The 229428-nt window shown below is 55.3% G+C and carries 202 protein-coding genes, 7 tRNA genes and 8 pseudogenes; 119 read left to right on the top strand and 98 right to left on the bottom strand.

The features are described 5' to 3' along the window. Nucleotides 1-77: 77 nt before the first annotated feature. From ACK13D_RS07215 to ACK13D_RS07200, 4 genes are all read left to right on the top strand, one after another. Nucleotides 78-344, top strand: coding sequence for a hypothetical protein (locus ACK13D_RS07215; RefSeq protein WP_010252074.1), 267 nt, complete (start codon nt 78-80; stop codon nt 342-344). Between the two features lie 241 nt (nt 345-585). Continuing rightward, a complete protein-coding gene (locus tag ACK13D_RS07210) occupies nt 586-954 on the top strand; it encodes a helix-turn-helix domain-containing protein (RefSeq protein ID WP_009092546.1) in 369 nt (122 codons plus the stop codon). 170 nt (nt 955-1124) lie between these two features. Then, the gene (locus ACK13D_RS07205; protein ID WP_045140856.1) at nt 1125-2021 is read left to right on the top strand and encodes a LysR family transcriptional regulator; all 897 of its coding nucleotides are present in this window, start codon (nt 1125-1127) and stop codon (nt 2019-2021) included. 110 nt (nt 2022-2131) lie between these two features. Beyond that, nucleotides 2132-3337 (top strand): MFS transporter, encoded by a 1206-nt coding sequence (locus ACK13D_RS07200; RefSeq protein ID WP_418796026.1) that lies wholly within the window; start codon nt 2132-2134, stop codon nt 3335-3337. Nucleotides 3338-3392: 55 nt separating this feature from the next. Here ACK13D_RS07200 and ACK13D_RS07195 read toward each other — a convergent pair whose 3' ends face one another. Beyond that, nucleotides 3393-5783 (bottom strand): glucose/quinate/shikimate family membrane-bound PQQ-dependent dehydrogenase, encoded by a 2391-nt coding sequence (locus ACK13D_RS07195; RefSeq protein WP_010252065.1) that lies wholly within the window; start codon nt 5781-5783, stop codon nt 3393-3395. Between the two features lie 275 nt (nt 5784-6058). Next, nucleotides 6059-6658 carry a hypothetical protein gene (locus ACK13D_RS07190; protein ID WP_064690593.1) on the bottom strand — a complete coding sequence of 200 codons (600 nt, stop codon included), beginning with the start codon at nt 6656-6658 and terminating at the stop codon, nt 6059-6061. A gap of 400 nt (nt 6659-7058) precedes the next feature. Between ACK13D_RS07190 and ACK13D_RS07185 the strand changes: the two genes are divergently transcribed. Continuing rightward, complete coding sequence (locus tag ACK13D_RS07185; protein WP_010252060.1) at nt 7059-8300, top strand: MFS transporter; 1242 nt, start codon at nt 7059-7061, stop codon at nt 8298-8300. A 323-nt stretch (nt 8301-8623) separates the two neighbouring features. Here the strand turns inward: ACK13D_RS07185 and ACK13D_RS07180 are convergent, their stop codons facing one another. Next, nucleotides 8624-8833, bottom strand: a complete 210-nt coding sequence (locus ACK13D_RS07180) for a hypothetical protein (protein ID WP_010252057.1) — start codon at nt 8831-8833, stop codon at nt 8624-8626. Nucleotides 8834-9048: 215 nt separating this feature from the next. Continuing rightward, complete coding sequence (locus tag ACK13D_RS07175; RefSeq protein WP_010252054.1) at nt 9049-10206, bottom strand: Gfo/Idh/MocA family protein; 1158 nt, start codon at nt 10204-10206, stop codon at nt 9049-9051. A gap of 270 nt (nt 10207-10476) precedes the next feature. Between ACK13D_RS07175 and ACK13D_RS07170 the strand changes: the two genes are divergently transcribed. Then, on the top strand, nt 10477-11361 hold the full coding sequence (locus ACK13D_RS07170) for a BadF/BadG/BcrA/BcrD ATPase family protein (protein WP_061901843.1): 885 nt from the start codon (nt 10477-10479) through the stop codon (nt 11359-11361). 40 nt (nt 11362-11401) lie between these two features. After that, nucleotides 11402-12520, top strand: coding sequence for an ROK family transcriptional regulator (locus ACK13D_RS07165; RefSeq protein ID WP_022625245.1), 1119 nt, complete (start codon nt 11402-11404; stop codon nt 12518-12520). 57 nt (nt 12521-12577) lie between these two features. Here ACK13D_RS07165 and ACK13D_RS07160 read toward each other — a convergent pair whose 3' ends face one another. Then, nucleotides 12578-13669 carry an ABC transporter ATP-binding protein gene (locus ACK13D_RS07160; protein WP_157353499.1) on the bottom strand — a complete coding sequence of 364 codons (1092 nt, stop codon included), beginning with the start codon at nt 13667-13669 and terminating at the stop codon, nt 12578-12580. A 12-nt stretch (nt 13670-13681) separates the two neighbouring features. Continuing rightward, nucleotides 13682-14281, bottom strand: a complete 600-nt coding sequence (locus ACK13D_RS07155; protein ID WP_418796022.1) for a GNAT family N-acetyltransferase — start codon at nt 14279-14281, stop codon at nt 13682-13684. Between the two features lie 550 nt (nt 14282-14831). On the opposite strand from ACK13D_RS07155, the gene ACK13D_RS07150 reads away from it, so the two are divergent. The 4 genes from ACK13D_RS07150 (at nt 14832) to ACK13D_RS07135 (ending at nt 19343) form a co-directional block, all read left to right on the top strand. Beyond that, nucleotides 14832-16163 carry an extracellular solute-binding protein gene (locus ACK13D_RS07150; RefSeq protein WP_010252044.1) on the top strand — a complete coding sequence of 444 codons (1332 nt, stop codon included), beginning with the start codon at nt 14832-14834 and terminating at the stop codon, nt 16161-16163. A 57-nt stretch (nt 16164-16220) separates the two neighbouring features. Continuing rightward, entirely contained in the window at nt 16221-17093 is an 873-nt protein-coding gene (locus tag ACK13D_RS07145) for a carbohydrate ABC transporter permease (RefSeq protein WP_010252041.1), read from the top strand. Beyond that, nucleotides 17093-17908 (top strand): carbohydrate ABC transporter permease, encoded by an 816-nt coding sequence (locus ACK13D_RS07140; protein ID WP_010252038.1) that lies wholly within the window; start codon nt 17093-17095, stop codon nt 17906-17908. The genes ACK13D_RS07145 and ACK13D_RS07140 overlap by 1 nt, the downstream gene beginning before the upstream one ends. Nucleotides 17909-18011: 103 nt before the next feature. Beyond that, on the top strand, nt 18012-19343 hold the full coding sequence (locus tag ACK13D_RS07135) for a glycoside hydrolase family 28 protein (RefSeq protein WP_010672028.1): 1332 nt from the start codon (nt 18012-18014) through the stop codon (nt 19341-19343). 1 nt (nt 19344) lies between these two features. On the opposite strand, the gene ACK13D_RS07130 is transcribed toward ACK13D_RS07135, so the two are convergent. Then, the gene (locus ACK13D_RS07130; RefSeq protein ID WP_418796019.1) at nt 19345-20415 is read right to left on the bottom strand and encodes a tartrate dehydrogenase; all 1071 of its coding nucleotides are present in this window, start codon (nt 20413-20415) and stop codon (nt 19345-19347) included. A 64-nt stretch (nt 20416-20479) separates the two neighbouring features. On the opposite strand from ACK13D_RS07130, the gene ACK13D_RS07125 reads away from it, so the two are divergent. Continuing rightward, a complete protein-coding gene (locus tag ACK13D_RS07125; protein WP_418796018.1) occupies nt 20480-21418 on the top strand; it encodes a LysR family transcriptional regulator in 939 nt (312 codons plus the stop codon). A gap of 201 nt (nt 21419-21619) precedes the next feature. Beyond that, on the top strand, nt 21620-22714 hold the full coding sequence (locus ACK13D_RS07120) for a YncE family protein (RefSeq protein WP_022625249.1): 1095 nt from the start codon (nt 21620-21622) through the stop codon (nt 22712-22714). A gap of 30 nt (nt 22715-22744) precedes the next feature. Here the strand turns inward: ACK13D_RS07120 and ACK13D_RS07115 are convergent, their stop codons facing one another. The 4 genes from ACK13D_RS07115 to ACK13D_RS07100 all read right to left on the bottom strand — a co-directional run bounded on the left by ACK13D_RS07115 (nt 22745) and on the right by ACK13D_RS07100 (nt 26071). Next, nucleotides 22745-23038, bottom strand: coding sequence for a DUF1330 domain-containing protein (locus tag ACK13D_RS07115; RefSeq protein WP_010252030.1), 294 nt, complete (start codon nt 23036-23038; stop codon nt 22745-22747). Between the two features lie 10 nt (nt 23039-23048). Continuing rightward, a complete protein-coding gene (gene yghU / locus ACK13D_RS07110) occupies nt 23049-23912 on the bottom strand; it encodes a glutathione-dependent disulfide-bond oxidoreductase (RefSeq protein ID WP_010252027.1) in 864 nt (287 codons plus the stop codon). Between the two features lie 218 nt (nt 23913-24130). Next, nucleotides 24131-25009, bottom strand: coding sequence for a sugar phosphate isomerase/epimerase family protein (locus ACK13D_RS07105; RefSeq protein ID WP_010252025.1), 879 nt, complete (start codon nt 25007-25009; stop codon nt 24131-24133). A gap of 18 nt (nt 25010-25027) precedes the next feature. Next, nucleotides 25028-26071: a Gfo/Idh/MocA family protein gene (locus ACK13D_RS07100; protein ID WP_346453502.1), complete on the bottom strand. Its 1044-nt coding sequence runs from the start codon at nt 26069-26071 to the stop codon at nt 25028-25030. 330 nt (nt 26072-26401) lie between these two features. Between ACK13D_RS07100 and ACK13D_RS07095 the strand changes: the two genes are divergently transcribed. From ACK13D_RS07095 to ACK13D_RS07085, 3 genes are all read left to right on the top strand, one after another. Beyond that, the gene (locus ACK13D_RS07095; RefSeq protein ID WP_064690636.1) at nt 26402-27427 is read left to right on the top strand and encodes a LacI family DNA-binding transcriptional regulator; all 1026 of its coding nucleotides are present in this window, start codon (nt 26402-26404) and stop codon (nt 27425-27427) included. A gap of 150 nt (nt 27428-27577) precedes the next feature. Next, nucleotides 27578-28495 carry a TIM barrel protein gene (locus ACK13D_RS07090; protein WP_284672473.1) on the top strand — a complete coding sequence of 306 codons (918 nt, stop codon included), beginning with the start codon at nt 27578-27580 and terminating at the stop codon, nt 28493-28495. Between the two features lie 10 nt (nt 28496-28505). After that, complete coding sequence (locus ACK13D_RS07085) at nt 28506-29675, top strand: Gfo/Idh/MocA family protein (RefSeq protein WP_010252017.1); 1170 nt, start codon at nt 28506-28508, stop codon at nt 29673-29675. A 260-nt stretch (nt 29676-29935) separates the two neighbouring features. Here ACK13D_RS07085 and ACK13D_RS07080 read toward each other — a convergent pair. The 6 genes from ACK13D_RS07080 to aspA form a co-directional block, all read right to left on the bottom strand. Continuing rightward, a tRNA-Phe gene (locus tag ACK13D_RS07080) sits at nt 29936-30011 on the bottom strand. Between the two features lie 107 nt (nt 30012-30118). After that, complete coding sequence (gene dicD / locus ACK13D_RS07075; RefSeq protein ID WP_010252014.1) at nt 30119-30694, bottom strand: division control transcriptional repressor DicD; 576 nt, start codon at nt 30692-30694, stop codon at nt 30119-30121. Nucleotides 30695-30757: 63 nt separating this feature from the next. Next, nucleotides 30758-32458, bottom strand: a complete 1701-nt coding sequence (locus tag ACK13D_RS07070) for a protein-disulfide reductase DsbD (protein WP_418796014.1) — start codon at nt 32456-32458, stop codon at nt 30758-30760. After that, complete coding sequence (gene cutA / locus ACK13D_RS07065) at nt 32434-32748, bottom strand: divalent cation tolerance protein CutA (protein ID WP_052271182.1); 315 nt, start codon at nt 32746-32748, stop codon at nt 32434-32436. The genes ACK13D_RS07070 and cutA overlap by 25 nt, the downstream gene beginning before the upstream one ends. Nucleotides 32749-32813: 65 nt before the next feature. Beyond that, entirely contained in the window at nt 32814-34115 is a 1302-nt protein-coding gene (locus tag ACK13D_RS07060) for an anaerobic C4-dicarboxylate transporter (RefSeq protein WP_033759606.1), read from the bottom strand. 111 nt (nt 34116-34226) lie between these two features. Next, nucleotides 34227-35663, bottom strand: a complete 1437-nt coding sequence (gene aspA / locus ACK13D_RS07055; protein ID WP_010251996.1) for an aspartate ammonia-lyase — start codon at nt 35661-35663, stop codon at nt 34227-34229. A gap of 328 nt (nt 35664-35991) precedes the next feature. On the opposite strand from aspA, the gene ACK13D_RS07050 reads away from it, so the two are divergent. From ACK13D_RS07050 to ACK13D_RS07030, 5 genes are all read left to right on the top strand, one after another. After that, a complete protein-coding gene (locus ACK13D_RS07050) occupies nt 35992-36453 on the top strand; it encodes an FxsA family protein (RefSeq protein ID WP_181955364.1) in 462 nt (153 codons plus the stop codon). Nucleotides 36454-36913: 460 nt separating this feature from the next. Further along, a complete protein-coding gene (locus ACK13D_RS07045; protein ID WP_022625257.1) occupies nt 36914-37207 on the top strand; it encodes a co-chaperone GroES in 294 nt (97 codons plus the stop codon). Nucleotides 37208-37256: 49 nt separating this feature from the next. Further along, nucleotides 37257-38906 carry a chaperonin GroEL gene (gene groL / locus ACK13D_RS07040; protein ID WP_010251987.1) on the top strand — a complete coding sequence of 550 codons (1650 nt, stop codon included), beginning with the start codon at nt 37257-37259 and terminating at the stop codon, nt 38904-38906. A gap of 217 nt (nt 38907-39123) precedes the next feature. Then, entirely contained in the window at nt 39124-39279 is a 156-nt protein-coding gene (locus ACK13D_RS07035; RefSeq protein ID WP_010251985.1) for a YegP family protein, read from the top strand. A 303-nt stretch (nt 39280-39582) separates the two neighbouring features. Next, the gene (locus ACK13D_RS07030; RefSeq protein WP_010251983.1) at nt 39583-39930 is read left to right on the top strand and encodes a DUF4156 domain-containing protein; all 348 of its coding nucleotides are present in this window, start codon (nt 39583-39585) and stop codon (nt 39928-39930) included. A 53-nt stretch (nt 39931-39983) separates the two neighbouring features. Here the strand turns inward: ACK13D_RS07030 and epmB are convergent, their stop codons facing one another. Continuing rightward, complete coding sequence (gene epmB, locus ACK13D_RS07025; RefSeq protein ID WP_033759609.1) at nt 39984-41012, bottom strand: EF-P beta-lysylation protein EpmB; 1029 nt, start codon at nt 41010-41012, stop codon at nt 39984-39986. Between the two features lie 43 nt (nt 41013-41055). Here epmB and efp point away from each other — a divergent pair, with 43 nt between their 5' ends. From efp to ACK13D_RS07010, 3 genes are all read left to right on the top strand, one after another. After that, nucleotides 41056-41622: an elongation factor P gene (efp, locus tag ACK13D_RS07020; RefSeq protein WP_010251979.1), complete on the top strand. Its 567-nt coding sequence runs from the start codon at nt 41056-41058 to the stop codon at nt 41620-41622. Between the two features lie 51 nt (nt 41623-41673). Further along, on the top strand, nt 41674-41805 hold the full coding sequence (locus ACK13D_RS07015) for an entericidin A/B family lipoprotein (RefSeq protein WP_003848306.1): 132 nt from the start codon (nt 41674-41676) through the stop codon (nt 41803-41805). Nucleotides 41806-41907: 102 nt separating this feature from the next. Then, entirely contained in the window at nt 41908-42042 is a 135-nt protein-coding gene (locus ACK13D_RS07010; protein ID WP_003848302.1) for an entericidin A/B family lipoprotein, read from the top strand. A gap of 55 nt (nt 42043-42097) precedes the next feature. Here the strand turns inward: ACK13D_RS07010 and ACK13D_RS07005 are convergent, their stop codons facing one another. Next, complete coding sequence (locus tag ACK13D_RS07005) at nt 42098-42622, bottom strand: lipocalin family protein (protein ID WP_061901835.1); 525 nt, start codon at nt 42620-42622, stop codon at nt 42098-42100. Between the two features lie 135 nt (nt 42623-42757). Between ACK13D_RS07005 and epmA the strand changes: the two genes are divergently transcribed. Next, a complete protein-coding gene (epmA, locus tag ACK13D_RS07000) occupies nt 42758-43735 on the top strand; it encodes an elongation factor P--(R)-beta-lysine ligase (protein WP_003848297.1) in 978 nt (325 codons plus the stop codon). A 151-nt stretch (nt 43736-43886) separates the two neighbouring features. Here the strand turns inward: epmA and degS are convergent, their stop codons facing one another. The 3 genes from degS to zapG all read right to left on the bottom strand — a co-directional run bounded on the left by degS (nt 43887) and on the right by zapG (nt 46923). Next, entirely contained in the window at nt 43887-44948 is a 1062-nt protein-coding gene (gene degS, locus ACK13D_RS06995) for an outer membrane-stress sensor serine endopeptidase DegS (protein ID WP_010251964.1), read from the bottom strand. An 89-nt stretch (nt 44949-45037) separates the two neighbouring features. Beyond that, a complete protein-coding gene (gene degQ / locus ACK13D_RS06990; RefSeq protein ID WP_010251960.1) occupies nt 45038-46411 on the bottom strand; it encodes a serine endoprotease DegQ in 1374 nt (457 codons plus the stop codon). Between the two features lie 110 nt (nt 46412-46521). Next, complete coding sequence (gene zapG / locus ACK13D_RS06985; RefSeq protein ID WP_003848291.1) at nt 46522-46923, bottom strand: Z-ring associated protein ZapG; 402 nt, start codon at nt 46921-46923, stop codon at nt 46522-46524. Nucleotides 46924-47101: 178 nt separating this feature from the next. Between zapG and zapE the strand changes: the two genes are divergently transcribed. From zapE to sspB, 5 genes are all read left to right on the top strand, one after another. After that, the gene (gene zapE, locus ACK13D_RS06980; protein ID WP_010251948.1) at nt 47102-48229 is read left to right on the top strand and encodes a cell division protein ZapE; all 1128 of its coding nucleotides are present in this window, start codon (nt 47102-47104) and stop codon (nt 48227-48229) included. A gap of 227 nt (nt 48230-48456) precedes the next feature. After that, nucleotides 48457-48885 carry a 50S ribosomal protein L13 gene (rplM, locus tag ACK13D_RS06975; protein ID WP_008925400.1) on the top strand — a complete coding sequence of 143 codons (429 nt, stop codon included), beginning with the start codon at nt 48457-48459 and terminating at the stop codon, nt 48883-48885. 15 nt (nt 48886-48900) lie between these two features. Continuing rightward, complete coding sequence (gene rpsI, locus ACK13D_RS06970) at nt 48901-49293, top strand: 30S ribosomal protein S9 (RefSeq protein ID WP_008925401.1); 393 nt, start codon at nt 48901-48903, stop codon at nt 49291-49293. 331 nt (nt 49294-49624) lie between these two features. Next, complete coding sequence (gene sspA / locus ACK13D_RS06965; protein ID WP_009092481.1) at nt 49625-50266, top strand: stringent starvation protein SspA; 642 nt, start codon at nt 49625-49627, stop codon at nt 50264-50266. 3 nt (nt 50267-50269) lie between these two features. Beyond that, nucleotides 50270-50755, top strand: a complete 486-nt coding sequence (gene sspB, locus ACK13D_RS06960) for a ClpXP protease specificity-enhancing factor (protein WP_010251939.1) — start codon at nt 50270-50272, stop codon at nt 50753-50755. Between the two features lie 111 nt (nt 50756-50866). On the opposite strand, the gene ACK13D_RS06955 is transcribed toward sspB, so the two are convergent. After that, nucleotides 50867-52624, bottom strand: coding sequence for a sulfite reductase subunit alpha (locus ACK13D_RS06955; RefSeq protein ID WP_010251935.1), 1758 nt, complete (start codon nt 52622-52624; stop codon nt 50867-50869). Nucleotides 52625-52809: 185 nt separating this feature from the next. Further along, a complete protein-coding gene (locus ACK13D_RS06950; protein ID WP_418796006.1) occupies nt 52810-58341 on the bottom strand; it encodes a glutamate synthase-related protein in 5532 nt (1843 codons plus the stop codon). Nucleotides 58342-59230: 889 nt separating this feature from the next. On the opposite strand from ACK13D_RS06950, the gene arcB reads away from it, so the two are divergent. Beyond that, the gene (gene arcB, locus ACK13D_RS06945; protein WP_418796004.1) at nt 59231-61564 is read left to right on the top strand and encodes an aerobic respiration two-component sensor histidine kinase ArcB; all 2334 of its coding nucleotides are present in this window, start codon (nt 59231-59233) and stop codon (nt 61562-61564) included. 888 nt (nt 61565-62452) lie between these two features. Further along, on the top strand, nt 62453-63172 hold the full coding sequence (gene mtgA / locus ACK13D_RS06940) for a monofunctional biosynthetic peptidoglycan transglycosylase (protein WP_010251926.1): 720 nt from the start codon (nt 62453-62455) through the stop codon (nt 63170-63172). 3 nt (nt 63173-63175) lie between these two features. On the opposite strand, the gene npr is transcribed toward mtgA, so the two are convergent. The 11 genes from npr to ACK13D_RS06885 form a co-directional block, all read right to left on the bottom strand. Then, nucleotides 63176-63448 (bottom strand): PTS phosphocarrier protein NPr, encoded by a 273-nt coding sequence (npr, locus tag ACK13D_RS06935; RefSeq protein WP_010251923.1) that lies wholly within the window; start codon nt 63446-63448, stop codon nt 63176-63178. Further along, entirely contained in the window at nt 63445-64299 is an 855-nt protein-coding gene (gene rapZ, locus ACK13D_RS06930; RefSeq protein WP_010251920.1) for an RNase adapter RapZ, read from the bottom strand. Before rapZ ends, npr begins: the two co-directional genes overlap by 4 nt. A 47-nt stretch (nt 64300-64346) precedes the next feature. Further along, entirely contained in the window at nt 64347-64826 is a 480-nt protein-coding gene (gene ptsN / locus ACK13D_RS06925; RefSeq protein WP_010251916.1) for a PTS IIA-like nitrogen regulatory protein PtsN, read from the bottom strand. Between the two features lie 152 nt (nt 64827-64978). Next, nucleotides 64979-65266 carry a ribosome hibernation promoting factor gene (hpf, locus tag ACK13D_RS06920; RefSeq protein ID WP_010251913.1) on the bottom strand — a complete coding sequence of 96 codons (288 nt, stop codon included), beginning with the start codon at nt 65264-65266 and terminating at the stop codon, nt 64979-64981. Nucleotides 65267-65287: 21 nt separating this feature from the next. Further along, nucleotides 65288-66721, bottom strand: a complete 1434-nt coding sequence (rpoN, locus tag ACK13D_RS06915) for an RNA polymerase factor sigma-54 (protein WP_010251911.1) — start codon at nt 66719-66721, stop codon at nt 65288-65290. 48 nt (nt 66722-66769) lie between these two features. Then, nucleotides 66770-67495 carry an LPS export ABC transporter ATP-binding protein gene (gene lptB / locus ACK13D_RS06910; protein ID WP_003851107.1) on the bottom strand — a complete coding sequence of 242 codons (726 nt, stop codon included), beginning with the start codon at nt 67493-67495 and terminating at the stop codon, nt 66770-66772. A gap of 5 nt (nt 67496-67500) precedes the next feature. Beyond that, nucleotides 67501-68052, bottom strand: coding sequence for a lipopolysaccharide ABC transporter substrate-binding protein LptA (lptA, locus tag ACK13D_RS06905; protein ID WP_010672013.1), 552 nt, complete (start codon nt 68050-68052; stop codon nt 67501-67503). Next, nucleotides 68027-68599, bottom strand: a complete 573-nt coding sequence (gene lptC, locus ACK13D_RS06900; RefSeq protein ID WP_010251907.1) for an LPS export ABC transporter periplasmic protein LptC — start codon at nt 68597-68599, stop codon at nt 68027-68029. The genes lptA and lptC overlap by 26 nt, the downstream gene beginning before the upstream one ends. Continuing rightward, nucleotides 68596-69162: a 3-deoxy-manno-octulosonate-8-phosphatase KdsC gene (gene kdsC, locus ACK13D_RS06895; RefSeq protein ID WP_010251905.1), complete on the bottom strand. Its 567-nt coding sequence runs from the start codon at nt 69160-69162 to the stop codon at nt 68596-68598. The genes lptC and kdsC overlap by 4 nt, the downstream gene beginning before the upstream one ends. Before the next feature lie 13 nt (nt 69163-69175). Next, the gene (kdsD, locus tag ACK13D_RS06890; protein WP_010251903.1) at nt 69176-70159 is read right to left on the bottom strand and encodes an arabinose-5-phosphate isomerase KdsD; all 984 of its coding nucleotides are present in this window, start codon (nt 70157-70159) and stop codon (nt 69176-69178) included. Between the two features lie 16 nt (nt 70160-70175). Beyond that, nucleotides 70176-71156 carry a calcium/sodium antiporter gene (locus ACK13D_RS06885; RefSeq protein WP_418796002.1) on the bottom strand — a complete coding sequence of 327 codons (981 nt, stop codon included), beginning with the start codon at nt 71154-71156 and terminating at the stop codon, nt 70176-70178. On the opposite strand from ACK13D_RS06885, the gene ACK13D_RS06880 reads away from it, so the two are divergent. The 8 genes from ACK13D_RS06880 (at nt 71155) to murA (ending at nt 76189) form a co-directional block, all read left to right on the top strand. After that, nucleotides 71155-71412, top strand: a complete 258-nt coding sequence (locus ACK13D_RS06880) for a hypothetical protein (RefSeq protein ID WP_124889623.1) — start codon at nt 71155-71157, stop codon at nt 71410-71412. The two genes, ACK13D_RS06885 and ACK13D_RS06880, sit on opposite strands and share 2 nt — an antisense overlap. Beyond that, nucleotides 71384-72199 (top strand): phospholipid ABC transporter ATP-binding protein MlaF, encoded by an 816-nt coding sequence (gene mlaF / locus ACK13D_RS06875; protein WP_010672012.1) that lies wholly within the window; start codon nt 71384-71386, stop codon nt 72197-72199. The genes ACK13D_RS06880 and mlaF overlap by 29 nt, the downstream gene beginning before the upstream one ends. A 4-nt stretch (nt 72200-72203) precedes the next feature. Continuing rightward, entirely contained in the window at nt 72204-72986 is a 783-nt protein-coding gene (gene mlaE, locus ACK13D_RS06870) for a lipid asymmetry maintenance ABC transporter permease subunit MlaE (protein WP_010251894.1), read from the top strand. Nucleotides 72987-72990: 4 nt separating this feature from the next. Next, nucleotides 72991-73536 carry an outer membrane lipid asymmetry maintenance protein MlaD gene (mlaD, locus tag ACK13D_RS06865; RefSeq protein ID WP_010251890.1) on the top strand — a complete coding sequence of 182 codons (546 nt, stop codon included), beginning with the start codon at nt 72991-72993 and terminating at the stop codon, nt 73534-73536. A gap of 15 nt (nt 73537-73551) precedes the next feature. Then, the gene (gene mlaC / locus ACK13D_RS06860) at nt 73552-74187 is read left to right on the top strand and encodes a phospholipid-binding protein MlaC (RefSeq protein WP_010251887.1); all 636 of its coding nucleotides are present in this window, start codon (nt 73552-73554) and stop codon (nt 74185-74187) included. Further along, the gene (gene mlaB, locus ACK13D_RS06855; protein WP_010251883.1) at nt 74187-74492 is read left to right on the top strand and encodes a lipid asymmetry maintenance protein MlaB; all 306 of its coding nucleotides are present in this window, start codon (nt 74187-74189) and stop codon (nt 74490-74492) included. The genes mlaC and mlaB overlap by 1 nt, the downstream gene beginning before the upstream one ends. 113 nt (nt 74493-74605) lie before the next feature. Then, nucleotides 74606-74863 carry a BolA family iron metabolism protein IbaG gene (gene ibaG, locus ACK13D_RS06850; RefSeq protein ID WP_010251880.1) on the top strand — a complete coding sequence of 86 codons (258 nt, stop codon included), beginning with the start codon at nt 74606-74608 and terminating at the stop codon, nt 74861-74863. Between the two features lie 66 nt (nt 74864-74929). Next, nucleotides 74930-76189, top strand: coding sequence for a UDP-N-acetylglucosamine 1-carboxyvinyltransferase (gene murA / locus ACK13D_RS06845; RefSeq protein ID WP_010251868.1), 1260 nt, complete (start codon nt 74930-74932; stop codon nt 76187-76189). 73 nt (nt 76190-76262) lie between these two features. Here the strand turns inward: murA and ACK13D_RS06840 are convergent, their stop codons facing one another. Both ACK13D_RS06840 and ispB read right to left on the bottom strand, forming a co-directional pair. Further along, entirely contained in the window at nt 76263-76547 is a 285-nt protein-coding gene (locus ACK13D_RS06840; RefSeq protein ID WP_022625265.1) for a helix-turn-helix domain-containing protein, read from the bottom strand. Nucleotides 76548-76785: 238 nt separating this feature from the next. Beyond that, entirely contained in the window at nt 76786-77757 is a 972-nt protein-coding gene (gene ispB / locus ACK13D_RS06835; RefSeq protein ID WP_031592018.1) for an octaprenyl diphosphate synthase, read from the bottom strand. A 257-nt stretch (nt 77758-78014) separates the two neighbouring features. On the opposite strand from ispB, the gene rplU reads away from it, so the two are divergent. The 3 genes from rplU to cgtA all read left to right on the top strand — a co-directional run bounded on the left by rplU (nt 78015) and on the right by cgtA (nt 80014). Next, nucleotides 78015-78326 (top strand): 50S ribosomal protein L21, encoded by a 312-nt coding sequence (rplU, locus tag ACK13D_RS06830; protein WP_008925416.1) that lies wholly within the window; start codon nt 78015-78017, stop codon nt 78324-78326. 15 nt (nt 78327-78341) lie between these two features. Then, nucleotides 78342-78599, top strand: a complete 258-nt coding sequence (rpmA, locus tag ACK13D_RS06825) for a 50S ribosomal protein L27 (RefSeq protein ID WP_003851093.1) — start codon at nt 78342-78344, stop codon at nt 78597-78599. A gap of 242 nt (nt 78600-78841) precedes the next feature. Beyond that, complete coding sequence (gene cgtA, locus ACK13D_RS06820; RefSeq protein WP_191920111.1) at nt 78842-80014, top strand: Obg family GTPase CgtA; 1173 nt, start codon at nt 78842-78844, stop codon at nt 80012-80014. Between the two features lie 72 nt (nt 80015-80086). On the opposite strand, the gene ACK13D_RS06815 is transcribed toward cgtA, so the two are convergent. From ACK13D_RS06815 to ACK13D_RS06795, 5 genes are read right to left on the bottom strand one after another with little or no spacing between them, the layout of a single operon-like run. Further along, nucleotides 80087-80506: a hotdog fold thioesterase gene (locus ACK13D_RS06815; protein WP_418796063.1), complete on the bottom strand. Its 420-nt coding sequence runs from the start codon at nt 80504-80506 to the stop codon at nt 80087-80089. A 2-nt stretch (nt 80507-80508) separates the two neighbouring features. Next, nucleotides 80509-81267, bottom strand: a complete 759-nt coding sequence (dhbA, locus tag ACK13D_RS06810; RefSeq protein WP_022625267.1) for a 2,3-dihydro-2,3-dihydroxybenzoate dehydrogenase — start codon at nt 81265-81267, stop codon at nt 80509-80511. Then, on the bottom strand, nt 81264-82118 hold the full coding sequence (locus ACK13D_RS06805; RefSeq protein WP_061703563.1) for an isochorismatase family protein: 855 nt from the start codon (nt 82116-82118) through the stop codon (nt 81264-81266). Before ACK13D_RS06805 ends, dhbA begins: the two co-directional genes overlap by 4 nt. Nucleotides 82119-82136: 18 nt before the next feature. Next, nucleotides 82137-83753, bottom strand: coding sequence for a (2,3-dihydroxybenzoyl)adenylate synthase (locus ACK13D_RS06800; RefSeq protein WP_418795997.1), 1617 nt, complete (start codon nt 83751-83753; stop codon nt 82137-82139). Between the two features lie 10 nt (nt 83754-83763). After that, nucleotides 83764-84942, bottom strand: a complete 1179-nt coding sequence (locus tag ACK13D_RS06795; RefSeq protein ID WP_418795995.1) for an isochorismate synthase — start codon at nt 84940-84942, stop codon at nt 83764-83766. 177 nt (nt 84943-85119) lie between these two features. Between ACK13D_RS06795 and fepB the strand changes: the two genes are divergently transcribed. Then, nucleotides 85120-86088 carry a Fe2+-enterobactin ABC transporter substrate-binding protein gene (gene fepB, locus ACK13D_RS06790; protein ID WP_418795994.1) on the top strand — a complete coding sequence of 323 codons (969 nt, stop codon included), beginning with the start codon at nt 85120-85122 and terminating at the stop codon, nt 86086-86088. Here fepB and entS read toward each other — a convergent pair. Continuing rightward, nucleotides 86083-87327 (bottom strand): enterobactin transporter EntS, encoded by a 1245-nt coding sequence (gene entS, locus ACK13D_RS06785; RefSeq protein WP_061703666.1) that lies wholly within the window; start codon nt 87325-87327, stop codon nt 86083-86085. The two genes, fepB and entS, sit on opposite strands and share 6 nt — an antisense overlap. A gap of 145 nt (nt 87328-87472) precedes the next feature. Here entS and fepD point away from each other — a divergent pair, with 145 nt between their 5' ends. The 3 genes from fepD to ACK13D_RS06770 are packed head-to-tail and all read left to right on the top strand — an operon-like array spanning nt 87473 to nt 90227. After that, nucleotides 87473-88462, top strand: coding sequence for a Fe(3+)-siderophore ABC transporter permease (gene fepD, locus ACK13D_RS06780; RefSeq protein ID WP_072171285.1), 990 nt, complete (start codon nt 87473-87475; stop codon nt 88460-88462). Then, nucleotides 88459-89439 (top strand): iron-enterobactin ABC transporter permease, encoded by a 981-nt coding sequence (gene fepG / locus ACK13D_RS06775; RefSeq protein WP_010251829.1) that lies wholly within the window; start codon nt 88459-88461, stop codon nt 89437-89439. The genes fepD and fepG overlap by 4 nt, the downstream gene beginning before the upstream one ends. After that, complete coding sequence (locus ACK13D_RS06770; protein ID WP_022625275.1) at nt 89436-90227, top strand: ATP-binding cassette domain-containing protein; 792 nt, start codon at nt 89436-89438, stop codon at nt 90225-90227. The genes fepG and ACK13D_RS06770 overlap by 4 nt, the downstream gene beginning before the upstream one ends. Before the next feature lie 43 nt (nt 90228-90270). Here the strand turns inward: ACK13D_RS06770 and ACK13D_RS06765 are convergent, their stop codons facing one another. The 3 genes from ACK13D_RS06765 to fes all read right to left on the bottom strand — a co-directional run bounded on the left by ACK13D_RS06765 (nt 90271) and on the right by fes (nt 95716). Next, nucleotides 90271-94200 (bottom strand): enterobactin synthase subunit F, encoded by a 3930-nt coding sequence (locus tag ACK13D_RS06765; RefSeq protein WP_418795990.1) that lies wholly within the window; start codon nt 94198-94200, stop codon nt 90271-90273. Further along, nucleotides 94193-94411 (bottom strand): MbtH family protein, encoded by a 219-nt coding sequence (locus ACK13D_RS06760; RefSeq protein WP_029519500.1) that lies wholly within the window; start codon nt 94409-94411, stop codon nt 94193-94195. The genes ACK13D_RS06765 and ACK13D_RS06760 overlap by 8 nt, the downstream gene beginning before the upstream one ends. Before the next feature lie 99 nt (nt 94412-94510). Further along, entirely contained in the window at nt 94511-95716 is a 1206-nt protein-coding gene (gene fes / locus ACK13D_RS06755) for an enterochelin esterase (RefSeq protein WP_182500690.1), read from the bottom strand. Nucleotides 95717-95966: 250 nt separating this feature from the next. Between fes and ACK13D_RS06750 the strand changes: the two genes are divergently transcribed. After that, nucleotides 95967-98234, top strand: coding sequence for a TonB-dependent siderophore receptor (locus ACK13D_RS06750; RefSeq protein WP_223565803.1), 2268 nt, complete (start codon nt 95967-95969; stop codon nt 98232-98234). Between the two features lie 63 nt (nt 98235-98297). Here the strand turns inward: ACK13D_RS06750 and dacB are convergent, their stop codons facing one another. Next, nucleotides 98298-99731 (bottom strand): serine-type D-Ala-D-Ala carboxypeptidase, encoded by a 1434-nt coding sequence (dacB, locus tag ACK13D_RS06745; protein WP_010251813.1) that lies wholly within the window; start codon nt 99729-99731, stop codon nt 98298-98300. A gap of 249 nt (nt 99732-99980) precedes the next feature. Between dacB and greA the strand changes: the two genes are divergently transcribed. After that, nucleotides 99981-100457, top strand: coding sequence for a transcription elongation factor GreA (gene greA, locus ACK13D_RS06740; protein ID WP_010251811.1), 477 nt, complete (start codon nt 99981-99983; stop codon nt 100455-100457). A gap of 106 nt (nt 100458-100563) precedes the next feature. On the opposite strand, the gene yhbY is transcribed toward greA, so the two are convergent. After that, on the bottom strand, nt 100564-100857 hold the full coding sequence (gene yhbY, locus ACK13D_RS06735; protein WP_010251809.1) for a ribosome assembly RNA-binding protein YhbY: 294 nt from the start codon (nt 100855-100857) through the stop codon (nt 100564-100566). Nucleotides 100858-100984: 127 nt separating this feature from the next. Between yhbY and rlmE the strand changes: the two genes are divergently transcribed. From rlmE to ACK13D_RS06650, 17 genes are all read left to right on the top strand, one after another. Further along, nucleotides 100985-101614 (top strand): 23S rRNA (uridine(2552)-2'-O)-methyltransferase RlmE, encoded by a 630-nt coding sequence (gene rlmE, locus ACK13D_RS06730; protein WP_010251807.1) that lies wholly within the window; start codon nt 100985-100987, stop codon nt 101612-101614. Nucleotides 101615-101727: 113 nt separating this feature from the next. Then, nucleotides 101728-103653 (top strand): ATP-dependent zinc metalloprotease FtsH, encoded by a 1926-nt coding sequence (ftsH, locus tag ACK13D_RS06725; RefSeq protein ID WP_010251805.1) that lies wholly within the window; start codon nt 101728-101730, stop codon nt 103651-103653. A gap of 79 nt (nt 103654-103732) precedes the next feature. Next, nucleotides 103733-104572 carry a dihydropteroate synthase gene (gene folP, locus ACK13D_RS06720; RefSeq protein ID WP_010671999.1) on the top strand — a complete coding sequence of 280 codons (840 nt, stop codon included), beginning with the start codon at nt 103733-103735 and terminating at the stop codon, nt 104570-104572. Further along, nucleotides 104569-105903 carry a phosphoglucosamine mutase gene (gene glmM, locus ACK13D_RS06715; protein WP_010251799.1) on the top strand — a complete coding sequence of 445 codons (1335 nt, stop codon included), beginning with the start codon at nt 104569-104571 and terminating at the stop codon, nt 105901-105903. Before folP ends, glmM begins: the two co-directional genes overlap by 4 nt. Nucleotides 105904-106119: 216 nt before the next feature. After that, nucleotides 106120-106458 (top strand): preprotein translocase subunit SecG, encoded by a 339-nt coding sequence (secG, locus tag ACK13D_RS06710; protein ID WP_010251798.1) that lies wholly within the window; start codon nt 106120-106122, stop codon nt 106456-106458. A gap of 37 nt (nt 106459-106495) precedes the next feature. Further along, nucleotides 106496-106582: transfer RNA gene (locus ACK13D_RS06705), tRNA-Leu, on the top strand. 59 nt (nt 106583-106641) lie between these two features. Beyond that, nucleotides 106642-106718 (top strand) — tRNA-Met (locus tag ACK13D_RS06700). Nucleotides 106719-106930: 212 nt separating this feature from the next. Further along, a complete protein-coding gene (gene rimP, locus ACK13D_RS06695; RefSeq protein ID WP_010251795.1) occupies nt 106931-107383 on the top strand; it encodes a ribosome maturation factor RimP in 453 nt (150 codons plus the stop codon). 24 nt (nt 107384-107407) lie between these two features. Further along, nucleotides 107408-108895 (top strand): transcription termination factor NusA, encoded by a 1488-nt coding sequence (gene nusA / locus ACK13D_RS06690; protein WP_010251792.1) that lies wholly within the window; start codon nt 107408-107410, stop codon nt 108893-108895. 17 nt (nt 108896-108912) lie between these two features. Then, nucleotides 108913-111606, top strand: a complete 2694-nt coding sequence (gene infB, locus ACK13D_RS06685) for a translation initiation factor IF-2 (RefSeq protein WP_010251789.1) — start codon at nt 108913-108915, stop codon at nt 111604-111606. Between the two features lie 65 nt (nt 111607-111671). Then, on the top strand, nt 111672-112079 hold the full coding sequence (gene rbfA / locus ACK13D_RS06680) for a 30S ribosome-binding factor RbfA (protein WP_010251785.1): 408 nt from the start codon (nt 111672-111674) through the stop codon (nt 112077-112079). Then, entirely contained in the window at nt 112079-113023 is a 945-nt protein-coding gene (truB, locus tag ACK13D_RS06675) for a tRNA pseudouridine(55) synthase TruB (protein ID WP_010671805.1), read from the top strand. The genes rbfA and truB overlap by 1 nt, the downstream gene beginning before the upstream one ends. Nucleotides 113024-113154: 131 nt before the next feature. Then, nucleotides 113155-113424, top strand: coding sequence for a 30S ribosomal protein S15 (gene rpsO, locus ACK13D_RS06670; protein WP_003851063.1), 270 nt, complete (start codon nt 113155-113157; stop codon nt 113422-113424). A 310-nt stretch (nt 113425-113734) separates the two neighbouring features. Next, nucleotides 113735-115873 (top strand): polyribonucleotide nucleotidyltransferase, encoded by a 2139-nt coding sequence (gene pnp / locus ACK13D_RS06665; RefSeq protein ID WP_010251767.1) that lies wholly within the window; start codon nt 113735-113737, stop codon nt 115871-115873. Between the two features lie 129 nt (nt 115874-116002). After that, nucleotides 116003-116887 (top strand): lipoprotein NlpI, encoded by an 885-nt coding sequence (gene nlpI, locus ACK13D_RS06660; RefSeq protein WP_010251765.1) that lies wholly within the window; start codon nt 116003-116005, stop codon nt 116885-116887. 105 nt (nt 116888-116992) lie between these two features. After that, nucleotides 116993-117049, top strand: a complete 57-nt coding sequence (gene yrbN / locus ACK13D_RS06655) for a protein YrbN (RefSeq protein WP_098053093.1) — start codon at nt 116993-116995, stop codon at nt 117047-117049. Between the two features lie 16 nt (nt 117050-117065). Next, complete coding sequence (locus tag ACK13D_RS06650) at nt 117066-119006, top strand: DEAD/DEAH family ATP-dependent RNA helicase (protein WP_010251762.1); 1941 nt, start codon at nt 117066-117068, stop codon at nt 119004-119006. 55 nt (nt 119007-119061) lie between these two features. Here the strand turns inward: ACK13D_RS06650 and ACK13D_RS06645 are convergent, their stop codons facing one another. Beyond that, entirely contained in the window at nt 119062-119808 is a 747-nt protein-coding gene (locus ACK13D_RS06645; protein ID WP_010251759.1) for an SDR family NAD(P)-dependent oxidoreductase, read from the bottom strand. A 174-nt stretch (nt 119809-119982) separates the two neighbouring features. On the opposite strand from ACK13D_RS06645, the gene ACK13D_RS06640 reads away from it, so the two are divergent. After that, entirely contained in the window at nt 119983-120903 is a 921-nt protein-coding gene (locus tag ACK13D_RS06640) for an AraC family transcriptional regulator (RefSeq protein WP_010251758.1), read from the top strand. On the opposite strand, the gene ACK13D_RS06635 is transcribed toward ACK13D_RS06640, so the two are convergent. The 3 genes from ACK13D_RS06635 to ubiU all read right to left on the bottom strand — a co-directional run bounded on the left by ACK13D_RS06635 (nt 120904) and on the right by ubiU (nt 123918). Beyond that, nucleotides 120904-121914 (bottom strand): luciferase-like monooxygenase, encoded by a 1011-nt coding sequence (locus tag ACK13D_RS06635; protein ID WP_010251755.1) that lies wholly within the window; start codon nt 121912-121914, stop codon nt 120904-120906. Nucleotides 121915-122034: 120 nt separating this feature from the next. Beyond that, a complete protein-coding gene (locus tag ACK13D_RS06630) occupies nt 122035-122913 on the bottom strand; it encodes a U32 family peptidase (RefSeq protein ID WP_418795983.1) in 879 nt (292 codons plus the stop codon). Nucleotides 122914-122922: 9 nt separating this feature from the next. Next, the gene (ubiU, locus tag ACK13D_RS06625; RefSeq protein WP_022625286.1) at nt 122923-123918 is read right to left on the bottom strand and encodes a ubiquinone anaerobic biosynthesis protein UbiU; all 996 of its coding nucleotides are present in this window, start codon (nt 123916-123918) and stop codon (nt 122923-122925) included. 204 nt (nt 123919-124122) lie between these two features. Between ubiU and ubiT the strand changes: the two genes are divergently transcribed. Then, on the top strand, nt 124123-124647 hold the full coding sequence (gene ubiT, locus ACK13D_RS06620) for a ubiquinone anaerobic biosynthesis accessory factor UbiT (RefSeq protein ID WP_010251750.1): 525 nt from the start codon (nt 124123-124125) through the stop codon (nt 124645-124647). Beyond that, nucleotides 124641-125147 (top strand): GNAT family N-acetyltransferase, encoded by a 507-nt coding sequence (locus ACK13D_RS06615; RefSeq protein WP_010251747.1) that lies wholly within the window; start codon nt 124641-124643, stop codon nt 125145-125147. Before ubiT ends, ACK13D_RS06615 begins: the two co-directional genes overlap by 7 nt. Here ACK13D_RS06615 and ACK13D_RS06610 read toward each other — a convergent pair. Beyond that, nucleotides 125131-125424: a GIY-YIG nuclease family protein gene (locus tag ACK13D_RS06610; RefSeq protein ID WP_031292823.1), complete on the bottom strand. Its 294-nt coding sequence runs from the start codon at nt 125422-125424 to the stop codon at nt 125131-125133. The genes ACK13D_RS06615 and ACK13D_RS06610 overlap by 17 nt on opposite strands. A gap of 75 nt (nt 125425-125499) precedes the next feature. Here ACK13D_RS06610 and ACK13D_RS06605 point away from each other — a divergent pair, with 75 nt between their 5' ends. Beyond that, nucleotides 125500-125928, top strand: a complete 429-nt coding sequence (locus ACK13D_RS06605) for a YhbP family protein (RefSeq protein ID WP_033780617.1) — start codon at nt 125500-125502, stop codon at nt 125926-125928. 34 nt (nt 125929-125962) lie between these two features. Here the strand turns inward: ACK13D_RS06605 and ACK13D_RS06600 are convergent, their stop codons facing one another. Then, on the bottom strand, nt 125963-126484 hold the full coding sequence (locus tag ACK13D_RS06600; protein WP_010251739.1) for a type 1 glutamine amidotransferase domain-containing protein: 522 nt from the start codon (nt 126482-126484) through the stop codon (nt 125963-125965). Between the two features lie 145 nt (nt 126485-126629). Between ACK13D_RS06600 and ACK13D_RS06595 the strand changes: the two genes are divergently transcribed. Continuing rightward, entirely contained in the window at nt 126630-127265 is a 636-nt protein-coding gene (locus ACK13D_RS06595; protein WP_033759652.1) for an NAD(P)H-binding protein, read from the top strand. Here ACK13D_RS06595 and nrdG read toward each other — a convergent pair. Together nrdG and nrdD are read right to left on the bottom strand one after the other, a co-directional pair. After that, a complete protein-coding gene (nrdG, locus tag ACK13D_RS06590) occupies nt 127257-127724 on the bottom strand; it encodes an anaerobic ribonucleoside-triphosphate reductase-activating protein (RefSeq protein ID WP_305820102.1) in 468 nt (155 codons plus the stop codon). The genes ACK13D_RS06595 and nrdG overlap by 9 nt on opposite strands. After that, the gene (gene nrdD, locus ACK13D_RS06585) at nt 127721-129859 is read right to left on the bottom strand and encodes an anaerobic ribonucleoside-triphosphate reductase (protein ID WP_060681588.1); all 2139 of its coding nucleotides are present in this window, start codon (nt 129857-129859) and stop codon (nt 127721-127723) included. Before nrdD ends, nrdG begins: the two co-directional genes overlap by 4 nt. A gap of 249 nt (nt 129860-130108) precedes the next feature. Between nrdD and ACK13D_RS06580 the strand changes: the two genes are divergently transcribed. Next, nucleotides 130109-132481 (top strand): beta-N-acetylhexosaminidase, encoded by a 2373-nt coding sequence (locus ACK13D_RS06580; RefSeq protein ID WP_418795978.1) that lies wholly within the window; start codon nt 130109-130111, stop codon nt 132479-132481. 33 nt (nt 132482-132514) lie between these two features. Here ACK13D_RS06580 and galR read toward each other — a convergent pair whose 3' ends face one another. Then, on the bottom strand, nt 132515-133516 hold the full coding sequence (galR, locus tag ACK13D_RS06575; protein ID WP_010251726.1) for an HTH-type transcriptional regulator GalR: 1002 nt from the start codon (nt 133514-133516) through the stop codon (nt 132515-132517). Nucleotides 133517-133706: 190 nt separating this feature from the next. Here galR and ACK13D_RS06570 point away from each other — a divergent pair, with 190 nt between their 5' ends. The 8 genes from ACK13D_RS06570 to lplT all read left to right on the top strand — a co-directional run bounded on the left by ACK13D_RS06570 (nt 133707) and on the right by lplT (nt 150770). Beyond that, nucleotides 133707-135980: a molybdopterin guanine dinucleotide-containing S/N-oxide reductase gene (locus ACK13D_RS06570; protein ID WP_033769514.1), complete on the top strand. Its 2274-nt coding sequence runs from the start codon at nt 133707-133709 to the stop codon at nt 135978-135980. A 279-nt stretch (nt 135981-136259) separates the two neighbouring features. Next, nucleotides 136260-137999, top strand: coding sequence for a penicillin-binding transpeptidase domain-containing protein (locus ACK13D_RS06565; protein WP_010251720.1), 1740 nt, complete (start codon nt 136260-136262; stop codon nt 137997-137999). 420 nt (nt 138000-138419) lie between these two features. Further along, on the top strand, nt 138420-139631 hold the full coding sequence (locus tag ACK13D_RS06560) for an efflux RND transporter periplasmic adaptor subunit (RefSeq protein WP_418795975.1): 1212 nt from the start codon (nt 138420-138422) through the stop codon (nt 139629-139631). Beyond that, entirely contained in the window at nt 139628-142855 is a 3228-nt protein-coding gene (locus ACK13D_RS06555; protein ID WP_418795973.1) for an efflux RND transporter permease subunit, read from the top strand. Before ACK13D_RS06560 ends, ACK13D_RS06555 begins: the two co-directional genes overlap by 4 nt. Next, entirely contained in the window at nt 142852-145953 is a 3102-nt protein-coding gene (locus tag ACK13D_RS06550) for a multidrug efflux RND transporter permease subunit (protein WP_287061170.1), read from the top strand. Before ACK13D_RS06555 ends, ACK13D_RS06550 begins: the two co-directional genes overlap by 4 nt. Before the next feature lie 3 nt (nt 145954-145956). Continuing rightward, complete coding sequence (locus ACK13D_RS06545; protein WP_111534530.1) at nt 145957-147342, top strand: efflux transporter outer membrane subunit; 1386 nt, start codon at nt 145957-145959, stop codon at nt 147340-147342. 90 nt (nt 147343-147432) lie between these two features. Next, nucleotides 147433-149583: a bifunctional acyl-ACP--phospholipid O-acyltransferase/long-chain-fatty-acid--ACP ligase gene (aas, locus tag ACK13D_RS06540; protein WP_010671792.1), complete on the top strand. Its 2151-nt coding sequence runs from the start codon at nt 147433-147435 to the stop codon at nt 149581-149583. Continuing rightward, on the top strand, nt 149580-150770 hold the full coding sequence (gene lplT, locus ACK13D_RS06535) for a lysophospholipid transporter LplT (RefSeq protein WP_010251689.1): 1191 nt from the start codon (nt 149580-149582) through the stop codon (nt 150768-150770). Before aas ends, lplT begins: the two co-directional genes overlap by 4 nt. A gap of 76 nt (nt 150771-150846) precedes the next feature. On the opposite strand, the gene ridA is transcribed toward lplT, so the two are convergent. The 4 genes from ridA to argF all read right to left on the bottom strand — a co-directional run bounded on the left by ridA (nt 150847) and on the right by argF (nt 154039). Further along, entirely contained in the window at nt 150847-151233 is a 387-nt protein-coding gene (gene ridA, locus ACK13D_RS06530) for a 2-iminobutanoate/2-iminopropanoate deaminase (RefSeq protein WP_010251687.1), read from the bottom strand. Between the two features lie 72 nt (nt 151234-151305). Continuing rightward, on the bottom strand, nt 151306-151770 hold the full coding sequence (pyrI, locus tag ACK13D_RS06525; RefSeq protein WP_010251684.1) for an aspartate carbamoyltransferase regulatory subunit: 465 nt from the start codon (nt 151768-151770) through the stop codon (nt 151306-151308). Between the two features lie 12 nt (nt 151771-151782). After that, a complete protein-coding gene (pyrB, locus tag ACK13D_RS06520; RefSeq protein WP_010251681.1) occupies nt 151783-152718 on the bottom strand; it encodes an aspartate carbamoyltransferase in 936 nt (311 codons plus the stop codon). A 313-nt stretch (nt 152719-153031) separates the two neighbouring features. Then, the gene (gene argF / locus ACK13D_RS06515; protein WP_010671790.1) at nt 153032-154039 is read right to left on the bottom strand and encodes an ornithine carbamoyltransferase; all 1008 of its coding nucleotides are present in this window, start codon (nt 154037-154039) and stop codon (nt 153032-153034) included. Between the two features lie 160 nt (nt 154040-154199). On the opposite strand from argF, the gene rraB reads away from it, so the two are divergent. From rraB to ACK13D_RS06495, 4 genes are all read left to right on the top strand, one after another. Next, nucleotides 154200-154616 carry a ribonuclease E inhibitor RraB gene (gene rraB, locus ACK13D_RS06510; protein WP_010251675.1) on the top strand — a complete coding sequence of 139 codons (417 nt, stop codon included), beginning with the start codon at nt 154200-154202 and terminating at the stop codon, nt 154614-154616. Nucleotides 154617-154670: 54 nt separating this feature from the next. Then, on the top strand, nt 154671-155432 hold the full coding sequence (miaE, locus tag ACK13D_RS06505) for a tRNA isopentenyl-2-thiomethyl-A-37 hydroxylase MiaE (protein ID WP_010671789.1): 762 nt from the start codon (nt 154671-154673) through the stop codon (nt 155430-155432). 370 nt (nt 155433-155802) lie between these two features. Next, nucleotides 155803-157131 (top strand): hypothetical protein, encoded by a 1329-nt coding sequence (locus ACK13D_RS06500; RefSeq protein ID WP_191921589.1) that lies wholly within the window; start codon nt 155803-155805, stop codon nt 157129-157131. 10 nt (nt 157132-157141) lie between these two features. Beyond that, nucleotides 157142-157927: a histidine phosphatase family protein gene (locus ACK13D_RS06495; RefSeq protein WP_191921590.1), complete on the top strand. Its 786-nt coding sequence runs from the start codon at nt 157142-157144 to the stop codon at nt 157925-157927. Here ACK13D_RS06495 and ACK13D_RS06490 read toward each other — a convergent pair. After that, nucleotides 157922-158422, bottom strand: a complete 501-nt coding sequence (locus ACK13D_RS06490; RefSeq protein ID WP_010671786.1) for a GNAT family N-acetyltransferase — start codon at nt 158420-158422, stop codon at nt 157922-157924. The genes ACK13D_RS06495 and ACK13D_RS06490 overlap by 6 nt on opposite strands. Before the next feature lie 305 nt (nt 158423-158727). On the opposite strand from ACK13D_RS06490, the gene ACK13D_RS06485 reads away from it, so the two are divergent. Genes ACK13D_RS06485 through ACK13D_RS06475 form a run of 3 tightly spaced genes read left to right on the top strand, consistent with a single transcriptional unit; the run spans nt 158728 to nt 160138 of the window. Further along, the gene (locus ACK13D_RS06485) at nt 158728-159207 is read left to right on the top strand and encodes an Hcp family type VI secretion system effector (RefSeq protein ID WP_346555117.1); all 480 of its coding nucleotides are present in this window, start codon (nt 158728-158730) and stop codon (nt 159205-159207) included. 50 nt (nt 159208-159257) lie between these two features. Next, a complete protein-coding gene (locus tag ACK13D_RS06480) occupies nt 159258-159620 on the top strand; it encodes a tlde1 domain-containing protein (RefSeq protein ID WP_010671784.1) in 363 nt (120 codons plus the stop codon). Beyond that, on the top strand, nt 159617-160138 hold the full coding sequence (locus ACK13D_RS06475; RefSeq protein WP_124889642.1) for a hypothetical protein: 522 nt from the start codon (nt 159617-159619) through the stop codon (nt 160136-160138). The genes ACK13D_RS06480 and ACK13D_RS06475 overlap by 4 nt, the downstream gene beginning before the upstream one ends. A gap of 51 nt (nt 160139-160189) precedes the next feature. Here ACK13D_RS06475 and ACK13D_RS06470 read toward each other — a convergent pair whose 3' ends face one another. The 3 genes from ACK13D_RS06470 to pepA all read right to left on the bottom strand — a co-directional run bounded on the left by ACK13D_RS06470 (nt 160190) and on the right by pepA (nt 165086). Further along, nucleotides 160190-163045: a valine--tRNA ligase gene (locus tag ACK13D_RS06470; RefSeq protein ID WP_418795967.1), complete on the bottom strand. Its 2856-nt coding sequence runs from the start codon at nt 163043-163045 to the stop codon at nt 160190-160192. Nucleotides 163046-163050: 5 nt separating this feature from the next. Beyond that, entirely contained in the window at nt 163051-163509 is a 459-nt protein-coding gene (locus ACK13D_RS06465; RefSeq protein WP_010251657.1) for a DNA polymerase III subunit chi, read from the bottom strand. A gap of 65 nt (nt 163510-163574) precedes the next feature. Further along, nucleotides 163575-165086 (bottom strand): leucyl aminopeptidase, encoded by a 1512-nt coding sequence (pepA, locus tag ACK13D_RS06460; protein ID WP_010251654.1) that lies wholly within the window; start codon nt 165084-165086, stop codon nt 163575-163577. Nucleotides 165087-165354: 268 nt separating this feature from the next. Here pepA and lptF point away from each other — a divergent pair, with 268 nt between their 5' ends. Then, entirely contained in the window at nt 165355-166455 is a 1101-nt protein-coding gene (lptF, locus tag ACK13D_RS06455; protein ID WP_010671780.1) for an LPS export ABC transporter permease LptF, read from the top strand. Next, nucleotides 166455-167531 carry an LPS export ABC transporter permease LptG gene (lptG, locus tag ACK13D_RS06450; RefSeq protein ID WP_010251648.1) on the top strand — a complete coding sequence of 359 codons (1077 nt, stop codon included), beginning with the start codon at nt 166455-166457 and terminating at the stop codon, nt 167529-167531. The genes lptF and lptG overlap by 1 nt, the downstream gene beginning before the upstream one ends. A gap of 148 nt (nt 167532-167679) precedes the next feature. Here the strand turns inward: lptG and ACK13D_RS06445 are convergent, their stop codons facing one another. Further along, a complete protein-coding gene (locus tag ACK13D_RS06445) occupies nt 167680-168315 on the bottom strand; it encodes an NADPH-dependent F420 reductase (RefSeq protein WP_418795964.1) in 636 nt (211 codons plus the stop codon). A 101-nt stretch (nt 168316-168416) separates the two neighbouring features. On the opposite strand from ACK13D_RS06445, the gene ACK13D_RS06440 reads away from it, so the two are divergent. Continuing rightward, a complete protein-coding gene (locus ACK13D_RS06440) occupies nt 168417-169325 on the top strand; it encodes a LysR family transcriptional regulator (RefSeq protein WP_163799109.1) in 909 nt (302 codons plus the stop codon). 9 nt (nt 169326-169334) lie between these two features. Here the strand turns inward: ACK13D_RS06440 and ACK13D_RS06435 are convergent, their stop codons facing one another. From ACK13D_RS06435 to ACK13D_RS06425, 3 genes are all read right to left on the bottom strand, one after another. Further along, the gene (locus ACK13D_RS06435) at nt 169335-170615 is read right to left on the bottom strand and encodes a DUF445 domain-containing protein (protein ID WP_187494584.1); all 1281 of its coding nucleotides are present in this window, start codon (nt 170613-170615) and stop codon (nt 169335-169337) included. Between the two features lie 26 nt (nt 170616-170641). Beyond that, complete coding sequence (locus ACK13D_RS06430; RefSeq protein ID WP_418795962.1) at nt 170642-172144, bottom strand: helicase HerA-like C-terminal domain-containing protein; 1503 nt, start codon at nt 172142-172144, stop codon at nt 170642-170644. Between the two features lie 120 nt (nt 172145-172264). Next, nucleotides 172265-173836: an ABC transporter substrate-binding protein gene (locus ACK13D_RS06425; protein WP_346555856.1), complete on the bottom strand. Its 1572-nt coding sequence runs from the start codon at nt 173834-173836 to the stop codon at nt 172265-172267. A gap of 689 nt (nt 173837-174525) precedes the next feature. Here ACK13D_RS06425 and ACK13D_RS06420 point away from each other — a divergent pair. The 3 genes from ACK13D_RS06420 to ACK13D_RS06410 are packed head-to-tail and all read left to right on the top strand — an operon-like array spanning nt 174526 to nt 178327. Then, a complete protein-coding gene (locus tag ACK13D_RS06420; RefSeq protein WP_010251628.1) occupies nt 174526-175254 on the top strand; it encodes a gluconate 2-dehydrogenase subunit 3 family protein in 729 nt (242 codons plus the stop codon). A 36-nt stretch (nt 175255-175290) separates the two neighbouring features. Next, on the top strand, nt 175291-177060 hold the full coding sequence (locus tag ACK13D_RS06415) for a GMC family oxidoreductase (protein ID WP_010251625.1): 1770 nt from the start codon (nt 175291-175293) through the stop codon (nt 177058-177060). 4 nt (nt 177061-177064) lie between these two features. Next, entirely contained in the window at nt 177065-178327 is a 1263-nt protein-coding gene (locus tag ACK13D_RS06410; protein WP_250327711.1) for a c-type cytochrome, read from the top strand. A gap of 43 nt (nt 178328-178370) precedes the next feature. On the opposite strand, the gene ACK13D_RS06405 is transcribed toward ACK13D_RS06410, so the two are convergent. The 3 genes from ACK13D_RS06405 to ACK13D_RS06395 form a co-directional block, all read right to left on the bottom strand. Continuing rightward, nucleotides 178371-179039, bottom strand: a complete 669-nt coding sequence (locus ACK13D_RS06405) for a MarC family NAAT transporter (protein ID WP_022625312.1) — start codon at nt 179037-179039, stop codon at nt 178371-178373. A gap of 24 nt (nt 179040-179063) precedes the next feature. Next, nucleotides 179064-179699, bottom strand: a complete 636-nt coding sequence (locus tag ACK13D_RS06400) for a hypothetical protein (RefSeq protein WP_010251615.1) — start codon at nt 179697-179699, stop codon at nt 179064-179066. Between the two features lie 132 nt (nt 179700-179831). After that, entirely contained in the window at nt 179832-180341 is a 510-nt protein-coding gene (locus tag ACK13D_RS06395; RefSeq protein WP_010671770.1) for a DUF2501 domain-containing protein, read from the bottom strand. Nucleotides 180342-180885: 544 nt separating this feature from the next. Between ACK13D_RS06395 and ACK13D_RS06390 the strand changes: the two genes are divergently transcribed. The 4 genes from ACK13D_RS06390 (at nt 180886) to ACK13D_RS06375 (ending at nt 183847) form a co-directional block, all read left to right on the top strand. Next, the gene (locus tag ACK13D_RS06390; protein WP_010251609.1) at nt 180886-181287 is read left to right on the top strand and encodes a DUF2382 domain-containing protein; all 402 of its coding nucleotides are present in this window, start codon (nt 180886-180888) and stop codon (nt 181285-181287) included. 136 nt (nt 181288-181423) lie between these two features. Further along, nucleotides 181424-182299, top strand: a complete 876-nt coding sequence (locus tag ACK13D_RS06385; RefSeq protein WP_418795959.1) for a YsnF/AvaK domain-containing protein — start codon at nt 181424-181426, stop codon at nt 182297-182299. Nucleotides 182300-182520: 221 nt separating this feature from the next. Then, nucleotides 182521-183552, top strand: coding sequence for a DUF1176 domain-containing protein (locus tag ACK13D_RS06380; protein ID WP_418796061.1), 1032 nt, complete (start codon nt 182521-182523; stop codon nt 183550-183552). A 210-nt stretch (nt 183553-183762) separates the two neighbouring features. Then, nucleotides 183763-183847: transfer RNA gene (locus ACK13D_RS06375), tRNA-Leu, on the top strand. Between the two features lie 309 nt (nt 183848-184156). On the opposite strand, the gene ACK13D_RS06370 is transcribed toward ACK13D_RS06375, so the two are convergent. The 3 genes and pseudogenes from ACK13D_RS06370 to ACK13D_RS06360 form a co-directional block, all read right to left on the bottom strand. After that, nucleotides 184157-184489 (bottom strand): hypothetical protein, encoded by a 333-nt coding sequence (locus tag ACK13D_RS06370; RefSeq protein ID WP_418795957.1) that lies wholly within the window; start codon nt 184487-184489, stop codon nt 184157-184159. A gap of 417 nt (nt 184490-184906) precedes the next feature. After that, nucleotides 184907-185518: pseudogene (locus tag ACK13D_RS06365) on the bottom strand (conjugal transfer nickase/helicase domain-containing protein); the annotation flags it as partial. 50 nt (nt 185519-185568) lie between these two features. Then, a pseudogene (locus tag ACK13D_RS06360) lies at nt 185569-185883 on the bottom strand (phosphorothioated DNA-binding restriction endonuclease); the annotation flags it as partial. A gap of 666 nt (nt 185884-186549) precedes the next feature. Here ACK13D_RS06360 and ACK13D_RS06355 point away from each other — a divergent pair. The 7 genes and pseudogenes from ACK13D_RS06355 to symE all read left to right on the top strand — a co-directional run bounded on the left by ACK13D_RS06355 (nt 186550) and on the right by symE (nt 193920). Further along, nucleotides 186550-187911: a DNA cytosine methyltransferase gene (locus tag ACK13D_RS06355; protein ID WP_418795955.1), complete on the top strand. Its 1362-nt coding sequence runs from the start codon at nt 186550-186552 to the stop codon at nt 187909-187911. A 20-nt stretch (nt 187912-187931) separates the two neighbouring features. Further along, nucleotides 187932-189446, top strand: coding sequence for an ATP-binding protein (locus ACK13D_RS06350; protein WP_418795954.1), 1515 nt, complete (start codon nt 187932-187934; stop codon nt 189444-189446). Nucleotides 189447-189452: 6 nt separating this feature from the next. Further along, nucleotides 189453-191630: a Z1 domain-containing protein gene (locus tag ACK13D_RS06345; RefSeq protein ID WP_418795952.1), complete on the top strand. Its 2178-nt coding sequence runs from the start codon at nt 189453-189455 to the stop codon at nt 191628-191630. A 444-nt stretch (nt 191631-192074) separates the two neighbouring features. Then, a pseudogene (locus tag ACK13D_RS06340) lies at nt 192075-192424 on the top strand (transposase); the annotation flags it as partial. Then, nucleotides 192394-192742, top strand: a pseudogene (locus ACK13D_RS06335) (type II toxin-antitoxin system RelE/ParE family toxin). The pseudogenes ACK13D_RS06340 and ACK13D_RS06335, both read left to right, overlap by 31 nt. A 1-nt stretch (nt 192743) precedes the next feature. Continuing rightward, a complete protein-coding gene (locus ACK13D_RS06330; RefSeq protein ID WP_418795950.1) occupies nt 192744-193067 on the top strand; it encodes a helix-turn-helix domain-containing protein in 324 nt (107 codons plus the stop codon). Between the two features lie 523 nt (nt 193068-193590). Continuing rightward, nucleotides 193591-193920 (top strand): endoribonuclease SymE, encoded by a 330-nt coding sequence (gene symE / locus ACK13D_RS06325; protein ID WP_033770916.1) that lies wholly within the window; start codon nt 193591-193593, stop codon nt 193918-193920. Nucleotides 193921-193998: 78 nt separating this feature from the next. Here symE and ACK13D_RS06320 read toward each other — a convergent pair. Beyond that, a pseudogene (locus ACK13D_RS06320) lies at nt 193999-194240 on the bottom strand (hypothetical protein); the annotation flags it as partial. Nucleotides 194241-194651: 411 nt separating this feature from the next. Here ACK13D_RS06320 and ACK13D_RS06315 point away from each other — a divergent pair. Continuing rightward, on the top strand, nt 194652-195179 hold the full coding sequence (locus ACK13D_RS06315; RefSeq protein WP_073970690.1) for a DUF2778 domain-containing protein: 528 nt from the start codon (nt 194652-194654) through the stop codon (nt 195177-195179). A gap of 1393 nt (nt 195180-196572) precedes the next feature. Further along, nucleotides 196573-197211, top strand: a complete 639-nt coding sequence (locus ACK13D_RS06310; protein ID WP_418795948.1) for an acyl-homoserine-lactone synthase — start codon at nt 196573-196575, stop codon at nt 197209-197211. Between the two features lie 14 nt (nt 197212-197225). On the opposite strand, the gene ACK13D_RS06305 is transcribed toward ACK13D_RS06310, so the two are convergent. Continuing rightward, on the bottom strand, nt 197226-197918 hold the full coding sequence (locus ACK13D_RS06305) for a helix-turn-helix transcriptional regulator (protein ID WP_089414603.1): 693 nt from the start codon (nt 197916-197918) through the stop codon (nt 197226-197228). 380 nt (nt 197919-198298) lie between these two features. Here ACK13D_RS06305 and ACK13D_RS06300 point away from each other — a divergent pair. From ACK13D_RS06300 to ACK13D_RS06285, 4 genes and pseudogenes are all read left to right on the top strand, one after another. Then, a pseudogene (locus ACK13D_RS06300) lies at nt 198299-198469 on the top strand (contact-dependent growth inhibition system immunity protein); the annotation flags it as partial. 115 nt (nt 198470-198584) lie between these two features. Beyond that, on the top strand, nt 198585-199361 hold the full coding sequence (locus ACK13D_RS06295) for a CDP-diacylglycerol diphosphatase (RefSeq protein ID WP_418796059.1): 777 nt from the start codon (nt 198585-198587) through the stop codon (nt 199359-199361). A gap of 305 nt (nt 199362-199666) precedes the next feature. Further along, nucleotides 199667-199915 carry a CopG family ribbon-helix-helix protein gene (locus tag ACK13D_RS06290; RefSeq protein ID WP_022625341.1) on the top strand — a complete coding sequence of 83 codons (249 nt, stop codon included), beginning with the start codon at nt 199667-199669 and terminating at the stop codon, nt 199913-199915. 3 nt (nt 199916-199918) lie between these two features. Next, nucleotides 199919-200195, top strand: a pseudogene (locus ACK13D_RS06285) (type II toxin-antitoxin system RelE/ParE family toxin). Between the two features lie 138 nt (nt 200196-200333). Here ACK13D_RS06285 and ACK13D_RS06280 read toward each other — a convergent pair. The 10 genes and pseudogenes from ACK13D_RS06280 to ACK13D_RS06235 all read right to left on the bottom strand — a co-directional run bounded on the left by ACK13D_RS06280 (nt 200334) and on the right by ACK13D_RS06235 (nt 210836). Further along, a complete protein-coding gene (locus ACK13D_RS06280; RefSeq protein ID WP_191921603.1) occupies nt 200334-201194 on the bottom strand; it encodes a ketose-bisphosphate aldolase in 861 nt (286 codons plus the stop codon). A gap of 5 nt (nt 201195-201199) precedes the next feature. Continuing rightward, nucleotides 201200-202624, bottom strand: coding sequence for a PTS fructose transporter subunit IIC (locus ACK13D_RS06275; RefSeq protein WP_010671739.1), 1425 nt, complete (start codon nt 202622-202624; stop codon nt 201200-201202). Nucleotides 202625-202731: 107 nt separating this feature from the next. Continuing rightward, nucleotides 202732-203205 (bottom strand): PTS sugar transporter subunit IIA, encoded by a 474-nt coding sequence (locus tag ACK13D_RS06270; protein ID WP_010251532.1) that lies wholly within the window; start codon nt 203203-203205, stop codon nt 202732-202734. Nucleotides 203206-203220: 15 nt separating this feature from the next. After that, nucleotides 203221-204252 carry a BglG family transcription antiterminator gene (locus ACK13D_RS06265; protein ID WP_230873606.1) on the bottom strand — a complete coding sequence of 344 codons (1032 nt, stop codon included), beginning with the start codon at nt 204250-204252 and terminating at the stop codon, nt 203221-203223. 3 nt (nt 204253-204255) lie between these two features. Beyond that, a pseudogene (locus ACK13D_RS06260) lies at nt 204256-204732 on the bottom strand (HTH domain-containing protein); the annotation flags it as partial. Between the two features lie 282 nt (nt 204733-205014). Then, the gene (gene uhpT / locus ACK13D_RS06255) at nt 205015-206406 is read right to left on the bottom strand and encodes a hexose-6-phosphate:phosphate antiporter (protein ID WP_010251526.1); all 1392 of its coding nucleotides are present in this window, start codon (nt 206404-206406) and stop codon (nt 205015-205017) included. Nucleotides 206407-206558: 152 nt separating this feature from the next. Beyond that, nucleotides 206559-207887, bottom strand: a complete 1329-nt coding sequence (locus tag ACK13D_RS06250; RefSeq protein WP_418795946.1) for an MFS transporter — start codon at nt 207885-207887, stop codon at nt 206559-206561. A gap of 9 nt (nt 207888-207896) precedes the next feature. Further along, on the bottom strand, nt 207897-209396 hold the full coding sequence (gene uhpB / locus ACK13D_RS06245) for a signal transduction histidine-protein kinase/phosphatase UhpB (protein WP_418795944.1): 1500 nt from the start codon (nt 209394-209396) through the stop codon (nt 207897-207899). Next, nucleotides 209393-209986 (bottom strand): transcriptional regulator UhpA, encoded by a 594-nt coding sequence (gene uhpA / locus ACK13D_RS06240; RefSeq protein WP_010251517.1) that lies wholly within the window; start codon nt 209984-209986, stop codon nt 209393-209395. The genes uhpB and uhpA overlap by 4 nt, the downstream gene beginning before the upstream one ends. A 181-nt stretch (nt 209987-210167) precedes the next feature. After that, a complete protein-coding gene (locus tag ACK13D_RS06235; protein ID WP_010671734.1) occupies nt 210168-210836 on the bottom strand; it encodes a YecA/YgfB family protein in 669 nt (222 codons plus the stop codon). Between the two features lie 240 nt (nt 210837-211076). On the opposite strand from ACK13D_RS06235, the gene ACK13D_RS06230 reads away from it, so the two are divergent. The 3 genes from ACK13D_RS06230 (at nt 211077) to ACK13D_RS06220 (ending at nt 213902) form a co-directional block, all read left to right on the top strand. After that, nucleotides 211077-212330 carry a serine hydrolase domain-containing protein gene (locus tag ACK13D_RS06230; RefSeq protein ID WP_187501345.1) on the top strand — a complete coding sequence of 418 codons (1254 nt, stop codon included), beginning with the start codon at nt 211077-211079 and terminating at the stop codon, nt 212328-212330. A 132-nt stretch (nt 212331-212462) separates the two neighbouring features. Beyond that, nucleotides 212463-212969: an RcnB family protein gene (locus ACK13D_RS06225; RefSeq protein ID WP_033759783.1), complete on the top strand. Its 507-nt coding sequence runs from the start codon at nt 212463-212465 to the stop codon at nt 212967-212969. Nucleotides 212970-213188: 219 nt separating this feature from the next. Next, nucleotides 213189-213902, top strand: a complete 714-nt coding sequence (locus tag ACK13D_RS06220; protein ID WP_341576077.1) for a GNAT family N-acetyltransferase — start codon at nt 213189-213191, stop codon at nt 213900-213902. 16 nt (nt 213903-213918) lie between these two features. Here the strand turns inward: ACK13D_RS06220 and ACK13D_RS06215 are convergent, their stop codons facing one another. The 3 genes from ACK13D_RS06215 to ACK13D_RS06205 all read right to left on the bottom strand — a co-directional run bounded on the left by ACK13D_RS06215 (nt 213919) and on the right by ACK13D_RS06205 (nt 217544). Next, nucleotides 213919-214422: a hypothetical protein gene (locus tag ACK13D_RS06215; RefSeq protein WP_089414595.1), complete on the bottom strand. Its 504-nt coding sequence runs from the start codon at nt 214420-214422 to the stop codon at nt 213919-213921. A gap of 219 nt (nt 214423-214641) precedes the next feature. Continuing rightward, nucleotides 214642-216933 (bottom strand): phosphatidylglycerol--membrane-oligosaccharide glycerophosphotransferase, encoded by a 2292-nt coding sequence (gene opgB / locus ACK13D_RS06210; RefSeq protein WP_341576076.1) that lies wholly within the window; start codon nt 216931-216933, stop codon nt 214642-214644. A gap of 221 nt (nt 216934-217154) precedes the next feature. Further along, nucleotides 217155-217544, bottom strand: coding sequence for a tautomerase family protein (locus ACK13D_RS06205; protein WP_010671724.1), 390 nt, complete (start codon nt 217542-217544; stop codon nt 217155-217157). Nucleotides 217545-217646: 102 nt separating this feature from the next. On the opposite strand from ACK13D_RS06205, the gene ACK13D_RS06200 reads away from it, so the two are divergent. Then, nucleotides 217647-218564: a LysR family transcriptional regulator gene (locus tag ACK13D_RS06200; protein ID WP_033787426.1), complete on the top strand. Its 918-nt coding sequence runs from the start codon at nt 217647-217649 to the stop codon at nt 218562-218564. Here the strand turns inward: ACK13D_RS06200 and ACK13D_RS06195 are convergent. After that, on the bottom strand, nt 218541-219554 hold the full coding sequence (locus ACK13D_RS06195) for a glycosyltransferase family 32 protein (protein WP_192034208.1): 1014 nt from the start codon (nt 219552-219554) through the stop codon (nt 218541-218543). The genes ACK13D_RS06200 and ACK13D_RS06195 overlap by 24 nt on opposite strands. Nucleotides 219555-220058: 504 nt before the next feature. On the opposite strand from ACK13D_RS06195, the gene ACK13D_RS06190 reads away from it, so the two are divergent. After that, nucleotides 220059-221024 carry a hypothetical protein gene (locus ACK13D_RS06190; protein WP_033769593.1) on the top strand — a complete coding sequence of 322 codons (966 nt, stop codon included), beginning with the start codon at nt 220059-220061 and terminating at the stop codon, nt 221022-221024. Here ACK13D_RS06190 and ACK13D_RS06185 read toward each other — a convergent pair. After that, nucleotides 221006-221560: a histidine phosphatase family protein gene (locus ACK13D_RS06185; RefSeq protein ID WP_052271132.1), complete on the bottom strand. Its 555-nt coding sequence runs from the start codon at nt 221558-221560 to the stop codon at nt 221006-221008. The genes ACK13D_RS06190 and ACK13D_RS06185 overlap by 19 nt on opposite strands. Nucleotides 221561-222140: 580 nt before the next feature. Here ACK13D_RS06185 and ACK13D_RS06180 point away from each other — a divergent pair. The 3 genes from ACK13D_RS06180 to ACK13D_RS06170 all read left to right on the top strand — a co-directional run bounded on the left by ACK13D_RS06180 (nt 222141) and on the right by ACK13D_RS06170 (nt 225636). Beyond that, on the top strand, nt 222141-223529 hold the full coding sequence (locus ACK13D_RS06180; RefSeq protein ID WP_132499297.1) for an MFS transporter: 1389 nt from the start codon (nt 222141-222143) through the stop codon (nt 223527-223529). An 86-nt stretch (nt 223530-223615) separates the two neighbouring features. Next, the gene (locus ACK13D_RS06175; RefSeq protein ID WP_029519642.1) at nt 223616-224638 is read left to right on the top strand and encodes a LacI family DNA-binding transcriptional regulator; all 1023 of its coding nucleotides are present in this window, start codon (nt 223616-223618) and stop codon (nt 224636-224638) included. An 11-nt stretch (nt 224639-224649) separates the two neighbouring features. After that, nucleotides 224650-225636 carry a nucleoside hydrolase gene (locus tag ACK13D_RS06170; RefSeq protein WP_010251479.1) on the top strand — a complete coding sequence of 329 codons (987 nt, stop codon included), beginning with the start codon at nt 224650-224652 and terminating at the stop codon, nt 225634-225636. Between the two features lie 144 nt (nt 225637-225780). On the opposite strand, the gene ACK13D_RS06165 is transcribed toward ACK13D_RS06170, so the two are convergent. The 3 genes from ACK13D_RS06165 to ACK13D_RS06155 form a co-directional block, all read right to left on the bottom strand. Beyond that, nucleotides 225781-226245 (bottom strand): YbaK/EbsC family protein, encoded by a 465-nt coding sequence (locus tag ACK13D_RS06165; protein ID WP_010251476.1) that lies wholly within the window; start codon nt 226243-226245, stop codon nt 225781-225783. A 94-nt stretch (nt 226246-226339) separates the two neighbouring features. After that, complete coding sequence (fhuF, locus tag ACK13D_RS06160; RefSeq protein ID WP_010251473.1) at nt 226340-227134, bottom strand: siderophore-iron reductase FhuF; 795 nt, start codon at nt 227132-227134, stop codon at nt 226340-226342. Between the two features lie 193 nt (nt 227135-227327). Then, complete coding sequence (locus ACK13D_RS06155; RefSeq protein ID WP_064690539.1) at nt 227328-228425, bottom strand: GGDEF domain-containing protein; 1098 nt, start codon at nt 228423-228425, stop codon at nt 227328-227330. 231 nt (nt 228426-228656) lie between these two features. On the opposite strand from ACK13D_RS06155, the gene ACK13D_RS06150 reads away from it, so the two are divergent. After that, complete coding sequence (locus ACK13D_RS06150; RefSeq protein ID WP_010251467.1) at nt 228657-228941, top strand: DUF1435 domain-containing protein; 285 nt, start codon at nt 228657-228659, stop codon at nt 228939-228941. Nucleotides 228942-229102: 161 nt separating this feature from the next. Here ACK13D_RS06150 and ACK13D_RS06145 read toward each other — a convergent pair. The 3 genes from ACK13D_RS06145 to ACK13D_RS06135 form a co-directional block, all read right to left on the bottom strand. After that, nucleotides 229103-229189: transfer RNA gene (locus ACK13D_RS06145), tRNA-Leu, on the bottom strand. 28 nt (nt 229190-229217) lie between these two features. Beyond that, a tRNA-Leu gene (locus tag ACK13D_RS06140) sits at nt 229218-229304 on the bottom strand. 30 nt (nt 229305-229334) lie between these two features. Then, nucleotides 229335-229421: transfer RNA gene (locus ACK13D_RS06135), tRNA-Leu, on the bottom strand. Nucleotides 229422-229428: the final 7 nt, after the last annotated feature.

Below are 229428 nucleotides of genomic sequence, written 5' to 3'. Positions count from 1 at the left end.
CGCATTTTTCTGATGTCACGCCGTGCTGAAATCAGCCAGGTAGTAAAATAAGCTCATCATACAGGTGGGCTTTTTTTATGACATTGCACGCTATTCCTCCAGAAGAACAGATCCTTAAACTTAACCGTTATCTTATTGATAACGCCGGACAACTTCCGTCACCGGTTATTACTGTAGGCGGTCAGGCTGTTATGTACTGGTATCTGACCTACCTGCATCTTTATCCTGATCAGCCTGATGTAACATCCATAACCTCAATTGATGTTGATTATGTCACCCGAAAGGAAGGCGTTGATTTTCTGGCTCAGGAATATCAGCGATATCTCAAACATGTTGACGCCTGACAGGGCTGAATGCCCCCGTCACTTATGATGCAGAAATAAATTTGTCTGACTCAGCGTTTTTATCTTCTGCCTTTTTTCAGCAGCAATCTCTTCACGAACTTTCACACTAAAGCCCCGCTGGCCGCGCGATTCCGCCTCCGTTTCCGCCGTTGCTAATTCTGCGCTAATTTTCTGCTAATTAAGGGATAAATTTTAGCAGGTAGAGTGGCTCCACTGCACATCAGCATCAACAGGAGGAACCATGAATCAGCGCGAGTTTATTCGGAGTTTGCTGGACTGGATTGAGAACAACTTAGGACACGATCTGCATCTGGATGAGGTGGCGCGCCGCTCGGGCTATTCGCGCTGGCATCTGCAACGGCTGTTTCGCCAGCATACCGGCTTTTCACTGGCAGAATATATCCGTCAGCGCCGTTTAACCGAGTCTGCGCTCACGTTGCTGAGCAGCAACGAAGCGATACTGCAGGTGGCGATGAACTATGGCTTTGATACCCAGCAGGCCTATACCCGCACGTTTAAAAACTACTTTATGGTGACGCCTGGCCAGTTGCGCCGTCAGCGTCGTGTCGAGCCGGATCGGCTGCTATTCCCTCTGGCGATGGCCAGCTGATGCCTGATAAGACCTTCCCGTCACAGCCTGCGGACGGGAAGGTCGGCCCGCGCTTTGCGCTTCTCTCCACTTGTTCTTCGCCTCGCCTTTTTTTACCCATCAGCCACAGTGACCCCGCCCGAACGTGTTAGTTTGTTGCCAGCATCCCTTTACTGTCGGAGTCGGGAAACATGGAAAACGGCGCGAATTTAACCGCCATGTTGGTATTTGCACGGGTTGTGGAATTACAGAGTTTCAGTGAGGCGGCACGCGCACTCGGCTTGTCCAAATCCCATGTCAGCCGGGAGATCGCCCGTCTTGAGCTGCGGCTCGGTATCCGGCTGCTGCAACGCACCACCCGGCGGCTGGCGCTGACCGAGCTGGGCCAGGCGTACTATCCCTACTGTGTGCGGATGCTGGCCGAAGTGCAGCGCGCCGAAGCCTTTGTGCAGCAGGTGCATCAGCAGCCCGCCGGCCATGTCAGGCTGCAGGCACCCGTCACGTTCGGCTGCCAGTGCGTAGTCCCTGTTCTTAATCGCTTTCTGCGTCGGCATCTGCATATCAATGTCGATCTTGATCTGACCGATCGCAGTCACGATCGGCTCGATGATCAGGCGGATCTGGCGATTGTGATCCGATCCCGATCGCCACAGCAGGGCAATTTTCGGGTACTGAGCGAAATCGAGTGGGGGCTCTATGCCGCGCCCGCCTACCTGGCGCAGCGACCCGCCATCACGCATCCTGAGATGCTGCCACGCCACGACCTGCTGATGTTTCATGGTCCGGCGCACACCGCCGCACTGCCGTTCCGCCGTGATAAACAGCGGCTGGCACTGGATGTACATAGCCGTTTTCGCGCCAATAACAGCATGGCGCTGCTCAATGCGGCACTGGCAGGGAGCGGCATCGCCTATCTGCCCTCCTACATGGCCCAGGAGGCGATGGCGCGCGGGGATATTCAGCAACTGCTGCCGGAGTGGCAGATGGATCGTCTGCAAAGTTATCTACTGCTGCACGACACGCCTGAACCGGCCTCGCCCGTGACGCTGCTGTGTGATGCCCTGGTTGCGGCGCTGAACACAGGCTGATTGTTGCCTGCTGACAACAATCAGCGCCACAGAGTAACTATCCCGCCGCGACTGTTGTTACTCCGCTACGCCGGTTAGCCTGTATCCCTGATTACTCACCGGATATCATCATGCAACAGTCACCCGAAACTGCAGAGTTTCAGCACTGGCGACGTAACTTAGGGGTCTGCGTCGTCGGCTCTTTTACCACTATCGTGGCGATGACGCTGCTGCTGCCGTTCCTGCCGCTCTATGTTCAGCAACTCGGCGTTGAGCAGCCTGCCGCTATCGCCCGCTGGTCCGGCCTTGCCTACGGCGCGACCTTTTTCAGCGCCGCACTGACGGCGCCGTTGTGGGGCAGGCTGGCTGACCGCTATGGTCGTAAGCTGATGCTGATTCGGGCCAGTCTCGGGATGGCGATTGCGATGTCACTGATTGGCATGGCGACCGCGCCGTGGCAACTGGTGGCGTTGCGCCTGCTGGCGGGGCTGCTGGGCGGCTACGCATCGGGATCGACCATTCTGGTGGCGGCGCAAACGCCGAAAGCGCAGACCGGCTGGGCGCTGGGGGTATTATCTTCCGGTATTATGGCCGGTAACGTGGTCGGGCCGCTGCTGGGCGGTGTGCTACCGCCACTGATCGGGATTCGTCAGACTTTCTGGCTGACCGGCGCCGTGATTTTTCTCGCCTTCCTCGCCACTACCTTTTTACTCAAAGAGCAGCCACGTGCTCCCGCTACATCGCGCGCCAGCCAGCAACCGCATCCTGAAGCCGGGCCGGTTAATCACAGCCTGATACGGCTGATGTGGCTCTCTGGCATGTTGCTGATCTTCGCCAGCATGTCGATTGAGCCGATTATTACGCTTTACGTGGGCGAGTTTGTGCAGGGCGACCACCAGATCACCCTGATAGCCGGACTGGTGATGTCCGCGGCGGCGCTGGGCACGGTCCTGGCGGCACCACGACTGGGTCGGCTGGCCGATCGGGTAGGGCACTGGCGGGTGCTGACCGGCGGTTTAGTCGTTAGCGGGCTGCTGCTGATACCCCAGGCATTTATCACGGCGGCCTGGCAACTGGTGCTGCTGCGTTTTCTGATGGGGATGGCGCTGGGCGGGTTGATGCCATGCATCACGTCGATCATTCGTCATAACGTGCCGGGTTCTCAGGTTGGGCGGATGCTGGGATATTCGACCTCGGCACAATATATCGGCCAGGTCAGCGGCCCGCTGTTCGGTGGGCTGGTGGGCGGTGCATTCGGGATGCGGCCGGTGTTTCTGGCAACCTGCGTGGTGATGCTGTTTTGCGCCTGGCTCAACTGGCGTGGCATGAAAAAGTAGTGCGATCAAAAAAGGCGGACCGGAGTCCGCCTTAGTTTATTCACAGCTGCGTGAATTACTTCTGGTCTGGCAGCGCGTAGGCAATCACATAATCGCCCAGCCTGGTACCAAACGAGCCGTGACCCCCTGCCGCGATGACAACGTACTGCTTGCCATCCACTTCATAGGTCATTGGTGTCGCCTGGCCGCCTGCTGGCAGACGTGCCTGCCATAACAGTTCGCCGGTATCAGTGCTGAAAGCACGCAGGTAGTTATCTGCGGTCGCACCAATGAAGAACACCTTACCTGCGGTGGTGATAGGACCACCCAGCATCGGCATACCCATTTTGAACGGCAGCGGAACCGGTGCGCTATCGCGAACGGTACCGATACGCTGTTTCCACACCACGTTGTTGGTCTTCAGATCCACCGCGGAGATGTAACCCCAGGCAGGCTGTTTGCATGGCAGACCAAACGGTGACAGGAACGGGTTCAGCTCGACGCCATACGGCACGCCATACTGAGGCTGAATACCGGTTTCAGTACCTGAACCACCTTCAGCGCCTTTCGGCGGCTCAATCGGGTTGCCTGGGCCACGTGGAATCAGCTTAGAGACAAACGGCAGCGCCATTGGGTTAGCAATCGCGATCTGACGATGAGGATCGACTGCGATGCCGCCCCATTCGAACATACCGAGGTTACCCGGGAACACCAGCGTACCCTGCTCAGATGGCGGAGTGAACGGACCTTCATAGCGCAGGCGCTTGAAGATCACGCGGCACACCAGCTGGTCAAACATCGTCGCGCCCCACATATCCTTGTCCGTGAGATTCTGTTTCGGACGGAAGGTCAGCTCAGAGTAGGGCTGAGTGGCGGCAACGTGATCGCCTTTAGCAGCACCCTGTGGCACTGGCGTTTCCGGCGCAGGCACGACTGGCTTGCCGGTACGGCGATCCAGTACAAAGATGTTGCCGGTTTTCGCTGGCGCGTAGACAACCGGTACGGTGTTGCCATCTTTGTCGGTGATGTCAGCCAGCGTCGGCTGCGACGGCAGGTCCATATCCCACAGATCGTGATGCACAGTCTGATAAGACCAGACCAGCTTACCGGTGGTGGCGTTCAGGGCCAGCACGCTGCTCGCATAACGCTCCTGCTCTGGTGTGCGGTTACCGCCCCAGATATCCGGTGTGCTCACGCCCATCGGCAGGTAAACGGTATCCAGTTTCGGATCGTAAACTGCCGGTGCCCATGAGTTCGGAGAGTTCATGGTGAAGGTGTGTTCATCAGCCGGTATGGCATTAGGATCTTTTGCGCCTGGATCAAACACCCACAGCAGTTTGCCGGTATTCACATCAAAGCCACGAATCACGCCTGACGGCTCGCGGGTTGAGTAGTTATCGGTAACCGCACCCGCCATCACGATGGTGGTGTTAGTAATCACCGGCGGTGAGGTCGGCTCATACTGACCCGCAGTGGTGACAGGCTGTTTGTGTTGCAGATCCAGCTCGCCGTTGACGCCAAATGCCGGGCAGCGTTCGCCGGTCTCTGCGTCCAGTGCAAACAGACGACCATCGTTGACCGGCAGATAGATACGACGTGAACACAGCGCAGGCTGAGTGTTCGCTGCATCGGCGGCTGCCGGCACTTCGTGGTAAGAAACACCGCGACAGGTCACGTGCTGGAAGGTCGGGTTGACCTTCATGCCCGGATCAAACTTCCACTTCTGCTTACCGGTGGCCGCATCCAGTGCAAACAGGATCTGGTGTGGCGAACAGAGATAAAGCGTGTCGCGGATTTTAATCGGCGTGACTTCGTCGGTAATTTCACCCGGATCGTTAGGGGTTTTCATGTCGCCAGTCTGGAACTGCCAGGCAACCTGCAACTCTTTCACGTTCTGATGATTAATCTGCTTCAGCGGAGAGAAACGGGTTCCCTGCTGATCGCGCGCATAAGCGGGCCAGTCAGCATCCGGGATGTTGCTCAGCGGCGCAGCCTGCGGGGCGTTGTCAGCGGTTTCTGGTACTGACCCGTTGATGACCTGCGGATCGTTGAATACCGCATAGGCCAGCACAATGGCACTGGCAATCAGCGCCACAGCCATGGTACCCAGCGCGGCTTTGCTGCCCGCATTGAAGCTGCGATAGACAAACGGCAGGATCAGCCAGACACCGAAGATCACCAGCACATCGGTGCGTGGTGCCAGTGCCCAGAAGTCGGTGCCCACTTCCCATACACCCCAGATCAGGGTGCCGATCAGCAGCAACGCATAGAGAACCAGCGCAGTGCTTTTACGACGGGAAAGCAGATAAGCGGTGATAAGCATCACCACACCGCCAAAAACGTAATACCAGGAACCACCAATGGCGGCTAACCAGCCACCGCCAATCAGCATAAACGCGCCCGTCAGCACTGCGAACAGCACCGTCAGGAAACGAATTACGCCAAAAGATGAGGAGTTTTTCCCCATAATATCGACCTCGTTTCGTTGCCATAAAACACACGAAAACAACCAGATAGGCTGTTTCCAGTTATCAAGTACAAATGATTAGGGTGTTCTGAAGTATCTCTTCCGTTAAGACAGACGATCCCTTTGTGTTAAATGTTATAGCAAAATCAGATCGAGGTTTGATTTTTTTGGCTTAAACCGCTTAACAACTGGAATAAAACGACATTTTATGGGGGATTAAAGGACGTTAAGCGCACCGCCGTGTGCCCTTAACGCCGGAAGGCAGGATTTGTGAATCAGCAGCTAATAAGATCGCCGTCCGAGCGTTGCTGTTGCCAGCCGCTGATATTTATCTCAGCAAACTGCTCAGCGGTTAAGGGCGGCGTATGACTTCGTACGATTACCTCTGCCCCTTTTTCACGAAACGTCGCCATAAAAAAGGGAAAGGTAAACTTCTCATAATTATCATTAAAGAAAGATTCGGTTAAAACAATTCCTGAAAAAGGAAATGATTCCAGCAGTCGCCAGTCTGCACCCAGTGGCGCAAAATCATAAAGCCAGAAATCAAATTTCTTTGTTAATTCAAGCAGTGACGTACTGTGTGCTGCCAGACTGGAATAATTAATTCCAATCCGGACACGCGCATTTTGTAAATGCGTATAGGCATCCGGAACCGCGATCATTCCCCGTAATCGAATATCTTCCACCGGCACAACCATTAATGCTGCTTCAGTAGCAATTTGATTGTGTAATGAAATAATGTTGTTTGTATTAAGTATATTGCCGCTATCCTGGTTTTGCTGAAGATAAGGCACGCTATAGCAAATGCCAGTGACATTACGCTTAACGTGATGGATTGGTTCAGTAACATAAGGGTTATATAAACTGTTTTTCATTATCTCTATGAAATTCAATAGAAAGGATTTGTTGTTAATTAAGCATATAAAAAGTCGCATTTTTCTAAACGCGTGAATAAATATAGATCACATGCTTAATCCAAATCATCCTTTTGTTGCCGGAGAAAGTAAATAAACCTGTTAGCAAAGAAACGATAATTCCTTTGGTGTCTGATGATGTGCTGGAATATATTCAATAGTCGGGACCAATAGGCTGGTAATAATCATGAGGGGTCTGACGCGCCTCGGCCGGACAGGGACGCTGCTTATCGCGCAGGGAGGCTGCGCTGGAGCCGCAGGCCTTCTGCTCGCATCCGGTCTGCTATCGTGAAGCCGACAATCACCACACCAATAACACCGCGCAACGACGCAGGTTTCCTCACCTGATTTGGGATAAGACATGGGATTTATGGCATCGGCAGCGGAAGAGTCGCTGTGGCGACATCGGACATTTGTCGCCTTCTGGGTGGCGCGTACCTGCTCATCATTTGGTTTTCAGATGTTCTCGGTCGCAATCAGCTGGCAGATCTATGCGCTGACCAACAGCGCGATGGCGTTAGGGATGATTGGCTTAATGCAGTTTCTGCCGTCGGTGTTGCTGGCGCTGCCAGCGGGCCATCTGGCGGATCAATATGACCGGCGGCGGATCGTGCTGTTGGGTCAGCTGGTGGAATTTGCCGCACTGCTGGCATTAGTGGTGCTTACCTTATTCCATACCCCCGATAAGACCGCGTTGTGGGGGCTGGTGTTTATGATTGCAGTGGCGAAAGCGCTGGAGTGGCCTGCGATGTCTTCGATGCTGCCGTCGCTGGTGCCACCTTCGATTCTGGCGCGTGCGATGGCGATGAACTCCGTGGGCGGTCAGGCAGCGGTTATCGTCGGGCCGACGATTGGCGGGCTGCTTTATGTCGCCGGGCCGCATGTGGTGTATGGCGTTTCCGGGCTATTTTATCTGGTTTCGCTGACGCTGGTGAGTCTGCTGCGTTATGAGCGTCCGGTGCAGGCTCGTCTGCCGATGAATATGAAGAATCTGTTTGCCGGGATTCACTTTATCCGTGAGCGCAAAGATGTACTTGGGGTAATTTCGCTCGATCTGTTTGCGGTGCTTTTGGGCGGTGCAACGGCGCTGCTGCCGATTTTTGCCAAAGATATTCTGCATACCGGGCCCTGGGGGTTGGGGATGTTGCGCGGCGCACCGTCGGTGGGAGCATTGCTGGTGGGCATCTGGCTGAGCCGTCACAAGCTGGAGAAGCATGTCGGGATGATTATGTTTGGCTCGGTGGCGGGCTTTGGCGTTGCGACGCTGGTGTTCGCGCTTTCCACGCAGTTATGGCTGTCGCTGGTGGCGCTCTGTGCATTGGGTGGCTTTGATATGGTGAGTATGGTGATCCGGGGTGCGCTGGTGCAGCTGGATACGCCGGATACCATGCGCGGTCGGGTGAATGCGGTTAACGCGATTTTCATTAATACGTCGAATCAGCTGGGCGAGTTTGAGTCGGGGTTGCTGGCGGCCTGGATGGGTGCGGCACCGGCGGCGGCGATTGGCGGCATCGGTACGCTGGTGGTGGTGGCGCTGTGGATGAAGTTGTTTCCGCATCTGCGACGTCGTCAGAAGCTGGAGAATGAGGTGGATCCGGTTTGAACAACCGAGGTTGGTGAGGCAGATGCGGTTGTAAAATTGAGTGCAGTCTCAGGGAGCCTATGCCTTGCGCAAAGACGCAAAAGCGCCATCCATTCGCTGTGAGTATGTAAGTTGCCTCTGACTGAAACGCAAACCGGACGAACGCAAAGCTCCGTGACGCCTTTCAAAACGTTCCTGATTTACACGAAAACGCGTTCCTTGCTATAACTTATCTCTCATCGGCAGGCCTGTGGCCTCCTCAGTCAGCTTAAGCGCTTATAGAGGGTACCGTTATGAATCAGACTCACTCCATTCCGGAAATTTATAATCCTGATGTGCCGTATTCAGTAAAGTGCGAGATCGTGGCGCAGCTGTGCCGGGCGCTGGCTTCCCATAAAAACATCCCGGTTAGCGCCCTGAGAAAATATCTTCTGGAAAAAACTCACGTTGATTTCGAAAATCTGGAGGATAACCCGGTAGGAATGCTGCTGCTGTATGAGTACCTTCACTGCCAGCGCCCCTCGGTCTGCGCCCGGAATGAAAAAAACCTTCATTAAGCGCTGCCTTCAGCAGGGGGCCATTTAATCAAATACGCCTTCGGAGAAGAGGGCTGGAGAGGGGGCGGCTGAGTTGTCGCTGGCGACGGTTTCCCGAGCCAGCTCAACCTCAATATTGTCACTGGCCCGAAGGCCAGTACAGGAAGTTACCAGTCATACTGCCATTAAAATCCTGGGGTCAGAGGGGGAGGCCGACCCGCAGGCTGGGGCCATCAGGCCCCGGTTTTTCCCAGGTTGGCGTCAAATGTTAGCCAGCTTTCACGCATGTCCACTACGCTGCGGGTTTTACGGGCCTCATCGATTTTAATTGCCGTGAGGCCCGCTTCCAGCGCGTCCACTACTGAAACTTTCAGCGGTGTTCCCTGTTTAATATGTTTAACGATCTCTTCAGCCATCAACGCATCTGCGCCGTAATGGCCATCATACGCATTGCCGCTGTAGGCGGTATCGACCTCTTTCTCGCCGCTGCGCGCGTTGTGTACGCGGAAGTAGTTGCGCACGAAGTCGCCTTCCGCCATGCCGTCGGTGCCCATGACACAGAAACGGCGGAACTCATCCGGCACATTCAGATTGGCGTGGAAGGCCAGCGTCGCGCCGCCTTCGTACTCAATCAGGGCAGTCTGGTAGTCGACAATATCGGCATCGCTGTCGAACACCGCATCGGTGCTCGACCAGCCGCTGGGCTTCACGTGATAAAGTTCTGAGTCAGCGGTGATAGCTCCCTGCGGCGCATGAGCGGGAGTAAAGGATTTCCGGCCACCAAAGCTGGCGACGCGGATCGGGCGCTCCTGCAACAGCCCCTGATAGAGATCGATGTCGTGACAGCATTTTTCCAGAATGTACGGACCGGCATATTTCTCCAGACGGCGCCAGTCGCGCTGAAAGAATGCGCCGTGATAAGGCTTGATATGTTCTGTCGCCTCAATCGAGGTGATCTCACCCAACTGACCCGCATCGCGTGCCGCCAGCAGATCGTGATAGAGCGGGGAATAGCGCAGTACCAGGCCGACCAGAATGCGCGCTTCGCCATACTGACGCACCAGCTTCGCCATCTCCATGGTCTGCTCTTCATTGATCACCACCGGCTTTTCGGTAAACACCGTGTAACCCGCTGCCAGCGCCTGACCCACATGCTCCAGATGCAGAAAGTTGGGAGAGCCAACCAGCACGACATCCATTCCGCCATGTTCCAGCAGAGCATCGATTGACGCAAAGGCCTGGCCGGGCGCGATACCAAAGCTGTGCAGATTAGGCAGTCCGGCGGGTGCCGGATCGTAATAACCCACTACCGAGAAGGCGTCGTCGGCTTTGCTGAACTCTTTGATCACGTGGGACAGTCGAAAGCCGAGACCGATAATGCCTACTTTCATGTTAAACCCCTGCTCCTGAAATCGCATGATGCATAGCCCGCCTGTGATCGGGCGCGCCTGTTGATAATCTGACCACCAACTTATTACGACGGAAAAACTAATGTCAATAACGCACTGCGCGTTTTGCGAGGGGGTTTTTGTTATGACGATGTAAAATAACAAGAAAATTCAGATATGATTTTGCTATATTTATTTGTTATTGCGATTTAAGTTTTTTTATCCTATCGTTCGCTCATTATGGCTATAACCCTTAATCAGGGAAGGAAGCGCGTGCAACCACACTATCTTCTGGGCATTGATGGCGGCGGTACACAGTGTCGCGCGCGGTTAACCGACCTGCAGGGTCGCATCCTGGCTGAAGCCACCGGCGGGCCTGCCAACGTCTGGTCAGACTATGACGCGGCACTGACCTGCGTCGGGCAGCTGATCGAACGGGTATTGTCACAGGCGGGATTAGCCCCGGAGGCGCTGACGCAAACCGCGCTGGTGGCCGGATTAGCCGGTGCGAACGTCACCTCGGTACAGGCGCGGCTCGCCAGCTGGCAACCTGCCTGCGCGGCGTTACAGGTGGTCAGCGATGTGGAGATCGCCTGTGCGGGCGCCCATGGCGGCGCACCTGGCGCCGTCTTTATTATCGGCACCGGCAGTCAGGGAGCCGCGTGGGATGGCGAACAGTTTACGCTGCTTGGCGGCTGGGGCTTTGCCTTGTCTGACCAGGGATCGGGCGCTGAGCTGGGCCGTCGTGCGCTGCGGCTGGCGCTGCTGGCCCATGAAGCGATTATTACCCCGAGCGCTCTTACCCGGCAGCTGATGGCGCAGTTCGACCACGGCCCGGAAACCATGCTGCTCTGGACGCGCTCAGCGACGCCTGCAGACTGGGCTCGCGTGGTGCCACAGATTTTTGCGGCCGCCGACGCGGGCGATGGTCATGCACAGGATCTGCTGCATCAGACCGCAGCCGATATCGGCCTGATGGTCCGCCGTCTGACTGCCCTGAGCAGCGGACCCGTGGCGCTGATGGGGGGACTGGCCACGCCGATTCAGCGCTGGCTGGATGACGATATTCAGGCCCGGCTGGTGACGCCGCAGGGCGATGCCCTGAGCGGGGCGCTGATACTGGCGCAGCAGCTGACGCCTGCCCGATTACCGATCTGAAGCTGGCTGAGCATCCTCAGCCGGATAACCCGAGGAATTTATGACCGCTCCCAACGTAACCGCGCGCATTCTGCGGTTGATTGTTGAAAATGCGCCGATCAGCCAGTCAGACCTGAAAGTTCGTAGCGGACTGAGCATGTCGACCGTGTCGCAGGCGACTAATCGCCTGCTGGCGCAGGAAATCGTGCAGGAGCTGGGGCTGCGTCGCGTGTCGATGGGGCGGCCAAAAACGCTGCTTGGGCTCAATCCCGATCGCGCCAGCGTGATTGGCATTCAGCTCAATGCAGAACGCAACCTGATCGTCATGACCGATCTCAGCGGCAATCTGCTGGGCGAACAGCAGATGCCGAAAGGCACGCTGACACCGCGCCAGCTCGGCGATGCACTGGCGAAATTCCTGCGCGGCGTTGAGGAGAAGCGGGTGGGCGCCATTGGCCTGGCCTTGTCGGGACTGGTCGATGCCGAAAACGGCTACTGTATCCGCTCCAAAGTGCTCGACTGGGACAACGTCCCGATTGCGCGCCTGCTGGAAGAGCGTTTCTCGCTGCCGGTGTTTATCGAGAATGACGCCAACGCCATGGCAATGGCGGCGCTGGTATTTGGTCAGCTCGGCAACGCGCAGTCGGCGGTGATCGCCACCTATGGCAAAGGGATCGGGGCGGGCATCATTCTGAATCGTCAGCTCTACCGCGGTCGTCACGGCAAGGCGGGAGAGATTGGCAACGGGCTGGTGGGCGACGGATCACTGCGTCTGCTGGAAGATGTCGCCTCATCGCGCGCCATTCTGCAACGGCTTGCTGACCAGGAGCCGGTGGAAGGCCTCACGTTGCAGGCGCTGGATCAGCGGCCAACACCCGAGGTGCTGGCGGTGCTGGAAGAGGCAGGACGCGAGCTGGGAATTTCACTGGCGAACCTGTCGGTGGCTTACGATCCGGATGTGGTTTATCTGGCGATGGAGCCGCACATGGCGTCACGCATTCTGCTCGATCACATCACCCAGAGCTTCCAGGCCTACCGGCTTAAACTGACGCCGCACATGACGCCGCTGCAGTTCCTGACTGAATCGAACCGCATGTGGGCGCTGGGCGCGGCGGGTTTTGCCGTCAACCGGCTGCTTGATCTGCTGGCGGCGCAGGCCGATGAAGAGCCGGTCACCTGAGTTATCCCTCGAATAAAAACGGGCGCCACGGCGCCCGTTTTTGTTTCCGCGCTTCCCTTAGCGCAGGCGCATCCCCTGATCATCAAACAGCAGGCAGTGTGCGGCAGAAAAGCCCAGTTCAACCTGGGTTCCCAGATCGCGCGTGGTTGCTTCACGCTCTTCCACCACCAGCATCTCTTCACGCCCGATATCCAGGTAGAGATAGTTGGTGTGGCCCAGCATTTCGCCATAGGCCAGCTCGCCGTGAAAGCGCAATGCCTCCGGCGTCTGCGCGGCAGGCTGGAAATGCTCGGGACGAATTCCCAGCGTCACGGTTTGCCCCTCGCGGCAGTCGGCGGCGATTTTCAGCACCAGCCCCTCAATCTTCAGTTCCGGCACCCGCAGCTGCACTTCACCCTTGCCCGTGGCGCTGATTTCCGCCCGCAGGAAGTTCATTTTTGGCGAGCCGATAAAGCCGGCGACAAACAGGTTATCCGGGTCGTGATAGAGCGTCAGCGGTGCGCCGACCTGCTCAATGCGGCCCTGACGCAGCACGACGATACGGTCAGCCAGCGTCATCGCCTCCAGCTGATCGTGGGTGACATAAATCATGGTGTTGCCGAGCGAGGCGTGCAGCCGCGCAATCTCAATCCGCATCTGCAAACGCAGCTCGGCATCGAGGTTAGAGAGCGGCTCATCGAACAGGAAAATACGCGGATGACGGATAATTGCCCGGCCAATCGCCACGCGCTGCCGTTGTCCGCCAGAGAGCGCGCGCGGCAGGCGGTCGAGCAGTTCGGTGAGATGCAGGCGGGCGGCCGTCCGGGCAATCGCCTCGTTGATCTCCGCTTTGGACTTTTTCATTACCTCAAGCGGATAGGCCAGGTTGCCGCGCACCGTCATGTTGGGGTAGAGCGCATAAGACTGAAACACCATAGCAATGCCGCGCTCGGTGGCGGGCTGCTGCGTCATGTCCTGCTCCTCAATCAGCAACTGACCGCTGCTGATCTCCTCCAGCCCGGCGATCATCCGCAGCAGTGTCGATTTGCCGCAGCCGGATGGCCCGACAAACACCACAAATTCGCCGCTGTTGATCGTCAGATCGATGCCATGAATGACATTAACGTGTTCATAAGACTTCTTCACATTCTGCAAGCGCAGGCTGGTCATCGGCTACCTCACTCAGAGTAACTGGCCCATGTAGATGGCATTGCTGCGCAGGATTGGGGTGAACCCCATGCGCTGATAAAAGGCACAGACCTGCTCATTCTGCAGGCTGACGCCAAGATGGACACCAGTGACACCGGCAGCGCGCAGCGCCGCCAGCTCATGCTCAATCATCCGGCGACCCCAGCCGCCTTTCTGTGCCGGGGGTAGCAGGTTGATATGCAGATGAGCGGGCCACTGCGTCAGCAGCGTGTCAGCGGCCTGGTCAGGATGGCGTATTGCGTCGAGCACTTTGCTGTCGAGCGGCGCGCTGGCGCTGCGATCACGATATTTCTCCTGCAGCTGCGGCCACCATGCGGCCTGTAGCTGCGCTTCAAACGCGCGGGTATCGGGCGCGGCGACCACATAACCCTGCACCTCACCGTCCCGCTCCAGCACAAAAGCAAAGTCAGGCGCGAAACGCGCATAAGGCACAGCAAAACGCTGGCCGGGATAGTCAGGATCGGAATAGAGCGCGCGGGCATCGCCACCTGCATCGGCTGTTTCCAGGCAGATGCGGTAGAGCGCCGGGTAGTCCGCCGGGGTGGCCGGACGAATGACACCTTGATTCGCCATGGTGAATTCTCGTGAGTGAGTGAATCGGTCAGGGATTGAACAGATCCGCAGATAAAAGTTACGTTAATGAAAGTGGACTTAGTTTTCAAGATAGAATAATTACCTTATCTCACTAACACGGGCGCTTCGGCAATGTTTACCGGCATCGGGATGCACAACTGTGATCGCCAACACGCCCGGATCGTGGCGGCTGGCAGCAGATTCACGGCCAGTGAAAGGGGAAAAGTGTGAGCGTGATAGGATTTTCGTATGTTTTATCAGGACGTTATTTTGCAATGATTGCACTGGCATCTCCTGCTGCAGAAAAAGTAGCTGGCGACGCACCGCCACGGTTAATCGCGTAAATGCCAGCGCAGTGTGCTGAATTTCACGCCATGTCGCTGTTTATTTGCGCGTGCTCACAGCGTTGCAATTCCCCGCGCAGGCTGTTTGACTTTATTTTTTTATTAAAGTAAGTATGAGTGAGTGCGTTTGTGTGTGGCTGCAGCCTGCAGGATGTCAGGCGGTGAGATGAAAGGATGCCGATCCTGGTCTGAAGAAGGTGAGCATAATGTCTGTTTCCTCCGTTCGTTCGTTCCGAATTCGCAATGTGGGTCGGCTGCTGGCAGCGGGCCTGCTGGCGGGCAGCGTCTCGCATGCCGCCCACGCCGCCGTTACCCTGAATGAGTGGGATATCTACAACTACCCGGAGCAGACTGCCGCGGTAGATGAAGGGATTAAAGAGTTTTCCCAGCAGAATCCCGGCATTGTGATTAACCGCTCGGTTCACTCCTTTGAAGATACCCGTATTCCCCTGAAGCTGGCGCTGACTGCCGGTGATGGCCCGCAGATCGCTCAGGTCAACCAGGGCGGCGGCGATATGGGCTCGCTGGTTAAAGATAAGCTGCTGCTGCCACTCGACAGCTACGCCGCCAGCAACGGCTGGACCACACGCTTCCCGGACTCGATTCTGAAACGTAACCGCTGGTCAGACAGCGGCGAGTTTGGCAGCGGCAAACTCTATGGCGTCGCCAGCCTGGGCGAGATGGTCGGGCTCTATTACAACAAAGCGCTGCTGGATAAAGCAGGTATTGCCGTGCCGAAAACGCTGGCTGAGCTGGAAAGCGCGATGGCGAAACTGAAGCAGCAGGGCACCGCACCGATGATGCTCGGTCTGCTGGATGGCAACATGGGCCAGCAGCTGCTCAGCACCCTGTGGCAGGCGCAGATTGAGAGCCACGACCGCAAGACGCTGGATAATCTGATTTACGATGTGGGCGGCACCTTCAAAGACAGCAAGCTGGTCAATGCCGCCTCTATGATGAAGAGCTGGACCGACAAAGGGTACTTCTTCCCTGGCTTCCAGGGCATCGGTCACGACGATGCGGCGACGCTGTTCCAGAACGGCCAGGCTGCGTTCCTGGTCAGCGGCACCTGGTATCTCGGCCAGTTTAAAGACAACAAAGATATTCACTTTGCCGCGATGCCTGCCGGTGAAGGCGTGAAGCAACCGCTGATGGTGGGCGGTACCGATCTGGCGTTCTCCATCACCAGCACTGCCAAAGGCAAAGACCAGCAGGAAGGTGCGGCGAAGTTCATCAACTATATGGTCTCTGATGCCATGGCGAACCGCTGGCTGAAGGTGGGCTTCCTGCCTGCCAGCACCAACAAAGCGGCGAAAATGCCAGCGGACAATCCGCTGCTGGCCGAGGCGTATCAGGTCTGGCTGACGCTCAATGATTACGACGGTTTAGGTCACTACGTGGACTGGGCGACACCCACCATGAACGCCGAGCTGAATCAGAACGTTCAACTGCTGCTGGCAGGCCGTCAGACACCCGATCAGATGGTAGTTAATTTTGATAACAACTATCAGCGTTACCTGAAAACACTGAAGCATTAAGCCGGAGGCCCGGCGAACAGCCGGGCCTGAGCCTCGTTCTGAACCACGAGTAGAGTTATGTTGAATTTAAGTGGCTGGCGTAATTTTCTCTATGTTCTGCCTGCGGTGCTGGTCTATGCGGTGTTTCTGCTGTTCCCGCTACTGGCCTCGCTGGGCATCAGTTTTACCGAATGGGACGGCACCTCGCTGCCGGTGTTTAGCGGCGTCAGCAACTATCTGCGGATGTTCAGCGATCCGGTGTTCTGGATTGCACTGGGCAATAACGCCATCCTGATGCTGTTCTATACCCTGTTGCCGATTGGCGTCGGCCTGCTGCTCTGCAGCTTTCTGTATGACACGCGCAACAACAGCGAACGCAGCGTGCTGCGCATTCTCTTTTTCCTGCCCTACATCATGCCGATGGCGGTGCTGGGCGTGGTGTGGCGCTGGCTCTATAACCCGGCGTTTGGTCCGATCGACCAGATATTACGCGCAATCGGGTTGCCCCAGCTGGCGCTCTCCTGGCTGGGTGATTTTACCTGGGCGCTGCCCGCCGTGGGTCTGGTCGCCACCTGGTACTTCTTCGGTTTCTGTCTGGTGCTGTTTATGGCGGGCCTGCAGCGCATGGATCCCTCACTGCTGGAAGCGGCCGATCTCGATGGCTCGTCGCGTCGCCAGAAGTTTATGCGCATTACGCTGCCAGGCCTGCGACCCGAGCTGCGGATTGCCCTGCTGCTGACGGTGATCGCCAGCCTGAAAGCCTTTGACCTGGTCTATGTGATGACGCAGGGCGGCCCGGGCACCTCCACCATGGTGACCAACATCTTTATGTATAAGCAGGGCTTTGATCTGCACTACTTTGGCTACGCCTCGTCGGTGGCGGTGTTCAGCATGGTCATTGTTTTAGGGATTAACTATCTGATCCATCTGGCCTTAAAGGAGCGTTACTGATGCGAAGCACGCCGGTGATTTCACGCGCGCTGATCTGGATCGTGGCGCTGATGACGATTCTGCCGTTCCTGATGGCGCTGATGACGTCGTTCAAAACCCAGATGGAGCTGTTTCAGGGGGTCTTCACGCTGCCCGCCTCGCTGAATTTCAAAAACTACCTGACCGCGTGGCAACAGGGCCACTTCAACGTCTACTTCCTCAACTCGGTGCTGGTGGTGATTCCGGTGGTGCTGTTCAGCGTGCTGCTGGGCATTCTGGCCGGGTTCGGTTTCGCGTGGCTGAAAATCCCTGGTAAAAAAGTCATCGGAGCGATGCTGGCGCTGGGGATGGTATTGCCGAGTGAAGCCTTTATCATTCCGCTCTATCACGAGCTGCGCTGGATGGGGCTGACCAACACCTATCTGGCGCTGATCCTGCCGCAAATTGCCCTGTCGCTGCCCTTTACCACGCTGATGATCGCCAGTGCTTTCCAGCAGGTGCCGAAAGAACTGGTGGAAGCGGCGGTAATGGATGGGGCATCGCGGGTCAAAATTCTGTGGGGCATTCTGGTGCCCGCTATCTGGCCGACCCTCTCAACGCTGGGGCTGCTGCTGTTTATCTGGACCTGGAATGAGTTCCTGATCCCGCTGATTCTGGTCAACAAGGATGAGTTACGCACACTGCCAATTGGCATGATGTTTTTCCAGAACAAAAACACCATCGACATTCCGGTGCTGATGGCGGGCGCGATGATTGTGATTATGCCGCTGATCGTGGTGTTCCTGATTTTCCAGCGCAAGTTCATCAGCGGCGTCACCGAAGGGGCCGTGAAGTAATCTGTGATAGCCCGCACGAAACGGCGCACTGGCGGCCAGACAAAGGTTTGCCGCGCCGTATCGTGCTGCAATTCCTCCTCCTCAATCCTGCGGGAGACGCATGATGCACCTTTCCCTTGCTGATTTTCACCCTGTCGCCGATGGCGAAACCCCGGACACGGCCGTGCTGCAACGCGCTATGGATCAGATTGCGGCGGCGGGCGGTGGCCGTCTGACCCTGCCTGCCGGGCGTTATCGCAGCGGCTGCCTGAATCTGCCCTCTGATTTTGAACTCCATCTTGAAGCGGGCGCGGTGCTGATCGCCAGTCAGCGGCTGGCTGATTACCAGGCGGTACAGGCGCTGAGCTGTGCTGAGAAGTCCCACAATGTGCTGCTCTATGCGCTGGGCCAGCGCAATATCACCATCAGCGGCACCGGCCGTATAGACGGTGACGGTGAAGCCTGGTTTGCCGCTGAGCGTGACGAGCAGGGCTATCGCCTGCCGCGTGCGGACCGCCCGCGGATCATTGTGTTTGAAGATTGCGAGCAGGTAACGCTGACCGCCTTTACCATCGTGCAGGCGCCGATGTGGACGGTGCATCTGGTGAGCTGTCGCCATGTGCATATCGACCACCTCACCATCGACAATGCCATGACCATGCCGAATACCGATGCGCTCGATATCGACAGTTGCGAAGCGGTGTTTGTCAGCAATAGCTATCTCAGTGCCGCCGATGATGCCATCTGCATCAAAACCACCCATAAACCGGCCGCGCTGCGGCGTCCGGCGCGGCAGATTATGATCACCAACTGCCTGCTGCGTAGCTACAGCTGCGCCTTTAAAATCGGCACTGAAACCTGGGATGATGTGGAAGATGTCACGGTGACCGGCTGCACCATTTTTGATTCCAACCGTGGCATCGGCATTCTGTCGCGTGACGGTGGCGCGATGCGGCGTCTGCTGTTCAGTAATCTGACTTTTGCCTGTCACCATGCGCCGCCCTGTCACTGGGGAAAAGCCGATCCGCTGCATATTTCGGTGCGCAGGCGCGATCCCGCCATTACGCCCGGCATCGTAGAGCAGGTGCAGTTCAGTAACGTTACGGGCGTGGCGGAAGGGGCGATTAACCTGCATGCGGCAGAACCGGGCTGGATACGCGATGTGGTCATCAGCCAGCTGCAGATGCGGCAGACCGTGGCACCGGTTGCACAGGGACACTATGACGTACGGCCGCCCTGTAACCCGGACTCCCCGACCGGCATGGGGCTGGATAACGCCTACAAACTTGACCCGAAAACCGGCGAAGCTTTTGGCGTAGAGCGCTATCCCGGCGGGCTGCCGGGCCTGTTTGCACGCGGGGTGGAGAACCTGCTACTGCACAGCCTGGCGATAGTACGGCCGGAACCGTTACCGCCAGGCTGGCACCCCGAGTGTGTGGTGCAGTTGCCGGACTAAATCACAGCGCGGCGGCGATGGCCATACCGAGCTGTTCGGTGCTGGCGCTGCCGCCGAGATCGCGCGTCAGGTGCTCACCCGCTGCCAGCGTGCGTTCAATCGCGTCTAACACCGCATCACCTGCCGCTTTGTAGCCGAGGTGCTCCAGCATCATCGCGCCACACCAGATCTGTCCGATGGGATTGGCGACGCCTTTACCGGCGATATCGGGCGCAGAACCGTGAACCGGCTCAAACAGGCTGGGGAACAGGCCTTCCGGGTTGATATTGGCCGAAGGGGCGATGCCGATGGTGCCGGTACAGGCCGGGCCGAGATCGGAGAGGATATCGCCAAACAGATTGCTGGCGACCACCACATCAAACCAGTCCGGATGCAGCACGAAGTTAGCGGTGAGAATATCGATGTGATACTTATCGACGCGAACCTCGGGGAACTGACCGACCATGGCTTCAACACGGCTATCCCAGTAGGGCATGGTGATGGCAATACCGTTCGATTTGGTGGCGGAGGTCAGGTGTTTCTTCGGCCGACTCTGCGCCAGCTGATAGGCAAACTTCAGGATGCGATCGACGCCGGTGCGCGTCATCACCGTCTCCTGAATCACCACTTCACGTTCGGTGCCGGGGAACATGGTGCCGCCGACGCTGGAGTATTCACCCTCAGTGTTTTCGCGTACCACATAGAAGTCGATATCGCCGGGCTGACGATTCGCCAGCGGCGCTTTGACGCCTGGCATCAGTCGCACCGGACGCAGATTCACATATTGATCGAACTCCCGGCGGAACTGCAGCAGCGAGCCCCACAGTGAAACGTGGTCGGGCACCACATCGGGCCAGCCGACCGCGCCAAAATAGATTGCATCAAAGGTTTTCAGCTGTGGAAACCAGTCGTCAGGCAACATTTTGCCATGCTGCTGCCAGTAGTCGGCACTGGCGTAATCGAACCACTCCCAGCGCAGCGGAATGTTAAATTTCTCTGCGGCCGCATTCATTACACGGACGCCTTCCGGCATCACTTCTTTGCCGATGCCGTCGCCAGGGATCACGGCAACAGAGTGAATTTTGTCAGTCACAGGGTACCTTTCCGGTTGATGTTCGAATTGTGTACGCAGTATAACTGTCGCTTACGGGGAAATAATGAGCCTGAAAGGCAATCCAGTGTTGAATAAAAGTAGAGAATCCCGCACCTCCACCGATGATTTAGCCTTCTTTGTTCGCCTGGCTGCGCTGGATAGCCTGACTGCGGCGGCGCGCGAACTGGGACTGTCGCTGGCGGCGGTCAGCAAACGTCTGAGCCAGCTGGAACAGCGGCTTGGTGTGCAACTCCTGCGCCGCACCACGCGACGACTGGAGCTGACGCCGGAAGGGCGCCGATATCTGGCGGGTGCGCGTCCGTTGCTGGATCAGCTGGCGGCGCTGGAAGAGGCGGTCAGCGGCGAAACCGCCCAGTTGCGCGGCACACTTAACATCAACGCCTCATTTGGCTTTGGCCGTCGGCATGTTGCGCCCTGCGTCTCGGCTTTTGCCGCGCTGCACCCGGAACTCTCGCTGTCGCTGCAGCTCAGCAGCCAGCCACTTAATTTTCTTGATGCCCACATGGATATTGATATCCGCGTCGGGGAACCGCCCGACTCACGGCTGGTGGCGCGCAAACTGCGTACCAATCCGCGCATTCTCTGCTGCTCACCCGCCTATGCCGCCCGGCACGGTCTGCCGGAGACAGTGCGCGATCTGGCACAACACAACTGCATTTTACTGCGCCAGCACGACAGCGATTTTACCCTGTGGCGACTGACCAGCGGCGAACAGAGCATCAATCAGAAAGTGCGCGGCAGTCTGATCACCAACGATGGCGAAGTGGCGATGCGGCTGGCGATGGATGGGCATGGCATCTTGCTGCGTTCCTGGTGGGATGCGCAGCACAGTCTGGCGACGGGCGAACTGCTGCCGGTGTTACCCGACTGGCAGGCACCGGATGGCGATATTTTTGCGGTCTGGCAGGCGCAGCGTCAGCTTCCGGCGCGTATTACCGCATTTGTGGCGTTTCTGCAGAGCAATCTGCAATCGGTTGATTAGCCAGTCTTTTAAAGGCAGTTTCTGGCGCGGCAAGACGCCTGCGGACAATAAACATACCGCATTAAGCTGATTCGGTTGCGTCATCATGCCGCTGCGTTTACAGCGTTTTAGCGGCTGCGTATGATTCTTATTCTTTTTATTTCCTGCCTGTCCTCTGCGTTGTGGCCAGCCGGGAGCAGCAGGCAGATAGGGGAGTTAAGTATGAAAGCGTTGTTCAGTCCGCGTACAGCGGCACTTACACTGGCGATGGTGACCACCTTCAGCCTGACGGCGTGCCAGATGCCGGCGAAAAAAGTGGATGCCAGTGCGCCGGTGGTGATGCAGCCCTCCAGCCCGGATAACCTGATTCAGCGCGAGCTGGGTGAAGGTTTGTACGAGATGGCCTATCTGCCAGCAAAAAATGCCCTCTATGTCGCCAGCGCGCAGGGATTTAAAGATATCAGCGGCGGCATGATCTACCGTCTTGATGCTTCCACGCTGCAGAGCACCGGCGCGGGACACTTCGACCTGAAAAACTTTGGTCTGATCAGTGCGCCTGACGGCAGCGCACTCTACGCCACCAACACGCTGGATGGCGGTATCTCTAAAATCGATCCTGATAACGGTAAGGTGCTGAAGCGCCTGATGTTTGACGAGAAAAACGAGAAAGGCATGCCCTATGGCACGCGTGAAATCTTTCTGCATGACGGGCTGCTCTATGTCGGCGGCGTGGGCGATCCGGGCGTGATCTGGGTGGTTGATGCCAAAACCCTGACGCTGAAAACCCGGATAAAAAATGCCGGGAAGTGGGTCACAGGCATCATCTTCTCGCCGGTCAGCGACCGGATTTATGCGGCGAACGGCAGCGGGGAAATCCTGGTGATCAATCCGCGCAATAACAAAATCGAGCAGCGCCTGACGGCGGGTGACGGGCAGGAGTATCTGTTCCTGAATATGGCCGAGGATCCGGCAACCGGTCGTCTGTTTGTTACGGATAATTCAAAAGCGAAAAATACGCTGGTGTTTGATGAGCGCAGCGGCAAGGTCATTAAGCGTCTGAATCCGGGCGACTCACTGGGGATTAAGTTTAATGGCAAGCGCAATGAGATTTATATCAGCCAGCGCGAATCGAAGAAGGTGCTGCAGCTGGATGGCACCACCTATGAGGTGAAAAACAGCTGGTCATTTGATAGCCACCCCAACAGTCTGCTGGTCTCACCGGACGGGCAGACCCTGTTCGTCACCCTGAAACAGGGCTTCAATGACGATCACAGCAGTCAGGGGCTGGATGGCGTGGCGCGTATCACACTGCAATAAGAAAAGGCGGCATCGCTGCCGCCTGTATCTTTACTTAGCCACACCTTCTACCAGCACCACGCGATAGTTCGCGCCTTTCAGACGGTGCGCTTTGGCAGCCTGATATTCCGGGCTGTCATACCAGGCATGTGCGGCTTCGCGGCTCGCGAATTCCAGAATCACCACGCCTTCCGCTTCCTGTCCTTCCAGCGTTTCCAGTTCGCCATAAAAGGCGAGAGGATTGATCTGATGATCGCCGCGAGCCTCGCCCGCTTTCTCGGCATAGATCGCCATTTCGTCCTGGTTCAGGGTGTTATCACGAATAAATACAACATATGCACTCACAGGTCTCTCCTTAAGCTTTTTTATCCTGGGTTTTGGTATCGAAGTCAGCGGCATCATGACGCTCGTGCAGCTGATCGGCCGGGTCGCCCATGACACGGTTGACCTTGCGGCCACGAATCACAGCAGGACGCAGCGCGATCTCTTTCGCCCAGCGCACTACATTTTTATAGGACTGCACATCCAGGAATTCGGCACCGCCATACTGATCATTCAGCACCATGTTGCCGTACCACGGCCAGGTGGCGATATCAGCGATGGTGTAGTCATCACCGGCCAGATAGCGGTTATCTGCCAGCTGACGATCCAGCACGTCGAGCTGACGCTTCGCTTCCAGCGTGAAGCGGTTAATGGCGTACTCAATTTTTTCTGGCGCGTAGTGATAGAAATGACCGAAACCACCGCCCAGGTAAGGCGCTGAGCCCTGCAACCAGAAGAGCCAGTTCAGGGTTTCGGTGCGGCCAGCGATATCTTTCGGCAGGAAGTAGCCATACTTTTCTGCCAGGTAGAGCAGGATATTGCCCGATTCAAATACCCGAATCGGCGGCGTTGCCGAGTGGTCGCTCAGCGCCGGGATTTTCGAGTTCGGGTTTACGTCGACAAAACCGCTGGAGAACTGATCGCCTTCGCCGATACGGATCAGCCAGGCATCATATTCCGCATCGTTGACGTTAAGCGCCAGCAGCTCTTCCAGCAGGATGGTCACTTTCTGGCCGTTAGGCGTGCCAAGCGAATAGAGCTGTAAAGGATGCTTGCCGACCGGCAACGCTTTTTCATGGGTGGGACCAGCGAACGGACGATTAGTTTTAGCGCCGTTACCTTTGGCTTCAGGGTCCCAGGTCCAGACTTTTGCGGGCTGATATGCATTTTCCGACATAATGAAAGTTCGCCTTATGGTGTGGTATTGGTCTGGAGTGTAGCAGGTGCTGCGAAGGGGGTTTAACTCTGCTGGCTGCACAAGGCCGTGCTGCAGGGGGCTGATGTCAGGCGGGCAGCGGCACTGGAGAAAAGTGAATAAAAGTGTGTCAGGCAGGTGGTTCGTTATCCTGAGCGGAGGTGGCCGTGCAGTCAGCAGCGACTGCACGGCAGGCAGGGTTACAGCAGTTCACGCTCAATCAGTTCGCGGGTTTCTACCGCCTGAACCTTCATCTTTTCCGGGTAGCCAAACAGAGACGCCGCGATGATCGGTTCACCGCCGACTTTATAACTGCGGGTGGCAAAGCCGGTGTCGCGCAGCGTTTTAAACAGGGTGTCGAAGTCCACTTCGCCTTCGCCCACGCCGACATGCTGGTGAATGGTGGCATCCACCCCTGGCGGGTTAACGATGTAGCGACAGTGTTTTGTATGGTTCATGGTGTCGGCGATCAGCATGTGTGACAGATCGTCACCGGCATACTCCAGCATCGGTTTCACATCACCTTTGCCTTTGTCATAAAAGAAAGTGTGTGGCGCGCTGTAGATATACTTCACATTATCGCTGCGGAACGACTTCACGATATCCACAGTTTCGTTGTTCTCTTCGCAGAAATCCCACGGATGGGCCTGGATTTCGACGCGGATGCCTTCACGTTCGATGATCGGCAGCAGCTCTTCCATGGAGCGATAGAACATCTCTTCACAGATTTCCGGCTCGTTAGGCGTGCCGGAGAGTTCGGTGTTGATCACCTGCACACCCATCTCAACCGCGATCTCGATCATCCGCTTCCAGTTCTTCACCGCCGCCTGACGACGCAGCTCATCCGGGCCGGACCAGCGATAGACCACGATAAACGAGGAGATCTCCAGCCCGGTGGCGTTTAACGCATTCTTATACTCGGTGATGATTTCACGGCTGGCTTTAGGATGCTTATAAAACGGGTTGATCTGCGGATGCGGCGACTGTTCGATATATTTGTATCCCCAGTCGGCCACCTGATGAACCATACGGGTGATGCCTAAATCTTTAATCACATCCACATCAAAAGCGATTTTCATCTTTCTGCTCCGGGCACATTAAGGTTGCTGTTCTTCATTGAAGGTCACGCCAATCTGCTGCCTGACGTTGTCCATCGCGGCCAGGGTGGTAATCGCCTGGTCAAGCGAATGGATGGGTGAATCGATCCGGTTCTGACCGATACACCAGGCGAAATGGTTAATTTCATGACAGAGCTGTTCATAGCGGCTGGCAGGCTCCTGCCACTGCAGGCGATGACGCCGATCGCTGGAGGTCAGGGTGAAGTTACCGGGCGCATAGAACTGTCCCGCCAGTTCCAGCGTGGCCTCGCGTCCGGCGATCACCGCGCCGCCTGGCGTGTTGCTGAACAGGGTGGTATTCAGCACCGAATGCATGCCGTGCTGATGGGTAAACAGCATCGACGTCTGACCGTTTACACGCCCATCCGGGACGGACTGGCTCCGGGCGACGATCGTGTCAGGCGCACCGCCGCCAACAAACACGCTAAGCGCCACCAGATAGCTGCCCAGATCCAGCATCGGGCCGCCCGCCAGATCGGCGTTGAAGATGCGATGGTCTGGTGTGAAAAACTCGCCATGATCGGCAATCAGGGTATGAACGTCGCCGAGCACGCCATCCTCAAGCAGCTGACGGATAACGTCATATTTCGGTGTGAAGTTGCACCACATCGCCTCCATACAGAGCAGGTTCGCGGCAGCGGCGGCCAGTTTAAGCTGTGTCGCCTGCTGAGCATTCAGCGCCAGCGGCTTTTCAATCAGCAGATGCTTTCCGGCGGCAATCGCGCGCAGACCATCGGGAAAATGGTGGTTGTGGGGCGTGGCGATATAGACTGCATCAACATCCTCCCGCGCCAGCAGCACGTCGATACTGCCCGTGGCATGGCTGATTGACCATTTGTCAGCAAAGGCCTGCGCTTTTGCCGGGTCACGCGCCGCCACCGCCGTGATCTGCTGGTGGGTATGCTTGCGCAGTGCATGGGCAAAATGGTCGGCGATCCAGCCCGGCCCGATAATGCCCCAGCGCAACTGTGGTACCTGGCTGGCAGCGGTCAGGCGTGGAACCGGAAGCGTTGAAGGGAACATAACTTTTCCTTTTATACGTGCAGGCAGGTGCTGCTCAGGGCTCCACTATAGAAAGCCCGCCGTCGTCGCTCTAACCTTTTAATGATGTGATCCCATCAACCCGATCGGCGCAGGATTTTTATCCGTTTTAGCAAATGGGCGTTTTAAAGAGAACGCAGAAAGAAATGAATGTTTCATTTTGCGAGGACGATCAAGATTAACGCTGACTTTCTATCAAATAAATGAGAGGAAATGGCTGTGCCGCGATAGAGTGTTGATGTTTCAGACAACAGAATATATAGGCGTAGCCGTCAGCCAGCGCTACAGAAAGCAGAAGCAGGGAGAAGGATGATGTCAAAAGTGACGATGACCGCTATTGCGCAGGCGGCGGGCGTGGGCGTGGCCACCGTGGATCGGGTGCTGAATGGACGCGCGCCGGTGCGCAGCGTGACCGAGCAGAAAGTGCTGGCTGCGGCCCGCGAGCTGGGCTATCACCTGACGCAGGCACACATCCGGACAACATCGCCGCTCGCTGCGGCAACAGTTCGCGTGAGCTTTATCCTGCTGCCTGCCCGTTATTCGTTTTATCAGCAGCTAGGCGAGGTGCTGAAACAGCAGCTGAAGGCGCAGCAGCCACAGGGCAGCGAACCTGAATTCTGCTGGCATGATATTCATGAAGTGGAGGCGGTGGCGCACTCGCTGCGTCTGCTGGCACAGCGCAGTGATGTGATTGCGCTGGTGGCGCTGGATCATCCGCTGATTCGTCACGCGATTCAGGATGTGTCACGACTGGGCGTGCGGGTTTACGCGCTGTTTTCTGATTTCTCGCCCTGTGAGCATGCGGGGTTTGTCGGCATTGATAATCAGAAAGCGGGACGTACGGCGGCCTGGATGGCACAGCATCTGCTGCGTCAGCCGGGATGCGTTGGGGTGCTGCTGGGCGATCACCGCTTTACCTGCCAGGAGAGCAGCGAGATCAGTTTCCGCTCTTACCTGCGCGAGTCAGGCATCAGCCAGCGGGTACTGGAACCGTTAAAAACGCATGAGTCGGGTGAAGGGGGCTATCAGGCGACCCGGCAGTTGCTGGACACCTATGATGATCTGGTGATGATTTATGCGCCCTGCGGCGGCATAGAGGGCGTGGTGCAGGCGCTGCGTGACAGCGGGCGCAGACAGATCGATCTGCTGTGCCACGGTCCGCTGCCCGGCGATGAGCTGGCGCTGATTGATGGCACCATTACGCTGATGTTGCGCCATCGTATTGATGCCATGGCTGCGGCGGTGATCGCCACCTGCCTCAACAGCCGGATGGAACAGCGCGACCATTTTGCGCAGGTGACCGTACCCTTTGAAATCGTGACGCGTGAAAACCTGTAGAAAGAGCAGGTTAGTGGATATTTGATAGAAACCTATCATATAAAGAAATATTTAAACGCGATCTCTATCAAAAAATGAAACTTTCATTGTTGTCTGAGATGAAATTTTCATTTGATACTGCCAGTAGTTCTCACTGCACAGGCAGATATCATGACCTTTCACATTGCTAATGCGCCCTGTAGCTGGGGCGTGGACGATCCCGCTAATCCCTGGCTGCCGCCATGGCAGAAAGTCCTGACTGAAGCCGCTCTGGCTGGTTATCCCAGTATTGAACTTGGCCCCTGGGGCTATCTGCCAGCGGATGCAGCCGAACTGACCCGGCAGCTTAATGCGCATCAGCTTTCGCTGGTGGCGGGTACGATTTTTGATGATTTGGTCAGTGAAGCGCATTTCCCTCTGCTGGTGACGCTGACCCACAATCTGTGTCGTACGCTGGCCAGCGTACCAGCCGCCGTCAAAACGCCCGGCGCCAGCGCGCCTTATCTGGTGATCATCGACTTCGGGAATCCGGAGCGGGCGAAATATGCCGGTCAGTCAGAAAAAGCGCCACGGCTCTCCGCTGACGACTGGCAGCGCATGATGCGACACATCACCATTCTCAGTGAGATTGCCTGGCAGGAGTATGGCGTGCGACCGGTGATCCATCCGCATGCGGGCGGCTGCATTGAGTTTGCCGATGAGCTTGCGCGGCTGGTCAGTGATATTCCGCATCAGGTGGCTGGTTTATGTCTGGATACCGGCCATCTCTATTACGCCGGGATGGATCCGGTCGCTTCACTGCAACAGTACTGGACCCGCATCGATTACCTCCACTTCAAAGACGTTAACCAGCGGGTCTGGCGAGACGCCCTCTCTCGCGGACTCGACTTTTTCACTGCCTGCGCGCAGGGGGTGATGTGTCCGCTGGGGCAGGGCGCAATTGACTATCCGGCGGTGCGCGCACTGCTGACTGAGCGTAACTATCAGGGCTGGATCACCATCGAACAGGAGCGTGATCCGCGCCATGCCGACACCAGTCTGCGGGATGTTAAAGCCAGCCTGGACTATCTCCGATCAACAGGATTTTGAGGACAACAGCATGATTAACGGTAAAAAAGCGGCTAATCGCTCGCTGCGCTGGGGCATGATCGGCGGCGGCGGCACCAGCCAGATTGGCTATATCCATCGCTCTGCGGCACAGCGTGACGGAAACTTTGTGCTGCTGGCGGGGGCATTTGATATTGATGCCGCACGCGGGCGTGAGTTTGGTCAGGCGCTGGGTGTGGCACCGGACCGCTGTTATCCCGATTATGCCAGCCTGTTCGCCGGGGAAGCCGCGCGTGAAGATGGCATTGAGGCGGTGTCTGTCGCCACGCCTAATAATACTCATTTCGCCATTTGCCGCGCGGCGCTTAACGCCGGGCTGCATGTGGTGTGCGAGAAGCCCCTCTGTTTTACGGTCGAAGAGGCGGATGAGCTGGAGCAGCTGAGCCGGGAGAAGCAGAAGGTTGTTGGCGTCACCTACGGTTACGCCGGGCATCAGCTGGTTCATCAGGCCAGGGAAATGATCGCCGAAGGGGCTCTGGGTGAGATCCGCATCGTTAACATGCAGTTTGCTCACGGCTTCCATAATGAGGCGGTGGAGTTGCAGAGTGAAAGCACCCGCTGGCGGGTCGATCCGCGCTTTGTCGGCCCGAGTTACGTGTTAGGCGACCTGGCGACGCATCCGTTATTTATCGCAGAAACGATGTTGCCACAGCTGAAAGTGACACGTCTGCTCTGTTCGCGTCAGAGCTTTGTCGCGTCGCGTGCGCCGCTGGAGGATAACGCCTTTGTGATGATGGAGTATGACAACGGCGCGGTCGGCACGTTATGGGCGTCGGCGGTGAATGCCGGATCGATGCACGGGCAGAAGATTCGGGTCGTCGGATCGAAAGCCAGTCTGGAGTGGTGGGATGAGCAGCCGAACCAGTTGCGCTATGAAGTGCAGGGCGAGCCAGTGCGCATTCTGGAGCGCGGCATGGGCTATCTTAATCCGCGCGCGCTGGAAGAGGACCGCATTGGCGGAGGGCATACCGAGGGGTTATTTGAAGCCTGGTCCAATCTTTATCGTCGCTTCGCACTGGCGATGGATGCCACCGATCGCCGTGACACCGATTTCCTGCAGGATTTCTGGTATCCCGACGTGCATGCCGGATTAATGGGCGTGCGCTGGGTCGCGCAGTGCGTGAAATCGGCGGATGCCGGTGCGGTGTGGGTGGCGTGCTGAAGCAGAGGGCGAGCCACAGGATGTGGCGAGTGTATCGAACCTTCGATAACGGGTTCGCTCCACAAAAGCAAAAACCCGCCAGAGGCGGGTTCTTTAAATATGGTGCCCGAACCCGGACAAAAATGCCGGGAGCATTTTTGCATCGCGCGGCTTCGCGCGACCCGGAGGGTGAGCCACAGGATGTGGCGAGTGTATCGAACCTTCGATAACGGGTTCGCTCCACAAAAGCAAAAACCCGCCAGAGGCGGGTTCTTTAAATATGGTGCCCGAACCCGGAATCGAACCAGGGACACGGGGATTTTCAATCCCCTGCTCTACCGACTGAGCTATTCGGGCAACGGGGCGCATTAAACCGTAAAGGCCGCGGGTCGTCAACGGCTTTCACCAAAAAACCCCTGGAAACGTGACTGATTGCCTGATTTTCAGTCAAAGCGGGTAAAACTTCAGGCCAGCGCGCCATTTTTACGGCACAGCGCGATGCTGTAAACATCCTCCGCCAGCCGCTGTGCGGTGGCGACATCCTGCACATTGCGCTTCACCAGCAGCTTGCTGAGGCAGCCTTCAAGAATCAGCTCCATTTGATCGGCCACCATGCTGGGGTTGTCCAGCGCCTGCTCCACCAGAATGTCGTGGGTGAACTGCCATGAGCCGCGTTTCTGCTGTTCGGCCAGTTGATGGATGGGCTGATCGGGCTGCGGGTAGAAGCTGCAGGCGGCAATAAACAGGCAGCCTGGAAAGCGTCCTTTGCTGACCTGCTCACTCAGGACCTCATAGCGTGCCATGAGCTTCTGGTCGGGCGACAGCGATTCATCCAGCAGGATCTGGCGTCGCCAGGTATCAATCTGCTGCCCGTGATAGCGCAGTGCATCGTAGAGCAGGGCGTCACGATCGGGCCAGAACTGCTGAAGCTGGTCACGGGTTAATTCGGATCCCGCCAGGGTTTCCAATGAGAGGGTGGCGGCGAGGCCGTTCTGTTCAAGCACATTCAATGCATGCTCGAGTATCTGTTCACGCTGCAAGTGACTCTCCTCTGGTATGCAGGCCCGGTAATGCACCGGGCAATGACCTGACTCCAGTGTTGTTTACGGGGTAAGTTTCTGCAAATGCGCCCGGAACTCGGCGGCATTGAGAAACCCGGTGATGCGCGATCCGGCGATTTCGCGGCCCTGCGCATCAAAGAACAAAATCGTCGGTAAGCCCAGCACCTGAAGGTGCTGCAACAGCGCGTTATCACTGGCGTTGTTGGCGGTGACGTTGGCCTGTAGCAGCTGTACCTGACTCAGGCTATCGCGCACGGCGCTGTCACTAAAGGTATATTTTTCAAACTCTTTGCAGGCGACGCACCAGTCAGCGTAGAGATCGACCATGGTGATGCGGCCACGGGCCTGCTGCAGCGCGCTATCGAGCTGCTGCGGCGTCTGGATAGTATGGAACGGCAGCGGTGCCACAGCCTGCTGCTGCGCCGGTCCGCCAAAGGCCCAGTCCTGCAACGGGCGTGCGCTGATCAGCGCAGCGGCCAGCATGATAATCTGCACTACGCGCCACTTACCGCTGTTGGCGCGCAGGCTGACGCTGAACGCCCAGCCAAAGAACGCCAGGCCGAGCAGGCTCCAGAGCCGCAATCCCCACGCATCGCCCAGCACCCGCTCCAGCAGGAAGACCGGCAGCGCCAGGATGACAAAACCAAAGCCCTCTTTAACGGTTTGCATCCACGGGCCGCTTTTCGGCAGCAACCGGTTACCAAACAGGGTCACGGCGATCAGCGGTAATCCCATTCCGACCGCATAGAGCCACAGCGTCCCGGCACCGGCCCACAGATTTCCGCTCTGCGCGATGTAAAGCAGAATAGCGCTGAGCGGGGCGGTGGTGCAGGGCGAGCAGATCAAACCCGCCAGCGCGCCCATCAGGAAGACGCCGGGCAGCGAGCCACCCTGCTGACGATTACTCCACAGAGTCAGGCGGGTTTGCAGGCTGGCGGGCAGTTGCAGCGTAAACAGGCCGAACATCGACAGCGCCAGCACGATAAACAGCAGTGAGAGCGTGAACAGCACATAAGGATGCTGCAACGCGGCCTGGAAGCGCAGGCCCGCTGCCGCGACGACGACTCCCAGCAGCGTGTAGGTCAGCGCCATCCCCTGCACATAGACCATCGCCAGCGCGAACAGCCGGCCCAGCGAATAGTGGCGCTGACCGCCAAGGATAATGCCGGAGATCAGCGGATACATCGGCAGTACGCAGGGCGTAAACGCGACACCGATACCAATCAGTAGCGCCCAGAGCGGCGAGAAAGGCAGCGGGCTGGCGGGCGCGGGCTGAGCGCTGACCGGCGGCGGTGCGCTGCTGGCGGTTACCGCACTTACCGGAACGCTGCGCGTCTCTGGCGGATAACAGAATCCGGCGGCGGCACAGCCCTGATAAGTCACACTGAGCGTGGCGCCGCTGGCCGCCTGTTGCAGCGTCACCGGCAGCGTCAGATCCTGCGGATAGATTTCACTTTTGCCGAAGAATTCATCTTCATGCGGCTGACCAGCCGGCAGCGTTAACGGCGCGATGGTCGCGTTCTGCGGTGTGATGTGGATCTGCTGGCGATAGAGGTAATAACCCGATTTCACTTTCCAGTGCAGGTTGAGCTGCGCGCCCTGCTGGTCGAAGTCAAAAGTAAAGGCCTGATCAACCGGCACAAAGCGACTGGTCGTCGGATTTGAAAAGAGTGAAGCGTGCGCCTGCAGGCCGATAAACAGCGTCAGCAGAAGCGTAATTAAGCGAGAGATGCGTGCAGCCATGACAAGTATTCACTGTCTCCATATTGAACCGGCAGCGCCAGCAGTTCGGGCACATCGTAAGGGTGAGCGTCTTTGAGCAGATCACACAGCGCCTGCTGATGATCGCTGTCGCATTTCAGCAGCATCTGGACTTCGCTGCTCTGCTCCATTTTTCCCTGCCAGAGATACCAGGAGGTGGCGCCCGGCAGCAGTGTGACACAGGCCGCCAGCCTGGCTTCCAGCGCTAAGCCAGCAAGGTGCTCCGCCGTGACCTGATCGGGTGTGGTGCAGAGGATAACGACAGCATTCATCCTGTGACTCCTGTTTTAAAGAGCGCCGATGATAGCACGCTCCATCCGTAACACGAGGAGTGCGCTTATAGCAGCAATCCGCCAAAAACGAAGCCAGAGAGCACCGACAGCGCAATGGCGATCACGCCGGGAATGATAAAGGCATGGTTAAACACATATTTGCCAATACGGGTCGAACCCGTGTCATCCATCTCGACGGCGGCCAGCAGGGTCGGGTAGGTCGGCAGCACAAACAGCGCTGAAACCGCCGCGAAGGAAGCGATGGCAGTAAGCGGCGTAACGCCCAGCAGCAGCGCGGCGGGCATCAGCGCTTTGGTGGTCGCAGCCTGCGAGTAGAGCAGCATCGAGGCGAAGAACAGCACCAGCGCCAGCATCCACGGATAGGTTTTCAGCGTGTCGCCCGCCAGCATCTGAATCTCCGCCAGATGTGCCTTCACAAAGGTATCGCCCAGCCAGGCGACGCCCATTACGCAGATACAGGCGCTCATGCCGGACTTAAAGGTGCTGGCGCTGAGGATTTCGCTGGTGTCGAGTTTGCAGGTCAGGCTGATCAACGTGGCGATGGTCAGCATAAACACCACAATCGCTTCATTGCGTGGCAGCGGTGGATTGACGATCAGCCCGACGCTGGCGCTGGTCGCGGTGGCATAAAGCACCACGGCCACAATGCCCGTCAGAAACAGCAGCACCGATTTTTTCGCGCCCGGTTTTGCCTGGTAGAGGCTGGCGCCGCGCAGCGTGACTTCGCCTTTGGCGAGACGCGCCTGATAAACCTCATCATCCTTTAGCTCACGGCCTAAGAAGTTAGTCACCAGAGCCGCCAGGAAGAGGCCCACCATGGTTGAGGGGATGGCAATCGCCAGCAGCGTGATATAGCTGACGCCGCGCGGCTCAAGCAAAGTGGCGAAGAAAACCACTGCGGCTGAAATGGGTGATGCGGTAATCGCGATCTGCGAAGCCACTACCGCAATCGACAGCGGCCGGGAAGGGCGAACGCCTTGCTCTTTCGCCACTTCGGCAATCACCGGTAATGTTGAGAACGCGGTATGTCCGGTACCGGCCAGCAGCGTCATCAGGTAGGTCACCAGTGGGGCCAGCAGCGTAACGTGGCGAGGATGGCGGCGCAGCAGGCGTTCCGCCAGACTCACCAGATAATCCATGCCGCCTGCCACCTGCATGGCGGCTATCGCGGCGATCACCGCCATGATGATTTCAATCACATCGAACGGAATAGCGCCGGGTGCCATGCCAAATCCCAGCGTCAGGATCAGCACGCCCATTCCGCCTGCGAACCCGATACCAATGCCGCCAAGACGTGCGCCCAACCAGATCGCCATCAAGACGATAAGCAGCTCAACCACAAACATGAATGACTCCTGAAAGATAAACCGGTAATAGCCGGGTGTGCTGTTTAACAAAAAAAAAGGCACACCGTGTTGATCGCGGTGTGCCTTTGGTTAACCAGCGTCGGTTAAACCTTACTGTTCGTTTTCATCAGTATAACGTTTGGCTTTATAAACCGGGTACATCAGGTTCTGCACCGAGAAGATATCGTCCAGTTCACTTTCCGTCAGCAGGCCGCGCTCCAGCACGACTTCACGTACGCTTTTACCGGTTTCCGCACAGATTTTACCGACGATGTCGCCGTTGTGGTGGCCGATGTAAGGGTTGAGGTAAGTCACGATACCAATCGAGTTGAAGACATAGGCTTCGCACACTGCGCGGTTGGCGGTAATGCCGTTGATGCACTTCTCCAGCAGGTTATAGCAGGCGTTAGTCAGAATGCTGATCGACTCAAACAGCGCCTGGCCAATCACCGGCTCCATCACGTTGAGCTGCAGCTGGCCCGCTTCAGAGGCCATCGTCACGGTGATGTCGTTGCCAATCACTTTGAAGCAGACCTGGTTTACCACCTCCGGTACAACCGGATTGACCTTGGCGGGCATGATAGAGGAACCCGCCTGCAGCTCTGGCAGGTTGATTTCATTCAGACCAGCACGCGGGCCTGAGGAGAGCAGGCGCAGATCGTTACAGATTTTAGAGAGCTTCACCGCCAGACGTTTCAGCGATGAATGGACCATCACATAGGCGCCGCAGTCGGAGGTTGCTTCAATCAGATCTTCCGCTGGCACCACCGGCAGGTTGCTGACTTCCGCCAGACGCTGTACCGCCAAATGCTGATACCCTTCCGGCGTATTGAGGCGGGTGCCGATGGCGGTCGCGCCCAGGTTCACTTCCAGCAGCAGTTCAGCGGTGCGCAGAATGCTTTTGGTCTCTTCGTTCAGCAGTACGCTGAAGGCGTGAAATTCCTGCCCGAGGGTCATCGGCACGGCATCCTGCAACTGGGTACGGCCCATTTTCAGGATGGTCTGGAATTCATCGGCTTTGTGCTGGAAGCCTTCGGCCAGCTGACTGATGCCATCAAGCAGTTTCAGTAGCGAGCTGTAGACCGCGATGCGGAAACCGGTTGGGTAGGCGTCGTTGGTGGACTGGCATTTGTTCACATGATCGTTGGGGTTGAGGTACTGATATTCCCCTTTCTGGTGGCCCATCAGCTCAAGGCCGATGTTCGCCAGTACTTCATTGGTGTTCATGTTGACCGAGGTCCCGGCACCGCCCTGATAAACATCCACGGGGAACTGGTCCATACAGCGGCCGTTGTTAAGCACTTCGTCGCAGGCCTTAATGATGGTATCGGCAATGTTGCGCGGGATGGTCTGCAGCTCTTTGTTGGCCATCGCCGCCGCTTTTTTTACCATCACCATGCCGCGGACAAATTCAGGTATGTCGCTGATTTTGCTGTTGCTGATATAAAAATTCTCAATCGCACGCAGAGTATGAACGCCATAATAGGCATCCGCCGGAACTTCGCGCATACCTAACAGGTCTTCTTCGATACGAATGTTGTTCGCCATGATAACCTTCTTGTTGTTGCCGCTAACCATCACAAAGGATGTGTTTATTTTGTCGTGGTGTACCCGTGCCGACATATTATCCGTCTTCATAGGGGCGTGTGCGATCATATTCTGATGCATATGAAAAGCACGCATGCAGATCACTTAATGCTGCAGCCTGGTTAACGATATGTGAAGTTGGTTACAAAATTAACCCCGCAGGATAAATTTGACAGGATCGGTTGAAAATGGCGACGCGGGTGCCCATCTCTTTTCTTATCATCCTCAGGATGAACGCTTTCTGCTGACCGGCACGCTGCCGTTCAGCCCCTACTTACAGGAGAGTACGGTGCGCTGGATACCGTTATTAGTCTTTTTCGTTCTGGCCTGGATTGAGATTTCCCTCTTCATTCAGGTTGCACACGTCATGGGCGTGCTGCTTACCATGCTGCTGGTGGTCTTCACCTCGTGCATCGGCGTCTCGCTGGTCAAAAATCAGGGCATGAAAAACTTTATGCTGATGCAGGAGAAGCTGGCACGTAATGAAAGCCCGGCCAATGAGATGATCAAAAGCGTGTCGCTGATCATCGCCGGTTTCCTGCTGCTGCTGCCTGGTTTCTTTACCGACCTGCTGGGCCTGCTGCTGCTGCTGCCACCGGTGCAGAAACATCTGACGCTGAAGCTGATGCCTCATCTGCGCGTCTGGCGGGGACCGGGAGCGGGGCCAGACAGCGGCTACACCATGGATGGCGAGTTCGAGCGTAAAGAGAGCGATCGCCTTGAGCATCATGACGATCACAAGGATCGTTAACCGCAGCTGTCACCTCTGAAAGCGCAACCCTCGGGTTGCGTGAGATTGTTGAAAAGCCTGACCCGGCCAGCTGTGAGACCGGAGCCGCACAGGGAACAGGGTCAGATCGGAAAGTCGCAAAATCGTCATCCATGACTGCTCGGCCCGCGCCATCCGTGGCGCGTGACGCTTTCCTCTTCTGACCCTCTTTCCTGCGCCCTGAGCTTAGCCGTTGCTGCCAGGGTCACCCTGTTATGAGTTTGTCAGCACACTGGCGCAACCTTCGGGTTGCGTTTTTTATTTGCCCCATCATCTGTTCAAAAAGCCATCACTTATCACTCACAGGTAAAAAATTTGTTGTCCGCCCCCTTGAAAGTGGGTGGCAGCGGCCCTATCTCTCTGGTCACGAGGCCGGAAGCCATGCAGCCCGGTGTTCAACCCCAAAACTGAATGATTGGACTTCTCAAAGGAGAGCTATCAAATGAAAATTCGTCCATTGCACGATCGCGTTATCGTCAAGCGTAAAGAAGTTGAAGCTAAATCAGCTGGCGGCATCGTGCTGACCGGTTCCGCAGCCGGTAAATCCACCCGTGGTGAAGTACTGGCTGTCGGCAATGGCCGCATCCTTGAGAGTGGCGACGTTAAGCCGCTGGACGTGAAGGTTGGCGACATCGTGATCTTCAGCGAAGGTTACGGCGCGAAAACCGAGAAAATCGACAACGAAGAGGTGCTTATCATCTCTGAGAGCGACATTCTGGCCGTTGTTGAAGCGTAATTTTTACGCGTAATTCACTGAACGAAACGAATTTAAGGGATATTTAAAGATGGCAGCTAAAGACGTAAAATTCGGTAATGACGCACGCGTAAAAATGCTGCGTGGCGTGAACGTACTGGCAGATGCAGTAAAAGTTACCCTGGGTCCTAAAGGCCGTAACGTAGTCCTGGATAAATCTTTTGGTGCACCGACCATCACTAAAGATGGTGTTTCTGTGGCACGTGAAATCGAGCTGGAAGACAAGTTCGAGAACATGGGCGCGCAGATGGTGAAAGAAGTTGCCTCTAAAGCGAACGACGCTGCGGGCGACGGTACCACCACTGCAACCGTACTGGCACAGTCTATCATCACCGAAGGCCTGAAAGCGGTCGCAGCGGGTATGAACCCGATGGACCTGAAGCGCGGTATTGACCAGGCTGTTATCGCTGCGGTTGAGAAACTGAAAGCGCTGTCTGTTCCTTGCTCTGACTCTAAAGCGATTGCGCAGGTAGGTACTATCTCTGCTAACTCCGATGAAACCGTGGGCCAGTTGATTGCTCAGGCGATGGAGAAAGTGGGTAAAGAAGGCGTGATCACCGTTGAAGAAGGCACCGGCCTGCAGGATGAGCTGGATGTGGTTGAAGGTATGCAGTTTGATCGCGGCTACCTGTCACCTTACTTCATCAACAAGCCAGAAACCGGTGCGATTGAACTGGAATCTCCGTTCATCCTGCTGGCTGACAAGAAAATCTCTAACATCCGTGAAATGCTGCCAGTGCTGGAAGCCGTTGCGAAAGCCGGCAAACCACTGCTGATCATCGCGGAAGATGTTGAAGGCGAAGCGCTGGCAACACTGGTGGTTAACACCATGCGCGGCATCGTGAAAGTGGCTGCGGTTAAAGCACCAGGCTTCGGCGACCGTCGTAAAGCTATGCTGCAGGATATCGCTATCCTGACCGGTGGTACCGTAATCTCTGAAGAGATCGGTATGGAACTGGAGAAAGCGGCTCTGGAAGATCTGGGCCAGGCAAAACGCGTTGTGATCAACAAAGACACCACCACCATCATCGACGGTGTGGGTGAAGAAGCGACAATTCAGGGCCGTGTAACCCAGATTCGTCAGCAGATCGAAGAAGCAACGTCTGACTACGACAAAGAAAAACTGCAGGAACGCGTAGCGAAACTGGCAGGCGGCGTAGCCGTTCTGAAAGTAGGCGCAGCAACTGAAGTTGAAATGAAAGAGAAGAAAGCCCGCGTTGAAGATGCGCTGCACGCAACCCGTGCTGCCGTTGAAGAAGGTGTGGTTGCTGGTGGTGGTGTGGCGCTGGTTCGCGTGGCAGCACAGCTGGTTGATCTGCGTGGTCAGAACGAAGATCAGAACGTCGGTATCAAAGTTGCGCTGCGCGCGATGGAATCTCCACTGCGTCAGATCGTTTCTAACGCCGGTGAAGAGCCATCTGTTGTCGCTAACAACGTGAAAGCGGGCGACGGTAACTACGGTTACAACGCGCAGACTGAAGAGTACGGCAACATGATCGACTTCGGTATCCTGGACCCAACCAAAGTGACCCGTTCTGCTCTGCAGTACGCGGCCTCTGTTGCGGGTCTGATGATCACAACCGAATGTATGGTCACTGACCTGCCAAAAGGTGACGCACCTGATTTAGGCGGCGGCGCTGGCGGTATGGGTGGCATGGGCGGTATGGGCGGCATGATGTAATTGCCGTTGACTGCTTAAGTCATCAAAGAACCCCCGATCGGAAACGGTCGGGGGTTTTTCTTTTTCAGCGTCTGAATGCTGGCAGCAGCAGGAAAAACCCATTAATTTTTTTTATGTTCTGCATCATGGTTTAGTCAGGGCGGGATGCTCTAACGTGGATCCCGGCGCAAAATAGCGCGCTCTGAAAGGGATAAACAACAGATTAAGGAAAATTAAAATGCACGATAAATGGGAATTTTATAAGGACGAAGCACACAAGTGGCGCTGGAGAAGAACGGCGCCCAACGGCAATATTACCGGCGCCGCCAGTCAGGGCTACGTTAACAAAGCCGATTGCATCGAAAATGCACGACGTAATGGCTACACCGGTTAAGGGCATCACGCTCTGACATCACCCCCGATCGGAAACGGTCGGGGGTTTTTCTTTTGGGTGGGAAAATAGTATAAGTAAGGCGCAATCGTTCGTCTTTCCTCTTGATATGTCACGCTGTCTGCGGCTGCGCCGACTGATCGACTGGCTTCATTTTATTCACCAGCATCGGCACGCTTGCCAGCCTGCAAGCGGCGTGAAATATTGAGACGATATAACGGGATAAGGGCAATGAATGTGCAGAAAGAAAAATCCTTTTTCTGCTACGCTGCCACCCGACTCTGATGATAATAAATGGGGATTACAATGCGGATTAACCTCTTGCTCGGACTGACGGCTGGCGCGTTATTGCTGGCGGGCTGCAGCAGCTCTACGCAACTCTCTTCAGCAGGACAGCGCGTAACGTTTACCGATCAGCAGCCTGGCAATACCTGTCAGCTTCTGGGCAATATTACCGGCTCACAGAGCAACTGGCTGAGCGGTGCAGGCGGCGAAACCAGCGCACTGCGTGGCGCAGCTAACGACCTGCGCAATCGCGCAGCGGAGATGGGCGGTAACGTGATTTATGGAGCAACCAGTCCGACGCAGAACCTGTTGTCCGCGTTTGCGCCACTCGACAGCAAAATGACCGGCCAGGTCTACAAGTGCCCATAATGTGAATCAGGCAGTCTGCCAAATTGAACCGGCCAGCCTTTTGCTGGCCGTTTTTATTCCTGACGTAACTGTAAATCTAACGGTGTTTTACTTGGCTCTCCGCCAATTTCACGCGCCAGCTTTGGCACCAGATAGCCGGAGACCTGTGACAGTAATGCACGCACCAGCTGGCGGGCCTCGTCATCTGACACGAAGAAATGCGCCGCACCCTGTACCTTATCCAGCACGTGCAGATAGTAGGGCAGAATGCCGGCATCAAATAGTGCATTGCTCAGGGTGGCCAGCGTCTGCGCATTATCGTTGATGCCACGCAACAGGACGCTCTGATTCAGCAGGGTCACTCCAGCACGCTTCAGGCTGCTCATCGCCTCACGCAGCTCATCATCAATCTCCTGCGCATGGTTGATGTGCGTCACCATCACCACCTGCAGATGCGTCTCGCTGAGCATCTGACAGAGCTGATCGGTAATGCGCGCCGGTATCACCACCGGTAAACGGCTGTGGATGCGCAGACGTTTCAGATGCGGGATCTGTTCCAGCGCGGCGATAAGCCAGGCGAGCTCATGATCTTTCGCCATCAGCGGATCGCCGCCGGAGAAAATGATCTCATCCAGCTCGGGATGATCGGCGATATAGTCCAGTGCAGCCTGCCAGCTACGCTTATTGCCGGGATTATCCTGATAGGGGAAATGACGACGGAAGCAGTAGCGACAGTTGACGGCGCAGCCGCCTTTTACCAACAATAAAGCCCGGTTTCGGTATTTATGCAGCAATCCAGGTACAACGTTGCTTTGTTCATCGAGCGGATCGGTGCTATAACCTGGCGCATCAGTGAATTCCTGGCGGCGGGTCAGTACCTGAAGCAGCAGCGGGTCGTGCGCATCGCCTTTTTTCATCCGGCGGATGAACGCATGCGGTACACGTAAGGCGAAAAGACGCCGCGCATCCGCACCTTCAGCCAGCTCAGTGTGCTGATCAAGGGCTAAAATCCGCAGTAATTCATCAGGTTCGGTGACAACATCCGCAAGTTGCTGCAACCAATCTTCTCTGGAAGGTGTTTTTAGGGTTACAATGTGTGCCATTTTTTTGGCTTAGTACCAGTGTCAATTTTCGTAGAGGGCCTTCATGGCGACTTATTCTAGCAACGATTTCCGTCCCGGTCTTAAAATCATGTTCGAAGGCGAGCCGTATGCCATCGAATCCAGTGAGTTCGTTAAACCGGGTAAAGGTCAGGCATTCGCGCGCGTTAAAATGCGTCGCCTGCTGACGGGTTCTCGCGTTGAGAAAACTTTTAAATCTACCGACTCCGCCGAAGGCGCTGACGTAGTAGATACCAACCTGAACTACCTGTACAACGACGGTGAGTTCTACCACTTCATGCATCCGGAAAGCTTTGAGCAGTTCCAGGTTGAAGAGAAGACGGTAAGCGATGCAGCGAAATGGCTGCAGGATAACGCTGAATGTATCGTTACGCTGTGGAACGGTCGTCCGATCGCCGTTCAGCCGCCGAACTTTATCGAAGCTGAAGTTATCGAAACCGATCCAGGCCTGAAAGGTGATACCGCAGGGACTGGCGGCAAGCCAGCTAAACTCTCTACCGGTGCCGTGGTGAAAGTGCCACTGTTCGTGCAAGAGGGCGAAGTGGTGAAAGTTGACACCCGCTCTGGCGAATACGTGTCACGCGTGAAATAAGATTCGCAGGCGCATCTTCTGGTGCGCCTTTTTCTTGTCTGAGAGAAAAAAATGATCAAGCTGGCAAAATTAATCGCGTTCGCGTTGCTGGTCTCCTCTGCGTTAAGCGCCTGCAACACATTCCACGGTTTTGGCGAAGATGTCTCTCACTTAGGTGGTGCCATTTCGCGGGCAGCAAAATGACCTTAACTGATTGTCCTTTTTAAAGTCTCGCCAGCAGCAACTGCCGGAAATCCGGCTATGCTTAAAGCGCTGTACTTTACATCCATCAAAAAGGACATTGTTATGTTAAAGAAAAGTATTGCTGCAATCTTCTCTGTACTGGTGCTCTCTTCCCTGCTCACAGCTTGTAATACAACGCGTGGCGTAGGTGAAGATGTCGAAGCGGGCGGCCAGGCGATTCAGAACAGCACGAAGTAACCTGTTATTCCAACCGGTACGAAATGCTTTTCGTACCGGCTTGTCAGATTCTGCACTATTTCTGTTTTACCCAGATTAACTCTTCAACCGGGAAACCATCCCGACGCGCCTGCTCAACCAGTTTCTCTTTTACGCCCGGCTCCAGTTGTGGTGTGCGTGACAGTATCCAGAGATAGTGGCGATTCGGTCCACATACCAGCGCATAGCGGTAGTCAGGATCGAGAGCAATCACGTTATAGCCGCCATAGAAGGGGCCGAAGAAAGAGACTTTCAGAGAAGCCCGCGTGGGTTCACCGGTGAAGTAGGCTTTGCCGACGCTCTCCTGCCAGCGCTGCTTTTTGACGTTATAGCCACGGTTGATTACCTTCAGGCCGCCATCTTCACGCGGGCTGTAGTTTGCCGTTACCTGTTCAAGGCCGCGCTCAAAAGGGTGGTTAAGGCGGGCAATCTCATACCACTGACCGAGATAGCGCTGGCTGTCAAAGTTATCTACGACCGTGACGTTCTTTGGCGGCGTAGTGCTGCAGGCGACAGAGAGAAAAGCACTCAGGCTGGCAACAACTGTTTTCCATGGAGACATAGTGGGATTCCTTTGTGATTTAACCGCTTAAGTATAGAAGCCGAAACGCTGTTTTTGGCAGTACGGGCACGAGATTGTTTGCCGCAGGCATTGCAGGTAGACTTCCCCCCCTAATTTGTATCAGGAGTCATCACCATGAGCGAAACGGCAAGCTGGCAACCAAGCGCATCCATCGCCAATTTGTTAAAACGCGCCGCTATTTTAGCAGAAGTGCGTCGTTTCTTTGCCGATCGCGGCGTGCTGGAAGTGGATACGCCGGCGATGAGCCAGGCCACCATTACCGATATCCATCTGGTGCCATTCCAGACGCGTTTTGTCGGGCCTGGCGCTGCGCAGGGGCGCGATCTCTGGCTGATGACCAGCCCGGAATATCATATGAAACGCCTGCTGGCGGCGGGCAGTGGCCCGATCTATCAGATGGCGCGCAGCTTCCGCAATGAAGAGGCGGGACGTCACCACAACCCGGAATTCACCATGCTGGAGTGGTACCGGCCGCATTACGATATGTACCGTCTGATGAACGAAGTCGACGATCTGATGCAGCAGGTGCTGGAGTGTGACAGCGCTGAGTCGCTCTCCTATCAGCAGGCGTTTATCCGTCATCTTGAGCTGGATCCGCTGTCAGCGGATAAAGCGCAGTTGCGTGAAGCGGCAGAGAAGCTGGGTGAAGGCGAGCTGGCGCGTGCAGAAGAGGATCGCGATACCTTACTGATGCTGCTGTTTATGCTGGGTGTGGAACCGAAGATTGGTCAGGATAAACCCTGCTTCGTTTATCATTTCCCGGCCAGCCAGGCAGCCCTGGCGGAGATCAGCACCGAAGATCACCGCGTGGCCGAACGCTTTGAGGTCTATTACAAAGGCATTGAGCTGGCGAACGGTTTCCGCGAGCTGACCGACAGCCGTGAGCAGCGTCAGCGTTTTGAGCAGGATAACCGTCGCCGTGCGGCACGCGGCCTGCCTGTGCATCCTATTGATACATATCTGCTGGATGCGCTGGCGCATGGCATGCCAGCCTGTTCCGGGGTCGCACTGGGTATCGATCGCCTGATCATGCTGGCGTTGAAAGCGGAGTCATTGAGCGATGTCATCGCGTTTCCGGTGGATCGCTGCTAATCGGTTAATCACAAACGATGGCGGATTAGAGGGGAAGGGTTGGCCCGGATGAAGAGCAAAGCGTCCGAGCCAGGATGGCGAGGCCGACCGCCATGGATGGCGGCCTTCTTTGCGATCAGCCGGGCCATCCCTGACCTGGCACAGGTTTCAGCTAACTGCTGCTGTCAGGAAACTCCTGAATGGTGACCGGCAGCGTCAGTTTCTGATCGTTTCGCAGTACCTGCACATCAATCACTGAACCCGGGCGAATTTCTGCCACCTGATCCATGGTCTCCTGCGCGGAGATGGCCGGCTTGCCGTTAACGCTGAGCAGCACATCGTTGGCCTGAATCCCGGCTTTATCCGCTGGCCCATCTGGCGTGACCACGCTGACAATAATGCCCTGAACCCGATCCAGATTGCTCCCCTGTCCATGCAGCGGCGGCAGCTCACGCCCGGTAATGCCGATATAGCCGCGGATCACCCGACCATCACGAATCAGCTTATCCATGATCTTCGAGGCTAAAACGGTTGGAATGGCGAAACCAATCCCTTCCGGGGTTTCACCATCACTACTTTTATCGAAGGTCAGGGTGTTAATGCCCATCAGCTCGCCTAGCGAGTTAATCAGCGCGCCGCCGGAGTTACCCTGATTGATTGACGCATCGGTCTGCAGGAAGTTCTGTCGGCCTGATGAGCTTAAGCCAACCCGGCCCGTGGCGCTGATAATGCCCTGCGTGACCGTCTGACCGAGGTTATAGGGGTTGCCGATCGCCATCACCACATCCCCGATATGCGCCTGGCGATTTGGATTGATGGGGATAACGGGCAGGCCGGAGGCCGTAATTTTCAGTACCGCCAGATCGGTCATGCCATCGGAACCCACCAGCGTCGCTTCAAAGAAGCGGCCATCCTGCAGCGCCACGATAATTTGATCGGCATTATTGATCACATGCTTATTGGTAAGGATGTAGCCTTTTGCATTCATGATCACCCCTGAACCCAGGGTCGTGATGCCACGGTTGTTGTTGCCGTGGGCGCTACGATTGTAAACGTTCACAACGGCAGGCACGGCGCGGCGCACCCCTTGATTGAAGCTAAAGGGTGTTTCGTCTGTAATATTTTCGTGGTTATAGAGGGCGTCGCTGCCCATACGCAGTGCAGGCAGTGCTGCGAGCAAAATACCCGCCACAATCAGGCCCAGCACCACGGCACGCAAAAGTTTAAGAAACATGGTGTTAAATTACGCCAGGGGAGATCGCAGGGGAGAATAGCATGAGAGCGGCGGACACACACGTGCTTGTGTCCGCCGTAATGCGAGGTTTATCTCAACAACAGATAGATACTTTCATCGCCGCGCACCACATTCAGTGCCAGTACCGGCGGTTTCCCTTCCAGTATTTTACGCATTTCAGCAATGGTCTGAACCCGGTTACGGTTAACGCCGATAATCACATCATCTTTCTGCAGACCAACCTGTTCAGCCGGTGTGCCTTTTTCGATGGTATCGACCTTCACGCCTTTATCACCGGTCTTAGTCTGTCCATCACTCAGGGTTGCGCCCTGAAGCGCGGGTGACATCAGCTGTGCGCTGGCGGTGCTCTGTGCGCTCTGCTCCAGCGTAACGGTAACCGTTAATGGCTTACCTTCACGCAGCAGGCCAAGCTTAACCTGTTCACCTGGCGGCGTGGTTCCCACTTTGACGCGCAACTCAGCGAAGCTGGTAATCGGCTTGTCGTTGATCGACGTAATGATATCGCCTGACTTCACGCCCGCTTTCTGCGCGGCAGATTGCGGTAAGACTTCAGAGACAAAGGCGCCGCGCTGTGCATCGACATTGAATGCTTTAGCCATATCGGCTGTCATTTCAGTGCCTTTGATGCCGAGCTGACCGCGCTTCACTTCACCAAATTTAATCAGCTGCTGCGCGAGGTTCATCGCCATATCACTCGGGATAGCAAAGCCGATACCGATGTTACCGCCGCTGGAGGCGAGAATCGCAGTGTTGATACCGATCAGTTCACCATTAAGGTTGACCAGCGCACCGCCTGAGTTGCCACGGTTGATCGCGGCATCGGTCTGAATAAAGTTTTCCAGCCCTTCCAGGTTCAGGCCGCTACGGCCCAGTGCGGAGATAATACCGGAGGTGGCCGTCTGTCCCAGCCCGAACGGGTTACCGATCGCCACCGCGAAATCACCCACTTTCAGCTGGTCAGAGTCCGCGACTTTCACCTGCGTGAGGTTTTTTGCGCCCTGAATCTGAATCAGCGCGATATCGGTCTGCTCATCATGACCAATGAGTTTGGCTTCATATTCACTGCCGTCGCCAAGCTGTACGTTGATTTTATCCGCACCGTTGACTACGTGATTGTTGGTGAGCACGTAGCCTTTCGCGGCATCGATGATCACGCCAGAACCTAAACCTTCAAACGGCTGTGGCTGACTATTTCCGCCAGGCATCTGACCAAAAAAACGCTTCAGCGGTTCAGGAATATCCTGAGCCTGTGCACCCGAATCAGTGCCTTCCACATGCACACTGACCACGGCAGGTAGCACTTTCTCCAGCATCGGTGCCAGACTCGGCAGCGGCTGGCCCGCAATTTGTGCTGGCAGCGTTGCCATCGCGTCTGGCGCGGCGGCAAGGCTCATCCCAATACTCAGGGCTAATGCGCTAAACAGGCGTGCTTGTTTTTTCATTGCTACAACGCTCTCGCTGCAAAAGGTGGGAGGAATTAATAAGTGTGACAGTCGTTTGCGGTCAGGGTTCGCAAAAACAGCGGGCGCAGACAGGCTGCGCCCCAAAAAGATTAGTCGCGGGCAGGGCGCTCGCCACGCAGTAAACCGGATGCGCCTTCAGAATAGTCGCGCGGCATCTGCACCGGCACCTGATCGTTGTCCGCTTCGGCTTCAGTCAGCTGATAGGCAAACGGATTTTTCTGGCCAGGCAGATTCGGCAGCAGGTCATTTGAGCCTTTTGCCATGTGCTGATAGAGCTGACGATAATCACGCGCCATGTTGTCCAGCAGCTCCGCGCTCTGCGCGAAGTGATTGGTCAGCTCTTCGCGATAATCCGCCAGCTCCGCTTTCGATTTTTCCAGCTCGTACTGCATGCTGCGCTGCTCACGCAGCTTTTTGTTGCCAAAACGCATGGCGACTGCGCCGACAATAATACCAACCACTAAACCAATTAGCCCGTATTCCCAGGTCATAATGACTCCCGTGTTATTTCCATTGTTCCGTAGGGCATTGCACCATTTCAATAATAGTCACTATACCCGTTAATCTTATGGATGTGGAACTCTGGAGCAGCATGGCTTAGTGTAGAACGGCCTTTTTTTCAGCAACCGTGGTATGAACCAGACACCATTCAGGGACTTTGAAACAACAATGCAAACCTCAACTCCGCTTTCACGCTATGAACAGGCGCTGTCGCAGGGCGAATTCAGGCCCGATGACGTACAACGTGAAGCGATTACCCGTTTAGACGCGCTGCAGCAGGCGCTGGTTGCCCGGCAACAATCCGCCGCGCCTGCCACATCCGGCCTGCTGGGTCGCCTGTCAAAATTGATCGGTAAAGAGAAAAACGAGACGCCACAACCGGTACGTGGACTCTATATGTGGGGCGGTGTCGGTCGCGGTAAGACCTGGGTCATGGATCTCTTTTTTCAGTCTATTCCTGGCGATCGCAAACTGCGTCTGCACTTCCACCGCTTTATGCTGCGGGTGCATGAAGAGCTGACGCAGCTTCAGGGGCAGAGCGATCCGTTACTGATTATTGCGGACAGATTCAAAGCAGAAACGGACATCCTCTGTTTTGATGAATTTTTTGTCTCCGATATCACCGATGCGATGCTGCTGGGCACGCTGATGGAAGCGCTGTTTGAACGCGGCATTGCGCTGGTGGCCACCTCGAACATTCCGCCTGATGATCTCTATCGTAATGGTCTGCAGCGCGCGCGCTTCCTGCCTGCCATCGAGCAGATCAAACGTCATTGTGATGTGATGAATGTGGATGCCGGTATCGACTACCGGTTACGCACGCTGACCTCCGCGCACCTGTGGAACTCTCCGCTGAACAAAGAGACGCACGCTGAAATGGCGCGGATGTTTAAAGCACTGTCGGGCAGCCAGCCTGAAGATGCGCCGGTTCTGGAAATTAATCACCGCCAGATGCCGACGCTGGGCGTCAGCGAGGGCGTGCTGGCGATTAATTTCACCACCCTGTGTGGCGAAGGGCGCAGCCAGCATGACTATATTGCGCTGTCGCGCCGTTTTCACAGTGTGCTGCTGTATGACGTGCCGGTGATGATCTACAAAACCGAAGATCAGGCACGGCGTTTCCTCGCACTGGTCGATGAGTTCTATGAACGGCATGTGAAGCTGGTGGTCGCGGCAGAAACGTCACTGACCGAGATTTATCAGGGCACGCGGCTGAAGTTTGAATACCAGCGCTGTTTATCCCGACTTCAGGAGATGCAGAGCGAAGAGTATCTGCGTTTACCGCACCTGCCGTGAGAATAATCGGGATAAATACCGAAATAGGGTTCGATTTTTGTAACCGACTTCTCTATAATCTTGCGACCCCACGTTACAGCAAAGGATTTTTTTCCCAAATCCTCTGTGTTCCAGTAACTCTATCCGAAGGGGTGGCTTGCTGGTCAAAATGGTCGTGTGAGCCTCATTCGTTTACTTAAGCGTTTGGGATTTCACCAACGTGTAACTTAATTTGGGTAAGCTTTTCGATGAAAACTTTTACAGCTAAACCAGAAACCGTCCAACGTGACTGGTTTGTAGTTGACGCAACGGGCAAAACTTTGGGTCGCCTGGCGACTGAACTGGCGCGCCGTCTGCGTGGTAAGCATAAAGCGGAATACACTCCGCACGTTGATACGGGTGATTACATCATCGTTCTGAACGCAGAAAAAGTTGCTGTAACCGGCAACAAGCGTACTGACAAGATCTACTATCACCACACTGGCCACATCGGTGGTATCAAACAGGCGACCTTTGAAGAGATGATTGCTCGCCGTCCTGAGCGTGTGATTGAGATCGCGGTTAAAGGCATGCTGCCGAAGGGCCCGCTGGGTCGTGCTATGTACCGTAAACTGAAAGTTTACGCAGGCAACGAGCACACCCATGCGGCACAGCAACCGCAAGTTCTTGACATTTAATCGGGATTAAAGGCAATGGCTGAAACTCAAAACTACGGCACTGGTCGCCGCAAAAGCTCTACCGCTCGCGTATTCATTAAGCCGGGTAGCGGTAACATCGTAATTAACCAACGTTCTCTGGAACAGTACTTCGGTCGCGAAACTGCCCGCATGGTAGTTCGTCAGCCGCTTGAGCTGCTGGACCTGGTTGGTAAATTCGATCTCTATGTCACTGTTAAAGGTGGCGGTATTTCTGGTCAGGCTGGTGCGATCCGTCACGGTATCACCCGCGCTCTGATGGAATACGACGAATCACTGCGTGGCGAGCTGCGTAAAGCTGGCTTCGTAACGCGTGATGCGCGTCAGGTTGAACGTAAGAAAGTCGGCCTGCGTAAAGCACGTCGTCGTCCTCAGTTCTCCAAGCGTTAATTGTTTGCAGCTCCGGCTGCGGCAATTGGCTCAAAAAACCCGCTTCGGCGGGTTTTTTATTTTCTGCCTTCCCATAAACTGTCCGCGAAAACCGTAACGCCGCGCTCAATTTACCTGCAAAGATTCATTCCACGCCCACAAGCAGCCTAAAATCTGGTAAACTCTGTGTCACTTTGCGCCCGCAGGCCGGTGCGTTATGCGCCTCCCCACTGTCGGGGCGTCAGTATCTGTGACGCAGCTAACCAGGTTGCGTGCGAGTTCGATAAGCAAGTGAGTCGCCGTGTGGTTGGCTATTCGCAGTATCTTTTTGTGAACAAACTTGGAGGTTTTCATGGCTGTCGCTGCCAACAAACGTTCGGTAATGACGCTGTTTTCTGGTCCTACTGACATTTTCAGCCATCAGGTACGTATCGTCCTGGCGGAGAAGGGTGTCAGCGTAGAGATCGAGCAGGTCGAAATGGATAACCTGCCGCAGGATCTGATTGACCTCAATCCGTATCGCACGGTACCGACGCTGGTAGATCGTGAGCTGACGCTGTATGAATCACGCATCATCATGGAATATTTAGATGAGCGCTTCCCGCATCCGCCACTGATGCCGGTTTATCCGGTTGCCCGTGGTGATAGCCGCCTGATGATGCACCGCATCGAGCAGGACTGGTATAGCCTGATGAGGAAAGTAGAGAACAGCAGCGGTCAGGAAGCGGAAGCGGCACGCAAGCAACTGCGTGAAGAGCTGCTGGCTATCGCGCCACTGTTTGGCCGTACGCCTTATTTCATGAGCGAAGAGTTCAGCCTGGTTGATTGCTATCTGGCTCCGCTGTTATGGCGTCTGCCGTCAATGGGTATCGATTTGATCGGCTCAGGTTCAAAAGAGCTGAAAGGTTACATGAATCGCGTATTTGAGCGTGACTCCTTCCTCGCTTCATTAACTGAAGCTGAACGTGAAATGCGGCTGCAAGCCCGGGCTTAACGTATGGAAATGTCGCAACTTACTGCACGTCGTCCCTATCTGCTGCGCGCCTTTTATGACTGGTTGCTCGATAACCAGCTGACGCCGCATCTGGTGGTCGACATAAATCTGCCGGGTGTGCAGGTGCCGCTGGAGTATGCGCGCGATGGTCAGATTGTCCTGAACATTGCGCCACGTGCTGTCGGTAACCTCGATCTGGCGAATGATCAGGTGTCGTTCAACGCCCGCTTTGGTGGCGTTCCTCGCCAGGTTAACGTGCCGATGGCGGCGATTCTGGCAATCTATGCGCGTGAAAATGGCGCCGGGACGATGTTTGAACCGGAACCGGCTTACGAGCTGGGCACGCATGAGGCGTCAGAGGGTCAGGAAGAGACTATGATGTCGGTGATTGATGGTGATCGTCCTGACGATGCCAGCGATGACGAGACACCGCCTGATGACGATCCACCGCCACGTGGTGGACGACCTTCACTGCGCGTAGTGAAATAGCAGTGACATAACAGCGAATACCCGTCCATCCGACGGGTATTTTTTTGCCTGTCGGCCATAAAAAAATCCGGCTGCCTGCGCAAGCCGGATTTTTTCAGCAGACCATCGCGATCAATAGACGTCGCGCAGGTAGCGCTTCTCTTTCTTCAGCTGATCGACATAGTCAGCAGCGCGCTCGGTGGAGAGGCCACCAAACTGGCGAACCACTTCATACAGCGCGTTATCCACATCCTTCGCCATACGCGATGCATCGCCACAGACATAGAAGTAAGCCCCTTCCTGCAGCCAGGCATACAACTCAGCGCCCTGTTCAAGCATCCGGCTCTGCACGTAGATCTTCTTCTCCTGATCGCGTGAGAACGCCAGATCCAGACGCGTCAGTAAGCCATTATCGCGCCAGGCAAGTAATTCATCCTGATAGATAAAGTCATGTTCCTGATGCTGATCGCCGAAGAACAGCCAGTTTTTCCCCTGCGCGCCGGTTGCCTGGCGCTCCTGCAGGAAGGCACGGAATGGCGCGATGCCGGTACCCGGTCCCACCATGATCAGCGGTGCGCTGTTGTTGGCAGGCACGCGGAACGATTTATTGGGTGAGATAAAGATGGCGGGCTTTTCACCACGACGCACACGCTCGGCCAGATAGGTTGAGCAGACACCACCGCGATTACGGCCACCACTGTGATAACGCACCGAGGCAACGGTCAGATGCACCTGATCAGGATGGGCTTTAGAACTGGATGAAATAGAGTAAGCGCGATGCTGCAGCGGACGCAGCAGCGCGACAAACTCGGGTACCGCCAGCGTGCGCGTCAGCTCAAGCTGCAGCAGGTCAAGGGTATCTTTGCCCCACAGCCATACGCCCAGCGCATCTTTATCATCATGCTGTAACACATGACGCAGCTCCTGGTTGGTGGTGTTCTGCCCGACCCATTCGATTAACTTGCGTGACGGCTCTGAGATCTCAAACTGATAGGTCAGCAGGTCGCCAAGGCTGCGATCAAAGCCGGGCACCGGCGTCTCGTAGTCCGCGTTAAGCTGGGTCAGCAGCAGGCTGACCAGCGACGGCTCGTTGACCGGAATTACGCCCAGCGCATCGCCCGCTTCATACTTCAGGCCGCTGTCAGACAGGTCGAACTCGAAATGACGAATATCTTTGGCTGACTGCTCGCCTGACAAACGCTTGTTGGTGATCAGCGCGGCGGCGTAAGGATTGGATTTGTTGCTGCCTGGAATGACTGGCGCTTCAGGCGCACTCTCCAGCACGGTGCCGCTGCTGCCCGCGCTGGCGGCAAACTGTGGCATTGAGCTGTTCAGCCACTCGCTGGAAGGCTCCTCAAAATCGATATCACAATCGATACGATCAACCACGCGTTTCGCGCCCAGCTGCTCAAGGCGCATATCAATAAACTTGCCCGCCTGACAGAAGCCATCGTAGCCAGTATCACCAATCGCCAGCACGGCGAAATGCATCTGCTCCAGACGCGGTGCGGTACTGGCAGAGATCGCGTCCCAGAACAGCTGCGCGTTGTCCGGCATTTCACCTTCGCCATAGGTCGAGGTGACGATCAGTACATGGCGCATGGTGGCAAATACGTCGAGATCGACATCGCCCAGCGCCTGAACCACCGGCACCAGTCCTTTAGCGCGGGCAGATTTCGCTGCGGTCTGCGCCAGTGCTTCGGCATTGCCGGTCTGTGAGCCATAAAGAATGTGCAGTTGCGTCGTCGCGGCTGCGCTTGTGCCCGCGGCGGGTTGCTGCTTGTCTTCTAATACCAGCAAACGGGAGTGCAGACCCGCAAGAAAGCCAGCCAGCCAGTACTTCTGATCGCCATTAAAAGGTGCATCTTCTGGAATATAAGGAATTTTCATGGGTACTTTTACTCAATCCCGTTCTCGCCCGTCATCAGTGGCATTGTCCGGTGTGAAAGCGGTTCCGCTTTCCCGCGCCGCAGCGTGTGCGACAGGGGAGAGCGGTGCTGCATCTGTCCGGTACAACGATTAATCCGGGCAATGATCAATTAATAATATTCAGTTCAGCCTGATCAGTATCACTGTCAGGAGAGTTTACCCACCGCAGCGGCGATTTCCGGCAATGCCGCACGTGCAAACAGCTCTTCAAAGTCAGGCAGGTGGCCCAGCACTTCCCGGTTACAGGCATCCTGATACATGATCCAGCCATAGGTTGCCAGACTGTCCATGGAGCGGATGTTACGTTGCGTCAGCGCCGCTTTGTAATCTGACATGCGTTTGGTACCAATCAGACTCGCCAGTTCATCATCGCTGTAGCTCTCGATAGCGGAACGGGCATGACGCTGCAGCTTGCTTATCAGCGAAAAGTCTTCCGTCATCAACAGATTACGGACCGCTTTTTCAACTGCCGCATCTTCAACCGGGGTGCCTTTCGGTAATTTCCCCAGCGCCAGCTGCTGGGCAAAACTCAGCACGGTGTAGTTGTTCAGCAGGACAAACATCTCCAGCGTATCGGTAGCGCCATAAGCCGGTACGGCACCGTTGGCGATGGTTTTACCCTGACGCCATGCGGCTTTAAACTTCGCCACCTGATGGCCTGCCAGCGCCGTCGACAGCTCTTCGAGCAGATCTTTGCGGCTCTTGGCTTTCAGAATCTCGCCGCCATCCTGATAGAGCAGCAGCGAGCGCGGCATCACGTAAACAAAGTGGTGACACTCCGTTTCCCAGTTCTCCAGCAGCCAGGCGGCACGCGGTGATTTGGTCGCTTCCAGATGCCAGTTCAGCATGGTCAGTACCGCCTGCTTGTGCACCTGGGCCATTTCATCCTGATCGGCAATCGAGCCGAACTGCACTGAATCACCGGCAGCATGGCTGGCCAGCGATCCATAGGGGTCGTACTGGTAGGCGAAGCCGCCGCTCATGCCGTTGCCAAATCCTTTACCGAAGGTGCCCAGGTTGAGGATGGCGCCGTTGGTCATATATTCGCAGCAGAAGTCACCGACGCCTTCCACCACGGCGGTGGCACCGGAGTTACGCACCGCGAAACGGTCACCGGCCTGGCCCTGCACGAACAGACGTCCGCCGGTCGCGCCAAACAGCGCAAAGTTACCAATCAGCACGTTGCCATCGGCATCCTGCGCGCCGCCACCAGGCGACATCACGATCAGTTCGCCGCCACACTGTCCTTTGCCGACACCGTCGTTACAGGTGCCGTAATGGGTCAGCTGCATGCCATCGTTGCAGAAGGCGCCAAACGACTGACCGGCAGAACCGGTGGTGGAAATTTTTACGCTCTCAGGGGCCAGATAGCGACGACCGCGATCGTCAGTCATTACGGCAGGCATCGCCTGCAGCTGCTCAGAACTCAGCTGATGGTTCAGCATCCGCTCAATATCGATGGCCAGCTGGCCGCCGACACTTTTGTTTCGGTTATTCAGCACGATGTTGTTGCCCAGAGTGACGTCAGGATTTCCCTGATCCACCAGCGACAGCTTCAGTTGCTCAATCCAGACATCATCCAGCTCAAAATCTTTTTCCAGATAAACCGGCTTGTCGATTTTCAGCTCAGGCACCACGGTAAGCATGGCGCGTAAGTCGAGCTTGCCCACTTCCAGCGGGTGATCCATCAGGTGCAACAGGTCAGAGCGACCGCGTGCCTCACGCAGGGAACGCAGGCCCATACGCGCAAGGATTTCACGCACTTCATGCGCCACGTTGAGGAAATACTGCGCCAGCTGACGCGGATCGCCATCAAACGCTTCGGCATTCGTGGTTAAGCCAGCCGGGCACTTAACGTTACAGTTCTTCGCCATCACGCATTTCAGCATCATCAGCGCCGTCGTACCGAACTCAAAGCTGTCGCCGCCCAGCAGCGCAGATTTCACCACGTCGCTGCCGGTCTGCTGTGCGCCAGAGCAGCGCAGCAGCACTTTCTCACGCAGGCCGTTGGCGCACAGCGCCTGGTGGACTTCAGCGATGCCGATTTCAGCCACGCGTCCGGTATATTTCAGGCTGGTCACCGACGCAGCGCCGGTACCGCCGGTGTTACCCGCAACGTTAATCACGTCTGCACCGGCTTTGGCCACGCCGACCGCGATGGTGCCGATCCCTTCAGACGAGACCAGCTTGACGATAACCCGCACCCGCGCGGCTTTGCAGTCGTGGATCAACTGCGCCAGATCTTCGATGGAATAGGTGTCGTGATGCGGCGGCGGTGAGACCAGCTCGACGCCAGGCGTACCGCCACGCGCGGCAGCAATCTCGACGGTAACTTTGGCCGCCGGTAACTGACCGCCTTCGCCAGGTTTCGCACCCTGACCAATTTTGATCTCCAGCTCTTCCAGCATCGGATCCGCCAGATAGGCAGCCCAGACGCCAAAACGGCCCGAAGCCAGCTGTTTGATGCGTGAGGCACGAATGGTGCCGTGACGGGAGTAATGCTCGCCGCCTTCACCGCAGTTACTCATGCCACCGACCATATTGGTGCCGTGCGCGACCGCTTCATGAGCCGGAGCCACCAGCGCACCGTGGCTCATCGCCCCGGAGGCAAAGGTACGGGTAATTTCACAGGCTGGCTGCACTTCGCTCAGTGGCAGTGAGGGCAGGGTGGTGAAGATACGTGACAGATAATCGGCCGCTTTACCGTAAGCGGTCACTTTCAGACCGCCAGTCACCACTTCGCTGCTTTCGATATCGTCGCCGAAGCGGGATTTCAGGGCGCGAGACAGGTTCTGCAGGCGTTCGCTCTCAGGCTTCAGTCCTTCAATCGCATCGGTCAGACGCAGCATAAAGTGATTCAGGCTGCCATCTATCGCTTCACACTCCATGCCACGAATGGCAAAGCCGTTGTTGGTCAGCGAGTAGCGTCCCAGCTTGCGGCGGAACTCCGCTTCGCTGTCGATGTGGGTCAGGTCAGCCGGGAATGTCAGGATGTCGCGCAGGGCCGCCGGGCGACGTTTACGCTCTTCATACATCAGGCTTGAGAACTGACGGTAATCAGCAGTAATCGCGAAATTATTGATCACCTCATCCGGGATGCGCTCAAAGCTGCTGTCTTTAAAGGTCTCAGGCTTGATGCCAAACGCATTATCCAGTTTAGCCAGCGTCATCAGGCGGATGAAGTTGTCCTCTTCGCGCGCTTTGTCGGCAAAGCGAATCGGTTCTTCGGTCATATCGATAAAGGTCCGCACGGCGATGGTGCCGTAGGAGTGACCTGCGCCTTCTGCACGCTCTTTGAACAGGCCCAGCAACGGAACTTCAGATTCGCCCTGAATCTTCAGTGCGCTCTGGTGCCAGTCAACGGCCATCTGCGCGATCGTCGCGAAGCCTGCGCCGCCCACCGGCGTTTTGATATTCGGGAAATACTTTTTCAGCACCGGATCATCGGTGTTGAGGAAGTTAGGCTCAAAGAACTCACCGCTGCTGTAGCTCTCAACGGTACAGAGGCCCACTTTGCCCATGGTTTTCATCAGTGCTTTTTCAGCCGCTTTGGCATAGCGCTTAAAGGCTTTGTTACCTTCTTCACCTTCACCAAATTTCTCCTCTGCGCGCATCTGTACGCCCAGCGGATAGATAGCTGACGCTCCAAAGCCAAGTGTGGCGGCAATGTGGTGCGACGAGATGCTCTGGCCGCTTTCAACCACCAGAGAAACATCCAGACGCAACCCTTCCTTTATCAGGCGCTGGTTGATGGCGGAAACCACCAGCAGCATCGGGATCGCGGCGTGCTTTGAAGAGATATGGCGATCGGTAAGTACGGCGATGCCACCCTGGGTACGGGCAAAATCAACCACCTGTTGCGCCAGGTCATCAATCGCTTTTTCCAAAGCATTCGCGTTCGCGGTGGTGCTCAGCAGATCTTTGCCGATCACCGGCTCATAGAGCATCTCAAAGCGGGCATAAGGTGCGATGGTCTGCTCGCGTAAACGCAGCATATCAAGGTGGCTGAGAATCGGGGTCGGCACCACAATCTGACGGCCTTTGCTGCGGCCCAGATGGGGTTTTGCCCCCAGCGCGACACGCAACGTCATGCCATCCACTTCGCGGATAGAGTCCAGCGGCGGGTTGGTAACCTGCGCAAAGCGCTGAGAGAAGTAGTGCGCCATGCCGCCTTCATGATCGGATAAGCCGTTGATGGCGTTGCCGTAACCCATCGCAGAGATCTTCTCTGCGCCGGTATTCAGCATCGGGTCCATCATGAACTTGAAGCTTTCCTGATTGTAGTAGTAGGCAACAAAGCGCTGATACGTTTTCAGATCGCCACGATAACGCAGCGGTGAACCCTGCTGTTCTGCCGGGATCTCGGGCAGATCGTCAAGACCGACGCGCGCTTCACGCAGCAACGCCGAATAATCTTTCTCTGCGGCCAGTTTTTCCAGCGCCTGCAGCGTGGTATAGCTGCGTTTTTCACGGTGATCGAAATAGAGCATACCGCCCGCTTCGATACGCCCACGACGCAACACGCTTTCAGGTGGGAAGGCGATCTGGCCGGCTTCCGACATCGCACCGATATAGTCAGCGGTTTCTACTGAACGCAGGGGACGCAGACCCAGACGATCAAGACGGGCGCCAATCACTTCGCCATTACCAAAGATTAAGGCAGCAGGGCCGTCGTTCTTCTCTTCATACAGCGAGAAGTACTCCAGCATGTCACGCACTTCTGGCGACAGCGCGCTGTCGTTTTCCCAGGCGGGCGGCATCATCGACACCACGGCGGTGATCAGATCGAGGTCATCTTCCATCAGACGGCTGTGGATGCTCTGATCCAGGCGCGAACTGTCGGACTGGCCTTTAGGCCGCACGATGGTCTTGCCACGGGCCAGTGCCAGCGCGGACTCAGCGATGCGGTTTTTACGGTCAGTGTTCAGCTCGCCGTTGTGCGCCATCAGGCGGAACGGCTGCGCCATCGTGGTATGGGGATCGGTGTTAGTGGAGAAGCGGGTATGGAAAAACAGCCCGCGCACCTGATGATCGGGATCGGTCAGATCTTTGAAGTAAGGGATCACTTCATTGGAATTCAGGCGGGCTTTGAACACCTGCGTGCGTGACGACAGCGACAGCGGATAGAGACCGCCAAATTCGCTTTCGGTGAAAGCTCGGGCTTCAATGGTTAACAGGGCGCGGTAGATGCGTTTTTCGAAGTCGTTCTGATCAACTACATCCTGTGGCGCAGTGAAAATCCACTGCAGAATCGGTAACTGGAACTGCGCGGCTGCCGGGCGCGTCACGCTGCTGTCGAGCGGCATGTCACGCTTCATAAGTACCGGCAGACCAAAGCTGCTGAGGGTTTCATCCACCAGACGTTCGGCATTCGCGCGCAGCTCAGCATCTTTCGGCACAAAGAAGTTACCGACACCAAAGCGTCCCGCTTCCAGCGGCTGGCCGGTAATCTTGCGGAAGAACTGCAGCGAAAGATCAACGTTGACCCCCGCGCCGTCGCCAACGCCTTCCGCTGACATGCCGCCGCGGTGAGGCACCGTACACAGGGCGCTGTGCGCCATCTGCAGAATCTCGTGGGTCTGCTCGCCGTCCTTACGCGTAATGAAACCTACACCACAGCTGTCACTGCCTGCTGTCGGATCATACAAGCCATAGGATTGAGGTTTTTTAGTGGACATTGAGGGTCTCCTTAAACTGCTTTGACATTACCTGCACTGTTTCAGGGTCTGAGCGCAACGGGGGCGCTATCATTTTCATCGCCATGCTCTGTCGAGCGCGCGTCATAGCCCTGAGCATTTCTCTCCAGACATCGGTAAAACGTCCTTAATTGAGCTGCTCTCTGATTTCCGGTCTCTTAAAGGAGATGACTTAAACCACGCGGGAGTCTTCTTGTTGCATAGATATGCCGAGACAATGGCCCGTCTGGAAAGCTTTCAGCGGATTTCCAACTTATCGGGAAAGCGTAATCAGGTCAAATAGGGTGGTCAGACAGGATTATCATGCGTTTTATCTGCTTAAGTGTATGAATTTAGTGATTTTTCAGGTTTAAAATGTATCACTCTGGTGCCTGGCGACAGGCCGATAAATGTGAACTGACTCACTGTAGTGCAGGCGTCAGATCTCTGCACCATGCTGGTGACAGGGTGTTAGGCAGCATTAAATGCTGTTCAGCACCCATGATGCATAGCATGTATCTGTTTTTCTTATGTCCGGTTATTTGAATGAAACCGCGGTTGGTTATAAGAAAAATTAATCAGCATGGGCATGCTTAAAACAGCATTAAAGATGAATGGCTATGCATATAAAAGGGTGTGCCTGTGCAACAGGACGCTGCCAGGATATTGAAAAAAGGCCGTACAGAGAAATCGGTGATTCGCTGGCGGCCTTACAGATTATTCATTTGGCACAGTCAGTCAAGGGTTTTAACCGCTTTGTCCTTAACGTCGCCGATCGGCGAGGCTGCTGCACCATAAAAGCGCATTTGATCCCTTATCTCCACGCGACGTGCTGCGACGGCAGCGGGTTAACTGCGCTATTATGAGGCTGTTTCTCTTCCAGGGAGTTGTTATGAAACAAATTCGTCTGTTGGCGCAGTACTACGTTGATTTAATGGTGAAGCTTGGACTGGTGAGGTTCTCGCTGCTGCTGGCGTCTGCGCTGGTGGTGCTGGCGATGATTGTCCAGATGGCGGTCACGATGGTACTGCGGGGCCATGTCGAGAGCATTGACGTGGTGCGTTCGGTCTTCTTCGGGCTGCTGATCACGCCCTGGGCGGTCTATTTTCTCTCGGTGGTGGTCGATCAGCTGGAGGAGTCACGGCAACGCCTGGCACGGCTGGTGGATAAGCTGGAAGAGATGCGTACCCGCGATCTGGAACTCAATCAGCAGATGAAAGAGACCATTACGCAGCTGAATCAGGAGATCAGCGATCGTAAAAAGGCGGAACTGGCACGCGAACAGGTGATGGATAAGCTGCGTGAAGAGGTAACGCGTCGTGAGCAGGCACAGATTGAGCTGGAACAGCAATCCTCCTTCCTGCGCTCCTTCCTGGATGCCTCGCCTGACCTGGTGTTCTATCGCAACATCGATAAACAGTTCTCCGGCTGCAACCGCGCGATGGAGCTACTGACCGGCAAAAGCGAAAAGCAGCTGATTGGCCTGACGCCGCGCGATATCTATGATGATGAAGCGGCCACTAAGGTGCTGGAAACGGACGAAAAGGTATTCCGCCACAACGTCTCGCTGACCTATGAACAGTGGCTGCAATATCCCGACGGACGCAAAGCCTGTTTCGAGATCCGTAAGGTGCCTTACTACGACCGCGTGGGTAAGCGCAGCGGATTGATGGGCTTTGGCCGCGATATAACCGAACGTAAGCGCTATCAGGACGCGTTAGAGAACGCCAGCCGGGAGAAGACCACCTTTATCTCTACGATCAGCCACGAGCTTCGTACGCCGCTTAATGGCATTGTCGGCCTGAGCCGCATCCTGCTGGACACCGACCTCAATCAGGAACAGCTGAAATATCTCAAAACCATCCACGTCTCCGCCATCACGCTGGGCAATATCTTCAATGATGTGATTGAGGTGGACAAAATCGAGCGCCGTAAAGTACAGCTGGATAATCAGCCGCTCGACTTCACCGGTTTCCTGGCCGATTTAGAAAACCTCTCTGGTCTGCTGGCACAGCCGAAAGGGCTGAAGTTTGTGCTCGCGCCGCAACTGCCGCTGCCGCATATGATCTCGACCGATGGAACGCGTCTGCGCCAGATTCTGTGGAACCTGATTGGTAACGCCGTGAAGTTCACCCAGCAGGGCGAGATCGTGGTGCGGGTAACCTATGAGCAGGACGAGACGCTGCGCTTTGAGGTGCAGGACTCCGGCATGGGTATCCGTCAGGAGGAGCAGGACAAGATCTTCGCTATGTATTATCAGGTCAAAGATCAGCATGGTGGTAAACCGGCTACCGGTACCGGCATCGGACTGGCAGTATCACGCCGCCTGGCGCAGGCGATGGGCGGTGATATCCGCGTGCACAGTGCGCCGGGACAGGGTTCCTGCTTCACCGTAGAGATTAAAGCGCCACGCATTGCTGAAGAGGTGGAGGATGAAGGCGTGGACGACAGCCTGCCACTGCCTGCGCTGCACGTGCTGCTGGTTGAAGATATTGAGCTCAATGTGATTGTGGCGCGCTCGGTACTGGAGAAGCTGGGCTGCAGTGTAGAGGTCGCCATGACCGGCAGCGAGGCGCTGGCGATGTTTGACCCGCTGGAGTTTGACCTGGTGCTGCTGGACATTCAGCTGCCCGATATGACCGGGCTGGATGTCTCACGTGCGATTCGCCAGCAGTACCAGGGAACGCATCTGCCCCCGCTGGTTGCTCTTACCGCCAATGTCCTCAAAGACAAAAAAGAGTACTTCGATGCGGGAATGGATGACGTGCTCAGCAAACCGCTGGCAGTGCCGGCACTCACTGCGATGATTAAAAAGTACTGGGATTATCAGGCAGAACCGGAAGAGGAGATCGCTGATGTCAGCGATGACAAAACCTGGATGCTGCTGGATGTCGCGATGCTCGAACAGTATATCGAGCTGGTTGGTCCCAGCCTGATTACCCAAAGTCTGACGATGTTTGAAAAGATGATGCCGGACTACCTTGCGGTGCTGGAGTCGAATCTGATGGCGCGCGATCAGAAAGGCATTGCTGAAGAGGGACACAAAATCAAAGGGGCGGCGGGTTCGGTCGGGCTGCAGCGTTTGCAGATGCTGGCGAAACAGATTCAGAGTCCGGAGTTACCGGCGTGGTGGGACAATGTAGGTGAATGGATTGATGAGCTGAAGCATGAATGGCGACACGATGTGCAGGTATTACGCGACTGGGTGGCAGAGCAGGATAAGTGATACCCCGGAAAAAAATGACCCCAGCCGAGGCCGGGGTGCGCGAAATACTGCGCCAACACCAGGGAAATCATTGCGGCCGCTATGATTTGAATAATTAATGCAGCCGCAGGGTATTGGTTAACACTGTCATCACCTTAGCAAATTCATCTTCTCATGCGACAAGATTCATTAAAATTTGTGATATTGAGCAGCGTTTAAATACAGAAAACATTAATTTGGCAACACAGTCAAGTAAGGAATTAATTTCTGTGCTGTGTTGCTGCTATTTTAATCAGTTTTACGCTTTTTCGTGTAGTTTTAACGCTGCCGGGCAGGGAAGCTGAGGCTGAGCAGCACCAAAGTGAGCCGCCGTTAACATTTGCCTTTTGAGTGAGGCTAACGCGCTGATATTGCAAGCGCGCTGCCTGAAATGACACGAATTATCCAAAACGATTTGGAATGATAAAAAAGAATCTAAAAGTTTGTCCTTCTGTCGTTCTGCTATCAGGGTTATTCCTGGAAGGAAATAGTGCCATTCTGGCAACCCGTGACGCCATTAAGCGCTGCTTATTTATCCGTTATAACGATAATTCTGATTAACCTTTGGGCGCGGCAGGATTAAGAAAATAATAACAGTTAAGCATGGTAAATGATTAATGCGGGCGCTTATTACTCATTATTAAGTGTTTATCTGGAAAGATGCTAAGCAATGGCAATGAATGGAACCGATTCCTTTTTTGCGGAAGTACTTGAACTATTTCGAACTGTTGCAGCATGTTGATGCAAAATGATTGAATAAAGTCTGGAAACAGCCTGTCAGTTTTCAGCGATAATCGTAAAAAGGCTGCTTTTTTAGCAGTGATTACATGAGTGATTGATTAACGTCTGAAACAAGTGTGGGAAGATTGCATGAACAAGCATAAAGGAAGCGTCGGACAGCGTATCAGACGTATTGTTGGTCGTATCGTACTGGTGTGGCTGGGAATATGGCTGGCGGGCATTTTACTCTTTTCGTTCTTACCCGTGCCGTTCTCAGCGGTGATGGCTGAACGACAGATTGGAGCCTGGTTACGCGGTGATTTTAGTTATGTCGCCCATTCAGACTGGGTCGGCCATGACGAGATTTCGCCCTGGATGGGGCTGGCCGTTATCGCCTCAGAAGATCAAAAGTTTCCCACCCATTGGGGCTTTGATGTGGCGGCGATTGAGTCTGTACTGGATAACAGCGATAGCCGGATGCGTGGGGCGTCCACGCTGTCTCAACAGACGGCGAAGAATCTGTTCCTCTGGGATGGTCGCAGCTGGGTGCGTAAAGGTCTGGAAGCGGGTCTGACGGTAGGAATTGAAACGGTCTGGACGAAGCGGCGTATTTTAACCGTCTATCTCAATATTGCGGAGTTCGGGCCCGGCATCTTTGGCGTTGAGGCGGCTTCTCAGCGCTACTTCCATAAGCCTGCCAGCCGGCTGACCGCAGCAGATGCCGCCTTACTGGCAGCGGTGCTGCCTAATCCGATACGTTATCGTGCTGCTGCACCCTCAGGCTATGTCAGAGAGCGGCAGCAGTGGATACTGCGTCAGATGCGCCAGCTTGGTGGGGAAGGCTTCCTGCAGCGTAATCAGCTCGACTAAGCATTAATCTTCATCGAAACCCGCTTCAAATAACTCAATGACCGCTGCCAGCGCCGGGATCTCCTCCGGGCCGCTGGCTTCAATCTCAATGTGGCCGCCTTTTGCCGAGTCGAGCATCAGCAGCGCAATCACGCTGCTGGCTTCGGCTTCAGTGCCCGCTTCATTACGCAGTAATACTTCGGCATCAAAGCTCTGCACCAGCTCAAATAACTTCATCGCCGGACGTGCATGCATGCCCAGCTTATTTTTGATTTCTACAGTTTGTCTGACGGTCATGATTTGCGCTTTTCCAGCGTACGATGGCGTGACTGCACATTCTTACCCCGTGAACGGAAGTAATCTGCCAGCTGTTCTGCAATATAGACTGAGCGGTGTTTACCGCCGGTGCAGCCAATCGCCACGGTAAGATAGCTACGGTTATTGGTCTCCAGCATCGGCAGCCAGAGTTCAAGGTAGCTGCGCGTCTGGTAGATAAAATTATGCACTTCAGTGTGGCGATCAAGGAAGGCCGCCACAGGACGATCGAGGCCGGTCATCGGGCGCAGTTTGGGATCCCAGTGGGGGTTGGGCAGAAAGCGCACGTCAAATACATAGTCAGCGTCAATCGGAATGCCATGCTTGAAGCCAAACGACTCAAACACCATGGTCAGCTCACGTTCACGCTTGCCCAGCAGGCGGGTACGCAGCATCTCTGCCAGCTCATGCACCGACATCTCTGAGGTGTCGATGATCAGATCGGCACGTGAACGAAGTGGCTCCAGCAGATCGCTCTCTTCATCAATCGCGCTCTCCAGCGAGAGGTTTTTGCTGGAGAGGGGATGCAGACGGCGCGTATCGCTGTAACGACGAATCAGGGTGTTGCGATCGGCGTCGAGAAACAGCAGCTGAGGGGAAAATGTATCAGGCAGATTATTCAGTGCGGTTTCAAAAATTTCAGGGGATTCGGGCATATTACGCACGTCGATGCTGACCGCCGCCGAAATATTGCGCTCAGCCAGCGAGTTAGCTAACTCAGGCAGCAGCACGACCGGCAGGTTATCAACGCAGTAGAACCCCATATCTTCCAGCGCACGGAGCGCCACTGACTTCCCCGAGCCTGAACGACCGCTAACGATCATCAGCACCATGACCTTCTCTCCCGTTTTAAAACCGGCACCGGGCCGGTAAAGACGCGTTACTGCTCCGACTGGACTTCCGTAATAATGGCATAGAGCTCTTCATCACTCTGCGCTGCGCGCAGACGACGGCAAACCGTTTTATCTGCCAGACGCTTTGCCACCAGTGACAGGGTGTGCAGATGTGTTTTGCACTGGTCAGCCGGGACCAGTAAGGCAAACAACAGATCGACCGGCTGGTTGTCGACGGCATCAAACGCAATCGGCTGTTCGAGGCTGATAAACACCCCAACCGCGCGCAGCGTATCCTCTTCCAGCTTGCCGTGCGGGATGGCTATCCCGTTACCAATACCGGTACTACCCATGCGTTCGCGGGTCAGGATCGCTTCGAAAAGCGTCTGGTGCGGCAGGTTGAGCTGCTTAGCGGCCAGTTCGCTGATGATTTCCAGCGCACGTTTTTTGCTCTGGCAGTGGACGCCGCTGCGGGTGCAGTCTGGCGAAAGCACTGTGCTCAATTCCAGTGTGAGATCGTTGTTCATTATCGTTTCACTTGCGTGTTCACCAGGCCATTCACCGCCAGCGCGTATTGACGCGTGTGACAAACGGCGCCTGCTCAGATGACAAAACGGGGCGGATTATCCGCCCCATCCTGTCGGCTCTGCGCGCCAGGCGCGCGTCGCTAGCGTGAAGGTTAGTGTTTTTTCAGTTTATCTTTGTGTTTGGTCAGCTGACGGGTGAGCTTATCGATCAGTCCGTCAATGGCCGCATACATATCTTCCGCTTCGGATGTGGCGTGCAGCTCGCCACCATTCACGTGTAGTGTTGCGTCAGCCACCTGCGTGACTTTCTCAACCTTCAGGACAATATAGACCTGATTGATATGTTCAAAATAGTGTTCCAGTTTGGCAAATTTACCGTTGACGAATTCACGCAGAGGTGGAGTGATTTCAACGTGTTGCCCGGTCAGGTTCAGCTGCATAGGTCTTCCTTCTCATTTCTTTCAAACCAGTTGTTTACGCTGGTTCGATGGCGGGATGGATAAAGACTCACGATATTTGGCGACGGTACGCCGTGCCACCATGATCCCCTGATCAGATAACATGGAGGTCAGTTTACTGTCGCTCAAGGGTTTGGCTGGATTTTCCGCCGAAATTAATTTTTTCACCAGGGCACGAATCGCGGTAGAGGAGGCTTCACCGCCACCTTCCGTATTAACGTGACTGGAGAAAAAGTACTTCAGTTCAAAAATACCACGCGGGCTGTGCAGATACTTCTGCGTGGTAACGCGGGAGATGGTCGATTCGTGCATCTCAACGGCCTGGGCGATATCCGCCAGCACCATCGGGCGCATAAATTCTTCACCCTGCTCGAAAAAGGCCTGCTGCTGCTCAACAATACAGCGCGTCACTTTCAGCAGGGTATCATTGCGGCTTTCCAGGCTCTTAATCAGCCAGCGGGCTTCCTGCAGATTACTGCGAATGAACTGGCTGTCGCTGTCGTTCCGCGTCGCGCCGCTCATTGCCGCATAGTGCTGATTGATCTTCAGACGTGGCACGCTATCGGCATTGAGTTCAACCGTCCAGCGGCTGCCGATCTTACGCACCAGCACATCGGGAATGACATATTCTGGTTCGCCGGTGTTGATCGACTGACCCGGACGCGGGTCCAGCGACTGAATCAGCAGCATCGCCTCTTTCAGCACCTCTTCTTTGAGGCGTGTGACCCGCATCAGGCTGCGGAAGTCATGGTTTGCCAGCAGATCGAGATGTTCGCTGACGATCAGACGCGCCTCTGCCAGCATCGGCGTTTCGGGCGCATATTGTGAAAGCTGCACAAGCAGGCAGTCACGCAGGTCGCGCGCGCCAACACCAATCGGGTCAAAGCGCTGGATGCGTTTCAGCACCGCTTCAACTTCATCCGCTTCGAGCTCATCATCGCCGATGCTGTCAAGGATCTCCTCAAGCGAAACGGTGAGATACCCGGTGTCATCAATAGCATCGACAATAGAGGTGGCAATGGCGCGATCGGTATCGCTGAACGGCGTCAGGCCGACCTGCCACATCAGATAATCCTGCAGCGACTGGGTTGTTTCGCCCTGATAAACCGGTAACTCATCATCCTGGTAATCGGTGCCGGTGCCGGAAGGCGTACCCGCGGTGTAGATCTCATCCCAGGTCGCATCCAGCGGCAGTTCATCAGGCATCTCTTTCTGCTCAAGCGCTTCGCGTGTATCCAGCGCCTCGGCCTCTGAAGACTCCCGTGAATCGATCTCTTCATGCAGGTCAGTCTGCTCAAGCAGCGGATTACTTTCCAGCGCAAGCTGAAGCTCCTGCTGGAGTTCAAGCGTAGAGAGTTGCAGCAGGCGAATCGCCTGTTGCAATTGCGGAGTCATTGCCAGCTGTTGGCTGAACCTGAGTTGTAAACCTTGCTTCATAGACAGGATGATCGTTCCCAGGTAAACATCGGTATTAACGACACCTTATCAGAGTCTGAACTCTTCACCCAAATAAACCCGCTTAACCTGCTCATCCGCAAGAATTTCATTCGGTGTGCCGTGTGCGATCAGGTGCCCCTGGCTGACGATATAAGCCCGCTCACAGACTGCTAACGTTTCGCGTACGTTATGGTCGGTAATCAGCACACCGAGGCCGCTGTCACGCAGATGCTCAATGATCTTCTTAATGTCGATAACGGAGATGGGGTCAACACCGGCAAAAGGTTCATCCAGCAGGATAAATTTAGGATTAGCCGCCAGCGCCCGCGCAATCTCAACACGACGTCGCTCACCACCCGAAAGTGCCTGGCCCATGCTGTCGCGCAGGTGCTCAATGTGAAACTCTTCCATCAGCTCACGGGCACGATCCTGGCGTTGCTCTTCGGTCAGATCGTCACGGATCTGCAAGACCGCCATCAGGTTATCGTAGACGCTGAGGCGACGGAAGATCGATGCCTCCTGCGGCAGATAGCCGATGCCACGACGCGCACGGGCATGCAGCGGCAGGATGCTGATATCTTCATCATCAATAATAATGCGGCCAGCGTCACGCGGCACAATGCCCACTACCATGTAAAAGGTGGTGGTTTTACCGGCACCGTTCGGGCCCAGCAGGCCGACAATCTCGCCGGATTTTACCTGCAGGCTGACATCTTCTACCACGCGACGGCCTTTATATGCCTTCGCCAGGTTTTCTGCGATTAATGTGGCCATAGCTATCAGTTACTCTTCTTTCCGCTGTTGGACGAACCTTTGTCCTGAAGTTGCGACGGCACCAGTACAGTCGTGACGCGCTTGTTCTGGCCCTGACTGAAAGCCTGCATTTTCTGCTCTTTCACCAGGTAGGTAATACGATCGCCTTTGATGTTGCTGTCCTGCTGCTCAATGAACGCATTGCCGGTCAGTTCAACGAAATCATTAGCCAGTTCATAGTGCAGTTTTGCGGCATGGCCCTGCACCGGCTTACCGCTGTCCTGCATCTGATAGAAGGTGGCGGGATTACCGTAGGCGTCAACGATGGTTTTCTTGCTGTCGCCGCCCGGACGGGTCACCACGACTTTATCTGCCGTGATTTTAATTGAGCCCTGCGTCACGATGACATTGCCGGTAAAGGTCGCGACATTGCCTTGCAAATCCAGCGCCTGATTCTGCGAGTCAATATTGACGGGCTTGTCCGAGTCACCGGTCAGAGCCAGCGCCGGAACGCTGGTTGCCAGCAGCATGCTGGCCAGTAAAAGCTTCAGGCTATTTTTGTTCATTTTGAATTTCATAAGAGGTTTTGACCTTCTCGATTAACTCGGCGTTTTTTGTCCGTAAATTGCCGCGCATTTTCATGCCGGTGGAGTTAAAACTGCGGCCATACAATGTCACCTGGTCATCAGAGGTAACGTCCTGAGTGACAAGATTAATCTGGGCGTTATCGGTTTTGATCCGCTCAAGCTGAGAATCCTGCGTCAGCGTATTCAGCTCAACATGGCCATACAGGTAAAGCATACGATCTTTGGTGAGCTTTGCTTTATCCGCGCGTAACGTCCAGGTAGGGATTTTGTTCTCATCAAAGGTGGTCATGACCGGATTGTCGAACCAGCTCAGTTCATCATCCGAGAAATAGGTCACTTTGTCAGAGACCAGTTTATATGACAGCGCGCCCTGCGGGTTATAAACCACAGTGTGTGAATCAGCACTGGTGTAGGTCGGTGACTGACTGTCCGTCCCGACTGGCGTGCCATCGTCATCCTGGTTAGTAAGATTCCAGCCGATCAAAACCAGTGCAATCAAGGTCAGAATCAGCGTTATCCAACGCCTGCTTTTACTCATACTGATTGCCCTTTGGCATCCTCAAATTTGTTCTGCGCCATTAAGATCAGGTCACATACTTCGCGAACTGCACCGCGTCCACCGGCAATCCGCGTGACATAATGCGCGCGCGGCAACAGGATCGGATGTGCATCCGCCACCGCCACGCTTAAACCCACTTTCGCCATAACCGGCCAGTCGATCAGATCGTCACCAATGTAGGCGACCTGGTCGTCGGAAAGAGACAGTTTATCCAGAAGTTCACGATAGGCCAAAAGCTTATCCGATTGTCCCTGATAAAGATGACGGATGCCGAGCGTTTTGCAGCGATCTTCCATCAGGCGGGCATTGCGGCCGGTAATAATAGCCACTTCCACATCGGAGGTCAGCAAACAGCGAACGCCGTAACCGTCCCGCACGTTGAATGCCTTCAGCTCTTCGCCATTATTCCCCATGTAGATCACTCCGTCGGACATCACGCCATCGACATCGCAGATCAGCAGACGAATCCTGCTGGCGCGCGCCATAACGTCAGCGCTGACCGGGCCGTAGCAGGTTTCAATCGGGTGGGTTGCCTGTTGCATTTTCTCTTCCTGTTCAGACTACGCCAGCGCGCAGCATGTCATGCATATGTACCACACCGAGCAGATGGTCGTCATCGGCCACCAGAATCGAGGTAATGTTTTTGGTCTGCATCAGGTTCAGGGCTTCCACTGCCAGCATATTAGGCCGGACGCGGATGCCACCTGGCGTCATCACTTCCCCGATGGTGGCGCGCTGGAAATCGATGCCCATATCAAAGATGCGGCGCAGGTCACCATCGGTAAAGATACCTTCAATTTTCATCAGGTCGTCGACGATCACCGTCAGCCCCAGATTTTTGCGGGTAATCTCCAGCAGCGCATCGCGCAGCGAGGCGTCCCGTGTGACGTGCGGCAGTTCATCGCCACTGTGCATGATATCAGCCACATGCAGCAGCAGTTTACGGCCCAGCGCACCGCCAGGATGGGACAAAGCAAAGTCTTCGGCGGTGAAGCCGCGCGCTTCCAGCAGCGAAACCGCCAGCGCGTCACCCATCACCAGCGTGGCTGTGGTACTGGTGGTCGGTGCCAGACCCAGCGGGCAGGCTTCCTGCGGAACATGGACACACAGATGCACATCGGCAACCCGGCCCATCGCACTGTCAGGCCTTCCGGTCATGCAGATCAGCGTAATGTGCTGACGCTTTAAAACCGGAATCAGCGCGAGGATTTCGTTCGACTCACCGCTGTTGGAGATGGCGATGACCACATCATTTTTGCTCACCATGCCCAGATCGCCATGGCTGGCTTCGGCCGGATGAACAAAAAAAGCGGGCGTGCCGGTACTGGCAAAGGTCGCCGCCATTTTTTTGCCGATATGGCCAGACTTGCCCATGCCCATCACCACCACTTTACCCTGACAGGCGTAGATCAGGGCGCAGGCGCGGGCGAAATCGTCGTTAATATATTGATCGAGTTGTTCCAGACCTTCGCGCTCAATGCGCAGTACGGTTTTCCCCGCCTGCTGGAAATCAAATGCTGTTGGTTGCTGATATGACATAGTGAGTCTGTCCTTGTTAGCCGTCCATGAATGCCGGCTGCATCCACAGCAGCGTCACCCAGACGAAGAAACCACAGAGTAAAAATAAGCCTGCCGTTCGGCCAACGCGGCGGCGACGTAGCAGGCAGAGCAGGGCAAACAGCACGCTGACTCCCAGCATCACCCAGTAATCACGGGCAAAGGCGTGATAATCGACACTGCCAGGGTGAATCAGCGCCGGCAGACCCAGCACAATGGCAATATTATAAATGTTGGCGCCGATCAGATTGCCGATCGCGATATCATCTTCGCCTTTCAGCGCACCGGCAATAACCGTTGCCAGCTCGGGCAGGCTGGTGCCCACGGCGATCAGCGTCAGGCCCATCACCAGCTCGCTGACGCCAAAATGGTCGGCAAACGCAGTGGCATTGTCGATCACCATTCGTGTCGACATCGGCAGGATAATCAGCGCGACGGCCAGCCAGAGAAAGGCCACCGTATTTCCGCTCTCTTCGCGTGGCAGCTCGGCCAGCTGCTCGCGGGTCAGGGTGTCGTTGTTATCCCGTTCTGCTTTACGCGCAATGCGAATCACCACCATCAGATAAATCGCGGCAATGGCGATCAGGCCTATTCCATCCAGTCGACTAAGCTGATTGTCAAACAGCATGAAACCGCTGAGCAGAGTAACCAGCAACATTAACGGCAGTTCACGGCGTATCAGATTAGAATGGACGCTGAGCGGGTGCATAAGCGCAGCGGCACCCAGGATGAGTAAAATATTGGTAATATTCGAGCCGAGCGCGGTGCCAACAGCAAGATCCATCTGGCCATGCTGCGCCGCGGAAAAGGAGAGGATCATCTCTGGCAGCGAGGTGCCGATGCTGACAACGGTCATGCCAATAATCAGTGGCGGGATGCCAAATGATCGACACAGTATAGAGGCGCTAAACACCAGACGATCGGCACCATATGCCAGTAAAAGCAAACCGATAATCAGCAGTGCAGAAGCTACGAACATGAAAAATCCTTGCGTAAAAACCCAGGCCGGCAATGCCTTTCCCGACCGGTTTAAGGTTCTGTTTGGCGAGACAGGCGCTGATTTTGACCGTCCGGACGGCAAAAGTAAATTTAATGACCATTTTCGCCAAATCTTAGCGGTAAGTTTCTGTAAAGCTATCGTGAATCAGGACCGAACAGGCTACCATCGTACCCCATGTTTACGCCCGATCCTTACAAGAGGTTATAATGATCCAGCAGCAATCGAATCTGGTTGAGGTTCGTGGCGTGAGTTTTTCGCGCGGAGATCGCACCATCTTCGATGACATTTCGCTGACCGTGCCAAAAGGCAAAGTGACGGCGATAATGGGGCCGTCGGGGATAGGAAAAACCACGCTGCTACGCTTGATTGGGGGGCAACTTCAGCCGACCCGCGGTGAAATCTTTTTCCGTGGTGAAAACATTCCGTCATTGTCTCGCACTAAATTGTACGAAGCGCGCAAAAAAATGAGCATGCTGTTCCAGTCTGGCGCGCTGTTTACTGACCTGACGGTCTATGAAAATGTTGCCTGGCCGCTGCGTGAACATACCCGTCTGCCTCCTCCGCTGCTGCACAGCACAGTGCTGATGAAGCTGGAAGCGGTGGGTCTGCGTGGCGCGGCCCAGCTGAAGCCCGCGGAGCTGTCGGGCGGAATGGCGCGTCGTGTGGCACTGGCGCGCGCTATCGCGCTGGAGCCGGAACTGATCATGTTTGATGAGCCTTTCGTCGGTCAGGATCCGATCACGATGGGTGTGCTGGTAAAACTCATTGATGAACTGAACCATGCTCTGGGCCTGACCTGTATTGTGGTCTCGCACGACGTACCGGAAGTACTGAGTATTGCGGACTATGCCTATATCGTGGCCGGACAAAAAATTATCGCACACGGCACCACGCCGGAGTTGCGAGCGAACAATGACCCGCGCGTTCGCCAGTTTATTGATGGCGATGCGGATGGTCCGGTTCCCTTCCGTTTTCCTGCCGGCGACTATCTCGCTGATTTAACCGGCTCAGGGAGTAACTAAACTGATGGTGTTGAAGGCGCTGGCGACATTTGGACGTCAGGGAATTGAAACGTGCGCCAGTTTTGGACGCGCAGGACTCATGCTCTTTCATGCGCTGGTGGGCAAGCCAGCGTTCCGCAGACACACGCCGCTACTGATTAAACAACTTTATAGCGTCGGCGTGCTGTCGCTGCTGATCATCGTGGTTTCCGGTCTGTTTATCGGCATGGTGCTTGGCCTTCAGGGTTATCTGGTCTTAAACACCTATGGCGCGGAAACCAGCCTCGGTATGCTGGTGGCGCTGTCATTGCTGCGCGAACTGGGGCCGGTTGTGACCGCGCTGCTGTTCGCCGGACGGGCAGGGTCTGCACTGACCGCCGAAATCGGCCTGATGAAGGCCACCGAACAGCTCTCCAGTATGGAGATGATGGCGGTTGACCCGTTGCGCCGGGTGGTCTCGCCGCGCTTCTGGGCCGGTTTTATCAGTATGCCGTTACTGACGCTGATTTTTACCGCGGTAGGGATTGCCGGTGGGGCGCTGGTCGGGGTGAGCTGGAAAGGGATTGATCCTGGTTTCTTCTGGTCGGCGATGCAGAATGCCGTCGATTTTCGTGCCGATGTGGTTAACTGCCTGATTAAAAGTGCGGTATTTGCCATTACCGTGACGTGGATTGCGCTGTTTAACGGCTATGATGCGATTCCAACCTCTGAAGGGATTAGTCGCGCGACGACGCGCACTGTGGTGCACGCGTCACTGGCGGTGCTCGGATTGGATTTTGTGCTGACAGCACTGATGTTTGGGAATTGATGCAATGCAAAGCAAAAAAAGCGAAATCTGGGTTGGCATATTTATGATTATGGCGTTGCTGGCGGCGCTGTTTCTCGCGCTGCGCGTCGCCGATTTAAAGTCAATGGGCACCGAGCCGACGTGGAAGCTCTACGCCACCTTTGACAATATTGGTGGTCTCAAAGCCAGTTCGCCGGTCAAGATTGGTGGGGTGGTGATTGGCCGGGTGACCGACATTGAGTTAGAGCCGAAAACGCTGCTGCCGCGTGTCACCATGGACATCAGCGATCAGTATGCGAATAAAATTTCAGACACCAGCTCGCTGGCGGTTCGCACTCAGGGACTACTGGGTGAGCAATTCCTGGCACTCAATTTAGGATTTGACGATCCTGAACTGGGTTCGGCGATGCTGAAAGATGGCGATACGCTGCGCGATACGAAATCCGCCATGGTGCTCGAAGACCTGATCGGTCAGTTCCTTTATAAGAGCGGCGATAATAAACAAAACAGTGAAAACAAGGATGCGCAGGAAGGCGACAGTGCTGCGCCTGCGGCACCGGCTCAACCTTAAAGAAGAGGGTATACCATGTTTAAACGTTTACTGATGATTGCCATGCTGGTGGTTGCGGTACCGCTGACGGCAACCGCAGCCGATCAGAGCAACCCCTACAAACTGATGAATGAAGCGGCGCAAAAGACGTTCACCCGTCTGAAAAACGAGCAGCCGAAAATCAAGCAGGACCCTAACTACCTGCGTCAGATTGTGCGTCAGGAGCTGCTGCCCTATGTGCAGATCAAATATGCGGGCGCGTTAGTGCTGGGCCGCTACTATCGTGATTCGACGCCCGCTCAGCGTGAAGCCTACTTCAGCGCCTTTGGTGACTATCTGGCGCAGGCTTATGGTCAGGCACTGGCACTGTACAACGGACAGAGCTACCAGATTCAACCTGAGCAGCCGTTAGGCGATGCCCAGATTGTCGCTATTCGCGTTTCCATTATCGATCCAAATGGCCGTCCACCGGTTCGCCTCGACTTCCAGTGGCGTAAAAACAGCCAGAGCGGTAACTGGCAGGCGTATGACATGATCGCTGAAGGCGTCAGCATGATTACCACCAAACAAAATGAGTGGAGCGATCTGTTACGTACCAAAGGTATCGATGGTCTGACGGCGCAGCTGAAATCTTCTGCGGCACAGCCAATCACGCTGGATAAACAACAATAATGCACGAATCGTTACGCTGGGAGCGGGAAGCCAGCACGCTATTACTGAAAGGCGAACTGGATCGCGACACGCTGATGAGCCTGTGGCAGCAACGTGAAACGCTGATTAAAGATGTCGATACCATCGACGTCGCGGCGCTGGAGCGTGTGGACTCTTCCGGGCTTGCCCTGCTGGTGCACCTGCGGGAAATCGCGCGGGCACAGGGTATTACCCCTCGCTTTACGGGCATCAGCGACAAACTGCATTCGCTGATAACGCTTTACAATCTGCAACAGATTATTGTTTCTGCGGATAAAAGCGCCTGATTTCCGGTTGTTATGCTAAGCCCCTGTTTTCAACAGGGGCTTTTGCGTATTTAAGAGTCAGCCGCTTTCCTCTACTATGTCAGCCTTATTATTATTAAGTGAAGTTAAGCCCAATGGAAAACAGTGAAATTCAGGCCGTGCTGATGGCAGCATTGCCTTTAGATGAAGTGCATGTGATGAGCAATGATGGCAGCCATTTTCAGGTGATCGCCGTAGGCGAACTGTTTGGCGAACTGAGCCGCGTAAAAAAGCAGCAGGCTGTCTACGCGCCGCTGATGGAATTTATCGCGGATAACCGCATTCATGCTGTCTCTATCAAAACCTATACTCCCGCTGAATGGGCGCGTGACCGTAAACTCAACGGTTTCTGATCCCCAGCGGGGTGAACTCGTCGCTGGCGAGTCCAATCTTTAGCTAGTTAATTGAGAGCCGTGTTAATGGACAAATTTCGTGTGCAAGGCCCCACCCGCTTAAGTGGTGAAGTAACCATTTCCGGGGCAAAGAACGCCGCGCTTCCTATTCTGTTTGCTGCGCTGCTGGCTGAAGAGCCGGTCGAGATCCAGAATGTGCCAAAGCTGCGCGACATTGATACCACCATGAAGCTGCTGAGCCAGCTGGGTGCGAAGGTGGAACGCAACGGTTCTGTGCATGTCGATGCCAGCGCGGTAGATGTATTTTGTGCGCCTTACGATCTGGTCAAAACTATGCGTGCCTCAATCTGGGCGCTGGGCCCGCTGGTGGCGCGTTTTGGTCAGGGTCAGGTTTCCCTGCCGGGTGGCTGCGCTATCGGCGCGCGTCCGGTTGATCTGCACATCACCGGTCTTGAACAGCTGGGTGCCGAGATCAAGCTGGAAGAGGGCTACGTGAAAGCGTCAGTCAATGGCCGCCTGAAGGGCGCACTGATTGTCATGGACAAAATCAGCGTCGGCGCGACCGTGACCATCATGAGTGCTGCGACGCTGGCGACCGGTACCACCGTGATTGAGAATGCGGCGCGTGAGCCGGAAATTGTCGATACCGCCAACTTCCTTAACACCCTGGGCGCCAGAATCAGTGGTGCAGGCAGCGATAAAATCACCATCGAAGGCGTAGAGCGTCTGGGTGGCGGTGTTTATCGTGTCCTGCCGGATCGTATCGAAACCGGTACCTTCCTGGTGGCTGCGGCCATTTCGGGTGGCAAAGTGATGTGTCACAAAACCCAGCCGGATACGCTGGATGCTGTGCTGGCCAAGCTGCGTGATGCGGGTGCCGATATCGAAACCGGTGAAGACTGGATCAGTCTGGATATGCACGGCAAGCGGCCAAAAGCGGTCAACGTGCGCACTGCACCGCATCCAGGTTTCCCGACCGATATGCAGGCGCAGTTCACACTGCTAAACATGGTTGCGGAAGGCACGGGCGTGATTACCGAAACCATCTTCGAAAACCGTTTCATGCATATCCCGGAACTGATTCGTATGGGCGGACATGCTGAGATTGAGAGCAACACGGCGATCTGTCATGGGGTTGAAACCCTGTCAGGTGCGCAGGTGATGGCGACCGATTTGCGTGCGTCTGCCAGCCTGGTTCTGGCCGGTTGTATTGCGGAAGGAACGACGTTTGTTGATCGCATTTATCACATCGATCGTGGCTATGAGCACATCGAAGATAAGCTGAAAGCCATGGGCGCAAACATCGAGCGCGTCAGCGAAGAGTAATCCCGCAGATGCTCTGAAAGAGCCAGCCCCCTTTGGGGGCTGGTTTTTTTTCGCCTGAGGATCGCCTGAGTTTTCAGGCGGTATCGGAATGATCGACAGGCGCCCGGATACGTTTTCTGCGATCCAGCAGGCAGTGGGTCTCGGGATCGTAATAGCGGCTGGGCCAGATCTCACAAGGATGAACCTTGATCGCGTCAGCGATCAACCATTCGCCCTTGGGCCATGGACGCGTGAGCGCATTAGCCAGCGTTGATGAACTGAGACCTGCTGCGCGTGACAGCGCCGCGAGTGTCATTCCACGCTTATGCAGCGCCGCGATAATGTCAGCCGGGTGCCAGTCTTCCATCCTTTTTTGCATATCCTGTTCTCCTTTTCCCTGTCATTGCGTCGTCCAGCAGGACGTGAGCTTTCCTTTTTACCGTTATCTGGAAAGATTGAGGTTTTTATAGCAAATAGTTCCCATTAGTTTCCAGTAATATTTGGATCCAGCATCTGATCTGTGGGGTGGCATGCAAAAGGAGTGCAACAGCTAAGAGATAACAAAAAGAAGTGAGAGCAGGGACGTAAAAACGGAGCCTGTCAGGCTCCGTGAGGGATCAGAAATCGCGCTGAACTGACATGTGCGCCAGCGACTCCAGCGCACTGCGCCACGGCGATTCGGGCAGAATACGCAAGGCGTCAATGGCTTTATCCGCTTCCTGTTCGGCGCGGCTGCGCGTCCATTCGAGTGAACCACACTGATTCATCGCTTCCAGTACCGGTTCCAGCAGATGGCGGCCATTTCCCTGCTCAATGGCTTCACGGATCATCTTCGCCTGCTCAGGTGAGCCGTGCTGCATAGCATGCAGCAGTGGCAGCGTGGGTTTGCCTTCACTCAGATCATCGCCGGTATTTTTGCCCAGCGTCTCGCCGTCAGCACTGTAATCCAGTAAGTCGTCAATTAACTGGAAAGCGGTGCCCAGATAGCGCCCATAATCCTGTAGCGCTTTTTCCTCTTCAGGTGTGGCTTCAGCCAGTATCGCCGAGGCCTGCGAGGCCGCTTCAAACAGACGCGCGGTCTTGCTGTAAATCACGCGCATGTAACTCTCTTCGGTGATGTCGGGATCGTTGACGTTCATCAGCTGCAGGACTTCGCCCTCAGCAATCACGTTTACCGCTTCTGACATCAGCGCCAGGATACGCAGCGAACCCATGCTGGTCATCATCTGGAAGGCGCGGGTGTAAATAAAATCACCGACCAGCACGCTTGCCGCATTGCCAAACGCCGCGTTCGCGGTCGCTTTGCCACGACGCATATCGGATTCATCCACGACATCGTCATGCAGCAGCGTGGCGGTGTGGATAAATTCGATCAGCGCCGCATTGGTCACGTGAAGATCGCCCTTGTAGCCCATGGCACGTGCGGATAGCACGGCAATCATGGGACGGATACGCTTGCCCCCACCACTGATGATGTAGTAGCCCAACTGGTTGATGAGCGAGACATCTGAATTCAGCTGGTCGAGGATGGTCTGGTTAACGGCAGCCATATCCTGTGCGGTTAATTCATTAATCTGTTCTAAGTTCATTCGTCTTTTCAGCTATGACTCGTTATCTCTGCCATGGTAAGTGCTTTTACCCAGCCAGCGTTCAGGTAATCTGTTACTGATTGTACTTGAATTTTCTGCCTGAGAAACGGTTGCATTCAGCCTGTGTTTTTTTTCTGCAAGAGTGTGCAAAGTGCTCTTGTCTTCTTCTGGAGTTTTGCGTAGAATTCGCGCCCTATTGTGAATATTTAGCGCGCCGCCTGATGAACTAAAAGGCAAGCGCAGAAGCGGAGTTTTATATGTACGCGGTTTTCCAAAGTGGTGGTAAACAACACCGAGTAAGCGAAGGTCAGACCGTTCGCCTGGAAAAGCTGGACATCGCAACCGGTGAAACGATTGAGTTTGACCAGGTTCTGATGATTGCTAATGGCGAAGACGTGAAAATCGGCGCGCCACTGGTTTCAGGCGGAATGATCAAGGCAGAAGTTGTTGCTCACGGTCGTGGCGAGAAAATTAAGATCGTTAAGTTTCGTCGTCGTAAGCACTACCGTAAGCAAGCAGGCCATCGCCAGTGGTTCACTGATGTGAAAATCACTGGTATCACGGCATAAGAGGAGATCTGACAAATGGCACATAAAAAGGCTGGTGGTTCGACTCGAAATGGTCGTGACTCCAATGCAAAACGTCTGGGTGTAAAACGTTTCGGTGGCGAATCTGTTCTGGCAGGTAGCATCATCGTTCGTCAGCGTGGCACCAAATTCCACGCCGGTACCAATGTAGGTTGTGGTCGTGACCACACCCTGTTTGCTACCGCAGACGGTAAAGTACAGTTCGAAGTTAAAGGTCCGAACAACCGTAAATACATCAGCATCGTTGCTGAGTAAGGTTGTCGTGACGCAGACGTTTGACGTCTGAACGCACGAATTGAAGGCCCCGCAGCTCCTGCGGGGCTTTTTACATTCTGCGGTCTGTTGCGGTAAAAGCGACGCATCACAAAAGTTTGCTGTACACTTTATGTACGCACTGGCGAAAGCCAATCCTGATTTATCCGCCGCTGGTCAGCGCAGAAGACCCTGGCGGACCCGTCTGCAGAGTGCTGCAGGCGATTGTGTGACGGAGATAGAAAATGAAGTTTGTAGATGAAGCGACAATTTTGGTCGTCGCCGGTGATGGCGGTAATGGTTGCGTAAGCTTCCGCCGCGAAAAATATATCCCGAGAGGCGGCCCTGATGGGGGTGATGGCGGTGACGGCGGTGACGTTTATCTGATCGCTGATGAAAACCTCAACACCCTTATCGATTATCGTTTCGAAAAATCTTTCCGCGCCGAGCGTGGGCAGAACGGCCAGAGCCGCGACTGTACTGGCAAACGCGGTAAAGATATCGAAGTTAAAGTGCCGGTCGGCACCCGGGTTATCGATCAGGGTACCGGCGAGACACTGGGCGACATGACGCGTCACGGTCAGAAACTGATGGTCGGCAAAGGCGGCTGGCATGGCCTGGGTAACACCCGCTTTAAATCATCTGTAAACCGCAGTCCGCGCCAGAAAACCATGGGTACCCCAGGTGAAAAGCGCGATCTGCAGCTGGAGCTGATGCTGCTGGCAGATGTCGGGATGCTGGGCTTACCGAATGCCGGTAAATCGACCTTTATCCGTGCCGTATCGGCAGCGAAGCCAAAAGTGGCGGACTATCCGTTTACCACGCTGGTGCCGAGCCTGGGCGTGGTTCGTATGGACAGCGAGCAGAGCTTCGTCGTGGCCGATATCCCTGGCCTGATTGAAGGCGCAGCCGATGGCGCAGGCCTCGGCATTCGCTTCCTGAAGCACCTTGAGCGCTGCCGCGTGTTGCTGCACCTGATCGACATCGACCCTATCGATGAAAGCGATCCGGTTGAAAATGCCCGCATCATTCTCGGCGAGCTGGAAAAGTACAGCGAGAAGCTGTTCAACAAGCCACGCTGGCTGGTCTTCAACAAAATTGATCTGATCAGTGAAGAAGAAGCGCAGTTACGGGCTAAAGCGGTGGCTGAAGCACTGGGCTGGGAAGATAAGTATTACCTGATTTCTGCCGCAAGCCGTACCGGTGTCAACGAACTCTGCTGGGACGTGATGAGCTTCATCAACGCTAATCCGAAAGAAGCGGAGCTTGAAGAGAAGCAGCCGGAGAAAGTGGAGTTCATGTGGGACGATTACCACAAAGAAACCATTGAAAACACGGTTGAAGTGGAAGATGAAGAGTGGGATGACGACTGGGATGATGAAGACGACGAAGGCGTTGAAATTATCTATCAGCGTTAACCGATCGCCTGCTACAGCATGATATGCAATGCCCCCTTTCAGGCCTGAAAGGGGGCATTGTTCTTTCTGCAGCTAGCTCATCACCGCTACACTCAGTCGCGCACTGCAGCACAGCTGATCCCGACCGTTCCGAATCTCAATCTGCCAGCTCTGACTGCGTTTACCCAGATGCAGTGGACGGCAAACTCCCCGCACCAGACCGGCAGAAACCGCACGATGATGGCTGGCATTCACTTCTACGCCAACCACGCTGCTGCCTTCCTCAACCGCCAGATATCCGGCAATTGAGCCCATCGACTCCGCCAGCACCACGGACGCACCGCCATGCAGCAGCCCGAACGGCTGTTGCGTACGGGCATCGACCGGCATCGTCGCTTCCAGATAATCATCACCTATCAGGGTAAAAACGATACCCAGATGGGCCACCAGAGAGTTCTCACCCAGCGCATTCAGGGCGGGAAGATCAATGGATCGCTTCCAGATCGCTGTCATCATCAGGCTCCCAGGGTTGCGCCACCATCAACCACAATATCCTGCAGCGTCACATGGCTGGCAAGATCCGACGCGAGAAACAATACGGTGGCTGCAATTTCCTGCGGCTGCGCGATCTTACCCAGCGGGATACCCAGCTTGAACTGATCCGGGAAGCCGGCAATCATCTCCTGCTCACCCGTCGGTGTGTGCCACAGGCTGCGCTGCATATCGGTGTCGGTGGAACCCGGTGAAACGATGTTGCAGCGGACGCCATAGGGCGCCATCTCCAGACCCACGGTCTGACAGAGACTGCGCAGCGCCGCTTTTGAAGCACCATAAGCGGACATGCCGATACGCGGGGCGTGAGCCGAATTAGACGCGACGGTGACGATGGCACCGGCGCGCTGTTCGCGAAAGCGTGGCAATGTCTGCTGGAACAGATTAAACGCGCCGCCCGCATTGACGTTAAGACACGCCTGCCAGTCGGCAAACGACAGCTCATCGGTGGCACCAATCCGTAAGATACCGGCTGCGTTGACCAGCACATCAATGCGCGGTTGCACGGCCAATACGCGCTGGCAGATCGTTTTGACCTGCGCCGGATCGGCTACATCCATCGTGTGGCAGGGAAACGGGTAATCATGGCCCTTGAAACGTTGATCAAAGGCCTCAACCTGTGCGCCAGCCTGATGAAAGGCTAACGCAGTATGATAGCCTATGCCCTGGCCGGCACCGGTTACCCAGACGATTTTACCGCTGAAGTCGAATGTGTGGCTCATTTCGCCGGCTCCCGCGCCAGCAGCGCCCACCAGCCATCAATGCTCGGGTTTTTCGCCAGGCTGACGAAATCGATATCACGATGTACCTGACGCCAGCGTGCCGCCAGCGCCATCACGCGTACTGAGTCCAGACCGTAATCAATCAGGTTTTCATCATCTTCCGGCACCTCATCATCTTCCAGCAGCGGCAGGATCAACGCGCGCAAATCATCTTTGCTGAGTGGCACAGGCATCAGATCGGCGGTCATCACCACTTTTCCGCTACGGCCCGCAGTGTAGGTCAGCGCCATCATATGTTCCTCACGGCTGAAATCAGCCAGCGCATCGGCCACCATAAACGGCTGAATATTGCGCATAAACGCATCGGTGGCCGTAGTCAGGCAGCCAATATGAGCATAGACGCCGGTGATAATCAGCTGATCGCGGCCCATCTCCTGCAGGATCGACTCCAGCGGCGAGCGGTGAAATGCACTGTAGCGCCATTTGGTCAGGACATGATCGTCCTCATCCGGTGCCAGCGCATCCACGATCTTCTGCTGATCGGGATGTTTATTCAGGCCCGGTCCCCACATGTCGTTGAGCAGCGCACGATCTTCATCGCTCTGCGCGTTTGGCTGAGCGGTGTAAAACACCGGAATACCCTGCGCTTTGCAGTAGCGACGCAGGCGGGCAATATTGTCGACTACCTGCTCAACCAGCGGGCTATTTTCGCCCCAGAAGTTGAGAAAATAGCGCTGCATATCGTGGATCAGCAGGGCGGCACGGTCCGGCTCCAGCATCCATTTCACTTTGTTGTTGGGCAACTCGGTAGCGGCTGGCAGCGGATAAGAGGTCAGTTGTGGAATAGCCATTGAAAATCTCCGGACAGATCAGGCTTGCGCTTGTTGATCGGCAAGTTGTTGGCGCAGACGTTTTTTGTCCACCTTTCCGACGGCGGTCAGCGGCAGGGTATCTACGCAGGTAATACGGTCGGGCAGCTTAAATTCTGCCACGCCAAGTTCACGCAGGTGACGACGCAGCGCCACCGGTTTAACCGGCTGACGGGTGACGATAAAGGCACAGCTCTTTTCGCCCATTAGCTCGTCGCTCATGGAGACCAGTGCAGCGTGGATCACATCCGCATGGCGCTGCAGCAGGTTTTCGATCTCTTCGGCTGCGATCTTTTCGCCGCCCCGGTTGATCTGATCTTTCTCCCGGCCCTGCACGATGATGTTGCCCGAGGGCGTGATCTCAATCAGATCGCCAGAGCAGTAAAAGCCCTGGTCATCGAAGCTGGCGGCGTTATGTTCCGGGCTGTTGTAGTAGCCGCGGAAGGTATAAGGACCACGCGTCATCAGGCGACCGATGGAGCCTGCTGGCAATGGGTTACCCTGATCGTCGGCGACCCACACCTCGTCATCCGGGGAGATCGGGCGTCCCTGCGTGGTGAGAATTGTCTGCTCATCGTCATCCAGTCGGGTGTAGTTCACCAGACCTTCCGCCATACCAAATACCTGCTGCAGGGTGCAGCCGATCTCGTTCTGGATGCGCGCGGCCAGCGTTTCGCCCAGCTTTGCGCCACCGACCTGAATGCGTTGCAGCGAGGCCAGCGCAGCATTGCTGCCCCATTCCTGAATCGCCTGCAGCCAGAGACTGGCGGCGGGCGGAACCAGGCCGGTATCGGTGACCTGATGCTTTTCAATCAGTGGGAAGCAGAGCGTTGCGCTGGGATCGGCGGCTAAGATCACCTGTCCGCCCGCGTAAAAAACGCCCAGCGCGCCCGGCGAACTCATCGGGAAGTTATGCGCGGCGGGCAGGGCGATCAGGTAGCGGGTGTCGGCGGTAACATCGCAGATAACGTCACTCTCACGGATGCTGTAGTAGTAATCATTATGGGTACGTGGGATCAGTTTCGGTGTACCGGTACTGCCACCCGACAGCTGGAAAAAGGCGACTTCATCGCCTGCGGTCGGGGTTGCGATGAAGTTGCCCGCGGGTTCAGCCAGCAGGGCGTCGAGGCTGTTTTCCGTCTGAGCATCATTACGCAGGATCACCTGTTGGAGTGAACGCTGATCGCGGCAAAGTTGCGTAATAAACGCATCATCGGCGAACAGTGCGTGGCTGCGATCGGCAATTAACAGGCTCGGCGAGATCTGACTGGCATAGGCGGCCAGTTCGGTGCGCTGATGGCTGAACAGGGCGTTAACCGGGGCAACGCCGGTTTTGAAAAGGGCAAACAGCGTCAGGTAAAATTCCGCCACGTTGCCGAGCTGCACCAGCGCCGTATCGCCTGACTTCAGGCCGCGACGCTGCAATGCCGCGGCCAGGTTGTCACTCAGCGCCGCCAGCTGGCGATAGGTAAATTGTCGTTCGCCATCAATCACCGCCACGCTCTCGCTGTCGCGATGACGTTCCAGGATATCGGTCATCGGCAGATCGAGCCAGTAGCCTTTTTCACGGTAACGTGCGGCCAGATCGTCCGGCCAGCGGCTGTAGGAAATCGTCATACAGGTTCCTTTATTGCAGTCCAAAAGCGCGAAGCATGGTGTCGAGTTTGACGCCGGTTTCACGCCATTCTGATTCAGGTTGTGAGTCCGCTACGATGCCTGCGCCCGCAAACAGCCGCACCCGCGGGCCATTCACCGTACCGCAGCGAATGGTGACGACCCATTCGCCATTGCCCTGATCGTCACACCAGCCGACGATGCCGCCAAACAGCTGACGTTCAAATGGCTCCAGTCGCTGAATCAGCGCCTGAGCACGCTGATGCGGGAAGCCGCTGAGGGCCGGTGTCGGATGCAGCAGACAGGCCAGTGACAGCGCATTTTCGCGATCGTCCAGCACGTCACCCTGAATCTGCGTAGCGAGATGCCACAATGTTGCAGTGGTCAGCAGTGAGGGTGTCTCGGGGACCGACAGCAGGCGGCTGCGCGGTTGCAGCGTCGCGCGCATCGCATCCGTGACCAGCTTATGCTCATGACGATCTTTTGCTGAGTGCATCAGGCTGTCGCCAGAGGCCTGGTCACGCTGCGGATCGCGATGACGCGGCGCTGAACCGGCCAGCGGACAGGAGCTGAACTGGCGGCCCTGCTTACGAATCATCAGTTCCGGGCTGGCGCCAACCAGCGCGCCACCATCGGGCAGCGGCAGATGAAAGTGATAGCTGTTAGGGTTCTGCGCCACGATGCGCTGCATCAGGGCGGCCGTATCAACCGGCTGTTCCGCCACGATATCCATCAGCCGCGACAACACCACTTTATCCAGATCGCCGCGCTGCGTAGCCGCCACCGCCTGCGCAACCATGTCGATGAAAATGTCATGGTCCGGCACCGCCGTGCGGCGACGTACCTGCGGCAGTTCAGCCTCAGTTAGAGAGGCACTGGCGTTGAGATCGTCACGGTTAAAGGTCTGATACGACTCAGGGATAAACAGCGCAGCGGGCTGATCCACGTCGAAGGGGATTGCACCCACCAGAATGGGATGGGCAATGCCCTGTTTTCTGGCTGAAGCAAAATGGTGCTGTAGTTGCTGCTGAAACTCCCCTGTCAGCTGCTCACCCTGCTTCACCGGCGCGGTAAGGGTAGTAAAACAGCCCTGTGTGGTCAGGCTTTGCCAGGGAGAGGTAAACAGAAAGCCACGGCAGAGTGCCGGGAAATCCTGCAACAAGGGATGTTCAAACGCCAGCGATTCCACCATAATTTCCACCTATAAATGATAAGATAACTAATAATGATTATCATTTGTATTGTGGGCCAGTAACCTACGTTGATTAGCCGAAAGTGTCAATAATTACGCGGCGATTCAGCTGGCATGGCCGGTTAAATCAGCACAAATGGTCTCTCTCTTTTTCCGGGTAAAAGTGGACGAAAATCTATGAGTAAACATGGTGTCACATCGGCGATAGCGCTGTTTTTCCTGAGCATCAGCCTGTTCAGTGTTACCGCTGCTGCCCAGACCGGCTGGCCGCGAACTGTCGCCGGGACAACAGGCAATATCACACTGACCCAGGCACCAATGCGTATTGTTTCGACCAGCGTTACCCTGACAGGCTCGCTGCTGGCGATTGATGCGCCGGTCGTCGCCAGTGGCGCAACTGCACCCGGCAGTCGGCTGGCTGATAAGCAGGGATTCTTCCGTCAGTGGGGCGAAGTGGCCAAACAGCGCGGCGTAAAACGTCTCTACATTGGTGAGCCCAGTGCAGAAGCGATTGCTGCTGAAGCGCCAGACCTGATTGTGGTCAGCGCCACCGGGAATGATTCGGCGATCAAACTGGTCGATCAGCTTGCGGCGATTGCGCCGGTGCTGGTGGTGAATTACGACGATAAAAGCTGGCAGCAACTGGTGACGTTGCTGGGTGAGGCGACCGGGCATGAAGCGGAAGCTGCCGCCCGGAAAGCTGAGTTTGATGCGCGAGAAAAGGCTCTGAAAGCGAAGCTGACCCTGCCGCCGCAGCCGGTTTCAGCGATGGTGTGGAACGGGGATGGCCGGGCAGTCAATCTGTGGACGGATGCGTCGGCGCAGGGGAAATTACTGCAGCAACTGGGCTTCACCCTGGCGACGCCGCCGGCCACTCTTCAGGCTGGTCACAGCATGGGACAGCGTAAAGATATCCTGCAACTGTCAGGAGAAAATCTGGCGGCAGGCCTTAATGGTCAATCATATCTGCTGTTTGCCGCCGAAGAGCCCACCGCCGCACAGGTGATGAGCAACCCTTTCCTGGCGCAGACCCCAGCGGTGCGCGCAAAAGCGGTCTATGCGCTGGGGCTAGATAGCTTCCGGCTCGACTACTACAGCGCCAGCAATTTGCTGACGCGGCTGGAGACGTTGTTCGTTAAATCATGATCCCGTTTCCGCCGGTGCAGGCGGTTGATAGCGACGCAGACGCGCCATCAGCAGCCACATGACGATGCCCAGCACGGTGGCTGCCAGACCAGCCAGGCTGGCCGCCTGCTGCGGCAACAACAGTGAACCCATCGCGCCAATCATCGCTGCACCTATCGCATCGCCGGTGACATTCTGCGCTGTCCAGAGGCTGTTGATCCTGCCGAGCAGCGCATCAGGCGTCAGCGTCTGGATCAGCGCGTACTGCACCAGGCTGTTGATGGCACTGAAATAGCCAAAGGCCGCGAGGCAGACCAGACTCGCGCTGAACCACGGCATCAGGCTGAACAGAGCCAGCGCGACGAAAGCAGCAATAGCACTCGCCAGAATCAGGCGGCCCGGCTGCGGTGACTGTGCCAGCCGTCCGCTGGTGAGGGCACCTGTGGCAGCACCCAGCGGAACGGCGGCATACATCAGCCCTAACTCCGTCACGCCGACCTGCCAGTGTGGCGCCAGCGCCGGATAGAGCACGCGCACCGCACTGGCTAACGTCACCAGCGCGCCGACCAGCGCCGCCATGCCAACGATCGGGCTGGCAAACAGGAATTGCACGCCGCTGACCAGTGCTTTCAGCGGATGCTCACGCGGCTGCGGCGGTGGCGCAAGCCGCGGCAACCGCAGCAGGGTTAACACCGTCAGCAACGTGCCGAACGCCGCCAGTCCGTAGTTCCACGCCACACCGCCCTGCGCGATGACCAGTCCGGCAATGGCGGGTGAGAGAATCGCGCCAAATCGCACCGTCAGCATGGTAATCGCACCTGCTTTCATCAGGTTTTCACGCCCGACCAGCGCCGGCGTCGCCGCCAGCAGCGCGGTGACGCCTATCGCGCCGAAAAAACCATCCCATAGTCCCAGCACAAAGACGGCGATCACCGACGGCGAAGGGAGCAGGGCATTGATGCATAAGGCGACAAAGCCCAGGCCACAGGTGGATCGGGCAAACAGGATCAGACGTCGGCGCTCATAGCGATCCGCCAGCACGCCGCCGGTCAGCAGGCCGATAAACATGCCGGCACTGGCCAGCGTCACCGCCAGACCCACCAGCAGCGGCGACTGCGTTAGCTGCTGAATCTGAACCGGTACCGCCACCGCCAGCATGCCGAGGGCGACGATGGAGATAAAGCGGGCGATAAAAATGGCGCGAAAGGCGGGGTGGGTTCTCAGCAGGCTGAGATCGATAAAGTGGGAGGGTTTGTTCATAACGTCGCTTTTTTGCACCCATTTTCCTCATCATTGAGTCCGGGAGTCATGGTAACATACAAAAAATCACTAATAACGATAACAAGTATCATTATCATAATGACTCGTGCTGCGATCTCAATGAATCGGTGAAGGTTTAAACGTTATGCGTCAACTTCGTGCAATAGCAGGTTCAGGGATGCTGCTGTTGTTGCTTCTCGCGCTCAGCCTGATGCTGGGTGCCAAATCTATCCCCTTTCATGATGTCACGCAGGCCTTATTCAGCGACTGTAACCGCGTCGATTGTGTCATCGTGCGCGATGCCCGACTGCCGCGCACCCTGGCGGGTCTGCTGGCCGGGATCAGTTTAGGTCTGGCGGGCGCGCTGATGCAGAGCCTGACGCGCAATCCGCTGGCCGATCCCGGCATTCTCGGTATCAACGCCGGTGCGGGCTTTGCGGTGGTGCTGGGCATCGCCCTGTCTGGCGCTGACTCCCCCGCGGACTGGCTTGGCTTTGCCTTTACGGGCGCACTGCTGGCCTCCCTGCTGGTGGCGCTGACCGGTGCGCTGGGCGGTGGCCGCGTTAATCCGGTGCGTCTGACGCTGGCAGGCGTGGCGCTGGGCGCGGTGCTGGAGGGGTTAACCTCTGGTTTATCGCTGCTCAATCCTGACATCTACGATCATCTGCGTTTCTGGCACAGTGGCTCGCTGGATATCCGCAATTTTGCCATTCTGCGCACCACCTTTCCGGCGGTAGTCGCCGGTAGCCTGCTGGCGCTGCTGCTGGCGCGTTCGCTCAACAGCCTGAGTATGGGCGGTGATATGGCGACCGCGCTGGGTACCCGGGTGATGCGTACCCAGCTGGTGGGATTACTGGCTATTGCGCTGCTGAGTGGGGCGGCGACAGCCGCTGTCGGCCCCATCGCGTTTGTCGGCTTAATGACGCCACATCTGGCCCGCTGGCTGCTGGGTAACGATCATCGCTGGATGCTGCCCGGAACCCTTCTTATCACCCCCTGTTTGCTGCTGGCCGCCGATATTCTGGGACGGCTGCTGGTACCGGGCGAACTGCGCGTGTCGATTGTCACGGCCATACTGGGCGCGCCGATGCTGATTGTGCTGGTGCGCCGCAAGTCGGGAAGAGGGCAGCTATGAAACGGGTGATGATTAATGCGCTGCTGCTGCTGGTGGCCTGCGGGGTGCTGGCCTTTCTGAGCATTACGCGTGGCACCTTACCGATCTCCGCCAGCCAGTTGTGGGCCCTTATCAACGGCGAGGCGGCGCGTAACATACAGCTGATTGTACTGGAGTGGCGACTGCCGCGTGTCATGATGGCGCTGCTGATTGGTGCGGCACTGGGCGTCAGCGGGGCAATTTTTCAGTCGCTGCTGCGCAACCCGCTGGGCAGCCCCGATATTCTGGGTTTCAATACCGGCGCTTACAGCGGCGTGCTGGTGGCACTGGTGCTGTTCCAGCAAAACATGGAGGGCATGACGCTGGCGGCACTGCTTGGCGGACTGCTCACGGCGAGCGTGGTCTGGCTGTTCAGCTGGCGCAACGGCGTGGAGACCTTTCGTCTGATCATTGTGGGCATCAGCGTGCGGGCGCTGCTGATGGCGCTGAACAGCTGGCTGATTATCAGCGCCTCACTGGAGGCGGCACTGAGCGCCGGGCTCTGGAGCGCCGGTTCACTCAACGGCATTACCTGGGCGAAAACGACGCCGGTGATTACCGTGCTTCTGCTGGCGCTGCTGGCGACAAGCATGCTGGCCCGGCGCATGCGTCTGCTGGAGATGGGTGACGACACTGCCTGCGCGCTGGGCGTACCGGTTGAACGCAGCCGCGTTTTGCTGATGCTGACGGGCGTGATCCTCACCGCCGCCTCTACCGCGCTGGTCGGTCCTGTCTCCTTTATTGCGCTGCTGGCACCGCAGATTGCTCGTCGGCTATGTGGCGGTATCAAAGGCGCGCTGCCGCTGGCTGCCTTGTGCGGCGCGCTGCTGTTAACCGCCGCGGATTACGCCGCGCAGCACTTTTTCCTGCCTTATCAGCTGCCGGTTGGCGTCATCACGGTTAGCCTGGGCGGACTCTATCTGATTGCTTTACTGGTACGGGAGGCGCGACGCCAATGACAGTGAAAACACGTTTGCAGGGCGACGCGCTGACGCTGGGGTATGACAAAAAAATCGTGGCGGAGAATCTCACCGTCGCGATCCCCGACGGTGAACTGACCGTTATTATTGGCCCCAACGCCTGTGGAAAGTCGACGCTGCTGCGTACCTTAAGCCGCCTGGTCTCGCCCCTGAAAGGCCAGGTGCTGCTGGATGGCAATGCGATTGCTCACTACGCTACCAAAGAGGTGGCGCGTCGGCTGGGTCTGCTACCGCAAAGCTCGAATGCACCAGCGGGCATCAGCGTCAGCGAACTGGTCGCGCGCGGGCGTTATCCGCACCAGTCGCTGTTTGGTCGCTGGCGACAGGAAGATGAGACGGCTGTTCAGCAGGCAATGCAGGCTACCGGCGTGGCAGATTTGGCGCAGCAGCAGGTTGATACGCTCTCTGGCGGTCAGCGGCAGCGGGTGTGGATTGCGATGGTGCTGGCTCAGCAGACGCCACTGTTGCTGCTGGATGAACCGACCACCTGGCTCGACATCGCCCATCAGATTGAGTTGCTGGAATTAATGCAGGATCTCAATCAGCAGCATGGCCGTACGCTGGTGGTGGTGCTGCATGATCTCAATCAGGCGTGCCGCTATGCCAGCCACCTGATTGCGATGCGAGACGGGAAAATCATTGCCGAAGGGAAACCGGCGGAGATCGTTACGCCGGAACTGATAGAAGCGATCTACGGCCTGCGCTGCATCATCATTAACGATCCGGTGGCCGGTACGCCGATGATTGTGCCGCTGGGAAGAGGCTGACCTGCGCTTTCTCCACCCGAAGAAAGCGCAAAGTCAGAACGGTTCAGGGATTCAGCGACACCAGGCACTGCTGCAGTCGTGGCCCAATCTGTTCGAACATGCGCGGTGAGATGATCTCGACGTGCGCACAGTCCAGCGGCCAGATAGTCAGCTTGCCGACATAGGGCGCCCAGGCGCGGCGCGCATCCTGACCGGGCTGCTGCGTCTGTTCCGCCAGGAACAGAGTTGCGTGTCCGGTGAAGCGGGCACTGCGCGCTGTTGCCAGCAGGCGCACTGAACTGGCGTAGTTGGCTTCAATGGTGGTAAACAGTGCCTCCATTCCTTCACCGGCCTGCTGCCGTTGCGCAGCGATAAACTGCTCGCGCTCACGATTAACCTCTTCCAGCACCGCCGGATCCAGCACGTTTTCACCGCGCCGTTCATCCCAGTTCTGCGTCTCCGGCGGCCAGGTATCCAGCAGTCCGAGGAAGGCAACGGTTTCACCTTCGGCCTCCAGCCGCGCGGCGATACCCTGCGCCAGCGTGCCGCCCAGCGAGTAGCCCAGGAAATAGTAAGGCCCCTGTGGCTGCTGCTGACGCACCGTCGCCAGATGCGCCTCACACACCGCGTCAAGTTGCTGCGCCTGGTTCAGCGGGCTGGTGATGTCGGGTGACTGAATGCCGAGTAGCGACCAGCGTGCATCCAGATAGCGCTGCAACACGCTGAACTGCCAGGCAAAACCGGAGGCGGGATGGAAGCAAAACAGCGTTGGGCCAGTGCCGCGTCGCAAGGGTAATACCGCTTCAAATCCGGCACGAGCCACATCCGCGGGCTCGCTGCTGAGCAGTGTCGCCAGCTTTTCTACCGTGGATGCCACCATGATCTGGCCCACTGACACCGGCTGATTCAGCGTCCGGCGCAGCTGTGCTGCCAGCCGCATCGCCAGCAGCGAGTGGCCGCCCAGCGAGAAGAAATCATCCTGGGCGCTCACCGGTTCGCACTCCAGCAGCCTGGCAAACGCCTGTGCCAGTGTCGTTTCGAGTCCGGGATGCGGCGCGCGACCAGCCAGCGCTGCCTGCGTTTGCGGCAGCGGCAGCGCTTTGCGATCCAGTTTACCGTTGCTGCTGAGCGGTAACGCCGCCAGCTGAACAATCGCCACCGGCACCATATGCGCCGGTAACTGTGTGGCCAGAGTCTGACGCATTGCGTCGGTATCGATCGGGCCATCAGCCACCACATAGCCGACCAGCTGGCGGGCATCGCCCTGCTGATCGCTGCTGCTCCCCAGCACCACCGCATGTGTGACGGCCTGCTCAATGCCAGGTAGCGCAGCCATGGCGTGGTCGATCTCGTTCAGCTCGATACGCTGTCCGCGAATTTTAAGCTGATCGTCGCTGCGGCCCAGATACTCCACCGCACCATCCGGCAGCCAGCGCGCCACATCACCGGTGCGGTACATCCGGGAGCCGTGACCCCACGGATCGGCGACAAACCGGCTGGCAGTGAGGTCGGGACGATCAAGATAGCCATGCGCCAGCTGCACGCCGGTCAGATAGAGATCGCCAGCCACGCCCGGTGGCACCGGCTGCAGACGCGCATCCAGAATCCGTAAGCCGGTGTTCCAGACCGGGAAGCCAATCGGCACGCTGGCCCCTTCGACGGCCGCCAGCTCCGGGCCAAAGGCCGGATAGTAGCTGACATCAACCGCCGCTTCGGTCGGGCCATAAAGATTATGCAAGGGCACCCGGGTCAGCGCCTGCCACTGGCGCGATAGCTCTGCGGGCAGCGCTTCGCCGCTACAGAAAACCCGGCGCAGGGTGGCGCAGCGCGCTATCGCGTCACCTTCCTGCAGCGAAGCGACAAAAGCAGCCAGCATCGACGGAACAAAATGGGTGGTGGTCACGCGGTAGCGGGCAAACAGCTGCTGCAGCGCGTCCGGGTCGCGATGAGCGTCGGGCGGAGCCATCACCAGCCGTGCGCCGACGATGAGCGGCCAGAAGAACTCCCATACCGAAACATCAAAGCTGCTCGGGGTTTTCTGCAACACCACATCATCGCTGCCGAGCGGATAGCGATCCTGCATCCATAACAGACGGTTGACGATCGCCTCATGACTGACCAGCACCCCTTTTGGCCGACCGGTCGAGCCGGAGGTATAGATGATGTATGCGCCATCCTGTGGACGCGGCGCCTGCATCAGCACGCTATCAACGGGTGTTAACAGCGCGTCGTAAAACAGCGGCGCGACGGGTGAGAGTGCCGCCAGCCGCTCGGCCAGTTCACGACAGGTGATCAGCGTTTTCGGCGCGGCATCTTCCAGCATCATCTGTAACCGATCGTCCGGGTAGCCGGTATCAAGCGGCAGCCAGGTTGCCCCCACGCTGACGATCGCCTGCAGCGCGAGCGATAAAAAGACCGAACGCGGCAGCGCTACGGCGACGATATCACCCGGCGTCACTCCCTGCGCAATCAGCTGTTGCCCCAGCGCGGCGACCTGCTGCTGCATCTGTTGATAGTCAAGCTGATGCCCCTCATCTGCCAGTGCCGGAGCGCGCGGCGAACGCTGTGCCTGACGGAGCAGCAGGCTGCTCAGGGTTTCTGCGGGCAGCATTACGGCAGTCTGGTTGATTGCCGCGAGCTGCTGATGCTCTTCCGGCATCAGCATGTCCAGCTCGCCACAGGCACTGGCTGGCCGGACGGCAAGCTGCTGAAGCAGCAGGCCAAAGCGGCTGGCATGTTGTTTCAGCGTTGTGTCGCTGTAGCGCTGTGCATTAGCCAGTAGCTCCAGCGTCAGGTCGCCCTGTTCGCTGAGGTAGATAGCAATTTCCAGATCGCGTACCGGTCCTGACGCCAGCTGATGAGTTATGCCTTTGATGCCAGCGAAATCGAGCTGGTAATCAAACATCTTCAGATTGATTACCGGCCCATAGAGCGGATCGCTGTCGCCGGAGCGACCCAGATCGCGCTGCACCTGTTCAGCGTCGTAGCGCTGATGGCGACGCATTTTTTTGACTTCGCCCGCCAGACGCCCGGCCAGTGCCGTCAGCGGCTGTGCCGGATCGTAATGCACCGCCATTGGCAGCACGTTAATCACCGGACCGGTGGCGCAGAGCGCGGCCGAGCCGATGCGGCGCATAAAGATGAAACCGGCGGCGAACGCATGCTGACCGGTGAGGCGCGCCAGCCATAACGCCACCAGCGCAAAGGCGGTATCTGCGGCGCTGAGGTTGTGCTGCCCGGTGTGCGTCAGCAAAGCCTGAAAAGTGTCGCGATCCACGGCAAACGTGTGGCGCAGCAGGTCGGTACTGGCGCTCTGACCGGCCAGCGGCAGAGCGGACAACGAGGCGGGCGCAGGTAGCTGCGCGCCTTTCTCCAGCCAGAACTGGCGATCGCGCTGCCAGCCCGAAGATTGCTGATAGCGCTGATATTCATCAACGACGTCGCTGAACGGCACAAACGGGCTCGGCTCCGGCGTGTCGCCGCGCTGCCAGGCGCTGTAGAGATTGGCGATACGGCGGGTCAGGGCGGTGAAACTAAAACCATCGACCACCAGATGATGGTATCGCTGATACCAGTACCAGTGATCCTCATCCAGCCGAAGCAGGCTGTGATGGTAAAGCGGCGCGCCGCTCAGCACCCGCAGATCGCCGGTCATATCCTGCTGCATCAGCGCACGTGCTGCGGCCACCGGATCGGCGGCGTCACGCAGATCGATCACCTCAGGCTCGCGGAAAGCCTGGGGTTCAGGCCACTGTAGCGGTTCACCCTCCAGCTCGCCAAAGGCCATATTTAGTGTGTCCGCTTCCTGCATGCCAGCAATTATGGCCCGTGATAACAGCGCGCTGTTCAGCGCACCGCGCAGTTCGACAAAATGCGCCACGGCGTAAGCATTGGAATAGGGCGATAGCTGGTCAGCGATCCAGATTCCGGGCTGAGCGGCCACCAGTGGCAGCGTTTTTTGTTCTGTCTGCGGGTTGAGGGTGATCTCAGACATTTTCGCCTCTGTCCTGCGTCATAACCGGACGGATATCGTGCCAGTTTTCATTCAGCCAGCTCAGACAGTCAGCCTGTGGCCCGGGGCCAAACACCGGCTGCCATCCTGCCGGAACCGCACAAAAAGCGGGCCATAAGCTGTACTGCTGCTGATCGTTCTTCAGCACCTGACAATCCTGTTGCGGATCGTCGAAAGGGTTAAGTTGTTGCATGTCGGTCTCCTGTCCGCAGTCACCGGGCGCGCTAACGCCGCTGTCCTGCATAGATATCTTTCAGTGGCGCGCAGAAGGCGGAATATAAGCGGGTTAGGGCTATTGCCATATGGCTTTAAGGCCTGCCAGCAGTCCGCCGCGCCAGCACAGCGCATCGTGACCACCTTCGACCGGGTGATAGCTGACCTGATGTCCGGCAGCGGTCAGATCGTGCTGAAACTGCTGGTTTGCTGCCAGAATCAGCCGTTCGCGTCGTCCCGCTTCCAGGTAGAAGCGGCGAGGGGGGGCCTGCAGTAAGCCCTGTTGTAACTGCTGTGGCAGCCAGCCATTGGGGTCGCCGCGCGCGGGCCACCAGAACGACCCGGAGAGGCTGATCGCCCCAGCAAAGGTTTCCGGCCAGGTCAGGGTGGCGTAAGCGGCAGAAAGGCCGCCAAAACTCTGTCCCGCTACCAGCGTGCTGTCGGCACGAAACGGCGCCCAGCGCTGAACCTGCGGCAACAGCTCGTGCTGAATCGCCAGCCAGAAGTCAGGGTTACAGGTCAGCTCACGCGTGCGGTGTTCGCGGTCGATGATGTCGATCATGACATAGACCGCAGGGGGCAGTTCGCCTGCCTCTGTCAGTTGCTGAAGCGGGCCGGCAACCGGCATGTTCTGTGCCCAGAACTGACCATCCAGCAGCAGTACCAGCGGACGATCGCCTGCACTGGCGTCTCCGGTAACAGAGATCCAGATCTGACGCTGGTTCCCCAGCCGTTCGCTGCGCCACAAATAGTGTTGCAGCGGAATATCGGCGGCACGGCCTTCATCAACTGCACGCCACACCTGCTGATCCGGCGCGTGTGGCAGGTGCAGTGGCGAGACTCTCATTCCGCGTCCACCCGCCCAGCTTCGCAAAGGATTCAGCGGGTCGCTTTGCGCCTGCGGGAATTTCTGACTCCACCACTGGCGCACTGCCTGCATATCGGCCTGCCCGGTAAAAGTCTCTTCCTGACTATCAGGAATCAGGCAGTAACTGCCGCGCCAGTCAGCGGGCAGGGCGGTCTGCCACCACCAGACATCGGTATCGGGAACAGGCGTTAATGAGGAGGGGACGGCTGAATGATGATGATCGGTTACGCCGGTAATATTGATCCAGACGCGCCGGGTATCGGAGTGCTGCGTGTCACCCTGGGGATCGCGCCAGAAAAAGGTGACCTGACAGGTTCCCTTTTCGCCAGCTTCAACCAGAGGAATGCCCCGTTGCTGCTGCTGTTGCCACCAGCGTTCACTGCCGGTTTCTTCATTTAACCACGTCATACGCGCCATCTTTCGATCACCCTTGATTAGGGTCATGCATGTTATGAATAATAGTATTGATAATTATTTGCATTTGCAATAGGGTGTTTCCGCCCGACAGGGAGCGCGCGCATCCTCTCTGCCGCACCGGCTTTCAGACTGATGCAAAGCGGTTCTGACGCTGGCCCGGCGACAAGGGGAAAACGTTGCAGGCAAGGTTATTACTTTTTTACCGGCACGCCGGCAGTGGCATCCTCGCCGGCACTCCAGGAACAGAAAAATGAAAAAGTTATCCCGGCTTTCGTTAGCCATTATGATTGAACTGGGTTTCACCGCCTCTCTCATTTCTGCCGGTGCCGTGGCTGCTGAAGCCACCCGCGAACCGGCTATCGACAGCAGCCCCTCCGATACCCTCCACGACGACACCATGATGGTGACCGCCGCCGAGCAGACGTTGCAGGCACCTGGCGTGTCGACCATCACCGCCGACGAAATTAAAAAACATCCACCCGCACGCGATGTCGCCGAAATTATTCGCACCATGCCTGGCGTCAATCTGACCGGTAACTCCACCAGCGGCCAGCGCGGAAACAATCGCCAGATCGATATCCGCGGCATGGGGCCGGAAAATACCCTGATTCTGATCGATGGATTGCCGGTGACCAGCCGCAACGCGGTTCGGCTTGGCTGGCGTGGCGAGCGTGATACGCGCGGCGACACTAACTGGGTGCCGCCAGAGATCATTGATCGCATTGAGGTAATCCGCGGTCCGGCAGCGGCCCGTTACGGTAACGGTGCAGCGGGCGGCGTGGTGAACATCATCACCAAAAAAGAGATGGATAATCAGTGGCACGGCTCATGGAGCGCCTATTACAACGTGCCGGAACACAAGGAGGAGGGCGCGACCCGTCGCACCAACTTCAGCCTTGAAGGGCCACTGGGCGATGATGTCAGTTTCCGGCTCTATGGCGGACTGGCAAAAACGCAGGCTGATGCTTACGACATTAATGAAGGGCACGCCGCAGACCGCACCGGCAGTTATGCCGGATCGTACCCGGCGGGCCGGGAAGGCTCGATCAACAAAGATATTCATGGCCTGCTGCGCTGGGCATTTGCGCCGATGCAGACGCTGGAAGTGGGGGCCGGTTACAGTCGTCAGGGCAACCTCTACGCCGGGGACACGCAGAACACCAATACCAACGCCCTGGTGAAAAGCAAATATGGTGACGAGACCAACCGGCTCTATCGGCAGAACTTTTCTGTTAAGTGGACCGGTGCCTGGGATAATGGCATCAGCACCAATACCTACGCGCAATATGAGAATACCCGCAACGCGCGTCTGAATGAGGGGCTGGCGGGCGGCACCGAAGGCATCTTCGCCAACAGCAACTTCAATACCATCCAGCTGGATGATGTGTTGTTGCACAGTGAGATCAGTGTGCCGTTTGAATGGCTGGTGAACCAGACCGCGACTTTCGGGACGGAATGGAATCAGCAGCGGATGAAGGATCCTTCATCGACGACTCAGGCCGCCAGCTACGGGTCGATTCCCGGTATCGCTACGACCGGCCGCACACCCTATTCACAGGCGGAAATCTTCTCGCTGTTTGCCGAAGACAATATTGAGCTGACCGACAGCACCATGCTGACGCCGGGCCTGCGCTTCGATCACCATTCGATTGTCGGCGATAACTGGAGCCCGTCGCTCAACCTGTCACAGGGATTAGGCGATGAGTTCACACTGAAAATGGGCATTGCGCGCGCCTATAAAGCTCCGAGCCTCTATCAGACCAACCCGAACTATCTGCTCTACAGCAATGGTCAGGGCTGTGCCGCCAGTGCCGGTGCCTGTTATCTGATGGGTAATGACGAACTGAAAGCGGAAAACAGCATCAATAAAGAGATTGGGGTCGAATGGAAGCGTGACGGTTACCAGGCGGGCCTGACCTGGTTCCGCAACGACTATCGTAACAAGATCGAGGCTGGCACGGCGCCAACCGGCACCGCATCTAACGGCAAAACCGACATCTACAAATGGGAAAATGTGCCCAAAGCAGTCGTCGAGGGGCTGGAAGGCACGGTCAATGTGCCGTTCTCTGACAGCGTGACGTGGAACAATAACTTCACTTACATGCTGCAGAGTAAGAATAAAGAGACCGGCGATCGTCTGTCGATTATTCCGGAATATACGCTCAATTCGACGCTGAGCTGGCAGGCGATGCAGGACCTCTCCCTGCAAACGACCCTGACCTGGTACGGTAAACAGGTACCGAAGAAATATGACTATAAAGGTAACGCCGTCACCGGTAGCGCCACCGATCAGGTGAGCCCCTATTCGGTTGTGGGCATGAGCGGCACCTATGACGTTAATAAATATGCCAGCGTCACCGTGGGTATCGACAACCTGTTCGACAAGCGCCATTTCCGTCAGGGCAACGCGCAGACCACCGGCAATGCCACCACCGGAGCGTGGCTCTATGGCGCAGGGGCCAATACCTTTAACGAGTCGGGCCGCACCTGGTATATGAGCGTGAATACCCGCTTCTGATGGACGGGCAATAAAAAGCGCAGCGGTTGACCTGACCGCTGCGCTTTTTTCATGACTGAATAATCAGTTGTTCTGATTGATATCGCGGTAGAGACGGCTCTCAAATCGCACCAGCGGAATACGGCGGGTACGCTGATCTTCCGGCGGGACCGCATAACCGGAAAGGAACTGAACGAATGCCACCCGCGCACCACTGGAGGTGGTGATAAAGCCCGCCAGGTTATAGACGCCCTGCAGTGAGCCGGTTTTCGCCGAGACTTTGCCATCCAGCCCCGCCTCATGCAGCCCGCCGCGATACTGCAGCGTGCCGTCGTAACCTGCCAGCGGCAGCATCGAAATATAATCCAGCGTGTTGTCATTCTTCGCAATGAACTGCAATACCTGCATCATGGTTTGCGGCGAAATCAGGTCATGGCGGGAGAGACCTGAACCATCCACCTGAATGCTATTACCCATGTCGACATTGGCTTTGGCTTTCAGGATGCGGCGAACGGCATCCTGTCCGGCGCGGAACGTGCCGGGCACATTGAAGTAGTGATGACCAATGGTGCGAAACACCGTGTCGGCAATCATGTTGTCTGACTTCTTCAGCATGGTGTGCAGCAGCGTATGCAGCGGCGCGGACTGGGTCGATGCCAGCACGGTACCCGGTTCGGTGACCTGCGTCTGTCGCACCAGATGCCCGCTATAGTCAATCTCAGACGACCGCAGTTCCGCCTTGAGGATTTCGCCAGCCCAGGCCGCGCCATCCTGCACCGCAAATGCCAGCGGCAGCGGTTCCGCGCGCTGGCGCATACAGCCCGTGAGGGTGTAGCGGTTCAGCTCGCCCGGCACCACATCCAGTTCGCAATATTGCCCTTCGCCGCTGTTGCGGCCAATGGTGCGCACCTGGCTGTACATATGCGCCGGATAATAGGAGGCGATACGTACAAAGGCATTCTCACCCGGCGTATTAGCACTGTAGAGCGACACCGAGAAGCAATTTTTATCAACGATTGCCGCACCCGGCGGAGCGCTAAAGCACTGAGTCATATCGTTCCACGGCCAGCCCGGCGCCATATCGTGACTGGCAAAAACGGAGGTGTCGATAACCAGATTGCCTTTGATATGGTTAATGCCCTGCTTCTTTATCGCCGCCACCATGTTGCGCAGATCCTGACGGCTTAAGGTGGGATCACCGCCGAAACGTGCAACTAAATCGCCGTTCAGGGTGCCATCGATAATGGCGCCGCGAGTCTCAAAAGTGGTCTGAAAACGGAAGTCGCCACCCAGTTCCAGCAATGCAGCCAGCGCCGTCACCACTTTCATGGTACTGGCGGGCAGGGCCATCTGTTTTCCGTGATAATCAATAATCGGTGTTGATGCGCCTACTTTTTGTACCATCAGCGCCAGATTGGCGCCGTCTGGCAGGTACTGCATGTATTCATCAACTGGCGCTGCGTGTGCCTGCAGCATAAATGCGCAGCTTAATCCGGTAACAAGTCGTGAAAATCGCATAATCTCGCGGTAACTGGCAGGTGAGGGCGTCAATACTACGTCGCTGGACGGTGCAAAGTAAACGATGACCCGCAGGGAACTCTGGGGTAAAATGCGTATCAAATTGCAAAACTCTTTTCTGGCCTGGAAGCATCTCCGGGTCAGGATTCTTTTATTTGCAAAAACGGGCTAATGCGCCGCAGAACGCTTTTTTCTGCAGTCACCGGTCAGGATGACATCGTTAAACAGGAAAGATGGCGAGGAGCTTAAATGAATCAGATTCCGATGACGTTAAGAGGCGCTGAAAGATTGCGCGAAGAGCTGAACGAGCTGAAAACCGTGAAGCGCCCGCGCATTATCGCCTCTATCGCTGATGCACGCGAACATGGCGATTTAAAAGAGAACGCGGAATATCACGCTGCGCGTGAAGAGCAGGGTTTTTGCGAAGGTCGTATTCAGGAGATTGAAGCCAAACTCTCCAATGCGCAGGTTATCGACGTCACTCAGATGCCGAAAACCGGACGCGTGATTTTCGGTGCAACCGTCACCGTGCTGAACGTCGAAACCGACGAAGAAGCCACGTATCGCATTGTGGGCGATGACGAAGCGGACTTTAAGCAAAATCTGATTTCGGTCAATTCGCCGATGGCGCGTGGCCTTGTGGGTAAAGAGGCCGATGACGTGGCTATCGTGAAAACCCCGGGCGGCGACGTTGAGTATGAAATCCTGAAGGTGGAATACCTTTAAGATGTTGCTACGCTTTGAAAAGCGTTAAAGCACAATGTAAAGAAAGGAAAAAGGCCGCATTGCGGCCTTTTATCTGAGGTAAGAGCATGTCACTTTCTTTGCCCACTTAGCGTGGCAGAGAAATTTTGCTCTCTTTAGAGGGGCGATACAGCACCAGCGTTTTGCCGATCACCTGTACGTTGCTGGCACCGGTCTCACGCACGATAGCCTCAACGATCAGCTGTTTCGTTTCACGATCTTCCGAGGCAATTTTTACCTTGATCAGTTCGTGATGCGACAGAGCCTGCTCGATTTCGGCCAGCACGCCTTCAGTCAGGCCATTGCCACCCAGCATAACCACTGGCTTGAGCGGATGGGCGAGGCCCTTGAGGTGCTGTTTTTGTTTGGTACTTAGATTCATCGTAGTTTTTTACTTACTCAGGGATTGAAAACGGTTCATTCTACCGCCATCTCGGGTATATCACCAAATCGACGCAACCCATTGCGTGCAGGTTTATCGCTACGATGACGATTTAGTTGGAAATATTATGACGGGTAAAAAGCGTTCGGCCAGCTCCGGCCGCTGGCTTCAGGAACACTTTAGCGATAAATATGTGCTCCAGGCGCATAAAAAAGGGTTGCGTTCGCGCGCCTGGTTTAAACTTGATGAAATACAACAGGGTGACAAGCTTTTCAAACCCGGCATGACCGTGGTAGATCTGGGTGCTGCACCCGGAGGCTGGTCGCAATATGTGGTACAGCAAATTGGGAACAAAGGGCGAGTCATTGCCTGTGATATCCTGCCAATGGATCCGATAGTCGGTGTCGATTTCCTTCAGGGCGATTTTCGTGAAGAATCGGTGGTCAATGCGCTGCTTGAACGCGTTGGCGATCAAAAAGTTCAGGTTGTCATGTCCGATATGGCGCCGAATATGAGTGGTACACCTGCCGTAGATATTCCCCGGTCGATGTATTTAGTCGAGCTGGCGCTGGAGATGTGTCGGGATATCCTGGCACCTGGCGGCAGTTTTGTAGTGAAAGTGTTTCAGGGAGATGGCTTCGATGAATACCTGCGGGAAATTCGCTCCCTGTTTACGAAAGTGAAAATTCGTAAGCCGGACGCTTCACGTTCACGTTCACGTGAAGTGTATATTGTGGCGACTGGGCGCAAACTATAACCAAATTGCTGGAGAAGTCCGCAGTTTTGCTGCGATTCCATGTATGCGGGATCTATAGTACCCTACGCTATCTGTTAACACCGTTGTAATATGAGGTTAATCCCTTGAGTGACATGGCGAAAAACCTGATTCTCTGGTTAGTCATCGCGGTCGTGCTGATGTCAGTATTCCAGAGCTTTGGGCCCAGCGAGTCGAATGGCCGTCGGGTTGATTATTCAACCTTCCTGTCGGAAGTGAACCAGGATCAGGTCCGCGAGGCACGTATTAACGGGCGTGAAATTAACGTCGTTAAAAAAGACAGCAATAAATACACGACCTACATTCCTGTCAACGATCCCAAGTTGCTCGATAACCTCTTGACCAAAAACGTCAAAGTGGTTGGCGAACCGCCGGAAGAACCAAGCCTGCTGGCTTCAATCTTCATTTCGTGGTTCCCGATGTTGCTGCTGATCGGTGTGTGGATCTTCTTTATGCGTCAGATGCAGGGCGGCGGCGGTAAGGGCGCGATGTCCTTCGGCAAGAGCAAAGCCCGCATGTTGACGGAAGACCAGATTAAAACCACTTTCGCCGACGTAGCAGGTTGTGACGAAGCGAAAGATGAAGTTGCTGAGCTGGTGGAATATCTGCGTGAGCCAAGCCGTTTCCAGAAGCTGGGCGGTAAGATTCCAAAAGGCGTTCTGATGGTGGGGCCACCGGGTACCGGTAAAACCTTGCTGGCAAAAGCGATTGCCGGCGAAGCGAAGGTGCCTTTCTTTACCATCTCCGGTTCTGACTTTGTGGAAATGTTTGTCGGTGTCGGTGCATCCCGTGTGCGTGACATGTTCGAACAGGCCAAAAAAGCGGCTCCGTGCATCATCTTTATCGATGAGATCGACGCAGTCGGTCGTCAGCGTGGCGCCGGTTTAGGCGGTGGACATGACGAACGTGAGCAGACGCTGAACCAGATGCTGGTTGAGATGGATGGTTTCGAAGGTAACGAAGGTATTATTGTTATCGCCGCAACTAACCGTCCTGACGTACTGGACCCTGCGCTGCTGCGTCCAGGACGCTTTGACCGTCAGGTTGTTGTTGGCCTGCCAGATGTTCGCGGTCGTGAGCAGATCCTGAAAGTGCATATGCGTCGTGTGCCGCTGGCAACTGATGTTGATGCAGCGATCATTGCACGTGGTACGCCAGGCTTCTCGGGTGCCGATCTGGCCAACCTTGTTAACGAAGCAGCGCTGTTCGCGGCCCGTTCAAACAAGCGTGTGGTTTCGATGGTAGAGTTCGAGAAAGCGAAAGACAAAATCATGATGGGTGCGGAACGTCGCTCCATGGTGATGACGGAATCGCAGAAAGAGTCAACTGCCTACCACGAAGCAGGCCACGCCATTATTGGTCGCCTGGTGCCAGAGCATGACCCGGTTCATAAAGTAACGATTATCCCGCGCGGTCGCGCACTGGGTGTGACCTTCTTCCTGCCTGAAGGCGACGCGATCAGCGCCAGCCGTCAGAAACTGGAAAGCCAGATCTCAACGCTTTACGGCGGTCGTCTGGCAGAAGAGATCATCTACGGTGCAGAACGTGTTTCTACCGGTGCGTCCAACGATATTAAAGTTGCGACCAATCTGGCGCGTAACATGGTGACGCAGTGGGGCTTCTCTGAAAAACTGGGTCCGTTGCTCTATGCAGAAGAAGAGGGTGAAGTGTTCCTCGGACGTTCTGTCGCGAAAGCGAAACATATGTCTGATGAAACGGCCCGCATCATCGACCAGGAAGTTAAGCACCTGATCGACAGCAACTACCAGCGTGCTCGTCAGATTCTGGGTGAGAACATGGACATCCTTCACGCGATGAAAGACGCGCTGATGAAGTATGAAACCATTGATGCACCGCAGATCGACGACCTGATGGCGCGCCGCGAAGTGCGTCCGCCAGCGGGCTGGGAAGATCCAGGCAGCAACTCAGACAGCAACGGTACGCCAAAGGCGCCACGCCCGGTTGATGAACCGCGTACGCCAAACCCAGGCAATACCATGTCAGAGCAGTACAACAAATAAGACGCAACATCGTCAGACAAAACCCCGGCTGGTCCGGGGTTTTTTACATCCAGATATTGATCAGCAAGGAGTTTCCGCCATGAAGTTGTTCGCCCGTGATTCCCATCTCGATTTATCTTTTCCACATGTGATGGGCATTCTTAACGTCACGCCGGACTCCTTTTCAGATGGTGGAAAGCATAACGCGCTGGTTGATGCGCTGACGCATACCAATGAGATGGTCAATGCAGGCGCAACCATCATCGATGTGGGTGGGGAATCAACCCGTCCTGGCGCGGATGAAGTGAGTGTGGAGGAGGAGCTGGAGCGGGTGATTCCGGTCATCGATGCCATTGCCCAGCGTTTCGAAGTCTGGATTTCAGTGGACACCTCTAAAGCCGATGTCATCCGGGAAGCCGCGCGAGTGGGTGCTCACATCATTAACGACGTGCGTTCACTTTCCGAACCCGGAGCACTGGAAGCCGCCGCGTCGACCGGGCTGCCCGTCTGTTTAATGCATATGCAGGGCGAACCGCGCACCATGCAGCAGGCACCGGTTTACGAAAATATTTTAAGCGAAGTGGACACTTACTTCGCTCAGCAGATAGCGCGCTGCGAAGCAGCGGGCATTAAAAAAGAGCGTCTGATACTCGACCCGGGCTTCGGTTTCGGTAAAAATCTCAGCCACAATTATGAACTGCTGGCTCATCTTGGCGATTTTCACCACTTCGGCCTGCCGCTGTTAGTGGGGATGTCGCGTAAATCGATGATTGGCCAGCTGTTAAACGTCGGCCCGTCACAGCGTTTAACCGGCAGCCTGAGTTGCGCGGTGATTGCTGCTATGCAGGGCGCGCAGATTATTCGCGCCCATGATGTAAAAGAGACGGCTGAAGCGATGCGCGTGGTCGAAGCGACCCGAAGAGCAAAAGGAGTATCATGAGTAATCGTAAATATTTCGGTACAGACGGCATTCGTGGCAAAGTCGGTGAAGCACCCATCACCCCCGATTTCGTCCTGAAGCTGGGCTGGGCCGCAGGTAAAGTGCTGGCGCGCCACGGTTCAAAGAAGATCATCATCGGTAAAGATACCCGTATCTCTGGTTATATGCTGGAGTCCGCGCTGGAAGCCGGTCTCGCTGCAGCAGGCCTGACGGCCGCCTTTACCGGCCCGATGCCGACACCAGCCATCGCCTATCTGACCCGTACCTTCCGCGCAGAGGCGGGCATTGTGATTTCAGCGTCACATAACCCCTTTGACGACAACGGGATTAAATTCTTCTCGTCCGAGGGCACCAAACTGCCCGACGATGTTGAAGAGGCGATTGAGCTGGAGATGGAAAAGCCGATTACCTGCGTTGAATCAGCGCAGTTAGGTCGTGCCAGCCGTATTGTGGATGCAGCAGGGCGTTACATTGAGTTCTGCAAAGGGACGTTCCCCAGCGAACTGAATCTGAATGGCCTGAAAATTGTGGTCGACTGCGCCAATGGTGCCACTTACCACATTGCGCCGAATGTATTGCGTGAACTGGGCGCGACGGTGATTGCTATCGGTGTCCAGCCAGACGGCATGAATATCAACAAAGAGTGCGGTGCCACCGATCTCAAACTGCTGCAGCAGCGCGTGCTGGCGGAGAAGGCCGATATCGGCCTGGCCTACGACGGTGACGGCGATCGCATCATGATGATTGACCATCTGGGTGACAAAGTTGATGGCGACCAGATTCTTTACATCATTGCGCGTGAAGCCCTGCGTCAGGGACAGCTTCGTGGCGGCGTGGTGGGTACGCTGATGAGTAACATGGGGCTGGAGTTAGCGCTGAAACAGCTTGGCATTCCGTTTACCCGTGCCAAAGTCGGTGACCGTTATGTACTGGAGAAGATGCAGGAGAAGGGCTGGCGTCTCGGTGCAGAGAACTCCGGTCATGTGATCCTGCTGGATAAAACCACAACCGGTGACGGTATCGTTGCAAGTTTGCAAGTGCTCACTGCGATGGTGCGTAACCATATGAGCCTGCACGATCTCTGTAGTGGCATGAAAATGCTGCCGCAGGTTCTGGTTAACGTACGCTTTGCGGGCGAACATGATCCGCTTCAGAGTGACGCGGTGAAAGCTGTCACGGCCGAAGTGGAAAAAGCGCTGGCGGGTCGCGGACGCGTTCTGCTGCGTAAATCAGGTACTGAGCCATTGATTCGTGTCATGGTCGAAGGCGAAAATGAGGCGCAGGTCACCGAACTGGCGAATCGCATCGCCGACCAGGTCAAGGCCGTTTAAAACCGTATCAGGCGGTCTGCAGGGTGCTGAACTGCCTGTAAAATCACCGGGATGGCGTTTTTTTCTGCAAACAGTAGGGGTAGTAAAAATTGCACTTGCAGAGATATGCGCCTTTGGTTAGTATTCACACCCGCTTCTGATGGGTGATGACGAGACTCCCCATCAATACTGGTTGAAGCTTTAACTGTACGATTACCGTGCAAGGAACAGGATGATATGTACCAAGCTCTTTTAGTAGTTTTCCTTATTGTAGCTATCGCCCTCGTGGGTATGATCATGCTGCAGCAAGGCAAAGGCGCTGATATGGGAGCCTCATTCGGTGCAGGCGCATCCGGTACGGTGTTTGGTTCTTCGGGTTCAGGTAACTTCATGACTCGTACGACCGGCATCTTAGCAGCGCTGTTTTTCATCATCAGCCTGGTTCTGGGTAATCTGAACAGCAATAAAGCGTCTAAAGGAAGCGAGTGGGAAAATCTTTCTGCGCCGGCGCAGTCTTCTCAACAGACTGAAAAGCCAGCTCAACCGGTAACGCCGGGCAGCGATATTCCTAAGTAAGGTCGTCAGCACAACGAATCGTTGTGGTCAGTGCAGTGCCGTGGTGGTGGAATTGGTAGACACGCTACCTTGAGGTGGTAGTGCCCGATTGGGCTTACGGGTTCAAGTCCCGTCCTCGGTACCAAATAGCAGTATCCCTTGCATTTTATGCAGGTCTGGCGTATTATTCGCCACGTTTTCGGACGCGGGGTGGAGCAGCCTGGTAGCTCGTCGGGCTCATAACCCGAAGGTCGTCGGTTCAAATCCGGCCCCCGCAACCAATTTTCCCTTTGAGTTCTTTTTCAAATATACTGTATGCATCGACGGACGCATTCACGGTTATTTTTTGAAAGAAAATTCTTTGGATGGAGTCCGGGCCGCATTGCGGCATACAGGGTCCAGTGATTAAAAGCCCCGAATATTCGGGGTTTTTTGTTATTAGCGAATCGTAATACTGGGCTATAGGCCCTTTTTTTATGTCTTGGGGGTGGGCTTGTCCACATTAGAGCAAAAATTGACAGAGTTGGTATCGGCTCCCGTAGAAGCGCTGGGTTACGAACTGGTTGGAATTGAATTCGTTCGTAGTCGCACATCTATCCTGCGCATCTATATTGATAGTGAAGATGGCATCAATGTCGATGATTGCGCCGATGTCAGCCACCAGGTAAGTGCGGTAATGGATGTTGAAGATCCCATTACCGTCCCTTACAACCTAGAAGTCTCTTCACCGGGACTCGATCGTCCTCTGTTCACTGCAGAACACTACACCCGCTTTATGGGTGAAGAAGTGAGTCTGGTGTTGCGTATGGCCGTGCAGAACCGCCGTAAATGGCAGGGAACCATTAAGTCAGTTGATGGCGAGATGATCACGGTGCACGTTGAGGGTAGCGATGAAGTGTTCGCACTGAGTAATATTCAGAAAGCGAACCTGGTCCCCCACTTTTAAAAGTCCGGATTGAGGCTAACCAGGATGAACAAAGAGATCTTAGCTGTTGTAGAAGCCGTTTCTAACGAAAAAGCCCTGCCGCGTGAGAAAATCTTCGAAGCGCTGGAGAGCGCGCTGGCGACTGCGACCAAGAAAAAGTACGAGCAGGAAATTGAGGTACGCGTCAGCATTGATCGCCGCAGTGGCGATTTCGATACTTTCCGCCGCTGGGAAATCGTAGAAGAGGTGACACAGCCGACGCGCGAGATCACGCTGGATGCGGCCCGCTTCGAAGATGAAGCATTCAATCTGGGCGAATATGTCGAAGATCAGATTGAATCGGTCACCTTTGACCGTATCACCACCCAGACCGCTAAGCAGGTTATCGTGCAAAAAGTGCGCGAAGCTGAGCGCGCAATGGTGGTTGATCAGTTCCGTGAGCAGGAAGGCGAAATTATCACGGGCGTGGTGAAGAAAGTTAACCGCGACAACATCTCCCTCGACTTAGGCAGCAATGCCGAAGCGGTGATTCTGCGCGAAGATATGCTGCCGCGTGAAAACTTCCGTCCAGGCGACCGTATTCGTGGCGTACTCTACTCTGTACGTCCGGAAGCGCGTGGCGCGCAACTGTTCGTGACGCGTTCTAAACCAGAAATGCTGATTGAACTGTTCCGCATCGAGGTGCCAGAAATTGGCGAAGAACTGATTGAAATTAAAGCCGCTGCTCGTGATCCGGGTTCGCGCGCTAAAATTGCAGTCAAAACCAACGACAAACGTATTGATCCGGTGGGTGCCTGTGTGGGCATGCGCGGCGCGCGTGTTCAGGCAGTTTCCAGTGAACTGGGCGGCGAGCGTATCGATATCGTGCTGTGGGACGATAACCCGGCGCAGTTTGTTATTAACGCCATGGCTCCGGCCGATGTGGCGTCAATCGTGGTTGATGAAGATAACCACACCATGGATATCGCCGTAGAAGCTGGCAATCTGGCTCAGGCGATCGGCCGTAACGGCCAAAACGTGCGTCTCGCTTCACAGCTGAGTGGCTGGGAGCTGAACGTGATGACCGTCGATGATCTGCAGGCTAAGCATCAGGCTGAAGCACATGCAGCGATCGATATGTTCACTAAACATCTCGACATCGACGAAGAGTTCGCCACCGTACTGGTGGAAGAGGGCTTCTCCTCGCTGGAAGAGCTGGCATACGTGCCAATCAACGAGCTGCTGGAAGTCGACGGCCTCGACGAAGAGACCATTGAAGCCCTGCGTGAACGAGCAAAAAATGCGTTAACCACCCTGGCACTGGCGAAAGAAGAGAGTCTTGGAAATCAGGAGCCCGCTGAGGATCTTCTGAATCTTGAAGGCCTCGATCGTGCGCTGGCGTTCCGCCTGGCGTCGAAAGGCGTTTGCACGCTGGAAGATCTCGCTGAGCAAGGTGTTGACGATCTGACGGATATTGAAGGCATGTCTGATGAACAAGCCGGCGCGCTGATTATGGCCGCACGTAATATCTGCTGGTTCGGCGATGACGCGTAATAACAGGAAGGAACAGCATGACAGATGTAACCGTAAAATCGCTGGCCGCAGAAATTCAGACTCCGGTCGATCGCCTGGTACAGCAATTTGCTGATGCGGGGATCCCTAAGTCTGAAAATGACGCGGTGACCCAGCAAGAGAAAGAAACCTTACTATCTCATCTGAACCGTGAACACGGTCAGGTCGGTTCAGCTAAGCTGACGCTGCAGCGTAAAACGCGCAGCACCTTGAATATTCCAGGCACCGGGGGTAAAAGTAAGTCGGTGCAAATTGAAGTCCGCAAAAAGCGTACCTATGTGAAGGGTGATGCAGAGGCTGAGCAAGCTCAGGCAGAAGCTGAAGCCGAGGCGCAGCGTGAAGCGGAAGAGCAGGCGCAACGCGAGGCTGAAGAAAAAGCCCGTCGCGAAGCTGAACAGAAAGCGCAACGTGAAGCCGAAGATAAAGCCAGGCGCGAAGCCGCTGACAAGGCCAAACGTGCAGCAGCGGAAAATGAAAAAGTGACAAATCAACCTACCGACGAAGTGACCAGGGCTGCGCAATCAGACAAAGCCCGTCGCGAAGCTGAAGCTGCCGAACTGAAGCGTAAAGCTGAAGAAGAAGCCCGCCGTAAGCTTGAAGAGGCTGCCCGCCTCGTAGCAGAAGAAGCCCGCCGTCTGGCTGAAGAGAAATCAGCTGAATGGGAAAAACCGGAAGAAGAGGATAAAGGCGACTATCACGTCACCACTTCGACCCATGCCCGTCAGGCGGAAGACGAAAACGACCGTCAGGTTGAAGCAGGTCGTGCGCGTGCGCGTACTACGGCTAAAGCTGCGCGTCCGGCGAAAAAAGGCAACAAACACTCTGAAGCCAAAACTGACCGTGAAGAAGCGCGTGCGCAGGTTCGTGGTGGTAAAGGCGGCAAGCATCGCAAACCTAGCGCACTGCAGCAGGGCTTCAACAAGCCAGCGCAGGCCGTTAACCGCGATGTTGTGATTGGCGAAACTATCACCGTAGCCGAACTGGCTAACAAAATGGCGGTGAAAGGTTCTCTGGTCATTAAAGCGATGATGAGAATGGGCGCCATGGCGACCATCAACCAGGTCATCGACCAGGAAACTGCACAGCTCGTTGCCGAAGAGATGGGCCACAAAGTGACCCTGCGTCGTGAGAACGAGCTGGAAGAAGCGGTAATGGACGATCGTGATACTGATGCTGCGCAGGAGTCTCGTGCTCCGGTTGTCACCATCATGGGCCACGTCGACCACGGTAAAACGTCCCTGCTGGACTATATTCGTTCCACTAAAATCGCCTCTGGCGAAGCGGGCGGTATTACTCAGCACATCGGTGCTTACCACGTTGAAACCGACAACGGTATGGTTACCTTCCTGGATACCCCGGGCCACGCCGCGTTTACCGCGATGCGTGCACGTGGTGCGCAGGCGACCGATATCGTTATCCTGGTGGTTGCAGCAGACGATGGCGTGATGCCACAGACTGTCGAAGCTATTCAGCACGCCAAAGCCGCTAAAGTGCCGGTTGTGGTTGCAGTGAACAAGTGCGATAAGCCAGAAGCGGATCCGGATCGTGTTAAAAACGAACTGACTCAGTACGGTATCATTCCGGAAGAGTGGGGCGGCGAAAACATGTTCGTTAATGTCTCTGCGAAAGCGGGTACCGGCATTGATGACCTGTTAAACGCTATCCTGCTGCAGGCGGAAGTGCTGGAACTGACCGCTATCCGTGAAGGTATGGCGAGCGGCGTGGTGATCGAATCGTTCCTCGACAAAGGTCGTGGTCCGGTTGCCACCGTGCTGGTACGTGAAGGTACGCTGAACAAAGGCGACATCGTTCTTTGTGGTTTCGAATATGGCCGCGTTCGTGCAATGCGTGACGAACTGGGTCGCGAAGTCATGGAAGCGGGTCCATCTATCCCGGTTGAGATTCTGGGCCTGTCCGGCGTGCCGGCTGCGGGTGATGAAGCGACCGTGGTACGTGACGAGAAGAAAGCACGTGAAGTTGCGCTCTATCGTCAGGGCAAATTCCGCGAAGTTAAACTGGCTCGCCAGCAGAAATCTAAGCTCGAGAACATGTTTGCTAACATGACCGAAGGCGAAGTGTCTGAACTGAACATCGTTCTGAAAGCGGACGTTCAGGGTTCTGTGGAAGCAATCTCCGACTCCCTGCAGAAACTCTCCACCGACGAAGTGAAGGTGAAGATTGTGGGTTCAGGCGTGGGCGGGATTACCGAAACCGATGCGACCCTGGCTGCTGCCTCTAACGCCATCCTCCTTGGCTTCAACGTTCGTGCCGATGCCTCTGCGCGTCGCGTCATTGACGCAGAAAGCCTGGATCTGCGCTACTACTCTGTCATCTATAACCTGATTGACGAAGTTAAAGCGGCGATGAGCGGCATGCTGGCACCAGAGTATAAACAGCAGATCATCGGTCTGGCTGCGGTGCGCGATGTGTTCAAATCACCGAAGTTTGGCGCGATTGCCGGTTGTATGGTGACGGAAGGTAACATCAAGCGTCACAATCCAATCCGTGTCCTGCGCGACAACGTGGTAATTTACGAAGGCGAGCTGGAATCTCTGCGTCGCTTTAAAGATGACGTCAACGAAGTGCGTAACGGCATGGAGTGCGGTATCGGCGTGAAGAACTACAACGACGTTCGCGTTGGCGATATGATCGAAGTGTTTGAAATCATCGAAATTAAACGCACCATCGAGTAATAGACTGCTGATGTGTTGCAATTTGGGAGGCCTCTGGCCTCCCGAATTATTTGGGAGAAATAATGATGGCGAAAGAATTTGGTCGCCCGCAGCGCGTTTCACAAGAGCTGCAAAAAGAGATTGCGATGATCCTGCAGCGTGAGATCAAAGATCCACGTCTTGGCATGATGGTCACCGTATCAGGCGTTGAAGTCTCACGCGATCTCGCTTACGCAAAAGTGTTCGTGACTTTCCTTAACGACAAAGATGAAGAAGCGATTAAACATGGCCTGAAAGCGCTGAAAGAAGCGTCAGGTTATATCCGCATTCTGCTGGGCAAAGCGATGCGTCTGCGTATCGTGCCTGAGCTGACTTTCTTCTACGACAACTCGTTAGTCGAAGGGATGCGTATGTCCAATCTCGTCACCAGCGTCGTGAAGAACGATACTGAACGCCGTGGTCCGGACGCCACTGGCGATGACGAGGAGGCGTAATGAGTCGTCCGCGTCGTCGCGGTCGCGACGTCCATGGCGTGTTGTTGCTGGATAAGCCACAAGGCGTCTCGTCGAATGATGTCCTGCAGAAAGTGAAACGTATCTTTAACGCGAATCGCGCAGGACATACCGGCGCGCTGGATCCTCTGGCTACCGGCATGTTGCCGATCTGCCTGGGTGAAGCGACTAAGTTTTCGCAGTATCTGCTCGATTCCGACAAACGCTATCGCGTGATTGCCCGACTGGGCGAGCGGACCGACACGTCAGACGCCGATGGCAACATCGTGCAGACGCGTCCGGTCAGCTTCACTCAGGCCGATCTGGACAGTGCTCTGGAGAGCTTCCGCGGCGAAACGCTGCAGGTGCCTTCAATGTTTTCGGCACTGAAGCATCAGGGACGCCCGCTGTATGAATATGCGCGTCAGGGCATTGAGATTGCGCGTGAACCGCGTCCGATCACTGTCTATGAACTGCAATTTATTCGCTGGCAGGATAACGAGCTGGAGCTGGAAATTCACTGCTCCAAAGGCACCTATATCCGCACCATCATCGATGACCTGGGCGAAAAGCTGGGATGCGGTGCGCACGTGATTATGCTGCGTCGCGTTCAGGTTGCCCGTTATCCGTATGAAAGGATGGTGACGCTGGAACAGCTCAACACCCTGCTGACGGAAGCCACAGAAGCCGGCATTCCACTGGAAACGCAGCTCGATCCGCTGTTGTTGCCAATGGACAGCCCCGCCTCTGATTTCCCTGAAGTGAATATCCCGCCTGCCGTGGCAGATTTCTTCCGCCAGGGACAGCCGGTACAGGCCAGCAATGCGCCTGCCCAGGGGCTGGTAAGGGTATCGGAAGGCGAAGCGCGTAAGTTTATCGGTATGGCAGAAATTGCCGACGATGGCCGGCTTGCGCCACGTCGTTTAGTGGTTGAGTATCAGGATTGAGCCAGGCGTTCACTTTTCGCTGATGGGGCATTTGCGTTGCTATCGGGCGCAGAGTAGAATAGCGCGGCTTTAAAGCGGGATGCTGAATTAGAGATCGGCACCCATACATTCATTTATTACTGGAGTTTATTATGTCTCTAAGCGTAGAAGCTAAAGCAGAGATCGTTGCTAAATATGGCCGTGGTGCTAACGACAGCGGTTCAACTGAAGTTCAGGTTGCCCTGTTGACCGCGCAGATTACCCATCTGCAGGGTCACTTCTCTGAGCACAAAAAAGACCACCACAGCCGCCGCGGTCTGCTGCGCATGGTATCTCAGCGTCGTAAGCTGCTGGACTACCTGAAGCGTAAAGACGTTGCACGCTACAGCAGCCTGATCGAAAGTCTCGGTCTGCGTCGCTAAGTCTGAAGAATCTGATCGTCGGGGCATTATGCGGGCTTTTGCACTCTGTGCAGCTTACGATCAGATTTGTGCGAGTTTCGTGAAGAGGGGGCCTTTATGGCCCCTTTTTTCGAGCAATCGGCAGCAATCCGGACCAAACTGATGTATTGTTGCTTAGTGTGATCTTTAGTTTGCAGAATTTCGCGCGGCTAATGAGAGGCTTTACCGCAGGGGCGGTCGAGGGTTGTCATTAGTCGCGAGGATGCAACTGAAGATTGGTAATCAATGGCGGGCTACAGATAGCCATGCCCCGAAGTTAAGGACTTTGATTTTGCTGAATCCGATCGTACGCAAATTCCAATATGGTCAACATACCGTCACGCTGGAAACCGGCATGATGGCTCGCCAGGCGACAGCCGCTGTTATGGTGAGCATGGACGATACTGCAGTATTCGTCACTGTAGTAGGTCAGAAAAAATCTAAACCAGGTCAGGATTTCTTCCCACTGACCGTGAACTATCAGGAGCGTACTTACGCTGCTGGTCGTATCCCAGGCAGCTTCTTCCGTCGTGAAGGCCGTCCAAGCGAAGGCGAAACCCTGATTTCGCGTCTGATTGACCGCCCGATTCGTCCGCTGTTCCCGGAAGGTTTTGTTAACGAAGTTCAGGTTATCGCCACTGTTGTCTCTGTGAACCCACAGGTTCATCCGGACATCGTTGCCATGATCGGTGCTTCTGCTGCACTGGCGCTTTCTGGTCTGCCGTTCAATGGCCCAATTGGTTCTGCGCGTGTTGGTTACATCAACGATCAATATGTCCTGAACCCAACCGCAGATGAGCTGAAACAGTCTCGTCTGGATCTGGTGGTTGCCGGTACGCAGAATGCCGTTCTGATGGTTGAATCTGAAGCTGAGATCCTGTCAGAAGAGCAGATGCTGGGCGCCGTGGTCTTTGGCCATGACCAGCAGCAGATTGTTATCGAAAACATTAATGCTCTGGTTGCTGAAGCGGGCAAACCACGCTGGGACTGGCAGCCAGAAGCGGCCAATACCGCACTGATTTCTCGCGTTGCTGCCCTGGCAGAAGCACGCATCAGCGATGCTTACCGCATCACTGACAAGCAGGAGCGTTACACCCAGGTTGGCGTCATTAAAGACGAAACCATCGCTGCGCTGCTGGCTGAAGATGAAACGCTGGATGGTTCAGAAATCGGCGACATCGTGCATAGCCTTGAAAAAACCGTCGTTCGTACTCGCATCCTGAATGGCGAGCCACGCATCGATGGTCGTGAAAAAGATATGATCCGTGGTCTGGACGTGCGTACTGGCGTATTGCCACGTACACACGGTTCATCGCTGTTCACCCGTGGTGAGACGCAGGCACTGGTTACTGCAACGCTGGGTACGACCCGTGATGCGCAGAACCTTGATGAGCTGATGGGCGAACGTACCGACAGCTTCCTGTTCCATTACAACTTCCCTCCATACTCTGTCGGCGAAACCGGCATGGTAGGTTCGCCGAAGCGTCGTGAGATTGGTCACGGTCGTCTGGCGAAGCGCGGCGTGTTAGCGGTAATGCCTAAAGCGGAAGATTTCCCTTACACCATTCGTGTTGTTTCTGAAATCACCGAATCTAACGGCTCTTCTTCAATGGCCTCTGTCTGCGGTGCCTCACTGGCGCTGATGGATGCAGGTGTGCCAATCAAAGCCGCCGTTGCCGGTATCGCAATGGGTCTGGTGAAAGAAGATGAGAAGTTTGTTGTTCTGTCTGACATCCTGGGCGATGAAGATCACCTGGGCGACATGGACTTCAAAGTAGCCGGTAGCCGTGAAGGTATCACCGCGCTGCAGATGGACATCAAAATCGAAGGCATCACGCGTGAAATCATGCAGGAAGCGCTGAACCAGGCCCGTGGTGCACGTCTGCACATTCTGGGCGTTATGGAACAGGCTATCAGCACACCGCGTACTGAGATTTCTGAATTCGCACCACGCATTTACACCATCAAAATCAGCTCTGACAAGATCAAAGATGTGATCGGTAAAGGCGGCTCAGTGATTCGTGCACTGACCGAAGAGACCGGCACAACGATTGAAATTGAAGATGACGGCACCGTGAAAATCGCTGCGACTGATGGTCTGAAAGCGAAAGAAGCGATTCGTCGTATCGAAGAGATTACCGCAGAGATCGAAGTGGGCCGCGTTTACAGTGGTAAAGTGACCCGTATCGTTGACTTCGGCGCTTTCGTTGCAATCGGCGGCGGTAAAGAAGGTCTGGTTCACATTTCACAAATCGCTGATAAGCGCGTTGAGAAAGTGACCGACTATCTGCAGATGGGTCAGGAAGTACCGGTTAAGGTGATGGAAGTTGATCGCCAGGGCCGTGTACGTCTGAGCATCAAAGAAGCGACAGAATCTAAGCCGCAGGCTGAAGAAGCTGTCGCGGTGACCACGCCTGACGCTGCTGAATAAGTCGTTGCTGATTTGCCCCTCTCTGCCTGGCAGAGAGGGGCGTTTGTATCATCGCGAGGGCGGGAATCCTTGTGCACAGCAGGCGGATGACAGGATGGTTATCCCAATGTTTGTATTCGGGAGTGGGAAATGAAGCCTTTTCTGCGCTGGTGTTTTGTTGCGACAGCTTTGACGCTGGCAGGATGCAGCAACTCCAATTGGCGTAAGAACGAAGTTCTTGCAGTGCCTTTACAGCCCACACTGCAGCAGGAAGTGATACTGGCGCGCATGGAACAAATTCTTGCCAGTCGCGCTCTCACCGATGATGAACGCGCACAGCTGTTATATGAGCGCGGAGTGTTGTATGATAGTTTAGGTCTGCGGGCATTAGCGCGGAACGATTTTTCGCAAGCGCTGTCTATAAGACCAGATATGCCCGAAGTGTTTAACTACTTAGGCATATATTTAACGCAGGCGGGCAACTTTGATGCCGCCTATGAAGCGTTTGATTCTGTACTTGAGCTTGATCCAACTTACAACTATGCGCATTTAAACCGTGGTATCGCCCTCTATTACGGCGGTCGATACAAGTTAGCGCAAGATGATCTGCTGGCGTTTTATCAAGACGATCCTAACGATCCTTTCCGCAGTTTGTGGCTCTATCTCGTTGAACGTGAGATGGATGTCGACAAGGCAAAAGTCGCGCTTCAACAGCGTCACGACAAAGCGGTCAGAGATCAATGGGGATGGAATATTGTCGAGTTCTACCTTGGAGATATCAACGAGAAAACGTTGATGGAAAGTCTCAAGGCGGACGCAACGGATAACACCTCGCTCGCTGAACATCTCAGTGAAACCAACTTCTATTTAGGTAAGTACTACCTAAGTCTGGGGGAGAAGGACGACGCGAAAGCGTTGTTCAAACTGGCGGTGGCCAACAACGTCAATAACTTTGTTGAACACCGATACGCATTGTTGGAACTGGCGCAACTCGGCCAGGCACAAGACGATTTATCAGAATCTGACCAGCAATAGCTGACGAACTTAATTTGCCTGTAAAACCTGTTAAGTCATCATCTTAAAGGATGAAGGCTTTTCTGTTCGTCAAAACTTTTAATTTGAGCCGGTTCACACTTTTTGATGAAAATGACTGAAAGTTTTCACGACGAGTTATGTAGACTGGCCGCCGCAATCTAAGAGGCACGTGTACTACATGACTGATATTCAAACCACTTTTGCTGACCTTGGCCTGAACGCCGACATCCTTGAATCACTGAATGGCATGGGCTACGTAAAGCCATCCCCAATCCAGGCTGAGTGTATTCCTCACCTGCTGGCGGGCCGTGACGTGTTAGGCATGGCGCAGACCGGGAGTGGTAAAACCGCGGCGTTCTCTCTGCCGCTGTTACATAACATTGATCCTACTGTTAAAGCGCCACAAATCCTGGTGCTGGCACCTACCCGCGAACTGGCGGTACAGGTTGCTGAAGCAGTTACCGAATTCTCTAAACACATGCGTGGCCTGAACGTGGTTGCCCTTTACGGCGGCCAGCGTTATGACGTGCAGCTGCGCGCACTGCGTCAGGGACCACAGGTTGTTGTGGGTACGCCTGGCCGTCTGCTTGACCACCTGAAACGCGGCACGTTAGACCTTTCTAACCTGCGTGGCCTGGTGCTGGATGAAGCAGACGAAATGCTGCGCATGGGCTTCATCGAAGACGTTGAAACCATCATGGCGCAAATTCCAGCCGATCATCAGACCGCGCTGTTCTCTGCAACCATGCCGGAAGCGATTCGTCGTATCACCAAACGCTTCATGAAAGATCCACAGGAAGTGCGTATTCAGTCAAGCCTGACCACGCGTCCTGATATCAGCCAGAGCTACTGGACCGCTTACGGTCGTAAAACAGACGCACTGGTTCGCTTCCTGGAAGCAGAAGACTTTGATGCTGCCATCATCTTCGTGCGTACCAAAAACGCAACCATGGAAGTGGCAGAAGCGCTGGAACGTAGTGGCTATAACAGCGCCGCGCTGAACGGTGACATGAACCAGGCGCTGCGTGAGCAGACGCTTGAGCGCCTGAAAGATGGTCGTCTCGACATTCTGATTGCAACCGACGTTGCGGCCCGTGGCCTGGACGTTGAGCGCATCAGCCTGGTTGTTAACTACGACATTCCGATGGACTCAGAATCTTACGTTCACCGTATCGGCCGTACCGGTCGTGCTGGTCGTGCTGGCCGTGCGCTGCTGTTCGTTGAGAACCGCGAACGCCGTCTGCTGCGTAACATCGAACGTACCATGAAGCTGACCATTCCTGAGGTAGAACTGCCTAACGCAGAACTGCTGGGTGAGCGTCGTCTGGCTAAGTTTGCTGCTAAAGTTCAGCAGCAGCTGGAAAGCAGCGATCTGGATCAGTACCGTGCTCTGCTGGCTAAAATGCAGCCAGAAGATGAAATGGATCTGGAAACACTGGCAGCTGCACTGCTGAAGATGGCACAGGGCGAACGTCCTCTGATTCTGCCACCAGAAGCACCGCGTCCGGCACGTCGCGAATACCGCGATCGTGACGAGCGTGATGGCCGTCGTGACAGCCGTGAAGCGCGTGGCGATTCTCGTGCTCCGCGTGAAAACCGCGAAAGCCGTGATGGCGATCGTCCACGTCGCGAACGTCGTGATGTTGGCGAAATGCAGCTGTACCGCATCGAAGTAGGCCGCGATGATGGTGTTGAAGTTCGTCACATCGTTGGCGCTATCGCTAACGAAGGCGACATCAGCAGCCGTTACATCGGTAACATCAAGCTGTTCGGTACCCACTCGACTATCGAGCTGCCGAAAGGCATGCCAGGCGATGTGCTGCAGCACTTTACCCGTACCCGTATTCTGAACAAGCCGATGAATATGCAGTTACTGGGTGATGCACAGCCGAACGAAGGCCGTGGTGACCGTCGTCCAGCTGGTGCTGGCGGTGAGCGTCGCAGCGGTCCAGGTGCAGGCGGTCCGGGCGCAGCTAACCGTGAAGGTGGACGTCGCTTCTCTTCTGAACGCCGTGAAGGTGGTCGTGAAGGCGGCGGACGTACTTTCAACCGTGAAGGTAGCCGTGGTCCACGTCGTGAAGAGGGCGCAGCCGCCGCTCCACGTCGTCGTGATGCATAACGACTTAGCGTCGTAACAAAAAGGGAAGCCAATGGCTTCCCTTTTTTTATGCCTGTCAGGCACCGCCGCTGATCATCACGCGCTCGCCGCTGACCCAGGCGGACTCTTCAGAGGCCAGAAACAGCGCAACCTGCGCCACATCTTCCGGCAGACCAAAGCGTCCCAGCGGCGTGGCTGCCAGCAGTTGCGCTTTGAGCTGTGGGCTCATCCTCTTCGCGGCCAGTAATCCCTCCGTCAGAATCATGCCTGGTGCCAGGGCGTTAACCCGGATGTTCTTTGCGCCCAGCTCGCGCGCCAGTCCCTGGGTCAGGGTATCCACTGCGCCTTTGGTTGCCGCCCAGAGCACGGAACCCGGCGTGCTGTTTTTACTGTTCAGGGCGCTGAGATTAATAATGCTGCCGCCGTGCGCCGGGAAGTGACGAATCGCCTGCTGACAGACCATCAGCGTACCCAGCAGGTTAACGTTAATCTGTTGCTGCATCTCCTCCAGCGTCAGCGCCGCAAACTCGCCGTGATGAAAGCTGCCCGCATTGTTCACCACAATGTCGGGCGCGCCGAAGCACTCTGCGGTGGTGGCGAAGAGCCGTTCCACATCGCGCAGGAGAGAGATATCTGCCTGTACCGCCACGGCTTCACTGCCCAGGGTGACGATATCGCTGACCACGTCAGCCGCTCCCACTTCATCCTGACGATAATTGACCACGACGCGGGCGCCAGCCGCGGCAAAAGCGATGGCAATCGCCGCACCAATGCCTTTTGAGGCGCCTGTTACCAGCGCGATTTTATTCTGCAGTGCCTTCATTATGTTGTTCTCCGCCGTAATGATTGCGTCGAAAGACTATGCGCGCTGGCGCCGAAAAGCGGGTAGTGCAATCCTGCAAGCTTCTTGCACGATCCTGCAAAAGTAACGCAACGGGACAGGTATTCCGCTCAGCGTCAGGTAATATCAGCACAGATAGCGGGAGGGGAGAACACAGTGACAGAGAGTGAGAAGTGGCAGGGGCTGGCACAGTTAATTGCCCGTCATGCTCCGGAGGATGGGCGGCATTCAAGTGCCATAGATTGCCTGTTTTTTGGCCGGGTTTCAGCACCGACTGAGCCGATGCACTTTGCTCAATGGGCCAGTTTTGCCCTGGTGGCACAGGGCGGTAAGGCGCTGCATATCGGTGATGAGGTGCTGCACTATGGTCCGGGCGATCTGCTGCTGGTGACGCTGGATATGCCGGTACGCGCCTGCGTCACCGTCGCCACGCCGGAAAAGCCCAATCTGGGGATTGGTATCGCCATCAATGAATCCCGGCTGATGCGCTACCTCGAACAGTTTCCCCCGACGCTGCCGCTGGCGACACCAGACAGTGAACGTGGCGTCACCGTGCATAAGGTCTCACCTTTGCTGGTGGATGCGGTTATCCGGCTGGTACGCCTGCTTGACCACCCTGAGGACATTGAGGCGCTGGCCCCGCTCATTGAGCAGGAGATTTTCTACCGGCTGCTGACCGGGCCGGAAGGTTCGCGCATCCTGAATATGGCGCTGGCTGAACGGCCGGGCAACCGGGTCGCGCAGGCTGCCCGCTGGCTGCGGGAAAATTTTCATCAGCCGCTGAAGATCGATCGGCTCGCCAGCAGTGTCGGCATGAGCATCTCTTCGCTGCATCATCACTTCAAAGCCGTGACGGCCATGACGCCGATGCAATACCAGAAACAACTGCGGCTGAATGAGGCGCGACGTTTGATGATGGTGGAAAAGCTGGATGCCGGTACGGCAGGCTATCGGGTGGGGTATCAGAGCGCGTCACAGTTCAGCCGGGAGTATCGCCGCCTGTATGGGCAATCTCCGGCCAGGGATAGTCGTCAGCTGGCGGTGAGCCCGGAGAGATTGCGCCCACCGCAGAACTGATTACAGGCTGTTAGCCGCTTCCATCGCAATGGCGAAGGAGCGCAGGCGCGCTTCGGAATCAAAAATCTGGCCATTGACCATAATTTCATCCGCCTGGGTTTCACGCATCAGTGAGGCCAGCCCATGACGCACTTTGTCCGTATCGCCGACCAGCGACATGCTGAGCGCCTGCTGTACGCCATACTGTTCTGATGGCGACCAGAGGTTATCCATGTTTTCAACCGGTGCCGGTAACGGGCCCGGTTTGCCGCGGCGCAGGTTGATAAACTGCTGCTGCTGCGAGGTAAACAGGAAGCGCGCATCACGCTCACTGTCTGCGGCGATCACGTTAATGCAGACCATGGCATAAGGCTTGTCGAGACGCGCCGATGGCTGGAAGTTTTCGCGGTAGACGTGCAGCGCCTGAAAGAGCTGGTCAGGGGCAAAATGGGAGGCAAACGCAAACGGCAGGCCCATTTTCGCTGAAAGCTGTGCGCTGTAGAGACTGGAGCCGAGCAGCCAGACCGGGATCTGCAGGCCCAGACCGGGTACCGGCTGCACCGGCGGCTGCGCATCCGCTTCGGCATCGAACCAGCTAATCAGTTCAGCCACATCCTCGGGGAACGTGTCGATGTGCATGTTGGCCTGATGACGGCGCAGTGCCATCATGGTGCGCTGGTCAGAACCTGGCGCGCGACCTAAGCCGAGATCAATACGGCCAGGATAGAGAGAGGCCAGCGTACCAAACTGCTCGGCGATCACCAGCGGCGCATGGTTAGGCAACATAATGCCGCCGGAGCCCAGCTTCAGAGTCTCGGTATTCGCCGCCAGATAGCCAATCAGCACGGAGGTGGCTGCGCTGGCAATCCCCGTCATGTTGTGATGTTCAGCCAGCCAGTAGCGTTGATAGCCCAGTTTTTCAGCCTGACGCGCCAGCGCCAGCGAATTATGGAACGCATCCCGAGCGGTCGCGCCCTGTGGAATCGGCGCGAGATCCAGCACGGACAGGCGAAGAGGTTTTTTATCAGACATGACTACTCCCGTTGTATGGCGCAGGCGTTAAGTTAAAGCCTGCACCATTTAGTATTACGCATCATTCCTTATATTAAAACTGCTAACCTCAGCAGGAATATAGCCGGTATGTGCTTTTATTCAGGATGCCAGCGTCATGCCCGCCAGTTTGCGCCAGTAACCGTTACAATCACTGCCTTTCGCGACCATTAGCGGAGCCTGGCCGTTTTCATTGGCGCGGAAACGGTCGATCTCTGCCAGCGTCGTCACATCCTGCGGCGAGAGCCGTATGCAATCGACCTGGCCGCGCATACCGGCCAGATCGTTACCCAGGTTATAGCAGTAGCCGCTCATGGTCTGAATGCCATTGAGGACGAACACCTGCTGGCCCTCCTGGGAGTTGACGCGCCGGCCTGTCGGATAGTTGATACAGCAGGTTTCGCAATCATCTTTCGCGCGGTTTTCCGAGCGGGCGGTGAAGCAGCGCGCTGAGAGCGCCAGCGGCAGATGACCGTAGCCCAGCACCTCCACCTCAAACTGCTGCCGGATACCCCGCGTCTCGCACTGCTCCAGCAGCTGTAGCAGCCAGTCACGTGACATCTCCACCGGCATACACCAGCGCGTCATGCCCTCTTTGACCAGCAGCTGCAGCGTGTCGGCGTTATAAACATTGAGCGTCGGACCCGCGACAAAGGGCAGATGACGCTCAGCGGCCATGTTTACCGTGCCGATATCATTGGCTTCAATCAGGAACTCACCGTTCTCAACGTAACGCTGCAGCTCTTTCAGCTCAGAGGGCGATTGCAGCAGCGCCAGCGTGCTCAGCACCACCTGTTTGCCGCTGGCCGCGAGTTCACGGGCCAGCGCCATCCAGCGGGCATAGGGCGTGGCGCGACGTTTACTGCACACCGCTTCGCCAAGGTAGATAATATCCGCGCTACTGCGGGCAGCCTGCTGGTAATAATCTTCCAGCGTATCGGTCGGCCAGTACCAGAGCACCGGCCCAAGGGCATATTGCATCATGACTCCTTATTGCCATTCACGGTGATAAGCACCCAGCGTGGTTTGCGAACCTTCTGAGAGATCGCCCAGCGTCTGCATCCACTGTGGTGCGACTTCAAACTGTTCCGGCTGCGCCTTGCAGCGATCAATTGCCTGACGCCAGACGCGCGCCACGTCAGCGACATAGGCAGGGCTGCGCTGACGGCCTTCGATTTTCACCGAGGCGATGCCTGCCCGCAGCAGTTCCGGCAGCAGCTCCAGCGTGTTCAGACTGGTGGGCTCCTCGAGCACGTGATAACGCTTGTCGTTAACCACATACCGTCCTTTGCAAAGTGTCGGATAACCCGCGCTTTCGTCCGGGGCGTAGCGATCGATCAACACTTCATTAAGACGTGACTCCATGCCCTGCGGCGTCTGCTGCCAGCGCACAAACTTCGCCGGAGAGCAGGCACCGGCGCTGTTAGGTGATTCACCGGTCAGCCAGGAAGAGAGGTAGCAGCGGCCTTCCGCCATGATGCACAGGCTGCCAAAGGCGAATACCTCCAGCGGCACCGGTGTGCTGCGAGCCAGCTGTTTAACCTGGTGAATCGACAGGACGCGCGGCAGCACCACACGCTGCAGATTGAAGTGGCGATGGTAAAAGCGAATCGCCTCCAGATTTGTCGCCGAAGCCTGTACAGAAAGATGACGTTCAACCTGGGGATAGCGCGTCGCGGCATACTCCAGCGTGGCGATATCCGCCAGGATCAGCGCGTCGGCTCCGTTTTGCGCCGCCACATCAATCGCCCGCTGCCAGCGGCCCATGCCATCCGGATGGGCAAAGGTGTTGATCGCAACATGCAGTTTGCGACGATGCTGATGAAGATAGCGCGCGGCTTCAGCCAGTTTTTTATCGGTGAAATTCAGACCCGCAAAATGACGGGCATTGGTGTCATCTTTCAGCCCCACATACACCGCATCAGCGCCATTCTCTACAGCGGTGCGCACTGCGGGTAAGTTTCCTGCCGGGCAGAGCAGTTCCATAGATATTCCTCTCAACATGCAGATGGGCGTCGAGTCTAGGCATCTGGTCCGGGCTGCGTGTTGATTTGGGGCAGTGAAATTCAAATTCATCCGCCCGGCGGCGCTTTTTTTACCTGCATGGCAGCGGTTTTTATTGATCTCAGAGGAGGCGCGCAGAAAAGGATATGGCAATATACGTAAAATTTTCTGAAGGGAGTGACGAAAGTGTTAGAGCGGATACATGCCCATTGTGTGAAAAACGGTCCTAAAATCTTAGGGTTACCCGCTGCGTTCACCCCATTCCCGGTCAAAAAGTTGCTTCTGCAACAACTCTTAAACTGGCAATTTCGTCATGCTTTGGCTGAAGGTGAGTTAGACTTTCTGGATGGTCGCCTGCTGGGTATTGAAATTGCCGATCTCAATCTGCAATGGATAACCACGCTGCAGGACGGCCGACTGGCGGTATTGCAACAGTCCGAAGCGGATGTCTGGTTTCGGGGCAATGCCAATGATCTGTTGCTGGTGGCAGCACGTAAAGCAGATCCCGACATGCTGTTCTTTCAACGCCGGCTGGTGATTGAAGGTGACACTGAACTGGGACTTGAGGTGAAGAACGTAATGGATGCTATTGAACCCGAGGCTATGCCCACCGCGTTACGCACGGCAATTGAGCAGATGGCGGCATTTGTCGACGCCGGCATGAAACAGGACGCGAAGGCCGCTCAGGCGCGCGCAGGTGCTGCATGTTGATTCGTAGTGAAATTGGCGTGGATGCCGCAGGCATCGACGCGCTGCTCAGACGCTGCTTCAGTACCTCTGCAGAGGCGGAACTGACTCAGGCGCTGCGTGAAGATGGCTTGCTGACCTTAGGCGTGGTCGCGACGGATGACGAGGGACAGGTGCTGGGTTATGCCGCATTCAGTCCGGTCAGCGTTCAGGGTGAAGATCGCGGCTGGGTTGGGCTGGCACCGCTGGCCGTCGATGAGACGCTGCGCGGTCAGGGAATTGCCAGCAAGCTGATCTATGAGGGGCTGGATACGCTCAATGAATTTGGCTACAGCGCGGTAGTGGTGCTGGGCGATCCGGCGCTGTTCAACCGTTTTGGTTTTGAACCGGCGGCACGCCACGGCCTGCGCAGCCGCTGGCCGGGTACAGAGGCAACGTTCCAGGTCTACCGTCTGGCCGATAATGCGTATGACGGGGCGGAAGGGCAGATCGACTACGCCGAACCCTTTAATCGCCAGCCGTAATACCCAGCCAGCTCTCCAGACAGCCGGGCTGGCCCGCCACCAGCAGTAATTTCTGCTGGCGGGTCAGTTGCTTGACCTGATACTCCAGTCTGGAGGCGCTGGCGCGATCGCCCGCGTCACAGTGAAACACCAGGTCCAGCGGCCCTTTGCCGCGCAGCGCGCGGGCGCCCCGTCCGCTCTGGTGCTGAGCGACCCGGCGCACCACATCCGTGGTAATACCGGTGTACAGGCTCCCTTTCGCCGTACGGACGATGTAGAGTTGCCACTGCTGACTCATCGCAATCATTTCCCAAAAAAAGGTGCCGGGCAGTGTAGCGCGCTTCACTCTCCGGTGCACCGCCAGGAGTTTATCTTGTCCGATCACGCCCATCTGGTTCGCTATCTGAGAAAGCAGCATGTGCTTTCACTCTGCTGTACCGCCGACGATCAACTGTGGTGCGCTAACTGCTACTACGTTTTTGATGAGACGCGCATGGCCTTCTGGATCATGACGGAACCCGATACCCGCCACGGTGAGTTAATGGTGCAGAATCCGCAGGTTGCGGGCACCGTCAATGGCCAGCCCAGAAGCGTGCTGCTGATTAAAGGCGTGCAGTATCGTGGCCATGTCAAACGGCTGGAAGAGTCAACAGAGCAGATCGCCAGAGCCGCTTACCAGAAACGTTTTCCGGTCTCACGCAAAGTGTCGGCACCGCTGTGGGAGATTGTGCTGGATGAAGTGAAGATGACGGATAATGCGCTGGGATTCGGCAAGAAAATTGCCTGGCAGCGGGAGAAATAGAAACGCCCTTTTCAGCAGAAAAGGGCGTCGCGGCTTACAGCGCTTCGAGGATCCGCAGGGATTCACGATTAAAGGCCGGTAAATCGGCCGGGGTGCGGCTGGTGACCAGCTTATCGTCGTCTACTACCACTTCCTTATCATGGAAGTCGGCACCGGCATTGATCAGGTCAATGGCAACGGCTTTAACGGTAGTCATCTTGCGACCGCGCACGCCGTTAGCGCTAATCAGCAGCTGTGGCCCGTGGCAGATGGCAAAAATTGGCTTGCCGCTGGCGACAAACTCTTTGGTAAAAGCAACAAAACGATCGTCGCCGCGCAGGGCATCGGGCGAGTGACCGCCAGGCAGGAGCAGGGCGTCAAATTCAGCCGGGCTGACGTCATCAATGCTGCGATCGATGGTCACTTCCGCTTCGCCTTTCTTGCCTTTAACGACATTACCGGCTTGTTTCTCAATGGTAACCACCTCAAAACCAGCGCGTTTGTAAACTTCCGCAGGTGAGGTAAATTCTGAGTCTTCAAATTCATCGGTAATTAAAACCGCCACTTTCTTGCTCATTTTTTTCCTCCTTCAGCATGTGGAGCGCGAGACGCGCTTTCCGGATAACGCTATAAGCCTGGTCGCTGAGAGTGAGAACGCAAGCCAGCCCGTTAAGATCAGCTATCTTTTAACCAGTCAGCAGTGAAATAAGGATGAATCTGAGATGAATCGCGTATTACTGACCGGTGCCACCGGCTTAGTCGGGTCGCATCTGCTGCGCTTACTGATTGAGGATCCACGCGTCGATGAGATCATCGCGCCAACCCGTCGGCCACTGCCCGCGATGAACAAGGTGGTGAATCCGGTTGAGGCCGATCTCACCGATGTCCTCGGGCCGCTGCAAAGTTCGCTGGACACGGTGTTCTGCTGCCTGGGCACCACGCGTAAGCAGGCGGGCAGTAAACAGGCTTTTATCCACGTTGATTACACCCTGGTGGTGGACAGCGGGTTAAGCGGATTACGTCTGGGGGCGAAGCAGATGCTGGTGGTCAGCGCGCACGGGGCCAGTCGTCACTCACCATTTTTATATAATCGCGTCAAAGGCGAAATGGAGAATGCGCTGCGCCATCAGGGCTGGCCGCGCCTGACGCTGGTGCGGCCTTCATTGCTGCTTGGGGATCGCGCGCAGAAGCGCCGGGGCGAAAGCCTGGCGGGACCGCTGTTTTCGCTGCTGCCGGGCAACTGGCGGGCGGTCAGCGCGCACGACGTGGCACGCTGTCTGCACCAGCAGGCTTTTACGCCGGGGAGTGAGAGCGTCAATATCATAGAGTCTGGCGAAATCCCGCGCCACTCAGCGTAACTGCCAGATAATCTGATTACGGCTGCCGCGCCATTGCAGCGTGGCATCCTTCTCCTCTTCGACAAAACGGCCATCGATCAGCACGTCGAGATAGACCAGCACAGCGCGCTGCGCCGCATTCAGCTCCTGCATCCGGTAACCGGTCCAGAGCCAGATATCTTTACCGGGACACGTCTGTCGCACCCGTTTCACCAGACGGCGAATGTGCGGCACGTTATGCGGATGCAGCGGATCGCCGCCGCTCAGCGACAATCCCTGGCGCGGAATGCGGGTGTCCTGCAAATCCGCCAGCAGGTGCTCCTCCATCGCAAGCGTAAAGGGCACGCCGGAGTCGAGCCGCCAGGTGCTCTGGTTGTAGCAGCCGCGACACTGATGTTCGCAACCAGCGACAAACAGCGTGCAGCGGGTGCCAGGTCCATTAACGATATCCACATCATAGTAGCGATGGATATGCATCATCCCAGCGGTCCTTCAGACAGATGCTTCACCCGACGCTGCACTTCCTGCTGTTTACCGGCATTAAAGGGCCGCGCATCCGGGCTGCCCAGATAGCCGCAGACCCGCCGGGTGACGGAGACGCGCGCCGGATCGTGGTTGCCGCAATTCGGACAGGTGAAGCCGCGGCTGGTACAGGTGAACTCGCCGTTGAAGCCGCACTCGTAGCACTCATCAATCGGGGTATTAGTGCCGTAATAGGGCACGCGGTCGTAGCTGTAATCCCAGACATCCTCCAGCGCCTTGAGGTTGTGCTGCACATTCGGGTATTCGCCGTAACAGATGAATCCGCCATTCGCCAGCGGCGGATAGGGCGCTTCAAAGTCGATTTTGTCGTAAGGATTGACCTTCTTCTCAACGTCGAGATGGAAGCTGTTGGTGTAGTAGCCCTTGTCGGTAACGCCTGGCACCAGACCAAACTGCGCCGCATCAAGACGGCAGAAGCGGTCGCACAGATTCTCGCTTGGCGTGCTGTAAAGGCTGAACCCATAGCCTGTTTCTGCTTTCCAGCGCTCGGTGGCATCGCGCATGTAAGCGATGATCTCTACCCCTTTGGCGCGCAGGGCCGCGTCATCGTAAGGATGCTGATGACCGCCGCTGAGCGCATTCAGGGTTTCATGCAGGCCGATATAGCCCAGCGACAGCGACGCACGGCCATTACGGAAAATAGGACCGACTTCATCATCCGCATTCAGCCGAACGCCACAGGCGCCTTCCATATAGAGGATGGGCGCCACGCGCGCTTTGGTCTTCTCCAGCCGCGCCACCCGCGTCATCAGCGCCCGCTTAGCCAGCTGCAGTCGTGCATCGAGCAGCGTCCAGAAGCGCGCTTCATCCCCGCCCGCTTCCAGTGCGATGCGCGGCAGGTTCAGGCTGATTACCCCGATATTGTTGCGGCCCTCATGAATCTGCTCGCCGTTCTCTTCATAAACGCCAAGGAAACTACGGCAGCCCATTGGGGTTTTAAACGAGCCGGTGACTTTAACCACCTGATCGTAATTGAGGATGTCGGGATACATCCGCTTGCTGGCACACTCCAGCGCCAGTTGTTTGATATCGTAATTAACGTCGCCCGCCCGGCGGTTGACGCCTTCGCGAATGCTGAACACCAGTTTAGGGAACACCGCCGTCTTGCGATTTTTACCCAGTCCGGCCAGCCGGTTAAGCAGAATCGACTGCTGAATCAGCCGGGCCGCCCAGTCCGTCCCCAGACCAAAACCAAAGGTGACAAATGGCGTCTGGCCGTTGGCGGTGTGCAGGGTATTCACCTCATACTCCAGCGACTGAAAGGCGTCGTAGCACTCTTTCTCCGTACGCTGGCGCGCATACTGCTCGGCCTGCGGGATCTGCCACTGCTCAGCAATCGCCAGATGCCGGGCATAGCTCTGCTCAACAAACGGGGCCAGCACTTCATCAATACGGTTAATGGTGGTGCCGCCGTAAATATGGCTGGCGACCTGCGCGATGATCTGCGCCGTCACGGCGGTGGCGGTGGCGATCGATTTAGGCGGCTCGATCTCAGCATTGCCCATTTTGAAACCGTTGGTCAGCATGCCTTTCAGATCGATCAGCATGCAGTTGAACATCGGGAAGAAAGGGGAGTAGTCGAGATCGTGATAGTGGATCTCGCCGCGCTCGTGCGCCAGCACCACATCGCGCGGCAGGATCTGCTGCTGTGCGTAGTGTTTTGCCACGATCCCGGCCAGCAGATCGCGCTGCGTCGGGATCACTTTGCTGTCTTTGTTGGCATTCTCGTTCAGCAGCGCCGCATTGGTCTGATCGACCAGCCCGCGGATGGCGTGATGTAACTGGCTCTGACGATCGCGGGCGACATCGCGATCGTGGCGGTATTCAATGTAGGCGCGGGCCAGTTGAGGGTAAGGACCCGCCATCAGCGTCTCTTCTACTGCACACTGAATTTCACGGATATCCACTTCCGGACGATCGGCCAGCCGCAATGCCACGCGCTCAGCGACCTGCGCGCACCAGGCCGCGTCTTCTACTTCGGCTGCCCGTGCCGCCGCCGCCACGGCCTGCTCAATACGCTGCGCATCAAAGCCTGTCCGGCATCCATCACGCTTGATTACCACCGTCGCCATTTCTCTCTCCATAAACTACATATAGGGGTCGAAAGGATTCTATTCGCTACATGTAGTGATTGCTGAGAATTATTGCGATCAGATTTGACCTGAAACAAGGAAGCCTCAACCCGCTGGAAAACTCTGGCTGATGTAAAAAATCGGGTGCTGGTTCAGGTTTCCTGCAGGATCCACTGGCGGATTGGCGAGCAGCAACTTTAATCAACGTTCTGCCCTGTCAAAACGTTGACGTTACAAGGATGCCCGCCAATGTGGTTACCCCGTTCTCTGCTCCTGCTCTCGGCCCTCAGCCCAATCGCCCTGGCCAGTCCGCTGCCGCTGATGCCCTGGCCGCAACAGGTGGAACAGCCTGCCAGCGGCGGCACGCTTATCCTGACGCCGCAGCTGACGCTGCAAATCTCTGGCGATCATCTGGCGGGTGCTGAAGCGCGCTGGCTGGAGCGGATCAGTAATCAGACCGGCTGGCCGCTGTTGCCCGCCACCCAGCCGATAGCAGCACCGACTATCCGCATCGTCATTGCGAAAGCGGTGGATCCGCAGCCGCTGCCTGATAGCGATGAGAGCTATCAGTTGCAGGTCGATGGCGACGGCGTCCTGTTAACCGCGCCCAGCCGTTTCGGCGCGATGCGCGGCATGGAAACCCTGCTGCAGCTGATACAAAACGGCGCACAGGGGACAACCATTCCTTACGTCACCATCCACGATCATCCGCGCTTTCCGTGGCGCGGCGTGCTGATCGACACGGCGCGTCACTTTATGCCGGTGGAGACGCTTAAACGTCAGATCGACGGCATCGCCGCCGCGCGAATGAACGTCTTTCACTGGCATCTTACTGACGATCAGGGCTGGCGCTTCGCCTCCAGCCACTATCCCCAGCTGCAGCAGAAAGCCAGCGATGGCAACTATTACAGCCAGCAGCAGATGCGGGAGATCGTGAAATATGCCACCGATCGCGGGGTGCGTGTGGTGCCGGAGCTGGATATGCCGGGACATGCTTCCGCGCTGGCGGTGGCGATGCCAGAGCTGATTAGCGCACCCGGCCCCTGGCAGATGGAGCGCGGCTGGGGCGTCTTTAAACCGCTGCTCGATCCCAGCAACGAACAGGTTTATCAGGTGATCGACACGCTGGTGGGTGAGATGGCGGCGATCTTCCCCGATCCCTGGCTGCACATTGGCGGCGATGAGGTGGATCCGACACAGTGGAACGACTCGCCTGCTATCCAGCAGTTTATGCGCGATCACGATCTGAAAGATGCCCATGCGCTTCAGGCATATTTCAATCAGCGGGTAGAGAAGATCCTGGAAGCCCATCACCGTCAGATGGTGGGCTGGGATGAGATTGCCCATCCCGATCTGCCGCGCAGCATTCTGATCCAGTCGTGGCAGGGTCAGGATGCGCTGAGCGCGCTGGCAAAAGAGAACTACCGCGGCATCCTCTCCACCGGTTTCTACCTCGATCAGCCTCAGCCTGCCAGCTATCACTACCGCAATGAGGTCACGCCACAGGGCCTCAACGGCCAGGATCGTCTGCGGCCAGGCGATCAGGCGCAGAGCTGGTCATTCACCATGCCGCGGCTGAAAGGCAGCCCGGTGAAGGGCAGCTTTACGCTGATACAGGGAGAACCAGGCTGGCGCGGTTTTATCGACTTCGATGGCAAAGCCCGCCGGATGGTCAGTCAGATCAACTGGCTCTCGACGCAGCAGGTGCGGTTTAGCGTGGATAGCTGGATGGGGCCGTTCCAGCCGGTGTTCACGCTGCAACAGAACGCCCTCAAAGGTTATGCTGAGGTAGGCAACGTGCGTTATCCCACCAGCGGCCAACGGCTGGCTCAGACGCCTGCGGGCATCGCGCCCGCGCTGCCCACACCTGAGCAGGTGCAGCAAAATCTGCTGGGTGGCGAGGCGGCGCTGTGGGCGGAAAACATCAACAGCCAGATTATTGATACCAAACTGTGGCCGCGCGCCTTTGTGGTGGCCGAGCGGTTATGGTCGGCACAGGATGTCACCAATACCGACTCGATGTATTCGCGGCTGGCGGCGATGGATCGCTGGAGCAGCGTGTCGGTCGGAACGCTGCAACACGCGCAGACGGAGCAGCAGATGATGCGGCTGGCCAGTGGGCATGACATCGCCCCACTGCGGGTACTGGCCGAGGTGCTGGAACCGGCGCAATACTACACGCGCCAGCATCTCAAGTTTCAGGCGGGCCATTACGACTACCATGAACCCCTGAACCGGCTGGCAGATGTACTGCCCGCTGAGAGTGAGGCGGTACGTCAGCTGGAGCAGCAGGTCGCCGTGTTAATCGCCAATCGTAATAATCCGGCTGCCGCCTCTGCGGTTCGCGCGCCGCTGCAGCGCTGGCAGGCTAACACCAGCGCGGTGCTGCCGATCATTAACGCGAGTGCAACGCTGAAGCCGCTGGCACAGAGCGTGCAGCAGATCGAGGCGCTGAGCGCCATGGGCCTCGCGCTGGTTAATGCTTACGTTCGCAATCAGGCGTTTGGTGCCAGTGAAGTGGCGGAGATGCGTGCGACACTGGATGCCGCCGCAGAGGTACAGGATGAAACAGTGATTGCGCTGGTCAGGCCGCTGGAGACGCTGCTGCGCGCCTTTCAGTAAACGCTGCGGCCGGATAAACCGGCCATAGCGTCCTCAGGCCGGGCCGCTGACCGAGTGGCGGCGCACCAGGGTCGGACTGAACATGTGGGTCACTTCCGGCAGCGGCTGATTGTTGGCCAGCGCCAGCGCCAGCTGGGCCGCCTGCTGCGCCATGGTGACAATCGGATAGCGGATGGTGGTGAGGCGCGGTCGCACATAGCGCGAAACCAGCACATCATCGAAGCCGATCAGCGACATCTCTTCCGGCACCCGAACGCCGTTATCGCTCAGCACCGCCAGCGCGCCGGCGGCCATTGAGTCGTTGTAGCAGGCGACGGCGGTGAAATTCTTGCCGCGACCCAGCAGTTCCGTCATCGCCTGCTCACCGCCCACTTCATCCGGTTCACCCCAGGTGACCAGCCGATCGCTGCACGGCAGGCCATGTTCTTTCAGCGCATCGTAGTAACCCTGCAGGCGATCTTCTGCATCGGAGATAGTGTGGGTCGAGCAGATAAAGGCGATATTCTGGTGGCCAAGCTGGATCAGATGACGGGTCGCCAGCCAGGCGCCGTAACGGTCGTCGAGCGCGATACAGCGTTTTTCAAAGCCTTTTATCAGCCGGTTCAGCAGCACCATGCCAGGCACCTGCTTCATCAGCACTTCCAGTTCTGCATCCGGGATTTTCTTAGCGTGAACCACCAGCGCCGCGCAGCGGTGACGCATCAGTTGTTCAATCGCCTGCCGCTCTTTTTGCTCATTATGGTAACCGTTACCAATCAGCAAAAAGTTACCGGTGTCACCTGCCACCTCATCCACGGCTTTTACCATTGCGCCAAAAAAGGGATCGGAGACGTCACCGACAATCAGGCCGAGCGTTTCGGTCGATTGCTGCGCCAGTGCGCGTGCGTTGGCGTTCGGGTGATACTGAAGCTGCTCCATCGCCTGACCTACGGCCTGTCGGGAGCTGTCGCTGGCTTTGGGAGAATTATTGATTACACGGGAGACTGTGGCGACAGAAACGCCAGCCAGTCGCGCAACATCCTTTATGGTAGCCATGCGTTGACCTGCTTTGGGGAAAACGTTTACACATCGCATCAGTGTTACGGAAAAGGGCGGACACATCAACCCGACAGAATGCCAGCGTCGTCGCAAAAAGGGGTAAAAACGGTCGTTCCTGCACGTCTTCTGCTGAGGCGTCGCACCATGCTATGCTCAATCTCCCACCTGGCTACCGTGAAAAACAACGATGAAAACCAAAGTGCCACATCTGGCGCACTGGGGCGCCTTTACCGCCGTCACTGAAAACGATCGCCTGATTGGCTGCGAACCTTTCTTCGCCGATGCCGATCCGTCACCGATGATCCACACCATTCCTGAACTGGTCTATTCCGACAAACGCATTCGTCAGCCGATGGTGCGGCGCTCGTGGCTGAAGTCACGCGAAAAGAGCGACCGTACGCTGCGTGGCCGGGAAGATTTTGTTGCCGTCGACTGGGAAACCGCGCTGGATCTGGTGGCGGAAGAGAATCGCCGCATTCGCGAGCGCTATGGCGCATCGGGCATTTTCAACGGCTCCTACGGCTGGTCATCGGCCGGTCGCGTCAACCACGCCCGCACTCTGGTTCGTCGCTTCTACTTTCAGGGCGGCGGCGGCGTTGATCAGCAGGGTAACTACAGCTGGGGCGCCGCGCAGTTCTTCCTGCCCTATGTGATTGGCACCTACATGCCGCTGACCGGGCGCGTCACCGAATGGCCGCAGGTGGTGGAACATGCCGAAATTTTTGTCGCCTTTGGTGGGCTGGCGCTGAAAAACGCCCAGGTCGCCTCGGGGGGCGCAGGGCAGCACAGCCTGAAACCGGCGCTGATGCAGCTGGCGGCCAAAGGCACGCCGGTGATCAACATCAGCCCGATGCGGGATGACTGCCCGGAATTTGTTAACGCCGAGTGGATTCCGATTCGCCCCAACACCGACGTGGCGCTGATGCTGGCGCTGGGTCATGAGATCACCCAGCGCGGCGCAGTTGACGAAGCGTTTCTCGCCAGCCACTGCACCGGCTGGCCGCAGCTGCGCGCCTATCTGCTGGGCGAAACCGACGGCGTGGCGAAAACCGCCGGCTGGGCCAGTCGTATCACCGGCATCCCGGCCGATCGCATTGTGCAGCTGGCGCAGCAGCTCACCGGCAAGCGCAGCTTTATTACCTGCTCCTATTCCGTTCAGCGCGCCCATCGCGGCGAGCAGCCTTACTGGATGATGATTGCGCTGTCGTCGATGCTCGGCCAGCCAGGCCTGCCGGGCGCCGGTTTCTCTTTTGGTCACGGTTCGATGAACAGCGTCGGCAACCCGCGCCAGGAAGGTCCGGCTCCGATGATGAGCACCGGCCCCAATCCTTCCGGGCTGTCGATTCCGGTGGCGCGGATCAGCGATATGCTGCTCAATCCCGGCCAGCCTTACCGCTTTCAGGGCGAAACCCTGCACTATCCCGACATTCACATGGTGCACTGGGCGGGCGGCAATCCTTTCCATCATCACCAGCAGCTCAACCGGCTGGTGGAGGGCTGGCAGCGGCCCGATACGGTCGTGGTGCAGGATATCGTCTGGACACCCGCCGCGCAGATGGCGGACATCGTGCTGCCCGCGACCACCACGCTGGAGCGCAATGACATCGGCGGCTCCTCACGCGACCGCTTTGTGCTGGCGATGCATCAGGCGATTAAACCGCAGCATCAGGCGCGCAACGACTTCGATATTTTTGCTGACCTGGCGGAGCGCCTCGGCTACCGCGATACCTTCACCGAAGGGCGCAACGAGATGCAGTGGATCGCCCATCTTTATCAGCAGTGTGCGACGGCGCATCAGCGTAAAGGCATCGATTTCCCGTCGTTTGAGGAGTTCTGGCAGCGCGGCTTTGTGGAGATCCCCGAAGGGGGCAAACCCTATCAGTTTATGGATGATTTCCGTGCCGATCCGCAGGCCAATCCGATTAAAACCGCCAGCGGCAAAATCGAGCTCTTCAGCCAGACCATTGCGGACTACCAGCTGGACGATTTCGCCGGCCATCCGGAATGGCGTGAACCCCAGGAGTGGCTCGGTTCGCCGGTCAGCCGCGACTATCCGCTGCACATGATCTCGATTCAGCCTTCCGACCGGTTACACAGTCAGCTGGATGCTACAGAAACGGTGCAGGGCAATAAAACCGCCGGACATGAAACGCTCTACATGCATCCGCAGGATGCGGCCGCGCGCGGGCTGGTGGAGGGCGACGAGATAGAGGTGAGCAACGCACGCGGCGTGATGCTGGCGGGCGTGCGGATCACCGATGGCGTGACGCAGGGCGTAGTGATTATCGCCACCGGCGCCTGGTTTGATCCCGGCTTTGGCAAGGCGTGGCAGCCGCACGATCGCGCGGGTAACCCCAACGTGCTGACGCTCGACATCGGCACCTCGTCGCTGACGCAGGGGCCAAACGCCATGAGCTGCCTGGTGGAAATCAAAAAACATCAGGATTGCACAATAGCGTAAGGATCTCATGGCTGGTTACATTTTGCCGGTAACTGTTGCGTTTGAGAGATGGCAGCCGATCGATCCCTCTTGCTACATTCAGGGTCCCAGAGGTATTGATGGGTGAACATCAATAGATTTTCTTGATTACACCAACCTGCGCAGATGCGCAGGTTTTTTTTTGCCAGAAATCGGCCGCCGATAACGAACTGATACACAGTTTTCCTGTTATACGGCCAGCGCTTTCTTTATAACTGCTGGCACCAGCCCCTTTCTCTTTATTTTGCGCAGCGGAATGCCATGCCCCGGATTAAAAAACTACTGGGAAAAGACCAGATAAAAGCGCCGTTTAACCCTTTTCGTTTCCGACTGATCTGCCTGGGTGTCACGACCTGTCTGGTGGTGCTGCTGGCGCGCGTCGCGGACCTGCAGTTCCTGAATCAGCCGATGCTGGAGCACGAAGCGGATCAGCGATCGCTGCGTACCGTGACGCTGCCGACCAGTCGCGGCACGCTGCTGGATCGTAACGGTGAAGCGCTGGCGCTCAGCGTCCCGTCGCGCGACGTGATTGCCGATCCGCAGCGCGTGCTGGAGAGCAACCCCGATTTTACCAGTGCCAAATGGGCCTATCTGGCGGCGGCGCTTAACACCCGTCCCGAAGAGCTGGCGGCGCAGATCACCGCCAATCCGAAACGTCGCTTCCTCTATCTGGGGCGTAAAGTCGAGCTGGGCATCGCCAAAGATATTAAAGAGCTGAAGCTGAAAGGCATCAGCGAAGTCTATGACGACAGCCGTTTCTATCCGATGAGCGAGGCCTCTGCGCCGCTGATCGGTATCGTCGGGGCGGATAACGTCGGCCTGAACGGACTGGAAAAGGGCTTTGATAAAGTATTGCAGGGCGAGCCGGGCAAAGAGGTCTATCGGCAGGATGCCGCAGGCAATATCATCGCGATGATCAACTATCAGCCGCCGACCCAGCCGCCGACGGTACAGCTCAGCATCGACAAATATGACCAGTACACGCTCTACAGCAAACTGCGCGACGGCGTACTGATCAACAAGGCGGACTCGGGTGCGGCCGTGCTGGTGAAAATCGACACCGGCGAGATTCTGGCGATGGCCTCCTATCCGTCGTTCAACCCCAACAACTATGAAGGGGCAACGCCCGCGCAGATGCGTAACTCTGCCATCAATGACAGCTACGAACCGGGATCGACCGTCAAACCGTTAGTGGTGATGGAAGCGCTGGAGCGCCACCTGGTGCGCCCGGATTCGGTGATCGACACCACGCCTTACAGCGTTAACGGCCACCTGATCCGCGACGTCGGCCACTGGCCGCGCCTGACCATGACCGGCATTCTGCAAAAATCGAGCGACATTGGCGTGTCACACCTCGCGCTGGCGATGCCCGCCGAAGCGCTGGTCAACACCTATCATGCGTTCGGCCTTGGCAAACCAACCGGCTTAGGGCTGACCGGCGAAAGCGTCGGCTACTTTCCGTTGCACCGCACCCGCTGGGCAGATATCGAGCGGGCCACCTTCTCCTTTGGCTATGGCCTGCGTGTGACGCCGCTGCAGATTGCCCGCGAATACGCCACGCTCGGCTCCTATGGCATTTACCGTCCGCTGTCGATCACCCGCGTTACGCCACCGGTCATGGGACGCCAGGTCGCCAACCCGGAAACGGTGAAAGAGGTGGTGCACATGCTGGAGAGTGACGTCCTGCCGGGCGGAACCGGGCTGAAAGCTGCGGTCCCGGGCTACCGTCTGGCAACCAAAACCGGTACGGCGGAAAAAATGGGCACCAGCGGCAAGTATGATGGCGGCTACGTCAACTACACCGCCGGTCTCGCTCCCGCCAGCCATCCTGAAGTGGCGCTGGTGGTGATGATCAACCATCCGACGGCGGGCGATCACTTCGGTGGCTCGGTTGCTGCACCGGTGTTCGGCAATATCATGGGGCCGGTACTGAAACACATGAATATTGCACCGGATGCCATCTACACCAAACCGGCCGCCACTCCTTCAGATAAATCTTAGACAAATCAGAGTGTAAGCGAGGCGTGAAGGATATTCACACCTCGTTGCACTTCCCCGAATTCGGTTGCGTTTTCCTGCTGTCTCCGCGCGGTCAATCAGTGCGAGGATAGCAGTCCCAGAGGTATTGATGGGTGTGAAAACAACACTGCTTCGGCAGTGAGACCCTGTTATTACACCAACCCACGCAGATGCGTGGGTTTTTTTTGCCTGCTTGCCTGAGCCTGCCGTTACCGCTGTAAAAACCCCCGCTAAATCAACATCGTTCTTAACGAAACTCTGACAGTTTGCCGATAGAAAGGCGCATCGCCTTTCACTGATAATGGCCGCCGTGAAGCCTGGCGGTTTTTTGCCCGCCGCCGCTCACTGCCGCATTCCGCACGTTCCGGGATTTCTTTTTCTGCTTATCTGAAGAGTTCGACGATGACTCACCTTTCTCGCCCCACGCGTTCCTTTGGGCTTAAATGGCTGCTCCTGTTGCTGGTGGCGGCGATTGTCGCTGGGGTTATCTGGCGTCTGCTGGCGGCAGGTCACGGGCCGGGCGAGGGGATGCCGTCGGGCAGACCGGGTGCGCATGGCATGATGGGCGGAGGGGCGACGCTGGTTCACAGCGGTGTCGCCAGCACGGCGGATGTGCCGGTGTGGCTGAATGCACTCGGCACGGTCATCCCCAACGCCAGCGTTACGGTGACCAGCCGCGTTGACGGCCAGCTGGAGCAGGTTTTCTTTACCGAGGGGCAGAAAGTCAGCGCCGGGCAGCTGCTGGCGCAGATCGATCCGCGCAGCTTTCAGGCCACGCTTAACCAGTATCAGGGCGAACTCAGCGAAAACCAGGCGCTGCTGAAAAGTGCGGAGCTGACGCTGGCGCGCTACCGCAAACTGGCGGCGCAGGATGCACTGGCGCGTCAGGATCTGGACAGCCAGATTGCCACTGTCGGGCAGTATCGCGGTGCCGTCGCCGCCGATCAGGCGCAGATCGCCAGTGCCAGACTCAGCATTGAATATGCCCGGATCACCGCCCCGATCAGCGGGCGCGTCGGCCTGCGTCAGGTCGATCCCGGCAACATGGTTCAGAGTGCCAGCAGCACCGGCCTGGTGACCATCACCCAGATGCAGCCCGCCGCCGTGACCTTTAGCGTGCCACAAAGCGAAATCCCGACGCTGGTCAGCGTGCTGCATCAGGGACAGAGCCTGCCCGCCACGCTGTATGATCAGGACAACCAGCATCAGCTCGGCAGCGGCGAGGTGAAGTTCATCAGCAACCAGATCGACACCGCCACCGGCACCGTGGCGCTGAAAGCGGTGTTCGCCAACCAGGATGAGTCGCTGTTTGCCAATCAGTTTGTGAATCTGCGGCTGCAGACCCGGGTGCTGAAAGGCGCGACGGTGATCCCGGCCCAGGCGCTGCAGCTGAGCAGCGACGGCAGTTTTGTCTTTGTGATCAATCAGGATCGCAGTGTCACGCGCAAAGCGGTCACCACCGGTCCCGCTTTCGGAGACGATCAGCAGGCGATCCTCAGTGGCGTTTCGCCGGGCGATCGGCTGGTGACGGAAGGGATCGATCGTCTGACCAGCGGCAGCAAAGTGTCGCTGGCCGATGAGAAACCCGCCGCTGCGGGTGCTGTGTCGAAATGAACCCGTCGCGCCTGTTTATCCTGCGTCCGGTCGCCACCATTCTGCTGATGGTCGGCGTGCTGATCGCGGGTATTTTTGCCTGGAAATTCCTCTCAACCTCGGCGCTGCCGCAGGTCGACTATCCGATCATTCAGGTCACCACGCTCTATCCGGGTGCCAGCCCGGATGTGATGGCGTCGTCGGTCACCTCACCGCTGGAGCGCCAGTTAGGGCAGATGGCGGGGCTGAGCCAGATGAGCTCCACCAGTGCCAGCGGCTCCTCGATCATTACCCTGAAGTTCAGCCTCGATCTGTCGCTGGATGTCGCCGAGCAGGAGGTGCAGGCAGCGATCAATGCGGCGAATAACCTGCTGCCCGACGACCTGCCCAATCCGCCGACCTACAAAAAGGTTAATCCGGCGGACAGCGCGGTGGTAACGCTGGCGGCGAGCTCCAGCACGCTGCCGTTGACCACGGTGCAGGATCTGGTCAATACCCGGGTGGCGCTGAAGCTGTCGCAGATCTCCGGCGTCGGGATGGTGACGCTGGCGGGCGGCCACCAGCCGGCGATTCGGGTGCAGATGAATCCTCAGGCGCTGGCGGCGCATCATCTGACGCTGGAGGCGGTAAATACGCTGATTGGCAACAGCAACGTCAATGGCTCCAAAGGCGGCTTTGACGGGAAATATCATTCGGTGACCATTGACGCCAACGACCAGCTGCGCACCGCAACCGAGTACGGCAACCTCATCCTCAGCTATGAGAATGGCGCGGCGCTGCGCCTGAAAGATATCGCCCACATTGAACAGGGCCCGGAAAACAGCTTCCAGTCGGCGTGGGCCAACAACCAGCCCGCGATTGTAATCAGCGTGCAGCGTCAGCCGGGCGCGAACGTGATCCAGGTGGTGGACAACATCAAGGCGCAGCTCCCCGCGCTGCAGGCGGCACTGCCGGAGGGGGTGAAGATGACCATTCTCTCCGATCGCACCCAGATCATTCGCGCCTCGATCAGCGACGTTCAGTTTGAGCTGATGCTGTCGATTGCGCTGGTGGTGATGGTGACTTTCCTGTTTCTGCGCAACGTTGCTGCCACGCTGATCCCGAGCGTGGCGGTGCCACTGTCGCTGGTCGGCACCTTTGGGGTGATGTATCTGGCGGGCTTCAGCCTGAATAATCTGTCGCTGATGGCGCTGACTATCGCCACCGGTTTTGTCATTGATGACGCCATCGTGGTGGTCGAGAACATCTCCCGGCGGCTGGAGCAGGGTGAGTCGCCCATGGAAGCGGCGCTGAAAGGCTCCCGGCAGATTGGCTTCACCATTATCTCGCTGACCTTTTCCCTGATTGCGGTGCTGATCCCGCTGCTGTTTATGGGCGATGTAGTCGGGCGACTGTTCCGGGAGTTTGCGATTACCCTGGCGGTGGCAATTCTGGTGTCGATGGTGGTATCGCTGACCCTGACACCGATGCTGTGTGCGTATCTGCTGCGCCACATTCCGCCCGAACAGCAGTCGACGTTTGCCCGCAAGGGCGGCGAACTGTTTGATGCCCTGGTGCGCGGTTATGATCGGCTGCTGAACGTGGTACTGAACCATCAGAAACTGACGCTGCTGGTGGCGCTGGCCACCTTCGGGCTGACGGCGCTGCTCTACATGATGGTGCCTAAAGGCTTCTTCCCGACCCAGGATACCGGGCTGATTCAGGGCATTACCGTCGCCTCACAGGACGTCTCGTTTAACGCCATGGCAACGCGGCAGCAGGCGTTGTCGGCGCGGATCCTGAAAAACCCGGCGGTGGAGAGCGTCTCATCGACGATCGGCATCGACGGCACCAACACCAGCCTTAACAGCGGGCGGTTACAGATCAACCTGAAGCCGTTTGGCTCGCGTGATGTGAAAGCGGGTGAGGTGATTAAACAACTGCAACAGGCGACCGCCGATGTGGCGGGCATCCGGCTCTATCTGCAACCGGCGCAGGATCTCACCGTCAACGATCAGGTCTCGCCGAGTCAGTATCAGTTCACCCTCGATGATGCCGACAGTGAAAATCTTGTCAGCGCGTCGCCGAAACTGGTGGCGACATTGCAGCAGCGGCCCGAGTTTAATGGCGTGGTAAGTAACCTGCAGGATCAGGGGCGCGTCTCTTATGTTGAGCTGAACCGCGATAAAGCGGCGCGCTTCGGCATTACTGCCTCGGACGTGGACACCGCGCTCTATAACGCCTTTGGTCAGCGGCTGGTCTCGACCATCTTCACCCAGTCGAATCAGTATCGGGTGGTGCTGGAAGTGGCTCCGGCATACCAGCAGGGTCCGGCGTCGTTTGATGATGTCTGGCTGCAATCGTCCGGCAGCAGCAGTTCGGCGTCGTCATCCACCAGCACGGCTTCATCAGCGTCAACGTCTTCGTCAACATCGTCGTCTTCGTCGACGTCCACTTCAGCCTCTGACACCAGCGCCAGCCCGATCAGCAGCGGCATGGTCAAACTCACTTCTATCGCCACCATCCACCAGCGCACCGGTTCGCTGATGCACATGCGGCTGAATCAGTTTCCGGCGGTGATGATCTCCTTCAACCTTAATCCGGGCTACTCGCTGGAGGATGGACAGCGGGCGATCGCGGAAGTACGGCAGCAGCTGCATCTGCCGGAGAGCACCACACTGCGTTATCAGGGGGAAACCTCGGCGTTTCAGAGCGCCACCGGCAACACGCTGTGGCTGATTCTGGCGGCGCTGATCACCATGTATGTGGTGCTCGGCATCCTCTACGAAAGCTTTATCCATCCGGTGACCATCCTCTCTACGCTGCCGTCGGCGGCGGTGGGCGCGCTGCTCACGCTGTTGCTGGCGGGCACCGAATTCAGCCTGATTGCGCTGATTGGCGTTATCCTGTTGATCGGCATCGTGAAAAAGAACGCCATCATGATGATCGACTTCGCGCTGGAGGCGGAACACCATCAGCAACTCAGCGCACGCGACGCGATTCATCAGGCCTGCCTGCTGCGCTTCCGCCCGATTCTGATGACGACGATGGCGGCGCTGCTGGGTGCGCTGCCACTGATGCTGGCCTCCGGCTCCGGGGCAGAGCTGCGTCAGCCGCTGGGGCTGGTGATTGTCGGCGGGCTGATTGTCAGTCAGGTGCTGACACTCTTCTCCACGCCGGTCATCTACCTCCTGTTTGATGGGCTGGCGCAGCGCGGTAACGCCTGGGTGAAACGCCGTCAGCAGCGGGCGCGGAGCGGGCAATGAATCTGACGCGGCTGTTTATCTTTCGTCCGGTGGCGACGCTGCTGCTGACGCTGGCGATCCTGCTGCTGGGCGCGCTGGGCTACCGGCTGCTGCCGGTAGCACCGCTGCCGCAGGTCGATTTTCCTACCATCATGGTCAGCGCCAGCCTGGCAGGCGCCAGCCCGGAAACCATGGCGGCGACGGTCGCTACGCCGCTGGAACGTTCGCTGGGGCAGATTGCCGGTATTAGTGAGATGACCTCCAGCAGCTCGCAGGGCTCCAGCAGCATCATCCTGCAGTTTGAACTGGACCGCGATATCAATGGCGCGGCGCGCGACGTTCAGGCGGCAATCAACGCAGCGCGCAGCCTGCTGCCCAGCGCAATGGCCTCGCTGCCGACCTATCGCAAAGCCAACCCGTCAGACGCGCCAATAGTAATGCTGGCGCTGACCTCTGCCACCCGCACGCCAGGCGAGCTCTACGATCTGGCGGAGAGCAAAATCGAACAGGCGATGGGACAGGTACAGGGCGTGGGCGAAGTGTCGCTGATGGGCAGCGCCTTACCGGCGGTGCGGATTGATCTGCAGCCGCTGAAGCTGACCCATTACGGCATCTCGCTGGAGACGGTGCGTGCCGCCGTCGCCAACAGCACTACCAATCTGCCTAAAGGGATCTTACAGGGCAGTGACCAGTCGTGGCTGGTGGACAGCAACGGCCAGCTGGAGAAGGCGGCCAGCTACCGCGATCTGATCATCACTTATCAGCAGGGCAACGCGGTGCGACTGCGCGACGTCGCCACGGTCTATGACTCGGTGGAAGATCGCTATCAGGCGGGGTTTCTGAATGCCACACCGGCGGTGATGATCGGTATCAAACGTCAGGCGGGTGCCAACATGCTGGAAACCATCGACGCGATAAAAGCGCAGTTGCCGCAGCTGGAAAAGAGCCTGCCCGCTGACAGCCAGCTGAACGTGGTGGTTGACCGTTCGCCTGGCGTGCGCGCCTCGCTGTATGACACCGAAGAGACGCTGCTGATCGCGGTGCTGCTGGTGATTGCGGTGGTGTTTATTTTTCTGCGCAATCTGCAGGCGGTGATCATTCCGGCGCTGGCACTGCCGGTGTCGCTGATCGGCACCTGCGCGGTGATGTATCTGCTGGGATACAGCCTGGATAACCTGTCGCTGATGGCGTTGATTATCGCCACCGGCTTCGTGGTGGATGATGCGATTGTGGTGCTGGAGAACATCACCCGTCACATTGAGCGCGGGCTGAGCCCGCTGCGGGCGGCGCTGCGCGGGGCGCAGGAGGTGAGCTTCACCGTGCTGTCGATGACCGTGTCGCTGATCGCGGTGTTCATCCCAATCCTGCTGATGGGCAGCATTGTCGGGCGGCTGTTCCGCGAATTCGCCGTGACGCTCACCGTGTCGCTGCTGATCTCGCTGTTTGTTTCGCTGAGCCTGACGCCGATGCTCTGCGCCCGCCTGCTGAAACCAAAGCCGCCCGTCAGCCAGCGGCCGCATCCGCTTTATCAGTTGATTGAAAACCAGCTAAATCGCCTGCTGGCCGCCTACGGGCGCGGGCTGGCCTGGGTGATGCGCCATCAGAAACTGACGCTGCTCAGCCTGCTGCTGACCGTACTACTGAATGTTTTTCTCTTCGTCGTGGTGCAGAAGGGCTTTTTCCCCAATCAGGATACCGGGCTGCTGATGGGTGCGCTGCGCGCCGATCAGAACATCTCGTTCCAGGCGATGAAGCCGAAAATGCTGATGTTCACGCAGATCATTCAGCAAGACCCGGCGGTAGAGAGTGTGATGTCGTCGATGGGCAGCGGGATGTTTGGCTCCCGTAACAGCGCCAACTTCTTTGTGCGGCTTAAAGATTTTGATCAGCGCGATGCGACCGCCACCGAGGTGGCCAACCGGCTGACGAGAAAAACCAGTCACATCGCCGGGGCGCAGATGTTCCTGATGGCGGCGCAGGACCTGCACATTGGCGGACGCAGCGCCAACGCCACGTATCAGTACAGCCTGCAGGCGGACGATCTCGATCTGCTGCGCACCTGGACGCCGAAAGTGCAGGCGGCGCTGGCGGCGATCCCCGAGCTTAACAGCGTGGACTCCGATTCGCAGACCGGCGGCCAGGAGGTGGAGCTGAACATCGATCGTGATCGCGCCACCCGGCTGGGCGTCAACGTGAACATGCTGGATACGCTGCTGAACAATGCGTTCAGCCAGCGGCAGATCGCCACGCTCTATCACACCCTGAATCAGTATCACGTGGTGATGTCACTGCAGGATAGCGACACCGCCAATCCTGAGACGCTGCAGCAGCTTTATGTGATTAACGACAGCGGTGACCGCGTGCCGCTCTCCGCTTTTGCCCGCTTCAGCGGCGGCAACGCGCCGCTGTCGGTGGCGCATCAGGGCCAGGCCGCGACCAGCACCCTGGCGTTTAATCTCAACGAGGGGGTGTCACTGGAACAGGCGCAGGAACTGATAAAACAGGCGATGGCGAAGCTGGGCCTGCCGTCGACCCTTCATGCCGGTTTTGCCGGCACCGCCGCCGCCTTTTCTCAGCTGACCGCGACCATGCCGTGGCTGATTCTGGCGGCGCTGGCGGCGGTCTATCTCGTGCTCGGCGTGCTCTATGAGAGCTACATCCATCCACTGACCATTCTTTCGACCCTGCCGTCAGCGGGCGTCGGCGCGCTGTTACTGCTGCTGCTGACCGGCACGCAGCTCACGGTGATCGCGCTGATTGGCATCATCCTGCTGATCGGCATCGTGAAAAAGAACGCCATCATGATGATCGATTTCGCCATCGACGCGGAGCGGCGGCAGGGCATGTCGCCACAGCAGGCGATCACCCAGGCGTGCCTGATGCGCTTCCGGCCCATCATGATGACCACGCTGGCCGCCTTTTTCGGCGCGTTGCCGCTGGCGCTGGGCAGCGGCGGTGATGCCGATCTGCGCAGCCCGCTGGGCATCGCTATTGCGGGCGGACTGGCGCTCAGCCAGCTGCTCACGCTGTTTACCACGCCGGTTGTTTATCTTTGGCTCGATCGTCTGGGCCGTGCCACTCAACGTCAATGGCGTCGTCTGCGCCCTACGGAATCCTGATCCATGAAACCGCTTATCCCCTTTGTTGTGATGCTGCTGAGCGGCTGTAGCGTCGGTCCCGACTATCAGCGCCCCGCGGTGTCTGTGCCGGTCCACTATAAAGAGGCCAGAGGCTGGCAGCAGGCGACGCCGCTTGATGCGCAAAGTAAAGGCGAATGGTGGGCGGTTTATCACGACGCCACCCTGAGCGGGCTGCTGAACCAGGTGAGCATCTCGAACCAGAACGTGGCGAATTATGCCGCGCAGTACCGGCAGGCACAGGCGCTGGCGAGTGAGTCACGTGCGGCGCTGTTTCCCTCGCTGGGCTATGACGGCAGCGTGACGCGCAGCGGCAGCCACGCGACTGACAGCAGCGTTCGCACCACCAGCAGCAGCCATCAGGCGGAGCTGAGTGCCAGCTGGGAGCTGGACCTGTGGGGCAAACTGCGACGCACGCTGGAGGAGAACCGCGCCAGCGCCTCGGCCAGCGCGGCGGAACTGGCCAATATCACCCTGAGCGCCCAGTCTGAGCTGGCGCAGGACTATTTCCAGCTGCGCATCATGGATCAGAAAATCGCGCTCTATCAGCAGAGCGTTGATGCTTATCAGCGCTATCTGAAAGTGATTACCAGCCAGTATCAGGCGGGCACCGCGTCGCGTGCCACCCTGGCTCAGGCGCAGCTGCAGCTGGAGAGCGCCAGCGCCTCGGCGCAGGATTATCAGTGGCAGCGCGCGCAGATGGAGCACGCCATTGCGCTGCTGATCGGCAAAGCACCCGCTGAATTCAGCCTGACCGCCGCGCCGCTGACGGCCACGCTGCCCGCGATTCCGGCAGCCCTGCCGGGCGAGCTGTTGCAGCGCCGTCCCGACATTGCTTACGCCGAACGTAACATGGCCGCGGCCAATGCTGCGGTGGGCGTGGCGGTGGCCGGTTACTATCCCGACCTGACCCTGAGCGCCAGCGGTGGCGTCAGTTCTTCCGTGCTGCATTCGCTCTTCTCGCTGCCGAATCGCGTCTGGTCGCTGGGGCCGGAGCTGAGCGGCACGCTGCTGGATTTTGGTGCGACCGCAGCACAGGTCGATCAGGCACGAGCGGGCTGGGATGCCAGCGTTGCGACCTATCGTCAGACGGTGCTGACCGCAATGCAGGAGGTGGAAGATAAGCTGGTGGAGCTGAACACGCTGCAGGGTGAGATCGCCGCGCAGCAGCGCGCCACCGACGCGGCGCAGACCTCTGCGCGGGTAACCCGTTTGCAGTACGAGGCGGGCATGATTACGTATCTGGATGTGGCGACCACCGAAAACAGCCGCCTGAGTGCGCAGCAGAGTTTGCTGACGCTGCAGAGCACGCAGTGGGTCAGCAGTGTGGCGCTGATTGCGTCACTCGGCGGTGGCTGGCAGGCACCCTGAAGGCGGCGTCAGGTTACCGATAATTCTGTTGTCGAACCGCGTCAAATCCTGCATCGTGAGGGGCTATTTTCACGATGCTAAGGAGCCGGCATGGTTTTCACACTATTGCGCCTGATATTTCGCCTGTTATGGCGGGTCGAACTGCGTGGCGACGTCGCCGAACTGCATAAGCAGAAGGTATTGATCACGCCGAACCATATGTCGTTTCTCGACGGCATATTGCTGGCGCTATTTTTGCCGATTAAGCCGGTCTATGCGGTCTATTCGACCATCAGCGAAAGCTGGTTTATGCGGCTGGTTAAACCCTTTATCGACTATGTACCGCTCGATCCCACCAAACCCATGGCGCTCAAACAGCTGGTCAGGCTGATCGACAGTGGCCGTCCGGTGGTGATCTTCCCGGAAGGACGTATTACCGTCACCGGATCGCTGATGAAGATCTACAGCGGGGCGGGTTTTGTCGCGGCGCGTTCGGGCGCGAATGTGGTGCCGATGCGCATTGAAGGCGCAGAGTACACGCCGTTTGGTCGTCTGGCGGGCGTGTTTAAACGTCGCCTGTTCCCGCGCATCACCCTGACGATTCTGCCCGCCACCCGCATTCCGATGCCGGAGGCGAAACGGGCGCGCGATCGGCGCGTGCTGGCCGGTGAGCATCTGCATCATGTGATGATGGAAGCGCGCATGGCGGTGCGTCCGCGTGAAACCCTGTTTGAGGCATTTCTGGCGGCGCGTACGCGTTATGGCGCGTTTAAGCGCTGCATCGAAGATGTCAATTTCAAACCCGACAGCTACAACGGACTGCTGAAGAAGGCGCTGGGCGTGGGCCGTATTCTGGAGCGCTACAGCCAGCCGCGCGAAGTGGTAGGACTGCTGCTGCCCAATACCACCGTCACGGCGGCGGCGATTTTCGGGGCATCCCTGCGCGGACGTGTTCCGGCGATGCTCAACTATACGGCGGGCGTGAACGGCATGCGGGCGGCACTGACCGCCGCGCAGATCAAAACGGTCTTCACGTCGCGCCAGTTCCTGGACAAAGGCAACCTGTGGCATCTGCCACAGGGGCTCGATGATGTGCAGTGGATCTATCTGGAAGATCTGAAAGATACCGTGACCAGTAAGGACAAACTGTGGATCGTCGCCCATCTGCTGATGCCGCATCGCGCACAGCTGCCCCAGCAGCCGGAAGACGCCGCGATGGTACTGTTTACCTCCGGCTCGGAAGGCAATCCTAAAGGGGTGGTGCATTCGCATAAAAGCCTGCTGGCGAACGTTGAACAGATCCGCACCATCGCCGACTTCACCCCGCGCGACCGCTTTATGTCGGCGCTGCCGCTGTTCCATGCGTTTGGTCTGACCGTCGGGCTGTTTACGCCGCTGATGACCGGCGCGCAGGTGTTCCTCTATCCCAGCCCGCTGCACTATCGCATCGTGCCGGAGCTGGTCTATGACCGCAACTGCACCGTGCTGTTTGGCACCTCGACCTTCCTCGGCAACTACGCGCGCTTTGCCGCGCCCTATGATTTTGCCCGCCTGCGCTATGTGGTGGCGGGGGCGGAGAAGCTGCAGGAGAACACCCGTCAGCTCTACATGGAGAAGTATGGCATTCGCATTCTTGAAGGCTACGGCGTAACCGAATGCGCGCCAGTGGTCGCGATTAACGTGCCGATGGCGGCGAAGGCGCACACCGTCGGACGCATTCTGCCGGGCATGGATTCGCGGCTGATGTCGGTGCCGGGCATTGAGCAGGGCGGACGGCTGCAACTGCGCGGACCGAACGTGATGAAGGGCTATCTGCGGGTTGAGAATCCAGGCGTGCTGGAAGTGCCGGTCGCCGACGATGGCGAAGGCAATCAGGAAGCGGGCTGGTATGACACGGGTGATATCGTCAGCTTTGATGACGGCGGTTTCTGCCAGATTCAGGGACGTGCCAAACGCTTTGCGAAGATTGCCGGTGAGATGGTGTCGCTGGAGATCGTCGAGCAGATCGCTCTGAAAGCGTCGCCGGACAAACAACATGCCGCCTCGCTGCGCCCGGATGGTCAGCGTGGTGAGGCGCTGGTGCTGTTCACCACCGACGCTGAACTGGCGCGCGACAGCCTGCAGAAAGCGGCCCGCGAGCTGGGTGCGCCAGAACTGGCGCTGCCGCGTGATATCCGGGTGATGAAGCAGTTGCCGCAGCTGGGCAGCGGTAAACCCGATTACGTCACGCTGAAAAAAATGGCGGAAGAGGAGCAGGCATGAGCCTTGATCGTAATGCGCCGCTGATGTCACGCGGCATGATCGCCGTGATTATCGCCCAGTTCTTTTCGGCCTTCGGCGATAACGCGCTGCTGTTTGCCACGCTGGCCGTGCTGAAAAGCCAGTTCTATCCCGACTGGAGTCAGCCGGTGCTGCAGATGCTCTTTGTCGCAGCCTACATTCTGCTGGCACCGTTTGTCGGTCAGGTCGCGGACAGCATGGCAAAAGGGCGGGTGATGATGCTCGCCAACAGCCTGAAGCTGCTGGGCGCGCTGGTGATCTGCTTCGGCTTCAACCCCTTCCTCGGATATACCCTGGTGGGCGCGGGCGCAGCCGCTTACTCTCCGGCTAAATATGGCATCCTCGGTGAGATCACTCACGGCGAGAAGCTGGTGAAAGCCAACGGGCTGATGGAGGGATCGACCATCGCCGCCATTCTGCTCGGCTCAGTGGCGGGTGGGATGCTGGCTGACTGGCATCTGCTGGCGGCGCTGGGGATCTGTGCGCTGACCTACGGCATTGCCGTGGTGGCCAACCTGTTTATCCCGAAACTGCAGGCGGCGCGTCCTGGTCAGAGCTGGCAGCTGGGTATGATGGTACGCAGTTTTTTCAGTGCTGCCGCGCTGCTATGGCGTGATGCGGAGACGCGCTTCTCGCTGCTCGGCACCAGCCTGTTCTGGGGCGCAGGCGTGACGCTGCGTTTTCTGCTGGTGCTGTGGGTGCCGGTGGCGCTGGGCATCAGTGACAACACCACGCCAACGACCCTGAATGCCATGGTGGCGATCGGGATTGTGATTGGGGCGGCGGCGGCGGCGAAGCTGGTGACGCTTGAAACGGTGCGTCGCTGTATGCCAGCCGGTGTGCTGATTGGTGTGATGGTCGTCGTCTTCGCGCTGCAGCATTCTCTGCTGAATGCCTATCTGGTGCTGATGCTGATTGGCGCGCTGGGCGGTTTCTTTGTGGTGCCGCTGAATGCACTGCTGCAGGCGCGGGGCAAAGAGAGCGTCGGTTCAGGTAATGCGATTGCGGTGCAGAATCTGGGTGAGAACAGCGCCATGCTGATCATGCTGGGGCTCTATACGCTGGCGATCAAGGCGGGTGCCCCTGCGGTGGCGACGGGCGTCGGTTTTGGCGTGCTGTTTGCGCTGGCGATAGCGCTGCTGTGGCTGTGGCGTCCGGCTAAGCGTTAAGCGATTCACCGCCTCTCTCCGGGATAGCCGGAGAGAGGCGGGCGCCCTCGTTAACAATAGATGTTAACAACGGAGATTAGCGACGAAGGGCAATCGCTTCGATTTCGATCTTCACATCCTTTGGCAGACGCGCCACTTCGACACAGGAACGCGCCGGGAAGTGAGCTTCATGCTCGGTGAAAAACGCCTCATAAGCCGCATTGACCGTGGCGAAGTCATTTAAATCTTTTACGAACACCGTGGTCTTCACGATGTCGCCGACCTTCAGACCTGCTGCTTCAACAATCGCCTTCACATTTTCCAGTGACTGACGCGCCTGTGCGGCAACGTCATCCGCCACCTGGCCGGTCGCCGGATCCACCGGGATCTGGCCAGAGGTGATGATCATGCTGCCCAGATCGACACCCTGAACATAGGGGCCGATAGCGGCAGGGGCTTTTTCAGTACTGATTTCACGAGACATCATTGCTCCTTTGATTACGTCGTCAGGCGGCGATGCCGCCGGTGTTGCCCATTATAAGGTCGGGCAGGGCGATTACCAGTGACCCAGCACCACATGGCGGGCGAACTCTTTTTCGCAATATTTGCACTTCAGATGCACATCGTCGGCGCGCTGCTTCACGGCAAAGCTGGAGAAGACCGGCTCGCTGCGGCTGATGCAGTTGCTGTTCGGGCAGGTCAGCACCCGTTCAACGTGGTCCGGCAGCGTCGGGGCGATCTTCGCGACCACTTCATAGTCGTCGATGCGGTTGACCGTGGCATGGGGCGCATAGACCGCCAGCTGATTGACCTGATCGTCGGTGAGAAAGGTGTTCTCAATCTTGATCAGATCTTTGCGGCCCATCTCGCCCGAGGGCAGATTCAGGCCAATGGTAATGCGCTGATCGGTTTCGGTCAGCCGGAACAGAGAGAGCAATTTAAAGCCGATCTGCGCCGGAATATGGTCGATGACCGTGCCGCGTTTGATCGCTTCGACCTGCAGTTTGTTGTCCTGCGTCATGGGGGTATCTCCTTACAGGGCGAGTTCGCTGTTTAAAACCAGTGCCAGCAGAGCCTGGCGCGCATAGATGCCGTTACCCGCCTGCTGGAAATACCAGGCATACGGGGTTTTATCGACATCGGTGGTGATTTCGTCGATGCGCGGCAGCGGGTGCAGTACCTTCATATTGTCGCGCGCCGTAGCGAGATCGGCGGCGCGCAGAATAAACTGCGCTTTGACATTGGCATATTCTGACGGATCGAGCCGCTCTTTCTGCACCCGCGTCATGTAGAGGATATCGAGCTGCGGCATCACCTCTTCAAAGCTGTCGTGACGTGACCAGCTGATATTCTTCTCATCCAGCATGTCGGTGATATAGGCTGGCATCGCCAGCGCATCGGGCGCGATAAAGAAGAAGCGGTTGCCGTCAAACTTCGCCAGCGCCTGGGTCAGGGAGTGGACGGTGCGGCCATACTTCAGGTCGCCGACCATCGCCACATTCAGCTGATTAAGACGGCTCTGCGTCTCCTGAATGGTGAAGAGATCAAGCAGCGTCTGGGTCGGATGCTGGTTCGCGCCGTCACCGGCGTTGAGAATCGGGATGCCACCGGAGAATTCGGTCGCCAGCCGCGCCGCGCCTTCCTGCGGGTGACGCATCACGATCGCATCGACGTAGGTGCTGATCACTGAAATGGTGTCGGCCAGGGTTTCGCCTTTTTTGCCCAGCGACGTATTACTGCCGTCAGCAAAGCCCACCGCTGACGCGCCCAGGCGATGAATGGCGGTTTCAAACGACAGGCGGGTACGGGTCGACGCCTCAAAGAAGCAGCTGGCGATAACCTTGTGCTTCAGCAGTTCCGGCTGCGGGTGGGCTTTAAGCTTTGCGGCGGTGTGCAACGCCAGTTCCAGCTCTTCACGACTGAGGTCGTTAATTGAAATAATGTGTTTGCGATATAGCGGGTTAGCCATAGCTGTCTCCTCTGCGCGGCCGGATTGCGGACAAAAAAAAGCCCCTGCTTAAGGGGCTTTTTTAAGATCGGGTCGATGACCGAAAGAAACAGTAGCACCGCCTGCGGTCAGGCGTGATTGAGCGTCAAATTGTCCGCTGTGCTGTAGCATATTTCCTCCGGCAAATTGGGCCGCATTATACCCGTTCGCGGTGGGTCAGCAAGAGGAAAACGTTTGCGCCTGCCTGGCCGCTCGGAGGCCGGGCCAGGTCAGGCGGATGAATCGCTGAGTATCCGCGCTCCCTGGCAGCATTAGCCCGTGTCACATCCGTCGGTCAGCGCTGGCCCAGCGTGGCCACCATTACCGCTTTAATCGTGTGCATCCGGTTCTCGGCCTGGTCGAACACAATGCTGTGTGGTGACTCAAATACCTCGTTACTCACTTCCATACCGTTGGGCAGATCGTACTGCTCTGCCATCTGCTGGCCCAGCGTGGTCTGATCGTCGTGGAAGGCGGGCAGGCAGTGCAGGAATTTAACCTGCGGGTTGCCGGTCAGATCGAGCATCGCGCGGTTCACCTGATAGTCACGCAGCAGCGCGATACGCTCGGCCCACACCGCTTTGGCTTCGCCCATCGACACCCAGACATCGGTGTAGATAAAGTCAGCGCCTTTCACGCCGTCGGCAATATGTTCGGTGAGAGTAATTTTCCCGCCGGTCTGCTGCGCGGCTGCGCGGCACTGCGCCACCAGTTGCTCCTCTGGCCAGCAGCTCTTCGGTGCCACCAGACGCAGATCCAGCCCCACCTGTGCGGCGGCTTCCAGCATGGTGTTGCCCATGTTGTTGCGCGCATCACCTACATAAACCAGCGTCATCTCGCTGAGTTTTTTGCCCGGCAGATGCTCCTGCATGGTCAGCAGGTCGGCCAGCAGCTGGGTCGGATGAAACTCGGTGGTCAGGCCGTTCCACACCGGCACACCGGCATGTTCCGCCAGTGTTTCCACCAGTTCCTGTCCGTAACCGCGATACTGAATGCCATCGTACATCCGGCCCAGCACCCGCGCGGTGTCGCGCATCGACTCTTTATGGCCGATCTGGCTGCCACTCGGGCCAAGATAGGTGACGTTTGCACCCTGATCGTAAGCGGCAACTTCGAAAGAGCATCGGGTACGGGTCGAGTCTTTTTCGAAGATGAGCGCGATGTTTTTACCTTTCAGATGCTGCACTTCCTGGGCGCTTTTTTTCGCGCGTTTCAATTCAGCGGAAAGGGAGAGGAGATGATCAATTTCGGCGGGAGTAAAATCCAGAAGCCTGAGGAAATGGCGCTGATACAGCTGACTCATACAACACTCCGGTAATCATTAAAGTGAATTAAAATTCAATCTAACCGGATGAATATGCATTTTCAAGTGCGGTGCTAATAAACTTTTCGTTTTGTGTAGTGGCGCGACGGGCAGTATGGGAAAATAATTGATTATTGCCGAACTCAGAGAGGATATCGTCATGGCATATGAAGCATTACTGGAAGAGCAGCAGGAAGAGACGCGGCAGATTATCGAAGAGCTGCTGGAGGATGGCAGCGATCCTGATGCGCTCTATACCATCGAGCACCATCTCTCATGCAATAATTTTGATTCGCTGGAAAAAGCGGCCGTTGATGCGTTCAAGCTGGGTTATGAAGTGACCGAGCCGGAAGAGCTGGAGCTGGAAGATGGCACCACCGTGATGTGCGTCGACATCATCAGCGAATCCGCCCTGAAGCCTGAACTGATCGATGTGCAGGTTGAGCAGCTGGTGAACCTGATTGGTAAGTACAACGTCGATTACGACGGCTGGGGCACCTATTTTGAAGATCCCGATGCCGAAGATGAAGATGACGACGCCATCGAAGATGAAGATGATGATGGTATTCGCCACTAAGTAGCCGGGGCGGAGAGTTCTCCGCCTGTCACCCCTGCCACCTGTTTTAACATCATGAACTACGCACCCTTACTTGAACCGATCTATCAGTTTCTGCACTGCCGCACGCCACAGGCCTGGATTGATGAGGCGCGCAAGCCGGAAAATCTGACCCTGCTGTTAACCGACCATCTGGTGTGCGAACTGAAAGCCGCGCAGACCGCGGTGTGGTTGATCCGCAAATATGTTGCCGACAAACCCAGTGGCGACGCCATTCTGGCGTGGCTGAAACCCTATGAAGATTTTATCTTCCGCGAAGATGGCGACAGCGACTTTATCAACGCCCATAAGAACCTGACAAAACGTATCATCGTGCGCAATGCGCTGCCGTGGGCGGATGAGCTGGTGGAGAAGATGGTGCTGCTGATTAAAGAGGAGCTGCATCACTTCTATCAGGTGTGGGAAATTATGCAGTCGCGCGGGCTGGTCTATCAGAAGATCACTTCCAGCCGCTATGCCAAATCGCTGCTGCGCGAAGTCACCACCCATGAACCGGAAACGCTGGTGGATAAGCTGATATGCGGCGCTTACATCGAGGCGCGCTCCTGCGAGCGTTTCGCCAGTCTGGCACCTTATCTTGATGACGAACTGGCGAAGTTCTATCTGTCGCTGTTGCGCTCAGAGGCGCGGCATTATCAGGACTATTTAACCCTGGCGGCGCAGATTGCCACCAGAGACATCACGCCGCGGGTGCAGGTGATTGGGGCAACAGAAGGGCGGTTAATTAGCGAACCCGACAACGAATTACGCTTTCACAGCGGCGTACCGGCGTTCTGAAAAGAGTAAACGGCGCTCTTACGATGGCCGTTTATTTTTTATATTGAACCGGGTTGATTTTATTAATAATAAAAAGATAAGTATTAACTGTTAATCTAATATGAACGCGTTACCTCCGAAAAATATAATTTGAGTGACCCCTCACAAAATATTTTATCTCTTCTGTTTTTTCTTTGCGGAATAATTATAGTGCTCTTGCCGGATTAGGATTGTTATTTTTCAAGCAAAACCTGATTCATAACGCCTCTTTGCCAGAGAGGGTTGTGAATCAGGTTTTTTTTTGCACCGGGTATAGCCGGGGAAAAGAATCAGCGACTTTTTTTTGGCGTCCAGTTTTGCTAATAAGCATTTAATGGAAGGAGTCATTAACATGAGGGGAAAGCGCGGTATTCCGTTATTTATTTTACTGTTTTTGCAGCCACCTGGCGCATGGGCTGACTTTTCCGACGCATTATCGTTCTCTGACAATGCTTTCCTGCGTGATTCGCAACTCGATCTCAGACTGCGTAATCACTGGAAGTATCTCAAGGAAAATGAAGCACAGCCTACCGCTGTTCATAATGCCTGGGGACAGGCGGCAAGCCTGAATTTTCGTTCCGGCTATCAGTGGGACTGGCTGGGTTTCGATGCAACCTATACCCGAGCGATCAGGCTGGGAGCCAGCGACTACTTTGCCACGCGCGGCCTGCTTTACGACAGCGGCGGTCATCAGCAAAAAGCTGACGCGCACGGCTTCAGCAAGTTTGGTGAACGCTATCTGAAAGTGAAGCTGGGGGACGCGAATGCGGGATTTAAAGGAAAAGTGGGCTGGCAGGAGTTTAAAAACATCGGCGTGCTGACCACCACGGACCGCTTGTCACGCAACAGTTACTCAGGCTATAGCGGCGCGCTGAACGTGCAGAAGGTACGGCTGGATTTGGCTTACGTGACCAAAACGCTTCGCCACGACTCGCCGGAGAGTCTTGCCCTGCAAACCCAGGACCGACGAAAAATTAATGCGATCTATACCGGCGCACTGAGCTATACCGGTGATCGCGGACGTCTCGCCTACGCATTTGGCGAAGCGGAAGCCTACCAGCGGCGTCATGTTATCGAAGCGAATTACTCGCTCTCGCCGAACTGGCGCTTGTCCTCTCAAATTTATGGCAGTCAGGGGCTGGATAATTATAAAAGCATGGCGGCCAGCAAAAGATCGTTCGATAACCACGCGTGGCACTATGTCGGTGAAGCAGACTGGATTAACGACAGATGGACACAGAAATTCGCTGCCGCCTGGACTTCGGCTCCCAAACATAATGCGGTGGGATATTATGTGCGCCCGCTGACAAAAAATACCCGTGGACGTTTCAACGCCCTGACCTCTGCCGGAAAAGATTATACCCGTGATAAAGAACTGGCGCTGGTGTCGCAGACGGAATTTGAAATTTCAAAAGGCATTTTTAGCGGGTTTCAGATTAACTATGGACAGTTTAATTACCGTAATACGCGTATACGTTCGGGGGAAGTCGCGCTCATAAATCGCTTCATCGAACCCCATCCGGTCCTGAAGGATTTATCGGTCTTTACGCTATTCGGTTATGGCTGGTCATATAAGAATAATAAAGAAACGCCGGTTTTTAATGCGCAAGGGAAATATATGCGTTCTCCCAGCCTTTCTGCAGAGATCGCGGTTGAATATAAATTAAATCTGTTCAGATAAGGAAAATACGATGAAAAGAATTTTTAAAGCGTTGCTGATTCTTATTGTGGTTGGGGCCGTCGCAGGCGAAGCCTTTGCCGCCGATGTCACTCTCTACGTTACGCGGCATGGTAAAACGATGTTCAACACGGTGCATCGCGCGCAGGGATGGGCAGATACTCCGCTAACGCCAGCGGGCGTGGAGGTGGCGCAAAAGCTGGGACGCGGTCTGCAGACGACCCCGTTTATCGCCGTCTGGTCCAGCGATGCTGGCAGAGCGAGAGAAACCGCGCAGCTTGTGATGCAGGCATGGAAAACGCCGCTGCCGCTGAACGAACGCCGGGAATTGCGGGAAGTGGGCTTTGGCCTGTATGAGGGCGATCTGAATAATAATATGTTGAACGATGCCGCCCATCAGTTGGGATTTGCATCCGATACGGCGCTAATGGAGGCCTATGGCAAAGGCAAGGTTCATGTCGACAGGATCATAGACGCTATCCGGCAGGCGGAAGCGTCAGGCACGCCGGCACTGAGAGGCATTAAATCAGCAGGCATGGCCGAAAGCTATCAGCAGGTTGCGAAGCGAATGGTCGATAGCCTGACTGAGATAGCGCAGCAGGCCCGGCAGCAGGGCGGCGGTAACGTTCTGGTGGTCACGCATGGCCTGGCGATTACAGCGCTACTGCAGGCGCTTGGCGATACGTCATTAAACCAGACGCTGGACAATGCGAGCGTGACCCGGCTGCGCTATACCGACAGCGGAGAGTTCGTGATTGAATCCATCAACGATATGAGTTACGTCGCGCGCGGCTTATAACTTCCGCAACATACGCACTTCGCAGTCGACATGGCCTGTGCAGCCCATCGCGCTGTCGATATGCTCGAAGCCGAGTGACTCATAGAGTTTAATGGCCCGCGTCAGGCTGGCGGTGGTTTCCAGATAGCAGCGACGGAAGCCGTGGCTGCGTGCATGTTCTATCGCCCGCAGCGCCAGTTCGCGTGCCAGACCCTGACCGCGCACCTCCGGCAGAAAGTACATCTTTTGCAGTTCGCAGATATCGGGCGCGCTGCAGGCGAGCGGCGCAACACCGCCGCCGCCGACCACCTTGCCCTGATACTCAACAATCCAGTAGGCGCTCTGTTCGGCACTGTAGAGCTCAAACAGCTGGTCGAGCTGCGGATCGGAAACGGTGTAGCCCTTGTCAGCCGTCAGGCCGAACTCCGCGGAAACGTCGCGGATCACCTGGGCGATATGCGGATTATCGGCGGCAGTAATCGGCCGCACCTGGAGGTGCTGAGAGTCAGAAATCATGTGGGAGTTGAGCTATGTAAATCGGTTAGACGTTTACCAGAAGTAACATTATCGTCATGTAAAAGCAATATTCCTGACAATGCAGGGAGGCTTTAAAAACGTCATGTTTTTTAATGTCACTTGAAAATCTGTTTTATCATTTACACCTTACTATGTTCAGTAATAAGGGATTGTTTCTATCTTCTGGTCTTAATAGTGCTGATTACTTCACAATCAATTTGTTTGTCTTAATTGATGTGAATCAAAAATGCTGACTGCTACTCCTGTAAGTTAATACCTTTAACGCTAATTAAAGGATTAATTTCATGGCAATTCCAGCTTACCTATGGCTGAAAGATGATGGTGGCGCAGATATCAAAGGATCAGTTGACGTCCAACATCGAGAAGGAAGTATTGAAGTACTTAGTTTCATGCATGGTTTGAGCATACCGGTCGATCCTCACACCGGTAAACTCACAGGGACGCGTGTTCATAGTGCATTAGAATTCGAAAAAGAATTCGACTCATCCAGCCCTTATCTCTATAAATCAGTCTCCTCCGGGCAAACACTCAGGTCAGCTGAAATAAAATGGTACCGTATTAATCACGCTGGCCAGGAAGAGGAGTACTTCAATATGTTCATTGAAGGAGTGAAAGTGGTGTCGGTTAATCCACTCATGCATAACATCAAATCCATTGAAAATATGAACCATCTTGAGTCAGTAACGCTGCGCTACGAAAAAATCACCTGGAAGTACTGTGATGGCAATATTCAGCACTCCGATTCATGGAAGGAACGCACATAATTCAACTATCAATGGCGCAGCAATTCTGTGAGTCATTTTAAGGAGCGTGTATGACATGGGTCTATGACGTCAGAAAGCGATCTTTTACACGAGATGGTGTCTATAAATTCGATGCGTTATATGCCGGGGCTGAAGGATATAAAGACGATCCTGCATTAGCATGTGAGGTGAACAAAGGTCCTTTGCCAGCAGGAAAGTATAAGATTGCCAGTCCTATGGCAAAGCATCCTACAGCCGGACGATTTGTTCTCCGTCTGATACCTTATGCGGGTAACAATATGTGTGGTCGCGCCGGATTTCTTATTCATGGAGATAACGGCTTTGGTACCGCTTCGAATGGCTGTATTGTCGCGTCTTTCAATGTAAGAAAAAGTATTGCGGATAGCGGCGACAGGGAGTTAATAGTGAAATGAAATGGCTCATTATTTTGCTATTAGCATTGTTTTCCGTCTCCTGTTCATCAGGAAGGTTCAATTCTGCAGAACATGTTTTGTCAGATAAAGTGATTACGGCATCCCGCAATAATGACAGCAGTTCACTTTCAGATGCTGATTATGACAAGATAACAGAATATCTTTCTCAGGGCCGGACACGCTGGATTGAACTTTACCCTATTCTTAATCGATCGCCATTCTTAGGCGCAACCTCTTTTCAGGAAGGTCTGGACATCGCGATGGCCTATGCCTTACCTGAAAATCCTGGCGCGGTAATGAAATACGTTAATCAAGGCAATGTTAATAAGCTATGCGGCATGCCATTTATTGAGCCGACTCCGGATGAAACAGATGCGTACTTTTTAAAAGCCCGCACGGCGCTTACTCAGTTAACGTCAGAAAGTGACCGGGAAAAAAGATGCCTGTCTGTATTAGAAAAGAGTCATGATCATCTTGCTGCTGAAACAAGGACGAGAAGGGTGTCATCGAAAAAATGATATAAAAAACCCCGCGCCAGAGCGCAGGGTTTTTTCAGAGCGAGGAATCAATCAGAGCGCCGCAATGACCGCCTGCTGTTCAATCAGTTTTGCTTTTGATTGTTGCAGGTCCGCTACGCGTTCGCGCTCTTTCGCCACCACCGCTTCCGGGGCGCGCGAAACAAAGCCTTCGTTCGCCAGCTTGGTCTCGATCTTCTCGATTTCCACATCCAGCTTAACCAGCTCTTTCGCCAGACGCTCCAGCTCGGCGGTTTTATCCACCAGATCCGCCATCGGGATCAGCAGCTCTGCGCCTTCAACCAGTTTGGTCACCGACACCGGACCTTTCTCGCCCGCAGGCAGAATGGTCAGGCTTTCCAGACGCGCCAGGCGCGACAGGAAGTTGCGGTTAGCTTCAACGCGACGCAGCGCCGCAGGCGAGCAGTCACGCAGCAGCACATCCAGCGGCTTGCTCAGTGCGATGTTCATCTCGGCACGGATATTACGCACCGCCACGATCGCCTGTTTCATCCACTCAATGTCCGCTTTCGCTTCGGCATCTTCTTTCGCCGCATCGTACTGCGGGAAAGGCTGCAGCATGATGGTGTCGTCGCTGATATTTTTCAGCCCCTTCACGCGCTGCCAGATGGTTTCAGTGATAAACGGAATGATCGGATGCGCCAGACGCAGCAGCGCTTCCAGCACGTGAACCAGCGTATGACGGGTGCCACGCAGTTCAGATTCACTGCCGCTGTTCATGACCGGCTTGGTCAGCTCCAGATACCAGTCGCAGAACTGGTTCCAGGTGAAGTCATACAGCAGGTTAGCCGCGATATCGAAACGGTAGCTATCCAGCGCTTCACGGTACGCTTTCACCGTGTTGTTGAACTCGGTCAGGATCCAGCGATCCGCCAGCGACAGCGTCATTTCGCCGCCATTCTGTCCGCAATCCTGCTCTTCGGTGTTCATCAGCACAAAGCGGCTGGCGTTCCACAGCTTGTTACAGAAGTTGCGATAGCCTTCCAGGCGCTTCATGTCCCAGTTGATGTCGCGACCGGTTGAGGCCAGCGCCGCCAGGGTGAAACGCAGTGCATCGGTGCCTGATGGCTCGATGCCGTCCGGGAATTGCTTCTCGGTACGTTTGCGGATTTTCTCCGCCAGCTGTGGCTGCATCATGTTGCCGGTGCGTTTTTCCAGCAGCGCTTCCAGTGAAATGCCGTCGACCATATCCAGCGGGTCAATCACGTTGCCCTTGGATTTCGACATCTTCTGACCTTCTTCATCACGGATCAGACCAGTCATGTAGACGGTTTTAAACGGTACCTGTGGTTTGCCGTTTTCATCTTTGATGAAGTGCATGGTCAGCATGATCATGCGGGCAATCCAGAAGAAGATGATGTCGAAGCCGCTGACCAGCACGCTGGTCGGATGGAAAGTACGCAGCGCTTCGGTGTTTTCCGGCCAGCCCAGGGTGGAGAAGGTCCACAGACCTGAGGAGAACCAGGTATCCAGCACGTCATCATCCTGACGCAACGCGACGTCGGCGGCCAGGTTGTTCTCAGCCCGCACTTCGTCTTCGGTGCGACCGACATAGACGTTACCGTTGTCGTCATACCACGCCGGGATGCGGTGACCCCACCAGAGCTGACGGGAGATACACCAGTCCTGAATATCGCGCATCCAGGAGAAGTACATGTTTTCGTACTGCTTCGGTACAAACTGGATGTCGCCGTTTTCAACGGCTTCAACCGCGACTTTCGCCAGCGGTGCGGTACGCACATACCACTGGTCAGTCAGCATCGGCTCGATAACCACGCCGCCACGGTCGCCGTAAGGCACGGTCAGATCGTGAGGTTTAATCTCTTCAAGCAGGCCGAGTTCATCGACAGCGGCAACAATCGCTTTACGCGCCGCGAAGCGTTCCATGTTCTGGAAAGCCGCCGGGATCTCATCGGAACAGGCATCGCTGGCTTCGCCATTGGTGTCATACACCTGAGTACGGTCGCGGATATCGCCGTCGAAGGTCAGGATGTTGATCATCGGCAGTTTGTGACGACGGCCGACTTCGTAGTCGTTGAAGTCATGCGCCGGGGTGATCTTGACGCAGCCGGTGCCTTTTTCCATGTCGGCATGTTCGTCGCCAACGATAGGGATAAGACGGCCAACCAGCGGCAGCATCACAAATTTGCCGATCAGATCTTTGTAACGTGGATCTTCCGGGTTAACGGCGACGCCGGTATCGCCCAGCAGGGTTTCCGGACGCGTGGTGGCGACCACCAGATAATCTTTGCCGTCGGCGGTTTTTGCGCCGTCAGCCAGTGGATAGCGGATATGCCACATCGAGCCTTTGCTCTCGCGGTTTTCCACTTCCAGGTCGGAGATTGCGGTACGCAGTTTTGGATCCCAGTTCACCAGGCGTTTGCCACGGTAGATCAGGTTCTCTTTATAGAGGCGAACAAACACCTCTTTCACGGCGTTGGAAAGGCCGTCGTCCATGGTGAAGCGCTCGCGCTCCCAGTCGACGGAGTTGCCCAGACGGCGCATCTGGCGGGTAATGGTGCCGCCGGATTCTGCTTTCCACTGCCAGATTTTGTCGATGAACGCATCACGGCCATAGTCCTGGCGCGTCTTGCCCTCTTCAGCCGCAATTTTGCGCTCAACCACCATCTGCGTGGCGATGCCCGCGTGGTCCGTACCGGCCTGCCACAGGGTATTTTTCCCCTGCATGCGCTGGTAACGGATCATGGTGTCCATGATGGTTTGCTGGAAGGCGTGACCCATGTGCAAGCTACCGGTGACGTTCGGCGGCGGGATCATGATGCAAAAGCTTTCCTGGCTGGTATCGCCATTCGGTTTGAAGTAGCCCTGCTTTTCCCAATGCTCGTAAAGCGGCTGCTCGATATCTTGCGGGTTATATGTCTTTTCCATTTCTGCTATGTCGTTTGCGGCTGTGGTGGCGCTGCCGTATTCAATTGGAATCCAACGCTGCGATACGCTTTATAGCGGTCGCGCGCCAGTTGTTTGAGCGTGTCTTCGTAAGGAACGAAGTCTATCACTTCATGGAAAGCAGTAGCAAAATCTGCGAAGTGGGGCAGCAGGCTAATCAGCAGGTCACGCGGTGAACTGCCGCGACGCTGTGGCCAGGCCAGCTCAACCGGCGCACCGTAGCGCGGGCCTTCACCCGCCAGGTTATGCGGCACGAAGGCGTTTGCCGGTCGTTGCCACAGCGCTTCGTCGAGACGAATGGCTTGCTGTTCATCTTCGCAGGCGATCAACACCCGCTTTCCGGCCCGCCAGCGTGTTTCCGCCAGATTGCACACCAGCGCTTCAACGGCGCTAAGGCCATCGCTCGTTGCATCGGTTTCCAGCACGTAGAAGGTTGCGTTTTTCATCGGTTTGCTCATCAGAAGATCAAGGGCGGAATGATATCCGCCCTTGCTGTCAGAAAAGAGGGCGCTTAATCGTCGCCGTTCAATCCTGCCCGATTCAACAGAAATTGCGACAGCATCGGCACCGGACGTCCGGTGGCGCCTTTGGCCTTGCCGGAGCGCCAGGCGGTACCGGCGATATCCAGGTGTGCCCAGTTATATTTGCGGGCAAAGCGAGCCAGGAAGCAGGCGGCGGTAATCGCGCCGCCGGGACGGCCACCAATGTTCGCCATATCGGCAAAGTTGGACTCCAGCTGCTCCTGGAACTCATCCGCCATCGGCAGACGCCAGGCGCGATCGCCTGACTGCTCCGAGGCGCTGATCAGCTCATGCGCCAGCGGATTGTGGTTCGACAGCAGGCCGCTGATGTGATGACCCAGCGCAATCACGCAGGCACCGGTCAGCGTCGCCACGTCAATCACCACTTCCGGATCGAAACGTTCAACATAGGTCAGCGCATCGCACAGGACCAGGCGGCCTTCGGCATCGGTGTTCAGCACCTCAACCGTCTGGCCAGACATGGTGGTCAGCACGTCGCCCGGACGCATCGATCGGCCATCCGGCATGTTTTCACAGCCCGCCAGCACGCCAACCACGTTCAGCGGCAGATTCAGCTCTGCCACCATACGCATCACGCCATAGACGGCGGCCGCGCCGCACATGTCATACTTCATTTCGTCCATGCTGTCGGCAGGCTTGATGGAGATGCCGCCGGAGTCAAAGGTCAGCCCTTTACCCACCAGCACAATCGGACGTGCTTCCGCATCCGGATTGCCTTTGTATTCAATTACCGACATCAGCGATTCGTTTTGCGAACCGGCCCCGACAGCGAGATAGGCGTTCATGCCCAGCTCTTTCATCTGCTGTTCGCCAATGACGCGGGTGGTGACATTTTTGCTGAAGGCATCCGCCAGCTGACGCGCCTGTGACGCCAGATAGGCGGCGTTACAGATATTAGGTGGCATGTTGCCGAGATCTTTAGCCGCTTTCATACCGGCAGCGACCGCTAATCCATGCTGGATCGCCCGTTCGCCGCTGGTCAGTTCACGGCGGGTCGGCACGTTAAAGACCAGCTTGCGCAGCGGACGACGTGGCTCCGCTTTGTTACTTTTCAGCTGGTCAAAGTTGTAGAGCGCCTCTTTTGAGGTCTCTACTGCCTGACGCACTTTCCAGTAGGTGTTGCGGCCTTTGACATGCAGCTCGGTCAGGAAGCAGACCGCTTCCATTGAGCCGGTGTCGTTGAGCGTGTTAATGGTTTTCTGAATGACCTGCTTGTACTGGCGTTCATCCAGCTCACGCTCTTTACCGCAGCCAATCAGCAGAATACGCTCGGACAGGATATTTGGCACATGATGCAGCAGCAGTGTCTGGCCCACTTTTCCTTCCAGCTCGCCGCGGCGCAGCAGGGCGCTGATGTAGCCGTCGCTGATTTTATCCAGCTGCTCGGCAATCGGTGACAGACGACGCGGTTCGAAAACGCCAACGACAATGCAGGCACTGCGCTGTTTTTCCGGGCTTCCGCTTTTTACACTGAACTCCATGCACTCTCCTGAATCTTAAAGACAACGGCCGCTGCTGCCGCTAGAATGTAGCGCGCTCATGACCCATTTATTCATCGTCGCAGCATGACATTCTGCTGCTGGAGGTCATAATGAATCAGGGTGACAAGATGTTGTTTTTTCACCACCCGGACGCGTTTTTCATACAAATTTAGCTACGGCGACGGCCATTGATGAAGAAAAATGGCTGATAAGCGTTGAAACTAGCGATTTTCCTGCAAAAAGACAAGTTTTCACAGGCGTACTAAGCGTGATCATCATTAGATATCTGGTTCGGGAAACGCTCAAAAGCCAGCTGGCTATCCTGTTTATCCTGCTACTCATCTTCTTTTGTCAGAAGTTAGTCAGGATCCTGGGTGCCGCGGTGGATGGCGAAGTGCCGACAAACCTCGTTCTGACCTTGTTAGGACTCGGTGTGCCTCAAATGGCACAACTTATACTGCCCTTAAGTCTGTTTCTGGCGATCCTGATGACGCTGGGGCGGCTCTACACGGAAAGTGAAATTACCGTGATGCACGCCTGCGGCCTGAGTAAGGCCGTCCTGGTAAAAGCGGCGATGGTTCTGATGCTGTTTACCTCGATAGTGGCGGCCGTGAACGTCATCTGGCTGGGACCATGGTCATCCCGCTATCAGGATGAGGTGACGCAGAACGCCAAAGCGAACCCGGGTGCGGCAGCAATGGCCGCCGGACAGTTCCAGACCTCCAGCGACGGCAGCGCCGTGCTGTTTGTTGAGGATGTGAAGGGCAACAACTTTGGTAACGTGTTCCTGGCGCAGTTACGGCCAAAGGGTAACGCGCGTCCTTCAGTGGTGCTGGCTGACAGCGGTCACATGGAGCAGCATAAAGATGGCTCGCAGGTGGTGACGCTGGATAAAGGCACCCGTTTTGAGGGCACCGCTCTGCTGCGTGATTTCCGTATCACCGACTTCACCAATTATCAGGCAATCGTAGGCTATAAAGCGGCAACGCTCGATCCTAACGATGCAGAACAGGCGAGCCTGACTGACCTGTTCGCGAATAAGACACCTGAGTTTCAGGCCGAGCTGCACTGGCGTCTGACGCTGGTGTTCGCGGTGCTGGTGATGGCGCTGATGGTGGTGCCGCTCAGCGTGGTGAACCCACGTCAGGGGCGCGTGCTGTCGATGCTGCCCGCCATGATGCTCTATCTGATTTTCTTCCTGTTGCAGAGCTCGCTGAAGTCGAGCGGCGCGAAAGGGCGGCTCGATCCGGCGCTCTGGATGTGGGTGGTGAATATCAGCTATCTGGTGCTGGCGGTGCTCCTTAACCTGTGGGATACGGTGCCGATGCGTCGGATTCGCGCCCGCTTTACCCGCGGAGGGTCGGTCTGATGTTTCGCGTACTTGACCGCTATATCGGTAAAACCATTTTCAATACCATTATGCTGACGCTGTTCATGCTGGTGTCGCTTTCCGGCATCATCAAGTTCGTCGATCAGCTGCGCAAGACCGGCCAGGGCAGCTACAACGCGCTGAGCGCCGGTTACTACACCCTGCTTAGCGTACCCAAAGATATTGAGATCTTTTTCCCGATGGCGGCCCTGTTGGGCGCGCTGCTGGGACTGGGCGCGCTGGCGCAGCGCAGTGAACTGGTGGTGATGCAGGCGGCGGGCTTTACCCGCATGCAGGTTGCGCTGTCAGTGATGAAAACGGCGATTCCGCTGGTATTGCTGACCATGGCGATTGGCGAGTTTGTTGCGCCGTCGGGCGAGCAGATGGCGCGTAATTACCGGGCGCAGCAGCTTTACGGCGGTGCGCTGGTGTCGACGCAGAACGGTCTGTGGGCGAAAGATGGCAATAGCTTTATCTTTATCGAGCGCATTAAAGGCGACAACGAAATTGATGGCGTGAGCATCTACAGCTTTAACGATCAGCGTCGTCTGCAGAGCGTGCGTTACGCGGCGACGGCGACCTGGGATGCGGCTAAGAAGCGCTGGATACTGTCGCAGGTTGATGAGTCTAACCTGACCGATCCGAAGCAGATTACCGGTTCACAGAGCCTGAGTGGCGAGTGGAAAACCAATCTGACGCCGGACAAGCTGGGTGTGGTTGCGCTGGATCCTGACGCGTTATCGATTCGCGGTCTGCATAGCTACAGTAAATATCTGAAGCAGAGCGGCCAGGAGTCGGGACGTTATCAGCTGAATATGTGGAGCAAAATCTTCCAGCCGCTGTCCGTCGCGGTGATGATGCTGATGGCGCTGTCGTTTATCTTCGGACCGCTACGTAGCGTGTCGATGGGTGTGCGTGTCGTAACCGGTATCAGCTTTGGCTTCCTGTTCTACGTGCTGGACCAGATTTTCGGTCCGCTGAGCCTGGTTTACGGACTGCCGCCGATTCTGGGGGCGATTCTGCCGAGTTTTGCGTTCTTCGCTATCAGTATGTTTATGTTGATTAAGCGGCGCTAAGCGCAATGAATGCAGTAAAAGAAAAGGCCGCGCAAGCGGCCTTTTTTGTGACCGGTGTTCAGGCTCAGGGCAGGCTTCCATCGCTTTACGTTTGGTCTCCGTCTGGAAGATACGGTTTCAGCGGCTTTATTCTGCGCTGATGCCCTGTTTATGCGGAGTGCCGGGTCGTCTCTTTCAGTGTCCTGGTGAGTTGCTCTCTGTTCAGGGCTACGCAATAGGCGGGTGTCCCACGCTCGAAACGCCAGCCTTCCGCTAACGAGCCCGCATCCACCGCATCAAATCCAAAGGCTTCATATAATGCCGTGGCGATCGCTTTCCCTTCGCTATCATCTCCCGCCAGCGGTAATGCCTGCCGGTTAGCATCGCCCGGCGGCAGGCCCTGAGTTTCAAGATCGGTCATGCGGATGGCATTGAATGCCTTGGTGATGCGGCTGTCAGGAAGCAGGCGGGCAAGCCGTTCACTGATGCTGATGCGGCCATTGAGCAGCTCTTCAATTTCGCCATCGCGGTCGGGATAGTAATTGACCGCATCAAGTACGATTTTTCCCCGCAATTCTGTGGCCGGAAGTTGTTCCGTTGCCGTGAGCGGCACGGCAACCACCACCACGTCGCCGAACTCTGCGGCCTCGGTGGCGGTGCCGGTTTCACAGCCAATCATCGGTTTCAGGCTGAACAGCGTTCGTGGATCGCGCGAGTTGCTGAGCATCACCTGATGTCCCGCCTGAATCGCCAGTTTTGCAATCGCCCGGCCAACAAAGCCTGCGCCAATAATGCCTATTTTCATACGTTTCTCCTCGATGAGTTTCACGCACTGACCTTAATTAAAAACAGGAGGTGAATAAATCGACAAACAGACGCAATATAAACAACCAACAGGAGGGAATCATGGATCGGCTTACCAGCATGAACGTGTTCGTTACCGTCGCGGAATCGGGCTCGTTTGCCGCAGCCGCCGGGCATTTGCAAATCTCACCGCAGATGGTGGCGAAGCATATCGCCATGCTGGAGAAGCATCTCGGTACGCTACTTCTGCATCGCACCACCCGACGACAAAGCCTGACGGATGTGGGCCGCAACTATTACGAACGCTGCAAAATCGTGCTGGCAGAGGTGCAGGAAGCGGATGCGATCGCGCTGGATATGCAGCAGCGGCCGTCCGGTACGCTGAAGGTCAGCGCCCCGGTCACGTTTGGTTCTTTTAGCCTGGCGCCGTTTGTGACCCGCTATCTTGACCGCTTTCCGGAAACGCAGGTCGATCTTGAACTCAGCGATCGGCTGGTCGATCCGTTTGAAGAGGGTTATGAGGTGGTGATCCGGATTGGTGCGCTGGCGGACAGTTCGATCATCGCCCACCCACTGCAGCCCTACCGGCTGATAGCCTGCGCGTCGCCAGCCTATCTGGCGCGGCACGGTGTGCCCGCCACGCCAGCGGAGCTGGTGAACCACGCCTGTCTCGTTTATGGCATCTGGTCGCCATCAAAACCCTGCCGCTGGGTATTCAGCCAGGCCGGTAAGGTTGAAGAGGTACATCCGCAGGGACGCATGCGGTCGAATGACTGGAAAGCGCTCCTGCATGCGGCGCTGGAGGGTTATGGCATTACCCTGGGGCCGGCCTCCATTCTCTCTGAAGAGATCAGACAGGGCCGGCTGGTCCAGGTGCTGCCCGATTATGCCGGGCCAGCACGACCCATGCATGTGCTGATCCCGGCGGGCCGCCGCCAGACGGTGAAAATCCGCAGCTTTGTTAGCGCCATTATCACCGAGTTTGGCCTCTATCCACCCCAATCCGGCTAAACCAGGCGGTTATCGGCTCAGCAGCGGGAGTAACTGGGGCAGCTGCGACAACAGGTAGAGGATCAGCCCGATGGTGCCGCCAACCAGCGTACCGTTGATGCGGATAAACTGCAGGTCTTTACCGATATTAAGTTCGATCTGCTGCGACATGTCGCGTGCATCCCAGCTCTTCACGGTGTCGCTGATATGACGCGTCAGGAAGCCAGCAAACTCTGGTGCAACGCTGCGTGCGGCCTGTTCCAGATGCTGATTCATCGAGTCACGCAGCGCCGGGTCGGCCGCCAGGGTTTCGCCCAGCCACAATGCTGCACCGCGCACTTTCTCCTGCACCCGTGAGTCATCACTGCTGAGATCCGCCTTGAGCCAGTTGCGCATATCATTCCACAGCTCGCCGATGTAACGATTGAATGAGGCATCTTCTTTCAGCCAGCCTTTGATCTCCTCGGCACGCTCTGCCATTTCCGGGTCGTTCTGCAGTTTAACGATCAGCTTGTCGACCGCCCGGTTAAAGCCGAGGCGCAGCTCATGGCCCTGATCCAGCGCCACATCATCCAGCAGTGAATCGACCGCGTTTGCTACCAGCTCGGCGCTGTGCTCGCCCAGCCATTCGGTCGGCAACATTTTGGCTTTAATCGGATGCTCGCGTTTCAGCCAGCGCACCAGCTGCATGGCAATAAACTCGCGGGTACTCGGCTTATGCAGCAGCTTCAGCAGCTGTTCGATTGCCGCGTCCAGCAGCGCCTGATGACGGTTGTTTTTCGTCAGGCTCTCCAGCAGCAGGGCGCTGGTCTGGCTGAGATCGACCTTGTCGATGGCGCGATGTACTGCGCGGCGCATAAAGGTCTGGATCCGCGCATCATCGGTCAGATCAAGGAAGCCGCGCATGACCTGCAGCAGATGGCGGCCAATGCGGTCAGCATTGCCCGGCGCATTCAGCCATTGCGCCAGCAGGTTGGAAGGATCGTGACGGCGAATCAGATTCAGCAGCGAGTCGGTATCAAGAAACTTCTCCTGCACAAAGCGACCGAGGTTTTCACCGATACGATCTTTGTTGCGCGGAATGATGGCGGTATGACGCGAGATAAAGGGCACCGGCACGCGCCGGAACAGTGCGACCACCGCGAACCAGTCCGCCAGCGCGCCGACCATCGCAGCTTCCGCAATCGCTTTTATGCCGCTGACCCAGAAGCCGGGCGGCAGAAAAAGCGTAACGATAAAGGTAATTGCAGCCAGCAGTAACAGCAGCAGCGCCAGTCGTTTCGTCCGTTTCAGTTCGTGTTGTTTATCCATATCCTGATCTTAGCAGAGAGCCGTTTTCATCGGCGACGACCACCCAGCAGGCTGCCGAGTACGCCACGGATGATCTGATTGGTAATCTGGCGCGTAGCGCTTTTCGCCATGGTCTGCACCACGCCATCGTGCTTGCCGCCGCGCGGGCCGGTTCGGCCAAACAGGATCTCTTTCAGCCCGCCGAGAATGCCGTTATCTACCGCGACATCGTCGCCTTTCGCCGGAGGCGCACTGGCCTTATCGCTGGCGGCCTGAAACCCTTTTTGCAGCTTCTCAAATGCCGATTCGCGATCAACTTCGCTGTCATATTTGCCATAGAGCGGTGAATGGTTGATCAGGCTGTTGCGTTCATCGCCTGTGACCGGACCCATACGTGAGCCGGGCGCAATGACCATGGCGCGCTCTACCACCGACGGACTGCCTTTGGCATCCAGGAAGGAGATCAGCGCTTCGCCGGTGCCCAGCGCCTGAATCGCCTCGACGCTGTCAAACGCCGGATTGGCGCGCAGGGTATCGGCGGCGGTTTTTACCGCTTTCTGATCTTTGGGGGTGAAGGCGCGCAGGGCGTGCTGAACGCGGTTGCCGAGCTGGCCCAGCACCCGATCGGGAATATCCGCCGGGTTCTGGGTGACGAACCAGACGCCGACCCCTTTGGAGCGGATCAGCCGCATGACCTGTTCTATTTTCTCCAGCAGCACCGGCGGCGCGTCGGTAAACAGCAGGTGCGCCTCATCAAAGAAGAACACCAGCTTTGGCTGATCGAGATCGCCCGCTTCCGGCAGATGCTCATAAAGCTCCGACAGCAGCCACAGCAGGCTGGTGGCGTAGAGTTTTGGCATCTGGTAGAGCTTCTCAGCAGAGAGGATGTTGATGACGCCTTTGCCGTTGCTGTCGACGCGCATCCAGTCGGCGATATCCAGCATCGGTTCACCAAAGAAGTGCTCCGCGCCCTGTTGCTCCAGCGTCAGTAATCCGCGCTGGATGGCGCCGACCGAGGCGCTGTTGATATTGCCGTAGTGGGTCTGGAAGCTTTTGGCGTTGTCACCGATGTACTGAGTCATGGCGCGCAGATCTTTGAAGTCCAGCAGCAGCAAACCCTGGTCATCGGCGATGCGGAAAATAATCTGCAATACGCCACTCTGCACCTCATTCAGGTTCAGCAGTCGCGCCAGCAGCAGCGGCCCGAGATCGGAGACGGTAGCGCGAACCGGATGGCCTTTCTCGCCGAAGATATCCCATAGCACCACCGGATTGCTCTGCGGCTGCCAGTTGGTGACGCCGATTTTCTCCAGCCTCTCCTGCAGCTTTTCGCTGGACTGGCCAGCCATCGCCACGCCGGTCAAATCGCCTTTAACATCAGCCATAAAAACCGGCACGCCGCTGGCGGAGAACGATTCAGCCAGTTTCTGCAGCGTAACGGTTTTACCGGTGCCGGTCGCGCCGGTGATCAGGCCGTGGCGGTTGGCCATTTGCGGCAACAGATGAAGTTCGACGTCTGGCGTACGGGCAATCAGTAGCGGGGAAGTCATGATTTTCCACTCTCAGGCTGAAGGTTATGCCTGAAGGATAGCAAGCCGGAGCGGCACAGGAGGAGAACTATTCACCAAAAAAAGGCCGCTGCCCGGGGAGCAGCGGCCAGCAACAGTGGTTTACTTCTGCACCTCTTCAAAATTGAGCAGGCTGACCCCGATGCCCTGCTGCAGGTGACTGAGATTGCTGCGCACCGCCACCTGGGTTGCGCCCTGTAACAGCATGACAAACGGCGAATCCTGCTGGATGCGGGTTTGCAGCCCGGTGTAGAGGTTGCGACGTTTCACCGCATCGCTCTCTCCGGCGGCGGCGCGGGTCTGTGCACTCAGCTCCGGAATCGTCCAGCCGACGCGCCACGCCAGGGTTTTGCCGCCGCCCGGCACGTTATAGGCAAAGGTGCTGGCATTGGTATTGGGATCGATGTAGTCCGCGCCCCAGTAAGTAAAGATGGCCTGGAAGTCACGGCTGCGCATTTTGCTCCACAGCTCCGATTCCGCCACCGGCTGGATATCAAGCTGCACATCCGCTTTGGCAAAGCTGGCCTGCAGTGCCTGCGCCACATCAATGTAAGGCGGCTGGTTTACCACCGTCAGCGCGATATGGGTGCCAGGTTTAATGCCGCCTTTTTGAAGTATCGCCTGCGCCTTTTTCAGATCGTAATGGAACGGTGTCGTGTTCAGCGCACCATCGAAACCATCCGGCAGGAAGCTCTGATGAATGCGGTACTGACCTTTCAGCAGCTGGTTCGCCAGGCTGTCATAGTCAACCAGCCAGCGCGCCGCCTGCCAAAGCGCCGGATTGCCCAGCGCCGGTTGCTGCGGGCTTTGGGTGTTAAAGCCGATGTAATAAACCAGGCTGGACGGGAAGGCGTCGACACGCACATTCGCCACATTTTTCAGCGCGGTAATCTGATCCGGGCCGAGCTGATAGGCGACATCCACATCACCCTGCTGGATCAGCAGACGGCGGCTGCCCGGATCGGCCACACCTTTCAGCAATACCCGCTTCAGATGCGGCTTCTGGCTGCTGTGGGGATTGGCCTCCAGCACCAGCGCCTGCAGCGGCACAAACTGTTTGATGGCATAGGCGGCGCTGCCGGCGGAGTGCACCTTCAGCCAGCTATTGCCGTAATCGTTGTTGCTGGCGTGCTCTTGTGCCAGTTTGCTGTCGACGATGGAGGAGACCGGCGCGGTCAGCAGGCGCAACGCCAGATCGCTGCCGATCTCCGCTGGCCAGCGCAGCTCAAGCTGGTGGTCGTTGATCACCGTGAACTGCTGATCGATATTTTCTGGCGTCCAGCCAAATTCACCCAGAATAAAAGAGGGCGCTTTATTGAGTTTTACCGCGCGGGTTAATGAAAAGACCACATCCTGTGCAGTCACGGGATGACCACTGGCGAAGCGGGCCTGCGGATTAAGATCAAACACCAGGCTATGAGGCGTTTTGCCTGCCTGCCAGCGCGTGGCAGCCAGCGGTGAGAGCTGCTGCGGATTCTGATGATCCGGCTCCAGCAGTGTCTGATAGATATTGCGCTGGCTGCTGTTGCTGACGGTCTCAAAACTTTCCGCCGGGTCGAAACTGATGATGCCATCAAGCGGAACGGCAATCACCAGCGTGTCGCCAGGCGTGGCGGCGTGTGCCGGGTGAACCAGTGCCAGAGCCGTAAACAGGGACAAGAGTGTTTTTCGCATGGAGGGTTATCCTGAGTCGTTGATAGCTTTACTCTATCGGGCGCCGGATAATCTCCAAATGCGGGTTTCTTATGAGCTTTGCACAATTATTAGCGTAGTCATTCAGGCAAAGAGACAAAATAAGATAATGCCGGTCAGTAATTATTTTATTGTCATTTTACAGCGGGCGGAATAAAGCCGGTTTTACTCAGCCGATCACAAATTGCGCACAGTCTGATTGTATGACTATCAAAGTCACTATAGTGTTAACGATGAGAATGATTCTCTTGTATGGAAGTATGATATTTTTTTATCGGTTATCTGGCGTGATGATGTCAGGGCGAAAATAATAACCCTCAATCCTGCGTTAAAAGAGTTAAATACCCGATGTTTATGCGGTTTTACCCCCGATTTCCGCGCTGTAAATCTTTTACCTCTCTGCAACCCTTTCGCAACACCATGATAAACTTTCACTAAGACACATCTTAAATTCAATTTTTACATTCAGACATATCTATATCCCTAAGATTGCCAGGTTATTAACCGATAAGTTCCGTTAGTCACCGAACCATAATTCTACCTGCCCTTGTCTGTTCTGCCGTCGTCTGTGCCGCGTGCGTTAATCTCTGCGGGGAATTTTCCGCCTGCACTCAGCCTTTCAGCTTCATAACAAATAAAGCGGGTATTTAGCAGATGAGAGTCGTGCGGATATGCTTTTAGAAAAACCCACCACCAGGCGTAAATTTTTGCTCGGTTCACTGCTGGCGTTGCCATTAAGTGAACTGGTCTTCAAAGGCATTACTGCGGCACAGGCGGCAGAGATGGCCGCTCCGGAGTTAGCCGATTACAAACCGATCTTTTTTAGTGCCGATGAGTGGCAGTTTATCCTGGCCGCCACTGACCGTTTGATTCCGGCGGGCGGCAAAGGCAAAGCGCCGGGCGCGCTGGAAACTAACGTGCCGATCTTTATCGATCAGCAGCTGCACAGCGAAGCGTTTGGCAGCGAAATCTACATGCAGGGGCCGTTCAATACACAGGCGCCCGCAACCATGGGTTACCAGATCCCGTTCCGCCCACAGCAGATGTATCAGACCGGTATCCGGCTGATTAATCAGTGGTCGCAGAACACCCATCAGAAAGCGTTTCATGCACTGACGCTGGAAGAGAAAGATGCGGTACTGACCCAGGTAAACAAAAACGAGATCGACTTTGCCGCACTGGGCGAAGCCGATCTTAAGCCTGCGCATTTCTTCAGCCAGCTGCTTTCCGATACCAAGCATGGCTACCTTGCTGACCCGATGTACGGCGGTAATAAAGGCATGAAAGCCTGGATCGCCATCGGCTTCCCCGGCGCGCGTGCCAGCTTCACCGAATGGGTGAAACAGCACAACGTTCCTTATCCGCTGGGTCCGGTCAGTGTGAAGGGCGAACGCGCGTAGGGCGCGTCCACATCAGGTATTTGAAACAGGATTATCATGGCACAGGTTACTAAAAAAGAAGTCGACGTCGTGGTCTGCGGCCTCGGCTGGGCAGGCTCGCTGATGAGCATCGAGCTGGCACTGGCAGGTCTGGACGTGCGCGCCCTTGAGCGCGGCGGCGATCGCGATTATGACGAATTCGCCTACCCGAAACCGGCGGACGAATACGCCTATGCGGTACGCAACAAAGTGTTTGCCACCCCCGCCGAAGTGGCGGTCACCGTGCGCTACAACAGCAGCCAGACGGCATTGCCAACCCGTAAATGGGGTGCGTTTGCACCGGGCACCGGCGTAGGCGGTTCCGGCCTGCACTGGACCGCAGTACTGATCCGTCCGACACCGACCGATATCAAACTGAAGACCTATGTCGACGAGGCTTACAAGCCGGGCATTCTGCAGGATGATATGCGGGTGATGGACTTCCCGTTCAGCTGGGAAGAGATCGAACCTTACTACTATAAATTCGAACTGATTTGCGGCCAGTCGGGTAACACCGGCAACCTGCGCGGCAAAATTCTGGAAGGCGGCGATCCGTTTGAAGGCCCGCGTTCTGAGCCTTATCCGCTGCCTGCGCTGGATGACACGCTGAACAACGTGATGTTCAAAGAGGTGGCGACCAAACTCGGTTACCATCCGTTCCCGAACCCGTCGGCCTGTGTGTCGCGTGCGTGGAAAAACCCGTACGGCAACCAGATCGCGCCGTGCAACTACTGCGGCTACTGCAGTAAATATCCCTGCCTGAACTACTCCAAAGCGTCGCCGCAGACCGCCGTAATGGATTCACTGAAGCGTATGCCGAACTTCTCCTATGAAGTGAATGCGGAAGTGATCAAGGTCGTGCTGAACGATGATAAGAAAACCGCGAAAGGCGTGATCTACATCGATGCACAGGGCAACGAGTGCTTCCAGCCAGCGAAAATCGTGGTGCTGAGCAGCTTCCAGCTCTACAACGTGCGACTGATGCTGCTCTCCGGCATCGGCAAGCCTTACAACCCGATTACCGAAGAGGGTGTGGTAGGGCGTAACTACGCGTTCCTGTCCAACGGCGGCGCAACGCTGTTCTTTAAAGATAAAAACTTCAATCCGTACGCTACGGCGGGCGCGACCGGCCAGATGTTTAACGATATCTCGCCAGGCAACTTCGACGGCCCATCACTTGGCTTCCTCGGCGGCGCGAAGATCCACAGCTCACAGGCGACCGGTACGCCGATCAGCACCGCGCTGCCAAAAGGCACGCCGACCTGGGGTATGGGATACAAGGAAGGTCTGGAGGAGTGGTACGGTCATTCGATGAAGATCAGCATTACCACCACCTGTCAGTCTTACCGCGATATCTATCTGGATCTCGATCCGAACTACAACGATCACCGTGGCCTGCCACTGCTGCGCATGACCTTCAACTGGAAAGAGAATGAGCTGAAGCTGCAGCAGCACCTGAAAGGCATCGTCGGTAATATCGCGAAAGAGCTGAACCCTGACAGCATGAGCATGAGCTTCCTGCCAATGGGTGCGGATTTCGATCTGACCAAATATGTCTCTACCCACAACGTGGGCGGTGCCGTAATGGGCGATAACCCGAAAACCTCGGCGCTGAACAAGTATCTGCAGAGCTGGGACGTGCATAACGTCTTTGTGCCGGGCGGCAACGCTTTCCCGCAGAACTTCCAGGCGAACCCGACCGATACCATCGGTGCGATCACCCTGATGGCGGCACAGGCGATCAAAGATCAGTATCTGAAAAATCCCGGCCCACTGGTACAGGCATAAGCGCATGAATAAGCTGAAACTGAAATCTTTTATCTTTGCCAACGCGGTGCTGTTAGCCAGCGGATTTGCGCTGCCGGCTCACGCCGAAGATGAAGCGCAACTGATTAAGCAGGGCGAATATCTCTCGCGGCTGGGCGACTGCATGGCGTGCCACTCACTGCCTGGCAAGCCTGACTATTCAGGCGGGCTGGCGATTGAGTCGAACCTTGGCACCATCTTCTCCACCAACATCACGCCCGATAAGCAGCACGGTATTGGCAACTACAGCGAGCAGCAGTTCTCTGACGCGGTGCGCAAAGGGGTATTACCGGACGGTTCGCATCTCTATCCGGCGATGCCTTATCCTGATTACGCCAAAATCAGTGATGCCGACATCCACGCGCTTTACGTCTACTTCATGAAAGGCGTGCAGCCAAGCGCAGAACAGCCGCCGGAAACCGATCTGAGCTTCCCGTTCAGCCAGCGCTGGGGCATGCGTTTCTGGAACTGGGCGTTCGCCTCGGATAAGCCGTTCCAGCCGATTGGTGGTGCGTCAGCAGAGGTCAACCGCGGTGCCTATATCGTGGAGAGTCTTGGCCACTGCGGCAGCTGTCATACGCCGCGCGGTCTGGGCATGAACGAGAAAGCGCTGGATAGCGGTGACGATAAATTCCTGGCAGGCGGCAGCCTGAACAACTGGGATGTGCCGTCACTGCGTGGCCTGCCGCGCTGGAGCGAGCAGGAAGTGGTGGACTACCTGCAGACCGGCCGTAACGATAAAGCGGCGGTGGGCGGCGAGATGACCTCGGTGATTGAGCACAGCAGCTCACACATGACCGACGCCGATCTGAAAGCCATCGCGGCCTACCTGAAGTTCCTGGGCGGCAACCCGCCATTGCAGGCGTATAACGTGCAGGCGCAGCAGGCAACGGAAGCGAAACTCACTGCCGCGAAGAACCTGAGCGAAGGCGAGCGTCTTTATCTGGATAACTGCGGTGCCTGTCACTTCGTGACCGGCAAAGGCGCCCCGGGGATCTTCCCTGAGCTGGATCAGGCGACGATCGTCAATGCCAAGGATCCAACCGGATTGATCCACACCATCCTGGCCGGCGCACAGCAGCCTTCCACCGCGAAGGCCCCTTCGAAACTGGCGATGCCAGGCTTTGGTCAGCGTCTGAGTGATGAAGAGGTGGCGCAGCTGGCGACCTTTATTCGTCAGGGCTGGAGCAACACCGCGCCAGCGGTGAGCAAAGATCAGGTTGCTGAAGTGCGTAAAACGCTGAAGTAATCGAGCTTTCCCCTCTGCCCGTTCGGAGAGGGGAAATCCCGGATTAGTGAAAGGTGCGCACCACTTCCAGCACGCCGTTAATGATAAACTGCACGCCCATACAGACCAGTAAAAATCCCATCAGGCGCGATATCGCCTCAATGCCGCTTTTACCCACCAGCTTCATGATGGCACCAGAACTGCGCAGTGAAACCCACAGAATCAGACTCACCAGCAGGAAGATCAGCACTGGCGCGACGGTGATGACCCAGGCCGGAAAGTCGACGCCGCTTCTTACCGTCGAGGCAGAGGAGATGATCATCGCAATGGTACCCGGCCCCGCCGTACTCGGCATCGCCAGCGGCACAAAGGCGATATTCACCGGCTCTTTGGCTTCATCCAGCTCATCCAGTTTCTGCTTTGCTTCGACAGAATGGCCGGCAGGTTTAGCCGGGAACAGCATCCGAAAACCGATAAAAGCGACGATCAGGCCGCCCGCCATGCGCAGGCCAGGAATGGAGATGCCGAAGGTATTCAGCACCGCGCTGCCCGCGTACCACGCCACCATCATGATGGCGAAGACATAGATAGAAGCCTGGCGCGCCTGTCGGTTGCGCTCCTGGAAGTTCATCTCACCCGCCAGCCCCAGGAACAGCGCCACGGTGGTGAGTGGATTGGCGAGCGGCAGGATCACCACCAGCCCCAGGCTGACTGCTTTAATTAACTCCAGCATGACAAATCGCCTTTTCCGTGGTGATTAGTGCTTCGGACGCTCCAGCGCCTCAAGCAGTTCCGGGAAGAAGTCCTGCAGGATTTCAGGCGTCATCAGTTCGGGATACTGCATCAGATGCTCGCGGATACGCTCATTGATGTCCGGCAGCAGACGCTGGGCCGCGGCGCTGGCGGTGATTTTGTGCTTCTTCATGGCGCGCAGCAGATCGCCTGGCAGCGCGTCTTCGTCGTCGGCGTCATCCACCATCTCCAGCGCGTCCAGCTCGTCGAACATCTCCATCAGCGCTTCGGTCTGCGGCGTGCGCGACTCATATTCACGCGGATGTTCATCTTCCAGGAAGCGCAGCATAGCGCGCATCGGCGTGCCGTCTGGCGTGGAAGGCGGCTCAGTGGCGAACCAGCTCAGCAGCTGATGCATGGTGACCTGATGGACGCGAAAGCCGCTGTCGACCAGCTCATCCGCCAGCAGCTCGGCGGTTTCGTTTTCAATCACGCAGATGTGGGTACGTTTGGGTTCGTACTGCTCCAGCCACTGGTAGATCTCTTCAATCACGCCATCGTCATACTCGAATTTTTTGGTGACATAGCTGTCGTCCTGTTCGTGAACGCAGGCCTGAATCTGATCGGGGTCGAAGTAAAGTGCGATGTTGATGCCTTTCATGCGTGCTGTCCTGTAGAAATCAAAACAACACTATAGCGCTCAACCCCAGGTTAAGGGAATGTCAGGCGTCACAGCATGGGGGGCGTTTAACGCTCCCCTCAGAGCTGAGAGGGGAGAGAGAAGGGAAGGTGATCAGGAGATAAAGTTTTTGCCCTGCTTCAGCACCACGTCACAGGCTTTGGTTTTCAGCTTCTCACCCATCGGTGAGTTGCTCAGGCTTTGCAGATTCAACTGCTGGCCATTACCGGTATTCAGCAGACCGGCCACGCCCTGGGTGTAATCGGTTTTCTGTTCCTGCGCGGTGGTGGTGTTCAGACCGAGCTTGCTCAGCACCTGGTCTTTGACCGACTGCACGTTGTTTTTCACCACGTTGTGTTCGACGCAGTACTGCATCACACCAGCGGCGTTGGTCATGCTGTTGGCGCTGACCGCTTTATCGCCGCCACCCAGCATGCTGGTAATGGTAGAAAGCGACATGCCGCCATTCTGCTGCGTGGTGCCGGTGCTGCTGCCGTTGTTTTGCTGGCTGAGCTGTGACGCTGCACTGCTCAGCTGATCCTGCCAGCTTGCCGCTGATGCACTGCCTGCGACCAGAAGTGCCGCCAGTCCCCATCCCCACGCACTGCGTTGTGCTTGCTTCATTTCAACCTCGGTATGTGCTTATTCAGTTTTCCTAAGAAAGGCTGACGGGCAGAAAGTTCCTGACTTCCTTTTATAAAAAGCGTCTTAAATAGCACTTTGGGAATCTTCTGTAATAAGAGCGATAAAATATTCAGATGCTTGTGGGTGTTATTATTCTGTGAAGTGATTAACTGAAGGCAGTAATAAGCACATCCCGCGGAAATATTATTTAATATCCTCACGATTTTTATCAGGAATTGTCCTGGTTTAAATTAAAGTTACCGCTTTGCTTATAGCGTGTTTTCTAAGCGCTTGCGTCTGGTCTGGTAATATTTACCTGCGAAATAATATTAATATAACTTCATGTATTTTAGTTATTTTTTATTTTTAGCGTAGCTGTGATTTAAGCCGGATTGCTGTTTTTTGATGCGGTTTTTTGTACCGTAATTAAATTGAGTTAGCGGGATTTTTTATTATTCCGGCTTGCGAAATCAGCCAGAGTGTTCATGCTTAATCACTGTGTCAGGCAGTTGTGGCAGATATTTAATTTAACGGGAGCGATATTATGGCTGGACAGCCAGAGCACAATAATAATGCAGAGGTCACGCTTAAACTCGCTGAAGAGCAAATAGCCCTGACGAAGCAAAAGATTGTGGATGGACATGTCCGTGTTACCCGTTCCACAACTGAGCATGACGAGGTCATCAGTACACTGCTTAACCGGGAGAAGGTTGAGGTTGAGCATGTAGCGAAAGCGCAACCCGTTGAAACGATGCCCGAAATCAGGGAAGAGAACGGTGTACTGATTGTCCCGGTAGTAGAGGAAGAAATCCAAATCGTCAGAAAGCTGGTGCTTAAAGAGGAGATCCACATCCGAAAAGTGCAGGAGAATGTTCCTTTTCAGGAAGTGGTGACCCGACGTGAGCAGCAGGTGAACGTTGAAAGAGATGACGATCAAATTAGCTAACAGAGAGGAACCTATCATGGCACATGAAAAAATCGTAACACTGTTCGATTCTGCAAATCAGGCAGAGGCCGCGAAAAGAAATCTCGTGAAAGCAGGCTTTTCTGATCGGGACATCAGTCTTATCAGTGGAGAACGTTTGCAGAAGGAAGGACACTCTATCCGCCATCCGAGCATCTGGCAGCGTCTGTTTGGTCACTCCGTTGATAAAGAGCAGGCCGATGTTTACACCAGAGCGATGGACAAGGGCGGCGTAGTGCTGACCATCCGCACCGAGGAGGAGAAGCTGGCTCGCGCCATGACCATTCTCCATTCTCATGACTCGGTGGACGTACCGTCACGTATGCAAAGCTCGGTTGAGAATGGCACCACCGCGCCGGGTATCAATCCGACGACGGCAGGCAAGCAGTTTGCCGGTGAGACCAACGACCGCCAGGTTGAACCACGACGCACTTCACTGACCGGTGATGAGAGCGAAGCCGATATTCTGCGCCTGGCCGAAGAGCAGGTGGAAGTGGGTAAACGTCTGGTGAGCGAAGGTTCCACCCGCGTACGCCGCTATACCGTGACCGATACCGTATCTGAAGATATTTCGCTGCATGAGCAGCACGCTGACATCTTCCGCCGTTCGGTGAATGAACCCGCGCTGGCTGGTGAAGTGGACTGGTCAGAGAAAACCGTCGAGGTCGCTGAGACGCATGAGCAGCCGGTAATCAACAAAACGACCCACGTGAAAGAAGAAGTAGTGGTGCGTACCGACGGCAGCGATCGTACCGAGACGATTAACGACACGGTGCGTCGTCAGGAAGTGGATATCGACCATGCCCGAGGTGGTCTGGAGCGCAAACTGCCGGGTACGACCGCAGGGGTAAAACCTGCGACCGCCGCAGCAGGCACGCAGTCACCAGGTGCACATAACCGTGACCACAAAGAGAGCCTGACTGAGAAGGTGAGTGAGAAAGCCAGCGAAGTGAAGGATAAGGTCGGGAACAAACTGCACGATCACTCGCATTGAGGCGCTTATCCTGACAACAACAGGCGCTAATGGGCACCGCTGATGCCCGATGCTGAGCATGCAAGATGCAAGAAGGGGCCAACCGCGAGGTTGGCTCTTTTGCGTTTGTGGGGGCAGTAAAAAACGGACAACGGCGTTATATCTTCTTCGGTATAATCAGGAAATATCTGCGCAGGCCTGGCAGAAATAAAACCTGAGGGAATAAAGTGAACTGTAAACCGATGCTTTTCGTGCTGGCGGCGTTCTCCCTGTCGGCTCAGGCCGCCCAGAGCGGAAAAACGCTTGAGCACAAAGACTGGGAAGTTGTCTGTGATAACACCATGACCTGCCGTATTGCGGGTTATGCCAAAGAAGAGGATCCGTCCGGCTCCATTCTGCTCACCCGTGCCGCTGGACCTGCAACGGAGACTGTGGGAGAAGTGACGCTGGGCGACACCGAAGATGATAGCAAACCGGCGGAAAAACTGACGCTGTGGATCAACGGAAAATCAGCCGGCGATCTGGTGGCGGCTGACGATAACTGGCGGCTTTCGGCAAGCCAGACCTCTGCGGTAATCAGCGCCGTCAAAGGCAGCGGTAAAGTCGAATTTAAAGGCGGCACAAAGCCTTTCCTGCTTTCCGGCGAGGGCGCTTATGCCGTGCTGCTGAAAGCGGACGATGTGCAGGGCCGTATCGGCACGCCAGGTGCGCTCACTAAAAAAGGCAATAAACCGGAAAGCAGCGTGGCTAAGGCTGTGCCCGCACCGGTTATTCAGGCGGCAAAAACCCTCAGCGGTGAACCCCGTTTGCTGACCGCACCAGAAATCGACGCGCTGAAAACCCGACTGCTTTCTACGGTCAATCACAATGACGATGACACGTGCGACAGCCTGTATTCACCTGCAGAAAACAGCGATCCGGAAACCGACGGACTCACTCTTACGCCGCTGGATGAAACACACGCTTTGCTTTCGGCGCTCTGCTGGCGTGCCGCTTATAACGAAGGATATGGTTACTGGGTCATTGATAACCAACTCAAAGGCACGCCAGTGCTGGTGACGATTTCCGGGTCGGATTACGACAAGGGCGAGATTACCAATGTGCAGAAAGGCCGCGGTATTGGTGACTGCATGAGTCAGGAAAGCTGGGTGTGGAACGGCAAGGCTTTTCGCAAAAGCTATGACGGTGGGACCGGCATGTGTCGTTATATCCATGCGGGCGGCACCTGGGATCTGCCGACGCTGGTAACGGACGTGAAGCCTGTATCGGGTTAGAACTTTTGATATGCCAGTGAAACATGATGGCCGACGTGAGTGCTTTGCAGCGGCGAGGGTGAGTGAAGAATTTCTGACAAGGTTGTCATGCAGCGTCCCGGAGAACCCAAGAGACGGTTTTTTCAGCAGTTGCACCACTGCCTGCGGATAAGGGTTGCGGAAACAGGGGGTAACGGTATAATCCTCAACGTTTTCCGCATACCCTTCAGTGCCGAAGTGGCGAAATCGGTAGACGCAGTTGATTCAAAATCAACCGCCGCGAGGCGTGCCGGTTCGATTCCGGCCTTCGGCACCAAAAATAGTGTGGGTAAAGGAAAAAACTAAAACAATCAGTATGTTGTACAATGAAGCTGGACGTTGACGGCAATTGAAAAAAGCCGCATCTCCGGCTTTTTTGTTTATAAAACCTCGGGCCGGATCTTTTCACTCACTTCCTGTTTTGTCAATCTCTCTCCACGCAACTTCTGAGCATCTCGACATTGTGTTCATTATAGCTTAGCGTCACCTTAATATCACGGTGGCCAAGCAGTTTCTGCGTGACATACAGATTTTGCTCTAGTTTCTGCATCAGTTCGGTAGCAACGGTATGCCGGTAGCAGTGCGATTAAAAACGGCTGTGGCAGGCATCGCTGAGTTTGGCAAAGAAATAACTGACCTGATGTTCCGTCATTACTTTGCCCTGCCGTAGCGTCCGCCGACTGAATTGGTTGATATTAAACAACTGCTCGCCTGCACGCATGCCATGCGTTTCAGCCTCGGCAAGTAAATGCTCCAGATAAGGTCGTAGCCGTGAGGCTATGGGAGCAATATGTTCATCATGGCTTTTACTGCCCTCACTCTGAATAAACGTGGTGTCATAGACCAGATCGACATCTTTGACACGCAGATGAATAAGCTGGTTCAAACGGATAGCGGTGTAGTTGAACGTTTCGACCATAGCCAGCCAGAACCAGGCCGGATAGTACGGTGAACGGTAGCCTCGCTATGTATTCTCCTGTTCAATAAAATGGTTCAGTATTTTGCGTGAGGCGAGGATCTGCTCGCGGGACAGGGTCTTTTTGCTTGCAGGATTCCCGAAGCGATGTTTTATGAAACGGATTGATAAACTGCTCCAGAAGGCCCTATTCAATCGCAAAGTTATATAATGCCTCATATGGCGCATATAGTGATTACAGGTCACCGGCTTGATACCGCGCACATTTAACAGATAGCTGTGCCACTCCAGTACCATATGAGGCGTGACTTCGGCGGGCAGGACGTTGCGCCAGTTGGTAAACTGATTTACCGCCGTGCCATAGCAGTCCTGGGTATCAGGGCGCAACAAACGGGCAAAAAAAACTCTTCCAGGAGTTTTTCAAAGGTCATTTACACCTTCTACTTCACTGAGTAAGAGATGAGGATTATTGAAGGGAATGTCATCTTCAAAAAGCGGTGTGGGATCGTCGATAAGATATCCCTTCAGGCATGAACTACGGCGCGGACCGACAATGGCGCAGTGCCAGATGTTGAGGCCGTTTTTTCTTTTTCGGTGAAGGTGCAGATTCTGAAATCCTTTCTGTACTTCCCGCCAGCGCTCCGCAGGTACATTCTGGCTGCAGGCGTCCAGCCAGAGTTTGAAAATACCGGGAGTGACCAGAAACGCCGTCACGGCGACGGTGTGGATCCGGGCGCTGGGTTCGTTTATTTCCAGATGCTGCGCCCGGCAGTTATCAACCAGCCACTGCCAGAATGCTGTGCCCAAAAGTGGTATGCCATCTGGTTCTGTGGGTGATTGTTCCACAGGCGCGTCTCCTGAAACTATGGCCTCTGTCTCTTTTAGCGCTTCCGTTAACGGCGTAACTGTTCCACTAAAGATTGCAGGACGTTGGTGTAGAACCTCCCAAATCAGCGAAGGGGGGAAGCGTAATAGTGTGAGTTCACTGCTCCAGCCTCCATTGGCTGTAATCCGGCAATGCCAGATAGCCTTTGATAAGCGGCTTCATCAAAGCCGCCCGCTACTTGGTTATCAATCAGTTATTTCTTGGTCGGCTGGGTGTTGCCTCTACGGGGTTTGCAACTTTCTGCATTGACAATCTCCCAGAAGCCGTCAGTTCTAAGCCGCCAGAAAGGCATATTTGGATAGTCAGTACGCCGCTTGGGACCAAACTCTTTCAGCAGGCGGGTAAGCGGTTTGTAGATCTCAAGGCCGAAGTTAAACAGGCGCGGGTGGCCTGCTTTGTACTGCGATAACACATACAACAGCAACAATGGTTTATGCGGAGCACATACGTCACCCTGACGCCATACAGATACGTTGGAAATGGCTGATTGCAGCGCATCGAGAGAGAGCATAGGAGTGAACCGGGTAACAGGCTGATGTTATTGCGATCATGCTCGCAAAAGTGGTGAAATTCAATTATTGCACGTCGTGTTCATGAGAGAGGAATTGGCCCTTTGTACTGATAACTCCGAAAGGTAAGTGTACGTAATTTATGGGAATGGCTAATTATGTATCGTAACATCAGTATAGCTAATCGAGTGAGGAATCCTTTCCATTCCTTAGGCTTTTGACGAGAAAGGTAATGGTAAGAGCCTTGGTTCAAAGTGAGAGAAAGCCAATACCGCGTTCCTCTGATAGCGAAGCAGAACAACACCGCTTAGCAGGAGGATTTTTGAAGGATTTATCAGGCTAAACGCTGACAGATAGGGGCAGTAGGGATGAAAAGACTAGTCCCTTCGGGTAAGAGGATAATCAGAAGGCTCTGGTTACGAATGAATTCAGAGAAACCATTACGAATGATTTTAAGCTAATGTTGCTAAAAGCGCGTCAGAGCCTGTAGTGAAAATGGGTTAGTTGTTATACAATTCAAAGTATTAGATATTTTACTGATGAAATTATTTTCAATTTCTTTAATGCTAAAGACAAAGCATCCCTGATATTGTAAATATGTGTTTATATACAGTTGTTGATGTGTTTGAATAAACAACACCTGATTTATGTTTGTAGAGAGTGCTTGAATGGAAAATAAAAAAACGTTTACTTTCATTGACTTATTTGCAGGTCTGGGAGGTTTTCATTTGGCACTGAAACGATTAGGTGGGGTTTGTCGTTTTGCAGTCGAGTGGAAAGAGCCTCTCCAGAACTTATATGAGGATAATTTTGGTATTAGACCTCTTGGCGACATAACTAAAATACCACTTAATATAATCCCTGATCATGATGTCTTAACCGCTGGGTTTCCATGCCAACCTTTTTCAAAGGCTGGTGAACAATTAGGGTTCGAGTGTACAAAACAAGGGGGATTATTTTTCAATGTAGTCGAAATTTTAAAGCATAAGAGGCCTAAATTTTTCATTCTTGAAAATGTCCCTAACCTGTTGAAACATGATGATGGGAAAACGTGGGTAAAGATCCAACAATTGCTTGGCAAAGATGGACTTGGCTATAGTATTGATGCAGCAAAACTTTCACCGCATCATTTTGGTATTCCCCAAATTCGTGAACGAATATATATAGTTGGCTCATTGTTGCCGCTTGGCGATTTTAAATGGCCCGAAGCTCTGAATACCGAAACCTCGATAGATAGTATTTTGGACGATAATCCGATTGATGCGAAATCACTTTCTCCTCAAGTTATCGATTGTTTAAATGTTTGGAGTAAGTTTTTAGAACTCTGTCCTCCTGATATTGAAATTCCTTCCTTCCCCTTGTGGTCGATGGAGTGGGGGGCAACCTATCCTTTTGAAAATGAAACTCCTTATGCGAGAAAAATGCGTTTAGGAATTAATGGGTTAAAAGGCTTCAGGGCGAGCCATGGTTGTAAAATTGGCCTTCGAAGAAGTATGGATGATCGTTGGATGGCATTGCCAAGTCATGCTCGAACAGAAGAATTTGAATTTCCAAAGTGGAAAAAGAATTTTATTAGACAAAATAGAAAGTTTTATAACGATAATAAAAGCTGGATAGATGAATGGTTACCCGATATTTTAAGGTTCCCGTCAAGCCTTCAGAAACTTGAATGGAATGTTCATGGTGAAGAGAGGAATATTTGGAACTATGTTCTACAGTTCAGAGCCTCTGGTGTGAGAGTTAAAAGAAGAACCACTGCTCCAAGCTTAATTGCCATGACTGATACCCAAGTCCCAATTATTGCTTGGCAAAGGCGATATATGACACCTCATGAGTGTGCTAAGCTTCAGTGTCTTGATGAATTAAATAAGCTCCCTGAAAGTCCAACCCAAGCCTTCCAGGCGTTAGGTAATGCAGTCAACTCTAAAGTTGTCGAATGGGTAGCTAACGCGTTGTTAAGTACCTCACTTGATGAGAGTTATAACAATCATTTTAATTTTTTAGAAGATAGATGCATTTCCTATAATTAAGAGTGCTTAAGGAGATAATTGTGGCGCTTTCAAAGGTTGATATTCGTCCAGGAGTAAGTATATTAGCCGTTTTGCGGCACCTCAATTATAAACCCTGGTTTGCTTTGGGGGAATTTGTAGACAATGCCTTACAGAGTTTCTTAGCAAAATCCGCAACGAGTTCTTTAAAAAAAGTAACTATAGAAATAAATATTGACTCAACTGAGCCTTCCCGAATATCAATTAAAGATGACGCTTTTGGGATTCCTTTAGAGGACTTTCCAAGAGCTTTCAAACCTGCATCAATCCCACCGGATAATACAGGTCTATCCGAATTTGGTATGGGAATGAAAAGTGCAGCTTGTTGGTTTTCTCCTAAATGGGAAATTCGTACATCTGTGGTTGGTGAGTCAATAATAAGAACAGTATACTTTGATATTGAAAATATGATTGCGGATGAGTCATATGAACTACCAATAAAAGAAACTCAAGGTAGTGAAGAACAACATTTTACGGAGGTTATTTTAAATGATGTTTTTCATGCCCCAGTAAAAAGGACTATCTATAAAATAAAAAGTCATTTAGCTAGTATCTATAGATACTATATTGTGAAGGGACTTTTAATACTTAAAGTTAATGGGGAAGTTTTAAATTATCAAGGCCCCCAAATATTAAAAGCCCCCTATTTCAAGGATAAAGAGGGAGAGCCTCTTATCTGGCGAAAAGATATCGACTTTAAGCTTGGTGATAATGTCTCCGTAAATGGTTTTGCTGCTATACGTGCTGTGGGTAATACTAGCGAAGCCGGATTTTCGCTTTTCAGAAGAGGTAGGGTTATTCAAGGAAGCGCCGATGAAACTTATCGTCCTGCATATATTTTTGGTAATTCTAATAGTTATAAATATCAGCGTGTTTTTGGTGAGCTATATATTAATGGGGTTGAAGTCAGCCATACAAAAGACGGTTTTAGATGGGGGGAGTTAGAGCAGGTATTTCTAAAGTTGTTACGCGATAATTTAGATAGCGATGATATGCCTTTATTACGTCAGGCGGAAGGGTATAGAGTTAGAGGAAATGATAATAGGCTAGTCTCACTTGTTGGGCACGCTGTTGATAGCTCAGTAGATGAAATGAGGAATCATTTACCATTGATAATTCCTAGCATACTTGACTCTGCGCTAATTGATACTCCTGCCGAACATATTGAATATCAGTCTCAGCTAATGAAACGAACTTTTGATATTTCGTTTCGTGATCAGAATTGGTCTGTATGTATTGAAGTATCGAACGATGTTTCTAATAGTGAGTGGTTAGCAGTGAGTGATTCTGGGAGGATAGGTGATATATGTCGACGGTTACATATTCAAATGTCGATGTCCCATCCTCTAATGATTCAGTTCGCTCAAAAAGATGGAGATGTTTCCGAAATTATGTTTCGCGTGGGGGCTGCTCTTGCTATAGCTGAAGTATTGGCTAGGGACTCAGGTGTCAGTAAAGCTGGAACAGTAAGGCGAAACATGAATGATATCTTACGAGATGTATTTTCGAATAGGTAAACATAAATGAGCTTAGAAAATAGACATGATTACAATAATAACGGAATGAATTGGTCTCCTGAAAAGGGGAAAGAAACTGAAGCCTTTTTAGATCAGAGTGGTATGCCGGATGGTGCTAAAGAAAAGTTACTAGAAGATGCTATTTCAATATTATCCCGCGGAGTTTCTCCTGAAATAGAAAATGGGCAAGAAACTGGTCTTGTTGTTGGCTATGTGCAAAGTGGCAAGACTATGTCCTTTGAGACTGTTGCTGCGCTTGCAAGGGATAACGGTTTTCATATGGTAATTGTTGTTGCAGGGACATCAAATCCTCTGCTTGCACAATCCTCGAGTCGATTAAAAAAAGATTTGGGGCTAAATGATTCAAGACGAGGCCGGAGATGGGTACAACTAGAAAATCCGTCCTCTTATGATACTGCGGGGCAGGTCATCCGTAGTACATTATCCATATCTAAAGATTCGTCTACTGAGGATATATATAAACAAACCATCCTTATTACCGTCCTTAAAAATCACAAAAGAATCAACAAGTTAGCTGAAATACTTGAAGCTTTAGATTTGAACGGAACATCGGTCCTTATTATTGATGATGAGGCAGATCAGGTTAGTCTAAATACTGGAGTTTCTCAGGGAGAAGAGAGTGCAACATATAGTTGCTTAATGAGACTAAGAAAAGCTTTACCAAATCATACCTATTTACAATATACAGCTACGCCTCAAGCACCTCTTCTTATAAGTATTATAGATTCCTTGTCACCTAACTTTGTGAAAGTATTAGAACCAGGCGATGCTTATGTTGGTGGTCGTGATTTTTTTGGGTCGAACTCTGCACATATTAATATTATTCCACCAAGCGAAGTTCCGACGAAAGATAATCCTTTAAGCCATCCTCCTTCATCATTGCTAGATGCCCTACGCATATTCATGGTTGGCGTAACTGTAGGCATTAGTGAGTCCGGCAATACAGGTAACCGCTCAATGCTTGTGCATCCATCTCATCTGACTTCCCAGCACAAAGAATATTATGGCTGGGTTAGAGGTATATTCGATGAATGGCACAGGTGCTTATCGTTACGTGATGATGATCCGGATAAAATTGATCTTCTAAACGAATTTAGAGAATCTTACAATCATTTAAATACAACAACAGTTCTACCATCATTTGATAAGATTATAAATTCCTTTAGCATTGCATTTAAAAGTACTCAGATAGTTGAAGTTAATGCAAGAACTAATAAAACACCGGCGATAGACTGGCAACATAAATATGGATGGATTTTGGTTGGTGGAATTGCGGTTGATCGAGGATTTACAGTTGAAGGACTGACAGTAACATATATGCCTAGGGGTATTGGTGTCGGAAATGCTGATACTATACAGCAGCGGGCAAGATTCTTTGGATATAAAAAAAGCTATTTGGGTTTTTGTAGGGTTTATTTAGAGCAAAGTACACTTGATGCCTTTAGGAATTATGTCATGCATGAAGAAGATATTAGGAGGCAACTTAAGGAAATTGAAGCAAGTAATAAGTCATTAAATTCTTGGAAACGGGCATTCTTATTAGATCTTGATTTGAAACCCTGTAGGGATAGTGTTCTTGAATTTGATTACATGCATACTAAATTTTCTGATAAATGGGTTGTTCCGAAAATAACATACCCTTCAGAAGCTGTAGTTATTGATAACCAAAATACAGTGTCAGAATTTTTGAACCGTCTATCTATGTGTTGTGATGAGGGACATATAGACCGTACAAAAACTCAGAAACATTATGTTTGTGATAATGTTCTTGTAAGCGATCTGTTCGAAAACTTACTTGTTAAAATAAGGGTTACTGGAAATTCAAACTCTAAGAATAATACAGCCTTATTACTGCATTTAGCAAAGGCAATTGAAAGAGATTCGACAGAGAGTTGCGTTGTTTATAGAATGAGCCCAAATGAGAAAAGGGTTCGTACTGTAGATTCGTATTTATTTCAAGGTGCTTATCCTGTAACAAGCGCTAGACGTGGAGAAATATATCCCGGTGATTCTTTAATCAAAGATAACGAAAGAGTGAGTGTTCAAATACATTTTATTGATTTAAAACAGGATGATGAAGTAATTATTAGTAATGTTCCTGTCGTTGCGGTGTGGATACCGGGGCGATTGGCTTGTTCAATTATAGTACAACATCAAAGTTAAATGTTCTTCTGCCAGGGTAGAGAGGGTTCTCTACCCTTTTATATATTTCACTAAGGTTAGTGGGTTTATTGAATCTAACAATTTTTTTTGATTGTAGTTATGAATGAATCTTTGTTGAGGGGTGGTTTTGTAATCTTTTAAATTATAGTTTTCCTTGGGTGTATGGTTAATGAACGGCAATGTTTCGTTCTGGGTGTGGATGTTTTAATTTTTATATGGTAATTAAGAGTTCATTAATTAAATTTATCGTTATATTATCTTAATGTATTTTATAAAATTAATAGGTATTGCAACAACCACTCCCCAAACTTCCCCCCACTATCCTGCGCCACCTTAACCCCACCTGATCGCCCCATTTAGCGCCACACCAACCTGACCTGCTCCCCATTGATGAATACACCGCGATGTTAGTAATGTCATCATCAGTCACATGAGGACGTCCTCATGAAGACGCGTTTTTCCGACGAACAGATCATCAGTATTCTCCGCGAAGCCGAAGCCGGGGTTTCGGCCCGGGAACTCTGCCGCAAGCATGCTATTTCAGACGCTACCTTCTATACCTGCCGCAAGAAGTTCGGCGGCATGGAAATCCCCGAAGTAAAGCGGCTCAGGTTACCTGAAGAGGAGAACGCCCGACTCAGGAAACTGCTCGCTGAAGCCATGCTGGATAAGGAGGCGCTTCAGGTGGCTCTGGGCCGAAAGTTCTGAAGGTAGACCAGAGGCGGGAAGCCGCCGCTTTGGTTACCGGCGGATCTGGCAGTTATTGCGCCGGGAGGGCTTCAAAACTAAATGGTTCAGCAAGGCAGCGAAATCTCACGCCATTAAAGATAGTGAGTTATGTCGGACTATAGAGGCAGTAGTGCAGGGGAAGGCTGACGATCCTGGTGGTGGTGTTTACAAGAAGCGCCTGAACCCGAATCGCGATCGCGCCATTATCCTGGCGAAAGGTGGGGAACACTGGTTTTACACGTTCCTTTTATGCCAAACAGGATATGGCAAATATTGATAATCGCGAGCTGGCCGGATTTCGCGAGTTAGCAAAGCACTATGTTGCTCTTAGCGATGAAAAGATCACGGCACTGATTAAGAGTAAAGAACTGGTGGAGATTTGACATGACTGCAAAAAGTAAATTTAAGAGTCCTGCATTTGAGGCCATCCACAGCGCTGCTTCTGGATTATTAAGCGTCGATGCTATCCCGCAGGAAACGATGCGCAACTTTGATAAAGCGTGCCTCAACAATGTGGATGAGCTGCAACCCATCGAGATTAAGGCGTTGCGTGAGAAGCTGAACGTCAGCCAGCCCGTTTTTGCCAGCTATCTGAACACCAGTGTGTCAACGGTGCAGAAATGGGAAAGTGGGGTAAAGCGTACAGGTGGATTATCGCTGAAATTGCTTACCGTAGTGCAGAAGCATGGGTTGAAGGTATTGGTTTGAGTGAGTTGTACTGGCTGCAGCATTAAATGGATACCTGACTGAATCATGGCGCAGAAAGAACAATTTTAACCTCGATAATTGGGAGAAATCGGCTTTAAGCCATACACTGAAAAAATTGAGGCCGGGATAAACCTTAAATGTATTGAAACACCATATCATGAGCAACAATATGAGATTGTAAGGAGTAGTGCAGTAACCTGGGGGGAATACAATGAGGAAGAAAGTTAAACTCTCCCTGATAACTCTCTATTTGTTGAGTCAGGAAGAATAGCTGTTGGTAATTTTATGATATCCAGGGCTAATGCTCTTGAGCTATTTTCCTGGTGCGCTTCTTATTATTTCCTGCCAGATAAAACTTACGGTTTATAATAAAATGATTTTATAAATTACTTATTTCACACTGTTTTTAGCTGGACTTTTCTTCTCTTTCCTGATGATATATACAGGTATTTAGCGCGGTGCGGATGTGCGCCAACACACCCGCGCCGCTAATCACAATCACTATTTATAGGGAATAGTAATCATGACTGACGCCCATTCTATTGCACAACCGACTGAACCAGAAGTCTCTCCTGCAGATAACCGGCAATTAACCGTTAGCTATGCAAGCCGCTATCCGGATTACAGCCGTATACCCGCCATCACTATGAAAGGACAATGGCTGGAAGCTGCCGGTTTTGCCACTGGCACAGCAGTAGATGTAAAGGTAATGGAAGGTTGTATTGTTCTCACCGCCCGGCAGGAGAGCGAACTGATGCAGTCTCTGCGCCAGGTATGCAAGCTGTCGGCGCGGAAACAAAAGCAGGTGCAGGAGTTTATTCAGGTTATTGCCGGTAAACAGAAAGTCGTCTGAATGAAAAGCCGCTCCCGACATCGCATCGGGAGCGGTTAAATGTCAGGACGCGATCACTTCCAAAAATACATCAGTTGCCTAACTTTCTTCGCTGTTGACCACATTTTCCTCCTTGCAGACCAGCGCCTTATTACCTGACCGCAAAGAAACGTTATCGCTGAACTTAAAGCTATACCGCTGTGATACAAAGTTAATGCACGGTATCCCATTCCCTGATCGAAGCGAATATTCAATACCTGACCATCTTCAGCGGTCATCGCCAGCTTACGATGATATTAAATATTACGTGGCGAACAGAATGCCATCACTTTGACTGGTTTTGACCTGCTCACCATTAATTAACATATTGCAATATTAGTGCTGTCTTCATCGGCAATTTGAAGACGTGCGTATAAAAATGGCTTTCCAAATCAGCATCCTTCGTGAGGCCAGAGCCGATTTTTTTGCCCCGAAACTCTCCGTAAGCATACTATTCACTAAGCTACTTTCTAAACCTGGTGCAGGAAATCTGGCGGTAGAATTATAAAGAGTGTTATCTACATTCAGCACTGAGTTATCAAAGTCTATCAGAGTTTTCAGCACGTTGGCGAAATAGAAACACAGTAAATATTAGATATATCACTAACTCATGATTGTGTTGTATATTAGACGCAGATCATTTTCATTTTTTGATGAGGCATTATGATAAATCACCCTCATCTATAAAGTGGTCAAAGTAAAAGGAGCCAGACATGGCATTAAAAGGAATTTTCACTGTCAATGATGCAGATTACTCACCTTTACTCATGTATGGAATCGGGACGTTTATGGCGTACTCTGGTAACAGGGAATATCGCAATCGTGCAGGATGTATTGCAGTTCCAGACAACGGGCCAATACCTGATGGTTTATATCACATCGTTAAGCGCCCAACCGGTGGCTGGAAAGGTATAATCCGAACTGACTTGCACGATTTCTACTCATGGCCGACTTCAACGCCAGTTATCAAGTATGAATGGTTTGCTTTGTATCGTGATGATGGAAGGATAGATGACCATATGTGGGTTAATAATGTAGAGCGTGGGAATTTCAGACTACATCCTCGTGGGCCTCTTGGTGTATCTTTAGGTTGTATCACTTTGCAACACAGAACTGATTTCATCGCTATTCGGCAAGCATTACTCTCTACTTCACAAGTGAAATTACGTAATGGACTAATGTCTTTTGGCACAATTGAGGTGGTTTTAAATGGAAGCAAAACGTGTCCCAGCGGGGTTTAGAATCCTTATCGCAGTATCTTTGTTTGTAATGACGTTCCTTCTGGTAAGACCGTCAGATCCATCGACACAAGGAGAGCAGCAGTTTTGGACAGAGTTAGCAAAGCTATTTAATCAACGCGATATTGAGGGTTTCGTGGGGATTGCACTATTAGTGATATGTACAATGGTAACACTCATTGGTTATCAGATTATAGTCAGAGCGATTGAGAGGAAAAGTAACATTAAGAAATGATTTTTATAATGTGTGAGTTAATTCTGGCAGAAGTTAAAAAATTACTTATAAATTGAATTATGTAAATTCGCTCACATTGTGCATTAAATTATTAAGACATGTATGGCTAAATCTTAGGTTTTCTTACCCAAAAATACGTGCATGCGTGATTGATTGAGTTGCATTATAACCTGCTCATCGTTTTCTGGTGTATCCACCACCGGGACATCGGGTTTTCGTTGCCTGATTGTTTAATTCACTTTCCTGCAGTCCGATTATCCCCCTGGGAATGAAAGAGACAACACAGGGATGCTTATATGGGATTGAGCCTGCCAGAAAACCGTCTTATTTGTCTGTCGAGGGATAATCCGGAACGCTTTCCAGACACGGAGAGCGGTCAAAGGAACAATTAAAAGCCATGATAGAGTGTGGTGATGTGGTATGCCTGAATGATGTGTCTGTTCTGTCCGCCGGGCTGTTTTACATTGACGACGTTTTACATTGACGACAAAGGTAAGTTAATTTGCGTCGATGAAAATGCCTTCAAATTCGGTGGAGCGAAAACACTATCGGTGCGTTTAATCCTGCAGTGAGTAAGCGCGATCACCGACGCTCTGACGGAATACCTGCGCCAACTTCATTAATGCAGCTCGGCGTGGGAGGCGGGAGACAGCCAGTAACCTACGGAACGCTTAACATCAAAGGCGTCGGCCGGTTACTCGCTGCTGGCGGTATCTGTAACGATAATAGTGAGGGGTTTCGTATAACGCTGAACAGTTTGGTGGCGATGTCTTCAGCAACTGATTAGTGTCAGGCGGGGAAACCCCCGGTTAACCTGTATCACAGATTAGATAATAGTTGCTTTAGTCAATGCAACAGGAAAGCTTGCCCCTTAAAATTATAAAGGGCAATAATTAAACTATAGTTAATTGATATTTTTCGTATTTTAATATAATTATCGTTTGAGCGCTTATTGCACTCTGTACCCGGTACCTGAAATATCAGATAATCGCGGGTGGGTTTCCCTGGTGTTGTATTGGTCTTTGACCTCCTGACCGCTAAGCACGGTGAGTGCCCGGTGGTCAGGTACTTTTTTAAGTATAGGGTCTGCGCAGATGTAATAAAAGCTGTCTTAAAAGACAGGGGTAATGGTTCCCATATGTGATTATCAGGAATGAATGAATGAATTCTGCTATTGAGTTTTTTTTGCGTGATTACAATGAATTTCCGCCAGAATTATCAACCGAACTCTACCGGCTCAGAAGAAAAACATTTCGTGAGAGGCTCGACTGGAAAGTCGAATGCATTGACGGCATGGAAAAGGATCAATTTGACAACGAAAATACGACTTACCTGCTGGGCATGCATAACGGGAAGTTGCTATGTGGTGCACGGTTTATAGATTCGACGCAGCCGACGATGATGAGCGAAATTTTTCATGAATATTTCGAGGGTATAAGTGGTCTCCCCACAGATATCCCCTGTTGTGAGATTAGCCGGCTGTTTTTAGATAAAGATAGACGTGACTCTGCAGGCCTGCATGGCTTGCCCGCCAGTAAAGTGTTATTCCTTGCAATGATTTTTTATTGCATGAAGAGAAACTATCGGGGGATGTACGCTGTGGCAAGTCGCGGCATGTATGCAATATTTCGCCATGCAAACTGGAAAATAGAAGTTATTCAGAAAGGCCTTTCTGAAAAAGGGGAAGTTATCTACTACATTTTCATGCCTGCCAGCATGAGCATCGTGGAAGATATTATCACCAGGGACAAAGCCAGTGGCTGGCTTCGTGAGATGTCCCGGCATTTACGCCATCTTTAACCAGTAACGCTGGCTCAGTTGTCCAGCAGCCGGAGCTCCGTCCCTAGTTTTACCGCATGTGTGGCGTTATTCACTCCGAGCTTTTTCATGACGTTGCCCATATGAAATTTTACGGTGCGTTCCGCAATAGATAAAATGACCGCAACTTCGGCGTATGTTTTCCCGGCGCCGACCCACTTAAGTATTTGGCGCTCACGCGGTGACAAAAAAACGTTCTTTTTCTGATGGTGTTGACTGTATAAGTTAAGCGTCTTCTGATGCAATTTAATAAGAAAACTAACTATTTTCGAACGATTTTTTTCCATGTCAATACCAGAATCTTTCTGACTGATAATGGATAGCAAAGCCAGGTTGTTCAGGTAGTCATGCAGAGGGAATGTCTGCCCCTGGAAAATATTATATTGAAAACTTTCATTGAAAATTCGCGTGAGATTGTAGCCGCCTGACAGAATGACGTTGTTTTCCCAAAAAAAATCTTCAACACAACGTAAACTCTGAATGATGACAGGATCAATAAACTGATACTTTCTTTCAAGGTATATATCGAACCACTCAGGATTGTTATTAATAATACGCATCTGTGAAGGGTCTTTCTTGTTCATAATGGCGTAGGCATAGATAATACCCTTGTAATCCTCAAAGAATGCATTCAGTTCACTCTGGATTAACAAATTGATTCTTGTATCGTTGTAGTATGTATCCTTCACGTCAGTTTCTACCTCCGGGATGAGTGGATAAACCAGTATAATCCGCTTCGTTAGCTGTTGCTAATCGTATTTTAAACCAGTTAAAGGACAGTGCAAATCACATCTGCCAGCAATATCCTGGATATTTTTGCTTTACAAAACGGATGGAAAGAGCAGTTTACAAGATTACAGATGAATTATCGGGATTCACAAAAATCTGCGGGGGCAGCAGGAACATTAGAATAATGATTCGCGATTTTAAGTTATTGCTGACTGGAGTGAACCGACATCAGCATTTTTCATAACAAAACTCATGCTGGCAGGCGTAATTAAACAGACACCGAGTCAGTATCTGACTGCAGATGGTTTTTAAATCCTGATGCTCATGCTCCCCTTCGGCTACCCGGCATGGTTTGATAGGTGATATTGAGCAATTTATGAGTGAGTCTGAAAAGCTGGCGAACGATTTTGAAGGCCGCTATGGCGCGGAATTTTCCACAGAATTATGGGAAACTACGCCTGCAGAATTCCTGATGCTTTTGAAGCAAAAGGTTAGTGCATCTCTTTCTTAAGGCTGAAGGCTGATTTGCCATTCGGCTAAACGCTCCCCCAATATGAACCCCTGCTTATGAGGTTATACCTGCATTGAGTCGCCTGACCGGACGCAATCCGTTGAACGGGAAATTGTTGTGGCGATGCCGGTCTCTGCCGCTGGTCATCACGCTGCTGCTGACAGGATGCGCCCGCTCTGACGCGCTGTGGACGGTCACGCATGACCTCTGCATGAATAACTATCACTACCGTCGCGATCCGGCTCCCTGCCAGCAAATCTATCTGCCGCAAGACAGCACACAGGGCTACAGCATCATCCAGAATCCTCGCCACAGGCTGCACTTTATTCTGGTGCCCACGGTGGCAATGTCCGGCATTGAGAGCATTGCGTTGTCGCGCCCCGGACGTCCTGACTATTTCGGCTACACCTGGTTAATGCGCTATCGTCTGATGTCGGCCTATGGTGCTGAAGTGCCTGAGGATCGGCTCGGCATGGCGCTGAATTCCGCTTATGGCCGCAGCCAGAATCAACTGCATATTCATCTGACCTGCCTGCGGGAGGATGTCTATCGCCAGCTTCAGGCCGAGCGCCCCTATATTAATAATGACTGGCGACCCTTGCCCGACCGTTTGCTGAATCACACCTACTATGCCCGCCGCGTTATGCAGCCTACGGCGATGGGGATTTATCCTGTCTCCTCCGTAGCGCGCCATTTCCATCTGTCGCCGCCGCAGCTGGCAGAGTCTGGTGTGGCGCTCATTCCGGCGACGTTTTCGGGAGAAAAAGGATTTATCCTGCTAACTACCCGGCGCGGCTGGGATAAGGGCAATCGGGCGTCCGTTGAGTCGCTGCTGGATAAACGCTGCGCAATTCTTTCAGCGCCGCCAGCTGACGTTGCAGTCGGGAAGTAACTAAACCTTATCATCCTTAATCCTCCACCGACCCAGCCACTCTGCTGTAATCAAACGCTCTGCCAGCAAGAACCCGGCTGACGAGGACGATCGCCCGTGCATCGGTTTCTTAAACATTGAATCAGGTTCGTGTCCGCCCAATATAGTGAGATCGCATAGTCATTTATCAGACCAGTCCATAGGTGACAATTAGTGCGAAACAAACCTCAGGATGCTGCCCGCAAAATAAGCTCTGATGTTTTTATAGACAAACCCAAGCTAGACTTAATAAAAGTTATTAACTGTTATTAAAAGAGGTGAACACTATGGGGTCTCTTACAAAACAGACCATTAGCGCGCAGATACCCACCGATTTGGCTAATGCTGTAGAAAATCTGGCTGTGGAGCTGGATCGTTCTAAAAGCTGGATCATCAAGGAAGCGTTGACCACTATGCTGGCTGAAAGGGAACGGCGTCATCAGAGCATTCAGGCTGGTCTTGCCGATGTAGATGCCGGGCGTGTAGTAAGTCACTCTGACCTTGTTGAATTTGGTAATCGTTTAAAGAAAAGCTGATAAATGGAAATTTACTGGACGGCTTAAAGCTCAGGATGACCTGGAACGCATCTACCGTTTTGCTCTTCAGTACAGCCGCCAGCATGCTGATGATGTCTTAGACCGCCTGATAACCGGCAGTGCTGGCCTCAAGGCACACCCAGCAATCGGCATACAGCAGGTTCGATATGAACCACGTGAAGTTCGAAAGCTAATACTGGATGACTACGAGATTCATTACGAACTTCGTGATAATACCATCTACATCGTGGATCTTTGGCATACGAAAAAAGAGCGATGAGCAGATCTCTTTTCATTGATGGCTGTTGCTTACTGACCTGATACTTATTTAAAACTCACTTCTCAAAACCCAAAAAAGACACCGATCCATCAGTGCCTTTCCCATACTCAACTCGCAACCAATCCCCCCACCAACCCCTTACCGATACAACGCCGCTTTCCCCACCGAACTAAACAGCGCCATCTTCGCCGCGACCACTTCACTCGCCGCCTGCATCGGTTTAACAAAGAGGGAATTAGGCTCGTGACCCCCAAGCTTCAGCTCCTGCTCCAGCGCCACGAAAAACGCCTTCTTCATATCGCTGGAGATATTGATTTTACCGACGCCATAACGAATTGATTCCGCGACCTCGCTGTCTTTGTTGCCCGAACCGCCATGCAGCACCAGCGGGATATCAACCAACTTACGGATCTGCTGCAGGCGCTCGATATCCAGCTTCGGCTGCTTCCCTTTGGGGTAGAGGCCATGCGAGGTGCCGATGGCGACCGCCAGCGTGTCGGTGCCGGTCTCGCGCACAAAGGTCTCGGCCTGCTGCGGATCGGTATAGAGAATCTCGTTACTGCCGCCTTCGCCGCTGCCTTCTGCCACGCCGATGGTGCCCAGCTCCGCTTCCACAGAGACATTAATCGTGTGCGCTATCTCGACAATCTTCTTCGTCAGCGCAATATTCTGCTCAAAAGGTTGAGACGAGGCGTCAATCATCACTGAAGTAAAACCTGCGTAGATCGCTTTCATCACCTCTTCCAGCGAACGGCCATGGTCCAGATGGATCACCACCGGCACGCGCGCCTGAATCGCCAGCGTCCGCAGATAACCGATAAATTCCGGGCCGGTGAAGGCCATCTCTTCAGGATGGATCTCCAGAATCAGCGGTGAATCCAGTCGCTCGGCAGTCTCAACCGCCACCCGTCCAAACTCCGCGCTGGCGATGTTAAACGCACCAACGCCAAACTGATGCTGTCGGGCAACGCTGAGCAGATCTTTCATGTTGTAAAGCATAGGTTTTATCCTTGTTTTGCAGGAACGGAGATATCTTTTTTCAGGAACAGCAGGATCAGCGCCGTCAGCAGACTGCCTGCGGCAATCGCAAACAGATAACCCATGACATTGCTGATCACGTTAGGAATGAAGATGACGAAAATGCCGCCGTGCGGAGCGCGGGAAGCGCAGCCCAGCATCATTGAGAGTGCGCCCGCTAACCCGGAGCCCGCCACGATGGCCGGGATGACGCGCAGCGGATCGGCGACCGCGTAAGGGATGGCGCCTTCGGTAATGAATGACAGGCCGAGGATGTAGGTGACCTTGCCGGTCTCGCGCTCCTGCTCGGTAAACTTGCGGCGGAAGAGGGTGGTTGCCAGCGCGATGCCCAGTGGTGGCACCATGCCTGCCGCCATACAGGCGGCAATCGGTCCGTAAACCCCGCTCGACATCAGGCCAATCGCAAACATACAGACGGTCTTATTCAGCGGGCCGCCCATATCAAAGGCCACCATCATGCCGAACAGCAGGCCGAGGATGGCCGCGTTGGTGTTACCCAGCGAACTGAGGAAGTCGGTCAGCCAGCCGAGCAGCATTTTGATCGGCTCACCAATCAGCAGCGCCATCAGTGCGCCGGTCAGCAGCACGCTTAACAGAGGCACGATTAAAATAGGTTTCAGCCCGGCGACCGCTTTGGGCAGATGGATATGGTTATTGATCAGCAGCGTGATGTATCCGGCCAGGAAGCCGGCAATCAGCGCGCCAAGAAAGCCGGAGCCGGTGTGGATCGCCATCATCCCGCCCACTGCGCCCGCCACGATGCCCGCTTTGCCGCTGACAGACTGGCTGATCCCCAGCGCCAGAATCGGCAGCATCAGGGCAAAAGCGGAACCGCCACCGATGTCAGAGAGCATCTTCGCTATCGGACTGAAATTAGCGTCCCCTGGTGTGGCCGCCGTAATCCCGAATGAAAAACTCAGCGCGATCAGAATGCCGCCCGCCACCACAAACGGGATCATCAGGTTCACGCCGGTGATGAGGTGTACATAAATCTCTGAAATCCAGGAACGGGAACCGGACGCCTCACGGGCACTGTTAGCCGGTTCAGATGCACTGGCCTGCGGCGCAGCGTCTACCAGCCTCGGAGCCAGTTCGCCGTTAACAATGGCGTTTAACAGGCCTTCAGCATCCTTCGCGGCACGGGTAACGGGCACCTCAATCACGTTTTTATGCTGGAAGCGCGCCATCTCAACTTTTTTATCTGCGGCGATTAACACTATGTCGGCCTGATGAATATCGTCGTCGCTGAAAATATATTCGCTTTCAATCGCGCCCTGGGTTTCAACTAATACATTCAGGCCCAGTTTTTTAGCCGCTTTTTTTAAATTACTTTCGGCAAGGTAGGTGTGGGCGACACCTGTAGGACAGGCGGTAATGGCAATAATGTTCATAAATGTTCTCCAGTGAAAATTTTATATTTATGTTTTTCTGTCTGAAGGGATGGCTACAACCTGGAATACCTCCTTAATTTTTTAATTCATGTTGCTCTCCGGTTTATTCAGGCTCCCGATCGGGATAACAGTAAATGAAACATCTCTTCGCGATGCGGGACATTAAGTAATTGCTCGACGACATCCTCATCGCCTAACGCGATGGATATTTTGGCGAGCATTTTGATATGGCCCACATCTTTATCGGACTCTTTTACCGCGAACAGAATAACCAGCCGGACTTTGGTGCCGTCGATGGTTTCCCACGGAATATCCTGGCGTAAACGACCGACGGCAATGCGGGTTTTGGCGACGGCGGCAGATTTGCCGTGCGGAATAGCAATATGGTTTTCAAATCCGGTAGAGCCTAATTCCTCACGCAGATAAACATCTTTCAGGAAAGCGACTTTATCGGTGACGGCGCCGGTCTGGCAGAGCAGGTCGGTCAGTTGAGAAATAATCTGCTCTTTGGTCTGGCAATCGACATCGAGAATAATGCACTCTTCTTTTAATACTTCGTTAATAGCCACGGCTGTCGTCATTTTGCTTCTCCATTATTAATTAATCGAATTCGATACCAGACACTCCGTTACCCGAGCGATATCTTTCGCCGAGAACAGGGCCGAGACATACACCACCGGTTTTTCCAGCGGTTCCAGCCGGATAGTGGAAATCACCACGTCACACTCATGTCGTTTCAGGGAGTCAGCAATATTTTTCCCTGGCACGATGTCGATAATCTTCCAGTCGGGAAAGGCACGGATAATGCGTCCGTAAAGCAGCTGCGAGGTGCCCAGGCCGCTGGAGCAGACCAGCAAGACCCGTTTTACCTTGATGCTGTTTTCGATGGCCGCCTGAATATGCACCGTCAGGTAAGCCACCTCATCGTCACTGATCTCATCCAGGCTGTACTCCTGCGTCAGCTGGCTGATCACCGCTTTCACGGCGGCAAACACCGTTCCCAGCTCGGTCTGGATATCATGCAGCAGCGGATTTTTAATCCGGATGTGATATCTGAGGCGGTTCAGCATCGGCTTGATATGCGAGGACAATGACGCCTGCAGGTTCTGGTCGGTAGTGATTTCGATGTTGATGCGCTGCGCCACCCGGGCGATCAGCGCCTCAGCAAAGCGGGTTTCACGCTCTGAAATCAAGGAGTCATCGTGCTGTGGTGACTCACCACCCGCCTTACCGGAGGAGACCAGATACTGATAGATGGAGTGAGACTCCTCGGCCACCAGTACCGTGTTGTAGGCAGTCTCAATGCGCTCTATCACCGCCAGTGACACCTGCCAGGCGTGATGGTCGCTGACCCGGTTCATCGACACCGCGCGGGCGTCGGTCCTGTGCATCGGCGAGTGACTGCGGTGGATCAGTACCAGAATATGCGTAAATAAATTGATGTAGTAAGGATCGCTTATCGTATATTGCAGCTGCTGTTCAATAAAATTAATTAATTGCAGGGTAAAATGGACAGCCTGCTGACCAAATTTCTCTGAAAGCTCCTGCAGCGTGCTTTCATCCAGACGGCTTTCCATCATGTCCTGACGGTTATAAATCGATTTTAACACCAGCGCTTTCATCGCCATGCGAATATTATGGTCACTGCCTTTTATGCTGGTTCCGACACGGCTTTTTAATAAGGTTAAATCAAACTGATGTAACCATGCTTCTAATGTTTTTAAATCATTCACTATCGAAGCACGGCTGATGAAATATTTATCCGCGAGTTCGCTGATGGAGGAACTTTTTGGTGAAAGCATTAATAAATCCGACGCTATTTTCAGCATCCTGAAGTTGCTGCTGAAATCATCCACCTCGGTTGAGAAAATCCGGCGAGCGGCTATTTCAGACTGCGCATCAGCGAATTTAATTGTGATCCCTCTCCCACTTTTTCCGCTGAGATTGATTCCCTGGTCAGAAAGTTTTTCGTTAATGTCGGCAATATCGCGGCGTAGAGTTCTGGGTGTAATAGACGTTTTTTCTGAAATAGCGTGCAGGCTCACATAACTGTTATGAGAAATAAGCTGTCGCATAATCGTCAGTTGCCGTTCAGTCAGCGCCTTCATCATCATCAGGTTCCGCTTAATCCGTTATTCGCCTTGTCAGTTATCATCTAAACAAAGGCACTATGCCATGTAAATATTAAAACATGGCCACAACCTGGTGGTCAGGCTGACCACCTGACAGTGAATTTCTTAAATAATCGGGTACGAGATGAAAGAATAAGTGAAAGGGAATGGGAGGGTTTGGCGGGCTGACTGGCAGTGATCCGATTGGTGGGACTACATCAATGGCTTAGAGCGGAACCTGGCGGGAAAGCCCGGCTTACGCCGGGCCCGGTTTTATCTTTACGCCATCTTTAAACGCTGTAGCCGTTTCTCGCGGCGAATCTTACGCTCTTCCATCACGGCAACCAGCGCCATCAGGCAGATACAGGCGATAGCAGCGGCATCCAGTGCGGCAAAGGTGCCTGCCCAGCCGGTCAGGCCAAATATCGGCGTGCCGTCGGCAATCATGCCCAGGCCCAGTTTGGCGAAGCTGTCACCAATCAGATAGGCGAAGGTGCCTTTGATACCATCCGCTGCGCCAATCGCTTTTTTCGGCACAAAGCCGACCGCGGCGACGCCGATTAACAGCTGCGGGCCAAACACCAGGAAGCCCAGGGCGAACAGCGACGCCAGATAGACATACTGGTTGCTGGCATGCTGATAGATCCCGAGCGTGGCAATAATCAGCGCTAACGCGACGCAGGCGACCAGCGCACGGCGGCCATTGGCCAGATCGGATAACCAGCCCCACATCAGCGTCCCCACCAGTGCGCCGACTTCAAACAGGGTAAAGCCCTGAATCGCCACCTCTTTAGAGAGCTTCAGCTCCTGGAAGGCGTAAACCGTTGACCACTGATCGATCCCGATGCGCACCACATAGAGGAAGATGTTGGCGAAGCAGAGCAGCCAGATCACCTTGTTCTTCAGTACGTACTCAACAAAGATCTGCCATTTGGTCATCGACTCATCTTCAGCTTCTTTGTCCTCATCGCTCAGCTCTTCGTCAAACAGCTCTTCGGCCTTGCCCAGGCCATAAGACTCCGGAGAGTCGCTGCCGTAGCGCAGGCCGATAAAACCAACAATCAGCGCGATAATAGACGGGAAGATAAACATCCCAATTACGTGGCCGTTGAACAGCACATTGGCGCCAAACAGCGCAACGCCTGCCGCACCGGCACCGCCGAGGTTATGTGAGATATTCCACATGCCAAGATAGGTGCCACGCTTGCGGCGCGGCGTCCATTTGGTAATGGTGGAGTAGCTACAGGAGCCGCCGGTACTCTGGAAGAATCCGCTTAAGGCATAGAAGGCGATCATCAGGAACAGGCTGACGGATCCGGTGCCCATGCTGGCGCTGAAACCCAGCATACAGATGGCCGAGAGGATCAGCATAAACGGCAGGAACTGCTTGGTGTTTTTGCCGTCAGCATAATAGGAGACCAGGGTTTTACCGACGCCATAGGTGATGGAGAAGCCCAGACCGATCATCCCCAGCTGCGTCATGCTCAGTCCGTAGGTGGTGATCATATCGTTCTGCGCGATATTGAAGTTTTTGCGGATCAGATACATGGTCAGGTAGCCGATAAAGACCACCAGATAGGACTGCATAAACGGCTTGAACCACATCTTGCGCCGCAGTTCGATGGGCAGATCCAGCGTCGGTCTGCGCACCTGTTTGAGGAATGCCAGCATGGAAGGGGATTCTCCTGGTTGGAATAGCTGCAATGGGCAGCGAATGGCTGGCATTGTAAAAACCTGCCGCCAGACTGGCCTGAGACAGCATCCAGGCGAAACCAGGAAAATTTCTTAGTTTTGCCCCACTCGGGGCAAAAAGGAGAGGCGTATCACGCTTCAGGCAGGGCGCGCGGCGCCTGAGCATTTAAAAACGGCAGCAGAAGCAGGGCGGATATCCCCGCCGCCGTGGCAATCACTGCAAAGAAGCCGCTCCAGTGCCAGACGTCGATAACCCACGCCAGCGGCCAGCCGGAGAGGGACGCGCCAAGATAGGCGAAAAGGCCGACGAAGCCGGTTGCCGCGCCTGCCGCATCTTTATGGGAACACTCGGCTGCCGCCATACCAATCAGCATCTGCGGGCCAAAGACAAAGAAACCGGTAGTAAAAAAGCAGGCTGCCTGCATCACGTAACTGGTAAAGGGCATCAGCCACAGTGAGCCGACGGAAAGCAAAATCCCGGCTGCAAAAATCAGGTTCATCGGCCCACGGTTGCCGTTAAACAGCTTGTCCGAGCCCCAGCCCGCGACCAGTGCGCCTATCACACCGCCCAGCTCAAACAGGGTGACTACCGAGTTGGCCGTGACCAGATCTACCCCCAGCGTGTCGGAGATGTAGAGATTTCCCCAGTCATTGAGCGCAGCGCGAACCACATAGACCAGCACGTAACAGAGTGACAGCAGCCAGATATAGGGGTTGAATAGCACGTAGCGGGTCAGGATCGCTTTGCGACTCAGACCTGCGCCTTCCTGCTGCTGCGCCATCTCCATCTCATCCTGTCGCCAGTCGCCTACCGCGGGCAGGCCGACAGTCTGAGGCCGGTCGCGCAGACGCCAGCAGAGAAACAGTCCGGCGAGGATCGCTAAACTGCCCGCAATCATCATCCCGATTCGCCAGCCATAGTGCAGCGTCACTGCACCGATAACGATCGGGATAACCGCACCGCCAACGTTGTGCGCGGTGTTCCATAATGCCCACCAGCCGCCGCGCTCGTTGCGCGAATACCAGCTGGTCAGCAGGCGCGCGCAGACCGGCGCGCCCCAGCCCTGGAAAAAGGCGTTGATGGTCCACAGCAGCGCAAAGGCCCACAGTGAGGTGGAGAAGCCAAACAGGATATTGACCATGCCGGTAGCGATCAGCCCCAGCCCCATAAAGTAACGGGCGTTGGAGCGGTCACTGACGATGCCGGAGAAGAACTTCGACAGGCCGTAGGTGATGTAAAATAGCGTCGCCAGCAGGCCGATATCGGTGCGCATCATCACGCCGCTGGCGATCACTTCCGGCGCTGCCGCGTTGAAGCTTTTGCGGGTAAAGTAGAACAGGGCATAGCCGATCCAGATGGTCGACATGATGTGCCGTCGCCAGTAGCGATAGCGGCTGTCAATCTCACTTTTGTCCTGCAGCGGAGCGGCTTTAGCGGGCGTTTTCAGAAAGTTAAACACGGTGGTTCCTCAGGCCGTACGCAGCGGCAGATGCACGCTGACGCGGGTTCCATGGGTGCAGGAGATAGTCAGCGATCCACCCAGCGCACTCACGCGTTCGCGCATCCCGACCAGACCAAAGCTCTGCTGACCGGAACCTGGCGGCAGACCGCAGCCATCATCTTCAATCACCAGCAAAACGCGACCATTCTGTTGCCAGCCTTTGAGCATCACGGCGCTGGCGCTGGCGTGTTTCACAATGTTGTTCAGCCCCTCCTGACAGACGCGAAACAGCGTGACGCGCTGCGCTTCGCTCAGCAGCGTCTCATCAATACGCCACTCAAGGTGACTGACGATGCCGCAATCCTCCAGCTCCATCTCACGCATCAGGGAGCGAACTGCCTGTTCAAGTGACAGGTCATCTAGCTGGCGGGGTCGCAGACGTCCCAGCAGTCGCCGCACTGAATCGTAGACACCCAGTGAGAGCTGCTCAATATGGACGCCGCTCTGGATCACCCGGCCATTATCCGGCGCAAGGCGCTGCACAATGCCCGCCTGGGTGCGGATTGCCGTAATCGTCTGACCGATGTCATCGTGCAGCTCGCGCGCCACCTCCTGGCGCACGTTCTCTTCTGTCTCGACCAGCCGTTCCGCCAGGCGCCGGTTGCGTGCCAGCTCACTCTGCAGCGACTGATTCAGCTCGCGCAGCCGCTGAATACCGGCACCCAGCAGCAGTCCGGTCAGGCTTTGCGCCAGTAGCGAAAGCAGGAGATCGACCGGATGATCGTGCCAGGTCTGGCTGGCGATCAGCGCGATTGCGTTCATCAGCGTAGCAATCAGCGCACCCTGCCAGCCGTAGTGCCAGGCCAGCGCAATAATCGGCAGCGCCAGACAGAATGGCGTAAAGCGTGACAGTTCAGCGGGCAGGCCAAGCTGCAACCAGAGACTGATGACAAACAGCAGCAGATACCAGATAAGATGCCGGGCGCGCCAGTTGACCGGGTGCGAGACCAGCGCCGGTCCCAGCGGCTGCCAGCGGGTGCTGGTGAGGTAGTGCCAGATGACCAGGCAGGTCGGGGCCAGCGTCAGACCACCGGTGAGCGTTAGCAGCAGCGCGTTCAGCATCTCCTGCTGTCCCGCCCACGCCAGGGATTGCAGCAGCGCCGCGGCGATCAGAGCCGCGCCCTGGCTCAGCAGCGTGCGCCAGTCACGCTGATGGCGGTAATGGGAGATCAGCGCCACCGGCAGCAGCGTCAGTACACTGCCCGCCATTAATAGCGGCAGATGCGCCAGCGCGACCACCTTCGCCAGCCAGATCAGCATGATCCACTCAGCTGCCAGCAACACCGGCCAGTAAGCGCGTGGACATTGCAGCATCAGCCCCAGACGCAGGCCAAACGGGAATAGCAGCACCGCCAGCTCCGGGCGTTCCACCAGGTGCAGGCTGATACTCCACAGGCAGAACCAGGCCGCCGAGAAGATGAAAAAGCTGGCGACAACGGAGATCAGCCGCGAAACACAGAGGCTCATTGCCAGCCATCAAACATGCGGCGCGCCAGCTCCACATCATTGCTGACGCCGAGCTTCTCCATCAGATTCGCGCGGTGGACATGTACGGTTTTCGGTGACAGCGCCAGCTCAACGGCAATTTCCTTTACCGCCATGCCCTGCGACAGTTTTTCCGCCACCTGACGTTCGCGTCGGGTCAGCGGGTCCTGCCGACCAGCGGCCAGCTTGATCGCAATCTCTGGTGTCAGATAACAACCGCCTGTGGAGACCGTGCGCACCGCCGCGATCAGCTCATCGGGACGACAGCGTTTAGAGAGGAATCCACGCGCACCGGCATTAAGCGCCTGCTCCACCAGGGCCGGACTGTCATGGACTGACAGCATGATGGTGGCCAGGCCCGTCGGCAGCTTGCTCAGCAGCTCCAGCCCGGAGAGATCCGGCATCGAAATATCGCAGATACAGACCTGAACGCCCCGGCCCGGTAAACCTGCCAGCGCCTCACGGCCAGAACCAAATTCCGCTACGACCTGGAAATCCGATTCCAGGCCCAGCAACTGGGCAAAGCCGGAGCGGACGATAAGGTGATCGTCAATAAGCGCGATGGTGATCATGTTTATTCCTGGCGGGTAAAATCGCGCTTACCTTAGCGATAAGCACGAAGCTGTTCAAGTCGTGAGCAGTCTATTCAGGTAAGGGAATGAGTAGAGTGATGCAGGTCAAACTGTCGTGGATCGTGAGAGAAGCATGCCGGGCTGAATAGCCGCCCGGCAGATCGTGAGGCTAAGCAGTCGATCAGTGCAGGCAGCACTGCTTGTATTTTTTGCCGCTGCCGCACGGGCAGGGATCGTTGCGGCCGGGCAGCTTCTCTGCCGCGACAGGCTTCTGGGGAACGGGAATCGCTTCTGGCTGGGAGATCCAGTGATCGTGCAGCGCCAGCGCAGCAGGACGGATAGCTTCAATGCTGGCTTCCATCTCGTCCGGCGTCATGGCATCGATCTTTTCAAGATTCTCTTCCACGCCGTGCAGAGCGATGGCGTCCAGCGCAGGTTGCAGGTCCTGCGGCAGGGCAGTCCAGTCGGTCAGCGCGACACCGCGCATGTAGCCGAAGCACCACTCTTCCACCACGGTAAATTCCAGACCTTCCATTTCACGGATGCCAAACAGCGGTTCGAACTGCTCAGGGAATTCAGATAAGCGGTCAGCCACATCATTCATATGCTGGAAGCAAAGCGACATAAAGCGCGTCATTTCACGCTCGTTGCTCCATTTTGGGATCTGCTTCTCGCCACCCCACAGTGCCACCAGCCACTGGCTTGGCTCGACGGTGACGGGACCGGAGAGTACGGCAGTCAGCAGGCCGTCGAGCTCGGAGACATCAATAATCGATGCTTCGCTGCCATATTTTTCCAGCATATCTTCCAGCCATTGCAGCTCTTTTTCGGACAGTGGGCCTTCTTTCATGCGGTTGCCTCCCGGGCATTTCAAAAATTTCAGCGGCGTTGAGCCTTAAAACCGCAGCAGTGTACACCCTTGTGGACTGCAACACAGCTAACCCTGTTCGGGCGTGCTGCGGTGATTAAACCGCGTTTAGCACCACTTTCACCCCGTTGTGCAGGCGATAGCCCACAGCACTTTATGGTACATTTTTGCGCTCCAGCCAGACAGTTGCGTGTTAAATAATAATAAGTAAATGATTAATATATGAAAAATGGATTTACTGGCAGGCCGGCTGTTGCAGTCTCCCTTGCACGGCTGACCCCTGGCGGCCAGTGGATCAGCAGATTAATGACGCGATTCATGCCAGCCTTTATCTTCCTGCTGGCGGGATGTGGAACCCTGTCGCAAACCTCCGCCCCGGTGGGCGACCGCGTTTATCTGACACACGCCACCTTTCATGAAAATGTCGACGACATCGTGCAGCATTACATGCAACAGAAGCAGGTTCCCGGCATCAGCATTGCGGTCATTCATCGCGGTGGCCCGACCCGCTATTACGCTTTTGGCGTCACCGATCGTGTGCATCGCTATCCGATCACGCCCGATACCCTGTTTGCACTGGGATCGCTGAGTAAAGGCGTGACGGCAGAAGTGATTATCCAGCTGGTTGATCAGGGTAAGCTGCGCTGGAGCGATACACTGGCCGATCTTCTGCCGGAAGGCGTTCGCCTCAGCGCTGACGCGCAGCGCATCACGCTGCTGCAGCTGGTGACGCACACCTCGGGTCTGCCGCGACAGGATATGGATCTGACGATGCTGCAGCAGTTCGTTCGTTATCTGGACACCGGCGAGAACTTCTATGGCAATCTTGATAGCGACAAGCTGCTGAGTTATCTGGCGGACTTCTCTGCACCCGCGGTACGCATGCCACACTACTCCAACCTCGGCTATGCGCTGCTCGGTTATATCCTGCGCACGCGTTGTCATCAGGATATTCAGACGCTGGCGTCACAGCTTATCTTCACACCGTTAAAAATGAACCAAAGCAGCTTTGTACCGGAAACGCTGGCGGGCTATCCATTGCGTGCGCTGGGCCATGCAGGTGATCAGCCAAAATTAATCCGCCGCGGCACGCTGACGCCTGACTGGCATTTTCACGGCAACATGGTGGCCGCGGCCAGTCTCTACAGTAACGCGCGCGATCTGAGTGCTTATTTGCGCGCACATCTCAGCGCTACCGGTGATGCTGCGCGGGACCGGGCTTTCGCGGCGGTAGATCAGGCGTGGTATCAGCAGGGCGCGCAGGCGCAGAATATCGCCTGGGTGACCGACACTTTCGAAGAGCAGCAGATCACCTATCAGGTGGGCTATATCGGCGGCTATGCCAGTTTTATCGGCTACGATAAACGTAACGGCAATGCGATTGTGGTGCTGCAGAACGGCTTTAACTGGAGTAACTATTTAGGCATTGCGTTGTTGGTCGATCTGGCAACTCAGGATAAAGTGGTCGGACAGTGATCCGCTACCTGGCCTGTGTGCAGTAAAGTGAATAGCGCTGTTTTTCCTTACACATAGCGTCAGTGCGCCGGAACTGAAGTGCGATAAACATTGTCTTTAGCCTGACTGTCAAAATTCAACGTGGAAATCATTATGCGCAGGACTCAACGTGTACTTTTATCAATGGGATTACTGGTTGGCTCGCTGAGCCTGATCCCCGCTGTACAAGCCGCTGGCGAAGCAACGGATACCGTTCCGCCACCGCCGCAGATTCAGCCTGCTAATCCGGATGCGCAGCCCGCTACGCCTGATACGGGCAGCGTTCAGCCGGATGCCGGTGGCGCGCAAAGCCAGGCGCCGACCAGCTCACAATCTAATGATGGTATTACGCCGACCACGCCGGCACCTTCCAACGGCGCGCACCCTAATTACGACCTCAGCACCATCATCATCGACTACAAACAGTACCAAATCGGTGACACAGTGCCAGAGAAGTACACCGATAAAACGTACACCATCAATGAGTGGCAAAAGCGTAATCTGCCTGCTCCGCAGGAAAACACCCACTGGGCCTATATCAACGCCAATTACATTCTTATTACCAATGACACCGGCAAAATCGTCATGGGTAAATCGGGCGATATCTTCTTCCGCGGTTAAAATCAGCCGGTCGTGATGACCGGCTTTTTTTTAGCTCCCAGCAGAAATTTCACCTGCCCGCCGCGATTGTTCCTGCTCTGCCTCTCCTACGACTCCTCATGTGATGCTTCAACAGCCGCCATCGGCCTGCGCCGGAATAACCCTTTTCTAATAATCCAGGTGCATAATCCGCCAGCATCGTGGCAATCTACTGACCTCTATCTGTAGCCAGGAGACAACATGCCACAACATACCAATCAGTTCGGACAGCCGGTCGGTGAGCCAATGCCAGACTGGCAGCCCCGACCTCTGCCCCAGCATCAGGTTTTTATTGGCGAAGTTTGTCGGCTGGAGCCGTTCAGTGTGGCGCGTCATGCTGAGGCACTGTTTGAGGCATGGGCGCTGGCTGAAGATGGGCGTGACTGGACTTACCTGCCTGCCGGTCCCTTTACCGAACGTCCGGCATGGCAGGCGTATGCCGCACAGCTTGAAATTAGTCGCGATCCGCTGCATTTTGCCGTGATCGATCTCGCCACTGAGCAGGCGGTGGGTAGCCTGTCGTTAATGCGCATTCAGCCTGAACATGGCGTGATGGAAGTCGGGCATGTCATGTTTTCGGCCCGGCTGAAGCAGACCCGCATGGCAACGGAGGCGCATTTCCTGCTGATGCGTTACGCCTTTGAGACGCTGGGTTATCGCCGTTATGAATGGAAATGTGATAGCTGTAACGCCCCTTCCCGTAAAGCGGCGGCACGTCTCGGTTTTCGTTATGAAGGCGATTTCCGTCAGGCGATCGTCTACAAAGGGCGTTCACGTGACACCAGCTGGTTCTCGCTTATCGATAGCGAATGGCCGCAGGTGAAAAAGGGCCTGAAGCGCTGGCTGGCGGAGGAGAACTTTACCGCCGACGGTCAGCAGCGCGAAAAGCTGGAGGCGCTGCGCGACAGACTCTGACCGGGTGATAACGGGATCACATTACAATATCTTTCAGGACCGCCGCCAGCAGGGTGGTGGTCATGAGAATAGATAACCGTTTGATCCAGCGCATATCGGTGGTCAGAGTAACAACGTCATTTCTGAGGCTGTCCACAGCCGAAGTTAATCGGAAATTCATTTCACTGAGAGCGACATCCAGCTTATCCACCTTGGCTTCTAACTGATTAAAACGGATGGCCAGTTTGTCCGTTTTTCTTTCAACATGGCCAAGCCGCTCGTCTATCTGATGTACTTTTGTTGTGAGCTGACCAAGCCGCTCATCTATCTGATCGACTTTGGTTGTAAGCTGCCCGAGCCGAATATCTATATGGTTGGCTTTGGTCTGAATCTGACCGAGTTGCTTTCCAACCTGCCCGCCTGGCTGCCTCTGCTGCATATCAGTAAACACCTCCACCATCGCCTCCGCTTGCTGATCGTCGATCCCTGCCTGTTGCAGCGCTTTAAAGGCTTTGTGGGTACTCATCATTGTGCTTGTCATCACGACACCTCCCTGTGCACTTCAGCGATAACGGCATCATGACAGGCAAAAGACGTATCGCCACTAAGCCGGTTATATTTTGCGCGCCTCGCCGAAAAATATCAATTAGTACAACAAGTAACGTGCAACAGAGTGCGGGCTGTCTCGCAACATTTAGTTGATGGCAGGATGAGGCGACTCTGCGGAAATCCGCAGAGTCGGAAAGGGAAAAAGCGGGCGTCAGGGCTGTGGCACGATTTTAATTTCAACCATGCCGATGCCCAGTTTGCGCGGATCCTGACCGGTGATATTGCCGGTGTTACTCAGCTGTGGTTCAGGTGGTGCAATCACCAGACGATGGCTGGCGCCTGGGTTATCAAAATGCAGGGTATGTGTCGATATCTCTTCACTCAGCGACAGCAGTTGCTGCTGATCGCCCACCCGAACCGGAATCGCCCGGTGCGCATTGGGGCCATACGCACGCGCGGTGATCACCAGATCGAACTTCGCGGGCAGCGCATCGATATAGTCGATATGAACCTCGGGCGCGAGATTAGCGTTAGACCAGCGTCCCCAGCTCTCTGGCCGTGAGATGCCGCTGAAGCTTTTAACACTCTCCGGTGCGCCAGGCACGTCGAGCCTGAAGCTATCGGCGCTGTAGCGAATGTTGTTATCTTCAATACGGATCTGCGCGAGGTTCTGCTGGTAACGCGCATCGCTGATAGCGCCCTCGGGGAAACGGACTTTGCCTTTCCACTGCGGTTTGTCGACATGCGTCACCGACGGCGTGCCGCCGAGCTGTCCCATCGCCACACAGAGATCGCCGGAGAGTGCCAGCGAAGGCTGCCAGAGTCGCGCCATTTTAAAACAGCGATCCACCCAGAGAAATTTATCGGCTGAGGCGAAATCCGCCAGCTGATAGCGCAGCGGTGCCGAATATTCCCCCTCCGGCATCGGCTCAACGTGCTTATCACTGATGCGGAACAGAATCGGCAATTTGAAGGTGGTCCCCGAGAAGCTGAAGATATTCTTCGCCTGATCCACCGTGAAGTTGTCTATCTTCTTCGGGAAGTTCCACAGCTGGATAATGTCGGGCTTCCAGCTCGCCACCTTACTCTTCATATCGTCGAACTGGGTGGAGAGTGAAAGCGATGAGAGGCTGCTGCGGCCCAGGCCAATCGCGTTATCGCCGCCGAGAATATCGAGCAGCGTGGCGCCGTTATCCAGCGTGCTGCGCTTCGCCTCCATCAATTCCGCCTGCGGCTTGTCACCACGGATCACCATGAAAAGATTGCGACGGGGCTGTTTGACCAGCCACGGATGCGCAGTGTTGTTCATCGCCAGATGATCCGAGCTCACCACAATCACGGTGTTTTTGAACCACGGCGACGCTTTAATGCGCGCAATCAGGCGCGCCACATGCTCCTGCGAGCAGGCGACCGCACTGAATGACTGATTCGGTTTGCCCTCAATGCTGTAGCTCCTGCGATCGCAGCTGCGTGAGATAAATCCGTCAGGATGATGGGTGTCGACGGTCAGCGTAAACAGCGCAAAAGGTTTACCGGCCTGAGAGAGTTCCTGATACTTCTCAAACACCTCATCCATTACCGTATCGTCGTAATAACCCCAGTTATTACGGTAGGTGGGATCGGCGACGCGGCTTTTCAGCTCCTGCGAACCATAAAGGTTAGCGGGATCAAAACCGTGTGATTTCAGGAAGACATCTTTCCCGGCGAAACGCAGATCGGCACCCTGAATAAACCAGTTCTCGTAGCCGGAGTTCTTCAGGATGTCGCCCAGACAGACGTTCTGAGGATAGAAGCTGGAGAGCGATGCTGACGCATTGCCATCAAACGGGGCAAACAGCGGAATGCCACACTGTGAGGCGACCATGCCCGCAATGGTGTAATCGGTACCTGGCAGCTGTTCGGTTTCGCTGAAGTCGATGCTCTGCTCTTTCTGCCGGCTCAGCTCCGGCGCTAAGCCGGGAAAGGCGATAGGGTCAAAATAGGTGCGCTCTAGGCTTTCACCATAGATGTAAACCACGTTGAGGTGCGGCTGTTCAATGCGATTACGCGGCACTTTATAGAAGTTGTCGAAGTCAGAATCTGCCAGTTGGGTATGCGACACAATCAGGGTCGCGACCTGGCGAAAGGCCGGGGTAGTCTGCACCGAGCCGAGTGCACAGGCGGCGGCCAGCAGCGACCAGCCCATGTGATGCGGACGCTTACGCCGCCGCAGAATCCACGACAGCAGGCAGAACAGCAGAAACAGCACGATGATCAGCCCAATCGCCGGCACCACATATTTACTGATACCCGCGCCGGTCAGACTGTTGGTCAGGGTATAAAGCACCGCATCGTTGATGCCGTCACCGGTAAAATAGTTGCTGGCATAGAGGGTGGCGTTCAGCACAACGAAAAGCACCAGCAGAATAAGAACGACAATAAACCAGAATTTGTTACGCCCGGCTTTACAGGAATAGATTGCAATAGCGGCCAGAAACAACGCGACGGACACCAATTCGGACAACGGCAAATCCTCTCTTCAGGGCTACGCGAGGCTTCACGCAACCGGCCACCTTCGGGGGATGGTTTTTCGACAATCTATATTGGCTGTAATCCGGCTGCAACATATCCGGCCCGATTTGTGCGGTGAAGAGCAGATTGGTTTATTGTCATTTCAGAAGTGAGGTTATCAGGCGTGACGGTGGCTGGCGCGCACCGTCAGCAGAGCAGAAGTCAGGGCGATTTTCAGAGTTTGCCGGTGAGATATTGTGCTTCGCCGTCGGCAAAACTCCAGTCACCTTTGTCATTGGTGATAAAGCTGATCATTAAATCGTTGCCCTGCACACCACAATGCTCACGCAGCTCACGCGCCAGCTCGGCCATAAACAGCTGTTTCTGTTCACTGCTGCGTGGGCTGGTATAGACCCGCACCATCACCAGATTATCGCTCCGGCTGAATCCCAGTCCGGTATCCTGAAACACCATCTGGTAGTGCTTGTTTTCCTGAACAATCTGGTAGCGATCGCGTTCCGGCACCTTAAAGGCCGTGAGCACGGCGCGGTGTGCCGCATCCAGCAGTGTACGAAGCTCTGATTCTGAACGACCCTGGATAACATCAAATTGCAGCAGTGGCATAGCGGATTCCTCCCGGTGATTAAGAACCTTATGGTGACCCCTTTATCCGGCGGGAAAAAGCGCGTAGCCTGAAATGATTATTCACTATAGTGAACAATCACGATGAAAGAGATGAAAACGGATACGCTGTGGGATCATCTGCACTGGCTGACCGTACTGGCAGAGCAGGGCAGCTTTACCCGCGCGGCAGAGCGGCTCGACGTCAGCAAGGCGGCGATGAGTCAGAAAATTAAAGAGCTGGAGGAGATGGCCGGTGTGTTGCTGGTACAACGCACTACGCGCAGCGTGCGGCTGACCTCTGCCGGTGAGAAGCTGGTGGAGGAGCTACGCGAGCCTTTTGCCCGCATTGAACAGAGTTTTTTCAGCGTGCGGGATACCGCCGGGCCGGTGCGTGGCCTGGTGCGCATTACCGCACCGGTGGCGTTTGCCCGTCAGCAACTGGTGCCGATTATCGGTGAGTTTCTGCGTGATTATCCGCAGGTGCGTCTGCAGCTGGATGTGACTGACCGCATTGTGTCGCTGAGCAGCGAGGGATTTGATCTGGCCATTCGACACAGCGACACCCTGCCGGAAACCCACGTGGCACTGCCGCTGTGTGACACACGGACATTACTGGTGGCATCACCCGCCTATCTCAACGAACAGGGGATACCGCAGTCGCCGCAGGATCTGGCGCAGCATAACTGCCTTTACTATCCACGCGGCGTCGAATCACCGCGCTGGCGATTTACCACCTCCGCGGATAGCGAACAGGTCCAGATACGGATTCAGGGCAGCTTTGCCACTAACAACAGCGAGTCGATACGCGATGCGGCCCTGCAGGGGTTAGGGATCGCTATGCTGCCCGATTTCAGCGCCCGGGAGGCGCTGGCAGCAGGGTCATTGCAGCAGGTGTTGCCTGCGTGGCAGCCGGTTGAGGCCTTTGCCGCCCGCCTGTGGATCGTACGACCCTGGGCGGCGCAGGTGCCCCGCGCGGTCACCACGTTTACGCACTGGCTACGCGCGCGCTTTGACCGTTGATGGCAATGCCAGCGCAGGTGGCGTGGTGTGCATCATCTCGCCAATCAGGCTGCTGCGGTTATATAAACCAAGCCGCAGATTAAAGTCGAGATGCAGCCGCTCGTTGCCGGTTAATTTTATAATGGGTGGCGGCGTCTGTGGCCGCTGCTGAAACATCACTGACTGCGCAAAGGCGCTGCTGCTGTCGGCATGCAGGCGCTGATAGAACCAGGCGCTGGCTTCACTTTTACGCAGATAGAGATTCGCCCGCCGGTATTCCCGCATCGCAACCTGCTGCGCCAGCGACAGGAGCTGACGAGACGGATTCTCCATATTCTGCACAATCAGCGGAAAATCATCACGCTTCTTCAGCTCATGGAAATAGTTGCGGATACCGACGTTTTTAACCGGTGCCAGCTGTTTCAGCCATTCGCGGATAAACGGATTTTGCGGGGCGGCAGCAAGAAACCAGCTCTCGGTGACCGGCGCAAGCAGGTTCAGCGTCGATTGCTCACCATAGTAACCAATGAGATCCATTGACCGCGCTTCGTGAACGCGATGCACCCAGGCGAGATTCTCAAACAGCAATGTGCTGCAATCAATGCCGATGCCGCCATAACGGTGAATCAGCTCAAGCCGGATGATTTCACTTTTATGTGCCAGCGTCAGATCGGAAGAGATAAAGTTGAGATCGGGCAGCCACTGCGACAGGGTGCGCTGCGTAATCAGATAAACCTGGTGGTCGGGGTTGTCCCGCCGGATTTTACTGATATTCAGCGCCATCGAGGCAGGCAGGTGATCGTTATGCCAGACCATCCAGACGATTTTTGGAATCTCCGGCAGATCTTTCTGCTGCGCGATCAATACGACATTATCTTCCTGATCCGGATCATATTCCGGTGCCCGACAGAGTTTCTGCTGTTTTCTATTCCATAACATCTGGCTACTGAACGATATTCTTTTCCAGTTACGCCAGATTTTATGCGCTGGACGTTGGCGATGTGAAGTCATGGTACACCTGTTATTTTTATTTTCCCGTCATAGTGCAGGCTCTGCCCGTTCCGCCAGCGGCGGGAACGGCCGACATTGCATACTGGCTGCAATCCCGATGAGTGCGGGAATTAATGAATAGTTTTCCCTGGTGGCGACGCAGTGCTGGAGCGCGCGATAGTTTCCTCACGGCTGTTTAATTGCACTGCACCTTTTTAATAAAACATTATTTACACATTAGCTATGTCTTTTTTTGACTTTAGGATAATACGGAAATAATCCGGTCACGTTATGAAAATAATAATGTCGTCACTGTTAATCATTTATTTAAATGCGGGAATAAACGCAGTTAAGGAATATCTGAATATTATTCTTAACCTGCGCGTTATCCTGCGGCCCGGGCCACAGGAACAGTGGCTATTGTCCTTAACTGGTGGTGTAAGCCCGGCTCATCAATCCGCGGAATCAGACAGCCTGAAGAGGATTGTCTACGCTTAAGAAAAACTTACTGAGAAAGGAGCGCGCATGCAGAGTGAATCTTACGGGTTACTGGCGGTTGATAAGCAGGGTAATCGCGTCCTGTTTCTTAATCCGGAAACCTTCGCGGTCGAGCGGGAACTGAACGCTTTTCCACCGCGGCCGCATGAACTCCTGATGCTGGCCCCCTGGGGTAAAGCCTATGTACCCATTTTTGGCGACGGCGTTCATGGTAATAACCCGCATCCGGGTCACAAAGTGGCGATTATCGATTTACAGCGTCGGGAGATCAGTGGCTTTATCGATCTGTCGCCGCTGCGGGCACCCCACAGCGGGCAGCTGGGCCGCGATGGCAAAGTCTATCTCTGCTGTGAGCAGAGTGCCGCAGTGGCGGTGATCGATCCGCAGAGCGACAAAGTGGAAAAAATCATTCCAATTCCTTCTCACAACGCGCATCGCCTGACGCTGTCACCCAGCGGCCGCAAGCTGTTCACCGATAACGAAGAGGATGCGACCATCACCGTGGTGGATCTCTGTGAAGCAGAGGGGCGGGTCATCGACACCATCCTGCTGCCCGGGCCGATTGCGGGCATCGCTGCCTCTCCGAAACACCCCTATCTGGTCGCCAGCGCCGCTGATGCACCGTTGCTCTATGTGATTGATCGGCAAAGCCACCGCATTCGCCAGCGCCTGACGCTGCCGGGTCATGAACGGCCCTGTCAGGTGGTACGCTTCAGCGCCGATGGCGAGCAGCTGGTGGCGATAGGGGATCAGGAACCGCTGGTGACGCTGTTTGACGATCTGCTGAATCCGCTGGGCGACATCCGGGTAGGTAACATGCCGATGGACGGCTGTTTTACGCCAGACAGGCAACAGCTGCTGATTGCCAATCAGGATGATGGCACGCTGAGCGTGATCGATCTGGCGCAGCGTAAAGTGATTGCCACGCCGCGTGTCGGAACGGGCTGTGAGGTGCTGGGTTATTTTCCAATCGGTCAGATAAACGGACGATGATAGATCGCGGAACTCCAGTGGCGGCTGCTGGCGTGCTTCTCCGCCTGCCAGCCGCGTTTACGTAATTCGCGCGCAATCATCTTATTCATGATGCCGTGGCCCAGCAGCAGCACCGTGCCATGCCGTGAGTGATCGATCAGCTTCTCTGCCGCCGCGGAGGCGCGGCTGCGCGCATGTTGCAGCGACTCCGCTTCACCCGCATACCCGCAGAACCACAATAGCCGCAACAGGGCCAGCCAGCACAGGGTAGGCAGCTGCACCGCGCCGGTTCGCAGCAGTGGCACGGCGACTTCGCTGAACACGGCATCAACCTCATGGGGCTGCAGACCGAGCTGGCTCAGGGAGGATTGTGCGCGGGGCAGGGGACTACAGACAATCACCGCGGCCTGACGTGCAATCTCAATACTGCGCGGCGGCGGCCCGTCACTGACCTGTGACTGATCGTAGGCTTCGCACCAGTCTGCCAGCGCCTGCACGCTCTGGCGACCTGCCGCCTGATGATCGGGTTTACCATGTCGCATCAGAATAATGGTCATAACACCTCTGCCCGGACTTTTTGTCAGAGTAACGTATTGTCTGCGCTTACAGAGATTTTTCAGAATAAATACACGTGTCATCTCATGGTCACAGGCGTGTGCGACAACAGAGCCCGATGAAAGGATTTTAGTCAGTCTTATAACGCTTAATCATAAGAGAAAATGGTAACTTATAGTCGATGGTGATTTTTTTCAGGGGATGTGTTGCGGGTAACTGGCTGAATTTGCGCTAAAAATGCGTGATGACGGGATGTAATAGTGAAGTTTTACTAATAATTTTCATCAGGATCTATTGATTTATCTACGCGCGTAGATACACTAGGTCCCCAGTGATTGCTCACGGTGCCCGATGCACAGTAGGCCCATCGATTGTTAAGTTACATTCGCTCAGTTTAAGCGACCGGTGAAAAATACACCGGCGAAATGGGGCGAAGAACAAGATTCCAACACCAGGGAATCCTTTAACCTTTCATCATGGTTAGTCAACTGAACGTCGTCACCGGGGAATTTCCGCTTTTATCAGGGAATCGACCCATGGACGGGCGTTTATCGATCTGCATACTCATTCAGGGATAGGGTTATGACGGCACACAACTCCGTTAATCAGCAGGCATCACTGTCATCCACTTCAGCCGCCGATGAGCGGTTTAACACCCCTTCAGGCCGCAAAGATTTCTGGCGCGCCACTTTCTCATGCTGGCTCGGAACGGCAATGGAGTACGCGGATTTCGCGCTCTATGGCCTGGCGGCCGGTATTATCTTCGGCGACGTCTTCTTTCCGGAATCAACCCCTGCCATGGCACTGCTCTCCAGCTTTGCTACCTGGTCAGTCGGCTTTGTTGCCCGGCCTATCGGCGCACTCTTTTTCGGCTGGCTCGGTGACCGCAAAGGCCGAAAGGTGGTGATGATCTCCACCATCATTCTGATGGGCGCTTCCACGACGTTTATCGGCTTAATCCCGAGCTATGCCTCTATTGGCGTCTGGGCTCCTGCCTGTCTGGTTCTGCTGCGCTTTACGCAGGGTTTTGGCGCTGGCGCGGAGTTATCGGGCGGGACGGTGATGCTGGGCGAATATGCGCCGACAGAGCGTCGCGGACTGATCTCCTCCGTGATCGCACTGGGTTCTAACAGCGGCACACTGCTGGCTTCGCTGGTCTGGTTGCTGGTGGTACAAATGGATCAGCAAAGCCTGCTGGAGTGGGGCTGGCGTATTCCGTTCCTCAGCAGTGCGCTGATTGCGCTGATTGCCTTGTGGATTCGACGTCATCTGCGCGAAACGCCGGTGTTTGAGCGCAGAAAAGCGGAGATGGAAGCGGAACGCGCAGGCGTGCTGGCCGCTCCGGTGGTGGATCAGCGGCCTTTCTTCCAGCGTACCCGTGCCTTCTGGACCATGGTTGGCCTGCGTATCGGCGAAAATGGCCCCTCCTATCTGGCGCAGGGCTTCATCGTCGGTTACGTCGCAAAGGTGCTGATGGTCGACAAGTCCGTACCAACCACTGCGGTGTTCCTCGCGTCATTGCTGGGTTTCCTGATCATTCCTTTAGCGGGCTGGCTCTCTGACCGCTTTGGTCGCCGGGTGGTTTATCGCGTGTTCTGTCTGTTACTGATGTTCTACGCCTGGCCCGCCTTTACGCTGCTCGACACGCGTGAACCGATGCTGGTGATCCCGGTTATCGTGGTCGGTATGGCGCTGGCGTCGCTGGGTATTTTTGGTGTGCAGGCGGCATGGGGCGTGGAAATGTTCGGCGTTCATCATCGCTACACCAAAATGGCAGTGGCTAAAGAACTGGGTTCCATTTTGTCCGGCGGAACCGCACCACTTATTGCCGCTGCTATGCTTTCTTATACCGGTCACTGGTGGCCGATTGCGGTTTATTTCTCGGCGATGGCCGCAATTGGGTTCTTTACCACCTTTGTCGCGCCTGAAACGCGAGGGCGGGATCTCAATCTACCTGAAGATGCCATCTAGCTTTGCCTGAGGATGCCATCTGCCAGGATAGCGCGAAAAGCAGCAGGCCGTGTAAAGCGGCCTGTTTTTTTATGGAGGAACGTGATGTGCCTAAGTCGTTAACGGGAAAAGTGACCCGAAGTGAAGTTGCGAAAGCGGCAGGCACCTCAGTGGCAGTTGTCAGTTATGTCATCAATAACGGGCCTCGTCCGGTCGCCGAGGCGACCCGTCAGCGGGTACTGGAGGCGATTAAAGCGACCGGTTACCGGCCAAATGCGGCAGCACGCGCACTGGCATCCGGCAACACCAAAACCTTCGGACTGGTGGTGCCCAACATCGGCAATCCTTTTGTGGCCTCAATGGCGCACGTGTTGTTGCAGGAGTCGATGAATCACGGCCACGTCATGCTGCTGGGTGATGCAGGTGATGACCGCAAGCGCGAACTGGAGTTAATTCAGGGACTGCTTAATCGGCAGGTCGATGGACTTTTTTACAACAGCGTTGATCGCCATCCTTACATTGACCTGATTAAAGCCAGCGGTACGCCACTGGTGATGCTGGAACGGGTTGAGCCTCAGCCGGGCGTTAACATGCTGCGGGTCAATGAGCGTCAGGCCGCCTGGCAGGTGACGGCACATCTGTTGAGTCACGGTTATCAGCAGGTCGGCATAATCAGCGGCCCGGTGGATATGCTTAACGCGCAGGATCGTATTCAGGGCTGGCGTGATGCCATGCAGGATCGCGGTCTGCCGATTGATGAATCGCTGATGTTTCCCGCCAGCTACACCCCACAGGGCGGATACGCTGCGGCACAAACCATGATCGCCCGGGGTCGTGTGCCTCGTGCACTGTTTACCAGCAACGAAGGTCAGGCGATTGGCGCGCTTCGCGCCTTTTCCGAACATCAGATTCGTGTGCCGCAGGATGTGGCGCTGGTCTGTTTTAACGGTACCAATCACTCGTCGTTTCACGTCCCGACATTAACGACCGTGCGCCAGCCACTGCGTGAGATGGCTCGCTCTGCGATTCATATGCTGAAAGAGGGACAGAGCGAAGCGCAATTAAAGGAGTTTCCACACTACCTTGAAATCGGTGAATCCTGCGGCTGTGAGCCGCAAAGCCAGAGTTAGCCTATAAAAATATGAAAAGAATTATTATTGACTGCGATCCCGGCAACGGTATCGCGGGTGCCAACACCGATGATGGGCTGGCGATTGCGCTGGCCTTAGCTTCACCTGCACTGTCGCTGGAATTGATCACCACCGTGGCCGGTAACACGCCATGTGAAGTCGGCGCGCGCGTCGCTAAAGATCTGATCGTCCGGCTGGGATTATCTATCCCGGTAATCCAGGGGGCGACGCAGGCGCTACAGGAAGATCCTGCGCCGTGGCGCGAGACGCTGGATAACCGGGTCAATCAGCTTGCGCTGGGTAAGATGTGGCAGGGCGTGCGTCAGCCAGCGGATATCGCGGCGGATGCGTTTGATGCTGCTGACGCTATCGGCAAACTGATTTGCGACAATCCGGGCGAGATTACCCTGGTGGCGATTGGCCCGCTGACGAATGTGGCGCTGGCAATGCAGCGCTATCCCGCCATGGCCGACGCTGTGGCGGAAATTGTCATCATGGGCGGCGTGTTTACGCTGGATGATTATATCAAAGACACCAATTTTGGCCTGGATCCGGAAGCGGCCCATCAGGTGCTGCACAGTGGTGCAGCAGTAACGCTGGTTCCGATGGATGTCACCACGCAGACGCTGCTGACCCAGCAGGATTTGACCCGCCTGACCGCCGTCGATCATCCGTTGACCGAATTTGTGCGCGATACGCTGCGTCCGTGGATCGACTATTCGATGGCGACCCGGCAGCTGGCGGGATGCTGGATCCACGATGCGCTGGTGGTCGCCTGGTTGCTGAATCAGCGGGTCGCTTCAGGCATCGATTACCGGGTGGATATCGAACTGCGTCCCGGTGCGACGCGCGGCAAAAGCTGGCGTTATCGTCAGCCCCTTCGGCTCACTGTCGGCGTGCCTGAGCAGTGCGGCGCATCGGTACATGTGCTGCATCGTGTCGATAACACGCTGCTGTTATCGATTATTGAACAGGCATTTAAGCGCCTGAAATCCTGATGTCGTGGGCGATTAACTCGTCCGCGTGCTGGCTACGGCGGATCGGTTTCCTGAAGATCGCTGTTGCCATCAAACGCTGACGGTATCCGTCAGTTTATCAGCCGCATCAGGACGCGGGCAGAAGGTGCTAGCTGATACCCGGCATTACATTGCTTCGCACACGTCGATCCAGCGGGCGTTAGTCAGTTCAGCCATCAGCTGTGGGGTAATGCGGACGGCGCTGTGGATAGCGCCGGCGGCGGGCAGGACTTCCTCGAAACTGCGTAGTGAGACATCACAGTAAACGGTCAGCGGATTCTCAAGACCGAAAGGACAGACGCCGCCCACCGGATGGCCGGTCCAGTTAATCACCTCGTCCACGCTCAGCATTCGCGCTTTCGCCCCCAGCGCCGCTTTCAGCTTGCGATTATCCAGCCGGGCATCGCCTCGTGTCACAATCAGCACCACGTCGTTTTTCACTTTCAGTGACAGGGTTTTGGCAATCTCTCCTGGCGTCACGCCATGGGCGCGGGCAGCCATCCCGACCGTCGCAGTGCTTTCGGCCAGTTCAATAATTTCAATTTCAGGGGCGTGTTCGGCGAAGAACTGGCGCACGGACTCCAGGCTCATCTTTCTCTCCAGGCTGATCGAAGGCGTAAAAATTGCCACAAGCCTCAGTGCCTGTAAACGAGATAAACGGAGAATTCAGCGTAATTAAGTCTGTTTAGCTGCCGCTCAGGGTGCAGTTGCCGCATTGTTCGACATCGGGAATGCGATAACGCTGGCAGCAGCTGCGACGGACCAGTTCGCCGTTGCGCGGGATCATGGTGCGGTAGAGCGGGTTTTCGCTGCCATCCAGCAGCCGCTGGTTGAAGAACAGCGCCTGCTCCAGTTGCAGCACCAGCGACTCATCGATCTGGCTTTTCAGCTCACCCAGGAACCACTGAAATGAGTAGCCCATATTGTTCCAGATGAGTCGGGCGTTGATATCACCATGCTGCGTAATACCATTGACCACCGGGATCAGATGCTGCTGAATCAGCCGATCGATACGCTGCTGAGGGTTAAGATAGCGCGCTTCTTCATCCTCCTGCACATCGATCCAGAAAGTGGCCGGATGACCATTCTCATGAAAACCGACGCGGATATGCTCTGGCGAGCAGTCCAGCGCACGCGACTCCTGCAACAGCGCCATGATCAGTGTTGGCAGCAGCAGGCCAAAATACCATTGCGCCCAGAGTGACAGCACCGGTTTCGCTTCACGAACGGCATCAGGATGATCGCGATAGAGATAATCGCTGTAGCGCTGAATAATTGGGGTAAAGGCTTCTGATTGTGACCAGGCGGCGAGGGTCAGCGTGTCGCGCGGCGCAGGCTGGCTGAGCTTCGTCGATTCAAGCAGATAGCTGCGCTGTTGTTGCAGCCGCTCATGCAGACTTTCCGCCAGTGGACGGTCATTCTGCCGGAAGATCATCGACTGAGCGTTAAAACGCTGTTCCTGAGCTGAAACGGTTGCCATGACGACTCGCGAAAAGTGTAGATAAGAAAGCAAATGATAATCGTTATTGATTAACTCTACAAGTCGTGTAAAAAATCGTCGTTGCGGGTGGGAAAACGGCAGGGTTGAGGTCAGTTATCCGATCGGGCAGAGCAGCAGAGAGCCGGGCATATCGCGCCGAAGCTTCAGTGATTACCGATGGCGTTACGTTTAATTATGCATGTTCACTGGCGGTCTGATGCTGTTTTCGGGGTAAATCTTCCCAGGCGAGAATGGTATTCCGGCCCTGATTTTTAGCCACATATAATGCGCTGTCAGCATTGGCGACCGCCAGGTCAAATTCATTATCATAAATAGGCGCGATGCCGGCACTGATGGTGACGTGGGTTGAAACGGTTTCATTGAAAAGATGAGGAATTTCTAAATCCAGCACGTACTGACGGATTCGCTCTGCCAGTTTCATGGCGATGGAACTGTTCACATTGGTCATCAATACCAGAAACTCTTCGCCGCCATAGCGGGTGACAACATCGCGTGAACGCACCGCATCACGAATTGCGACAGAGACCCGCGCCAGCGCCTGATCGCCCATCGCATGCCCGTAATTATCGTTATAGGACTTAAAGTGATCGATATCCAGCAGCAGCACATAGTGGCTGCCAGCATGGTTTTCCAGAATATTATCGAGCCGGTTCTTAAGACCACGACGGTTATAAAGCCCGGTCAGCGGGTCGAGCATGCTGAGGTCGCTGAATGTCTCTTTCTCTTCGTAGAGCTGATGCATCAGGCGCAGAGTAAAGTTGTCGGCACGGCGGCGCATCAGATGCTGTAGTGAAAAACCAATCAGCGGCAGCGTAATGGTCAGCAGGATCAGCGGCAGGTGCTGCGCATTGTCGAGCAATAAAACGGTGAGCACCGGTGGCGTGACATGCAGACAAAAAGCCCCCAGATAGTCGCTCAGGGCGATGGCACTGATAAATAACACGCTAATCAAACTGATAATAAGAAAGCCACCATCAAAATAGAACACCTGATGAAAGCGATAATTAATATGCCAGGCCCAGAGCATTCCAAGCAGCAGCGCCACAGGATTTAACAGGGGAAGTTTTACTTTAGGCCATATTAAAAGGGAAATTAACATAATGCCGCTAAAGGCCGCGACACTCATTACCGGCAGGGTCGTCTCACTTTGCTCACTGCTCATTATTGGCAGCAGATGAAATAGCGAAACGGCGATATTCAGAAACAGAAAAAGCATCACTGAAAGCCGGTATTTACTCTGTTTCAGTTCTTCATAAGATTGTAATTTCATTATAAGTACTCGTGACGACCCTGAAATACCAAAGCGCACGCCGGCAAAACCAGGTTCTGCCAGACAATGAGCAAATTATTGCTGTTGCTGTTATTAAAGGTGTTATCGGCCGCAATCTAGCATTTTCCAACTGGTCTGTCATCTTCGTTGCCGGGCGTGACAAAAACAGGCTGCAGAGCAGGCAAAACTGTCATATGATAATGGGAATGCTTATCATTTGAGGTTGGTGTCATGGGGATAGCGATTATCGCGGCCTGCGGCCTGTGGGGAGTCAGTTGGGCACTGGGTAAAAAGCTGGATAGTGCGTGGGGCGTGTTGCTGCCGTGCATTGCGCTGCCGCTGTTCGCCTTATGGGAACCGAGCTTCAGCCAGTGGCGGATGGTGATGACGGTTGCGCTGCTGCTGACTGTCGTGATGCTGTTTAACCAGCGGCTGCGTCACTATCTGCTGCTGCCATCCTGTCTGGCGTTAGCGGGCGGACTGGCGGCTGTCTCTGTGAATTTTCATCTGAATTAACATAAGCGGAATGGTTAAAACCAGCGAACGGCGTGAAGCGGCTGGAAAAGGTAAAGCGACCGAAAAACAGAACAACTGGAAAAGGTAAAACGAGCAGGGGGTAAAACGAAACTACAGGGGAACAGAAGAGATGAGCGGGAAAGGCCTGAAGATGACAACGTTGGTGCGAAGAGAGGGACTTGAACCCTCACGTCCGTTAAGACACTAACACCTGAAGCTAGCGCGTCTACCAATTCCGCCACCTTCGCATCGAGTTGTCTGTTCATATCACCGCAATGGTGCGAAGAGAGGGACTTGAACCCTCACGTCCGTTAAGACACTAACACCTGAAGCTAGCGCGTCTACCAATTCCGCCACCTTCGCGCAGTGCTCGCGATATGAAACTTGTGATTTTGGTGCGAAGAGAGGGACTTGAACCCTCACGTCCGTTAGGACACTAACACCTGAAGCTAGCGCGTCTACCAATTCCGCCACCTTCGCATACCCG

The sequence above is a fragment of the Pantoea sp. K16 genome, from assembly GCF_048452805.1.
GTDB lineage: Bacteria > Pseudomonadota > Gammaproteobacteria > Enterobacterales > Enterobacteriaceae > Pantoea > Pantoea agglomerans.
This window is presented reverse-complemented; position numbering and strand designations above follow the sequence as displayed.

What these genes read in the sequence shown, in the direction of transcription:
- pepA (WP_010251654.1), bottom strand. Translation starts at nt 165,086, where the DNA reads ATGGAGTTCAGTGTAAAAAGCGGAAGCCCGGAAAAACAGCGCAGTGCC.
- mlaD (WP_010251890.1), top strand. Translation starts at nt 72,991, where the DNA reads ATGCAAAGCAAAAAAAGCGAAATCTGGGTTGGCATATTTATGATTATG.
- truB (WP_010671805.1), top strand. Translation starts at nt 112,079, where the DNA reads ATGAGTCGTCCGCGTCGTCGCGGTCGCGACGTCCATGGCGTGTTGTTG.
- ACK13D_RS07105 (WP_010252025.1), bottom strand. Translation starts at nt 25,009, where the DNA reads ATGAAAATCGCTTTTGATGTGGATGTGATTAAAGATTTAGGCATCACC.
- lptA (WP_010672013.1), bottom strand. Translation starts at nt 68,052, where the DNA reads ATGAAATTCAAAATGAACAAAAATAGCCTGAAGCTTTTACTGGCCAGC.
- ACK13D_RS07140 (WP_010252038.1), top strand. Translation starts at nt 17,093, where the DNA reads ATGCGAAGCACGCCGGTGATTTCACGCGCGCTGATCTGGATCGTGGCG.
- uhpA (WP_010251517.1), bottom strand. Translation starts at nt 209,986, where the DNA reads ATGATCACCATCGCGCTTATTGACGATCACCTTATCGTCCGCTCCGGC.
- ACK13D_RS07215 (WP_010252074.1), top strand. Translation starts at nt 78, where the DNA reads ATGACATTGCACGCTATTCCTCCAGAAGAACAGATCCTTAAACTTAAC.
- ACK13D_RS06420 (WP_010251628.1), top strand. Translation starts at nt 174,526, where the DNA reads ATGCTTTTAGAAAAACCCACCACCAGGCGTAAATTTTTGCTCGGTTCA.
- ACK13D_RS07180 (WP_010252057.1), bottom strand. Translation starts at nt 8,833, where the DNA reads ATGAAGGTTTTTTTCATTCCGGGCGCAGACCGAGGGGCGCTGGCAGTG.
- cutA (WP_052271182.1), bottom strand. Translation starts at nt 32,748, where the DNA reads ATGAATGCTGTCGTTATCCTCTGCACCACACCCGATCAGGTCACGGCG.
- ACK13D_RS07015 (WP_003848306.1), top strand. Translation starts at nt 41,674, where the DNA reads ATGATCAAGCTGGCAAAATTAATCGCGTTCGCGTTGCTGGTCTCCTCT.
- fepD (WP_072171285.1), top strand. Translation starts at nt 87,473, where the DNA reads ATGCGTCAACTTCGTGCAATAGCAGGTTCAGGGATGCTGCTGTTGTTG.
- ACK13D_RS06390 (WP_010251609.1), top strand. Translation starts at nt 180,886, where the DNA reads ATGGCTGGACAGCCAGAGCACAATAATAATGCAGAGGTCACGCTTAAA.
- nusA (WP_010251792.1), top strand. Translation starts at nt 107,408, where the DNA reads ATGAACAAAGAGATCTTAGCTGTTGTAGAAGCCGTTTCTAACGAAAAA.
- nrdG (WP_305820102.1), bottom strand. Translation starts at nt 127,724, where the DNA reads ATGATGCATATCCATCGCTACTATGATGTGGATATCGTTAATGGACCT.
- ACK13D_RS07160 (WP_157353499.1), bottom strand. Translation starts at nt 13,669, where the DNA reads ATGACCAGCCTGCGCTTGCAGAATGTGAAGAAGTCTTATGAACACGTT.
- ACK13D_RS07150 (WP_010252044.1), top strand. Translation starts at nt 14,832, where the DNA reads ATGTCTGTTTCCTCCGTTCGTTCGTTCCGAATTCGCAATGTGGGTCGG.
- rplU (WP_008925416.1), top strand. Translation starts at nt 78,015, where the DNA reads ATGTACGCGGTTTTCCAAAGTGGTGGTAAACAACACCGAGTAAGCGAA.
- ACK13D_RS06800 (WP_418795997.1), bottom strand. Translation starts at nt 83,753, where the DNA reads ATGACGATTTCCTACAGCCGCTGGCCGGACGATCTGGCCGCACGTTAC.
- ACK13D_RS06570 (WP_033769514.1), top strand. Translation starts at nt 133,707, where the DNA reads ATGAAAACCAAAGTGCCACATCTGGCGCACTGGGGCGCCTTTACCGCC.
- ACK13D_RS06220 (WP_341576077.1), top strand. Translation starts at nt 213,189, where the DNA reads ATGCCACAACATACCAATCAGTTCGGACAGCCGGTCGGTGAGCCAATG.
- ACK13D_RS06550 (WP_287061170.1), top strand. Translation starts at nt 142,852, where the DNA reads ATGAATCTGACGCGGCTGTTTATCTTTCGTCCGGTGGCGACGCTGCTG.
- ACK13D_RS07200 (WP_418796026.1), top strand. Translation starts at nt 2,132, where the DNA reads ATGCAACAGTCACCCGAAACTGCAGAGTTTCAGCACTGGCGACGTAAC.
- ACK13D_RS06315 (WP_073970690.1), top strand. Translation starts at nt 194,652, where the DNA reads ATGGCATTAAAAGGAATTTTCACTGTCAATGATGCAGATTACTCACCT.
- ACK13D_RS06545 (WP_111534530.1), top strand. Translation starts at nt 145,957, where the DNA reads ATGAAACCGCTTATCCCCTTTGTTGTGATGCTGCTGAGCGGCTGTAGC.
- degS (WP_010251964.1), bottom strand. Translation starts at nt 44,948, where the DNA reads ATGTTTCTTAAACTTTTGCGTGCCGTGGTGCTGGGCCTGATTGTGGCG.
- ibaG (WP_010251880.1), top strand. Translation starts at nt 74,606, where the DNA reads ATGGAAAACAGTGAAATTCAGGCCGTGCTGATGGCAGCATTGCCTTTA.
- efp (WP_010251979.1), top strand. Translation starts at nt 41,056, where the DNA reads ATGGCGACTTATTCTAGCAACGATTTCCGTCCCGGTCTTAAAATCATG.
- fepG (WP_010251829.1), top strand. Translation starts at nt 88,459, where the DNA reads ATGAAACGGGTGATGATTAATGCGCTGCTGCTGCTGGTGGCCTGCGGG.
- ACK13D_RS06190 (WP_033769593.1), top strand. Translation starts at nt 220,059, where the DNA reads ATGCAGAGTGAATCTTACGGGTTACTGGCGGTTGATAAGCAGGGTAAT.
- greA (WP_010251811.1), top strand. Translation starts at nt 99,981, where the DNA reads ATGAATCAGATTCCGATGACGTTAAGAGGCGCTGAAAGATTGCGCGAA.
- ACK13D_RS06280 (WP_191921603.1), bottom strand. Translation starts at nt 201,194, where the DNA reads ATGCTTTACAACATGAAAGATCTGCTCAGCGTTGCCCGACAGCATCAG.
- rlmE (WP_010251807.1), top strand. Translation starts at nt 100,985, where the DNA reads ATGACGGGTAAAAAGCGTTCGGCCAGCTCCGGCCGCTGGCTTCAGGAA.
- ftsH (WP_010251805.1), top strand. Translation starts at nt 101,728, where the DNA reads ATGGCGAAAAACCTGATTCTCTGGTTAGTCATCGCGGTCGTGCTGATG.
- ACK13D_RS06555 (WP_418795973.1), top strand. Translation starts at nt 139,628, where the DNA reads ATGAACCCGTCGCGCCTGTTTATCCTGCGTCCGGTCGCCACCATTCTG.
- ACK13D_RS06610 (WP_031292823.1), bottom strand. Translation starts at nt 125,424, where the DNA reads ATGAGTCAGCAGTGGCAACTCTACATCGTCCGTACGGCGAAAGGGAGC.
- ACK13D_RS06645 (WP_010251759.1), bottom strand. Translation starts at nt 119,808, where the DNA reads ATGAAGGCACTGCAGAATAAAATCGCGCTGGTAACAGGCGCCTCAAAA.
- secG (WP_010251798.1), top strand. Translation starts at nt 106,120, where the DNA reads ATGTACCAAGCTCTTTTAGTAGTTTTCCTTATTGTAGCTATCGCCCTC.
- ACK13D_RS06200 (WP_033787426.1), top strand. Translation starts at nt 217,647, where the DNA reads ATGAAAGAGATGAAAACGGATACGCTGTGGGATCATCTGCACTGGCTG.
- nlpI (WP_010251765.1), top strand. Translation starts at nt 116,003, where the DNA reads ATGAAGCCTTTTCTGCGCTGGTGTTTTGTTGCGACAGCTTTGACGCTG.
- lptG (WP_010251648.1), top strand. Translation starts at nt 166,455, where the DNA reads ATGTTTCGCGTACTTGACCGCTATATCGGTAAAACCATTTTCAATACC.
- ACK13D_RS06380 (WP_418796061.1), top strand. Translation starts at nt 182,521, where the DNA reads ATGCTTTTCGTGCTGGCGGCGTTCTCCCTGTCGGCTCAGGCCGCCCAG.
- ACK13D_RS06150 (WP_010251467.1), top strand. Translation starts at nt 228,657, where the DNA reads ATGGGGATAGCGATTATCGCGGCCTGCGGCCTGTGGGGAGTCAGTTGG.
- mlaE (WP_010251894.1), top strand. Translation starts at nt 72,204, where the DNA reads ATGGTGTTGAAGGCGCTGGCGACATTTGGACGTCAGGGAATTGAAACG.
- ACK13D_RS06500 (WP_191921589.1), top strand. Translation starts at nt 155,803, where the DNA reads ATGAGGGGAAAGCGCGGTATTCCGTTATTTATTTTACTGTTTTTGCAG.
- ACK13D_RS06470 (WP_418795967.1), bottom strand. Translation starts at nt 163,045, where the DNA reads ATGGAAAAGACATATAACCCGCAAGATATCGAGCAGCCGCTTTACGAG.
- ACK13D_RS07210 (WP_009092546.1), top strand. Translation starts at nt 586, where the DNA reads ATGAATCAGCGCGAGTTTATTCGGAGTTTGCTGGACTGGATTGAGAAC.
- ACK13D_RS06805 (WP_061703563.1), bottom strand. Translation starts at nt 82,118, where the DNA reads ATGGCTATTCCACAACTGACCTCTTATCCGCTGCCAGCCGCTACCGAG.
- ACK13D_RS06395 (WP_010671770.1), bottom strand. Translation starts at nt 180,341, where the DNA reads ATGAAGCAAGCACAACGCAGTGCGTGGGGATGGGGACTGGCGGCACTT.
- ACK13D_RS07195 (WP_010252065.1), bottom strand. Translation starts at nt 5,783, where the DNA reads ATGGGGAAAAACTCCTCATCTTTTGGCGTAATTCGTTTCCTGACGGTG.
- ACK13D_RS06180 (WP_132499297.1), top strand. Translation starts at nt 222,141, where the DNA reads ATGACGGCACACAACTCCGTTAATCAGCAGGCATCACTGTCATCCACT.
- fhuF (WP_010251473.1), bottom strand. Translation starts at nt 227,134, where the DNA reads ATGGCAACCGTTTCAGCTCAGGAACAGCGTTTTAACGCTCAGTCGATG.
- ACK13D_RS06270 (WP_010251532.1), bottom strand. Translation starts at nt 203,205, where the DNA reads ATGACGACAGCCGTGGCTATTAACGAAGTATTAAAAGAAGAGTGCATT.
- lptB (WP_003851107.1), bottom strand. Translation starts at nt 67,495, where the DNA reads ATGGCCACATTAATCGCAGAAAACCTGGCGAAGGCATATAAAGGCCGT.
- ACK13D_RS07035 (WP_010251985.1), top strand. Translation starts at nt 39,124, where the DNA reads ATGCACGATAAATGGGAATTTTATAAGGACGAAGCACACAAGTGGCGC.
- ACK13D_RS07185 (WP_010252060.1), top strand. Translation starts at nt 7,059, where the DNA reads ATGGGATTTATGGCATCGGCAGCGGAAGAGTCGCTGTGGCGACATCGG.
- nrdD (WP_060681588.1), bottom strand. Translation starts at nt 129,859, where the DNA reads ATGGCGACGGTGGTAATCAAGCGTGATGGATGCCGGACAGGCTTTGAT.
- ACK13D_RS07085 (WP_010252017.1), top strand. Translation starts at nt 28,506, where the DNA reads ATGATTAACGGTAAAAAAGCGGCTAATCGCTCGCTGCGCTGGGGCATG.
- rbfA (WP_010251785.1), top strand. Translation starts at nt 111,672, where the DNA reads ATGGCGAAAGAATTTGGTCGCCCGCAGCGCGTTTCACAAGAGCTGCAA.
- uhpB (WP_418795944.1), bottom strand. Translation starts at nt 209,396, where the DNA reads ATGAGCCTCTGTGTTTCGCGGCTGATCTCCGTTGTCGCCAGCTTTTTC.
- ACK13D_RS06490 (WP_010671786.1), bottom strand. Translation starts at nt 158,422, where the DNA reads ATGATTTCTGACTCTCAGCACCTCCAGGTGCGGCCGATTACTGCCGCC.
- ridA (WP_010251687.1), bottom strand. Translation starts at nt 151,233, where the DNA reads ATGTCTCGTGAAATCAGTACTGAAAAAGCCCCTGCCGCTATCGGCCCC.
- ACK13D_RS07090 (WP_284672473.1), top strand. Translation starts at nt 27,578, where the DNA reads ATGACCTTTCACATTGCTAATGCGCCCTGTAGCTGGGGCGTGGACGAT.
- ACK13D_RS06330 (WP_418795950.1), top strand. Translation starts at nt 192,744, where the DNA reads ATGACTGCAAAAAGTAAATTTAAGAGTCCTGCATTTGAGGCCATCCAC.
- ACK13D_RS06885 (WP_418796002.1), bottom strand. Translation starts at nt 71,156, where the DNA reads ATGTTCGTAGCTTCTGCACTGCTGATTATCGGTTTGCTTTTACTGGCA.
- ACK13D_RS06355 (WP_418795955.1), top strand. Translation starts at nt 186,550, where the DNA reads ATGGAAAATAAAAAAACGTTTACTTTCATTGACTTATTTGCAGGTCTG.
- ACK13D_RS06425 (WP_346555856.1), bottom strand. Translation starts at nt 173,836, where the DNA reads ATGCGAAAAACACTCTTGTCCCTGTTTACGGCTCTGGCACTGGTTCAC.
- ACK13D_RS06635 (WP_010251755.1), bottom strand. Translation starts at nt 121,914, where the DNA reads ATGTCTGATAAAAAACCTCTTCGCCTGTCCGTGCTGGATCTCGCGCCG.
- ACK13D_RS06430 (WP_418795962.1), bottom strand. Translation starts at nt 172,144, where the DNA reads ATGACTTCCCCGCTACTGATTGCCCGTACGCCAGACGTCGAACTTCAT.
- ACK13D_RS06560 (WP_418795975.1), top strand. Translation starts at nt 138,420, where the DNA reads ATGACTCACCTTTCTCGCCCCACGCGTTCCTTTGGGCTTAAATGGCTG.
- ACK13D_RS06415 (WP_010251625.1), top strand. Translation starts at nt 175,291, where the DNA reads ATGGCACAGGTTACTAAAAAAGAAGTCGACGTCGTGGTCTGCGGCCTC.
- ACK13D_RS07190 (WP_064690593.1), bottom strand. Translation starts at nt 6,658, where the DNA reads ATGAAAAACAGTTTATATAACCCTTATGTTACTGAACCAATCCATCAC.
- ACK13D_RS06230 (WP_187501345.1), top strand. Translation starts at nt 211,077, where the DNA reads ATGAAAAATGGATTTACTGGCAGGCCGGCTGTTGCAGTCTCCCTTGCA.
- mlaB (WP_010251883.1), top strand. Translation starts at nt 74,187, where the DNA reads ATGCACGAATCGTTACGCTGGGAGCGGGAAGCCAGCACGCTATTACTG.
- ubiU (WP_022625286.1), bottom strand. Translation starts at nt 123,918, where the DNA reads ATGGAACTGCTCTGCCCGGCAGGAAACTTACCCGCAGTGCGCACCGCT.
- lptC (WP_010251907.1), bottom strand. Translation starts at nt 68,599, where the DNA reads ATGAGTAAAAGCAGGCGTTGGATAACGCTGATTCTGACCTTGATTGCA.
- ACK13D_RS06165 (WP_010251476.1), bottom strand. Translation starts at nt 226,245, where the DNA reads ATGAGCCTGGAGTCCGTGCGCCAGTTCTTCGCCGAACACGCCCCTGAA.
- hpf (WP_010251913.1), bottom strand. Translation starts at nt 65,266, where the DNA reads ATGCAGCTGAACCTGACCGGGCAACACGTTGAAATCACTCCACCTCTG.
- ACK13D_RS06185 (WP_052271132.1), bottom strand. Translation starts at nt 221,560, where the DNA reads ATGACCATTATTCTGATGCGACATGGTAAACCCGATCATCAGGCGGCA.
- ACK13D_RS06950 (WP_418796006.1), bottom strand. Translation starts at nt 58,341, where the DNA reads ATGTCCACTAAAAAACCTCAATCCTATGGCTTGTATGATCCGACAGCA.
- ACK13D_RS07070 (WP_418796014.1), bottom strand. Translation starts at nt 32,458, where the DNA reads ATGGCTGCACGCATCTCTCGCTTAATTACGCTTCTGCTGACGCTGTTT.
- ACK13D_RS06880 (WP_124889623.1), top strand. Translation starts at nt 71,155, where the DNA reads ATGAAAAATCCTTGCGTAAAAACCCAGGCCGGCAATGCCTTTCCCGAC.
- ACK13D_RS06765 (WP_418795990.1), bottom strand. Translation starts at nt 94,200, where the DNA reads ATGTCTGAGATCACCCTCAACCCGCAGACAGAACAAAAAACGCTGCCA.
- fes (WP_182500690.1), bottom strand. Translation starts at nt 95,716, where the DNA reads ATGGCGCGTATGACGTGGTTAAATGAAGAAACCGGCAGTGAACGCTGG.
- ACK13D_RS06465 (WP_010251657.1), bottom strand. Translation starts at nt 163,509, where the DNA reads ATGAAAAACGCAACCTTCTACGTGCTGGAAACCGATGCAACGAGCGAT.
- fepB (WP_418795994.1), top strand. Translation starts at nt 85,120, where the DNA reads ATGAGTAAACATGGTGTCACATCGGCGATAGCGCTGTTTTTCCTGAGC.
- zapG (WP_003848291.1), bottom strand. Translation starts at nt 46,923, where the DNA reads ATGACCTGGGAATACGGGCTAATTGGTTTAGTGGTTGGTATTATTGTC.
- sspA (WP_009092481.1), top strand. Translation starts at nt 49,625, where the DNA reads ATGGCTGTCGCTGCCAACAAACGTTCGGTAATGACGCTGTTTTCTGGT.
- epmA (WP_003848297.1), top strand. Translation starts at nt 42,758, where the DNA reads ATGAGCGAAACGGCAAGCTGGCAACCAAGCGCATCCATCGCCAATTTG.
- ACK13D_RS06595 (WP_033759652.1), top strand. Translation starts at nt 126,630, where the DNA reads ATGAATCGCGTATTACTGACCGGTGCCACCGGCTTAGTCGGGTCGCAT.
- pyrB (WP_010251681.1), bottom strand. Translation starts at nt 152,718, where the DNA reads ATGGCTAACCCGCTATATCGCAAACACATTATTTCAATTAACGACCTC.
- ACK13D_RS06170 (WP_010251479.1), top strand. Translation starts at nt 224,650, where the DNA reads ATGAAAAGAATTATTATTGACTGCGATCCCGGCAACGGTATCGCGGGT.
- kdsC (WP_010251905.1), bottom strand. Translation starts at nt 69,162, where the DNA reads ATGCAACAGGCAACCCACCCGATTGAAACCTGCTACGGCCCGGTCAGC.
- ACK13D_RS06580 (WP_418795978.1), top strand. Translation starts at nt 130,109, where the DNA reads ATGTGGTTACCCCGTTCTCTGCTCCTGCTCTCGGCCCTCAGCCCAATC.
- ACK13D_RS06275 (WP_010671739.1), bottom strand. Translation starts at nt 202,624, where the DNA reads ATGAACATTATTGCCATTACCGCCTGTCCTACAGGTGTCGCCCACACC.
- ACK13D_RS06155 (WP_064690539.1), bottom strand. Translation starts at nt 228,425, where the DNA reads ATGAAATTACAATCTTATGAAGAACTGAAACAGAGTAAATACCGGCTT.
- ACK13D_RS07165 (WP_022625245.1), top strand. Translation starts at nt 11,402, where the DNA reads ATGACCGCTCCCAACGTAACCGCGCGCATTCTGCGGTTGATTGTTGAA.
- npr (WP_010251923.1), bottom strand. Translation starts at nt 63,448, where the DNA reads ATGACCGTCAGACAAACTGTAGAAATCAAAAATAAGCTGGGCATGCAT.
- glmM (WP_010251799.1), top strand. Translation starts at nt 104,569, where the DNA reads ATGAGTAATCGTAAATATTTCGGTACAGACGGCATTCGTGGCAAAGTC.
- ACK13D_RS06955 (WP_010251935.1), bottom strand. Translation starts at nt 52,624, where the DNA reads ATGAAAATTCCTTATATTCCAGAAGATGCACCTTTTAATGGCGATCAG.
- ACK13D_RS06650 (WP_010251762.1), top strand. Translation starts at nt 117,066, where the DNA reads ATGACTGATATTCAAACCACTTTTGCTGACCTTGGCCTGAACGCCGAC.
- ptsN (WP_010251916.1), bottom strand. Translation starts at nt 64,826, where the DNA reads ATGAACAACGATCTCACACTGGAATTGAGCACAGTGCTTTCGCCAGAC.
- ACK13D_RS07100 (WP_346453502.1), bottom strand. Translation starts at nt 26,071, where the DNA reads ATGTTCCCTTCAACGCTTCCGGTTCCACGCCTGACCGCTGCCAGCCAG.
- arcB (WP_418796004.1), top strand. Translation starts at nt 59,231, where the DNA reads ATGAAACAAATTCGTCTGTTGGCGCAGTACTACGTTGATTTAATGGTG.
- rraB (WP_010251675.1), top strand. Translation starts at nt 154,200, where the DNA reads ATGGCATATGAAGCATTACTGGAAGAGCAGCAGGAAGAGACGCGGCAG.
- ACK13D_RS07095 (WP_064690636.1), top strand. Translation starts at nt 26,402, where the DNA reads ATGTCAAAAGTGACGATGACCGCTATTGCGCAGGCGGCGGGCGTGGGC.
- rpmA (WP_003851093.1), top strand. Translation starts at nt 78,342, where the DNA reads ATGGCACATAAAAAGGCTGGTGGTTCGACTCGAAATGGTCGTGACTCC.
- dacB (WP_010251813.1), bottom strand. Translation starts at nt 99,731, where the DNA reads ATGCGATTTTCACGACTTGTTACCGGATTAAGCTGCGCATTTATGCTG.
- entS (WP_061703666.1), bottom strand. Translation starts at nt 87,327, where the DNA reads ATGAACAAACCCTCCCACTTTATCGATCTCAGCCTGCTGAGAACCCAC.
- ACK13D_RS06750 (WP_223565803.1), top strand. Translation starts at nt 95,967, where the DNA reads ATGAAAAAGTTATCCCGGCTTTCGTTAGCCATTATGATTGAACTGGGT.
- ACK13D_RS06400 (WP_010251615.1), bottom strand. Translation starts at nt 179,699, where the DNA reads ATGAAAGGCATCAACATCGCACTTTACTTCGACCCCGATCAGATTCAG.
- ACK13D_RS06405 (WP_022625312.1), bottom strand. Translation starts at nt 179,039, where the DNA reads ATGCTGGAGTTAATTAAAGCAGTCAGCCTGGGGCTGGTGGTGATCCTG.
- ACK13D_RS06770 (WP_022625275.1), top strand. Translation starts at nt 89,436, where the DNA reads ATGACAGTGAAAACACGTTTGCAGGGCGACGCGCTGACGCTGGGGTAT.
- ACK13D_RS06480 (WP_010671784.1), top strand. Translation starts at nt 159,258, where the DNA reads ATGACATGGGTCTATGACGTCAGAAAGCGATCTTTTACACGAGATGGT.
- symE (WP_033770916.1), top strand. Translation starts at nt 193,591, where the DNA reads ATGACTGACGCCCATTCTATTGCACAACCGACTGAACCAGAAGTCTCT.
- aas (WP_010671792.1), top strand. Translation starts at nt 147,433, where the DNA reads ATGGTTTTCACACTATTGCGCCTGATATTTCGCCTGTTATGGCGGGTC.
- uhpT (WP_010251526.1), bottom strand. Translation starts at nt 206,406, where the DNA reads ATGCTGGCATTCCTCAAACAGGTGCGCAGACCGACGCTGGATCTGCCC.
- lplT (WP_010251689.1), top strand. Translation starts at nt 149,580, where the DNA reads ATGAGCCTTGATCGTAATGCGCCGCTGATGTCACGCGGCATGATCGCC.
- ACK13D_RS06445 (WP_418795964.1), bottom strand. Translation starts at nt 168,315, where the DNA reads ATGAAAATAGGCATTATTGGCGCAGGCTTTGTTGGCCGGGCGATTGCA.
- ACK13D_RS06195 (WP_192034208.1), bottom strand. Translation starts at nt 219,554, where the DNA reads ATGACTTCACATCGCCAACGTCCAGCGCATAAAATCTGGCGTAACTGG.
- galR (WP_010251726.1), bottom strand. Translation starts at nt 133,516, where the DNA reads ATGGCTACCATAAAGGATGTTGCGCGACTGGCTGGCGTTTCTGTCGCC.
- ACK13D_RS06485 (WP_346555117.1), top strand. Translation starts at nt 158,728, where the DNA reads ATGGCAATTCCAGCTTACCTATGGCTGAAAGATGATGGTGGCGCAGAT.
- sspB (WP_010251939.1), top strand. Translation starts at nt 50,270, where the DNA reads ATGGAAATGTCGCAACTTACTGCACGTCGTCCCTATCTGCTGCGCGCC.
- ACK13D_RS06215 (WP_089414595.1), bottom strand. Translation starts at nt 214,422, where the DNA reads ATGACAAGCACAATGATGAGTACCCACAAAGCCTTTAAAGCGCTGCAA.
- dhbA (WP_022625267.1), bottom strand. Translation starts at nt 81,267, where the DNA reads ATGAGCCACACATTCGACTTCAGCGGTAAAATCGTCTGGGTAACCGGT.
- ispB (WP_031592018.1), bottom strand. Translation starts at nt 77,757, where the DNA reads ATGAACTTAGAACAGATTAATGAATTAACCGCACAGGATATGGCTGCC.
- folP (WP_010671999.1), top strand. Translation starts at nt 103,733, where the DNA reads ATGAAGTTGTTCGCCCGTGATTCCCATCTCGATTTATCTTTTCCACAT.
- ACK13D_RS07045 (WP_022625257.1), top strand. Translation starts at nt 36,914, where the DNA reads ATGAAAATTCGTCCATTGCACGATCGCGTTATCGTCAAGCGTAAAGAA.
- ACK13D_RS06615 (WP_010251747.1), top strand. Translation starts at nt 124,641, where the DNA reads ATGTTGATTCGTAGTGAAATTGGCGTGGATGCCGCAGGCATCGACGCG.
- ACK13D_RS06440 (WP_163799109.1), top strand. Translation starts at nt 168,417, where the DNA reads ATGGATCGGCTTACCAGCATGAACGTGTTCGTTACCGTCGCGGAATCG.
- zapE (WP_010251948.1), top strand. Translation starts at nt 47,102, where the DNA reads ATGCAAACCTCAACTCCGCTTTCACGCTATGAACAGGCGCTGTCGCAG.
- ACK13D_RS06600 (WP_010251739.1), bottom strand. Translation starts at nt 126,484, where the DNA reads ATGAGCAAGAAAGTGGCGGTTTTAATTACCGATGAATTTGAAGACTCA.
- ACK13D_RS06630 (WP_418795983.1), bottom strand. Translation starts at nt 122,913, where the DNA reads ATGCAATATGCCCTTGGGCCGGTGCTCTGGTACTGGCCGACCGATACG.
- degQ (WP_010251960.1), bottom strand. Translation starts at nt 46,411, where the DNA reads ATGAAAAAACAAGCACGCCTGTTTAGCGCATTAGCCCTGAGTATTGGG.
- argF (WP_010671790.1), bottom strand. Translation starts at nt 154,039, where the DNA reads ATGAGTCAGCTGTATCAGCGCCATTTCCTCAGGCTTCTGGATTTTACT.
- ACK13D_RS06290 (WP_022625341.1), top strand. Translation starts at nt 199,667, where the DNA reads ATGGGGTCTCTTACAAAACAGACCATTAGCGCGCAGATACCCACCGAT.
- groL (WP_010251987.1), top strand. Translation starts at nt 37,257, where the DNA reads ATGGCAGCTAAAGACGTAAAATTCGGTAATGACGCACGCGTAAAAATG.
- ACK13D_RS06310 (WP_418795948.1), top strand. Translation starts at nt 196,573, where the DNA reads ATGAATTCTGCTATTGAGTTTTTTTTGCGTGATTACAATGAATTTCCG.
- ACK13D_RS07010 (WP_003848302.1), top strand. Translation starts at nt 41,908, where the DNA reads ATGTTAAAGAAAAGTATTGCTGCAATCTTCTCTGTACTGGTGCTCTCT.
- rplM (WP_008925400.1), top strand. Translation starts at nt 48,457, where the DNA reads ATGAAAACTTTTACAGCTAAACCAGAAACCGTCCAACGTGACTGGTTT.
- yghU (WP_010252027.1), bottom strand. Translation starts at nt 23,912, where the DNA reads ATGTCGGAAAATGCATATCAGCCCGCAAAAGTCTGGACCTGGGACCCT.
- mtgA (WP_010251926.1), top strand. Translation starts at nt 62,453, where the DNA reads ATGAACAAGCATAAAGGAAGCGTCGGACAGCGTATCAGACGTATTGTT.
- ACK13D_RS06345 (WP_418795952.1), top strand. Translation starts at nt 189,453, where the DNA reads ATGAGCTTAGAAAATAGACATGATTACAATAATAACGGAATGAATTGG.
- ACK13D_RS06795 (WP_418795995.1), bottom strand. Translation starts at nt 84,942, where the DNA reads ATGGTGGAATCGCTGGCGTTTGAACATCCCTTGTTGCAGGATTTCCCG.
- pyrI (WP_010251684.1), bottom strand. Translation starts at nt 151,770, where the DNA reads ATGACGCAGGACAACAAACTGCAGGTCGAAGCGATCAAACGCGGCACG.
- ACK13D_RS06410 (WP_250327711.1), top strand. Translation starts at nt 177,065, where the DNA reads ATGAATAAGCTGAAACTGAAATCTTTTATCTTTGCCAACGCGGTGCTG.
- ACK13D_RS06435 (WP_187494584.1), bottom strand. Translation starts at nt 170,615, where the DNA reads ATGGATAAACAACACGAACTGAAACGGACGAAACGACTGGCGCTGCTG.
- ACK13D_RS06265 (WP_230873606.1), bottom strand. Translation starts at nt 204,252, where the DNA reads ATGGCGATGAAAGCGCTGGTGTTAAAATCGATTTATAACCGTCAGGAC.
- rpoN (WP_010251911.1), bottom strand. Translation starts at nt 66,721, where the DNA reads ATGAAGCAAGGTTTACAACTCAGGTTCAGCCAACAGCTGGCAATGACT.
- ACK13D_RS07125 (WP_418796018.1), top strand. Translation starts at nt 20,480, where the DNA reads ATGAGCCTGAAAGGCAATCCAGTGTTGAATAAAAGTAGAGAATCCCGC.
- aspA (WP_010251996.1), bottom strand. Translation starts at nt 35,663, where the DNA reads ATGGCGAACAACATTCGTATCGAAGAAGACCTGTTAGGTATGCGCGAA.
- rpsO (WP_003851063.1), top strand. Translation starts at nt 113,155, where the DNA reads ATGTCTCTAAGCGTAGAAGCTAAAGCAGAGATCGTTGCTAAATATGGC.
- ACK13D_RS07120 (WP_022625249.1), top strand. Translation starts at nt 21,620, where the DNA reads ATGAAAGCGTTGTTCAGTCCGCGTACAGCGGCACTTACACTGGCGATG.
- mlaF (WP_010672012.1), top strand. Translation starts at nt 71,384, where the DNA reads ATGATCCAGCAGCAATCGAATCTGGTTGAGGTTCGTGGCGTGAGTTTT.
- ACK13D_RS07060 (WP_033759606.1), bottom strand. Translation starts at nt 34,115, where the DNA reads ATGTTTGTGGTTGAGCTGCTTATCGTCTTGATGGCGATCTGGTTGGGC.
- ACK13D_RS06565 (WP_010251720.1), top strand. Translation starts at nt 136,260, where the DNA reads ATGCCCCGGATTAAAAAACTACTGGGAAAAGACCAGATAAAAGCGCCG.
- epmB (WP_033759609.1), bottom strand. Translation starts at nt 41,012, where the DNA reads ATGGCACACATTGTAACCCTAAAAACACCTTCCAGAGAAGATTGGTTG.
- kdsD (WP_010251903.1), bottom strand. Translation starts at nt 70,159, where the DNA reads ATGTCATATCAGCAACCAACAGCATTTGATTTCCAGCAGGCGGGGAAA.
- ACK13D_RS07175 (WP_010252054.1), bottom strand. Translation starts at nt 10,206, where the DNA reads ATGAAAGTAGGCATTATCGGTCTCGGCTTTCGACTGTCCCACGTGATC.
- ACK13D_RS07030 (WP_010251983.1), top strand. Translation starts at nt 39,583, where the DNA reads ATGCGGATTAACCTCTTGCTCGGACTGACGGCTGGCGCGTTATTGCTG.
- ACK13D_RS07135 (WP_010672028.1), top strand. Translation starts at nt 18,012, where the DNA reads ATGCACCTTTCCCTTGCTGATTTTCACCCTGTCGCCGATGGCGAAACC.
- ACK13D_RS06225 (WP_033759783.1), top strand. Translation starts at nt 212,463, where the DNA reads ATGCGCAGGACTCAACGTGTACTTTTATCAATGGGATTACTGGTTGGC.
- ACK13D_RS06495 (WP_191921590.1), top strand. Translation starts at nt 157,142, where the DNA reads ATGAAAAGAATTTTTAAAGCGTTGCTGATTCTTATTGTGGTTGGGGCC.
- miaE (WP_010671789.1), top strand. Translation starts at nt 154,671, where the DNA reads ATGAACTACGCACCCTTACTTGAACCGATCTATCAGTTTCTGCACTGC.
- ACK13D_RS07005 (WP_061901835.1), bottom strand. Translation starts at nt 42,622, where the DNA reads ATGTCTCCATGGAAAACAGTTGTTGCCAGCCTGAGTGCTTTTCTCTCT.
- ACK13D_RS06840 (WP_022625265.1), bottom strand. Translation starts at nt 76,547, where the DNA reads ATGCAAAAAAGGATGGAAGACTGGCACCCGGCTGACATTATCGCGGCG.
- mlaC (WP_010251887.1), top strand. Translation starts at nt 73,552, where the DNA reads ATGTTTAAACGTTTACTGATGATTGCCATGCTGGTGGTTGCGGTACCG.
- yhbY (WP_010251809.1), bottom strand. Translation starts at nt 100,857, where the DNA reads ATGAATCTAAGTACCAAACAAAAACAGCACCTCAAGGGCCTCGCCCAT.
- ACK13D_RS07155 (WP_418796022.1), bottom strand. Translation starts at nt 14,281, where the DNA reads ATGGCGAATCAAGGTGTCATTCGTCCGGCCACCCCGGCGGACTACCCG.
- ACK13D_RS06815 (WP_418796063.1), bottom strand. Translation starts at nt 80,506, where the DNA reads ATGACAGCGATCTGGAAGCGATCCATTGATCTTCCCGCCCTGAATGCG.
- ACK13D_RS06475 (WP_124889642.1), top strand. Translation starts at nt 159,617, where the DNA reads ATGAAATGGCTCATTATTTTGCTATTAGCATTGTTTTCCGTCTCCTGT.
- cgtA (WP_191920111.1), top strand. Translation starts at nt 78,842, where the DNA reads ATGAAGTTTGTAGATGAAGCGACAATTTTGGTCGTCGCCGGTGATGGC.
- ACK13D_RS07145 (WP_010252041.1), top strand. Translation starts at nt 16,221, where the DNA reads ATGTTGAATTTAAGTGGCTGGCGTAATTTTCTCTATGTTCTGCCTGCG.
- ACK13D_RS07205 (WP_045140856.1), top strand. Translation starts at nt 1,125, where the DNA reads ATGGAAAACGGCGCGAATTTAACCGCCATGTTGGTATTTGCACGGGTT.
- rapZ (WP_010251920.1), bottom strand. Translation starts at nt 64,299, where the DNA reads ATGGTGCTGATGATCGTTAGCGGTCGTTCAGGCTCGGGGAAGTCAGTG.
- infB (WP_010251789.1), top strand. Translation starts at nt 108,913, where the DNA reads ATGACAGATGTAACCGTAAAATCGCTGGCCGCAGAAATTCAGACTCCG.
- ACK13D_RS06370 (WP_418795957.1), bottom strand. Translation starts at nt 184,489, where the DNA reads ATGGTCGAAACGTTCAACTACACCGCTATCCGTTTGAACCAGCTTATT.
- rpsI (WP_008925401.1), top strand. Translation starts at nt 48,901, where the DNA reads ATGGCTGAAACTCAAAACTACGGCACTGGTCGCCGCAAAAGCTCTACC.
- ACK13D_RS06760 (WP_029519500.1), bottom strand. Translation starts at nt 94,411, where the DNA reads ATGCAACAACTTAACCCTTTCGACGATCCGCAACAGGATTGTCAGGTG.
- murA (WP_010251868.1), top strand. Translation starts at nt 74,930, where the DNA reads ATGGACAAATTTCGTGTGCAAGGCCCCACCCGCTTAAGTGGTGAAGTA.
- ACK13D_RS06235 (WP_010671734.1), bottom strand. Translation starts at nt 210,836, where the DNA reads ATGAAAGAAGGCCCACTGTCCGAAAAAGAGCTGCAATGGCTGGAAGAT.
- ACK13D_RS06205 (WP_010671724.1), bottom strand. Translation starts at nt 217,544, where the DNA reads ATGCCACTGCTGCAATTTGATGTTATCCAGGGTCGTTCAGAATCAGAG.